The organism is Sphingobium sp. B2 (assembly GCF_007693735.1).
Classification (GTDB): domain Bacteria; phylum Pseudomonadota; class Alphaproteobacteria; order Sphingomonadales; family Sphingomonadaceae; genus Sphingobium; species Sphingobium xenophagum.
In genome coordinates this window covers 2,329,359-2,547,103 of record NZ_VDBZ01000001.1, presented here as the reverse complement: position 1 = coordinate 2,547,103, position 217,745 = coordinate 2,329,359, and the positions used below count along the sequence as shown (strand labels likewise).

Below are 217,745 nucleotides of genomic sequence, written 5' to 3'. Positions count from 1 at the left end.
TGCCGTGCCGGTCTTTCAGGCGCGCGCGCAACTCGGCCTGTAACAGCGCGGGGTCTTGGCTCAGCTGCGCGGCGATGGCTTCGGCGCCCGCATCGATCTCGGCAAAATGATTGCCCGCCCGCGCGATCGTCTCGCGCAGCCAGTCGATCGGCGCGACCAGCGGGGCGGGGCCGCGCTCCCCCGCCGCTGCTTCGCCCGGCAGGCGGCGCAGATCGCTTAGCGCACGATAGAATCGGGCGATGGCTTCGCTGACGCCGGGATAATTTTCCGACACTTCCAGCACTTCGTCGCGCGCAATGCCGATGTCGCGCACCAGCGCGTCGGACAATATCTCGCTCAGTTCGCCCGATCCGCCATCATTGGCGCGCGCGGTAAAATCGCGAATGTCGATGTCATAGACATTGGCCAGTCGCAGCAGCATCTGCGCGCTCAACGGTCGCTGGTTGCGCTCCAGATGGTTGAGATAGCTAGGAGAAACCCCCAGTTCCTCGGCCATCCGGGTCTGGTTGAGGCCCAGTTCGCGGCGCAGGACGCGCAGTTTGGGGCCGAGATAGAGTTTGCGGTCTGTCGCGTCTGCCATAAAGTCATAATGTCATAGTTTGACAGATTGACCAAATCCTATTGTGACACGCGGCCACTCATCGCCCTTCCGCTGCGCGTCGATATGTCTAACTCATTGTTCATCGCCGCACGACGGCTCGCTGAGACAAGGACAGGATCATGACGACGGACACGATGACGCAAGATATGACGGACACCGGCGGCCACCCCCAGCCCGCCCGGTCGCGCGCGGTTTTCTCGCAGGAGGATTTCGGCCTGATCCGCACCGCCATCGTCCATTATCTGCGCGAGATTCAGGACCAGCCGGAATCGGTCAAATATGCCAATCTCTATCACCGGCTTGGCCGCGTCGCCTGATCGGCACCCAGCCTGACTGAAGCAGCACGGCATCGGCCAGCCATGGCCGGTGCCGTATGGCTATCAAAAGAAGCGCGTGATCCAGTAGAAGCCCGCGCCGATCAGGGCAGCGGCGGGCAGGGTCACAACCCAGGCGACGATGATGCGCGATGCGATATTCCATCGTACCGCCGACAGCCGCCGCGATGCGCCGACACCCACGATCGCGCCAGTGATGGTATGGGTCGTCGACACCGGAATGCCCAGATGCGTCGCCATGAACAGGGTGATCGCCCCGCCGGTTTCCGCACAGAAACCCCTGTCTCTTATACACATCTAGATGTGTATAAGAGACAGGCTGTCAGGCGGCGATGGGATTCGGCCTGTCTCTTATACACATCTAGATGTGTATAAGAGACAGCCCTGCGCCGGGCTGAGCGGCGTGATCTTCGACCCCCTGGTGTGGACGATCTTCCACCCACCAAACAGCGTGCCGAATCCCATCGCCGCCTGACAGCTGATCACGACCCAGAAGGGCACATGGAATTCGCCCTGCAACATGCCCTGCGAATAGAGCAGCACGGCGATGATCCCCATCGTCTTTTGCGCGTCGTTGCCGCCATGCCCCAGCGAATAGAGGGATGCGGAAACGAGTTGCAGCTTGCGGAACACGCCGTCCGCGCCATGGGGCGTGAAGCGGCGGAAGATCCAGCTGATGATCAGTACCAGCAGCAACGCCAGCAGCAGGCCGATCGCGGGCGACATGACGATCGCCGCGCTGGTCTTGAACACGCCCGACCATATCACCGCGCCCAGCCCGGCCTTGGCCGTCCCCGCGCCCAGCAGCCCGCCGATCAGCGCATGGCTGGAGGAAGAGGGGATGCCCAGCGCCCAGGTGATGAGGTTCCACGAAATCGCCCCCATCAGCGCGCCGAAAATCACTTGCGGATCGATGATCGCGGCGTCGACGATCCCCTTGCCCACCGTGGTCGCGACATGCAGGCCAAAGAAGAGGAAGGCGATGAAGTTGAAGAAAGCTGCCCAAACGACCGCATATTGGGGCTTTAGCACGCGGGTCGACACGATGGTCGCGATCGAGTTGGCGGCGTCGTGCAGGCCGTTGAGAAAGTCAAAGGCAAGCGCGACGCCGATCAGCGCGATCAGCAGCGGGAGGGCAATGGGGTCCATGAAGCGTATCCGGCGGGATCGTCAGGCGTGGTCGATGACCAGGCCGGAAATCTGGTTGGCGACATCCTCGAACCGGTCGGTGACCTTTTCCAGGTGGGAATAGATTTCCCGCCCGACGACGAAATCCATGGGATTGCCCTCGCGCGCGGCGGCATAGAGCGTCTTGAGGCCCGCTTCATGCAATATGTCGGCATGGCCCTCCAGCTTGACCAGCCGTTCGGTCAGGTCGTGCAGGCGCGTGGCGTTGAGGTTGAGCGAACGCAGCAGCGGCATCGCTTCGGCCGCCAGTCGCGCGCATTCGACGATCAGCGCGCTCATGTCCTGCATCTGCGACGGGAATGCCTTGACCTCGTAGAGGGCGATGGCCTTGGCGGTCTGGTTCATCTGGTCGATCGCGTCGTCCATCACGCCGATCAGGCCGGTGATGGCGCTGCGGTCGAACGGGGTTACGAAGATGCGCCGCACGTCCAGCAACACGTCGCGGATGATGTCGTCCGCTTCATGTTCGCGATCGGAAATTTCCTTGATATGGACGTCCATGTCCGGCCCGCCCTTGAGCAGCCGGGCCAGCGCGTCCGCGCCGGCGACCAGGGTGGCCGCATGATTTTCGAATTGCTCGAAAAAGCGGCCCTGCTTTGGCATCAACGCATGAAACCAGGCGAGCATTCCAGTCCTTTCGCTTTGCTTGTCCTTGAACCACAGCAGCATCCGCACGAACCGGCCCGGATCGCGGGGCGGCTTGCGAAAGGCGGCGATGATTGCCTGAAGATCGGGTTCGTCGACGGCGCAGGCGGCCTCCGCCACAGGGAACCAGCGCAGTTCGCGTTGCCCCTGTTCGGGCCATTGCGACAACTGGCCAGTCACGGCAAGCGGAAATACCTCGACGGTTGCTTCGCGCGCCGCGCCGCTGCGTTTGCGCTTGTCATAGCTGTAGCGGCCAAGCGAAGCGGGGCAGGCGATGCCGTGAATGCCCGCTTCCTCGAACGCTTCCAGTTCGGCGGCGCGATGGCCGGCCAGCCCCTTGATTCGGTTGCCTTTGGGTATGACCCACCGCCGCGTGTCGCGCGACGTGATCAGCAGGATCTGCATCGATCCGTCGGCATGGGTCGTATAGGGCAGGGCGGCGATCTGGCGCATGGAGTGCGCCTTGTAACGAAATTGTCACAATGCGCAATCGGACCTCATCATGCCGGGCTTTTCGCACCGATGATCCATGGACCGACAACTTTCCGCGCCAACGGCATCGGCCCTTAAAGAAACAGAAATTCCGCCAGCGCCTCGACCGCCGGTGTCTCCGCCGCGCGGGCTCCAAGCGCCTGTCGCACCTCGATCGCGGGCAATTGGCTGTCGAGCCGAAGCCGCTCGATCCCGTCCATCCGCCCCAGATCGCGCGCCAGCGCGCCGAAGGCGGCGAAAATGCCTGTGCCCGCGCGCAACGCCGTCATCACCGCAAACATATCATCGGATTCGAGCGCTGGTGCGCCAAGCTGCACCCGCCCGCGCGCCAGCGCATCCTCGATAATGTGGCGCATGGGGTTGCGCCGCTCCAGCGCCAGCATGGGCGTGACCGCCAGATCTTCGCGCGACACGCTGTCCGCCTGCGCCAGCGGATGGGTCGCGCCGGCATAGAGGCTGAGCGGTTCCGACCAGCCATAGCGGGACGCGAAACCTGCCGGTTCCTCCAGCGCATAAAAATAGGCGATGTCCGCGCGCCCCTCCCGCAACGCTGCCGCTGCGTCCGTCACCGACTGGACATGCAAGTCCAGCGTGATGGCAATATCCTCGTTCGCCGCTTCGAACGCCGATAGCGCGTCCTGAAAATGACCGAAGATCGGGGCAGGGGCCGCCAGCATGATCGTCTGGCGCTGCGGCGCGGGCGGTTGGGGCGGCGCTTCGGCAGGAGCAGCCGTCTCGTCCCAATCCTCCGGCGCGTCCTGCGACAATAATGTCATGGCCTGCGCCGTCTTGCGTCCGGCCGGCGTCAGGCGGACGCTGCCGCTCATATCCTCGAACAGGCGATAGCCCAGCCGCATTTCCAGCGACGCGATGTCGCGGGCGATTTCATCGGCGGTGACGCCCAGCATGTCGGCGCAGCGCGCGACGCTGCCCGCCGCGACCATCTGCGCGAAAATATCCAGCTGGCGCAGGGAAGGGCTTTGCATCCCCGTCTGATAGAGGAAATGCCGGGCCGGGTTAAGGGCGATCTTGGCGCAATCATACATTGCGATATTGACGAAGCCCCCAGGATGATGGCAGGGCGCTTCCCGGCCGGGCGGGTATAGCTCAATGGTAGAGCACTAGCCTTCCAAGCTTGTGATGCGGGTTCGATCCCCGCTACCCGCTCCACGGTTTTCAGCCATTTTTAGGCTGATCCAACTCCCGGCCTGATTTTCGGATAAGCACTGGATAAGCACGCCGTTTGCGCCTGTTTCGGCGCGAAACTGTGCTATTGCGACACCATGCTTTTGGGGGAACAGGCATGAAAATCAGCGTCGCCGTCATTCTGGCAGCAGGTGTTGCCTTCGGATCTGGTCTGACAGCGGCACCACTTATGGGGCCAAAGGGCGGGTTCTCCACGCTGTTCTTCAGGCTCGAATATGACCCGTCTAAAAACTGCTCCAAGCCGATACGCCCCTATGGCAACGATCGATTCGCCTGGGAAAGCTACAAGTCCGATGCGGCGCGCTATGTTCGCTGTATGCAAGACGCGGCCGAAGCGGACATGGGATATGCGTCCGAAGTAATTGCGGAAGGCTACAAGGAAAAGCTGGCTGAATTCCGTCGCGAGGTGGAAAGCGGTTTTTAAGTCCGCCGACGGACACCTTCGCCACCGGTTGTAGCGCTCTCGCCAGCCGCAATGAACATCAATCCCGCTTCCTCCAGCGCGGCCCTGATAGCGCCGACGCTGGTATCCCGCACGCTGTCACCCGCCTCGAATCGTTTGACCGTCGCCTGACCGACTTTGGCGGCTTCGGCGAGCTGGGCGGACGACCAGCCGAGGAGGGAGCGCGCGGCGCTGCACTGTCTTCCTGACATCAACATATGATCCTTTTAGTATCAATATCGGGTTGATGCCAAGATCGTTAATTGATACCAATTGGATCAGTTCCATAATGGAACAGCCGAGGCGGAAGCTACCAACGACCGCCCCGGCCTGACCAATATCGTCATGAGGAGACGGTCATGGCTAAGGCCACGATACCCCACTGGAAAATTACCGCCAATCCTTCACAGCTCGTTGACTGTCCTCCGGCAAGTGAGCGCACCCGCCTCGCGGCGCCTCACAAAATTGAAGAAGGACAGTCAGATATGCAGATGATGCAACCCAGCCAATTCCAGCCGGCATATGAGTTTGATGCAGCAGACGCGCTATCGCTGATAGTCCCAAAGCGCCGGCTGGCGCCGACTCAGGCATGGGATGATGCCGTGGAAACATGGCGGCAGACGGACGCGGCGCGCAGAGCGTATGGCGAAGAGATTTTCGATCCGGCGTGGGACGCAGCTCAACAGCAGCGCCAGACGGAGGAGCGTGAATTGCAGCGTCAGATCGATGAGATCCCGCACTACACCACCGTACTATCTTATAAGGCTGCGTCTGGCACGCGCCATATGTCGACTGGCAATCCGGTCGATGTGCGCGCGGCTATGGTATTTCATGGATATGACGACGAAGAGGATTTTACTCTGTGTTGTCGTGAGCTGGTGCGCGGAATCGGGCATAGGTTTGTCAATCGGCGTGCAAACGGGACCCCCTATCGGCTGTCTCTTATACACATCTCGATGTGTATAAGAGACAGACACATCGCCATGCTGCCTCGATCCGATACCGGATGGTGTATAAGAGACAGACACATCGCCATGCTGCCTCGATCCGATACCGGATGGTGTATAAGAGACAGACACATCGCCATGCTGCCTCGATCCGATACCGGATGGTGTATAAGAGACAGACACATCGCCATGCTGCCTCGATCCGATACCGGATGGTGTATAAGAGACAGACACATCGCCATGCTGCCTCGATCCGATACCGGATGGTGTATAAGAGACAGACACATCGCCATGCTGCCTCGATCCGATACCGGATGGTGTATAAGAGACAGACACATCGCCATGCTGCCTCGATCCGATACCGGATGGTGTATAAGAGACAGACACATCGCCATGCTGCCTCGATCCGATACCGGATGGTGTATAAGAGACAGACACATCGCCATGCTGCCTCGATCCGATACCGGATGGTGTATAAGAGACAGACACATCGCCATGCTGCCTCGATCCGATACCGGATGGTGTATAAGAGACAGACACATCGCCATGCTGCCTCGATCCGATACCGGATGGTGTATAAGAGACAGACACATCGCCATGCTGCCTCGATCCGATACCGGATGGTGTATAAGAGACAGACACATCGCCATGCTGCCTCGATCCGATACCGGATGGTGTATAAGAGACAGACACATCGCCATGCTGCCTCGATCCGATACCGGATGGTGTATAAGAGACAGACACATCGCCATGCTGCCTCGATCCGATACCGGATGGTGTATAAGAGACAGACACATCGCCATGCTGCCTCGATCCGATACCGGATGGTGTATAAGAGACAGACACATCGCCATGCTGCCTCGATCCGATACCGGATGGTGTATAAGAGACAGACACATCGCCATGCTGCCTCGATCCGATACCGGATGGTGTATAAGAGACAGACACATCGCCATGCTGCCTCGATCCGATACCGGATGGTGTATAAGAGACAGACACATCGCCATGCTGCCTCGATCCGATACCGGATGGTGTATAAGAGACAGACACATCGCCATGCTGCCTCGATCCGATACCGGATGGTGTATAAGAGACAGACACATCGCCATGCTGCCTCGATCCGATACCGGATGGTGTATAAGAGACAGACACATCGCCATGCTGCCTCGATCCGATACCGGATGGTGTATAAGAGACAGACACATCGCCATGCTGCCTCGATCCGATACCGGATGGTGTATAAGAGACAGACACATCGCCATGCTGCCTCGATCCGATACCGGATGGTGTATAAGAGACAGACACATCGCCATGCTGCCTCGATCCGATACCGGATGGTGTATAAGAGACAGACACATCGCCATGCTGCCTCGATCCGATACCGGATGGTGTATAAGAGACAGACACATCGCCATGCTGCCTCGATCCGATACCGGATGGTGTATAAGAGACAGACACATCGCCATGCTGCCTCGATCCGATACCGGATGGTGTATAAGAGACAGACACATCGCCATGCTGCCTCGATCCGATACCGGATGGTGTATAAGAGACAGACACATCGCCATGCTGCCTCGATCCGATACCGGATGGTGTATAAGAGACAGACACATCGCCATGCTGCCTCGATCCGATACCGGATGGTGTATAAGAGACAGACACATCGCCATGCTGCCTCGATCCGATACCGGATGGTGTATAAGAGACAGACACATCGCCATGCTGCCTCGATCCGATACCGGATGGTGTATAAGAGACAGACACATCGCCATGCTGCCTCGATCCGATACCGGATGGTGTATAAGAGACAGATCCGAACCACTGTCTCCAAAATCACCATCCCGATCTCGCCGCCTGAAAATCCAGCCGGCTGCTTAAACCATCGACATGAGGGGTCCCTTTTAGGCGCCGATCACCCCGCGAACGGGGTCCTTTTTGCACGCCGATCCACAATAGGTTCGCAGCAGAGCAGGAAATCCGAGACCGCTTCGAATTCAGTCACGATGGGCCGTTTGATCCAGCGATAGACGCCGAGATGAAGCGGCTTGAGCAACTCGATCAACCGGCTTGGGATGCTGTCATCAGATTTCCAGCCGTTACGCTCGGCGACTTGGTTGCGAAGGTTGAATTCTTGCAATCGCAGGAATGCGACGTCGACCATGCTGAATTGCTGACCGATCTCACGCGAATCTGGAATGTCGGCCAACCTGTCAAAGACATCAACGATGTAGCAAATTGGCAGGAAGCAATGGGGGCCTACACCGCCGCGAAAGACGCCTACGAACGAGATCGTTCGGATGAGCTTTGTAACGCAATGATCGATGCTGAGTATCGCCTTCGCCGGATGCGGGCGCCTGACCTTGACGCAATCGAATGGAAAATCCTTTCTTTGCAGGTCGAGGCGGAAGACGCCACGCTCGGCCAGGCTGAATTTGATGTCATTTTGGGTGACCTGCGGAAACTTCGCACGGCCGAAGCGCCTGGCGCTGCCGTGTCGGAGATTTCGGTGGCGACGTTGGGCGATACACCCTTCATGTCTATCTGCCGGCAGTTCATGGCAGCGTACGAGGCGCTCAACGCGGCTGGCGGCGATGATGAAGGCCGCCTTGGAGAGGCTTACCACGCAGTTTTTCGCGTGCTGATAGAAACCCGGCCGTCAAACGATCGAGAATTCCGCCTGAAATTTCTCGCCCTATGGGGGGATGGCGGTGCGCCAAATGAGGAAATCGTCGCGAGCATGGTCAAGGACGCTGGCGATCTCTCCGCATTGTGACGGTGACGCGCGCATAAGAAAGCGGGCCGGAGTTACCGGCCCACTTTTTCGTTGATAGGGTTATTCGTCGCGCTTCGGCTTGCGCGGGGTAGTGGCGCGAAAGCGAAAGGCCTGTCCCTTCGGCTTACACAATCGGCTGCCATTGCGCAGCGTTATACACTGCACAATTACCCATTCGCCGTCGTTGCTGCCCATCAGAAAGGAAAGGAGCCTTGGGCAGCCTGAACGTCGGGATACCTGTATCCCCGCATGATTTCGGAGACCCGCCCCTGATTAACGCCGACGAGGGCGGCAACCTGATGCTGATAAAGCCCCTGGCTTTGCACCAGGAACTTAATATGGGCCGCCATTTCAGGCGATATGGGAGGAGATGAAGTGCGTTTCATAGCATTGGCTTTCTACCAAATGCGATGAACCGGGTTGACAATTGCCCGGTAGAACGTCAGTTTCTACCGGCTTTCAGCAAAAATCGACCGCGGTTCACTCGCGGTTAGCGGCCTGGAATCGTTGGAGCGATTCTGGGCCGCATTCGTTATGCAACGACTTGTTATTGCGCACAAGCAAAAATCCTCCTCAGAAGCTCGCAGGGCGCAATTCGCCAAGAAGTGGGGCATGACGCCATCGAGTCCCATTTTGTCACTGTGGTGGCGTCCTGGGTGGCAAATCGAGGGGGTTAAGAGGTGGCCCTCTCCCCACTTGCGCACCGCGCAGGTAGAGAATTGTTAACCATTCATACGCGTTCCGCTTTGGTACCCGTCTTGTTTCGGTTCAGTTCGGCGCCGCTTCTCCCGGCCGCCACCAGTATTCCTGATCCATCTCGCGCCGGGCGCGGGCTTCCATTGATCTGAATCGCTCTTGGTAGTCCGGGTCCAACTCCTTCTGGAGCTGGTCGAGCAAGATGCGTTCATAGGCCAGCCGCGCATACCAAAGCGAACCGCCGGGCGTGTAGTTGCGCGCGAACTGGACGGCTTCTTTACCGATCTTCGTGTCTTCCGTCGGCCGTCCGCGCGCCGCCTCCCAGGCATTGGAAGTCCCCTCAATGGCATTGCCGATCGTCAGCTTGCGTATATCGTTGGCCGCGGCGACGGTCGGACCGGCCAGTGTTTCCGCCATCCCGCGATCATAGCGATTGACGTCGGAGAAGAGAAAATCGCCGTAAATGCCAAGGCCGCCACCCTGGAGTATTGCGGCGCCCCAAAATTCGCCAGCATGTTCGCCCGTCATGTCGATCGGCTCTTTGCCTTTGGCGATCTGCTTCAGCTGATAGGCGAGGGCGCCCATGGCGGTCGCGCCGATGAACAGGTTCGCAGCGTATCCGACCTTGGCCATCCTTCCCTTTTGCATCAGCGCCCGCTGGCCATGGGTGAACATCATCGTCACCCCGAAATTCTTGTATTGCGCAACGGAACGGACCAACTCGCCAACGAACGTGCCGGGCGGCGCGTCGGAAAAGAGCAGTGCCTTGCCGCGCACGCTTGCGCTGGGGACGGCAAACTCGGTCTCGGTTTGCACCATTTCGAGCAGGCGTGTCGCGAGATCGTTCGCTATGCCTTCCGGAATGTCACGGCGGCCGGCCAAGTCGTCGGGCCGCAGGAATGTCGCTCGCTGGTGAGAATAGACGGGAGTCTTGCGGACGATGTCCCATTCTTCTGCGCTAATGCCATAGCGTCCCAGCGTGTTCCGAAGCGGCAGGGGCAATGCCGAGAAGCCATTCCCGCGGTTATCAGCCATGAAGCCCATGAACTCCATGCCGAACGCCCATCGACCTGCCTGCGTCCAAGGTGAAAGCATTGATGCCCGCATCGTGAAGTCGGACAGCCGTCGCGCGATCTCCGGGCCCGCCACTTCATCGGTGTAGCGCTGCTGGGCCGACGCGATCGTCGACCAGTTTTCTGCGATCAGGCCCAGCCGCACCGCCAGTTTCTGATCTTCGGTTACGGTAGGCCGGAAGAGTTTGACGTAATTGCGGAGAACCCCGGTGATAGGCAAGCCGCTGAATTTCGCTGCCATGCGCTGAAAGGCAAGGTCAGATACCGCCGTTAGGGACGCGCTTCCCAACTGCGCAGATACCAGCATGGATCGAGTGCCAGCGAGTGCATTACCCCAGTTGCTGTTGATTGGAGCATTTGAACGGCCTGACAGGTGCGACCACATATCGCGCATCTGCTTGACTGCCGATCGAGCTCGCTGACTGCGCATGCCCTTGCCCGTCTTGGCATCCGCTTCGGCCGCCTGCTTCGTGATCATTTGCTCCATCCAGCGCATCGTAGCGCTCGGGTTGGGGCCGAGTACCTCCAGCGCTGCAATGTCGCGAGCCATGCCATCGATGTAACCCAGCATCACGTCGAACGGCGTGCCTTTGGAGAAGCGCCCCTGATACTCCAGCCAGGCGTCGGCATCCTTGAACGCGAGATAGCGCGGATCGGCTCGGCGATTGCCGAGCTTGCCGTTGATGGGGACGCCGGACGGCTCGACGCTGTTCCATCCCTGCGTCGAGATCGTGTCGAACACCTCCCGCAGCGTCCGCTCCACCTGCGCCGGCGTCATCGGTCGACCGGTCAGATCGTCATACATGCGCGATGGGTCCAGCCGCGGTAACACAAAGGCGCGCCACTCGTCGAAGCCTGCCTTGCGCACCGCCACCATGTCATGGGTCTGGGGCAGGCCCCAATCCGCGCGCTTCGGGATATGGCCCCCAGCCTGGTTGAACCGCTGGCGAAGATATTCATGCGTCTCGGTCCATGCCGTGGTCAGCTCGCGCGCGCTGGCATTGTCGATCTTCTGCCCGAACGAGGCGCGCGCCAGATCATCCATCTCAGCGTCGTTGCGGACGCGGCCGAGGAGATCGCGTCGGAAGGTGGCGAGAACCTCCGTCATGCGGCCATGAGCTTGGCCGAGGATCGATTTGCGCCGGGCCTCCATGTTGGAAAAGGTGGCTGCTTCATCGCGATCGAAATGCGCAGTCGCGGCGGCTGCCCAGTCCTCCCGGCCCTTGGCGTCGCGATAGCCACGGAGATTGCCCATGATCTCACGCTGGCGGGATGCCTGAAGGAGGGTCTGCCTCCGCTTTTCCGCTGCCTCCCGCTTCATGCGCTCCAGCGCCCGATGCGTGGCCTGAGCCGCTGCCTCGTCGGCGCCCAGCTCGTCGCCGATGGCGGCCCGGATCTCCTCGAAGATCTTGCGGGCCTGCTCTTCACGGCCGGGATCGATCGCGCCGGTTGCCGCGAGGGTGGATAGGCATTTGTCGAGGCTCATAGCAGGCAGGCTTCCACGGCTGAAATAAATGCGTCGTCCGCGTCATGCTCGGCGAACAGTTCCTGGAGCGGGCGCATGACCGGCACGGCCTGGCCGTCGGTCACAGCTTCCTCGATGGCGATCGCCGGCATGTCGTCCGCCACGACGCCAGCGCGCTCCAGCACGCTCGGCACATATTCGCGAGTTTCCTTGATCGGGATGCGCCGCGCCCATTCGGCATCGGTAATAGCGCCCGTGCGGGGGTCGCCGATCTTTTTGATCCACTGGTCCACGCGGCCTGGTCCGGCGTTGTAGGCCGCGAGTGCCATCGAGACATTGCCGTCATAGCGCGTCATCATGGCGTCGAGATAATCACGGCCGACGCGCGCACGCTCTGCCTCGCTGCTATCGGCCGCTGGCCGGACGCCGAAACCGGGATCAGCATTTGTGCCCGGCATGACCTGCATCCGGCCGCGCGCGCCTTTGGGACTGACCGCGTTGGGATTGCCACGGGATTCCTGCCCTATCACGGCGTTGATGAGCCGGTCGCGGGGGATCGCTTGCGCCGGCGCGGCGCCAGCCTGCGGAGCGGCGGCGGCTGGAAGCCCGGGCGGCGGCGCTGCCATCGCTGCGCGGATGTCGTGGGTCAAAGCTGCGATTTGGTCAGCCTGGCCGGGACCGGCTGGTTCTGAGAATGTGGCGAGCCGCTCCTGCACCGAAGGAGTAACAGGCGGGAGCGGCTCGCGGCCGGTAAATCCGTCATCAAGGGCTTGAGCCGTGGCAGCCTCAAGCGCTTCACGATGGCGGACCTGCCCGGATGGCGTATCTTCGAATGGGTTGAGGCGATCGATCTCCAGATTTTCGGCGACGACGTCACGAGCAGCCTGAATTTCTGGATCGGGCATGTCCTTGGTGGCGGCCAGCAACTCCTCATCGGACAGGGTGCGTACCCGGCCGGGCTGGAATTCCTTACCAAGGCGCCGGAATCCTTCCACGCTGCCCCCGACCACACCGCCCAATACGCCGGCGGCAGTCACCGAAATGGCGGCCTCCTTCGCGGTCATGGGTACGCTGATCTCTTCCCGACGCTGCGCTATGATGGGAAGCGTCACGGCTTCAGTCGCGGCATTTATCCCCGCCTCGCGAAGGGCGGTATTCAGGATTGAGCGCGAAGGCCCGCCGCCAAGCACTAGCGTCGCAAGGTTGACCGGGTCGGAGAAGCCTCCAGACAATGCGCCGGCGAACCCGCCGATCGTCCCCATTGTCGTGGCACGGTCGCCGACGTCGCCCTCTCGCTCCAGCTGCGCTTTCGCCCGCGCATTGATTTGCTGGATGAAAGCTGCACGATCCGCACCCAGCTCGGCGAGAAACTTCGGGTCGGAACGGCGACGGCGCCCGATCTCGTCCCAGATCCGTTGCTCCTGTGCCGGGATGCCCCTGTCCCCTACGACCCATGGACTGTTGCTCTCCCCGCGATAGGGGTTGGTGAACATCCGGTCGCGATCGGGGGAAACCAGCGTCCAGCCGCCAGCTTTGCGAAAGCCCTGATTGAGACTTTCGATAACCGGCTCGTAGGCATCGGCCAATGTGAGATCCCGGCTGTCGGTGCGTCCAGCCATGCTGGTGGATCGATATGCCTCTCGAAAGTTGTCGAGGAAACCGGTGGCGGGACCGGTGGCGAAATCGGCTGGAGCTTGGCCTGTCTCGCCATCCTCCCCGAAGAAATAATCCTGCGGCATCTCAGAACCCCAGCCAATCACCGACTTGTTCAAGTACACCCTGTGGCGCCCGGCCGCGAAGGCGTGGGACGAGGGCATTCATATCAAGAATGAATTGCCCCTTTGGACCGCGCAGAAATTGCGTCCCGCGCTTGTCGAGCGCCACGGAGTAGCGGCCGCTGCCGGCATCAAAGAGGTAGCCGGAGCGCAGCGTTTCCAGATTCACAGGCTTGCCATTGCCATATGTCGGCCTCGCACCGATCGCCTTCAGATCATCGGCATTGATCCTGCCCATGAGGGTGCCGAATTCTTCAGGCGCGACGCCGGGCGGGAGGATGATATTGTTTCCACGATAGCTGCCTAGCCCGCCGACGCGGCTGCCATCCTGTCTGTAGGTTGCTCCAGCCGCGCGATTGAGGGCCTTACCCCATGTGTCGGGATCTACGAACTTCGGGTCGAGACCAGCCGCGACTGCTTCACTCGCATATATGGCCTGCGCCGATTTGAAGAGCGCGCCCCGCGTTTTCGGCGTGAATGCTAATGCCGATCCAAGCCCGGGCGCCGCCTGGAAAGCATCGAGTGAAGGGATGGCGACAGCCTTATCTTTCCACGCCTGCTGCCCTGCGAAAATCCGTTCGGCCGTATCCTTGCCCCCTGGCACGGTGGCCGCCAGCCCGCCGGCATGGGCGAAGATCGGATCTGCGCCCGAAATGCTGCCCAGCACATCCCGGCCATAGCGACCGAAGCCCGTGACGATGTTTTCGGCGATCTTGCTTTTTTGCTGAGTGTTGGCCTTCGCGATCTGCCCCGCCATCAGCGTTGCTTCTTCATCAGTCAGGAAGGTCGGGGGCGTTCCATATCGCTCCGATACAGCTAGGCTCGTCTTGATCCGGGCCTGCATACTGCGGGCGTCCCTATAATCCACCGGTGCCAGTTGAGCCACACCAGCCTCCGCGGCCCATGATAGCGGGTCCGATTTCAGCCGGGCGCGCATCTTGCCCAGCAGCTGCTCGCCAGCATCGATGCGGGCAGCCTGCACCGGTGTGCGCTGGCCCTTCTCTCCACGCTGCTGGTTGAGCCAGCCCTGCAATTGGTCCGGCCGCCACTGGCGGGCCTCGCTGGTAAATGTCTGGACCTCACCAGCCGAACGCAGACGCAATGCCAAGACCGGCTTGTCGAGCTGATCGAGACGAGAGGCGAGCTTGCCCAGCGAGGTGGCGTCGACCTCATGGCCATTGTCGATCATGTCGAGCACATCGCGGGCCTGCTCGGAAACAAGGGCAGCCTCTTCCCGCTGTTCCTGCCGCGCCTGCGCCTGCATTCGGCGCAGCTCGGCCGCTTCAGCGCTCCGGCGGGTGCGGATCTGATCCTGCACGGCATCAACATCACCTGGCTCCATCCGCGCGCCGTAGACCTTCAGATATTGCTCACCCAAATCAGGGGCGACGTCCGAGAGGCGATTGCCGGCCAGCCGTCGGGCAGCCGATTCGGTCTTAAGGCTCTCGATTGCCACCATCTCCGGCGACCATCCCTTGCGCTCGCCCATCTTGCGGACCTCGCCCAAGGCGGTGGCGATATGCTTGTCGGCGACGGCTGGATCGTCATACGCGGTACCAGCGTCCGACACCGATAGGGCGATGCGTGCAGCCTGCGTATCGTCCTGCCAACTATCGAATTCCTGTGCGACATGGCGTGATACGAGAGACTGGGCTGACAGCATACGCTGGTCGGCGACGCTATCGAAGGCACGCTGCGCGATCGGTGTGCTGAGGGTGCCGCGCAGTTCGGATCGTCTTCGCTCGATCTCTTTCATTGTCGGCTCAAACGCATCTTTGGCATCCTTGCCATGCTTGTTGCGGAGGCCGGTTTCAGGATCATCCATGGCGCTCTGGATGAAGGATGCAAACTGGTTATCGGCCTCCTTGGCGCTGGTTTCCTCTTCCTCGGCGACGATGCGTGCGCGCACCTGAGCATAGTCGCCGATCGCTGCGCCGGTTTTCATGAGCCCAGTCGCGACGGCGCCGAACAAGCCGCCGTTATTGTCGGCCGGGCGGAAGCGCGCCTGTACCGGGGCGATTGGGCCTACGGTAGGGGCTCCGTATTGGGGGATGCGCGGCATTAGTAGATGCTCCCGGCTTTAATGCCATATGCGTTGCGGCCGACGCTCCCGAACTGAGCCTTCAAAGTGCCGTACTGTTGCGCACCGCTGAGCGCGGTTGTTGCTACACCGAACGCGCCATCCACCAGTGCGCCGGACGCTGACTGTCGGGATGCCTGCGCCTGCGCACGGTAATTGGCGGATTCGATGTCAAAGCCCTTCACGGCATTGGCGCCTTGGTCGATAATCCGCTGGGCATCCTCACGGCCGAGCATCGCCGTATCGGCCGAAAGGTCCGCCGCGTTGCCAAAGCCCAAGTCGAGCCCGCCGGCCGCCATCGCGACACGCTGCTGCCCCTGAAGCTGCGCCTGTCGTCGCCAGTGTGTCTGCAATTCCTGGCGCGTGGCGTCCTGCTGGGTGCGGGCGGCCTCGGCAGACAGGCGGGCGTTCTGGTCCGAAACTTGGGCTTGGTATCGGGACTGTGCGCTGGACTGCAGGGCGGCAAAGCCGGTCCCAGCCGCAGAGATCGCCGTTCCGATGAGCGCGAGGGTTGCGACTGGGGCGCACACGGTCAGCGGGTCCACTTCATATCAGGCGTCCATCCACTGGTTGGACGACGGATCGCCTCCGGTGGCGTGTAGACCCCAGCCGGTGGCGGCACATCCGGCAACTGGCCAGTCCGCCGGCACTCATTGGCAACACGTTCATCGTTGCGATGGTTAGCGTTCCAAACCGCCCATTCTGCAGGATCGACCGGCTCGAACTTCCAGTCCAACCCCTCTCGCTCGACGGTCCCGCCGATTTCGGCGATGCGATCGTCAGGTTGGGGTAGCTGAACGCGAACGAGGGCGCGTTGCTGGCTCATGAAAGTTTCTCCCCCTGGGGGCAAAGGGAAGCGGCACGCGCTCGTATCTTCGCATTGACCTTTGCGACAAACGAGGTGAGCCCGCCAACCCGTTCATACTCTGTACGCGCGTTGGCGCTGGGAACAGTGGAGAAGGTGACGCCTTCTTTCGCGAGCAGACCGGACAGTAACGCCATATCGCGGCCGTCGAAGAGATCCTCCTGCAAGGCTGACACAGCGTGCGAGTGCCGCGCCTTGTCGCCTGGCGTTACAGATGCCATCGAATATAGCTGCTTGGCATTCTCTTTGATTGTCGAGCCAGCCGCGTCATAATCGACGACAAGCCGTGCGAGCAGCTTGGCGGCATCCTGAATCTTGGCGGCGATTGCCAGCCGGTTGACAAGTTGCCGGTCAATTTCGGTAATGCGGGCAGCCTGTGCAGCCTGGGAACGGCTAAGCGCATCGCCTGCCGCACGCCGACGGGCTTCCTGCCATGCAGCCTCCAAACTGCGACGTCGGTTCTTGAGCGCATCCAGCGTCACCAGTGTCTTGTCGACATCATCCTGGGTCGTTTCGCCGAGAACCTGCTGATAGCCGGCACGGTGATGATCATCCTCGGCAACGCGGATCTGCTGATCCAGCGCATCCCGCTGCGCGATATAATCCTGTTCGGTGAAAGTCGGTTTGTCTGCCACGGTCGAAACTCCTCCTTGTCGATCGTCGCTGCGACGATAGGGTTCGACATCGAGCGGTTGAATCGACCGATCGAAGGCAGGAGGTGACCAATGGATTTGATCGCGGCGTTATCATCGCTCAAGACGGCGAGCGAGGTCGTGAAGGCCATCAGGGCTGCCGAGAAATCACTCGATGAGGCAACACTGAAGCAGCGCTTGGCTGATGTCACCGTCGCGCTCGCCGACGGCCGGGTGGCGCTGGCGGAGGTGCAGGAAGTGCTGGCGGGCAAGGACAAAGAGATATCGGAGCTCAAGGCGGCCATCCAGCAGATAGGTGAACTGGTGGAAGGGCCTGGGGGATACTATTATCTCCCAAATGAAGATGGCACCCCGAAGGGCGCTCCCGTATGCCCGAAATGCAAAGCGGAAGGTCGCGTGATGCAGACCGTGCAGTCGCGGTTGGCGAACAAAGCTCAATGCCCAACTTGCAAAAACGAATATCAGCCCGTTTCGATCTACTTGCCATCCGGCGTCACGGCCGCTGAAGAGACCAGCCGCCGACGCAAAGAAATTGCCGATCAAAGCCGAGCGGTGAACCGCAACCCATTCGGGCGGGATTCATGGATGCGAAGGTAAGGATACTACGTCAGACATGAGCCTTTTGCGGCTGGGCGTCTTTCCACCGTGTAGATGGCAGCGTCCGTTGCGCATCGGCATCTTCTGACAAGGCTCTCCATCTCGCCGCACTGCGCCGCAAACTTGGCGGTCAGTCGCGGTAATGCGCATCGCTATGCACCCCGCCGATATCGTCACGATACTGCTCAAACGTCCGCGTGTCGCCACGTCGTTTCAACTCGGCTTCGATGAGCGCCTGATGATCCATGCCATCGGCGCGCATCCCATTTGAAAGGGCGCGCACGCGATTGCGCCCCCGCTCAATCGCAGCAGCCATATCCTGATCTTCCGGCGGCATCATGCTCCGGATCAAGATCATCTGTTCTTGCATCTTCTGCCCGCGAGGAATTTCCGCATACTCCAGCAGCAAATTCCCCAGTTCTCGACACTGCTCTTGGGTTGACCGTTCCAGGAAGCTGATGATGTCAAATGCCATGTCTTATCCCTTCTGTTTGCTTACGCTTTGCGCGAGAGCCGCCAAGCGGACCGCTATTTCGTTCTGGCTCAACCCATTTGCGGCGGAAGGAGCCGCCTCAGCTTCACCAATTTTCAGCATTGCTGAATCGCCGTACCGTTTGGGTGACAGTCGGGCAGCGAGCCATTTGCGGCTATCAACGCGAAGACGAGAGCGCTGCACATGCTCATAATCCAGCTCTTTGCCATTCTCGCCCTCCACCCAGTCATACTTGGCGTCGTCGGCAATCTCGATAATCTCTTCTGCCAGCACCTCAGCATATAGCGCTTTGGCGGCGACATAACCCGCGCGGAATTCCGGATCGGCGGCAATCCAGTTCATGACGGTGGATTTGCACGGCATCCCTTCACGATCGCAGATGCTGCGAATGCTTTCGCCGGCGACGATGAACTGCAGGATTTCCTGGCGGATTTTCTCCGTCTTTCGGCTCGCGCGTGCGCGCGTGCGTACTGGTCCAACTGTGAGGGCACGCCCATCGTTTTTTGCCATCAATGAAGCTCGTCATAGCGGTCGTTTGAAGGTGCTGGCGGCGGAGATGGCGAGCAAAAGATGGGAGCCTCTTTCCCATAAGCCTTGGCGAGCGAAACGTAATTCCGGCGCACCCAGTCCCAATCCGGCTCCTGCCCGCCGTTGCGCTGTTTCAGCCATGCGCGAAACTCGGCAGCATCGATGTTCATTTGGATGTGCCCGTCCATCATGATGGTTCCGCGCCTTTCCAAGTATCGGCCTTTTCAGATGCCATCATTTCCGCGATCTTCGCGATGCCTTTGGGCGTCAGCAATACCTGTTCTACGAACTTCGCCGGCTGGCCCGGCCGCTCCAGCCGCGTGACTTTGTGGGTGATGAGCCCAGCCGAGATCTTTGCTTGGTAGCCCAGCCACCGCGAACCGCCCGATCGACGGTAGATCCACAGTCGTTGCTCCATCCAGCCGAACAGCGCGCGCGGGCCGGTATTAAGAGCTTTCGCCGCATCGGTAATGGATAGCGCGCCCTCTGCATGGGTCAACTGCGCGAGCGCCGCCGCTTGGGTGGCCAACTCGTTGTTGCGATTTTCAAGTGCCAGTGCTCTGCCAGTATGTTCGAGCAACAGGCGCTGTAGGACAGCCGGGTCACTCAGGTTAAGCGGCGCGGCTGCAGCGCCGTAATGTCCGGAGCGCCGGATCGATGGCAGCACTTCCGACGTCACCCACTTGGTAAAGCGTTTCGCGGCTGGTTTCCTGCTCCTCAACATGAGCTTGAACAGCCCGCTTTCATTGACGACGAGCAGGTCGGGGTTGCCGCGACCGCGATTAACATCCGGATTGCGGATGCTATCGCGCTCGTCGTCATCGAGCCGAGCGGCTGCGTTGCCTACGTTCTGAAGCTCGAGGACCGCACAAACGTCTGCCAGCGCGAACCAAGGCTGGCCATCTCGATCAGTGATCCGCACGGGGCGGCTCTCGAATTTGAACGGGGTAAGGTCAGTCATTTCCATCTCCGGTATCACGGAGCGGCTGTTGCCATTCTCTATCGTGCTTCATCACCAGCATCTCTGCGCGGTTGGCGCGGGCCATGCGTCTGGCGCGAATTGGAGCGCTGATCTGCTCAATTTCGGCGACGGTCGGGAAAAAGCGACAGGTGCGCAGGATCGCATCGAACACGGCTTTGAGATCGGTCGCTGCTAAGCTGCGAAGAGCATGGCGCATCATCGTCATCCGCTCGGCAGCTTCTTCGTCCGTCATCCCGCGAGGACACGGCATCATGTTGGCCACGTGCGCAATCATTCGATTGATTTGCAGGGGAGTGGCGGCTGTGGCTTGGCACGCGAGGACGTAATCTCGCAGTTTCTGTGCGCTAATCGGCCCTATCACCGGCAGATCATTGAATGCGGCACTTTCGTCGAGCAGCTTGCTTAACTTAGGTGGCAACAATCGATGCGCCTCACGGGCAAGCACGTTGCCCGACTGATCAGCGATCGCGATATGGGCGTTCATCCGCTTTTTCCTGCGTGGAATTGGTGATCATGAAGTTCGCGAGCCAGATGCTCGGCCTCAAAGCGCATTGCGGCCCTCACCAGTGGGTTGCTGTATTCCTGCGGTGCGGTAGCCGCGCTGGTTGTGCGCAATACGCGGTCATGCACATCCCGAATCCTGTTGTGCCACGTTCTATCCCAGTCGAGCTTTGTCGCATTGCGAGCTGCCGACCGCCAGAAATCACGAAAGCTATCAAGCTCACGTTCCTCACGTTTCGCTGGCCATTGCGCGACCAGCTGGGCCACAGATCCCGGCAATGGACCAGGGCACCAGCCGTCGGGAAGTCGAGTGCCGCGCGCGCCGATCTTTTCTGAAGAAATCGCGGCTCTCTGAGGAAGGGTATCCTTGATTGGTTCCTTGACTGTATCCGTCACCCGTTTTCGGGAGGCTTCAACCTCCCGTTTTAGGTCGGCTTGAGTAGAAGAAACGGGCGGCTTCCTTTTTAGGGAGGCTACCTTTTCCGGCCCCCTTTCAAGGTGCAGTCGATATACCTTGATCTGGCCCGACTTACCCTGTCGGCGGCCGGTGTCAGAGATCAGTTGAATCTCCTCCAGCCGATCAAGGGCTGTGGTAGCGGTCTTATGGTTCATGTCGCCGAAGGCTGCGATCGCAGCCGTTGAGGGATAGGCTTCGCCATCTTCGTTGGCGTAATTGGCCAGGCACAGCAAAACCATCTTCGCTGCCATTTTTCCGGGCTGCTGCTTGCTAGCCCAAGCGAGCGCGTCGAAGCTCATATCGCTTCCCCTGATCTGTCGATGATCCGCGAGCCGCGCGTGCGGCGAAGACCATCTGCCCAGGCGCGTGCTCTGTCATAGTCCGGAAGCTCGGCGTCGAGGGGCTCGTCCGGTATCGGAGGCTGGACTATCACGCTGAACCCGTCGCGATTGGGCAGCGGCTGTCTCTTATACACATCTAGATGTGTATAAGAGACAGGTCATAGTCCGGAAGCTCGGCGTCGAGGGGCTCGTCCGGTATCGGAGGCGGGACTATCACGCTGAACCCGTCGCGAGTGGGCAGCGGGGCGACCTCGATGACACGAGAAGTCATGCCGCGCCTCCGAGGGCCGTCGCCAACGGATTGACGATTATCGGCAAGCCCATGCGCACGTCATGCTCGCGAATGATCGACATGATGCAGCCGAACGTGACAAGCGCTTCGGATGGTGGGTACGCTTCTGCTTCACCGCCAAAGCCAATCTTCCGGGCGCCCCACAATTCTCCATCCGGGAACACGAGCCAGCCGCGGAGAGGCCTTCCGGGAAATGCGATCACTTCACCCACGGCCCACCTCCGCGCTTGCGATGGTGATTCGGCTGAGGTACGATCGGGCGTTATCGAAAATCATGATGGAGATGGCCCCTTGCTTGCCGGCGGGGGCCATTTCTTTTGGTGAAGCCCGCGCGGTCACTGGGGCGCCTCCTGGAAGGTCGATAGGCGTGTCCGTTCGGCCATCCAAGCATCGACATCGCTACGCCGATACCGAACTACGCGCGCAGAGATTTTCACGTAGCGGGGGCCGCCTCCTTCACACCGCAACTTGTTCCAGAAATCGCGGGTCAGAGAGGTGTACGAAGCGAGATTCTCAACGGTCAGATATTCGTCACCAGCGTCCGCGACCATTACGCGGCCTCCCGCGCGCGGAGGCGAGCGTCCAGCCACTCGTCTATCTCGTGCTCCACCCACCCGAGCGCGCGCGAACCAAGTTTAACCGGCTGAGGAAAGTCGCCAGCATTGCGCATTATCCAGATCGTCGAATGAGACAGCCCGGTCCGGCGGCGCACCTCCGGTTCACGAATGAAACACAACTTTCCGTCCATACGTCACTCCATCGTCAATGAGTGACAGGGACAGTTAAAGCGATTTTAGAAAAGTTGTATCGACTAGAAAATTCATTATTATCAATGAGATAATTGCAATTTTCTTTGTTTTTAAGCGTTTGTAGCGATGGTAACGGATACAATACGTCGCTCTTTTTACTCGCTTTGTCGCAGCCTGAATTCCACTTTGCGCGCTAGGTCGGCGTATCGCTGATCATCGTCCAGCACGCCGCAAAGATATTCGCCATAGCGCTCGGCAGCCTCACATTTTTCCTCGAAGAAGTCCCAATGCTGATAGTGCAGCGCCGTTTTCGACAAATCCCGGTCCCTGTGATCCTGAAGCCGGTCGATGATGTTGGAGGCAATGCCCAACGCTTGCATCACAGTTGCCATCGTCCGACGGAAATCATGGCTGGTCCAATGGGGCAGGGGAGAGTCATGTATTTCCTCAATCATGGCATCCAGGTCGGCCTTCGCTGCGCTAAACCCCGCAACAGGCTTGATGCCTTTCGATGTGAACATCGGCCGATCCTTTTCCGCGATCGTGATGCCAGCGGGAGGGGCGATACGGGGAAGAATCTCCACTACCCTCATGGCATATTCGTTCAGCGGAACGAGAAAGTCGCCGCGCTTGTCTGATTTCGGCCGCTTCATCTCGGCGGCAGGGATAAGGATTGCCTCATTGTCCAGTTGAAACTGGCCCCACTTACGGTTGGCCACGTCACGAATTCGCAGCCCAGTGGCGAGCTGAAGTTGAAACATGGTGCCGAAGGGATAGCCCATGGCAAGGGCGGCCTTCCAAATGATCTTCATCTCGGGCCCGCTCAAAACTCGATCGCGCACAGTGGTCTCTGCCGGCGCAGGCATGTCTTTCATGGGATGCCAGAAAAAGATCGTCTCGGCGGTGGCCCAATTGTACAGTTTCCGGAGCGCCTTGTGGGCTGCGATCCCAGCGGAGGGGCTTCGCTCGACAAGCTTGGCAAGCGCGATGCGTATCTCTTCGCGCTTCAGCTCGTCGACACGACGATTGTTGAACAACCGACCGATGTCGCGCAGCGCCCTTGCGGTTCCTTCCCAACTGCGCGGCTGGTGCGGTTTCGCATATTCCTCGATAAATCGCTCTGAGAACGAATTGTAGGCCCGATCGTTTGCGATGTTCCTAGCGATGGCGGCATCATCATGGGCCTGTTGCTCCGCCATCCGGCGCCGGGCACGTTCCTCGAATGGGTCTATGCCCTTGCGGCGCATCCGAAGGATTTCAGCCGCCTCTTCGCGCGCCGCTTTTGGTTGCCACTCTGGGCCATGCCTTCCAATTGTGACCCGTCTCGTTTTGGCGCTACCACCTGGACGATACTGGACTATATATGACTTCACCCCGCCGCCTCGGACGCCGGGTGGAGTTACGGTGACACCGAAGCCAGCGAGCTCGGTATCCCAAACGGTGAGGCGCTTCTTGGGGTCTGGATCGGGCTCCAGCCGATCAACGAATTCCTTGGTCAACTTCGCTTTCATCACACCTTCCAGATAAGCACTGGATAAGCACGCCATGGCCTATACCGTCATTTCCGTTCCAACCATAAGCGGCGAAGGCATGTTAAAACAAACGGATTTCTCAAGTTTGTAGAATTATGGACAACTATGCGCGGGGAATATTCCAAACCTTCCAAGCTTGTGATGCGGGTTCGATCCCCGCTACCCGCTCCAGCCCTTCCTCAGCAGATCAGCCCGGCCTTGGCCCGCAACTGCCCCGCTCCACCAGCGTGAACAGAAATTCCGGTTCGTCGAGCGGCCCGTTGGCGAGCGCGTCGATGACCGATCGGCCCATTTCCTCAAGCGGTTGACGCACCGTGGTCAGCGGCGGCCAGCTGGTGAGACTCGCGGGGGTATCGTCGAAACCGACCACCGACAGATCGTCCGGCACGTTCAGGCCCATGCGATGGGCCAGGGTCAGTACGCCCAGCGCCATGTCGTCATTGGTCGCAAAGATCGCCGTGGGCGGCTGCGGCAGGGCCAGCAGCGCTTCGCCTGCCGCGATGCCCGACGTGAAATCGAAACCGCCCGGCACGAACAGCGCGTCGTCGACAGGCAGGCCCGCCGCGCTCAACCCGTCGCGAAACCCCTCGACCCGGCGCAGCGCCGCGCGGTGCGAGGGCGGGGGAGGGATAATGCCGATTCGCCGGTGGCCATGCCCGATCAGATGGTCGGCGACCATCCGCCCGGCGGCACGTTCGGGCGTGTGGATGTTGAAGCTGGCCGCGACAACCGATCCCGCGATCCGTGCGCAGGGCAGGCGCAATTCCGCCAGGCGCGCCAATAGCGCTTCATTGTCCGACAAGGGCGGCACCAGCAGCACGCCGTCGGGCCGCAACGCCGCGACCAGCCGGTCCAGCACGTCGAACCATTCCTCGCCCGCTGCCGAAATCGGCTCCACCACCAGATGATAGCCCAGTTCGCGGCAGCGCGCCGCCGCGCCGGACTGGATGCCGCTGATATAACCGGGGGCGGGGTTGCTGTAGAGATAGGCGATCATGAAGGAACGCCCGCCCGCGAGCCGCCGTGCCGACTGATTGGGGCGATAGCCAAGCTGATCGATGGCCGCCTGCACCCGCCTGCGCAGGTCCGGGCTGACATTGGGGGCGTTGTTCACGACACGCGACACAGTCTTGATGGATGCCTTGGCCAAAGCGGCGACGTCGTGGATGCTGGTCATAAGCCTGTCATGGAAGGGAGACGCCACGCTTGGCAAGTCATGATCGCGACTCCTATGATAGATGCTGAACGAGCCGCACATGAAGGGTCATCGGCACATGAGCAATGTCGTCAATCTGCGTCAGGCGCGCAAGGTGAAGGCGCGGGCCGACAAGGCGCGCGCGGCAGACAGCAATCGCGCCAAATTCGGCCGGACGAAGGCGGAGCGGATCGCGCAGGGCACGGATCAGGCGCGGCAGGACGCTTTGCTGGATGGCGCATATAGGGAAAGTCGCCGTTCAGACGAAACATAGTATAGTTCTGTAAATCTGCGGTTCATTTGAAGATGAACCATTGTTCATCTCAATCAATCTGCCGCTTATCCGCCTCCTTCCGTCCCGGAATCGAGAGTCGCCTTGCAGTCGATTGAAGATGTCGCGGGTTCTTCTCTCGCTATGACTGAACACACAAGCCCCATTCGCCCCGCCAGGGCCGCGATCGCCGCTGTTTTGGCTCTCAGTGCAACCCCTTTGCTGGCGCAGGAAATCGCCCCGCCGCCGGTTGCCCCCACCGTGACGGCCCCCGCCACGCCTTCGGTACCCGCGGCCGCGCCCGTTGCCGCTGCGCCAGCCACGCCGACATTTGCGCCGAGCGCGCCGGTCGTGCAGGCAACCCCGTCGGTCGAGGAGCGTCGCGCCGCAGCCATTGCCGCCGCTGAAGCGGAGGCCGCCGCCACGCCTGCGCCTGCCCCGCGCCGCGCCGCGCCGCGCAGCGTGGAACGGGCCGCTGCGCCGGTAGCACCTGCCGCCATAGCCCAATCTGCTGCCCAGTCGGCCCCGGCTGTTGCGCCGCCGACAGTGACGCCAGCTCCCGCTGCACCAATCGTTGCGCCTGAGCCGATGGCCCAGGCTCCCGCCGAGCCTGTCATGGCCGAGCAGCCAGCCCGGACCGACAATGCGCTTCTGTTCGCCATGGGCGGCGTCGCTCTGTTGCTTGCCGGACTGGGTGGCGCTGCAATGATGCGCCGTCGGCGTCCCGCTGACGCGGTTGTGGACGATCAGGCCGTCGCGCCGATGGCCCAGCCGATGCCTGTTGCCGCGACGATGCCGGTTGAGGCCGCGCCGGAACCCGTCAGGCCAGCGCCTGCCGCGCCGCGTACCGCTCTTACGCCCGCTGCCCCGGCAACGGACGAGGAGCGCACGATCGCGGCGATGGTGGCCGCGCCGCCCAGCGCGGAAAATCCTTTCCTCACCCATGCCAAGCGGCTGCGTCGGGCAAGGTTCCTGCTGGCCGAGCGCCAGGCGATCGAAACCCCGCCAGCGCCCCGCGCGGCTGACCCGGTTGCAGCCCCTGCTCCGGCGGTCGATCGCAGCCAGACCGTCTATCGCTTCGGCAATGATGGTGTGCGTACCGGCCTTCTGAAGCCGCGCACGTCCTGATTGGACTGAAGACAGAGTGAAGGGACCGGAGGCGCTACGCTTTCGGTCCCTTTTTGCCTGTCCGGTTGCACTTTTGCACACTGGCTGATACGCGCCGCGCGCATCATCCGCGCCACCCTTGCACAGAAGAGTCGCTAGCCATGTCAGACAAGATCAACCGCATCGTCCTTGCCTTTTCCGGTGGCCTCGACACCAGCGTGATCCTGAAATGGCTGCAACAGACCTACCAGTGCGAGGTGGTGACCTTCACCGCTGATCTGGGGCAGGGCGAGGAACTGGAGCCCGCGCGCGCCAAGGCCCGGCTGATGGGCGTCAAGGAAGAGCATATCTTCATCGACGATCTGCGCGAAGAATTTGTGCGCGACTATGTGTTCCCGATGATGCGCAGCAATGCGCTTTATGAAGGTCTCTATCTGCTCGGCACCTCGATCGCCCGGCCGCTGATCGCCAAGCGCCAGATCGAAATCGCCAAGATGGTGGGCGCGGATGCCGTGTCGCATGGCGCGACGGGCAAGGGCAATGACCAGGTCCGTTTCGAACTGGGCTATTATGCCCTGTCGCCCGACATCAAGGTGATCGCGCCGTGGCGCGAATGGGATCTGACCAGCCGCACCCGCCTGATTGAATTTGCCGAAAAGAACCAGATTCCAATCGCCAAGGACAAGCGCGGCGAAAGCCCCTTTTCGACCGACGCGAACATGCTGCACACCTCGTCCGAGGGCAAGGTGCTGGAAGATCCGTGGGATGAAGTGCCCGACTATGTCTATTCGCGGACGGTCAACCCGGAGGACGCGCCCGACGCGCCCGAATATATCACCATCGATTTCGAGCGCGGTGATGGCGTGGCCATCAACGGCGTCGCCATGTCCCCGGCAACGCTGCTGGAAACGCTCAACGATTATGGCCGCAAACATGGCATTGGCCGTCTCGACCTGGTCGAAAACCGCTTCGTGGGCATGAAGTCGCGCGGCATGTATGAAACGCCGGGCGGCACCATCTATCACCTCGCCCATCGCGGCATCGAGCAGGTGACGCTGGATCGCGGCGCGGCGCATCTGAAGGACGAGCTGGCCCCGCGCTACGCCGAACTCATCTATAACGGCTTCTGGTTCAGCCCGGAGCGTGAGATGTTGCAGGCGGCGATAGACCATAGCCAGGAAAAGGTCACCGGCACGGTGCGGCTCAAGCTGTACAAGGGCGGCGTCTATGTCGTTGGCCGCAAGTCGCCTTATTCGCTCTACAGCGAAAAAGTCGTGACGTTTGAGGATGATGCGGGCGCCTATGACCAGCGCGACGCAGCAGGCTTCATCAAGCTGAACGCGCTGCGGCTGCGCTTGCTGGGTCGGCGGGACCGCTGACAGGTATCACGCGCGGCCTGCCGCATGGTTAGGCAAGCGTTAACCGATTGTAGCCCATGCCTCCATTTCGGAGGCATGGGCATGTACGGTATAGAGTTGGAAACATCGTCAATCTGTCGCGCAATCGAACGCTCGACGGCGATCGTCAGCTTCGACATGCATTGTCGCGTCATTGGCGCCAACGACAATTTCCTGACCCTGTTCGGCTATGCTTTCGCAGATATAGAATTGCGCCCGCACAGCCTGTTCTGCGAACCGGGCTTTGCCGATACGCCCGGTTATGCGGCGTTCTGGGACAGGTTGCGCGCGGGACAGTTCGACACTGGCGTCTATCGGCGGCAGGATCGGCACGGTCGGCTGATCTGGATCAGGGGCAGCTATAATCCGATCTTCGACGATCAGGGCGTGCAGATCGGCATCATCAAATTCGCGACCGACATCAGCGCCGAACAGGAAGCGATCGCCGCGCGCGAGGATGCCGAGAGGCGCCTCAATCGCCAGGAACGCGACCGCCGCGCCAGCATAGAGCAGGTGCTCTGCGAAGTCGGCGGCATTGTCGATACGATTGACGGCATTGCCCGCCAGACCAATTTGCTGGCGCTCAACGCATCGATCGAAGCGGCGCGCGCGGGGGAGGCGGGGCGCGGCTTTTCCGTCGTCGCGGCGGAGGTGAAGAAGCTCGCGCTCGATACGCAGGCCGCCACGCGTGACGCCCGCGCCTTCATTTCGGGCTGATACGCGGTTACAAATTGCGACAGTTTGCCGGTTGCACTGACATAGTTGCGGGACAAATCCTGCCCATAACGGATTTCAAGGACGGCGACTTGTCGTTCATGACAATCACTGGGAAGGTAACAGGATATGATCCGCAAATTTTTTGGCACCGTCGCGCTGGGTTCGCTCTTCGTCGGCGGTCTCGCCGCCTCGCATCTCGCTTTTGCCCAGCCGGGCGCTGATGGCCCCGGCCATCGGGGCGGTCGCGGCGGCATGATGGCAATGGCCGACACCAACAAGGATGGCGCGATCAGCAAGGCGGAAATGACCGCCGCGCTCGAAGGACGCTTTGCGAAGATGGACGTCGACAAGGACGGCAAGCTGACCCAGGCCGATCGCGACGCCATGCGCGCCCAGCGACTCGACAAGCGCTTTGCCATGCTGGACACCGACAAGAACGGCCAAGTCAGCAAGGCGGAATTTGCCGCCGCCCACGAAGCCCGCGCCGACAAGCGCGCCGAGCGTGGTGAAGGCCGCAAATGGCAGGGTCGCGGCCATCATCGCGGTCACGGCATGATGGGCATGCGCGCCGACGCGAACAAGGACGGCACAATCACCAAGGCGGAATTCATGGCCGCGCCGACCGCGATGTTCGACAAGGCGGACGCCAACAAGGATGGCAAGGTGACCGCCGATGAAATGAAGGCAGCCCGCCAGGCGATGCGTGGCGCGTGGAAGGACCGCAAGGCTCCGCCGCCGCCCGCAGGCTGACCTCTCCCCATTCGCGTCCGGCCCGGCATTTCCCCTGATGTCCCTGAACCCGGTCGCGACACCTGGAAGGGCGAAGGCGTCCCCCCTTGCGCCTTCGCCCTTCCAACCTTTGTTCAGCCGTGACAGACAGGCAGCATGAGCGAAAAACCCCACCTCCTCCTCGTCGATGACGAGCGTTCGATCCGCGAACCGCTGGCGCAATATCTCTCGCGCAACGGCTTCCGCGTCACCGCCGTCGACAGCGCGGCCGAAGCGCGCATCCGGCTGAACGCGAACGCGATCGACCTGGTGATCCTCGACATCATGATGCCTGGCGAGGATGGCCTGTCGCTGTGCCGCCATATCCGCGAAACCAGCGAGATCCCGGTGATCCTGCTGACCGCCCGCGCAGAAGAGACTGACCGCATCGTCGGGCTGGAAATGGGCGCGGACGATTATGTGCTCAAACCCTTTTCGCCGCGTGAACTGGTCGCGCGGATCAAGGTGATCTTTCGCCGCGTCGCCACCGGCGGCCAGCGCGTCACCGCGCCCGATGGCGCCAATTACAGTTTCGCCGGATGGCTGCTCAAGACGCAGGAGCGCACGCTGGTGGATAGCGAGGGCGTGTCGCTGCCGCTTTCGACCGCCGAATATAATCTGATGCTGGCCTTTGCCACGCGCCCCAACAGCGTGCTCAGCCGCGACCAGTTGCTCGACATCACCCAGGGGCGTGAGGCCAATGCCTTTGACCGGGCGATCGACAATCAGATCAGCCGCCTGCGCAAGAAGATCGAGCCGGACCCCAAAAACCCCACGCTGATCAAGACCGTGTGGGGCGGCGGCTACACCCTGTCGGCGGAAGTCCGCAAATTGTGATGGCGCAGGGGTGGCGGCGGCTGCGCCTATGGTCGCAAAGTCTGGTGGGCCAGATCATCCTGATCGTCGCGCTGGCGCTGTTTGTCGCGCAGGCGATCAATTTCACGCTGCTGTTTCGTGAACGGACCCGGCTGGAACTGACCGGCCAGACGGCCCCTGCCGTCTATCGCGTGATCGATGCGCTCGACAACCGGCCCGACCGTCCCGCCCCGCCGCGCATGCGCGCGCGCTTCGTCCAGGGCACGCCGACGCTGGAAGGACAGCCGCGCCCGGACATCGAACGGCGCGCAATGGCGATGTTCGATGATATTGGCCTCAATATCCTGAATGTTCGCGTGGTGCAGGATGACGCCATCATGCCCCTGCGCCGCTGGGAACGCATCCGCATTCGCGCCAATGGCGATCGTCCGCCCGACCATCGCGTCGCGCGGCTGACGCTGGCGGCGGAATATGAAGCGGGTAAATGGGTGGTGACGCAGGCGCGCACCGGTGACCGGCCGCAACGCTTTGGCGGCTGGCTGGTCGGTCAGACGCTCATCCTCTACGTCATCGTCCTGCTGCCCCTGCTGTGGGTCGGCAGCCGACTGGCGCGTCCGTTGAAGCAGCTCACCGGCTCTGCCCTGCAATTTGCCCGCACCGGCGCGGCCGATCCGGTCGATGAAAGCGGCCCCGGCGACGTGCGCGACCTCACCATGGCGTTCAACGCCATGCGATCACGCATCATCGCCATGCTGGACGAGAAAGACCGGATGCTCGGCGCGATCGGCCATGACCTGCGCACGCCGCTCGCTTCGCTGCGGGTCCGCGCCGAATCGGTCGAGGATGATGGCGAACGGGCGCGCATGTCCGAAACCATCGAGGAAATGAACCGGATGCTGGAGGACATCCTCTCGCTCGCCCGCGCCGGGCGCAGTACCGAAGCCGCGCAGAAGGTCGATCTCGCCAGCCTCGCCGACGCGGTGGTGGAGGATTTCATCGAACTGGGGTCGCCGGTCGCCATGACCGACAGCGATCGCGCCGTCGCCTTCGTCCGCCCGCAGCAGATCCGCCGCGCGCTCCGCAACCTCATCGAAAACGCCATCGTCTATGGTGATCGCGCGCATGTGTCGGTCAGCCGCGAAGGGGCGATGATCCGCATCGCCGTGGCCGACGAAGGGCCGGGCATTGCCGCGGACCGCATGGACGAAATGCTCGAACCCTTCACCCGGCTGGAAGGGTCACGCAACCGGGAAACCGGCGGGGCCGGGCTGGGGCTGGCGCTGGTGCGCGCGATCATGGCGGAGCATCAGGGCCAATTGCGGCTGGCGAACCGACCGGGCGGCGGACTGGAAGCCAGTCTCCTATTGCCGGGTTGAGGCTCGATAGGGCGGGCTGTCCATCAAACCGCCAGCCTGTCCTTCACCTGCCTGGCCCGCACCTCTTCCAGTCTTTTGGATCGTTCCTCCAGATAGACCTTGATCATCGCCACGATCGGATCGGCCAGAAACAGCCCCATGATCCCGAACAGCGCGCCAAACAAAATCTGCGCCGCCAGCACCAGCGCCGGGGCCAGATCGGTGGCCTTCTTCGCTACCATCGGCACAATCAGATAGCCGTCGACCAGTTGCACCGCCAGATAGACGCCAAAGGCATAAAGCCCCGTGTTGGTCCCGCCGGAAAAACCGACCAGGATGATCAGCACGCCGGAAATGATCGATCCGATATTGGGCAAAAAGGCGAAGAGGCCGGTCAATATGCCCAGCAGCCCCGCCATCGGCACGCCGCCCGCCCATAGCAGCAGCCAGGTGCCGACCCCTTCCACCGTCATGCCGATCAGCCGCCCGGCCATCAGCCGCCGCAACGTCCAGCCCATCTTGTCGGCGATGGCGTAGAAATGGCTGCGCTTGTCCATCGGCAGCATCCAGGCGACCCCGCGTTCGTACAGCTTGGGATCGACCGCGATGAAAATCGCCAGCACCAGCATCATCACCCCGCTGGTGATCGCGCCGACCGCGGTGCCGACCGCTGCCGTCACCCGGCCCATCGAACTCATCGCCTGGCTGGCCAGGCTCTTCAAATCCTCCGGCGTCGTCGACACGCCCATCTGCTGCATCCAGCCGCCCACCCGCGCGACCTGCGCTTCGACGATGGTCCGCATCGCCTGCGCCTGATCCATCAGGCTCGATCCGGTAAGGTAGAAGGTCCAGACCATGAAGGCGACGGCGCCCAGCAGCACGATCGTCAGGCGCCAGCCGCGCGCGATCGGCAATATGCGGTTCAACAGCCGCGCCCCGCCATCCATCATCGTCGCCAGCACCAGCGCGCCAAGCACCAGCAGGATCGGCTGGGCCAGCAGAGCGATCAGCCCTATGACGATGGCGAAGGCAAACCATACGCCCGCACGCTGCAATTCATGGGCGACCAGCGGACTGCGCACTTCGCTGGGACCGGGCGCCTCGACATGATGTTGCGTGTCGCTCAAACCCGATACCCCTTTGGTCTTTGACTATTTCGGGTCGGTAACGCTCGCTGGCCGCAGGCTGTTCCCGGCCCGGCCGCTACGCAGTGACCGGACCCAGCTCAGCGGGTTCCATGTCGTATCGCCGTCCAGGCTGAAGGTGATGAATTCGGCCCGCCCGCCAATCGCTTCCCATGGCACAGGCCCACCCAACCCATTTTCTTCCAGCGGTGCGCGGCTGTCGGCGCTATTGTCGCGATTGTCGCCCATCAGGAACACATGGTTGGCGGGCACCCTGACCGGCCCATACCAGTCGAGCGCGCTCGGCCCCATGTCGATCGTGAGGTAGGTCTTGCCATTGGGCAGGATTTCCTGCCGCACCGGCAATTCGCAATAGTCCTTGCCGTCCGCGCCACTGACCCGCGCGCCAGGGAATTGCATCGGCGAACAGGGCGCGTTGGCATCGACGGGCAGGCGCAGCGTTTTCAGCGCCTTCTGCTTCACCGGCACGCCGTTCAGCACCACCTGCCCACCGCGCACCTCGACAATGTCGCCGGGCAGGCCGATCACCCGCTTGATATAGTCTTCCCGCCGGTTCTGCGGCGACACGATGACGATGTCGCCGCGTTGGGGCATGCGCCCGAACAGACGCCCTTTCAGGAAGGGGAGGGGGTGGAAGCTGGGCGAGACATAGGACCAGCCATAGGGGAATTTGCTCACCACCAGCCGGTCGCCGGTCAGCAGCACCGGCATCATCGATTCGGACGGGATATAGAAAGGCTTGGCGACGAAGCTGTGAAAGGCCAGCACCGCCAGAATCAGCAGCGACAGGCTTTTGACCTCCTGCCACCAATTGACCCAGGGCGCGGGCGCTTTTGCTTCCGGTGCAGGCATGTCGTCGTGCAGGTCGGTTGCCGTCATGGGGGTCTGCTCGCTGGGATCGGGGGGCAGGGCGCTCACAGCGGCACCGCCTCTATGATGACGAAGGCCTGCGCCCATGGATGATCGTCGGTTAGCGTCAGATGAATGACCGGCTTGTGACCTGCTGGCACCATGCTCTCCAGCCGCGCCAGCGCCCCGCCGGTCAGCGCCAGCGTCGGCGCGCCCGATGGCGCGTTGACGACGCCGATGTCCTTCATGAACACGCCGCGTTTGAACCCGGTCCCGACCGCCTTGGAAAAGGCTTCCTTGGCGGCGAACCGCTTGGCCAGCGTCCCTGCCTTGGTGAAGGGACGGCGATTGGCCTTGGCCTGCTCGACATCTGTAAATACGCGCTGTTCGAATCGTACCCCGAAGCGGTCGAGAGAATTCTGGATACGCTCGATATTGCAGAGGTCAGAGCCGAGGCCGATGATCACCGCGCCAGATCCATCTGCCGCCGCATCTCTCTGATACTGCCTTCCAGCCCGCCGAAGATCGCCTCGCCGATCAGGAAATGGCCGATATTGAGTTCGGCGACCTGCGGGATGGCGGCGATGGGGGCGACATTGTCGAAGGTCAGGCCATGCCCGGCATGGGGCTCTATCCCGTTCCTGGCCGCCAGCGCAGCCGCATCGGCAATCTTGCGCAATTCCGCCGCCCGCGCCTCGCCGCCCAGATGGGCATAGGCGCCGGTATGAAATTCCACCACCGGCGCGCCCAGCCGGATCGCCGCGTCAATCTGGGCTGTGTCCGCCTCGATGAACAGGCTCACCCGGATACCTGCGTCCCCCAGCGCCTTCACGATCGGCTTGAGAGTCTCGAACTGGCCCGCCGCGTCCAGCCCGCCCTCGGTCGTGCGCTCCTCGCGCTTTTCCGGCACGATGCAGGCGGCGTGGGGCTTGTAGCGCAGCGCGATGTCCAGCATCTCCGCCGTCGCCGCCATCTCCAGGTTGAGCGGCACGCTGAGCGCCGCCATCAGCGTCGCGACATCTTCGTCGCGAATATGCCGCCGGTCCTCGCGCAGATGCGCGGTGATGCCGTCCGCCCCCGCCTTCACCGCCAGCAAAGCCGCCTTGACCGGATCGGGATGATCCCCGCCGCGCGCGTTGCGGATGGTGGCGACATGGTCGATATTGACGCCCAGTCGCAGTGGGGCGGGGGAATGCGGCATATCCTATATCTTCCGGCTGCCGGGCTTGATCGCCGGGATCGCCGCCAGTTCGGGCGGCACTGCATCGGCTTCATAGACCGGGAAATTGATCGACACGAGCGGATAGAAGGGGACGCCCAGTTCCACCTCGCCCGCCGACCGGTCGACCAGCGCGGCTTCGGCGATGACCACGCCGCCTTCCTTCTCAACCGCCTCGATCGCCTGGCGCGACGACAGGCCGGTGGTCACGACATCCTCGACCATCAGCACTTTCTGGCCCGGCGCTATGGCAAAGCCGCGGCGCAGTTCGAATGTCCCTTCGGGCCGTTCCAGAAACACCGCATCCTTGCCTAGCGCACGGCCGACTTCATGGCCCACGATCAGCCCGCCCATGGCCGGCGAAACCACCAGGTCGATTTCCTGCCGCAATTCGCGCGGCAGCTTCTGCACCATGGCGCGGGCCAGCTTGCCGGCGCGCTCTGCATTCATCAGCACGCGGGCGCATTGCAGATAATTGGCGCTGCGGCGGCCCGACGACAAAATGAAATGTCCTTCCAGCAATGCCCCTGCTGCCCGGAATTCCGCCAATACCTCTTCGTCGTTCATGCCGTTCATCAATCCTGTCGCGGGCCATCCGGGCGCTCTGACCCCCATCAAATCCCTGTCAACATGACGCAACAAGACGCGCCATGATCGCGCCCCTGTGCGCGCTGCTGCGAAATAGGCGGCCAAAGGGGGCGTTGCAACAGTGAAGAAAATCTGGTCATGGAAGCTTGAGGCATGAAAAAACCATGCCTATAAGCCGCGGCAGAACCGACCGGGCGGGGGCGATGCGCAGACGCGCGTCTTCGTTGCAGCGGCGCCAAGGGGTTACGGGGTAAGAACACGCTATGAACAAGGTGAAATCGCTCGTTCTCGCCGGATTGCTGGCCTTCGCGCCATCAATCGCGATGAACGGTCAGGCGCTGGCGCAGGACAATGTCGCCGCCGCTGCTGCGCCGGCTGCCGACAATGCAGCCGCTCCGGCTGATTCGGCTGCCAACGCCACCGAGGCTGCGCCTGTGGCCAAGGTCGCCGCGCCGCCGCGCATGAAGCCGACCGAAGGCATTGGCATGCCCAAGCCTGGCGAAGTCACGTTGCAGGAACAGTTCACCTCGACGGGACACACCGCACGCTGGCTGCATGACAAAATGCTACTGCCGCTGATCTTCGCGATCTCCATCCTCGTCCTTGCCCTGATGCTCTACGCCATGTGGAAGTTCCGGGCGAGCGCAAACCCGATCCCGTCCAAGACGTCGCACAACACGCTGATCGAAGTCATTTGGACAGTGGCGCCGGTGCTGATCCTGCTGGTCGTCGCCGTGCCCTCCATCGGCCTGCTGGCCGACCAGTACAAGCCCGCGCCCAAGGATGCGCTGACCGTCAAGGTCACTGGCTATCAATGGTATTGGGGCTATGAATATCCCGATGCGGGCATCCCCGAATTCGTGTCGAACATGCTGACCGAAGAGCAGGCCAAGGCCAGCGGCGAACCGCATCAGCTGGCCGCCGACAACCGCCTCGTCCTGCCCGTGGGCCGCCCGATCAAGCTGATCATCACCGGCGCAGACGTGATTCACAGCTTTGCCGTGCCGTCGCTCTGGGTGAAGATGGATGCCGTTCCCGGCCGCCTGAACGAAAAGAGCTTCACCATCGAAAAGCCGGGCGTCTATTACGGCCAGTGTTCGGAACTGTGCGGCGCGCGCCACGGCTTCATGCCGATCGCGATCGAAGCGCTGCCGCCTGCGCAATTCGACCAGTGGGTGCTTTCGCAGGGTGGCAAGCTGCCCGGTGCAGCGCCAGCCGCCGCCGAAACGGCCCAGGCCGCTGCGCCTGCCGCCGCGCCCGTCGCTGACGCCAAGCTTTGATGTAAGGGCAGAACCGCCATGACCACCATTACCGCCGATCATCATAGCGATCATACGCATGATCATCATGACGCCGATCACAAGCCAGCCTTCTTCCAGCGCTGGTTCATGTCCACCAACCACAAGGACATCGGCACCCTCTACCTCATCTTCGCGATTTTCGCGGGCGTCGTAGGCGGGGCGATTTCCGGCCTGATGCGCGCTGAACTGGCGCAGCCGGGCATCCAGTATCTCCAGGGCTGGGCCAATATCCAGCATGCGATGCTGGGCGCTGAACCGGCCTCGCTCGATCAGGCCTATCATCTGTGGAATGCGCTGATCACCGCGCACGGCCTGATCATGGTGTTCTTCATGGTCATGCCCGCCATCATCGGCGGCTTTGGCAACTGGTTCGTGCCGATCATGATCGGCGCGCCGGACATGGCCTTCCCGCGCATGAACAATATCAGCTTCTGGCTGCTCATCCCCGCCTTCGCGCTGCTGCTCGGTTCGGCTTTCGTCCCCGGCGGCACCGGCTATGGCGCAGGCACCGGCTGGACGGTCTATGCCCCGCTGTCGACCAGCGGTTCGGCTGGCCCGGCGGTCGACATGGCGATCCTGTCGCTGCACATTGCCGGCGCAGGCTCGATCCTAGGCGCGGTCAACTTCATCACCACCATCCTCAACATGCGCGCGCCGGGCATGACCCTGCACAAAATGCCGCTGTTCGTCTGGTCGGTGCTGGTCACTGCCTTCCTGCTGCTGCTGGCCCTCCCGGTCCTGGCCGCTGCCATCACGATGCTGCTGACCGACCGCAATTTCGGCACCACCTTCTATGACGCATCGGGTGGCGGCGATCCTGAACTGTACCAGCACCTCTTCTGGTTCTTCGGTCACCCCGAAGTGTACATCATGATCCTGCCGGGCTTCGGCATCGTCAGCCAGATCATCTCGACCTTCTCGAAAAAGCCCGTGTTCGGCTATCTCGGCATGGCCTACGCCATGGTCGCGATCGGCGTCGTCGGCTTCGTCGTGTGGGCGCACCACATGTTCACCACCGGCATGTCGGTGAATGTGAAGATGTATTTCACTGCTGCCACCATGGTCATCGCGGTGCCGACCGGCATCAAGATCTTCTCGTGGATCGCGACCATCTGGGGTGGCTCGATCAGCTACAAGACGCCGATGGTCTGGGCGCTGGGCTTCATCTTCCTGTTCACCGTGGGTGGCGTCACCGGCGTCGTGCTGGCCAATGGCGGCGTCGACGATGTGCTGCACGACACCTACTATGTCGTCGCGCACTTCCACTATGTACTCTCGCTGGGCGCGGTGTTCTCGCTGTTCGCGGGCTTCTATTACTGGTTCCCGAAAATGTCGGGGCGCATGTATAATGAATTCCTCGGCCAGCTGCACTTCTGGGTGTTCTTCGTCGGCGTGAACATGCTGTTCTTCCCGATGCACTTCCTGGGCCTGTCGGGCATGCCGCGTCGTTACCCCGACTATCCCGCCGCCTTTGAAAAGTGGAACTCGGTCGCAACCCATGGCTATGAAATCATGGCCGTCGGCATGGTGATCTTCTTCATCAACGTGTTCTGGTCGCTGGCCGCTGGCAAGAAGGCGGTCGGCAATCCCTGGGGCGAAGGCGCCACCACGCTGGAATGGACCCTGTCCAGCCCGCCGCCCTTCCACCAGTTCGAAACCCTGCCTGTGATCGACGATGCCGCGCATCATTGATCGCCAGACACAGTGACATGATAGAGGGGGCGGGTGATAAAGCCCGCCCCCTTATGCTATACGCCTCGACCTGACGGGGCCGGAACCGATATGACGACCGCTATGCTGACCACCGCACCGATCACGGCCGACTGGCGCGACTTTCTGGCGCTGACCAAGCCGCGCGTCATGACGCTGGTGGTGTTCACCGGCCTTTGCGGCCTGCTTGCGGCACCCGGCCATATCCATCCCGTCCTCGCTTTCACCGCCATCCTCTGCATTGCGCTGGGCGCAGGCGCAGCCGCCACGCTCAACCAATGGTATGAGGTGGACGTCGATGCGAAGATGAAGCGCACCGCGAACCGTCCCCTGCCCGCCGGGCGGATGGACCGCGAAGCGGCGCTGCATTTCGGCGTCGGCCTGTCCTTCTTCTCGGTCATTCTGATGGGCATGGCGACCAACTGGCTGGCGGCGGCCGTGCTGGCGGTTTCCATCCTCTTTTACGTGTTCGTCTATACCATTTGGCTCAAGCCCCGGACGGCGCAGAATATCGTTAGCGGCGGTGCGGCAGGGGCCTTCCCGCCGGCTATCGGCTGGGCGGCGGTGACTGGCGATGTCACGGCATTGCCGATCGCTTTGTTCATGCTGATCTTCTTCTGGACGCCGCCCCATTTCTGGGCGCTAGCCCTGTTCGTCAAAACCGATTACGCCGCCGCTGGCATCCCGATGCTGCCGGTCGTGTCGGGCGAAGTCGCAACCCGTCGCCAGATCTGGTTCTACACCGCGATCATGGCGGTCGCGGCGATGGCCCCGGTGCTGCTGCACCTTACCGGCCTGCTCTACGGCACCGTCGCGCTGCTTGGCACATTGCTGTTCGCCGTCTTCGCCTTCCAGGTCTATCGCCGCCGCGAAAATGATCCGTCGAAGATGGGCCCGGAACGGCGCCTGTTCAAATATTCGATCCTCTATCTTTTCCTTCTCTTTGGAGCAGTGGTCGTCGACCGCTGGTTGCTTGCATGACCCCGGATGAAGAAAAGCTGATCCGTGCCCGGCAAAAGTCGCGCGCTCTTGTCACCGGCCTGATCCTCGCGGCGCTGGTGATTCTGTTCTACGCCATCACCATGGCCAAGATCGGCGCGAGCAGCGCGATTTGATGGCGACGCTCCCGCCTTCTCCGTTCGACCGCGACCGGCGCAACCGCCGGACGATGATGGCCATGGCGGGCGTGGGCCTGTCGATGCTGGCGCTCGGCTTTGCCTCGGTGCCGCTCTACCGCATTTTCTGCGAACAGACCGGCTTTGGCGGCACGACGAAGCGCGCATCGGCCGATGTCCAGGTGCGCGAAGCGGTGGGCCACACCATGTCGATCCGTTTCGATTCCAACGTCCAGCCGGGCATGCCCTGGCAATTCTACCCCGAACATCGCACCGACACGGTGACCGTGGGGCGCAAGGACATGGCGATCTTCATCGCAAAGAACATGTCGGACAGGCCGGTCACCGGCACGGCCAGTTTCAATGTCACCCCCAGCCAGGCGGGTGCCTATTTTACCAAGATCCAATGTTTCTGCTTCACGCAGCAGACCTTGCAACCGGGGCAGGAGGTGCGGATGCCCGTCCTCTATTTCGTCGATCCCAAGATCCTCGATGACCCGGATAACAAGGATACGCAGCAAATTACCCTCAGCTACACCTTCTACCCTGTTGAGCAGGACAAGAAGCCAAGCTAAGGCACGAGTTGAAAACACGGACAAGCGAACAGGGAAGAGCAGTCATGGCAGGCGCCAAGAATCACGATTATCATATTCTCCCGCCCAGCATCTGGCCCTTGTTTGGTGCCATGTCGGCGCTGGTCATGGCCTTTGGCGGGGTCATGTGGATGCATCCCGATGCGCTGCCGGCTGGCGGGGGCTGGGTGTTCCTGCTCGGTCTGGGCGGCGTGCTGTTCACCTTCTACAGCTGGTGGGCCAATGTCATCGCGGAAGCCCATGCGGGCGATCATACCCCGGTGGTCCAGTTGCACCTGCGCTACGGCATGATCCTGTTCATCGCGTCGGAAGTGATGTTCTTCGTCGGCTGGTTCTGGGCCTTTTTCGACTTCTCGCTGTTCCCCAGCGCGCTGCCGCCGATCGACGGCCTGTTCCCGTCCAAGGGCGTGGAAGTCATGAACGCCTTTGAGCTGCCCCTGCTCAACACGCTGATCCTGCTGTGCTCCGGCACCACCGTGACCTGGGCGCATCATGCGCTGATCCATGGCGACCGTGACGGCCTGATCAAGGGTCTGTGGTGCACCATCATCCTGGGCGCGATCTTCTCCTGCGTGCAGGCTTATGAATATGCCCACGCCCCGTTCGATTTCGGCGGCAACCCCTACAGCTCGTCCTTCTACATGGCGACCGGCTTCCACGGTTTCCACGTTCTGGTCGGCACGATCTTCCTGACCGTCAATCTGATCCGCGCCTATAAGGGCGACTTCACCCCGCGCCAGCATTTCGGCTTTGAAGCTGCTGCCTGGTACTGGCATTTCGTCGACGTGGTGTGGCTGTTCCTCTTCGTCGCCATCTATGTATGGGGCGGGTGGGGCGCGCCGGTCCACGGCGGCTGATCGACGGTCTATCCCTGACATCATGAATAACGGCCGGGCTTGTCCCCGGCCGTTTTCTTTTGGGCCGCCGCCCGCTATGCCATGGCCATGAACCCGCCCACCGAACCCGCCCGTCCCGCCGCGCCACTTCTGGTCGATGCGGCGCGGGGTGCCTGCCCCCGATGCGGCGCGGCGACGCTGTTCGACGGCCCGGTCCGATTCGCCTCCCATTGCCGCGCCTGCGGTCTCGACTATGTCCAGTTCAATGTCGGCGATGGCCCTGCGGCCTTCCTGACACTCATTGTCGGCACGGTGATGGTCGTGCTGGCGCTCGTGCTGGAACTCAATCTCCACCCGCCGCTCTGGGTCCATATCCTGCTCTGGACGCCGCTGACGACGATCGCCGTGGTCGCCAGCCTGCGCGTTGCCAAGGGCGCGTTGCTGACGCTGGAATATCGCAACCGTGCGCGCGAAGGCCGTATCGCGAACAAAGGTCCGGACGCATGAACAAGGCGCGCATTCCGCTCATCCCGACCATCCTCGTCGCTTTTGCGGTGCTGGTGATGATCGGCCTTGGCATCTGGCAATTGCAGCGTCGCGGGGAAAAGGCGCAGGCGCTGCAACTCGCCGCCAGCAACCCGACCCGCCCCCCGGTCGCCTTTCCGCAGCTCCCTCCCGTGTCGCCCGAACAGCTGTTTCGCCCCTCGTCGGTCCACTGCCTGCGCGTCATCGGCTGGCAGGTGGAGGCGGGGCGCGCGGCGGATGGGTCCACCGGCTATCGCCATATCGCGCAATGCGCGACCGGCGCGGAGGGGCCGGGCGCCCTCGTTGCGCTGGGCGTGACGGAGCGACCCGACGCGAAACCGGCCTGGACCGGCGGGCAGGTGGCGGGCTGGATCAGCGAGGAGCCGGACCATCGCGCCCTGCTGACCCGCATCGGGGGCAAGGCGATGCCGCTGCGCCCGATGCTGATCGCCCGCGCTGCGCCGGATGGCCTCAAGCCCTCCGCGCCGCCCAGTGCTGCCGATGTCCCCAACAATCATCTCGCCTATGCGGTGCAGTGGTTCTTCTTCGCTGGCATAGCGACGATCATCTATATTCCTGTCTCTTATACACATCTAGATGTGTATAAGAGACAGGCCTCAAGCCCTCCGCGCCTGTCTCTTATACACATCTAGATGTGTATAAGAGACAGGCCTCAAGCCCTCCGCGCCGCCCAGTGCTGCCGATGTCCCCAACAATCATCTCGCCTACGCGGTGCAGTGGTTCTTCTTCGCTGGCATAGCGACGATCCTCTATATTCTCGCCCTGCGCCGGCGCGGCGCGCCCAAATCGCCCTAAACGCTTGCCCATGGGCGCGCGCATCGCTACCGCGCTTCCCCATCATGCAATATGTCAGCACCAGGGGTAGCGCACCGGCGCTCGGTTTTGAGGATGTCACGCTGGCGGGCCTCGCGTCCGATGGCGGGCTGTACGTGCCGGAAAGCTGGCCGTCCTTTTCGCCCGATGATATTCGCGCCCTGTCGGGCCTCTCCTATGTCGAAACCGCCGTCCGGGTGATGACGCCCTTCGTCGCCGGATCGCTGGATGAGGCTGAACTGCGCGAATTGTGCCAGGCCGCCTATGGCCGCTTCAGCCATCAGGCGGTGGTGCCGCTGGTTCAGCTGGACCATCGCAACTGGCTGCTCGAACTCTTCCACGGCCCGACGCTGGCGTTCAAGGATGTCGCGCTTCAATTGCTCGGCCAGTTGTTCGAACGCTTCCTGTCGCGCCGCGACGATCATCTGACCATCGTCGGCGCGACGTCGGGCGATACCGGGTCCGCCGCGATCGACGCGGTGGCGGGGCGCGAGAAGGTCGACATCTTCATGCTCCACCCGGAAGGCCGCGTGTCCGACGTTCAGCGGCGTCAGATGACCACCGTGCGCGCCCCCAACGTCCATAATATCGCGATCGACGGCAGTTTCGACGACGCGCAGGCGATGGTGAAGCGGATGTTCAACGACGCGGATTTCAAGCGTCGCTTCAACCTGTCCGCCGTCAACTCGATCAACTGGGCGCGGCTGATGGCGCAGGTCGTCTATTATTTCTACGCCGCCGTGCGCTTGGGCGCGCCCGAACGTCCTGTCGCTTTTTCCGTCCCCACCGGCAATTTCGGCGATGTGTTCGCTGGCTATGTCGCGGCGAAAATGGGCCTGCCCGTCGCCAGGCTGATCGTCGCCACCAACGTCAACGACATTCTGCACCGCGCGCTGTCGCAGGGCGATTACAGCCAGGGTCAGGTCGTATCGACCGCGACGCCCAGCATGGACATTCAGGTCAGCTCCAATTTCGAGCGGCTGCTGTTCGACGCGGGTGGACGGGACGGGCTGGCGCTCGCCGCTCAGATGGGCGGCTTTGAAGCGACCCGCGCGATGCGCCTCACCAATGCGCAGCGGGAAGGGGCGGCAGGCCTGTTCACCTCGGCCCGGATCGACGCCGACGGCATGACCATGGCGATGCGCTGGGCCTATGATGCGGCGGCCCAGATCATCGACCCGCACAGCGCCATCGGGCTGGCCGCAGCGCAGGCGACCGATCTCGACCCGTCGATCCCCGTCGTCACGCTGGCTACCGCCCACGCCGCCAAGTTCCGCGACGCGGTGGAGCGCGCCACAGGCACCCGTCCGCCGCTCCCTGCGCGCGTCGGCGATCTGTTCGCGCGTGAGGAACATTATGTGAAGCTGCCCGGCACGTACGAGGCGGTGACAGCCTATGTCGCCGAACGCGCGACGCCCCGCGGCTAGATATTGTCCGTTCGCCCTGAGCCTGTCGAAGGGCTCGGCCGAACATAGTGAGGCCCTCGCTGTCGCTCAGGCGGGGGCTTCGACTTCGCTCAGCCCGAACGGAGAGTTGCTATGATCCTTCAAACCCTCATCGGCGAACCCTGGGCCGATTATGGCCTGATCGATTCGGGCCATGGCCGCAAGCTGGAGCGCTATGGCCGCTTCCGCTTCATCCGCCCCGAACCGCAGGCGATGTGGGCGCCCGCGACCGAAAACTGGACGGCGGACGGCGAATTCGTGCCCGGTTCGGACGAGGAGGGCGGGGGCCGCTGGTTCTACGACAAGCCCGTCCCTGCCGAAGGCTGGCCGCTTGGCTGGAAGGAAGTCACCTTCCAGTCCAGTTGCACCCCCTTTCGCCATCTGGGCTTCTTTCCGGACATGGCGCCGGTATGGGACTGGATGCGCGAACGGACCGCCGACAAAGCCGACGCGGAGGTGATGAACCTGTTTGGCTATACTGGCGTCGGAACGCTGGCCATGTCGGCCAGCGGCGCGCGCATGGTTCATGTCGACGCTTCCAAAAAATCCGTTACTCAGGCCCGCGCCAATGCCGACCTGTCGGGCATGGCGGACAGGCCCGTCCGCTGGATCGTGGAGGATGCCGCCAAATTCGTCGCCCGCGAAGTCCGGCGCAACCGCCGCTATGACGGTATATTGCTCGATCCGCCCAAATATGGCCGTGGCCCCGACGGCGAAGTCTGGCGTCTGGAGGAAGACCTCCCGGCGCTCATCGCCAATTGCCGCCAGCTGCTCGATGCCGACAGTCGCTTCCTGTTCCTGACCGTCTATGCGGTCCGCATGTCGGCGCTGGCGATCGGTGAGTTGCTGCGTCAGGCCTTTGCCGACCTTCCCGGCGAGGTGGAAGCGGGGGAACTCGCCGTCCGCGAAGAATCGCGCGGGCTGCTGCTCCCCACCGCCATCTGGGCGCGCTGGAAGCGATAGCGCCGAACCCCAACATCCGTTCGGGCTGAGCTTGTCGAAGCCTTGTCCTTCTTGAAAGAAAGGACGACCCTTCGACAGGCTCAGGGCGAACGGAAAGGGGGTAAGCGCTCAACCCCGTTTACTTCCCCACCCGGATCTCGAACAGCTTTGGCCAATATTTGCCGGTGATAAATACCCGGTCCCGTGCGGCGTCATAGGCGATGCCATTGGCCACCGCTTCGCTGTCCCGCACGCCAGCTGCCTTCACCAGCGGCGTAACGTCGATCCAGTCGATCACTGCGCCGGTCGCGGGATCGATCCGGGCGATCTTCGTCTCGTACCAGATATTCGCCCAAATCTCGCCGCGCACATATTCCAGCTCGTTCAGCCGCTGGACCGCGCGCCCGTTCCACGTCACGGTGATGCGGCGCTGCTCCGCCAGCGTGTCGGGATCAAGGAAGCGCAATTGCGCGCTGCCGTCGCTCTGGATGATATGCCGCCCGTCCTGCGTCAGGCCCCAGCCTTCGCCGGCATAGCGAAAATCCCCGACCGGCGCGAAATCGGCCAGCTTCCAGACAAAGCCTTGACCGTGCCGCCAGGTCAGGCTGATCAGCCGGTCGCCCCAATTGACGATCCCCTCGCCAAAATAGCGCGGCTCCAGCACGCGCCGCTGGATGACCTTGCCGTCCTTCAGCCGCACCTTGCGAATGTCCGACCGCCCCTCCAGCCCGGTGCTTTCATAAAGCGCGCCGTCATGAAAAAAGAGCCCCTCGGTAAAGGCAGCGGAATCATGCGGATAGGATTTGACCAGCGTCCAGGGCGTTTCGGCCAGGGCGGGGGTCGCGAACGCCAGCGCGCCCAATAGCGCGAACAGAAGCCGCTTCATTCCGCCGCTGCCTGCGCCGCAATCGCCGCCGCCAGCCAGTCGGGCAGCAGCGCCGGGTCCAGATCCTCCACCCGCCGCAACTCGATCGACAGGTCCATGTCCGGCAGGGCCGCGCGCTGGCGCTTCTCCTCCGCTTGCGCCAGCGGCACCGCGACCAGCCGCCGGTTCACCTTGGCGCGATAATGCATCCGGGCGGTATTCTCCTGCCCCACATAGCATCCCTTGTCATAATCGACGCCGTTCAGTTCACCGGCATTGGTTTCCAGCCACAGTGTCTGGTCCTGCCCCAGTTCGCCCGCGCCCTCGAACCTGTCTCTTATACACATCTAGATGTGTATAAGAGACAGACATAGCATCCCTTGTCATAATCCTGTCTCTTATACACATCTAGATGTGTATAAGAGACAGCAGCCACAGTGTCTGGTCCTGCCCCCGTTCGCCCGCGCCCTCGAACACGCCCTCGCTTAGCCGGTGCGCGCGGAACGCCGCCGCAGCGTCGCCATCCCCCGGCGCGGCGATCCAGCGATGCCCAAGGGCAGGCAAGCGCGGATCAAGCGGCCTGTCCGCTGCATCCAGCGCCCAATGCACCGCCAGCGACTCGTCCCGCGCGATCACGACCTTCCGCCGCAGCCGGTACAACGTCAGCCGCTTGGCCAGCGCATCGGCCTGCGCCGCCTCGCAATCGATCAGCACATCGTCGCCATCTGCCCACAGCATCATGTCGAACAGCGCTTTCCCCTGCGCGCTCAGCAACGCGGTCCAGCGCGGCACGCCCTGTGCCAGCGTCAAGACATCGCGTGTCAGCAGGCCTTGCAGGAAGGGCCGCGCCTCCTCGCCTGAAATTCTGAGGATCGCGCGGTCGGTGAGGGTGGTGCCGGTCATCGGCTTTAGGTAGGACAGGCGACTTCCATATCCAAGCGGTGAGCCACCATGTCCGAAACTTTCGACCTGATCCTGAAGAACGGCACCATCCACACGCCGGGCGGCGCGGAGCGGGCCGACATCGGCGTGCGCGGCGGCAGGATCGTGGCGATCGGCACGGGGCTTGGTGACGCGGGGGAAGTGATCGATTGCACCGGCCTCGACGTGCTGCCCGGCTGCATCGACAGCCAGGTCCATTTTCGCGAGCCGGGGCTGGAGCATAAGGAAGATCTCGAATCGGGCAGCCGGGCGGCGGTGCTGGGCGGCGTGACCGCCGTGTTCGAAATGCCCAACACCAATCCCAACACCGACACGGCCGATCGCGTCCAGGACAAGCTTGCCCGCGCGCATCATCGCATGTGGTGCGACCATGCCTTCTATGTCGGCGCGACCGCCGACAATGCCGAACAGCTCAAAGAGCTTGAACGCATCCCCGGCACGGCAGGGGTCAAGATATTCATGGGCGCGTCGACCGGCAGCCTGCTGGTGGACGATGACAATGCGCTGGCCCGCGTGCTGGCCAGCGGCACGCGCCGCGTCGCCATCCATGCCGAGGATGAAACGCGGATGAATGCGCGCAAGAGCCTGGCGCTGGCGGGTGACCCGTCCACCCATCCGGTATGGCGCGACGATGAAAGCGCGATGATCGCCACCAAACGCATTATCGGCCTGGCCCGCGCCGCGCGCCGCCGCATCCATATATTGCACATCACGACCCCCGCCGAACTCGCCTATATCGGCCAGAACAAGGATATCGCGACCTGCGAGGTGACGCCCCAGCATCTGACGCTGGCAGGGGAGGATGCCTATCCGCGCCTTGGCACCTATGCCCAGATGAACCCGCCGATCCGGTCGGGTGCGCACCGCGACGGGCTGTGGCATTGGCTCAACCAGGGCGTGCCGGACGTTCTGGGCAGCGATCACGCCCCCCACACGATCGAGGAAAAGGCCAAGCCCTATCCGACCAGCCCCAGCGGCATGCCCGGCGTCCAGACGCTCGTGCCGCTGCTGCTCAATCATGTCGCGGAAGGGCGGCTGACGTTGCGCCGCTTCATCGAACTGACCTCCTCCGGTCCACAGCGCGTGTGCGGGCTGGTCGGCAAGGGGCGGATCGCGCTCGGCTATGACGCCGACTTCACCGTGGTCGACCTCAAGAAGCGCTGGACCGTCGGCAGCGACTGGCTTGCATCCCGCTGCAACTGGTCGCCGTTCGAGGGGATGGACCTGACCGGCAAGGCGGTCGGCACCATCATCCGCGGCCACCGCGTGATGTGGGAAGATGCGCTGGCCAATGAAGCGGTCGGAGAGCCGGTGCGTTTCGAGGCGACCGAATTTTCCTGATTCACATTCGATCAAGGCTGCACGCCACCATGCATCCTCCCCTGCAAGGAGAGGTGGCAACGCAAAGCGTTGACGGAGGGGTGTCACCCTCTCGATAGTGCGATACCCCTCCGTCTGGCCTTCGGCCCGACACCTCCCCTGCAAGGGGAGGATCAGTTACGGCGCAACGCTGATACTAGTGGTCCGATTCTGACATTTGCTACCTTATGGGATAAGGCGTGTTCAAATGTCAGAATCTTTTCGGACCACTAGCAATCTTTTGATTCTAGTGGATTTTACGATTTTGACATTTGCAGCCCCATCCCAGCCGCCAGGGGATGCAAATGTCAAAATCAATCCACTAGACCGTCGCCGCCCGGTTCCGCCGGGCCATCCGCACCCCGTCGGTCGCGAACAGGATCAGCGCGATCCAGATCAGGCCAAAGCTGAGCATCTGGCCATGGCTCAGCTTTTCGCCGAACAGCATGATGCCACAGAAAAATTGCAGCATTGGGGCCAGATATTGCAATATGCCCAGTGTCGCCATCGGCAGCCGTTGCGCCGCCATGGCGAACAGCACCAGCGGCACTGTCGTCACCGCGCCTGATGTCACCAGCAGCGCGGTGGTCGCGGCGTCCTGTCCGAAACTCACGCCGCCATGGCTCGCTTCCCAGATCAGATAGGCAATTGCAGGCGGCGTCAGCAGCAGCGTCTCGACGCCAAGGCCGGTCATCGGCGCCACCGGCGTCACTTTGCGCAGCAGGCCGTAAAAGGCGAAGCTGAACGCCAGCGTCAGGCTGATCCACAATGTCGTCAGCGCCGCCGCCGCCAATATGGCCACGCCCACCGCCGCCACGCCGATCGCCATCAATTGCGGCCGTCGCAACTTTTCCTTCAACACCATCACGCCCAGCGCGACATTGACCAGCGGGTTCAGGAAATAGCCAAGGCTTGCCGCGACGACATGGCCATCATTGACCGCCCATACATAGGTCAGCCAGTTGATCGCGATCATCAGCGCAGACCCTGCCAGCGGCAGAACCAGCCGACGGTCGCGCAATGTCACCAACAATGGCCCCAAAGTCCGGCGCGCCGCCAGCAGCGTGACGATCAGCAATAACGACCATAATATCCGCTGGGTGACGATCTCGATCGGATCGACATGATGGAGCAGCCGAAAGAAGATCGGCAGCAGCCCCCAAAAGCCATAGGCGAAGATCGCGGCGATCAGGCCATTGCGCGTATAATTTTGCGCCTGGCTCAGAATATCCCCCCGCCCAGAAACAGCCGCAGCGCGCCAAAGGCCGCGACGATCAGGCAGAAATTGCGCCCGCCATTGCGTGAAGAGATGGCACCGATCACCGCGCCGAACAGCGCCATGGGCACTAGCAACCAGTTCAGCGCCCCCAACAGCGGTATGAAGGCGGGAATCATCAGGACCAGGGTGACCAGGCCGATAAAGCCGGATAATATGTTCAGCATTCCGCCTAGATGGCGGTTTCGCCGCATGGCGACAAGACGGGCGTGCAGGCCAGTGACCAGAAACTGGCCCGATGATGCGGAAATTTCCCGCGATTCACCAAATGTCCTAACGAAAAATTAACCCGCACTCTTCATGCCTTGTTTACGAAGGAGTGCAGCATGGCGTTTTTCCGGCCCGTTTCCATTATCGCGCTGACATTGGCGCTCGCCGCCTGTGGCAAGGGGGACAAGGATGCCAGCCTCGCGGCGCTCGATGCGCAACTCACCAACAACGCGGTCGACCCCGCGCTGAAAGGCGCGCTTGCCGACCCGATCGTGGTTGATCCCCAACTGGTCGGCCAGTCCAACCGCAATGCCGTGCGCACGGCCGATCGTCCGGCCAATGGCGCGGTGCCGCTGCTCGGCGGGGATGCGGGCAAGGCGCAGGCGGCCGCGCTGCAACAGGCGGGCGGCAAGCTGCTCAGCGCGCCAGCACCCAGCGCGGGTGATGCGATGCCATCGACCGTCACCCTGGGCGCGGTCGCGCGCGAACAGGCGTCCCGCACCGGCGGCAACGCCAATTGCAGCAAGCAGCTCGTCTATGGCATGGAATGGGCACAACGCCTGCCCGATCCTTTCACTGTGTATCCCGGTGCGCAACTGGTCGAAGCGGCCGGCGCGGAACGTGATGGCTGCACCCTGCGCGCCGTCAGCTTCGTCACGCCTGTCCCGCGTCAGGGGGTGATGGACTATTATTATACGCTCGCCCGCCGCGCGGGCTATGATGGCGAACATAAGATATTGGGTGGCGATCATGTGCTGGGCGGCACGCGCAAGGCGGATGGCAGCGCCTATTTCATTCTCTTCACCGACGCGCCGGGCGGCAAGACCAACATCGACATCATCGCCGACAACGGAAAATAGGGGCAAAGGCGGCGAATCGGGCCGCCCCATTCCCCTGATCGCCATTTGCCTGTAGGGGCAGCGGCATGACCAATATTTTCCTTGTTATGGGCGGGGGCGCGGTGGGCGCTGCGCTGCGCTACCAACTGGGCCGCGTCCTGGGCGCCATGGTGCCCGGCGCCGCCTGGCCATGGGGCACGTTCGCCGCCAATCTGCTCGGCGGTTTCGCCATGGGCCTGCTTGCAGGCTGGCTGGCGCGTGGCAGCACGATGCCGGGTGAACCGATCCGGCTGTTGCTGGGCGTCGGCCTGCTGGGCGGTTTCACCACCTTCTCCGCCTTCAGCCTGGAAACCTTGCTGATGATCGAGCGTGGCCAGCTTCTTGTCGCCCTGACCTATGCGTTGGCATCGGTGATCGGGGCGATCGTCGCGCTGGCGCTGGGCCTGTCGCTGATGCGGAGCATCGTCGCATGAAGGGCCGTCCTCCCGGCAAGGGCGACGCACCACGCGGTCGCAAACCCGCAACCCCCGGCAAATCTTTCGGCAAGCCGTCCGGCGCACCCGGTCGCGCCCGTGGCGGCGCAAAGGCTGCTACCGCGCGCAAGGGGGAGGGCGGCAAGCCCGCGTCGAAACCGCCCTTCAAGTCCGGCCCGAAAAAGCCCGCCGCCAAACCCGCCGCTGCCAAGGCTGCGCCAGTGGTTCAGGCCGCTGCGCCCAAGCCTTCGGCCGCGAAGGGCGTCTCGCTCGACGTGCGCCAATATCGGGTTCATGCGGATGATGACGGCATCCGCCTCGACCGCTGGTTCCAGCGCCACCTGCCCGATGTCGGCTTCAATATCGTGTCGCGCTGGTCGCGCACCGGCCAGTTGCGGGTCGACGGCGCGCGTGCCGCACCGGGGGATCGCATCGCCGAAGGGCAGATGATCCGCGTCCCGCCCGCCGAAGCGAAGGCCGCCCCGTCCGAACGCCCCGCCCGGCGTGTCCCGGTCATAGACCTGACGCCGGACGAAATCGCCTATGCGCAGGAAATGGTCATCCATCGCGATGCGCAGGCGATCGTCATCAACAAGCCGCCGGGCCTAGCCACGCAGGGCGGGACCAAGACTGACGAGCATGTCGACCGCTTGCTCGACGGCCTGATCTTCAACGCCGAATCGCGGCCAAAGCTGGTCCACCGGCTGGACAAGGACACGTCGGGCGCGCTGCTGCTCGCCCGCTCCAGCCGCGCCGCCGCCCATTTCGCCAAGGCGTTTTCCAGCCGCACCGCGCGCAAGGTCTATTGGGCGCTGGTCATCGGCGTGCCGTCCATCGCGGACGGCATGATCGAACTGCCGCTGGCCAAGCAACCGGGCACCGGCGGCGAAAAAATGCATGTCGACGAAGCGGAGGGCTTGCCCGCCCGCACCCGCTATCGCGTCATCGAACGCGCGGGCAATCGCGCCGCGTGGGTCGAGCTGCAACCCTATACCGGCCGCACCCACCAGTTGCGCGTCCATCTCGCGGCAATCGGCCATCCCATCGTCGGCGACGGCAAATATGGCGGCAAGGACAGTTTCCTGACCGGCACGATCAGCCGCAAGATGCACCTTCATGCCCGCCGCATCCGTGTCGATCACCCCGATGGTGGCCGTGTCGACGTGATGGCGGACCTGCCTGCCCATTTCGCCTCAAGCCTTGCCGATCTCGGCTTCGACCTCAGCCTGGGCGACATGCCGCTGGATGACGAGATCGACCGCAGCCCCACGCGCGAGGATGAAAAGAAATTCGCGCGCCAGCATGCCAAGCAGATACGCAAGGATCGCAAGGGCGAACGGCGCTCGCGGGGCGGAGGCGGATAGGGACAGCGTCTATGGCCAACCCGTTAGTCGTGTTCGATTGCGACGGCACGCTGGTCGATGGCCAGCACAGCATCTGCACCGCCATGGCCCGCGCATTCGAGGAAGCCAGTCTGGTCGCGCCCGACCGGCTGGCCATCCTCTCCGCAGTCGGCCTTTCGCTGCCCCATGCCATGGCCCGGCTGCTGCCGGATGCGGATGCGGATTTCCACGCTCATCTCGCGGAACGCTACAAGCTGGCCTTTCAGGCGCTGCGGCGCGAAAATGCGGTGTCCGAACCGCTCTATCCCGGCATGGCCGATCTGGTGCATGATCTGGATCGCGCAGGCTGGCTGCTGGGCGTCGCCACGGGCAAGTCGGATCGGGGTCTGGCGCTCTGCCTTACCCATCATGGCCTGATCGACCGCTTCGTCACGCTCCAGACCGCCGATCGCCACCCGTCCAAGCCGCACCCCTCCATGCTGCTGACCGCCATGGCCGAAGCCGGCGCGTCCCCGGACACGACCGTCATGATCGGCGACACCAGTTTCGACATCGACATGGGGCTGGCGGCAGGCGTGCGCAGCATCGGCGTCGCCTGGGGCTATCACGCCCCTGACGAACTGATCGCGGCAGGTGCGCAGGCAGTGGCCATGGACAGCGGCGAATTGCGCCGCCATATCGGCGCGCCATGACCGACTTTCCGCCTCCACCCCCCGTTGATCCCGAAAAGATCGCGCGCCAGCGGCATTTCGCCATCGGCCTGTTCCGCTTGTCGGGTGCGTTGATCGTCATGTTCGGCTTCCTCGCCATCATGCAGCGCTTCACCTGGGTGCAGGGGGACAAGGCCAAGGCGTTCGGCGCGATCATGGTCATCGTCGGCCTGTTCCAGTTCGTCATCGTGCCCCGCCTGATGCTGGCCCTGTTCAAGCGCACGAAGCCATGAAGCGCTTTTACAAGGACGTCGCCGTGATCGCGTCCGATCAGGGTTTTGCCGTCCAGCTCGACGCCCGCCCGGTCCGCACCCCTGCCCGTGCGCTGCTGGCGCTGCCTACGCCCGCCCTGGCTGAGGCGGTGGCTGCCGAATGGCGCGCGCAGGGGGAGAGCGTCGATCCCGCGACGATGCCCTTCACCGGCCTCGCCAACGCTGCGATCGACCATGTCGTCGCCAACCATAAGAGCTTTGCCGCCGGGATCGCCCGCTATGGCGAAAGCGACCTGCTTTGCTATCGTGCCGAAGCGCCGCAAACGCTGGTCCAGCGGCAGGCGGCGGCGTGGGACCCGCTGCTCGACTGGGCGCGCGCCCGCTATGACGTGGCCTTCGTCGTCACGCAGGGTGTCTTGCCGGTCGCGCAGCCGGCACAGACGCTCGCCCGCCTCGGCGCGGTGGTCGAAGCCTTCGATCCATTCCTGCTCGCGGGCCTTTCCACGCTCGTCAATCTCAGCGGCTCGCTGATCTGCGGCCTCGCCATTGTCGATGGCGGCCATGATCTTGACGACATCTGGCAGGCGGCGGAAATCGACGAAACCTGGCAGGTCGAACAATGGGGCGACGATGCGCAGGCCGCCGCGCGTAATGCACGGCGCGCGGCCGATTTTGCCGTGGCTGGAGCCTTTTGCGGGATGAGCCGTCCCTGAAAGGCTGGGAACCAGCCTGCTCCTTCGTTCATTATTCATGTTGAAAGGCGTAGCAGTCGCCCGTTCGACATTATGGAATAACGACCAAGGAGACCCTAACATTGGCAAAGTCCGCCCTGATCGCTTTGATGAGCCTGTCCGCGCCGCTGGCGCTGGCTACCCCCGCAATGGCGCAGGACGCCCCCGCCGCCCCCGCCGCTGCTACCCCTGACACGGAAGCTGCCACGCAATCCGCGACCCCGGCCGCTGCGGAAATGACGCCGGAACAGATCACCGCCTTCAACAGCGCGGTTACGGCCTTCACTGCCGGGCAGGCCGCCCAGCAGGCTGGCGACAATGCCGGTGCCGTTGCGAAATATGATGCGGCGCTGCCCGCCATCCGGACCGCGGTAGAGGTTGACCCGTCCAAGATCGAGAATGTCAATTTCCTCGCCAACGCCCTCTATGCTGATGCTGCGGCCTATGGCGCGCTGGGCCAGATGGACAAGGTAATCGCCCTTTACGGCGAATCATTGCCCTATTGGCGCAAGGTCGTGGAGGCCAAGCCTGCTGACGCCGCCAGCCGCAACATCCTGGCGGGCATCTTGATCCAGATGGGCAACCAGAAGCTCGCTGCCCAGGACAAGGTCGGGTCCGCGCCGCTCTACGCCGAAGCCCTGACCCTCGCCCGCAAGTCCGCGTCCGAAAATGCGAACGACAAGGTGACGAAGAATATTCTTCTCTCGGCCCTTATCGGCTCCAGCCAGACCAGCAGCGACCCCGCGCTCAAGACCGAAGCGGTGACGCTCAGCAAGACGATGCTGGCCAATGGCACGGTCGATGCGACCAACAAGCCTGCGGCCGAGGCGCTGACCGGCGCTGCCAAGGCGGGCTGACACCCCACAGCGTTCGCCCTGAGCCTGTCCCTTGGGGAGGCTCAGGGCAACGACCCTTACAAGTTGATCCGCAGGCATGCGGCGCCGGAACGGGCGTGTCTTTACGCCTCGGCCCCGATCTTGTCCGCATAGAGCAGCCGCCCGCTGCCCAGTAGCCCGAGCAGTTGCGGCAGCATGTGCGGCGCGACCGCGAAACAGCCTTCGCTCCGCCCGCATTTGCCCCAGGCGGCGATATGATCCTCGCCCACATAATCCGCGCCATGGACGACGATGGCGCGCGGTTCGGCATTGTTGTTCTGCGGGTCCAGCCCGATCAGCCGCATCGCCCGGCCATGCTGGCCGACATATTGCTCGCCGGTCACATAAGCGCCCGAACTGCTGGCCAGCGAATTGGGTTCGTTGGAAAAACTGTGCAGCCAGCCGCTATGCGCCGGGTCCGATCCGCGGCCATGCGCCACCAGATAGCTGCTGCTCTGCCCGCCGATCAGGTCGACGACGTGGAAGCGCAATTCCTTTGACGGAGCCGCAAAATCGGCGATCGCCACGCGGTCGCGCAGGGTGAAGGCGTCGCCATGCCGGTCGAGCGCGGCCTTGGCCTTTTCCAGCAGCGACGCATAGGGTTTGGGGGCGATCGGCTGCACAATGGGCTTGGCAGGCGATGGCGCGGCGGCGGGCAGGGGCGCTGTTACCGGCACGGCCGCCCGGCCGATGCTGTCGGATAGAAACGAAAAAGCGAGTCCGCTCATGGCGAACTTCGTGAAATTGCGGCGATCCATGGCGCGAATATAGCAAAGTCGCCGCCCCGCTCCAAGAGCGGGGCGATGCGCCTTATGGCGCGGAATGGCTCGCTTCGTCCGCAGGCTGGCTCTCTTCGCCTTCCTGCGGCAGGCGCGCGGTCATGCCGCTGGCGTCGGCATCATCCTGAATCTGCTGCTGTTCGGAAACCGACGGCGGCGGCGCGGGAGTCGCGACCGCATTGTTCGACGGCGGCGGCAGCACCGCATCCGGTTCCTCGATGATGACATTTTCGACCGGCGGCTCGACCAGATTATTGGTCGCTGCCGGTTCCTCTTCCTTTTTGCCGCAGGCGGACAGGGCCAGGGCACCGGCAAGGGCGAACAGGGCAATTTTGCGCATGGGTGATCAGTCCTTCGATGCGATGGTTGGGGTGGGTGCGGGCGCGGCGGTCGGGTCGGCCCGGCTGCTAGACGCCTCGATCTTTTCAGCCAGCAACTTGTCCCAGCCATAGGGGTCGGGACGGAAGCTCATCGTGCCGTTGCTGCTGGCAAAGGCGGTCCAGTAGAGCAGATAGACCGCCACCTCCTGCGGCAGGGATACGCGCTGCGTCTTGCCGCTATCGATCAGCGTCTGGATCTGGCCGTTCAGGTCCGGGTCGCTCGCCACCATCAGTTCGGCCAGCGACACCGGCTTTTCCAGCCGGACGCAGCCATGGCTGGCCAGCCGGTCATAGCTTGAAAATTTCCCGCGCGCGGGCGTGTCGTGCAGATAGACGGCAAACGGGTTGGCGAAATCGAATTTCAACCGCCCCAGCGCGCTGTTCGGGCCTGCGGGCTGGACGATCCGTTCGCCGCCTTCGGGCGTCTTGACGATCTTGTAGCCCTGCTTGGCCAGCGTCGCGCGTCCCTTGGGGAACAATTCCCGCCTGGCGATCGACATCGGCACGTTCCAGGGCGGATTGACCACGATCGAATGGATGCTCGACGACAGCATCGGCGTTGCATTTTGCGGGCTGCCGGTGACGGCGCGCATCGACGTGACCGGCTGGTCGCCCTCGAACACGGTCAGCACGGCGGCGGCGATGTTCACCTGCACCCGGTTGACCGGCAGGCGGCGCGGCATCCAGCGCCACCGCTCCATATTGGCCATGATCGCGGCGATCCGGTCGTCCACGCTGACATTGAGCGCCGCCAGCGTCCGCGTGTCGAGCAACCCTGTGGGGTTGAGGCCATAGCGCCGCTGCGCGCGTTGCAGCACGTCGGTCAGATTTTCCGTCGGCGTGACGCTCTTGTCCTCCAGCGCGATGCGCGCGCGCACCACCATGGGCGCGGATGTTGCGGTCAGCACCGGCCAGCCGCCCTTGTCGCGGATCGCCTCATAGGTCGCCAGCCCCTTGCGCAACCCTTCATAGCCCGCATAGGGCGGCGTCAGCGCATTTGCCCATTGTGCCAGCCGGTCCTCGGCCACGGCCTCCGCCAATCCTGGGCGCGGGTCATAGGGTTCGGGGCGCAGCGCCCAGATTTCCAGAAAATCGGCGGCATCGACCCGTCCGGTGGACAGCGCCTTCGCCCGGTCCAACAGCGCGCTGACCAGCGCGTCGCCGGTCAGCGTGGCGGTCGCCTTGCGCCGCGCCGTCAGCCCTTGTTCGGCTCCGCTGCGCAACCAGTCATTCGCCCATGCCTCCTGCGTGGCCGACAGCGGCGGAATGGGGGCAGGCAATGGCGCGGGGGGCAATGGCTGCACCATCGCGGGGGGCAGTGTCGGCGCCACGGCCGGGGGTTGTGTTACCGGCGTCTGGGCGTAAGCGGGCAGGGTGCTGGCACTAAGGACACTGGCGCCAAGCAGGGCCAGCGCCGAAAAACGGATCATATCGGGACGGTTCATGCTGGACCAGATAGCGCAAAGCGGCCACCGTTCAAATCACGATAGCGGAAAAGATCATGCTGCACGTCGTTCACCATCCTGCCTATGTCTCTCCCGCAACACCCGGCAGCCGCTTTCGTTTCGACAAATATGGCCTGGTGATGGAGGCGTTGCGCGAAGTGGCGCCCGCCATGACGCTCCACACGCCCGATGCGATGCCGCGCGCCTGGATAGAGGCGGTGCATGATCCCGCCTATGTGGAAGAAGTGCTGACCCTCACCGTCCCGCAGGCCAAGGAACGGCGGATCGGCTTTCCGGTGACCCAGCGGGTCATGCTCCGCTCCACCCTGTCGCCCGGCGGCACCTGGGCGGCGGCGCGGCTGGCGCGCATCCACGGCTTTGCCGCCAATGCCGCAGGGGGCAGCCACCACGCGCTGGCCGATAGCGGGGCGGGCTATTGCGTGTTCAATGATCTTGCCATCGCCGCCAACCGCCTGATCGCGGAAGGGGAAGCGGATCGTATCCTCATCCTCGACCTCGACGTGCATCAGGGCGACGGCACGGCTTCGCTGCTGGCGGGGCGGGCGGATATTTTCACCCTGTCGATCCATGCCGAAAAAAATTTCCCGGTGCGCAAGGCGCGCTCTACGCTGGACATCGGCCTGCCCGACGGGGTGGAGGATGCGGCCTATCTCGCCATTCTCCAGGACACGCTGCCGCGCGTGCTGGATGATTTCGCGCCCGACCTCATTCTCTATCAGGCGGGGGTTGATCCCCATGGCGACGACCGGCTGGGGCGGCTGGCCCTGACCGACGCGGGGCTGGATGCGCGCGACCGCTATGTCATGCGCCAGGCCCGCGCCCGCGCCATCCCGGTCGCCAGCACCATGGGCGGCGGCTATGGAGAGGACCGCATGGCCGTCGCCCATCGCCACGCCGCCTGCATGATCCGCATGGCGCAGGAAGCTATGGTTTGAAGCTCCAACGGGTCAGAGTGACGGCATCGCGGCTTAGTGGACCGTCCCGACCGTGGGTTGCGCCCGGTCCATGATCTTCGCCGCGATCAGTCCGGCCACGGCCAGCGCCACAAAGTCGCTGAACGCCAGATAGAGAATATAGCCCCAGGGCGCATGGTTGAACACGGATTGCCCGACATGCATCCACAAGACCCCCGCCAGCGCGAAGATCAGGGCGACCCGGACCCGCTCGGCAAAGCCGGTCGTCACGAACCGCAGCGCCAGCGCGATCAGCACGCCCACCACCAGCGACAGGATCAACCCGCCGATCAGGCTGGCGCTGTCCGTCACCGGAAAGCCGCTGCTGTTGTAGAAAATCTGCGCTATCGGCCCCTTGCCGTACAGGATCGTGCCCTCCGCCGTCGCCGGATCGGGGACAGTATAGACGCCGGTGCCGGTCGTGTTGAGCGCCTGCGCCAGTGCCGCCTGCAAATTGGCGCTCGCCTGTCCCTCCGCGCGGCTCATCGCCAGCGCGCTCAATGGCGTGCCCCAGAACAGGAAGCCTGTGATAAACATTGCAAAGCCGCCCAGCAGGCCGCCGATTACCGTCCGTATCATCATGCTCTCCACTCCCTGTCCCGCCCATAAGGCTAGGCCAGAACGCAGCGGAGGCAAAATCTATCCGGTAATTGTCAATCGGTAGGGCGCGATGCCTTTTCCGCGATGCCCGATACGCCCTCGCGCCGCTCCAGCTCGTCGCACACGGCATCCAGCGAAATGTCGCAATCGGCCAGCAGCAGCAGCAGGTGGAACAGCAGGTCCGCGCTTTCGCCGACCAGTTCGTCACGATTCCCCGCCATCGCGGCGATCACTGCCTCGACCGCTTCCTCGCCGACCTTCTGCGCAATCTTGCCGCGTCCCCGCGCCGTCAGCTTGGCGACATAGGATGTGGACGGGTCAGCCGACCGCCGCTGGCGGATCGTCTGTTCAAGCGTAAAGAGGGTGGCGCGCATGGCTGCGCATCAAGCGCCGCGCGCGCCACCCGTCAATGGGAAAATTATTTCCGCTTGCGGCCGCTGCGCAGCAGGCGGAAGCCGACAATGGCCACGCCCATCGCAAACAGGCCCATCTGTTCAGGTTCAGGCACCGGAGTCGGGGTGCTGCCGCCTGAGCTGGACGTCGTGCCGCCGCTGCTGGTGGTGCCACCGCTGCTGGTGCCGCCGCCGCACTTGCCGAACCAGCACCATGTCGCCTGCGCCGGCGTCGCCGCACCGATCAGGCCAGCGGCCCCTGCCGCCAAAAGCATCTTGTTGAGTTTCATGAATGTCACCCTGTTTCCGTTGAACCGATATGGTCGAACGCGACCCGTCAGGGTTAATGCAGCCTTCATGCCGGATGGTGCCATCCAGCAGATTTCCGCCATTTTCAGGGTTAACGACGCTGCCGGAAATATGGTTACTGTAAAGTAAATCGACGTTTTTGCGGGTTCAGGCCGCCCGCACCGGCACACCCGCCGCCGCCAGCGCGCGATGGGCTTCGGCGATGCTGTGCTGCCCGAAATGGAATATCGACGCCGCCAGCACCGCGCTGGCATGACCCATAGTCACGCCCTCGACCAGATGCTCCAGCGTCCCGACGCCGCCGCTGGCGATGACGGGGATCGATACCGCGTCGGCAATGGTCCGCGTCAGCGCCAGGTCATAGCCCGCCTTCGTCCCGTCTCCGTCCATCGACGTCACCAGCAGTTCGCCAGCGCCCAGCTGCGCCAGTCGCAGCGCATGCTCCAGCGCGTCGATCCCGGTCGGCTTGCGCCCGCCATGGGTGAAGATTTCCCAACGCCCTTCACCGACTTTGCGCGCGTCCACAGATCCCACGATACACTGGCTGCCGAAGCGATCGGCAATATCCGCCACCAGTTCGGGCCGCGCCACCGCCGCGCTGTTCACTGCCACCTTGTCCGCGCCTGCCAGCAGCAACGCGCGCGCATCGTCGGGCGTCCGCACCCCGCCGCCGACGGTAACGGGCATGAAGCAGACTTCGGCCGTGCGCCGCACCACGTCGAGGATAGTCCCCCGCACCTCATGCGTTGCGGTAATGTCCAGAAAGCACAGCTCGTCCGCGCCCGCCGCGTCATACAGCTTCGCCTGCTCCACCGGATCGCCCGCGTCGCGCAGATCGACGAAGTTCACGCCCTTGACCACGCGCCCGTTGGCGACGTCCAGACAGGGGATGACGCGCGTGCGGACGGTCATCGGATCACGCCGCTGCCTGCGCCACGGCCAGCGCCGTTTTCAGGTCCAGCCGCCCGTCATACAGCGCCCGCCCGGTAATCACGCCCTCGATGCCGTCGTCGGCGTGCAGGCTCAATATCCTGATGTCGGCGATCCCCGCCACGCCGCCGCTCGCGATCACCGGAATGTCGGTCGCCCGCGCCAGATCGACCGTCGCCTCGACATTGCAGCCCTTCAGCATCCCGTCGCGGCCCACATCGGTAAAGAGCAGGCTGGCAACGCCCGCATCCTCGAACCGCCGGGCCAGGTCGATCACGGGCATGTCCGATTTTTCCGCCCAGCCATCGGTCGCGACGAACCCGTCGCGCGCATCGACCGCCACGACGATCCCGCCGGGAAAATCGCGCGCGGCCAGCTTGACGAAGGCCGGATCTTTCAGCGCCGCCGTGCCGATGACGATGCGCGATACGCCAAGGTCGAACCAGCGTTCCACCGCCTCCCGGTTGCGGATGCCACCGCCCAGCTGGACATGCCCCGGAAAGGTCTCGACAATCCGCTCGACCGCCGCGGCGTTCACCGCATGGCCCGCAAAGCTCCCGTCCAGATCGACAACATGCAGATGCTGTGCCCCCGCCTGCGCAAACAGCGCCGCCTGCGCCGCCGGATCGTCGCCATAAACGGTCGCACGGTCCATATCGCCCTCGGCCAGGCGCACGACCTGCCCGTTTTTCAGGTCAATGGCGGGAAAGACGATTAGAGACATGGGCTCACCAGACAATATTGGGGCAGCGTGTTCCCGCGAAGGCGGGAACCCAGCTCCGACGTTTCAACTGGGTTCCCGCCTTCGCGGGAACACGGGTTGGCATCATCACGGCTTCCACTCCAGAAAGCGCGACAGGAAGGAAAGGCCATAGGTCTGGCTCTTTTCCGGGTGAAACTGGCAACCGATGATCGTGTCGCGCGCCACCGCCGCGACCAGCGGGCCGCCATGGTCGGTCACGGCCGCGACATGCGCCGGATCGGTCGCCTCGAAATGATAGCTGTGCAGGAAATAGGCCTCGCCCGCTTCGATTAGGGGCGGCGCGCCGTTCAGCACGACATCGTTCCACCCCATATGCGGCACCTTGATGCTGGCGTCGCCCGGCTGCATCAGCCGCACCGTGCCGCCGATCCAGCCCAGCCCTTCGTGCCGCCCGAATTCCTCGCCCGCGTCGGCCAGCAACTGCATGCCCACGCACACGCCCAGAAACGGCACGCCGCGCTGATGCACGGCATCCCCCATCGCCTCGACCATGCCGGGGATCGCCACCAGCGCATCGCGGCACGCCCGGAACGCGCCTACGCCGGGCAACACGATCCGGTCGGCCCGCGCCACCACATCGGCGTCGGCGGTAATGACGGCATCGCCCGCCCCCGCCTTGCGCAGGGCATTATAGACCGAATGCAGATTCCCCGCGCCATAGTCGATAAGGGCGACCCCGCTCACAACATCCCCTTGGTCGACGGGATCGCGTCCGCCTTGCGCGGGTCGATCTCCACCGCCTGCCGCAGCGCGCGGGCCAGCCCCTTGAACGCGCTTTCGACGATATGGTGATTATTGCTGCCATACAGACATTCGATGTGCAGCGTGATGCCGGCGGCCTGCGCGAAGCTGTGGAAGAAATGCTCCACCATCTCCGCGTCCCACTCGCCGATCTTCTGCACGGTGAAGGGCAGCTTGCACACCAGCCACGGCCGCCCCGAAATGTCGAGCGCCACCCGTGTCAGCGTCTCGTCCATCGGCGAATAGACGGAGCCATAGCGCGAAATCCCGCGCTTGTCGCCCAGCGCCTTGGCCACCGCCTCGCCAATGGCGATCGCGCTGTCCTCTGTCGTGTGATGCTGGTCGACATGCAGGTCGCCCACGGTCTTGACGCTCATGTCGATCAGCGAATGACGCGACAATTGCTCGATCATATGGTCGAGAAAGCCGATGCCCGTCGACACCGTGTAAAGACCCGTGCCGTCGAGGTTGACGGTTACGTCGATCTGGGTTTCCGCCGTGTTGCGGTGAATCTCGGCCGTGCGCATGCTGGCCCTATAGCGCGTGCCGCCCATCTTGCAATCTGGTCGTGCGATGCGGGCCATCCAAACCGGCAGGGGGGTTGACCCCCTGTTTCGCGCCGTTAGGACATTGGCCCATGAGCGATGACCTGCCCGATAGCCTGATTCCCTATGACGAAATCGTGCAGGAAGCCCTGCGCGCCGTCGTCGGCCGCGTGCTGGGAGAGGTGCAGGCCAGCGGCGGCCTGCCCGGCAGCCACCATTTCTACATCACCTTCAAGACCCAGGCCCCCGGCGTCGACATCCCCAAGCGACTGATCGAGCGCTTCCCGGACGAAATGACCATCGTCCTGCAAAACAAATATTGGGACTTGAAGGTCAGCGACCATCATTTCGAAGTCAGCCTGACCTTCAACCAGGTCGCCGCCCACCTCGTCATCCCCTTCGCGGCAATCACGGCGTTCGTCGACCCCGCCGTCAACTTCGCCCTGCAATTCCAGGTCGCAGGCGACGCCCTGCCCGAACCCCATGACGAAGCCGAAAATGACGGCCCGCAAGTCGTGGCGGAAGATGGCTCCAACGTCGTGACGGTGGACTTCGGCAAGAAGAAGTAGGCGCGGGCGACGGCTAGGCCGCGCCTGTTCGCACGACCGTCCCCCCCCTTCGTCATTCCGAACCCTTCGACTAACTCAGGACAGGCCCGATCCGGGATCCAGAGCGGCGCTTATGACCCTGGATCCTGACGTTCGTCAGGATGACGGCTCGGCATTGGCGGGCAACGACCAGCAGCGCCCGCAAATTCCTCCCCTGCAGGGGGGGTGATCGGGAACGACCAAAAGCGGAAATTTCCGCTGTCACTGTTTCACGACATCATACCGGATATGCACAGCAGGGCGAAGGCACCCGATAAAAAACTGTATAAGCTGATCGCCAACCAAAATGTGATAGGCCGCACATCACGGTCCACCCAAGGATCGTCTATGAAATTGCGCCAGTAAACTCGGCGCTCTTTGATGGCGATAAATACATAAATTGCGAGACCGGCAGACCCCCCAGCCGAAAAAACGAAGCCAAAGATATGCTCTACTAATTTAGACATCTCATGAAACTTAGCATCCAATCTGCTCTTTGACGAGCTTCCTCTCCTCAGCCTTGATCGTTATTCTCCATGACGCTTTAGCGTCGATCGTCTCGACAGCAGCCCGTCCTGTCTTCGGCGAGAAAGCTGACCGAGCAAAATCGACCAGCAGCGCCCGCACATTCCTCCCCTGCAAGGGGAGGGGGACCACGAAGTGGTGGAGGGGTGTCGCCCTATCGAGAGGCTGATACCCCTCCGTCTGGCCTACGGCCATCCACCTCCCCTTACAGGGGAGGATGATCGGGAACGCCCATTCGCGGCCTTATTCAGTCAAAGTTGCCGCATCTGAAACCGGACGTAAGTCCATTACCTGATCAACGATTATCTCATGGTCAAATGCGCTCAAGTGCCCGTAGCTTCCCTTGCGAGCCGTTCGTCGTCCCACGAACTCAATTTCGTAGAGGCCTTCGTTGGTACCCGGAGAGGTTAGAGCCTTGCCAGACAACCATATGCGGTCGCCAGCGGTGTGATAGGAGCAGGAAACAGCAGGCGTTGGGCAAAAGCGGGAGTTCTCGAATTCTCTCCGCCATAGGCCTTTCCAATGACGGGCTGGTGTCATTTCGAAGCATTCGTCCGTGCCCAACGGCATCGCTTCTATACCACCATATTTAATCTTGTTGAGGCATCGCTCGGTGACGCCCGGCATACCCTGTCGCATCTCCTGAATAGCGTTATCCGACAGCCGCTCTGGTGGCTGTTCACACCCTTGCGTCAACAACAACATGGCAGGAGCGAGTCTCATAAAGCGGCACTGCATGATGCGATGATGGCCAGATCGACCGCCCTCTGCAACGTCTGCCTTGCGGGATGCTTATCCGAAAGCCGCCTGTCCGCTCCCCACCCAACTCAGCCAGAAACTATCCCGGCCAACAGCATCCCGCTAGTCACGCGACGTATGAACACAGGCGCACACCCCGTCGCCACCGTGCAATTCCTCCTGTCCTACATCGCCCCCCGGCGCTAACTCTCCATATGCGACATGGGCGAACTTAACGAATTTTCACACGCCATCCCCTCCAACCAACCCGCCTCGGTCACCGCTCTACTCACAACCCCTTGGATTTCTTTCTGCTCATCCTAAATCGGCTTCAGACTTGCGAATTGTTCTTAACTGAAAGGCGCCCCCAAATGCCCGCAACCCGCACCGAAAGTGACAGTATCGGCGCCATAGAGGTGCCAGCGGACGCCTATTGGGGTGCGCAGACGCAGCGGAGCATCGAGAATTTTCCGTTCGGCGCGATGGAGCGGATGCCGATCGGCATCGTCCATGCGCTGGCTGTCGTGAAGCAGGCCGCGGCGCGGGTGAACCGCCATCATGGGCTGGCCGCCACCCAGGCCGACGCCATCGAAGCCGCCGCCGCCGCCGTGGCGGCTGGCCAGCACGACGATCAGTTCCCCCTCGTCATCTGGCAGACCGGCAGCGGCACCCAATCCAACATGAACGTCAATGAAGTGATTGCCGGCATCGCCAATGAAGCGCTCACCGGCACGCGCGGCGGCAAGCATCCGGTTCACCCGAATGACCATGTCAATCTCGGCCAATCCTCCAACGACAGCTTCCCTACCGCGCTTCATATCGCGGCGGCTCTGGCCGTCACCAAAGCCTTGTTTCCCGCGCTAGACCGGCTCCATGCCGCGCTAGACGCGAAAGCGAAGGCATGGGATCATATCGTCAAGATCGGTCGCACCCATTTGCAGGACGCGACCCCGCTGACGCTGGGGCAGGAATTTTCCGGTTACGCGCATCAGGTCTATCGCAGTCGCAAGCGGATCGAACCCGCCGCGATGCACGGCATGATGGCGCTGGCGCAGGGCGGCACGGCGGTCGGCACCGGCCTCAATGCGCCCGAAGGGTTCGATGTCGCGGTCGCGGCGGAAATCGCCACCATCACCGGCCTGCCGTTCCGCACCGCCGATAATAAGTTCGAAGCGCTGGCGTCCAACGATCCGCTGGTTCACCTGTCCTCGACCCTCGCCACGCTGGCCGTCGCGCTGACCAAGATCGCCAACGACATCCGCCTGCTCGGGTCCGGTCCGCGCTCTGGCCTTGGCGAACTGGATCTGCCCGCCAACGAACCAGGCAGCTCGATCATGCCGGGCAAGGTCAATCCGACCCAGTGCGAGATGCTGACCATGGTGGCGGCGCAGGTCATCGGCAATCATCAGGCCGTGACCGTGGGCGGGATGCAGGGCCATCTGGAACTCAACGTGTTCAAACCGATGATAGGCGCGGCAGTGCTGCGCTCGATCCATCTGCTGGCCGTCGGGATGGACAGTTTTGCCGAACGCTGTGTCGAGGGGCTGGAGGCGAACGAGACGCGCATCGCCGAACTGGTCGATCGATCGCTGATGCTGGTCACCGCGCTCGCCCCCGCGATCGGCTATGACAATGCCGCCGCCATCGCCAAGCACGCGCACAAGACCGGCCAGACGCTCAAAGCCGCCGGGCTTGAACTGGGGCTGGTGGACGCGGCGACCTTCGACGCGCTGGTGCGGCCGGAAAATATGACATGATCGACATCGGCATGGCGGAACCGCGCGCCGTCCGATACATTGACCCAGTATGAAAAAGCCTCTCGCCCCTAAAGCCCCGCGCGTCTCCGTCACCGCTCCCAAAAAGACCGGCCTGCTGCGCAAGGCAGCGCGCGTCGGCGCGACCGTCGTGGCCACGCGCGTCGCGGCCGATACCGGCAAGAAGGGGGTGTTCGGCCTGCTCGCCGGGATGGGGGCCAAGCGGATCATCATGCGCTATCCGGTCGGCGCGCTGGTCGTCACCGGCGCCTATATGGCGGGCAAGCTTTATGAGGCCAAGCGAGAGGTTGATCGCAAGCGCGCGATCAAGGCCCTGCCGGACCTCAGCAAGGAACCGGTGCCGATCAATAGCGCGCGCAAAGTAGCCAAGCCCTAAAGCGCGGCCTGCCACGTCCGCACGGCGTCGAGCGGGAAGGTCAGCATCAATATGTTGAGCGTCAGATTGTCGCGGATCACCGCGAGCGCCAGCAATTCGAACCCGATCGCCACTGCGACCGACAGCCAGACCGGGGCGCGCGAAGCGAACAGGAAGCCCAGCGTCATCATGCCGATGTCGCTCATCGAATTGAGGACCGAATCACCACTATAGCCAAGCGCAATGGTCGCCGTGCGATAGCGGTCGATGATGATCGGGGAATTCTCCAATATCTCCCAGGCCGACTCCACCGCCACAGCCAGCGCCAACCGCACCCCCATCGGGCGCTTGCGCAACAGCCAAAGGGTGGCTGGGTAGAATAGCAGACCGTGAATGACATGGCTCAGGCTATACCAGTCGGCGATATGCTGGCTGTTGCCACTGTCCAGCGCTCCGTGCCACAATTCGACCCGGCCACAGGTGCAGATCGGCGGCCTGTCCATCAGCAGCAACAGGGCACAGCTTAGCAGGGCGATCAACCCCGCTGCGATCAACCCCCTGCGATGGACCATCCGCCTGTTGCGCATCCTGCCATTTCCCCCTCTTGCAAAAGCCCGCATCAAGCGGCACTAGCGGCCATGGCCGACAGCATCCTGATCGAAACGCCCGACTTCAAGCGGCGCGGCGTCCTCTTTGTCCTCTCCTCGCCTTCTGGCGCGGGAAAGTCCACCATTGCGCGCAAGCTGCTCGCCGCCGAACCGGATATGTCCATGTCGGTGTCGGCAACCACCCGACCGATGCGGCCGGGCGAAGTCGACGGCAAGGATTATCATTTCGTCGACCTGCCGGAATTCCGCCGGATGACCGCCGATCAGGAATTTCTGGAATGGGCCCACGTATTCGGCCAGCGTTACGGCACCCCCCGCGCGCCGGTGGAGGCCATGCTCAAAAGCGGGCAGGACGTGCTGTTCGACATTGACTGGCAGGGCGCGCAGCAATTGCATCAGATTGCCGGGGGCGACGTGGTGCGGGTATTCATCCTGCCGCCCTCGATGGAGGAACTGGAGCGCCGCCTGCGCGGCCGCGCGACGGACAGCGATGAAGTCATTGACGGTCGCATGGCCCGCGCGGCGGGCGAAATCGCGCATTGGGACGGCTATGATTATGTGCTGTGCAATGTCGATGCAGATGATTGCTTCAGCCGCGTGCAGACCATCCTCCATGCCGAACGGATGAAGCGCAGCCGCCAGACCGGCCTGATTGGCTTCATCCGCAAGCTGGGCCGTTATCACCAGGACGATTGAGGGCAATCCGCCGTCAAAAGCCTGCCGGGTCGGCCCAGTCGGGATGGACCCAGGCCATCGCCTTGAACAGGCTGCCCATCGCTTCGGCACTGGTCAGCCGGGCGCGGGCGGCCTCCACTTCAGCGGCGCGCGCAGGATGTGTGCGGGCCAGTTGCTCGGCGCGGGCGTCAATGCCCAGATCGCGCAGATACGGCCCCTGATCGACCGGGCCTGACACCCGCAATCCCGCCTGCCGCGCCATGTTGCCGATGATGGTGAAGTCGACATGGGTGGTCAGGTCGACCTCGCCAGGATCGGCGAAGGGATCGGCAAATGCATGTGCCTTCACCGCTTGCAGCGTATCGCCCAGCAACGGCCCGGCATAGCCATAGTCGATGATGATCGCCGCGCCGCCCTGCTTGGCGATCCGCTGGGCCAGTGCATAGGCGATCCCCGCGCCCACGATCGGTGTTTCGATGATTGCCCCGTCCTGCGCCTGCGCCGCGATTGGGGGCAGGCCCGATTCGATGCGGCGATAGCCAGGAACGGCGACAAAGCGCCCTTCTTCTTCGCGCCGGATGACGACCCGCTCGCGCCATTCCTCGCCCACGCGAATGCACTGGCGCACCGGCAGCGCATCGAAAAATTCGTTGGCGATGACCAGCAGTGGCCCGTCGTCGGGCAGGCTGTCGATACTGTCATGGTGGGTGACATGGGGCAGCAGTGCGCGCTGCCGTTCGCGCAAGGTGGGGCTGGTCTCGACGAAATGAACGCGCGGCGCGAGGGCGGCGCTCTCCATCGCGCGCAGTGCGTCGGTGGCCAATGTGCCGCGTCCCGGCCCCAGCTCGGCGTAAAGCGGCCCAGGCTTGCGCCCCGACCGCATCCACACATCCGCCAGGCACAGCCCCACCAGTTCGCCGAACATCTGGCTGATTTCCGGCGCGGTGGTGAAGTCGCCATCCGCGCCCAACGGGTCGCGGGTGGCGTAATAATGCTGGTTCGCCTCCGCCATGAAATGCGCGACGGAGATCGGCCCGCCCGCGGCAATCTGGCGCGAAAGCCGTTCAGCCAGGGTTAGCGGCTCAGCTGACACTCGCGTTTCCGGCGACGGGCTCCACCCGCGCGCGACGCCCCTTCGACGTGACGATCAGGTAGAGGCCGCCCAAAATCATCGGCAGACACAGCCACTGGCCCATATGCAGGCCGGTACGCGCGGCAAATTCCATCAACTGCGCGTCCGCTTCCCGCACATATTCGACGCCGAACCGGAAAATGCCATAGCCCAGCAGGAAAATGCCCACCAGTTTCCCCGGCTGATAGCGCGCGCGCGTGCGCCAAAAGGCGAAGGCCAGGATGGCGAACAGGACAAGCCCTTCCAGCGCCGCTTCGTACAACTGGCTGGGATGACGGGGATAGGGGCCGCCGGTCGGGAAGATGATGCCCCAGGGAACATTGGTTTCCTTGCCCCACAATTCACCATTCACGAAATTGGCGAGGCGCCCGAAGAACAGGCCGAAAGGGACGCAGCAGGCGACATAATCATGGATGCGCAGCCAGCTCAGCTTCTCCTTGCGCGCCATGTAGAGAATACCGAGCGACACGCCCGCCGCGCCGCCATGGAAGGACATGCCGCCATTCCACAGCTTGAAGATGTCGAGCGGATGCGCAAGAATTTCGGGCTGGTAGAAGATCACATAGGCCAGCCGTCCGCCGATGATGATCCCCAATGTAGCATAGAAGATCATGTCGTCGGCATGGCGGCGACCCATGGGCGATCCCGGCTGGGCGATCAGCTTGAGCAGATACCAGTAGCCGATCAAGATCCCCGCCAGATAGGCGAGACTGTACCATTTGAGCGTGAAGAAGCCGAGGTCGAGCGCAACCGGGCCGACGCCCAGATCGTCAAAGCGGATCGCGCCCGAAGCGGCAGCGGCAATGTCCAGGATCAATTCGGCTTCCTCTTGGCAATAGGATTGTGGCCATAGAAGGATTTTCAGCCAGATGGAATCATCTGATGGTACTCAAATCACGGAAATCCAAAAATCCCCGACAGGCCGGACAGTATGGGGGGACGTTGCTCTTTTCGCCCGATAGGCGCGCCTCATCCTTGATCCGTTCCGCATTTCATGGAGGGCGGGGCGCGCGCCTTGCGCATTGTCGCGTATCTGCTTAAGCATGGTTCCCAAGTTCTGGCTCCGCATTGGGGCTGGCGATATGTGAAGCGAGTTACGGCATGGTGCAGCAAAGCCGCCCATCGCCGCAGAGTTCCGGCCCGACCGGCCGTTATGCGGGCAAGCGCGCCGCTTCCGGTCCGGGCGATGGGAGCAGGGCTGCGGCCATTCCTCCCCCGTCAACGCAGCGGGGCTTTGCGCCTTATGGCGCGCGCGAACGGCGATCCTATGCCGCGATCGACCTTGGCACCAACAATTGCCGCCTTTTGATCGCCAAGCCGTCGGCTGACGGTTTCATCGTCGTCGATGCTTTTTCGCGGATCGTGCGTCTGGGCGAGGGTCTGGCGTCCACTGGCCGGATCAGCGACGCGGCGATAGACCGGGCGATCGCTGCCCTGTCTGTCTGCGCGGACAAGCTGCGCCGCCGCCATGTCACGCTGGCGCGATCGGTAGCGACCGAAGCCTGTCGCCGTGCCAGCAACGGCGCTGAATTCATCCAGCGCGTCTATCGCGAAACCGGCATAGCGCTCGACATCATCAGCGCGGAGGAAGAGGCGCGGCTTGCCGTGCTGGGGTGCCATGCCTTGCTGGAACCGGGCAACGGCCCGGCCCTGATCTTCGACATTGGCGGTGGATCGACCGAATTGGTGCTGGTCGATGCTCAGGGCTCGTCGGGCGCGCCGCGCATTGTCGATTGGGTAAGCGCGCCATGGGGCGTCGTATCGTTGACCGAAAGCGAGGCGTTCGAGCATGACGATGCCGATGCGCGGCTGGCCGCTTATGGCAGGATGCGCGCGCGGGTCAGCGACGCATTCTCGCCGCTCGCGCGCCGCCTGCCGCAGGCTGCGGAGGACATCCGCCTGCTTGGCACGTCCGGCACGGTGACGACGCTGGCGAGCCTGCATCTCAACCTGCCGCGCTACGATCGGCAGGCGATTGACGGGCTGATCGTGCCCTGCACCTCCATGCGGTCCATTTCGGAGCGGCTGTCGACCATGACGCTGGGCGAGCGGCAGAAGCTGCCCTGCATCGGCACCGAACGGGCCGATCTGGTGGTGGCGGGTTGCGCGATACTGGAGTCGATCCTCGACATCTGGCCTGCGCAGCGGCTGGGCGTTGCCGACCGGGGTATCAGGGAAGGCATTTTGCGCGGGCTGATGGACCGCGACGGGAGAATGATGTGAAGGGCGCCATATGAGAGGATCTGGCGCAGGCAAGGTGCGGGTCAAGAGCGCGAAGGGCCGCACCGCGCAGTCGGTGCGCTGGCTCGAACGCCATCTTAACGACCCCTATGTCCATAAGGCCAAGGCGGAAGGCTGGCGCAGCCGCGCCGCGTTCAAGCTGATCGAATTGGACGAGAAATTCCATTTCCTGAAAGGGTCGCGCGCGGTTGTCGATCTTGGTGTCGCGCCGGGCGGCTGGTCGCAGGTGGTGCGCAAGCTGGTGCCCAAGGCGGCTGTCGTGGGTATCGACCTGCTGCCGGTCGATCCGATCGGGGGTGTCACCCTGTTCGAGATGGACTTCATGGATGACAAAGCGCCGCAGCTTCTGCGCGATGCGCTGGGGGACGCGCCGGATCTGGTGATTTCCGACATGGCGGCCAACACCGTGGGCCATCCCCAGACCGACCATCTGCGTACCATGGCGCTGGTCGAGGCGGCGGCCTGGTTCGCGGTTGAAAATCTGCGCAAGGGTGGCACGTTCGTAGCCAAGGTCTTTGCAGGCGGGACCGACGGCGAACTGCTGGTGCTGCTCAAAAAGAATTTCACGACGATCAAGCATGCCAAGCCCCCCGCCAGCCGCAAGGGCAGCGTGGAATGGTATGTCGTGGCGCAAGGGTTCAAGGGGCGACCTGATGAACCGGCGCGGGACCGGACAGGCGCGCCGATCGCCGAATAGGGCCGGATGGCTGACGCATAGCGGAAAGAAGCGGGGGTCACTTGGTCGCAACGGTATCGACGGTCGCTTATCTGGGTCTGGAGGCGCGGGGCGTCGAGGTACAGTGCCAGCTGGTTCCCGGCCTGCCCAATTTCATCGTCGTCGGCCTGCCGGACAAGGCGGTGGCCGAAAGCCGCGAGCGGGTGCGCAATGCCATCGCCGCCATCGGCCTGTCGCTGCCGCCCAAGCGGATCACGGTCAACCTTTCCCCCGCCGACCTGCCCAAGGAAGGGTCGCACTATGACCTGCCGATCGCGCTGGCGCTGCTGGGGGCGATGGGGGTGATCGATGCCGAAACGCTGTCGGGCTATGTTGTCGTCGGCGAACTGGGTCTGGACGGCCGCACCGCGCCATCGCCTGGCGTGTTGCTGGCCGCGCTGCATGCGGGCGAACAGGATATGGGGCTGGTCTGCCCGGTAGCGCAGGGGGCCGAAGCCGCCTGGGCAGGGCAGGTAGAGGTAGTCGCTGCCCCCGATCTGCTGAGCCTGCTCAATCATTTCAAGGGCACATCGGCATTGTCGCCGCCGCAACCGGGCGCCGTAGACGCGCCGGTTCGCACCGCTGACCTGAAGCAGGTCAAAGGGCAGGAAACGGCCAAGCGTGCCATAGAGATTGCTGCGGCAGGCGGTCATAATCTGTTGATGGTCGGGCCGCCGGGCGCGGGCAAATCGTTGATGGCAAGCTGCCTGCCGGGCATATTGCCCGAACTCACACCGGGCGAAGCGCTCGAAACGTCGATGGTGGCAAGCGTCGCGGGGACGCTGGAGGGCGGGCGGATCAGCCGCGCCCGGCCGTTTCGTACCCCCCATCATAGCGCTTCGATGGCGGCATTGGTCGGCGGCGGGCTGCGCGTGCGACCGGGGGAGGTCAGCATGGCGCATCTGGGCGTGTTGTTTCTGGACGAACTGCCAGAGTTTCAGCGCGCCGTGCTGGATTCGCTGCGCCAGCCGCTGGAGACGGGCGAGGTGACGGTGGCACGCGCCAATGCCCATGTGACCTTCCCGGCAAGAGTGCAATTGATTGCCGCCATGAATCCCTGCCGCTGCGGGCATCTGGGCGATCCGGCGCTGGCCTGTTCGCGCGCGCCGCGTTGTGCAGCGGATTATCAGGCCAAGGTTTCCGGGCCGCTGCTCGACCGGATCGACCTGCATGTCGAGGTGCAGGCGGTGACCGCTGCCGATCTGGTGCTACCGCCGCCGGCGGAAGGTTCCGTTGAGGTCGCCGCGCGCGTCGCCGCTGCCCGCGCGGTCCAGACCGCGCGCTATGGCGACGGCAAGGTGCGTACCAACGCCGAAGTCGATGGCGAGGCGCTGGAACAGGTCGCGGGGCCGGACGAGGCTGGCCGGCAGTTGCTGGCGCAGGCCGCCGCCGCGATGAAGCTGTCGGCCCGCGGCTATACCCGCGTATTGCGGGTCGCGCGGACGATTGCCGATCTGGCCGGGGCGGAAAAGGTCGGGCGCGTCCATATCGCCGAAGCGCTCAGCTATCGCCGGCGCGCGCCGGTGAACTGACGCAGCGATGCTCGCCACGCTCAAAGCCTGGGCCTGGCGGCTGAAGCGGGAAGTCTTGGCATTGTGGATTGCCGCGCGCAGTCCCGATACGCCATTGCCCGCACGGCTGATCGCCCTGCTGGTCGCCGCCTATGCGCTTAGCCCTGTCTCTTATACACATCTAGATGTGTATAAGAGACAGCGCTTAGCCCGATCGACCTGATTCCGGCCTTCATTCCGGTGCTGGGGTTGCTGGACGATCAGCTGATCGTGCCGCTCGGCATTGCGCCTGTCTCTTATACACATCTAGATGTGTATAAGAGACAGCGCTTAGCCCGATCGACCTGATTCCGGCCTTCATTCCGGTGCTGGGGTTGCTGGACGATCTGCTGATCGTGCCGCTCGGCATTGCGCTGGCGGTCCGTTGCATCCCGGCCGCGCTGATGGCGCGCTATCGGATCGAGGCGACGGCGCGCGCCGACCGGCCATCGAGCCGCGCGGGCATGTTCATTGTGCTGTTTCTGTGGGGCGTGGGGCTGGGCGCCTGTGTGCTTTGGCTGGCCGGCTGACGGATCAGGGGATTGGCTGGACGCTGATCAGCGTGAAAAGGCCGATGGCGACGCCGCCAATCGCAAAGCCGATCAGAAAGCGGCGAATATCTGGCCAATAATCGGGCGTGTCCATGGTGTCGTCTCCCCATGTCGATGACGGGGGAGGGGTATCGCTGCGATGCGGCTGCTACCAGTGACAAATATGGTTAGGGAAGGGGATGATCAGGCCGCGCCGTCGCCAGCGATCAGTTTGAGTTCCGTGACCGGGCTATGGTCCTCATGCGCGAAATGTCCTTCGATCCGGCTGCCCGGCTCGATCGTTATCCGTTCATAGCGCACGTCGCCTGTGATCCGGGCCGTGCTCTCGACCACCAGTTCCCGCGCGGCAATCGATCCGTCGACAAGACCCGCCAGGCGCGCGCTTTGCGCGGTGACATGGCCGACGATGCGGCTGTCTGGACCCTGCACCAGCGCGGCACAGCTGATGTCGCCCTCAACCGTGCCGTCGACATGCAGGTCGACCGACGCAGTCAGGTTGCCGCTGATGGTCACATCGCTGCCGATCAGCGAAAAGGGCGTGTTTTTAGCCCCGGTTGCCGACATCGGCGAAACGCGCTTTTGCGATTTGCTGGACTTGGAGAACATCTTGGCGGGCCTCCAGAAAACGGCGCGGGTTGATGGCCTGGCCATTCAGCCGGACCTCGAAATGCAGGTGGGTGCCGGTCGATCGACCGGTCGATCCCATGCGGCCGATCGTGTCGCCGCGTGAAACCGACTCGCCCACGCGACCGACAAAGCCGGAAAGATGAGCATAACGGGTCATCAGGCCATTGCCATGCTCGACCTCCACGACATTGCCATAGCCCTGACGCTGGCCCACGAAGCTGACCTTGCCGCCAGCGGCCGCGTGGATTGGTTGACCATAGCGGCCGGGAAAGTCGATTCCGGCATGGAAAGCGGCATGGCCGTTAAACGGATCGCGGCGATAGCCATAGGAACTGGTCTGCATCGGTGCCGTGGTGGGCTTGCCCGACGGGATGGTGAGCAGGCTGCGCTCCAGCAATTCCATCCGGTTGAGCGCGCTGGCCAACTCTTCCAGCTCGCCGGTCATCGCACCCTTGTCGCCCTTCCACGGGACGAAGGGGCCGCCCTGCGCGCGGGCGGCGTTGCGGGTCAGGCTGTCGGGGTTCAGGCCAAAGCTGCGGATCGCGGCGGCGGCCTTGTCTGCGCGCCGCTCGACCGCGCTGGTCAGCATCATCGCGAACTGACGCTGCCGCTGGGCCAGTCGGACGAGAGGCGCGGCTTCGGGGGCCATGCTGATCTTGGCCGTCAGCTTGCCCTTTTCGCCGCTCTTGGCCGGGCCGACCAGATCGGCGCCCGCGGCATTGCCGTCCTCCGCACCGAAATGCGTCTTGTAGAGTTCATCCATGAAATCCTGGCGCGCTTCCAAGTCCTGCGCCAGATCCTCGACCGATTTGCGATAGTCCGCGACCTTGTCCGCTGTGCTGGCGACGGCCTTGCCCTGCTCGGCGAGCCGTGCGCGCTCCTGCGCCACAGCGGCTTTGCCAGCGAGCATCGAGATGGTTGCGCCGCCCCAGCCGATCAACGCAGTGGAGGCGATGGCAATAGCGGCAAGCTGCGCCCGGCGCGAGATTCGCAGGAACTTCACCTGCCCCCCGGAGCGGAGAAAAATCTCCCGCTCAGGGCAAAGCGCGTTCAACCGCGCGCGGAGAGCGGCGGCTCCCGTTTTGCTGTTCTGCGACAATTGCGACCCCGCACTCTTATTCGAGTCGGGCCGATAGCAAAGCATTGCGAACTAGGCGAATCCGTCGTTGCGGAGTCGTGACGAGTCGAAGCCTCAGCGCGGCGAAATGATTGGGGCCTTTATTTGTTCCTTGCCGTCGAAAACAATTTTCAGCGCTGTTTCAATCTATTTGAGGGCAGGGCTGGCGAGTCTCTGTTTTGCCAGCAGCTCTGTTATGGTCGCCGCAGGCATGGCTGCGCCAAAATGATAACCTTGGCCATAATGGCATCCGCCCGCGCGCAGATAATCGACCTGACGGCTATTCTCCACCCCTTCGGCCACGGTGCGGATACCCAGGCTATAGGCCAGGTTGAGCACCGTGCGGACGATGGCGGCGTCGTCCGGGTCCGTCTCCAGATCGCGGACGAAGCGCTGGTCGATCTTGATGATGTCGATTGGAAATTGCTTGAGGTGGGAAAGGGATGCGTAGCCCGTCCCGAAGTCATCAAGGGCAATGGACACGCCCGCTTTGCTCAGGCGGTGCAGCACCTGACCGACACGGTCGGCATTGCGACCCAGAAAGACCGACTCGGTGACTTCCAGCTCGATCATCGTTGGCGGCAGGCCCGCCTGCGCCAGCCGCTCCAGCAAATGACCCGTAAAATTGTCATCGTTAAGGTCCGCGCCCGACACGTTGAGGGCGACATGACCAACATCCAGCCCGGCATCGCGCCAGCGGGTGCAGTCGGCAATGATGCCGGCGATCATCTGATTGGTGATCGCCGGTCCCAGTTCGGGATGCTCGAACGCCGCAGCGATGTCGGCCGGCATGATGACCGTTCCATTGCCGGTCGGGCAGCGGAACAGCGCTTCGAACCCGATGATCGTGCCGGTATCGAGCGCGATCTTGGGTTGATACCAGGGGCAGGGGTGTTCCTGCGCCAGAACATGCCGGGCACGGTCGAGCATCGCCGTTTCCCGGTCCCAGCTTTCCAGCAGGTCCGGCCCGAATATGGTTGCGCGCCCCCGGCCGTTATTCTTGGCATGATAAAGGGCGATGTCGGCATGTTTGACCAGCGCGGTCACATCCTCGCCATGGTCGGGGAACAGCGCCACGCCGATGCTGACGCGAGATTCGATCGGTCGGCCGCGATAGTCGAGTGGCGCGTGCAGATGATCGGCGATGCGTGTCAGGATCGACTGAAGCGCGTCGGCATCGGGCAGGCGGGTCAGCAGCACGGCAAATTCGTCGCCGCCCATCCGCGCGACCAGATCACCCGGCCGCAGCGCTTGGCGCAGCCGTCCGGCCACGGCGCATAGCAGCGCGTCGCCTGCATCATGTCCTGCCGTGTCGTTGACACGCTTGAATTCGTCCAGATCGATCAGCAGGACCGCGAGTTGCGTCCGGTCGTTCGATGCCGCCGTCGCCTGCGTCACGGCGGCCATGAAATGCGCGCGGTTGGCAAGGCCGGTCAGCGCGTCCGTCATGGCGAGGCGTTCGAGATGCCGTTCGGCCTGCTTGCGTTCGGTAATGTCGACCACGCTGGTCATGAAGCAGGGTTCGCCGTCGATCACGATCGGGCGGGCGGACAGCATTGCATGGCGGATGGCCCCGTCGGCGCGGCGCAGCCGACACTCGAAATTGTCCACCGCGCCGCCACGCTGAAGCGTAGCGAACAGCTCGTCGCGCACCGGCAAATCCACATAGGTTTGCTCGACATTGTCGAGCCGGACGTCATGTCCCTGTCTCTTATACACATCTAGATGTGTATAAGAGACAGATCGACGCCTATGGAGCGGGAGATGACGTCCGGCTCGACAATGTCGAGCCGGACGTCATGGCCCGCTCCATAGGCGTCGATGGCCACGCGGTTTAGATGCAGGAGGTGACCGTCATAGCGCGTGACCAGCAAGGGTAACGGCACAGCCATGAACATGCGCTGCAACGTATCGCGGCTGTTGGCCAGTTCCAGCTGTACGGCCTGCGCGACCTGCCCGGCGGTCCATTCCTGCCGCTGAAGCCGGTTGTTGCGCGCGATCGCGATGCACATGCCGCAATGGAGTATCAGCATGGCCAGAACCATGCCCGGCATGGTGGAGGACAGCGGGGCAGGGGCGAGATAGCCGATCAGCAGCACGATGCCACAGGCCAGCCCGCCGCCGACATTGCCGCGATAACTGGTTGGGACGACCAGATAGAAAACCAGCGGCAGCATGACGAGGACAAAGATGGCGATGTCGCTGCGCGAACTCACCAGAAAGGCGACGCCGATGGCGGTTACGACCTGCCAGGCGAAGCAGATGCGTTCAACCGCCCGAAAGCTTGTCATCCGACGGGTTAGCCACAGGCTGACGATCGACCAGATGATCACGGCCAATCGTGCGGGCACGGCGACCCAGAAATGCGCGGTCCCGGCAAAGCGCCAGTCGCTCAACAGGAACAGCGTGTTGAGAATCGTGGAAAGAATGAAAAGATTGCGGGCATGACGCCGCGATTCGGGCAGGCGCTCGGACTGGAACGCCGACTCCCGCTCGGCCAGGCGAAATTCGCCGCTGATTGTCGAAAGCCCGTTCACGTCCAGTCCAGTCAAGGCGCCCCGATGGTGCCGGGGGCTAAAATAGGGCAGGCACGGTTAGCAATTCCCTAACCAGCGTCCTTTGGCCCCGCCAGATCAATGGGATGGCCAGGCGGTCGGCGATCGGCTTGACCCTTTGCCCCGGCATCGCTATAGGCCCGCCTGCCCAGCGGTCTGCCGCGTCGAGACTCGTCTCCTCGCATCATCCCACGCGGGCAATACAGAGCTGAACATTACCGGATGCTCTTGCGGCTCCAGGGGGGTATTGCACCCGCCGGGGCCTTTGCTGTTTGGAAGCGACATGTTTCCCGGCGGCACTGAAACGCAGGGATGTTGCGGTAAAGTAACTGAAAAAGGTGAAGGGCTTCATGCCAACAATCAACCAGCTGGTCCGCAAGGGCCGCGAACCGCAGAAGGCCAAATCGAAGGTCCCTGCCATGGATGCGAACCCGCAAAAGCGTGGCGTTTGCACCCGCGTCTATACCACGACCCCGAAAAAGCCGAACTCGGCGCTCCGCAAGGTTGCCAAGGTTCGCCTGGTCAACCAGCGCGAAGTCATCACCTATATTCCGGGTGAAGGTCACAACCTTCAGGAACATAGCGTCGTGCTGATCCGCGGCGGTCGTGTGCGAGATCTTCCGGGCGTGCGTTACCACGTTCTTCGCGGCGTTCTGGATACCCAGGGCGTCAAGGATCGCAAGCAGAGCCGTTCCAAGTACGGCGCCAAGCGTCCTAAGTAAGGGGAGAACAACCTATGTCACGTCGTCGTCGCCCCGAAAAGCGCATCATCCTGCCCGATCCCAAATATGGCGATCAGGTTCTGTCGAAATTCATGAACTCCATCATGCAGGACGGCAAGAAGGCTGTTGCTGAATCGATCGTTTATGGCGCCCTGGAAACCGTCGAGGCCCGCGCCAAGAAGGATCCGATCGGCATGTTCCATGACGCGCTGAACAACATCAAGCCGGGCATCGAAGTTCGCAGCCGCCGCGTTGGCGGTGCGACCTATCAGGTTCCCGTCGAAGTGCGTCCTGAGCGTTCGCAGGCCTTGGCCATTCGCTGGCTGATCGCCGCAGCGCGTAACCGCAGCGAAACCACCATGGCCGCCCGTCTGTCGGGTGAACTGATGGATGCAGCCAACAACCGCGGCAACGCGGTCAAGAAGCGCGAAGACACGCACCGCATGGCGGAAGCGAACCGCGCCTTCTCGCACTATCGCTGGTAAAAAGATTGGCGGGGCGGCGTTCAATCGGCCGCTGCCCCGCCTATCGCTCTTAAAAATCCATCCGTTCGTCGTGGGCCTACCCATGGCGGACGGATTGGTTTAGGGGCCACGCAAGAACACGAATCCCCAACCGCCGGTGCGCCGGCAACGGAGAAGCATCATGGCCCGCAGCCATCCGCTCAAACTGTATCGCAATATCGGCATTATGGCCCATATCGACGCCGGCAAGACGACGACGACCGAGCGTATTCTTTATTATACCGGCAAGTCCTACAAGATCGGCGAAGTCCATGACGGCGCCGCGACGATGGACTGGATGGAGCAGGAGCAGGAGCGCGGGATCACGATCACCTCGGCTGCGACGACCTGTTTCTGGAACGGTCACCGCATCAACATCATCGACACCCCCGGCCACGTCGACTTCACGATCGAAGTCGAACGTTCGCTGCGCGTGCTCGACGGCGCGGTTGCCTGCTTCGACGGCGTTGCCGGCGTTGAGCCGCAGTCTGAAACCGTGTGGCGCCAGGCGGACAAGTATAAAGTTCCGCGCATGTGCTTCATCAACAAGCTCGACCGCACCGGGGCCGACTTCTATTATTGCGTGCAGTCGATCATCGATCGTCTGGGCGCGCGTCCTGCCGTTCTGTATCTGCCGATCGGCACGGAAAGCGATTTCAAGGGTCTGGTTGACCTGGTCGAGAACCGCGCGATCATCTGGAAGGACGAGTCGCTGGGTGCCGAATTCTTCTTTGAAGAAATCCCGGCCGACATGGCCGACAAGGCGGCGAAATATCGCAGCGACCTGATCGAACTGGCCGTCGAGCAGGACGATGCGGCGATGGAAGCCTATCTCGAAGGCACCGAGCCCGACACGGCGACGCTGAAGTCGCTGATCCGCAAGGGCGCGCTCAACCAGTCGTTCGTGCCGGTCGTTTGCGGTTCGGCGTTCAAGAACAAGGGCGTTCAGCCCCTGCTCGACGCCGTCGTCGACTATATGCCCAGCCCGCTCGACATTGAAGACGTGCAGGGCGTCAAGATGGACAGCAACGAGCCGGACAGCCGTCCCGCGACCGACGATGCGCCCTTCAGCGCGCTCGCGTTCAAGGTGATGAACGACCCGTTCGTGGGTTCGCTCACCTTCATCCGCATCTATTCGGGTACGCTCGTCAAGGGCACCTATCTGAACTCGGTGAAGGACAAGAAGGAAAAGGTCGGGCGCATGCTCGAAATGCACGCCAACGAACGTAAGGACGTTGAAGAGGCATTTGCAGGCGACATCATCGCGCTGGCCGGCATGAAGGAAACCACCACTGGCGACACGCTGTGCGCCGAGCGTCAGCCGATCGTGCTGGAGCGGATGGAATTCCCTGAACCGGTTATCGAACTATCGGTGGAGCCCAAGACCAAGGCGGACCAGGAAAAGATGGGCATCGCGCTCAATCGCCTGTCGGCTGAGGATCCCAGCTTCCGCGTGTCGACCGATCATGAATCGGGCCAGACCATCATCAAGGGCATGGGCGAACTTCACCTGGAAATCCTCGTCGACCGCATGCGTCGCGAGTTCAAGGTCGAAGCCAATGTCGGCGCGCCGCAGGTGGCCTATCGCGAATATCTCGCGAAGAAGGTCGACATCGACTACACCCACAAGAAGCAGTCGGGTGGTTCGGGTCAGTTCGGCCGCATCAAGGCGACCGTCATTCCTGGCGAGCGTGGTTCGGGTTACCAGTTCTTCGACGAGATCAAGGGCGGCAATATTCCCAAGGAATATATCCCTTCGGTCGAAAAGGGCTTCCGTGAAACCGCGCTGACCGGTCAGCTGATCGGCTTCCCGATCATCGACTTTGAAGTCCATCTCTATGACGGCGCCTATCACGACGTCGACTCGTCGGCTCTGGCGTTCGAAATTTGCGCCCGCGGCGCCATGCGCGAAGCGGCTCAGAAGGCGGGCATCAAGCTGCTGGAACCGATCATGAAGGTCGAAGTCGTTACCCCGGAAGATTATCTGGGCGACGTCATCGGCGACATGAACAGCCGTCGTGGCCAGATTCAGGGCACCGACAGCCGTGGCAACGCACAGACCGTCGATGCCATGGTCCCGCTGGCCAACATGTTCGGTTATGTGAATACGCTGCGCTCTTTCACCCAGGGTCGGGCCAGCTATTCCATGTCGTTCTCGCACTATGACGAAGTGCCGCAGAATGTCGCTGACGAGGTGAAGGCCAAGATGGCCTGAAAATCCTGATCCGCCCTGTGCGAACGGGGCGGTTAGGGCTTTCATTATGCAAATTTGCTGCTATGGACGCGCCTTCGCAAGGCGCGGCCGAGCGGTCAAACCCATCGGATTTGATTAGAAGGTAGGATAAAATGGCGAAAGCTAAGTTTGAGCGGACGAAGCCGCATTGCAACATCGGCACCATCGGTCACGTCGACCATGGCAAGACCTCGCTGACCGCAGCGATCACGAAGGTGCTGGCCGAAACCGGCGGTGCGACCTTCACCTCGTATGACAACATCGACAAGGCGCCCGAAGAGCGCGAGCGCGGCATCACCATTTCGACCGCCCACGTCGAATATGAAACCGAGCTGCGCCACTATGCGCACGTCGACTGCCCCGGTCACGCTGACTATGTGAAGAACATGATCACCGGTGCCGCCCAGATGGACGGCGCGATCCTGGTCGTGTCCGCCACCGACGGCCCGATGCCCCAGACCCGCGAGCACATCCTGCTGGCCCGTCAGGTCGGCGTGCCGCAGATGGTCGTGTTCATGAACAAGGTTGACCTGGTCGACGATCCGGAAATTCTGGAACTGGTCGAACTGGAAATCCGCGAGCTGCTGTCGTCCTACGACTTTGATGGCGACAACATCCCCATCATCGCTGGCTCGGCTGTTTGCGCCCTGAACGGCACGAACCCTGAAATCGGTCACGACGCCGTGCTGAAGCTGATGCAGTCGGTTGACAGCTGGATCCCGCAGCCCGACCGTCCGGTCGACAAGCCCTTCCTGATGCCGATCGAAGACGTGTTCTCGATCTCGGGTCGTGGTACGGTTGTGACCGGCCGCGTTGAAACCGGCATCGTCAAGGTTGGTGAAGAAGTCGAGATCGTCGGCCTCAAGGACACCCGCAAGACCGTCGTCACTGGCGTCGAAATGTTCCGCAAGCTGCTCGACCAAGGTGAAGCTGGCGACAATATCGGTGCGCTGGTTCGTGGCGTTGGCCGTGAAGACGTTGAGCGTGGCCAGGTTCTCTGCAAGCCCGGCTCGATCAAGCCGCACACCGAGTTTGAATCGGAAGTCTATGTGCTGTCGAAGGAAGAGGGTGGCCGTCACACGCCGTTCTTCGCCAACTATCGTCCGCAGTTCTACTTCCGCACCACCGACGTGACCGGCGAAGTCGTTCTGCCGGAAGGCACCGAAATGGTCATGCCCGGCGACAACGTGAAGCTCGGCGTCAAGCTCATCGCCCCGATCGCGATGGAGCAGGGTCTGCGCTTCTCGATCCGCGAAGGCGGCCGGACCGTCGGTTCGGGGGTTGTTTCGGCAGTTACCAAGTAATATAGGCAGCGAGCCGCGCGGGTCATCTGATTCGCGCGGCTCGGATTTTAACCGCCCCGGACCGATCCTCGCCGGCTTCGCGCTAGAGGATTAAACGGGGCGGTTTGTTTTTTGGCTCTTTCGCATCGGTAGTAGGACATGGACAGCAACATCCGCATTCGCCTTAAGGCGTTCGATCATCGCGTGCTCGATCAGGCGACCGGCGACATCGCCGACACCGCCCGCCGCACCGGCGCCCTCATTCGCGGCCCCATTCCTCTGCCGACGCGCATTGAAAAGTTCACGGTCAACCGTGGCCCGCACGTCGACAAGAAGTCGCGCGAGCAGTTCGAGGTCCGCACCTACAAGCGTATGCTTGACATTGTGCAGCCGACGCCGCAGACGGTCGACGCGCTGATGAAGCTGGACCTGGCTGCCGGCGTGAATGTCGAGATCAAGCTCGCTTAAGCAGGTTTGCCTTTAGCCCCGGCGATGGCCGGGCAGGCAAGCCAGCAAGTTCCTGCTGACTGAAAAGTCGCCAGGGTATCGGGTATTCCACCCCGCCTTCTGCAAGGAAGGGTGGAAGCTCAAACGACACAAGGGATACCGCGCGGCTTCGGCCGTGGCCCTGGTCCCCCGTCGCTGTTCCCGAATAGGGGGTGGCATCCAACCCAGACGGGGTGATCTGCAAACTAAGGGTTGGCCGCGAAGGAGAGATCCTGAGCGGTTTTTTCGTTGGATACGCCCGCTGATAAGGCGGGCCTCTATTGGGAGTATGGATCATGCGCACTGGCGTGATCGCGAAGAAAGTCGGGATGACCCGCCTGTTCCAGGAGGACGGGCGTCACGTTCCGGTTACGGTTCTGGCCCTTGAAGGCAACCAGGTCGTGGCTCGGAAGGATGTGGACAGCGACGGCTATGTGGCCGTGCAGCTGGGTGCCGGCACCGCGAAAGTTAAGAATGTCGCCAAGCCGCAGCGCGGTCACTTCGCCAAGGCGGAAGTGGAGCCCAAGGCTCGTCTGGTCGAATTCCGTGTCGCCGAGGACGCGCTCCTCGATGTCGGCGCAGAAATCGCCGCTGACCATTTCATCGCCGGCCAGCTGGTCGACGTGGCCGGTCACACCCAGGGTAAGGGCTTTGCCGGCGCCATGAAGCGTTGGGGCTTCGGCGGTATGCGTGCCACCCACGGTGTGTCGATCAGCCATCGTGCCCATGGTTCGACGGGTAACCGCCAGGATCCGGGTCGCGTCTTCAAGAACAAGAAGATGGCCGGTCACATGGGCGATCGTGAACGCACCCAGCAGAATCTGGAGATCGTGCGGACCGACGTCGAGCGCGGCCTGCTGTTCGTCAAGGGCAGCGTTCCGGGCGCCAAGGGCACCTGGCTCACCGTCAAGGACGCGGTCAAGGTCGCTCGTCCGGCGGACGCGCCCTATCCCGCCAGCCTGAAAAAGGCTGACAATAGCAACGACGCTGCGAACACCCCGGCCGAAGACGCCGTGGCGACCGACGTCACCGAAGGCCAGGAGGGCTAAACCATGAAGGTCAAGGTACAGACCCTCGACGCAGCAGAAGCTGGCGATCTGGAGCTGAACGATGCCGTTTTCGGCCTCGAGCCCCGCGCCGACATTCTGCATCGCGTCGTCACCTGGCAGCTTGAAAAGCGCCGCGGCACCGCCCGCGCCACGCGCGAGCGCAGCGATGTCGCCCGCACCGGCAAGAAGTTCGGTCGCCAGAAGGGCGGCGGCACCGCTCGTCACGGCGATCGCCGTGCGCCGGTGTTCATCGGCGGTGGTAAGGCCCACGGTGCCCGCGTCCGTGACTTCAATCCCTCGCTGAACAAGAAGGTTCGCGCGCTGGGTCTGAAGATGGCGCTGTCGTCGAAGGTCAAGGCTGGTACGCTCACGATCAGCGACAGCCTGGATGTTGCCGAAGGCAAGACCAAGGCGCTGGTCGCCAGCCTCGCCAAGCTGAACCTCAACAAGGTGCTGTTCATCGACGGCGACGCTGTGAACATCAGCTTTGCCAAGGCATCGGCCAACATTGTCGGCGTGGACCTGCTGCCGGCCGTCGGCGCCAATGTCTACGACATTTTGAAAGCCGACTCGCTGGTGCTTACGCGCGCTGCAGTCGAAAAGCTGGAGGCCCGTTTCAATGGCTAAAAAGCAAGCCGGAACCGTCGACAACCGTCATTATGACGTCGTCGTCGCGCCGCACATCACCGAAAAGTCGACGCTCCTGAGCGAAAACAACGCCGTGGTTTTCAAGGTCGCTAACAATGCGACCAAGCCGGAAATCAAGGCGGCTGTCGAAGCGCTGTTCGGCGTGACCGTCAAGGCGGTCAACACGCTGGTGCAGAAGGGCAAGACCAAGCGCTGGAAGGGCAAGCCCTACACGCGTTCGGACGTCAAGAAGGCGATCGTGACGCTGGCCGAAGGCCAGTCCATCGACGTCACCACCGGTATCTGAGGCGCGGACCATGGCACTCAAGCACTATAACCCGACCAGCCCCGCCCAGCGCGGCCTGATCCTGGTCGACAAGTCGAGCCTGCACAAAGGAAAGCCCGTCAAGGCGCTGACCGAAGGCAAGCGCAAGACCGGTGGCCGCAACAACAAGGGTCATGTGACCTCGCGCGGTATCGGCGGCGGTCACAAGCAGCGCTATCGTATCATCGATTTCAAGCGTCGCTTGTGGGATGTCGAAGGTACGGTCGAGCGTCTGGAATATGACCCGAACCGCACCGCTTTCATCGCGCTGGTCAACTATCCCGATGGCACCCAGGCTTATATCCTGGCACCGCAGCGTCTTGCGCCCGGTGACAAGGTCATCGCGGGCAAGAAGACCGACGTGAAGCCGGGCAACGCGATGGAACTGGGTCAGATGCCGGTCGGCACGATCATCCACAACATCGAAATGAAGCCGGGCAAGGGCGGTCAGCTCTGCCGTTCGGCGGGCACCTACGCCCAGCTGGTCGGTCGCGATCGCGGCATGGTCATGGTTCGCCTGTCGTCGGGTGAACAGCGCTACATTCGTTCCGATTGCATGGGCACCATCGGCGCCGTCAGCAACCCGGACAATGGCAACACCAACCTCGCCAAGGCAGGCCGCAACCGTTGGAAGGGCATTCGTCCTCTGACCCGCGGTGTTGCCAAGAACCCGGTCGATCACCCGCATGGTGGTGGTGAAGGCCGGACCTCTGGCGGCCGTCATCCGGTCACGCCCTGGGGCAAGCCGACCAAGGGTGCTCGCACCCGCCACAACAAGGCGACGGATAAGATGATCATCCGTAGCCGCCACGCGAAGAAGAAGAGGTAAGCGAGATGGCTCGTTCCGTCTGGAAAGGTCCGTTCGTGGACCTCAGCCTTCTGAAGAAGGCGGAAGCCGCGCAGGACGCGGGTGGCCGTGCGCCGATCAAGACCTGGTCGCGTCGTTCCACCATCCTGCCGCAGTTCGTTGGTCTGACGTTCAACGTCTATAACGGCCGCAAGCATGTTCCGGTCTCCGTGAACGAGGAAATGGTGGGTCACAAGCTGGGCGAATTCGCTCCGACCCGCTTCTTCCCCGGCCACGCTGCCGACAAGAAGGGCAAGCGCTAATGAGCAAGGAAAAAGCTCCGCGTCGCGTCGCCGACAATGAAGCGCTGGCCGTTGGCACGCAGATCCGTGGTTCGGCCCGGAAGCTGAACCTGGTCGCCACGCTCATCCGCGGCCGCAAGGTCGAAGATGCGCTGAACATCCTCGCCTTCTCCAAGAAGGCGATGGCGGTCGACGTGCGCAAGGTGCTGGCTTCGGCCATCGCCAACGCAGAAAACAACCACAATCTGGACGTCGACGCGCTGGTCGTCGCGGAAGCATCGGTAGGCAAGGCGTTCACGCTCAAGCGCTTCCATGCCCGTGGCCGCGGCAAGTCGACCCGGATCCTCAAGCCTTACAGCCGCGTGCGCATCGTCGTGCGTGAAGCTGGCGAAGAAGCGGAGGCCTAAGCACATGGGTCACAAGAGCAATCCGATCGGTCTGCGTCTCCAGATCAACCGTACCTGGGACAGCCGCTGGTTCGCCGAAGGTGCCGACTATGGTCGTCTCCTGCTGGAAGATCTCAAGATCCGCCAGTTCATCTTCAAGACGTTGCCGCAGGCCGCGATCTCCAAGGTCGTGATCGAGCGTCCCGCCAAGCTGTGCCGCGTGTCGATCTATGCCGCCCGTCCGGGTGTCATCATCGGCAAGAAGGGTGCGGACATCGAGAAGCTTCGCAAGAAGCTGGGCGCGCTGACCTCGTCCGACGTGTCGCTGAACATCGTCGAAATCCGCAAGCCGGAAGTCGACAGCCGTCTCGTCGCGCAGGGCATTGCCGACCAGCTGGAACGCCGCGTTGCATTCCGTCGCGCGATGAAGCGTGCGGTGCAGTCGGCGCTGCGTCTGGGCGCTGAAGGCATCAAGATCACCTGTGGCGGCCGTTTGGGCGGCGCGGAAATCGCGCGCGTCGAATGGTATCGCGAAGGCCGCGTTCCGCTGCACACGCTGCGCGCGAACGTCGACTATGCCGAAGCCACCGCGCACACCGCCTATGGCGTGTGCGGGATCAAGGTGTGGATCTTCAAGGGCGAGATTCTCGGCCATGATCCGTTCGCGACCGACCGGCTCATGCTGGAGGCTCAGACCTCCGGCGTGCGCCCGGCGCGCTGATTTTGAATAGGGTATAGCGTCATGCTGCAACCGAAGAAAATGAAGTTCCGCAAGACCTTCAAGGGCCGGATCAAGGGCGATGCGAAGGGCGGCACCGCGCTGAACTTCGGCGCCTACGGCCTGAAGGCCATGGAGCCGGAACGGATCACCGCGCGCCAGATCGAAGCGGCTCGCCGTGCGATCACCCGTCACATCCGCCGCCAGGGCCGTTTGTGGATCCGCGTGTTCCCCGACGTTCCGGTGACGAAGAAGCCGGCTGAAGTCCGTCAGGGCAAGGGCAAGGGTTCGGTCGAATATTGGGCGGCTCGCGTCGCCCCCGGCCGCATCCTGTTCGAACTGGACGGCGTGCCCGGTCCGCTCGCAGCTGAGGCTTTCTCGCGTGCCGCGATGAAGCTGCCGATCAAGACGAAGGTTGTTGCCCGCCTCGGCGACACCTCGCATCTGGAGGGCTAAGGTCATGGCGAAAGTTGCTGATCTCAAGACCAAGACGGACGACGAGCTGTCGACCGAGCTGAACAACCTGAAGCGCGAGCAGTTCAACCTGCGTTTCCAGGCGGCCACCAACCAGCTGGAAAAGCCCAGCCGGGTCAAGGAAGTCCGCCGGTCGATCGCGCAGATCAAGACCCTGCAGACGGAGCGTAACAGCTCCGCTGCCAAGTAAAGGAACCACACGATGCCCAAGCGCGTGCTGACGGGAACTGTGGTTTCCGACAAGACCGACAAGACGGTGGTCGTTCGCGTGGAGCGCAAGGTTAAGCATGCGCTCTACGGCAAGATCATCCGCCGTTCGAAAAAATATCATGCCCATGACGAGGGCAATGTCTACAAGGAAGGCGAGACGGTCCGCATCGAGGAAACCGCCCCGATTTCCAAGCTCAAGACCTGGAAGGTCATCGAGCGCGTGGACACCCACAAGTCGCCGGAAACGGCGGCCTGAGGGATAGGTCACCGACTCTTTGAGTCTAATTGCGACGCGGGGCTGGCCTTTTCGTTCAGAAGAGGTTACAGGCCCGCGCTTCGCGTATGACTCACAGGGTCCAGGCACGAAATTCGGAACCGCCGGAATTTTTCCGGTAGGCCAAATAAGAAGGAACCGGATCCATGATCCAGATGCAATCCAATCTTGACGTCGCGGACAATAGCGGCGCCAAGCGCGTCCAGTGCATCAAGGTGCTGGGCGGGTCGAAGCGGCGCTTCGCCGGCGTTGGCGACATCATCGTCGTCTCCGTCAAGGAAGCGGCTCCGCGCGGCAAGGTCAAGAAGGGCGACGTTCATCGCGCCGTCATCGTGCGTACGGCCAAGGACATTCGGCGCGCCGATGGTTCGGTCATCCGTTTCGACGGTAACGCCGCTGTGCTGATCAACAAGAACGAGGAGCCGATCGGCACCCGTATCTTTGGCCCCGTGGTTCGTGAACTGCGTGCCAAGAAGCACATGAAGATCATCAGCCTAGCCCCTGAGGTGCTGTAATGAGCGCTGCTAAGATCAAGAAGGGCGACAAGATCGTCGTCCTGGCTGGCAAGGACAAGGGCCGTACCGGCGCTGTCCTTCAGGTGATGCCCAAGGACGACAAGGTCCTGGTCGAAGGCATCAACGTGCATGCGAAGCATCGCAAGCCCGACCAGTCGAACCCGCAGGGCGGCATCGAGCGCAAGCCTGCGCCGCTCCACATCTCGAACGTGGCGGTCGCCGACAAGGACGGCAAGCCGACCCGCGTTCGTTTCGAGGAGCGCGACGGCAAGAAGGTTCGCGTCGCCGTCAAGTCCGGTGAGGTGCTGTAATGGCCGACAAATATATTCCGCGCTCCAAGGCGCTCTATGACGCTGAAATCGCCAAGGCGATGACCGCCAAGTTCGGTTACAAGAACGTCATGGAAGTCCCCAGGATCGAAAAGATCACGCTCAACATGGGCGTGGGCGAAGCGACCCAGGACAAGAAGAAGGTCACCCAGGCTGCCGAGGAAATGGAACTGATCGCCGGCCAGAAGCCGGTCATCACCAAGGCGAGGAAGTCGATCGCGCAGTTCAAGCTGCGTGAAGGCATGCCGATCGGTGCCAAGGTCACGCTGCGCCGCGAGCGCATGTATGAATTCCTGGATCGTCTGATCAACATCGCGCTCCCCCGCGTGCGCGACTTCCGTGGTCTGAACCCCAAGAGCTTTGACGGCCGTGGCAACTATGCCTTCGGCATCAAGGAACAGATCATTTTCCCGGAGATCAGCTATGACCGCGTCGACAAGGTGCGCGGCATGGACATCATCGTGACCACCACCGCGAAGACGGACGACGAGGCGCGCGAGCTGCTGCGCCTGTTCGGTTTCCCCTTCCCGCAGGAAGAAGAGAAGCAGGCGGCTTAAAGTCCTTAGGGATTTTGGCCCGGCTTCTCTCCCAACGCATTAGCTAAGGAAGAGAACTTAAGTCATGGCGAAACTGAGTTCGATCAACAAGAATGAGCGTCGCAAGAAGCTGGTGAAGAAATATGCCGGCCGTTATGCAAAGCTCAAGGCGATCGCAAATGATACCAATGCTGACGACGGTGATCGTTTGATCGCGCGTCTGAAGATGGCGGAAATTCCCCGCAACGGTAACCCCACTCGCGTGCGTAACCGCTGCGAACTGACGGGTCGCCCGCGCGCCTATTACCGCAAATTCCGGCTCTGCCGTATTCAGCTGCGCGATCTGGCCAATAAGGGCCTGATCCCCGGCGTCACCAAGTCGAGCTGGTAAGGATATCATCTCATGGCATTGACCGATCCCCTGGGTGATATGCTCACCCGCATCCGCAACGGGCAGCAGGCGAAGAAGGACAGCGTTATGTCCCCCGCCTCCAAGCTGCGCGCCCGCGTTCTCGACGTGCTTCAGCGCGAAGGCTATATCCGCGGTTATTCCGAGGAAGCGCTTGGCGCCCACCCCGGCCTGCGCATCGAGCTGAAATATTTTGAAGGCCAGCCGGCCATCAAGCATGTCGCTCGCGTGTCCAAGCCTGGCCGCCGCGTCTATTCGGGTTCCAAGGAACTGCCGGTAGTGCGCAACGGCCTGGGCATCACCATTGTCTCGACGCCCCGCGGCGTTCTGTCCGACGCGGAAGCGCGCGAGCAGAATGTCGGCGGCGAAGTGCTGGCGGAGGTGTTCTAATGAGCCGCATCGGTAAAAAACCGGTCGCGATCCCCGCAGGGGTCACCGCGACGATCGAGGGCGGGCAGCTCTCGGTGAAGGGTCCCAAGGGCACCCTCGCCATGCCGCTGCGCGACGAGATCAGCTATACGTTGGAAAATGACGGCATTTCGGTGCAGCCTGCCAACAAGACCAAAGCGGCGCGCGCCTTCTGGGGTATGCAGCGTACGCTGGTCCAGAACCTGGTTACCGGTGTGACCGAAGGCTTCTCCAAGAAGCTGCTGATCACCGGCGTTGGCTACCGCGCCAACTCGCAGGGCAAGAACCTGAAGTTGCAGCTGGGCTACAGCCACGACGTCGATTACGCGATCCCCGAAGGGATCGAGATCAAGACCCCGGATAACACCACGGTCGAGATCATCGGTATCGACAAGCAGAAGGTCGGACAGGTTGCGGCCGAAATCCGTCGCTGGCGTAAGCCTGAGCCTTATAAGGGCAAGGGTATCAAGTACGACGGCGAATTCATCTTCCGCAAGGAAGGGAAGAAGAAGTAAGATGGCAAAGCTTTCCCTCTTCGCGCGGCGTCGTCGCCGCGTTCGCACCGCCCTTAAGGCCGTGTCGGGCAATCGCCCGCGTCTGAGCGTCCATCGTTCGGGCCGTCACATCTACGCCCAGGTCATTGACGACGCCGCCGGTACCACCGTCGCCGCCGCTTCGACCCTGGACAAGGACGTGCGCGGCAAGACCGGCGCAACCACTGATGCGGCTGCCGATGTCGGCAAGCGCGTGGCGGAAGCCGCGACCAAGGCTGGCGTCACCCGCGTCGTGTTCGATCGCGGCGGTTTCCTTTTCCATGGCCGCGTCAAGGCGCTGGCCGATGCGGCCCGTGAAGCCGGGCTGGAGTTCTGAGCATGGCAGACGAAAACACCATTGAAGTCGCTGCGCCCGTCGACGGCGCGGACGCTGCACCGACCGAAGGTCGCGGCCCCGGCCGTGGCGGTCGTGGCAACCGTGGCGGTGGCGGTGATCGCAACCGTGGCGATCGCGGCGGCCGTGGCCGTCGTGACGATCGCCGTGGCGGCAACCGCGACGAAGATCAGGGCGAAGAACTGATCGAGAAGCTGGTTCACATCAACCGCGTCAGCAAGACCGTCAAGGGCGGCAAGCGCTTCGGTTTCGCGGCTCTGGTCGTCGTTGGCGATGGCAAGGGTCGTGCTGGCTTCGGCCATGGCAAGGCGCGCGAAGTGCCTGAAGCGATCAGCAAGGCGACCGCCGCTGCCAAGAAGGCAATGGTTCGCGTTCCGCTCAAGGAAGGCCGCACGCTGCATCATGATGGCCTCGGCCATTTCGGTGCGGGCAAGGTGACCGTCCGTTCGGCTCCGGCCGGTACGGGTATCATCGCCGGTGGTCCGATGCGCGCCGTGTTCGAAAGCCTGGGCGTTGCGGACGTCGTGACCAAGTCCAACGGCACGTCGAACCCCTATAACATGATCCGGGCGACCTTTGCGGCGCTGGGCGAGCAGACCAGCCCCAAGTCGGTGGCGCAGCGTCGCGGCAAGAAGGTCGCCGACCTGCTTCGTCGTGGTGGCGCCTCGGTCGAGTTGGCTGCCGCCGACGCCGAAGCGATTGCGGAGTAAGCGATATGGCCAAGATCAAGATCAAGCAGATCGGCTCGCCGATCCGCCGTCCCGCCGACCAGAAGAAAATTCTGATCGGCCTGGGCCTGGGCAAGATGCACCGCGTGGTGGAACTGGAAGACACAGCGGAAGTCCGCGGTGCCATCCGCAAGCTGCCCCACATGGTGCAGGTGGTCGAGGGCTAACAGCCCTTCGATCCGACGATATGATGCGGAAGAGGGGGAAACCCCTCTTTCGTTTTTTCCAAGGCTGGGCTATCGGCCCGGCCTCTTTGGTTCCCTATCGGGGGACAGCGCGAACATAGCGAAAGCGAGTGCACGATATGAAACTCAATGACATCCGTGACAATGATGGCGCCCGCAAGGGCCGTATGCGCGTCGGACGCGGCATCGGTTCGGGCAAGGGCAAGACCGCCGGTCGCGGCCAGAAGGGCGCCAAGGCGCGTTCGGGCGTTGCCATCAACGGTTTCGAAGGCGGCCAGATGCCGCTCCACATGCGCATCCCGAAGCGCGGCTTCAACAACATCTTCGCGAACGATTATGCGATCGTGAACCTGGGTGCCGTGCAGAAGGCGATCGATGCAGGCAAGCTGGACGCCAACGCAACCATCGACCATGCCGCGCTTAAGGGCGCCGCGCTTGCCCGTGGTGGCAAGGATGGCGTCCGTCTGCTCGCTAAGGGTGAATTGACCGCCAAGGTCAGCTTCCTGGTCGCCGGCGCGTCCAAGGGCGCGGTGGAAGCCGTCGAAAAGGCCGGTGGCAAGGTCGAGGTGATCGAAGTGGTCGCCGCAGCCGACAAGGCGAAGGCCAAGAAGGGCACTGCGCTCGCCGCTGCCAAGGCTGCGCGGAAGGCGTAATTCGCCGTCCCAGACTTGCATGTATGGCCCCGCTGCCCGATATGGGTTGGCGGGGCTGTGCGTATCTGGGGGGGGTATTTTGTCGCTTGCGCGGCAACTCCCTGTTCGACACGGCTAACCCGTCCCGCTAAGGGATGAGCGATTCCGCTCCGGGGCCTTGATGCTCCGGCACGCATGATTTGAAGGGCAGCCACCATGGCATCGAGAGCCGACCAGCTCGCATCCAATCTCAGCCTCGCGAAATTCAGCCAGGCGACCGACCTCAAGAAGCGCCTGTGGTTTACGCTTGGCGCGCTGATCGTGTTCCGTTTCCTCAGCTTCGTGCCGCTGCCCGGCGTCGATCCGACCGCCTTGTCGCAGCTCTACAGCCAGACGCAGGGCGGCATCCTCGACATTTTCAACACCTTCTCCGGTGGCAGTCTGTCGCGCATGAGCCTGATCGCGCTCGGCGTCATGCCCTACATCACCGCATCGATCGTGGTGCAGCTTGGCGCGTCGCTCTCGCCCAAGCTGGCGGCGATCAAGAAGGAAGGTGAGAGCGGGCGCAAGAAGCTCAACCAATATACCCGCTATGGCACGGTCGGCCTGACCGCGGTCCAGGGCTATTTCATTGCGGTCGGGCTTGAAGGCTTCGGCGCGCAGTCGGGCGTGGCCGCGGTGATAGAACCGGGCATGCTGTTCCGCCTGACCGCCGTTGTCTCGCTGATTGGCGGCACCATGTTCCTGATGTGGCTGGGTGAACAGATCACCTCGCGCGGCATCGGCAATGGCGTGTCGCTCATCATCATGGCGGGCATCGTCGCCCAGTTGCCGGTGACGTTGAGCAACCTTTTCAAATCGGGCAGCGAAGGCACGATTTCAGGCCTGCTGATCTTCCTGATCATGGTGATGGCCGTCGGCCTTGTCCTTTTGATCTGCTTCATGGAGCGGGCCCAGCGCCGCGTGCTGATCCAGTATCCCAAGCGCCAGACCCGCCAGGGGCTGATGCAGGCGGATCGCAGCCATCTGCCCTTGAAGGTCAACACCGCCGGCGTCATCCCGCCGATCTTCGCCAGCTCGCTGCTGCTGATGCCGCTGACCATCTCGCAGTTCGCGGGTCAGACCGTCGCGGGTGAGAGCAGGCTGGGCGACTTCGTGCTGACGCTGAACCAGTATCTGTCGCATGGCAGCCCGGTCTACATGGCGCTGTACGGGCTTGGCATCGTGTTCTTCTGCTTCTTCTACACCGCCGTGGTGTTCAATCCGGAAGAGACGGCGGACAACCTCAAGCGCAACGGCGGCTTCATTCCCGGCATCCGTCCGGGCAAGAATACCGAAAATTATCTCGACTATGTGCTGACGCGCATCACGGTGATTGGCGCGGCCTATCTGGCGTTCATCTGCCTCGTGCCTGAATTCGCCATCGCCCGGGCAGGAATTCCATTCTACCTTGGTGGGACTAGCCTGTTGATCGTTGTCAATGTTACGGTCGATACGGTGACCCAGATTCAAAGCCATCTGCTCGCCCATCAATATGGGGATCTGATCAAGAAGGCGAAGCTGAAAGGCCGTATGCGCTAATTGGCGCAGACCGGCTCAGGGCGCACAACAGGGGAGAATGCGCGCAATGAATATCATTCTGCTTGGCCCTCCGGGGGCTGGCAAGGGGACGCAGGCCAGCCGTCTGGTCGATAGCCGTGGCATGGTCCAGCTGTCGACCGGCGACATGCTGCGCGCTGCGGTCAAGGCGGGAACGCCCGTAGGCCTGCAGGCCAAGGCGCTGATGGAATCGGGCGCACTCGTGCCTGACGAAGTCGTGTCCGGTATTATCGGCGAGGCGCTGGACGCGCTTTCCTCCGACACCGGCGTCATCTTTGATGGCTATCCGCGGACAGAGGCGCAGGCGCATTCGCTCGATGCCATCCTGGAACAGCGCGGCCGTTCGCTCGATCATGTCGTCGAACTGGAAGTCGACGAAGACGCGCTGGTCGAACGCATTACCGGTCGCTTCACCTGCGCCAGCTGCGGCGATGGCTATCACGACACATTCAAGAAGCCCAAGGTCGAAGGCGTCTGTGACAAATGCGGCGGTACGGAATTCAAGCGTCGTCCCGACGACAATGAAGAAACCGTCCGCACCCGCATGGCCGAATATCGTGCCAAGACGGCGCCGATCCTGCCAATCTATGAAGCGCGCGGCATTGTGTCGCGTGTCGATGGCATGGCGGATATGGACGATGTGAGCGTTGCGATCGCTGCCATCTTGGACGGCGGCGCAGCCTGAGCTAGATTGCCCTCCGCACGCGACGGGGGAGGGCATCATGCGCATCATCGGACTTTTGCTATGGGCTGGTGCGGCGATGGCCGCGCCGGCCCATAGCGCTGTTACAGCGACCAGCGACATAGGCTTTGCAACGCAAAGCAGCGTGGAGATCGCGGCGGAACCTGACGCTGTCTATGCGTTGCTGGCAATGCCCGGTCGCTGGTGGAGTGACAGTCACACCTATAGCGGCGATTCGGCCAATATGGTGCTGGACCCGCGCGCGGGTGGCTGTTTTTGCGAAGCCCTGCCCAATCCGTCCGGCAAGCCCGGCAGCGTTGAACATGGGCGGGTCATCTATGCCGTGCCCGACAAGCAGTTGCGCCTGTCCGCCGCGCTGGGACCGCTTCAGAGCGAAGGCGTCGCTGGCACGCTCGATGTCACGATCAAGCCGTCGGGCAAGGGCGTTCGCGTCACGATGACCTATGTCGTCGGCGGCTATGTACGCGCTGGTGCAGCAGCGCTTGCTCCGTTGGTTGATCAGGTCCTGAACGAGCAATTACATGGCCTGAAACGTGCGGCGGAGGCCCATTGACCGATCGACTGGTGCGATCTGGCAAAAAATCAGCAACAAAAGAGGGTTAAGGCGCCCTGGTTAACCACGATGTTAACGGATTTATTGCTGTCATGTTGCTATAGCGCGGCATGGCCGGATCGCCTTCCTCCCGTACTCGCCTGACCGAGTTGGACGCTTTGCGCGGCATCGGGGCGTTGTGCGTGCTGATTTTCCATTATTCCACCCGCTTCCACGAGCTGTTTCCGCAAGCCAGCCATGTCCCTTTCAGCTTTCCCGGCGGCAATTACCGGGTGTTGCTGTTCTTCACCATTTCGGGCTTCGCGATCTTCTTCACGCTCGACCGGATCGGGTCGGTGGCCGATTTTGTCGTCAACCGCTTTGCGCGCCTCTACCCCGCCTATATCGTCGCCATGCTGCTGACGCTGGGCATCGAATATCTGGCGCATGCGACCCAGTTGCTGGTCGGACCGGTGGCGATCCTTGCCAACTTTACCATGTTGCAGGGCTTTGCGTTCATGCCCGAAGTCGACGGGGCCTATTGGACGCTGACCGTGGAAATCGGCTTCTATGTCTGCATGATCGCGCTGTGGCGCTTTGCGGGCCTCAAGCGGCTTGAACCCATGCTGGCGGTGTGGCTGGCCATACGCTGGCTCTATTTCGCCTGGCCCGACATGCCCGAACGCATCATCATGCTGCTGGTGCTGCGCTATCTGCCCTTCTTCGTCATCGGCATGTTGTCCTATCGGGTATGGTCCGGGCAGCGCAGTTGGCGGCAGCAGACGCCTTACATGCTTCTGTCGCTGGCCTCCGTGGCGACGATCGAGACCTGGGACGTGACTATCGTTGCCTGCGTCCTGATCCTAACCTTCGCAGCGTTGATCGCGGGACGGTTGCGCTTTCTCAGCCTGCGCCCGCTCGTCTGGCTGGGCGGGATCAGCTATTCCTTCTACCTCATCCACCAGCATGTTGGCTTCATCGTCATGCTGGAGGTTGCCAAGGCTGGCTATAGCCCGTGGGTCGGCTTCTTCGCCGCCTTCGCCGTAGCGTTGCTGCTGGGAACGGCGATCAATCGCGCGGTCGAACGGCCAGCGGGGGAGACGATATTGCGCTGGTGGAAGCGTCGGCGCGCGGGGCCGGCTGTCGCGATCGTTCCGGCCTGATAAAGGGCGCAGCCGGACAGACCGGCCGCGCCCTTTCTGATCCTATCGTGCGACAGGTGCTGCCGCAGCCGCATTTTCGGGCAGTCCGCCCATCTGCGTCACCATCTTGGTATAGGCGTCCAGATAGGCGAGCACGATAACCTGACCGATATCGGTATTCTGGTAGCCGCCGCCGCCGACCGCAGCCAGGCCGCCCATCCAGCCCAGTCCGCCACCGCCGCCAAAGCTGAGGTCCGATTTGCGGAAATAGCCTTCCGCCATCACTTCCTCTTCGGTCGTGCGTGCATTGACGACCGACAGCATGACGTTGGCTTCGCTCTTCTTGATCGATATGCCGCCCAGCAGCGCGCCGCCGACCCGGCCGCCCAGCATCCCGCCGAGCATGCCGCCAAAGGCATTGCCGCCGCTATTCTTGTTGGTGGTCACGATGTCGGGCTGGATGAAATAGTCGGCCGCCTTGACCTGACCCTTGCCCAGATTGCTGCCCGCCTGCAATTCGCCCGAATCCGCCATGGCGCGTTCCAGATTGCGGCTGGCCATCGACCGGCCGCGATTGACCAGGCCAAAGCAGCCGGACTGCTGGACGAACAGTTTGATGATCGCTTCCGGGCTGCCCAGGCTCAGTTCGCGCCACCACTGATTGTCCGGCTCGACGATCGCGACGGTGCCGAGGCGCTTGGTGCAGCGGGGGATTTCCATCTGTTTTTTCGTCTGGGCCTGACGACCCGACGACCCCTTGTCAGCGGCAATGGCTTGCGGCGCGACCAGTGCCAGACAGACCGTAGCGGCTGTCAACGTCTTTAATACACGCATTTTCAAGAACCCCGTTTGTTGCTTGATCTGAATTTGTGCGCGCCCCGATATTTTCGCGTATCATATCATAGCGCCGTCATGCTTCCAAGCGGAGCGGGGTGGGGGTGACGGCCATTGTCATCTTATCGGACGGGGCTTTCGCGATCCTGCTGACAGGGCCGATGACACCTGCTATCGGCGCGCAATGACTGAGCTTAGCCACATCCGTAACTTTTCGATCATCGCCCATATCGACCATGGCAAGTCCACGCTGGCGGATCGGCTGATCCAGCGGACCGGCGGCCTGTCCGACCGCGAGATGAGCGCCCAAGTCCTTGATAACATGGACATTGAGAAGGAGCGCGGGATCACGATCAAGGCGCAGACGGTGCGCCTGGACTATGTCGCGAAAGACGGCCAGACCTATGAGCTGAACCTGATGGACACGCCGGGCCATGTCGACTTCGCCTATGAGGTCAGCCGTTCCCTTGCCGCGTGCGAGGGCGCGCTGCTGGTCGTGGACGCGGCGCAGGGCGTGGAAGCGCAGACTTTGGCCAATGTTTACCAGTCGATCGAGCATGATCATGAGATCGTGCCGGTGCTCAACAAGATCGATCTGCCCGCCGCGGAACCGGAAAAGGTGCGCAAGGAAATCGAGGATGTCATCGGCCTGGATGCGTCCGAAGCGGTGCTGGCCAGCGCCAAATCGGGCATCGGCATCGACGAAATTCTGGAAGCCATCGTCCAGAAAATCCCGCCGCCAAAGGGCGACCGCAACGCACCGCTGGAGGCGATGCTGGTCGACAGCTGGTACGACCCCTATCTGGGCGTCGTCATCCTGGTCCGCGTCGTCAATGGCGTGATCAGGAAGGGGCAGGCGATCAAGTTCATGATCGGCGGCACCGAACATCTGATTGACCGCGTCGGTTGCATGCGGCCCAAGATCGAACAGCTGCCCGAACTGGCGGCGGGCGAAATCGGCTTCATCACCGCGCAGATCAAGGAAATTGCCCAGACCCGCGTGGGCGACACCATCACCACGGTCAAAAATGGCGCAACCGCGCCGCTGCCGGGCTTCAAGGAAGTGCAGCCGGTGGTGTTTTGCGGCCTGTTCCCGGTCGACGCCAATGATTTCGACAAATTGCGCGACAGCATCAGCAAGCTGCGCCTGAACGACGCCAGCTTCAGCTTCGAAATGGAAAGCAGCGCCGCGCTGGGCTTCGGCTTCCGCTGCGGGTTCCTCGGCCTCCTCCATCTGGAAATCATCCAGGAACGGCTGACCCGCGAATATGATCTGGACCTGATCACCACGGCGCCGTCGGTGGTGTACAAGATCAAGCTGACCTATGGCGCGGGCGAGATCGAGCTGCACAATCCCGCCGACATGCCCGACCCGACCAAGATCGACGAGATTGAGGAGCCGTGGATCGAGGCGATCATCTATTGCCCCGACGAATATCTGGGGTCCATCCTGAAACTGTGCCAGGACCGGCGCGGCATCCAGAAGAACCTGACCTATGTCGGCGGCCGCGCGCAGGTGACCTATGAATTGCCGCTCAACGAAGTGGTGTTCGACTTTTACGATCGCCTGAAGAGCATCAGCCGCGGCTATGCGAGCTTCGACTATCACCAGATCGGCTATCGCGAGGGCGACCTGGTCAAGATGAGCATCATGGTCAATTCAGAGCCGGTCGACGCGCTCAGCATGATCGTCCATCGCGGATCGGCGGAATCGCGCGGGCGCGGTATGTGCGAGCGGCTGAAAGACCTGATCCCCCGCCATTTGTTCAAAATCCCGATCCAGGCCGCGATCGGCGGCAAGGTGATCGCCCGCGAAACCATCGCCGCGATGCGCAAGGACGTGACCGCCAAATGCTATGGCGGCGACATCAGCCGCAAGAAGAAGCTGCTCGACAAGCAGAAGGAAGGCAAGAAGCGGATGCGCGAATATGGATCGGTCCAGATTCCGCAGGAAGCCTTCATCGCCACGCTGCGGATGGGCGACGAGAACTGACCGACGCGCACGCCGCCCTGACCGGCCAACTGGACCGGATCGAGCGGGCGGCGGCGTTTCTGGCCAATGGCATGTCGCGCGGCCTGTGCCCCGACGCGGCGATCCGGCGGCGTGGCGCGATGCCCGCCCGGCTGATCGGCAATGGCCTGCGCGAACTGGACCTGTTCCTGACCGACATGATTGTCGAGGCGCAGCGGATCGACCGGCTGGGCAAGGCGGCAGGGCGCGACCCCGGTATCCATCCGGGGCGGCGCATTTTCAGCGCGGCCGAGGCATGGCGACGGGCTGGCGGCCAATTGGGTCTGGCAGGCGTCGAGCGCGGGCGGCTGCGCACGATGCGCGCGGCGCAGAACCGGCACTGCTATGGCGGCTGGCGCGACGGGGATAGCGGCACGGCGATGCAGGCAGCCTGCGCCGACTATGCGCGACTGGCGCGGGATGTGCTGGCGGCGGTGCGGGGGAAGATGGGGTAGGGGGGGCGGGTGCCGCTGATATTGCCATTCAAGCGGCCTGGAAATTCTCCCAAAATTTGCTGTTTTAACGAATGCGACCTGTACGACGCGTCTGCGACGTAGTTTAGAGGCCAAATGACAGAGGGAACGGTTGAAGATGATATCGGGACTTTTTTCGGTCTGGATGGAATCGACATAGGCAACGCGCCTATCGCTTTTCCCCGCGGCATCATGCTGCGCAAAACATATGCGTACCTCATGCAGCCCGCTATCATGGCATTTGCTCCAGCCGCTCCAGGTTGCCACCATCCTGGACCATGGAAAGAAACGCGAGGCGGCGGTGGGAGAACCATCTCCACCGAATTGTTTATCCCTCGCAGCGCTGCACCCGAAAAAGGAGATAGAATAGGGCTGGCTCACACAATCATTTTGCTGTTGAAACTTTGGGTGCATCCCGGGGTCGAATTGGTTGTCGGCTCGAATATGGCGTTTGCAGACATTCCCCATGCAAAGGATGCTGCGGCGATATTACTTCATCCGCCGATGCGTCAACGGCACTTCCAACTGATGCCCGTCTCTAGCGATGGAATTCCAGATGCGTTAGCATGGACTTCAGAGCATTTCGAGATTGCTCAAAACCTCATGGAATCGAGCTCAGAGTTTCGCTTGGCTGCTAGCGCGCTGGACGCGGGGCAGTCCTATCAAGAGACTGCACTTGCGATGGTGTCTTTGTGGGGTTCACTCGAAGCCATATTTTCGCCAAGCACTGGAGAGCTTAGGTTTCGGGTATCAGCCCTTATTGCTGCTTACCTCTATCCGCCCGGATCTGAGCGCCTAAAGCACCAGCGCCGGATCGCCAAGTTATACGACATGCGATCCGCTGCCGCTCATGGGAAACCGCGTCACAGTGCTGACGATCTCCTTCAAACGTTCGAGCTTGTGCGCGCAGTGCTCATCAGCTTTATCCGTAAGGGGCACGTACCATCGCGGGAAGAGTTCGAGGCAAACCTTTTTGGTGCGCAGTGATTGGCAGCTATCTACCCTTTCAATCCGTAACCTGACATTCCGCAGCCGTTTAGAGTTTCGGACGCCGAGAGGCGTCGGAAAGTCGGCGGTGCCCGAACCCTGTCTCTTATACACATCTAAGATGTGTATAAGAGACAGGTCGTGGAGCAGGAAGCGGCGGATGAACTCGTCGGCACCAAGCGCTGTCTCTTATACACATCTAAGATGTGTATAAGAGACAGGTCGTGGAGCAGGAAGCGGCGGATGAACTCGTCGGCACCAAGCGCTGTCTCTTATACACATCTAAGATGTGTATAAGAGACAGGTCGTGGAGCAGGAAGCGGCGGATGAACTCGTCGGCACCAAGCGCTGTCTCTTATACACATCTAAGATGTGTATAAGAGACAGGTCGTGGAGCAGGAAGCGGCGGATGAACTCGTCGGCACCAAGCGCTGTCTCTTATACACATCTAAGATGTGTATAAGAGACAGGTCCTTGCGCGTACCGCTGGCGAGCAGGCCATAATGACGGATGCGGTGAAAGCCCTTGGGCAAGTCGTGGAGCAGGAAGCGGCGGATGAACTCGTCGGCACCAAGCGTCATCACCTGCTGCCGGTCGGCGCCGCCGCGGCGATAGTCCTTGTAGCGGAAGGTAACGCCGTCCTCGTCGAAGCGGAGAAGGCGGCTGTTCGAGAGGGCGACGCGGTGAGTGTAGCGCGACAGATAGGCGAGGACCGCTGCGGGCCCGGCGAATGGCGGCTTGGCATAGACCACCCAGCGCTTTTTGCGGACCGGCGACAGGTGGCGCAGGAATGCGCGCCGTTCGGTGAGATGCGCCATGCTGCCGAAGAAGGCGAGCTGTCCGGCATCGTAGAGCGCGAGCAGTCGTGTGAGGAACAGGCGGCGGAACAGCGCGCCGAGCACACGTACCGGCAACAGGAACGCCGGACGCGCCGAGACCCAACGCGTGCCGTCGAGCGCGATGCCGCCGCCGGGGACAATCATGTGGATGTGCGGGTGGTGGGTTCGCGCCGAGCCCCAGGTGTGGAGCACGGCGGTGATGCCGATCCGTGCGCCGAGATGCTTCGGGTCCGCGGCGATGATCTGCATCGTCTCCGACGCTGCGCGGAACAGCAGATCGTAGATCAGCGCCTTGTTGTAAAAGGCGATGGCACCGACCTCGGCCGGCAGGGTGAAGACCTGTCTCTTATACACATCTAGATGTGTATAAGAGACAGGGCGACAGGTGGCGCAGGAATGCGCCTGTCTCTTATACACATCTAGATGTGTATAAGAGACAGGGCGACAGGTGGCGCAGGAATGCGCCTGTCTCTTATACACATCTAGATGTGTATAAGAGACAGGGCGACAGGTGGCGCAGGAATGCGCCTGTCTCTTATACACATCTAGATGTGTATAAGAGACAGGGCGACAGGTGGCGCAGGAATGCGCCTGTCTCTTATACACATCTAGATGTGTATAAGAGACAGGTGTTGAGCTTGGCGTGACCCAGCAGCGCCTGGATGACGCGGATATCGACACCGTCTTCGAGCAAGTGCGTGGCGAAGCTATGCCGCAGGGTATGCGGGCCGACCCGCTTGGCGATATCGGCTGCCTCGGCCGCCTCGACGACGATGCGATACAGCTGCCGCGTGCTGATCGGCACTGTTGCGTTCTGGCCCGGGAAGAGCCAACCGTTCGGAAGCATGATCCCCTGCTGCCGACCAGCGCGTCACCACTCACGTAGCAACACGAGCAAGCCTTCGGGCAGCATGGCGTTCCGGTAGCGCCCGCCTTTGCCGCGCTCGATCCGTAGCAGCATGCGCTTGCTGTCGACGTCGCTGACCTTGAGCACCGAGACCTCGGAAACGCGCAGTCCGGCACCATAGGCGACCGACAGTGCCGCCTGATGCTTGAGGCAGGTCGTGGAATCGAGCAGCCGCTTCACCTCGGCCAAGGTCAGCACCACCGGGATCTTACGAGCATGCGCGGTGCGGACCAGCTTACGCGCGAGTTCGGGTCGGTCGAGCGTGTGGGTGAAGAAGAACCGCAGCGCCGCGACGATGCTGTTCATGGTCGGCGCCGGAACGCCGGCGTCCTGCTGCTCGATCTGGAACCGCCGGACATCCTCGGCGGTCGCGGTGTGCGGCGAGCGCCCCAGCCAGGTCGCAAACCGCCCGACGTCGCGCAGGTAGTTGCGCTGCGTCTCGCGTGAGAACCGGCGCATCGTCATATCGTCGATCAGCCGCTGGCGTAGCGGGCTGATCGGGCCAACCGGAACAAGCTCGTTCATCGTTCGACTCCTCATGTTGAAGGAGCCAAAAGGGTCGGCCCATTACGGGCACTGCTCAATCCAGGCGGGACGTTCTCGTTGTCATGGATAGCTCACCATGGGCACCACTCCCGCGCAGCGGGTTCGTGCATCGGCCAGCGTCCGACATTGCCTTAACCGTCGCTCCGGACTCGCTCCGGCATCTCGCCTTTGCGCGAAAAAAAGCGGGATGCCGGGTCATGCCCGGCATGACGGCAGGGCATGGTAATGGATGGCCAGTGTTTGACCCGTGCCGCGCAACACAGATGCGTGTTATAACATTGTAATAACTAGCCGCTTATGCTATATCCCGCCAACGATTGGGGTTCTCCTGTATCAGGGTGCCTTTCCTCACCGCTGCCCAAGCCTCGCTTGGCCGCGTCGGTTTTGTGGTCAGGGTCTAGTCTCCAGATCAGGCCGCTGCGCGTGACGGGGGATGGATGCTGAAACAAGTTCAGCATGACGGTGAGGGATCAGGCGATGTCATGGGCGATCCAGCCCGGAAAGGAGTAGGCCATGCAAACGGTTGTGCGGAAAATGGGGAATAGTGCGGGGATCATCCTGCCCAAGGCTTTGTTGGGGGAGATCGGGCTGACGACCGGGCAGGCGCTGGATATTCGGGCTGAGGACGGGCGGATCGTGGCGACGCCTGTGGCCATGGATCAGCGGGCCGGCTGGGCAGGCGTAGCGCAGGCGATCGGGGCGGAAGGTGATGATGAGGCGCAGGACTGGGCTGGTTTCGCTGTCGAGGGCGATGCGGACCTGACATGGTGACAGGCCCGGCGATGCTGCGCGGCGAGATATGGCTGGCGGCGCTCGACCCGACGGTGGGGAGCGAAATCCAGAAAACCCGCCCCTGCGTGATCGTGTCGCCCGACGAACTGAACGCACATCTGCGCACGGTGATCGTCGCGCCGATGACGACGGGGAGTCGCCCTGCGCCGTTCCGGGTGGCGCTGCGGTTCAAGGGCAAGGACGGGCTGATCCTGCCCGATCAGATGCGGACGGTGGATAAGGTGCGGCTGGTGAAGCGGCTGGGCCGGGTCGATGCGGCGAGCGGCGCGGCGCTTTTGCGGATATTGGGGCAGATGTTTGCGGCTTGACGACGGTTTGTCACACCCATCCTCAAAACGTACGCGCCTGCGGCCCATCGCGACGGTGGTGTGCGTCCGTGTCCGGGGCTGGCAGGGCGAGGCCTTGGGTTGCGGCGCGCCAGCGGTCGAAGGCTTCGCGTTCGTCGCCCTCTATGGTGATGCGGCCGCGCGGGTCGAGGCGGTTGGCTTCTATGATGGCAACCTCCTCGATGCGGAGCCTTTCGACTTCCTTCAAGATTTTCTTGAGATCCAGATCAGCCTCGCCGCCGGGGCGCATTTCCTCACGCTTCCATTCCAGCTTGAGCGCTTCGATATCGACGGGGCGGGATGCGCCGCGGATCGCGCCTTCGGGATAGCGATCATGCGCGCGGTTGCGCAGCAGGAACATGAGCAGCCGGTCGTTAAAGACGCGGCGGGTGCCGACCAGCTTGCCATAGCTGTACACCGGGACTTCGATGCCGTTGATGGCGCGTTCCAGCGCGATGTCCTCCAGCCGCTGCACCCCCTGATCCAGCGCGGCGAGCCAGGCGGCGGCGAAGCTGTCGGCGCCCTTTTGCCGTCGCAACTGATAGGCGCCATCGGTCGACATGCCGACGCGCTGGGCGGCGTGCTTGACCGATCCGGTTTCCGCCAGCGCGGCAATGAAGGCGCGCTGACGCTCCGGCGTCCAGCCATCATGGCGATAGCGGCGGGGGATGGGGGTGAAATCCAGATGGACAGGCTGCACCGTGGCGCGCGGAAGGGATCGGCTGGTCATGGCGGGCCATATAACCTATATGGTTATATGTAGGACAGTATTTTTTGGCGTATCGGCACTGGCCTTCAAACGAGTCACGTGCCTCGTTTGAACCCCACCCGACCTCCCATTCAGGATACACTCTGTGGGCGGTCGGGTGGGGGTGAGGGCCGGTGCAGCAACCGACATGCGCTCTTGCGCGCATGTCGGGACAGAGGCTCAGCGCGGCTGGCCCGCGCACCAGTGGATCGGCTTTGGCGACCAGGGCCGGGCATGGCCCTTGAGGATCATCAACTGGCCGATCGACACGCCGTCGCGCACCAGCACCCTGGCCGCCGGGTCCGGGTCTATGGGATCGGGCCGGGCCTCGAACGCGCCGCCATTCATCATCGCGGCCAGCGCGATACGCCCCTGCTGCGCCCGTTCGGCTTCGGCCGGGCATTTGGCGCCGATCTGGCTGGGGACGCTGATGTCGGCCAGGCGATAATAATGGCCCCTATAGGCATAGCTGTCCGCCGACAGGACGCAGGCGGCGCCGGTCAGATCGTCGCACAGCCTGAACTGTTCGGAAATGGTCGGCCGGGCAGCGACCGCGCCATGATCGGCAGCGGGCATCAGATCCTTGAACAGCAGGATGGCGGCCGCCGCGATCACCAGCGCGACGAGGATGATCCCGCCTGCGACGATGGTGGCCGGGCCGTCCTGCCTGTCATGCAGCCAGGCGCCCGATGGGTCGAAGGTGCGATCGCCCGGTTCGTAGAGATTATGTGCCATGATCGGTTTCCACTCTCCTATATAAGGATAGCCGATTTTCCCGAAGATTTCGTTAACCAACCTGCCGGGCGGATCAGCGGATCGGCCGCTTGACGATGGCGCAGGGGCATGATCAAAACGGCGCGTTCCAGGCGCAGGAGGCGGCATGAGCGAGAGCTGGTTATATGATGAGCATCCCGCGATGTTCCGGGCGCATCCCGTGCTGTTCATGCTGTTGCTGGTGTCGGTCGTCGGCATCCTGGCCATCGCGGTGTGGTGGGTGATGCACAAGGGCGAGCGGCTGGCACTGAGCGAGCGGGAGGTGCTGATGGAGCGGGGGCTGCTGGCCAAGCAGCGCACCGAGATCGCCCTGTCGAGCATTCGCAGCGTGCGGATCACGCAATCGCTGGGCCAGCGCATCTTCGACGTCGGCCATGTCGAGCTGTTCAGCGCGGGCGATATGGCCGAAATCGCGATCAAGAATATGCCCCGGCCCGGCCGAATCCGCGCCATCGCCGCCGCGCGCAATCTGGACCTGTTGCCACAGCGATAGGGGATTTATACGCTACCCCTTGACTTTGACGCATATATTTCAACGATAGCAGATAGAGGGACCGGAAGAGTTCCCAGCCGCAGAGGACGCCAGAAGGAGCAACGCCGGGCCGCATGATGTGGCGCGGCGCGGACAAGGGGTCGTCTGCATGGGCTTGCGAGTGATGCCGTCACTGACGGAACTAACGGCCGAGCAGCGCGCGGACATAAGGCAGGCCTGCGGCTTTGCCTGTGTGCGGTGCGGGGTGACCATCTATCGCTATCTGAGCCTGCCCGACAGCAACGGCGCGACGTTGCTGTGCCCGACATGCCACGGGCTGGTGGAGGAAGGGCGGCTGACCGCGACGCAGGTGCATAGCTTTCACGCCAATCCGGTCGTGCGCCAGCGCCATTTCGCGCGGGACCGTCTGCCCTTTTCCGCCGAATTGCCGCAACTGATCGTCGGCGGATCGCGCCTGTTGCGCGACACGCCGATCCCCATCACGCTGGATGGCGAGCCGATCCTGATCTTTGCCCCGCCCCGCCGCACCAATGGCGCGACGCGGATCAGCGTGCGGCTGGGCGCGCCCGATGGCGAGCCGGTGCAGGTGATCGACGGCAATGAATGGTTGCCGACCGATGGCAGCTGGCACTTCCTGCTGCGCGGCGACCGCTATTCGATGATGGCGTCGCGCGGGGATGGCCTTGCGGTGCTGCGCATTGTGTCGCGTAACCGGATCGCGGTGGAGCATCTGCGCACCACCATCCGGGGACGGCGGCTGGAAGTGACGCCAGACTGGCTGGAAATCGACGGCAAGCGCCATGTCGACCGCATCGGCAGCGGCACGCTGATCGGGCTGGAAATGTAGCGGGGCGGAGATCCTCCCCTCGCAGGGGAGGAACAGGATAAACCAAACGCGCTTTGACAGTCGGGTGCCCAGCGGGCAGGGCATTGTCATGCAGCTTTCCCATTTCGATCCCGCCCTGTTCCTGCGCGACTATTGGCAGAAAAAGCCGCTGCTCATCCGCAACCCGTGGGGGGAGTGGCGCAATCCGCTGGAACCGGACGAGCTGGCGGGGCTGGCGTGCGAGGAGGGCGTGGAATCGCGGCTGATCACGCTGGGCGATGATCGGCTGGCGATGGAGAGCGGGCCGCTGCCCGAAACCCGCTTTGGCCAACTGGGCGCGCTCCCTTGGACATTGCTGGTGCAGGCGGTGGACCATCATGTGCCGCAGGTCGCGGCGCTGATCGATCCGTTCCGCTTCGTCCCCAACTGGCGGATCGACGATGTCATGGTCAGCTACGCGACCGACGGCGGCGGGGTGGGCGCGCATTTCGACCAATATGACGTGTTCCTGGTGCAGGGGCTGGGGCGTCGCCGCTGGCAGGTGGGGGCCTTGTGCGATTCCACCACGCCGCTGTTGCCGCATGACGATCTGCGCCTGCTGGCCGATTTCGTTCCGGAACAGGAATGGATATTGGAGCCGGGCGACATTCTCTACGTGCCGCCGCGCATCGCGCATCATGGCGTGGCGGTGGGGGATGACTGCATGACCTATTCGATCGGCTTTCGCGCGCCGTCGCGCGCCGAACTGGTCGAACATTGGTCCGAAACGCTGGTGGACGCGATGCCGGACGAGGATCGCTATGCCGATCCCGATCTGGCGCGGCAGGCCAATCCGGGCGAGATCGCGCCCGCGGCGATCGACCGGCTGCACGCGCTGGTGACGGAGGCGCTGGCCGACCGCACCGCCTTTGCCCGCTGGTTCGGCCAGTATAGCAGCAGCCCCAAATATCCCGATACCGACTGGCGCCCCGAAGAGCCGATGGAAGCGGGCGATGTCGCGGCGATGCTGGCGGAAGGGGCGGCGCTGTGCCGCAATCCCGCCAGCCGCTTTTCCTTCGTGCGGCACGGCGACGGGCTGCTGCTGTTCGTCGATGGCGAATGTTTCGATTGTGCCGGCGACGTGGCGGCGCTGGCCGAAACGCTCTGCGCGCAGGATCATGTGAGCGTCGATCCGTCCGATGCCGGGCTGGCGTTGCTGACCATGCTGGTCAATCAGGGCAGCCTGGCGTTTGAGGAAGAGGTTTAGGCCATGGCGCTGATATTATTTAATAAACCGTTCAATGTCCTGTGCCAGTTCACCCCCGAACCCAATGGGCCGGAGCGGCAGACGCTCAAGGATTATATCGATGTGCCGGGCGTCTATCCCGCCGGGCGGCTGGACACGGACAGCGAAGGTCTGTTGCTGCTGACCGACGATGGCCGCTTGCAGTCACGGATCGCCGACCCCCGCTTCAAAATGCCCAAAACCTATCTGGCGCAGGTGGAGGGCGAGCCGGACGAGGCGGCGCTCGACGCGCTGCCTGTCTCTTATACACATCTAGATGTGTATAAGAGACAGCGGCTGGACACGGACAGCGAAGGTCCTGTCTCTTATACACATCTAGATGTGTATAAGAGACAGCTGAAGGACGGGCGGACCTTGCCCGCCGAGGCCGAACGGATCGACGACCCGGCGCTGTGGCCCCGCGACCCCCCGGTGCGCTTTCGCAAGACCGTGGCCGATTGCTGGATCAGCCTGACGATAAGGGAGGGCAAGAACCGGCAGGTGCGGCGCATGACCGCAGCGGTGGGACATCCGACGCTCAGGCTGGTGCGCTGGGCGATTGGCGAATGGACGCTGGAAGGTGTGCAGCCGGGGGAATGGCGCGAGGTTGGGTGAGGGGATGTGAGCAGCCATGTTTCGCCATTCACGCAGCGTCAAAAGCTCTCTAGTTGCAGACGGTCGGCTATACTGCAAAACTAGGGCGTATGATTGGCAAATGGTTCAAGCGCTATAAGCGGCATCTCCCTTCACAGCCGCGCATTTCTTGGCCAGGGCTACCACAAAACGGGTTCATTGCAGGACGATCTGCGCGCGTTGGTGATGTGGACCGGGGCAAAGCGGTTTTCAGCCAGCGAACTCACGACAGTTCGGCCAAGGCCTATCCAATTGTCATACCGCAATATGCGTTCTGGAAGGACGAGGGCGGATCAGCGGTTCCGGTAATCGTGGTTCAGGCTGAGTGTCATATAGCCGAAGCTGACGGCAAGCCGATAATAGGTCTTCGTACCCTCGACGGTGAAAGCATTGTTGCGTCTTTGGATGAAGTGGAATTCTTGGGAACAGACCTGCCCATCTGAAACCGACCAGAATTTGCCATTCAGACTACGGGCTGTCGTTCCCAATTGCGGACATTCTGCTCACCGCTAAAGTGCCACCATGATCACCCTCAGACTTTCGCGCGACATATGGCTGATGCTGGCCATGCTTAGCGCAGCCAGCGCCTTCTTTCGCTATTTCGGCCTGTCGCCCATCGTCTATACTATTTGCTATGTGGTTCTTACCGTGCTGGGCCTTGGGACCGCGACCTATTTGACTCTTCAAGCGCGAAGGTCAGTTCGTATCGATAGCATTTCCGTTATTGCAACCATAGCGCCAGCCCTATTGCTGTTTATCGATCTTCCAAGCAGTTGGCGCGTCATCTGCCTCTTGGTGATCGCGCTAATTGCGATGCTCGAGTGGAAATCACGCCTTGCGGGAGGCAGCATCAGCTAACGACCACTGTAGGTCAGCCGCATAAGCAATTGCGTATCCTCAAAGCTGCCATGTAGACGTGCATCGCAGGTGATCATTCTCAATCAGCGAGATGTGCAGATGTCCGACAATTGGAATTTTTATGCTCTCCTTGTCGATGACGAGCCAGCGTCGATCTTTGTCGATCTCGGGGTCACGAAAGAAACGCAGATCGCTGATTTTCCCATTATGGCGTATTTGCGTGTCAGGATGAATAATCCCCGGCCGGATGGGCTATCCAGTCAAGATGAATACGATAGTCTGATTTCTTTGGAGAAAGACGTAGCAGAAGCAGCAGAGCGCGCCGGGAAATATCTTTATGTTGGGCGGAATACATCAAGCGGAAATCGAGATTTTTACTTCTACACGCAAAATGAATCGATCGAAAATTTCCTTGAAAAAGCTATGAAAAATTGGCCTTCCTATGAATATCAGACCGGCTGTCGCCCCGATAAGGAGTGGTCAACGTATTGGCGTTTCCTTTATCCATCACCAGAAGATTTTCAACGCATAGGGAATCGAGATGTTGTCGGTCGCCTATTGGAACAGGGCGACCGTATCGATGAACCCAGAACAATTGATCATTTTGCCGTATTTGGTTCGCAAGAGGCCAGAAATATCTTTGTCAAACATCTCGCCGCAAGGGGATATGCTATCATCGGTGAAGCTGACGCTACAAACGGCGAATTTCAGGTCACGTTCGATAGGATTGATCGGCCAGATCAAATTGACGATGTAACGATGGATCTCTTCAGAGCGGCGCGGGATAGTGGCGGTGAGTATGACGGATGGGGCTGCACCATCGTGAATTGAACGTCTGCTAATGTCGATTTCTGGCGCAAAGCCGCTATTCCGCAATCCACCCAATTCAGCCAGAAACGATCGTCCGTGAACATAGGGGATTCCTATAGCGCGCCCCCCCTCCCGCAGGCGGGAGGGGGTTAGGGGGCGGGCTTGCGCGAGTTTGCGTTGGCCCACCCCGCTGCGACTAAGGTGCTGCGCGTCCAAGTCTCGCTGCCTAGCGGCGGGTGAACAGTCCCCCGGACTGTTCAGGTCATGCCGGGGGCATGACCGACCCGACGCTCGCACGCGGGAGGGGAGCATCAAGCCATTTCTCACGCTGCGGCGCGGCGTTCTTTCAGTTCTTCGTTGAGCATTTCGGCCAGCAGGAAGGCCAGCTCCAGGCTCTGCGCCGCGTTCAGGCGCGGGTCGCAATGGGTGTGGTAGCGGTCGGCGAGGCCTTCGTCGGTGATGGCGATGGCGCCGCCGGTGCATTCGGTGACGTTCTGGCCGGTCATTTCCGCGTGGATGCCGCCGCCGAAGCTGCCCTCGGCGCGGTGGACGGCGAAGAAGCCGCGCACTTCGGCCAGGATGCGCTCGAACGGTCGCGTCTTGTAGCCATTGGCGGCCTTGATGACATTGCCGTGCATCGGGTCGCAGGACCAGACCACCGGATGGCCTTCGCGCAGGACGGCGCGGACCAGCTTGGGCAGGCCCGCCTCGATCTTGTCATGGCCGTAGCGGGTGATGAGCGTGATGCGCCCGGCTTCGCGCGACGGGTTGAGCAGGTCGAGCAGGCGGATGAGCGCGTCCGGCTCCAGGCTGGGGCCGCACTTCATGCCGATGGGATTGCCGATGCCGCGCAGATATTCGACATGGGCCGACCCTTCGAAACGGGTGCGGTCGCCGATCCACAGCATGTGGGCGGACGTGTCATACCAGTCGCCGGTCAGGCTGTCCTGCCGGGTCAGCGCCTGTTCGAAAGGCAGCAGCAGCGCTTCATGGCTGGTGTAGAAGCTGGTCCCGCCAAGCTGCGGCACGGTTTCGGCGTCCAGGCCACAGGCGCGCATGAAATCGAGCGCCTGGCCGATCTGGTCGGCCATCGCCTCGAACTTCGCGGCCCAGGGGCTGCGACCCATGAAGTCGAGCATCCAGCCATGGACGCGATCCAGGCTGGCATAGCCGCCGGTCGAGAAGGCGCGCAGCAGGTTGAGCGTTGCTGCCGACTGGTTATAGGCCTGCACCATCCGCTGCGGGTCCGGCTCGCGGCCCTGTGCGGTGAAGGCAATGTCGTTGACATTGTCGCCGCGATAGCTGGGCAGTTCGACCCCGCCGACCACTTCGGTATCGGCCGAGCGCGGCTTGGCGAACTGGCCCGCCATGCGGCCGACCTTCACCACCGGCAGCTTCGAGGCGAAGGTCAGCACGACCGCCATCTGGAGCAGCACGCGGAACGTGTCGCGGATATTGTTCGGGTGGAACTCGGCAAAGCTTTCGGCGCAATCGCCGCCCTGCAACAGGAAGGCGTCACCGGCCGCGACCTTTGCCAGGTCCGTTTTCAGGTTGCGGGCCTCGCCTGCAAAGACGAGCGGCGGAAACTGGCCAAGCTGGGCCTCCACGGCGGCGAGCGCCTGTGTGTCCCGGTAAGCGGGCATCTGAATGCCCTTATGCGCGCGCCAGCTATCCGGCGTCCATTTCGCCGCCACGACGAGTCTCCTAAATGAACCAAAAAAACAGGGGCCGCACCTACGCCGCCGCGCCGTCCAAGGCAAGTTTATAGCAGTATTCCGGCGCGCGGGCGCAATGATCCTTTCGATCAGACTGATCGTTTCGCTATTTCTGGCATGGATAGCGTTCGTTGAGCGCCACGCTGACCAGCACGGAAGCGGGGCCGCGCCGCTGGTCTGGCCAGCGTTCGAGATAGGCGACGACGGTGCGGCGGGCATCGTCCGCGCTCATCTTGTCAGGCCAGCAGATCGGGCGACCACGGCCGATGAAGCTGTCCTTGCGGATGCCATCGACCACGCCGACGATATAGGCGGTGCAGGCCAGCGCATATTCGGGCGCCTTGTTGCGGCATTTTGTGAGCAGCGATGTGCCGCTTTCGAACATGAAGCCCTGCGCCGAAACCGGGGCGGGGGACGCGACGGCCAGCGAGGCAGTCGCGATGAGGATGGGGAGTGCGCGCATAGGATTTCCAAACAACAGGTCGTGAATAGTATAATAGTGCTCCCGCGCAGGCGGGAGCCCAGTTCCAGCGCCTCGACTGGGCTCCCGCCTGCGCGGGAGCACGCTTATTTGTGCCTCAATCCTTTCGCTTCGCCGTGAAGGCGAAGGTCAGCGCCACCTGGGGGGCCAGTCCGCCGCTGCTCTCGCCATTGCCCACGCCAAATGCGGCGCGGGCGATGGTCGCGGTGCCGCTGACCTTGCGGGTCGCGCCGTCGCCCGACAGGGTGAAGCGGATGGTCTGGGGCTTGGCGACGCCTTTGAGGCTGAGCGTGCCGGTGGCGCGATAGGCGTTCGCGCCGCTCTTCTCCGCGCCCTTCGCGGTAAAGGTTGCGGTGGGGTGGGCGGCCACCGCGAAAAATTCGTCGCCCGGCAGCATCCCGTCCTGATAGGCGTCGCCCACGCTGGCGCTGGCCATGTCGATCGTCACCTTGATGTCGGCGGTTTCGGGATGGTCCGGGTCCATGACGATCGCGGCGGTCCATTTGGCAAAGCTGCCGCTGATCGTCTGGCCATCATTGCCGACGGAAAAGCCGATCGTGCCGCCCGGCTGCACGGTCCAGGCAGGCGGCGGGGCGGGGGGCGCTTCCGGGGCGGCCTCGGTGACGTTGGCGGCGGCGATGTCGGGTGCGGGCGCGGCGACGTTGGCTGGTTCGGCGATGTTTTCCGATGCGGCGGGGGCTTGCGGCGTCTCGGAGGCTGCGACCGGGGCGGCGACCTTGGCGGCTGGGGCGGGCAGGATCGCCTTGCCGACGACCAGGCCCAGCAGCATCAGCGCGGGCAGGATGATCAGCAGCGCGGTCGACCGGCCCGGTATCATCCGCCAGATCAGCCCGTCGCGGATCAGGAAATGATGGCGCAGCGCGCCCGCGACATGGAGCAGGAACAGCGCGACGCCCAGCCACGCGATCAGGCCATGGCCGCCCTCCGCCAGTTCATGCGCGCTTGCGGGCAAGGGCAGATGGGGCAGGGGCAGGACGCCGAACAGCAGGGTCGGCACCTTCACCCTGGCGGTCGATACCAGCGCCCAGCCGCTCAGCGGCGCGCCCAGCATGAAGGCGTAGAGACCAAAATGCACGCCCGACGCCAGCGCGCCCTGCCAGCCGCCCTCCAGCTTTGCCGGGCGCGGCTTCCAGTAGCGCACGACGATCCGCAGCAGGGTCAGCCCCAATATCGTGATGCCGACCGACTTGTGCCATTGGTACAGGGCAAAGCCCCGCGCGCCCAGATCCTCCAGCGCCCAGCCAACGCTGATCTGGAAAGCGAGCAGGGCCGCGATCGCCCAGTGCAGGATGATGGCGACAAGGCTGTAGCGTGGCATGAAACCCCCGGCAGGATGGACCTGACGGCGAAGCTATGCCCCGCGCGTCATGAAGTCCATTGCCCTGCCGGGAAACGCTGCGTTGCCTATGACCGTGGATAGGCGCGGCCTTTTTTCAGATCAGAAGCCGGCCTTCAGCGTGGCGAAGAATTGCTGGGGGGCACCGACCAGCAGGGTCTGGGCATCGCCGCTATTGCCAAAACCGCCCGACCCGATCGTGCCGACATAGCGCTTGTCGAACAGGTTGGTGGCGTTCAGCTGCACTTCCACCTTGTCGGTGAAGCGATAGCCAAGCGAGGCGTCGACGATCAGGCGGCCGGGGACCGAAGCGTCATTGGTGTAGCTATAGTAGCGGCGCGACATATAGTTGAGGCCGACGCGGAAGAAGCGCTGGCCATCGTCAAAGTTGAATTCGCCGCGCGCCATATGTTTGGGGCTGTCCACCACGGTCTTGTCCTTGATCGCCGCGACAAGATCGCCATTGCCGTTCAAGACATCGTCGCGATAGGTCGCGTCGGTGTAGCTGTAGCTGGCGTAAAGGCTGAAGCCGCCGCCCAGTTTCAGGTCGCCCGCCGCTTCGACGCCGACGGAGCGGACGCCGCCGACATTCTGGAGCGCCGAGGGGTTGCCCTGGATCGCCGATCCGACCTGCACCGCCAGCAGGCGATTGCGGAAATTGACGAGATAGGCACCCAGCGTGCCGCTGAAGACCGGCGTGTTGTAGCGCAGGCCGAGTTCGTAGGTGTCCGACTCTTCGGGTTTCAGATTATTCCTGATCGCGTCGAACCCGGCCTGATTGGTCGAAAAGGGGCCGGTGGTCGTGGCGCTGGCAAAGGCGCGGGTCGACTGGCTGAAGCCGCCAAAGACTTCCGCGTCGGGGCTGACCTTCACGACGAAACCGGCGGTGGGCTGGAACCAGTCCTGCGCCTTGATCTTGCCCTGCGGGAAGCTGGCCTGGACGACGGCCTCCGCCTTGTTGGTGACCGAAAAGCCCTTCCACCCCAGATTGATCGTCACCATGCCAAGGTCGATCTTGTCCTGCACATGATATTGGAACGTATCGGTGGTGAAATCGAACTCCCACTGGGTGAAGAAGGGATTTTTCGGATAGTCGCGGAAGGACAGGCCCGGCTCGGTGCGGCTGGAGAAGGCATAGAAGCGGCGGGCCTGGTTGAACTTGTTATTTTCATACCATGCGCCGACGTTCAGATTCTGGCTGCCGATGGTGAAATCGACGCTGCCGAACGCGCCGATGCGGTCCATCTTATATTCGGTGGTGCGCACCGACATGGGGACGCCGTTGGGGCTGGGCACATAGGGGGTCGCCCACAGGCCCATGCCGCTATTGTTGTGATAATAGCCCTTGAGGTTCAGCGTCGCCTTCTCGCCCAGCGGCGTGTTGAGGCCGATCGCGCCCAGCCAGTCCTTGCGCAGCCCCGCCGCGTCATAATAGGCGTCGTCGGCGCTGGTCACATTGCCCGGATAGGTCTGGCCAGTGGCGACGGACGCGCCGCTATAGTCGAAACGGCCATCGGGGAAGGGCGATCCGCCGCTGTTGCTGACCAGATCCACGTCGTTCAGGCGGCTGGCATAGTCGATCGCGCGGGCATAGTCGGGAAAGGTGTTGTCCCAGTCCCAGCCCAGCCGATTGATCATGCCCATCGACATGTCCTGATAATCCTGCTCGCGCCGGTCGGAATAGCTCAGCCAGCCGTCAATCTTGGCCTCGCCTATGGGCACGATCACCTTGGCATTGCCCATATGCTGGTCCTGCTTGCCCTGGCCCTTATATTTGTCGGTGGATCCATAGCCGTAGGACACATAGCCGCGCACGCCGTCCCTGGTACCCAGATTGAGGCGGGCGAAAGCGCGGACCGTGTCGTTGCTGCCATAGGTCAGATTGCCCTGTGCGCCCATCTCGCCGGTCGGATCAGCCGAGAATGTCTCGACCGTGCCGCCCAGATTGCCGGTCGCCTGCGTGCCGAGCGAACCGGCACCCTGCGACACGCGGACGCTGCCGATATTTTCGCTGCTGATCGCGCGGGTGATGTGCAGGCCATTATGGTTGCCATAGCTCATGTCGCCCAGCGGAATGCCGTCGAAGGTAAAGCCAAGCTGGTTCTGGTTGAAGCTGCGGATGGTGACGCGCTGCGACCATTCATAATTGCCGAACGGGTCGGCGGACTGGAAATTGACGCTGGGCAGCTTTTCAATCGCCTTGAGCGGATTGGTGCCCGGCGTCAGCACGACAATCTCCTGCGCCTTGATTTCCTGCACCTGGCGGGTTTCGCCGCGACCAAAGACGACGATCGTCGCTTCGTCGGGCGCTGCATCGGCGGCGGGCGCGGCCGTCTGGGCAAAGGCGGGCGAAGCCGCCAGCATGGTGGAGGCGAGCAGCAGGGCAGTGGCAGGACGCATGAATTTTCCCCTTCAAGAACCGTAATCGGCTTGGTTCGGGGCCGTAGGCGCGTGATGTTGCACCGCAATGAGAGGAGCTTGACGAATTGGCGTCGCCTGCATGACATTCCTGTGATGCGTATCTTGATATGGATTGTGTCATAAAGGTCGCAGTCGCGCCATTTTCGCGGGCGTGATTGCATCACTGGCCATGACGGCTATGGCATGACCATCCCTATTTTATTGGAAAGCAGGACATGGCCAAACCCGAATCCTGGCGTTTCAGTCCCGAAGCCTATCGCTTCGTGACCAGCATCGATTCCCGCTTTCAGGATCTCGATACGATGGGCCACATCAACAATGTGGCGATCTCCGGCATATTCGAGACCGCGCGTATCCGTTTCCACCACCATATGGGTCGCCATCCGCAGGAACAGGGCGTGCGCTGGCTGGTGGCGAACGTGAATCTCAATTTTATCGAGGAATCGCATTTCCCCTATCCGTTCGACGTCCATTGCGCGATCGGCCATATCGGCCGCACCAGCTGGACGATCAGTTCGGCCGGGTTTCAGAAGGGCGTGTGCGTCGCCACCTGCGACACCACCGTCGTCACCCATGGGGCCGAAGGACGCCGCGAGATTGATGAGACGCTGCGCGAAGCAATGGAACTGAATTTCATCCGCCGACCGGCGTGACGCGGAGTTTATTCACCCAAATCCGTGCATCCGCCGGGACCATTGAAAGGCGATCACCGCGCCCTTGACCGGCTGGATCATCGCCACGGCCAGCAGCAGCGCCAGGCCAGGCCAGATCGCGGCCTGCCATCCCAGCGGAATGTCGAGCGCGCGGTTCACCTCTATCATCAGCGGGACCAATATATGGCCCAGCAGCAGGATGACGATATAGGATGGGAAATCGTCGGCCTGATGCCTGTCCCAGCGCTGGCCGCAATGGGCGCAGGCCGATGTGGGCTTGAGGAAGCGGGCGAACATCCGTCCCTCGCCACAGGCCGGGCAGCGCCCGCGCAGCGCCAGGCCGATGGCGGCGGCGAGCGGGCGATCGGGTGCGGCTTCGGGTGTCTGGTCGGGCATGGGCGCTGAGGTAGTGGCTGCGGCGGTGCTGCGCAACATGGCATATTCCCTTACTGACTCTTTCGCCTGCGCAAAAGCCTGTTAATAAGCCGCCATGCGTCTCCCCGGTCCGTCCGAAATCTTTGCCCTGTTCGACGATGCGCGCGTGCGTGGCGCAGCCCCGGCGCGGCTCTATCGCGATCCGGTCGGCATCATTGCAGCCCATCGCATGGAGGAGGTCCAGCCCGCGCTCGACCGGCTGGCCGACGCGCGGGAAAATGGTCTGCATGTCGCGGGCTATATGGCCTATGAAGCGGGGCTGGCGCTGGAAGACAGGCTCGCGCCGGTCGCCGCTCGCGCAGAGGCAAAGGGCGGTGCCGCGCCGTTGCTGTGGTTCGGCCTGTTCGAAGGCGTCCGGTTGATCGCGCCGGGGACGCTGCCCGACCTGCTGCCCGATCCCGCCGGGGCCAGCGTGACGCCGCCCCGCCCGCTGATCGACGAAGCCGAATATCGCGCGGCGTTCGACGCGGTGCAGGACTATATTCGCGCGGGCGACATTTATCAGGCGAACCTGACCTTCCCCTGCGAAACCAGGGTGAGCGGCGATCCGATGGCGCTCTATGCCGCGGTCCGGCCCCGCGCGGCGGCGGGCTATGGCGGGGTGATCCGCACCGGGGGGCAGGCGTTGCTGTCCTTCTCGCCCGAACTCTTCTTCACGCTGGTACGCGGCCAGCTGACCGCGCGCCCGATGAAGGGCACCGCCACGCGCCATGCCGATGCGGATCAGGACGCGGCGCTTGCCCGATGGTTGCAAAGCGACGCCAAGCAGCGCGCGGAAAATCTGATGATCGTCGACCTGCTGCGCAACGATCTGTCGCGGGTGTCGCGCGCGGGCAGCGTGACCGTGCCGGACCTGTTCAAGGTGGAAAGCTATCCGACCGTCCATCAGCTCGTGTCGACCGTGCGTGCGCGCATCCTGCCCGGCCTGTCGCCGGTCGATGTGCTGCGGGTGCTGTTCCCCTGCGGATCGATCACCGGGGCGCCCAAGGTGCGGGCGATGGAGATACTCGACGCGCTCGAACCCCACGCACGCGGCGTCTATACCGGATCGATGGGCTGGATTGACCCGGATGGCGACGCCGCCTTCAACGTCGCGATCCGCACGCTGACGATCGATGAGGGCGCGGGCGTCGGGCGGCTGGGGCTTGGCTCTGGTCTGGTGGTGGATTCAGAGGCTGGCTCTGAGTGGGCGGAATGTCTGGCCAAGGGGCGGTTTCTTGCGGGCGCTTGACATATTGGCCGCCAAAGGTTTGGAATAGCTCGAATGTCACTGGCTGATGGACGCTATGATCTGCTCGAAACCATGGCCTTCGACCCGCTCGAAGGCATCAGGTTGCTGGAGCTGCACCTTGCCCGGTTGAAGGCGAGCGCCGATGCGCTTGGCTTCGCCTTCGATCGCCATGGCGTGCGCAATGAATTGCAGGCCGCGACCTTCCGCCTGCGCGACCATAGTCGGGTGCGGCTGATGGTGTCGCGCGGCGGGGCTGTGGCGATCGAGGTGCGCGACCGGATCGCCTGGCCGGGCGCGATCGTGCCGGTCAAGGTCGTGCCGCGCCATGCGCCCGCCGACGACCTGCGCCTGCTGCACAAGACCACCGACCGTTCGCTCTACCGCGATGCGCTGCAACGTGGCGGCACCTATGAAGTCGCGCTGATCGATGCGCAGGGCTATCTCACCGAATGCTGCTTCTCCTCGATCTTTGTCGAGCGGGGCGACAAATTGCTCACCCCGCCGCGATCGCGCGGGTTGCTGCCCGGCATCCTGCGCCAGAGCCTGATCGACATGGGCGAGGCGGTGGAGGCCGATCTTCGCCCGCAAGATCTCGACGATGGCTTCTTCATCGGCAATGCCGCGCGCGGCATGGTCGCCGCGACACTGGCGCATTAGCCACATCATTCTGCCGTAAAGCCAGGAAGCGGCAACTGGCCGGTTGCCCCTGCGTCCGTTGCGCACTAAGGACCGCCGCGTCCGCTAATGTTGCGGGCGTTGGGGATTCTTTCGAAAGATTGTTGTCATGAGCCAGACTTCCGCCGCCCTTGGTCGTATCCAGCCGTCCGCCACGCTCGCCATGAGCGCGCGCGTGAATGCGCTCAAGGCGCAGGGCGTGGACGTGATTGGCCTGTCGGCCGGGGAGCCGGATTTCGACACGCCCGATTTCGTCAAGGAAGCGGGCATTGCCGCCATTCGCAACAACCTGACCCGCTATACCGACGTGGACGGCACCGCCGACGTCAAGGAAGCGGTGATGTTCAAGTTTCAGCGCGACAACGGCCTGACCTACAAGCGCAGCCAGATCACGGTGAATTCCGGCGGCAAGCACACCTTGTTCAACGCGCTGGTCGCCACCGTGGACGCGGGCGATGAAGTCATCATCCCGGCGCCTTATTGGGTGAGCTATCCCGACATTGTGAATTTCGCTGGCGGCACGCCGGTATTCATCGAGGGTCCGGCGAGCCAGGGCTACAAGATCACCGCCGCCCAGCTGGACGCCGCGATCACCCCGCGCACCAAATGGGTGATGCTCAATTCGCCGTCCAACCCCTCCGGCGCGGCCTATTCCGCGGCGGAGCTGAAGGAACTGGCGGACGTGCTGCTGCGCCATCCCCATGTCCTCATCATGACCGACGATATGTATGAGCATGTCTGGTACGCGACGACCCCCTTCGCCACCATCGCGCAGGTCTGCCCGGAACTGTATGACCGCACGCTGACGGTCAACGGCTGTTCCAAGGCTTTCTCGATGACCGGCTGGCGCATCGGTTTTGCCGGTGGCCCCGAATGGATCATCAAGGCGATGGGCAAGCTGCAATCGCAGTCGACCAGCAATCCCTGCTCGATCAGCCAGGCCGCCGCCGTCGCCGCGCTCACCGGGCCGCAGGATTTTCTGGAAGAGCGCAACGCCGCCTTCAAGAAGCGCCGCGACATGGTCGTCGCGATGCTCAATGACGCGCCGGGCCTCGACTGCCCGACGCCCGAAGGCGCTTTCTACGTCTATCCCGACGCCAGCGGCGTGATCGGCAAGGTGACGCCCAAGGGGGTGACGATCGACAGCGACGAAACGCTGATCGGCTATTTCCTGGACGAGGCCAAGGTCGCCGCCGTCCATGGCGCGGCCTTCGGCCTCTCGCCCGCCTTCCGCATCAGCTATGCGACGTCGGAAGAGGTGCTGAAAAAGGCCTGCACCCGCATCCAGGAAGCCTGCGCCGCGCTGAAATAATCCTCCCCGGCACGGGACTTTCCGCTTTCTCTCTACCGTCATGCTGAACGTGTTTCAGCATCCATTGTGCCCCACCAGCCGCCGCTTGATCTGGCGCGATGGACCCTGAAACAAGTTCAGGGTGACGAAAAGGGAAACGGTCCTTTTCCACCCGCGCCGTCTTGCAGGCAGCGCGGAACGCTCTATATCCGCGTTGCATAACGAAACTGATTTAAGGCGACTCTCCGTTCGTCGTTCTGTTTCTTGCCTCTGTCGAAAGCCGCACCCGCGCGGCGCGATATTCAGCAAGGGGCAAGGCACGGGGATGTAACCGATCGGCCTGATCAGCCGAAACCAAAGAACAAGAAAGGCACAGGCCATGATGACGTTTTTGAAATCCGATTTATTCCTGCGCTTTCTGGGCGGGTTTGCGATCGGTGCGGTCGGCATGGTCATGCTCCAGCCCGATGAACAGCCGATCCTCAGTTCCCCGGCGATCGCCGCGACCAGCGCCCATCATGCGGCGCGCTGACGGCATCGCCCTTGCCATTTTCGCGGCGATCGCCGTCGCGTCCCCGGTGCGCGCCGAGCGCCCGGTCCTTGCCCCTGTCGCCACCATTGACGCCGAGCCCACCCGCAGCCTGGAAACCGCGATATTCGCAGGCGGCTGCTATTGGGGCGTCGAAGGCGTCTTTTCCCATGTGAAGGGCGTCCAGCTCGTCAAGTCGGGCTTTGCCGGAGGCCCGCGCAACCGCCGCGTCGATTATGACATGGTCAGCGGCGGCGACACCGGCTTTGCCGAAGCCGTCCGCGTCACCTACGATCCCAAACAGGTCAGCTACGCCACGCTGCTGCGCATCTTCTTCTCGGTCATCGCCGATCCCACGACGCTGAATTATCAGGGGCCGGACCATGGCACCCAATATCGCAGCGCGCTCTTCCCGCTGAACGCCGAACAGGCCAAAGCCGCGACCGCCTATCTGGCGCAACTGGGCAAGGCCGGCCTGTGGCGCGACCCGGTGGTGACGAAGGTGGAGCGCTTCACCGGCTTTCAGGACGCCGACGCCTATCATCAGGACTTCATGCGCAAAAACCCGCGCCATCCCTACATCCTGCGCTGGGACGCCCCCAAGCTGGCGGCGTTCAAGGCGATGTTCCCGGCGCTGTATCGGGACAAGCCGTCGGCTTGAGGTGGTTTGGGTGGTGATGGCAGGCAGATAGCGTGCATTTTGGTCCCTACGCTACGACAGTATGAGGGCTTTGTCCGCTAACTTTGCGGCGCTTGAATTGGCTCATCGAACGTCAAGGAAAGCGAGATTGTGTCATCCTCCTTGTGAACCATAACAAACGTGCCCGCTCTTCCCGCAATTTTTGTGTCAGCAGTCGCAACGGCGTAATCTTTGCGGCCGCCAAAATAGCGATGTCTCTGAACTGGGGTCAAATATTTCGTTATCGTGACGGTTGTATCGACGAGAATATGGTCGACACTCCAAATGGCCCCTTTGTTGTCGCGTACTGTCCAGCCGATAGTCTGGACATACATGTGAAGCGGAATTAGCTTATCCACTTCGTCCTCAGGATTGTCCGATTGAGGCACTCCATTGGCTATCGCTTGAATAATCTGATTACTGGTAAGTTCTGCACCTGCGGTATCGAAAACAGCGTCGATTGCATCAGGCTGAGCATCTTTGAACATGATTTTTACCGACATATGTCCAAATCTACGTTCATATCCAACGAACACTGCGTCGGGCGCCAGCCAATCGAAGCATTCTACCTCTGTTAGATCCATACATGTTATCGACCGCATGGCGGCCTTTGCACGGGCACTCGTGCGAAAGCCAGTTGCAGAAACGATGACGCCAGCGTTGACACCGGTAGAGGAGCACTTGTCTGCAAAGGCTTCGACCTCAGGGACGCCAACAGGCCTGGAGCGATCACGGCATTCGATGGCAGTTATGATCTGATGATGGCCGTGATCCCATGTTATCAAAATGTCGTGTTCTCGGCGCTTATTTGTATCGCGATCACGCAAGCGACGGCTCGGGGATTCGATTGTGGCGTGAGTTCCGGCCAACGTCCTTTCGAGCGTCGCGACCAGTCGCTCTAGCTTCTTTCCGTTTAACTCACTGCGGTTCATGAAAATAGGCTATCACGCGCACTTGGATAATTCCAAACTGTTACAAGGGACGTTTCAAAAGGTAACATTTCCACGTCGTTTGGAGATGCCTTGATCAGCGGGGACTTAAAGACGTTGGCCATACTGAGGCGGCGCACCTGTTTTTCGAGGCACTCTACTAACGTCCATTATACAGCGATTGCGCACGCCTGGAATGATTTTGCCAACCGGCCGGTGCCGCCGCTCCAAATCTCCCGCAACGAAAAAGGGCGGCGCCTCGCGGCACCGCCCTCTATCTCTTAACCCGGAAGCCCGCGTTTATTTCGGGGCCAGCACCATCAGCATCTGGCGGCCTTCCATGCGGGGATAGGCTTCGACCTTGGCGACTTCGGCGACATTTTCCGCGACGCGCTGGAGCAGGGCCATGCCGAGTTGCTGGTGGCTGAGTTCGCGGCCACGGAAGCGCAGGGTGATCTTCACCTTGTCGCCGTCGCCGATGAAGTCATGCACCTTCTTCATCTTCGTATCATAGTCATGATCGTCGATGTTCGGACGCATCTTGATCTCTTTGAGTTCCTGCGTCTTTTGCGTCTTGCGGGCGATATTCGCCTTTTTCTGGGCTTCGTATTTGAACTTGCCGATGTCCAGAAACTTGCAGACCGGCGGGTCGGCATTGGGCGATACTTCGACCAGGTCCAGCCCAACATCGGCCGCCTGTTCGATCGCTTCCTGCGTAAACATCACACCCAGATTTTCGCCTTCATCATCGATCACGCGCACCTTGGGCACGGTGATGAATTCATTATAGCGAGGGCCGGACTTCGGCGGCGGCGCCAGCGGGCGGCGCATCATCGGGGGACGTATAGCAGTATCTCCTATGGTCGTTGCAAAAACGAGTGGCTCTTAGCGGCTTTTTGGCAAAGCGCAAAGGGGTCCGCGACCCTCAATCAAGGAATCACGAACCCTGTGGCCTTGCAGCCTCTATAGCATATCGGGTGCGCGGGCCTCATTTGCAAGGCGCGAAATCGCCTCATCGAGCGAAAGGAAGCTCTGCCCCTCGCTGCCCAGCACGCGCAGCGCGACCTTGCCTTCCTCCGCCTCGCGCCGGCCAACGACCAGCAGGTTGGGCACCTTGGCCAGGCTATGTTCGCGCACCTTGTAATTGATCTTCTCGTTGCGCAGGTCCGCTTCGGCCCTGATGCCCGCCGCGCGCAGCTTCGCCAGCACATCGCCCGCATACTCGTCCGCGTCCGACACGATGGTCGCGACGACCGCCTGCACCGGCGCGAGCCAGGCCGGGAAGCGCCCGGCATAATGTTCGATCAGAATGCCGATGAAGCGTTCATAGCTGCCGAAAATGGCGCGGTGGAGCATGACGGGGCGATGGCGCTCGCCATCTTCGCCGACATAAGAGGCGTCGAGCCGTTCGGGCAGCACCCGGTCCGACTGGATCGTGCCGACCTGCCAGGTCCGGCCGATCGCATCGGTCAGGTGCCATTCCAGCTTTGGCGCATAGAAAGCGCCTTCGCCCGGCAATTCCTCCCAGCCGAACTCCGGCGTGTTGAGGCCCGCGGCGGCGACGGCTGCGCGCAGTTCATTCTCCGCCTTGTCCCACATCTCTTCGCTGCCGAACCGCTTTTCGGGGCGCAGCGCCAGCTTGATCGAGTAAGTGAAGCCGAAATCCTTGTAGATGCGGTCGGCCAGCGCGCAGAAGGCGCGGACTTCCTCGACAATCTGATCCTCGCGGCAGAAGATATGCGCGTCATCCTGGGTGAATTGCCGCACCCGCATCAGCCCGTGCAGCGCGCCATGCGGCTCGTTGCGGTGGCAGCAGCCATTTTCGTACAGGCGCATCGGGAGGTCGCGATAGCTTTTGATCCCCTGGCGGAAGATCAGCACATGCGCCGGGCAGTTCATGGGTTTGAGCGCCATCCAGTCGGCATCGTCCGACACCAGCGGGCCTTCATCGTCGACGTTGGGCACTTCGTCGGGGATGACGAACATATTTTCGCGATATTTGCCCCAATGGCCCGACGTTTCCCACTGGCGTGCGTCCATCACCTGCGGCGTCTTGACCTCGCGATAGCCCGCATCGTCGATCGCGCGGCGCATATAGGCTTCCAGCTGACGCCAGATCAGATAGCCCTTGGGGTGCCAGAACACGCTGCCATGCGCTTCCTGTTGCAGGTGGAACAGGTCCATCTCCGCGCCGAGCTTGCGATGGTCGCGCTTGGCCGCTTCTTCGAGGCGCGTCAGATGTTCGGCCAGCTGCTTCTTGTTGAGCCAGCCAGTGCCGTAGATGCGGCTGAGCATCGCATTGTTCTGGTCGCCGCGCCAGTAAGCGCCCGACACCCGTGTCAGCTTGAAGGCGGACGGATCGAGCCGCCCGGTCGAGGCAAGATGCGGGCCACGGCACATGTCATACCAGCCGTCACCGCTATGATAGACGGTCAGTTCCTCGCCCTGCGGCAGTTCGGCGGCCCACTGCGCCTTGAACGTCTCGCCTGCCGCCTGCCATTGCGCGATCAGCGTGTCGCGGGCGATGACTTCGCGGCGCAACGGCTTGTTGGCGGCGATGATCTCGCGCATTTTCGCCTCGATCGCGGGCAGATCCTCGTCCGTGAAAGGGCCACGGTCGGGGTTGGGCGCGAAATCATAATAAAAGCCATCGTCGGTCGACGGGCCAAAGGTGATCTGCGTGCCGGGAAACAGCGCCTGCACCGCTTCGGCCAGGACATGGGCAAAATCATGCCGCGCCAGTTCCAGCGCGTCGGCCTCATCCTTGGCCGTCACCAGCGCCAGCGTCGCGTCCTGCTCCAGCGGGCGGTTGATGTCGCGCAATTCGCCATCGACCCGCGCCGCAATCGCCGCCTTGGCCAGCCCCGGTCCGATCGCCGCTGCAATATCCGCCGGGGTAGTACCGGGCGCAACTTCGCGCACGTTACCGTCGGGCAGAGTGATTTTGAGCATGGCGGACACAGGATTTCCTTGAAAGGCAAAGCATGGCGCGGCCACACATGCCGCGCCTTCCCCATAAATGGGCGGTCCGGCCTGTCAAGGGAAGGGGACTTGCCGGCAAGCTGTTAAAGGTGCATAGGATATGTAATAACATGATGTGTCATTACAGGAGGGTTTCCATGGTCTCACGCCTGTCATCATCCATTGTCCCGTCCGGCGAAATGCCGATGGGCGAAATGAACACGACACCGTTGATCGATGTGTTGCTGGTGCTACTCATCATGTTCATCATCAGCATCCCGATCCAAACCCACAGCATCGGCATCGACCTGCCCCAAACCCCGTGACGCCGCAGCCGCCGATGCCCGATCCGGTCAAGAACAAGGTCGGCGTCGATGCCGATGGCGTGATCCGCTGGAACGGCGCAGCGATCGACCGGCTCACGCTGCGCCAATATCTGGCCGCGTCGCTGCGGATGCCGGTCGAACCTGAATTGCAGTTCCAGCCGGACGCGGCGGCCCGCTATCTCGCTGTCGATGAAGTGCTAGCCGACATCAGGCGATCGGGCGTGACGAAATTGGGGTTCGTCGGCAACGAACGCTATCGCGACTTTTAAAATCGCGCGTCCTTGAGAGTCTGTCCCGAAATGCGCGACAGGCCGTATTTCGGTTGCCGCGCCAATGGGACATTTCGAGACAAACTCTCATGCACCCCCTTGACGTTCAGGCCTCGCCCCTGTTTCTTGTCAGACAAGAGTATAGGGGGCGTCCATGGATGAAGAACAGGTTGGCCGTGACGGCTTTGCCTTCGAGGGGAACTGGCGCGACTATGCGCCGATCGCTTTCACCAATCTGGCGCTGACGATTGTCACTCTGGGCTTTTATCGCTTCTGGGCGACGACCCGGACGCGCCGCTATCTGTGGGCTAACACGCGGTTCATCGATGACCAGCTGGAATGGACCGGCACGGGCAAGGAATTGTTCGTCGGCTTCCTGATGGTGCTGGTGCTGGTGGGCATTCCCTTCATGTTCATCCAGTTCGGCGCGCAGGCACTGATCCTTCAGGGGCTGTCTCTTATACACATCTAGATGTGTATAAGAGACAGGGCAAGGAATTGTTCGTCGGCTTCCTGATGGTGCTGGTGCTGGCGGGCATTCCCTTCATGTTCATCCAGGTCGGCGCGCAGGCACTGATCCTTCAGGGGCGAGCCGGTCTTGCTGGCATCCTGACCTTCGCCGCTGTTCTGATCATCTACTATATGGTCGGCCTCGCCCGCTTCCGGGCGCTGCGCTATCGGTTGAGCCGCACCTGGTGGCACGGCATTCGCGGCGGCAGCGATGACCAAGGCTTCGGCTATGGCCTGTCCTATATCTGGAAAAGCGGCGTTGGCATGTTGGCAGCGGGGCTGATGATTCCCTGGTCATTGATGTCGCTGTGGAACGAGCGCTGGAACAAGATGAGCTTTGGCCCGCATATGTTCGAGGCGGCCGCCGAGCATGGGCCGACGATGAAGCGGTTTCTGCTTTTCTATCTTTTCCCATTCATCCTGTTTGCGGTCATGGGCATATTCTTCGTGGTCGCGGGGCCGGGGTTGATGCGCAACAGCGGTGGCAATCCCAATGCGCTCAGTTTCGGTGGCATGGTCATGGCCATAGGTTTCGTTGTGCTTACCTACACGCTTCTCGGCCTGATCGCGGTCGCCTTCTACGCCAAATTCTTTCGCGTGGCGGTCGACGGGGTGTCGATGGCGGGGCTGAACTTCCATTTTTATGCCAAGACGCGTGAATGGCTGATGCTCTTTCTGGGCGACATCGCGCTGGTCATCGCCACGCTGGGGATCGGGGCGATTTTCCTGCAATATCGCCACTGGAAATTCTTTATCACCCATCTGGGCGTGACCGGCGAAATCTACACCGAAGACCTCACCCAGTCGCAGACCCGGACCGCCAGTCATGGCGAAGGCCTGCTGGATGCGTTCGACGTCGGCGCTTTCTGAGTGATTGATGAGCGGTTTCCAGCTCTGGCATTATGACGGCGTTAGCGGGGTACGGCGCAATGTCGCGCTGCGTCCGCACGAGGCTGGATTCCAGCTGGAGGAGGCAGAGAGCGGCTGGACCGGCTCGCCGGTCGATTGGGCTGACCTGACAGTCATCGGTGCGGAGAAAGGGCGTTCGGTCTATGGCCATCGCGCCATGCCCGGCTGGCGCATGGGCTTTGGCGGAGAAGCGCCCGGACCCATCGCCATCCATCTGCCCAAGGCGGAGCGTTATGGCCGCTGGATCGACCGTTTCGGTTTCTGGCCAGCGGCCGGGGCTTTCACGGTGGTTGCAGCGCTGGTTGTCTGGGCGGCGCTGGCAGCCCCCGGGTGGATCGCGCCGCATATTTCGCGCAGCTGGGAAAACCGGATGGGCGACGCGATGGTGGGCGATTTTGGCGGGCGCTTCTGCCATACGCAGGCGGGTGATGTGGCATTGCGGGCGCTGGTCACGCGGATCGACCCCAAGGGGGAGGCGCGCGATGTCGCGATCGCCAACATTCCGTTGGTCAACGCCGTCACCCTGCCGGGCGGGCGGATCATCCTGTTCGACGGACTGGTGCAGCAGGCCGGGTCGCCCGATGAGGTGGCTGGCATCCTTAGCCATGAGCTGGGTCATGTCCGGCACCGTGACACCGTAGCGGGACTGGTGCGCCAATTGGGGCTGAGCGTCGTGCTGGGCGGCTTTGGCGGCAGCGGCGGGGGCTATCTCAACAGCGTGCTGGCGCTCAGCTATGGCCGCGATGCCGAGGCGGCGGCCGATGGTGTGGCAATTGACCAGATGCAACAGGCGGCTATTTCCCCGGCGCGTACCGCCGATTTCTTCAAGCGGATTGGCGGGGACGGGGATGCAGTACGCGAAGGGCAGGCGATGACCTGGCTGTCCTCGCACCCGCTGTCAACCGAGCGGCGCAAGCGTTTTGCCGCTGCGGTCGAGCCGGGGGTGCGGTATCGCCCCGCGCTCGATGCGGCGCAGTGGCGCGCGCTGCGGGCGTCCTGCGCGGCGGACCCTAATGTCGCCAAGGCGTGGGGCCGTGATTTCTGATCGTTAGCTGAGCAGCAGCCGCGCATCATCGCCGGTTGCCTGCATGAAACTCAGCGGCCCGCCGACATCGACGCCGGGCGGTAGCGCGTTCGCCGCCATGCCGCACAGCGCCAGTCCGCTCTGGCAGACGCTGATCGTGACGCCCAGCGCCTGCGCCTCTGCCAGGACGGTGGCGAGGTCGGGCAGGCCCGCCGCCTGATGTGCGGCATTCTGTGGCGCGATGATCGGGGTGCGGAGCAGGGCGACGGCGTCGAGTTGCAGGAACAGCGCCGCCGCTCCGCCCAGCGCCGCCTGCGCACTGGCCAGCATCAGCGCGCCGCGCAGCCGTTCAGCGTCAGCGGTGGTGACGATAATCCTTAAGGGACGCATAGTTGCACGGCGCAGGCCGGGCAGGCGGGATCTTTGGGAACGTCCAGCGTGCGGAAACGCATGGAGAGCAGGTCAGCGATCAACAGCCGCCCGGCCATGTCGGTGCCGAACGGCACGAGGGCGCGGATCACCTCCAGCGCGGCAAGGCTGCCCATCGCCCCGGTCAGCGCGCCGATGACGCCGGTTTCGGCGCAATTGCGCTCCGGCGCGTCCTGCGCTTCGCCGACCAGGCAGCGATAGCAGGGTTTGTCCGCTTCCCAGCCGCGATAGGTGGCGATCTGCCCCTCGAACGGGCCGACCGCGGCGGAGACGAGCGGTATGCGCAACCGTTGCGCGGCGTCGGCGACCGCCAGTCGGGTCGTGAAACTGTCGCTGCCATCCAGCACGACGTCCGCATCGCGCAGCATCAGCGCCGCATTGTCCGCATCGATCCGCCCGTTGATCGGGATCAGCTTGACGTCCGGGTTCAGTCGCGCAACCGCCGCCATCGCGACTTCCGCCTTGGGCGCGCCGACATCCTGCGTACCGAACATCACCTGCCGTTGCAGGTTGGACAGCGCCACCATGTCATCGTCGATCACGCGGATGGTGCCGACACCGGCGGCGGCGAGATAGAGGATCGCCGGGCTGCCAATGCCGCCCGCGCCGATCACCGCGACGTCCGCCGACAGCAGCCGCGCCTGTCCCGCGCCGCCAATCTCCTTGAGCACGATATGGCGGGCATAGCGGTCGAGCTGGTCGTCGCTGAGCGTCATGGCGCGTCGGACCAGAGGAAGCGCACTTGCGACCGCATCCAGACCGGGCCTGCCGGGCGATTGTCATCGGCGGTTTCGCGGGCCGTGCCGATGGTGCGACCGTCCACCGTCACAGGCTTTGTCACGACCTGCCCCTTGGTGCGGAAGGAATTGCCCAAAGTGTTGAGGATGCGGCGGCTCACGAAATTCTCGACGTCCGGGCAATTGGCGTTGACCGGCGCGATCTTCAGCGGCTTCCCCTCTTCCGACAGCAGGAAAAGGACGTCGATCTCCAGCAGGTTCGACCCTTCATAGGGCACCGCACCACGACATTTGCCGCGCCGATACAGTTTGGCGACATCTTCCGACCAGCGCGGCGAAATCTTGCGCCCCAGCCAGCCCTCGATAACGGGCACGCTCGTCAGATCCTGCGGCATTGGCGGCAGGGCATCGGCCACCGGGGTGGTCGCCAGCATCAGCGAAAGCAGCATCGTCATCGCGTATCACACTCCTGTCGAACCAAAGCCGCCCTGTCCCCGCGCGGTATCGTCCAGCATATCGACCTCGGTGAAGCTGGCAAGCTGCACCGGGGCGACGACCAGCTGGGCAATGCGGTCGCCGCGCTGGATGGGGAAGGGGGTATCGCCCAGATTGATGAGGATGATCTTCAATTCGCCGCGATAGTCGGCGTCGATGGTGCCGGGCGTGTTGGGCAGGCTGATGCCATGCTTGAGCGCCAGGCCGGAGCGGGGGCGGACCTGCACCTCATAGCCTTCGGGAATTGCCATCGCAAAGCCCGTGGCCACGGCATGGCGTCCGCCCGGCGGCAGCAGCAGTTCCTCCGCCGACACCACGTCCATGCCCGCCGCATGGGCAGTGGCATAGGCAGGAACCGGCAGGCCCGCGCCATGAGGCAGGCGCTTGAGCTGAATTTCAATCGGAGCGAGGGGTGAAGACATCGGTGACCTTTGCGATTAATTTGTCTGCGACCTCGCCCTTGGGCAGGGCAGGCCAGGTTTCGATGCCGGACGTGGTGACGATCTGCACCGTGTTGGCGTCACCGCCCATCACATCGCCCGACACGTCGTTGGCGACGATCCAGTCCGCGCCCTTGCGCGCCAGCTTGGCCTGCGCATGGCCCGCGATATTCTGGGTTTCGGCGGCAAAGCCGATGAGCAGCGCGGGGCGCTGTGCGTGACGGCCAAGCGTCGCAAGAATGTCCGGGTTTTCGACCAGCGCCAGCGGAGCGGGCTGGCCGGAGCCATCCTTTTTCAGCTTCTGGTCGGCCGCGTCCGCTGTGCGCCAGTCGGCGACGGCGGCGACCATGATCGCGGCGTCAGCGGGCAGCGCCTGTTCGACGGCGCTCAGCATCTCGCGCGCGGTCTGCACGTCGATGCGGGTGACGCCTTCGGGCGTGGGCAAATGGACCGGGCCAGCGATCAGCGTCACGCGCGCACCGGCCCGCGCAGCGGCGGCGGCGATGGCAAAGCCCTGCTTTCCCGACGATCGATTGGCGATGTAGCGCACCGGGGCGATCGGTTCGTGCGTGGGGCCGGCGGTGATCAGGATATGGCGACCGGCCAAATGAACGCCATTCGTTTCGAGCGCAGTCGAGAAGCGCTGCGCGCCCGCCGCAAAATCCGGCTGCCCGGACAGGAGATCATCCCGCTTGGGCAAGGCCAGCAGCCGCTCCACCTCCGCGACGATCCGCTCAGGGTCGGGCAGTCGCCCGGTGCCATATTCGCCGCACGCCATCTCGCCATCGTCTGGCGTCATGATATGGACGCCATCGGCCCGGAGCCGCTCCAGATTGCGCTGGGTCGCGCGGTGATGCCACATCCGCACATTCATGGCAGGCACCGCCAGCACCGGCTTGTCGGTCGCCAGCAACAGGGTGGTGGCGAGGTCATCGGCAATGCCGTTCGCCATCTTGGCCAATATATTGGCGGTTGCTGGCGCGACCACGACCAGATCGGCCTGTCGGCTCAATTGAATATGGCCGATTTCCTGTTCGTCCTTCAGGTTGAACAGGTCGGTAAAGACCGGATTTTCGGTCAGCACCCCCAGCGACAGGGGCGTCACGAATTGCTGCGCCGACTCCGTCAGCACCGCCCGCACGCTCACCCCGCGCTTGCGCAGCAGGCGGACGAGTTCGAGCGACTTATAGGCCGCGATGCCGCCGGAGATGATGAGGAGGATGCGAGGGGTCATTCGATGAGACTATCCAGTTCGGTACGGCACAGCGCCTGGAGTGCGTCCAGTTTGGTCGTTGCCGTGTCCCATATGCGCCAGGGTATGATCGCTGGATAGTCGTGGCTGATAACATTGCGCATCTGGTAAATAGCGGCCCATGGCAGGGCTGGGTGCCGCGCCTTGATGTCCGCAGACAGCTTATGGGCTGCCTCGCCAATATGGAGCAGACGAAAGGAAGTCAGGTCGATCTCATCCTGATCGCGCAGGAATGCCTCTTCTGTCACCCTCGTCAACCGACGGCGGATATGGTCGATGAGTTCGACGATCAACTCCAGTCGATCAATGTCGCGATTGAGAGCCACGCTCAGAAGATAGCCACCATGTCCGATTCCGCCGCTGCGCGGATTCGGGGTCTCATCGCGACACGCTCGACGAGATCGACCGGACATTGCGTGAAGTCTGCGAGCCGCAACTGCACGTCGATAAATTCGAGCAGGCCCATCCGGCTGTTGCTGTCGATCTCGCACATCAGATCAATGTCGGAATCCGCGCGCGCATCGCCCCGCGCCACGGAGCCGAACAAGGCGAGCGAAGTAATCCCCGCAGCGCGCAGTTCGGCCTCATGCGGCTTGATCCGGGCAATGGCTTCCTCGCGGGTCATAGCGATGAAGATAATAGCAATGTCGCCCCGACGCCAGCGGCCGCAGCCAGCACCGCCACCAGGGCGTAGCGCCAGCCGCCGTCCACGCGGATCAGCTTCACTTCGGTCAATGGCGGTGGAGGCGGTGCGCCGCCCTTCTCCGGGAAGGCGTCCTCGATCCTGCGGATGAGGCCGGGCAGGCGTTGCAGGGTGCGCCAATTTTCGATCAGCGTGTCGGCGACCTTCGCCTCCGGCCCCAGTTCGTCGCGCAGCCAGTTCTTCACATAGGGGCCGCTGGTTTCCCACAGGTTGATGTCGGGATCTAGCGATGTCGCCACCCCTTCGACCATCACCATCGTCTTTTGCAGCAGCAGCAGGTGCGGCTGGGTCTGCATGTCGAAATCGCGGGTGATGGCGAACAGGCCGTCCAGCATCCCGCCGACCGACAATTCGCGTACCGGCTTGCCGCGCATCGGTTCGCCCACCGCGCGCAGGGCGGTTGCGAACTCGGCGATATTATGATGGGCGGGCACATATTGCGCCTCGAAATGGATTTCGGCGACGCGCTTGTAATTGCCGGTGATCAGCCCGTAGAGAATTTCCGCCAGCCACATGCGCGCGCGCCGGTCGATCCGCCCCATGATGCCGAAATCGATCGCGACGATGTCGCCATCGGGACAGACGAACAAATTGCCCTGATGCATGTCGGCGTGGAAGAATCCTTCCGCGATCGCCTGCCGCAGGAAGGCGTTGACCAGCCGCGCGGCCAGCGCGGGCAGGTCATGCCCCGCCGCGATCAACGCTTCGCGATCGGCAATCTTGATGCCATCGATCCAGGCCATCGTCATGACCTTGCCGGTCGTGCGATCCCAATCGATCGCGGGCACGCGATAGCCCGGTTCGGCAACCATCGCTTCGGCCAGTTCCGACGCGGAGGCCGCTTCCCGCCGCAAGTCCAGTTCGCGCGCGGTCCAGCGCTTCATATTGGCGATGACCAGGCGCGGGCGTAGCCGGGCGATCTCGCCGCCCAGCTGCTCGACATGAGCCGCCGCCCATTCATAGGTCTGTATGTCGCGGTTGAACTGGTCGATGACGCCGGGCCGGATCACCTTGACCGCGACGTCGCGCCCGTCGGTGGTCAGCGCGCGATGGACCTGCGCGATGGAGGCCGCGCCGACCGGCTGTTCATCGAAGCGGGCGTAGATCTGCTCCAGCGGCTTGCCGAAACTCGCCTCTATCTCGGCCCGGATCGTGGCGAAGGGAACCGGCGGCAGCGCGTCCTGCAGGCGTAGCAGATCCAGCGCGGCGGCCTCTCCCACCAGATCGGGGCGGGTCGCCAGCGTCGGGCCCAGCTTGATCGCGGCAGGGCCGATCGACTGGAACGCATCGGCATAGCGCGGCTGTTTGGGCACGCGCGCGCCGAAACGTGCCAGCCGCACCAGCCGCCGCACGGGCGCGGGCGTCAGCGGATCGCGCTCGATCCCGCGCAACGCGCCATGACGCGCCAAAGTGCGGCCCCATTTCAGGAGCCGCCAGATATGGGTGATGTGGGCGGTCATATTATTTCCTCCCCTCCTCTTTAGGGGAGGGGCCGGGGGTGGGGGCGTGCCGGATGGCGCAGCGTGCGGGGATGGCCCCCACCCCAACCCCTCCCCTGAAGGGGAGGGGCTTTGTCGGCGCGGCCATCAAATCTTCCAGCCCGAATGGATCGCCACCAGCCCGCCCAGGATCGGCTCGACCTTCGTGTTCACGAACCCGGCATCGCGAATCATGCCCTCGAACTTGGGCATGGGGGGGAAGCGGCGGATCGATTCGATCAGATAGCAATAGCTGTCGGCGTCATTGGCGAACAGCTTGCCCAGTTGCGGAACCAGCTTGTGCGAATAGACGTCATAGACATCCGAAAAGCCCGGCCAGGTCGTCGTGGAAAATTCCAGGCAGAAAAACCGCCCGCCAAATTTGAGTACCCGATGGGCTTCGGCCAGCGCCTTGTCGATATGGGTGACGTTGCGGATGCCAAAGGCGATCGTATAGGCGTCGAAACTGCGGTCGGCGAAGGTCAGTTCCTCCGCATTCTGTTCCGACCAGATCAGGCCATCCAACCCCTTTTTCTGCGCCCGCTCCATGCCCACGCCCAGCATTTCGGGGTTGATGTCTGACACGGTGACGTTGGCGCCATGTTTATGCATGCGAAAGGCGATGTCGCCAGTGCCGCCGGCCATGTCCAGTATCGCCTCATGCGGCCGGGGCTTCACCCGGCTGACGAACTGGTCCTTCCACAGCCGGTGCGCGCCCATCGACATGGCGTCGTTCATCAGGTCATATTTGCCCGCGACATTGGAAAAGACCGCACGGACCATGCCCTGTTTTTCGGCGGCATCGACGTCCCGATAGCCAAAGGATGCTGTTTCGCTCATGGGATGATCCTCTAGACAGAGATTGCGCGTCGTTCCAGCCAAGAAGCTGGGAATTGGGAACGGCTTTGCCTAGATGTCCTTCATGCCAGAGCTTCCCGAAGTCGAAACCACCGTAGCAGGCCTGCGATCCGTGCTGGAGGGTGCGGTTCTTGCCCGTGTCGAGCCGCGCCGGGCGGACCTGCGCTTTCCCATTCCCGTCGACCTGCGCCAGCGGCTGACCGGCGCGACGGTGACGGCGCTCACCCGCCGCGCCAAATACGGGCTGATCGCTACCGACCGGGGCGACATGATGATATTTCACCTTGGCATGTCCGGGCGCTGGCGGGTGGACCCTGCCGAAATCGGCACCCATGACCATCTGATTCTGGAAACCGGGGCGGGGCGGTTGCTGGCGCTCAACGATCCGCGCCGCTTCGGTTCGGTCGATCTGGTGCGCAGCGATGCGTGGGAAACCTATCGCCCCTTCACCCGGATGGGGCCGGAGCCGCTGGGGCCGGATTTCGACGCAGCGGCGCTGGCGCGTGCGCTCGATGGCAAGGCGACGTCGATCAAGGCCGCGCTGCTCGACCAGCGAATCGTGGCCGGGCTTGGCAATATCTATGTGTGCGAAGCGCTCAACATGGCGGGCATCGCGCCGACCCGCGCGGCGGGCAGGATCAGTCGGGCGCGCCTGGCGCTGCTGGTCGATGCGATTCGGGCGGTGCTTGGGGCCGCCATCGTCGCTGGCGGATCGACGCTGCGCGATTATGCCCGGCCCGACGGGGAATTGGGCTATTTTTCCAAGCAATGGCGCGTCTATGGCCGCGAAGGGGAGGCATGCCCATGTGGCGGCACGGTGCAGCGCCGGGTGGATGGCGGGCGATCGACCTTTTTCTGCCCGAAATGCCAGAAGTAGGATGCCGCCCACTGGTTGACGGCTGGAATGAACCGCTGTAAGGCGCGCACCTTCATGAGGCGGGTTGGCGAGTCCGACTGGTCTCTTTTCATATATTGACGAGAACCGAGGACTCTAAATGGCCAATACGCCGCAAGCCAAGAAGCGCATCCGCCGCAACGAACGTCGCGCTGCCATCAATGGCGCCCGCATCAGCCGGATCCGCACCCTGGTGAAGAAGGTGGAAGCCGCGCTTGCCACCGGTGACAAGGAAGCGGCCGCGACCGCGCTTCAGACCGTGCAGCCTGAACTGGCGCGTGGTGTTGCCCGTGGCGTGCTGCACAAGAACACCGCCGCGCGCAAGTTTGGCCGCCTGACCAAGGCTGTCAGCGCGCTCGGCTGAACCCGTCCGGGTCAGTAACGGTACAAAAAAGGCCCGCCCCCATCATCGGGGCGGGCTTTTTGTCGTTTCGCCACGTCCGTCACGGACCAGTCATAATGCAGACACGCGCATTTCCGGCGATTCGACGCATTGCAGCATAGTGGTAGCGATATAAATTATTGAAAAAGAACGATAATTTCATTGTCCTTCATTTTCCGCAGGTTTGCTGAGTCAACGGCTTTATTTCATTTTTTTGAATGGCCGCGCCCTTGATCCCACCCTGCACCCCTGTCTATTTTTGAAATCCGGCCGCCATCGAATCACCTTTTGGCGGTCGTCTTGTGACTGGTTGACGCATCATACTCGGCAAAGCGGGGGCTTTTCCGATCGGGTGTCGTGCGTGTTTTTTCCTGCCCATAACCGGGGGGCAGCGGGTAGGGTCGGCGAAGTCTATGAAGGATCATGCGTTAGTGACGGATTGGGAGGATGGAGAGGGACGCCAGGCTGATTCCGGCCTGGAGGCCGCCTGGGCCGCTATCCGTGCCGGGCTGCGCCGCGATATTGGCGCGCGCATGTTCGACCAGTGGTTGAAGCCGGTGCGGCTGGGCGACTATTGCCCCGAATCGCAGACACTCGACCTGCTCGTGGCCACCGATTTCAGTGCCAATTTCGTGTCCGGCCAATTTGGCGATCGGCTGCGCATGGCGTGGCGCGCGGCCAATGTCGGCGTGCGCGAAGTCCGCCTGCACCGTGCCGCTGATGCGACAGGTCCGCGCCTGCTGGAAGTTGTCCGGGTCGAGCCGACGGTTGCGCCCGCGCCGCAGCCGGTCGCCTCCAATTTTCAGCCGCGTCACGCCTTTGCCGACTTCGTCACCGGCGACAGCAACCGGCTCGCCTGCTCGGCGGCCCTTGCCATGGCGGGGGAGGCGGAACCGCGTTTCAGCCCGCTTTTCATCCATGGCGGGACCGGGCAGGGCAAAACCCATCTGCTCCACGCCATCGCCCGCGCCTTTTCCGATCATTCGCCCGCCGCGCCGGTCCTCTACATGTCGGCCGAACGCTTCATGGTGGAATTCGTCAACGCGATGCGCGCCAATGAAACCATGGCGTTCAAGGCGAAGCTGCGCGCAGCCCGCCTGTTGCTGATCGACGATATTCAGTTCATCGCGGGCAAGGGATCGACGCAGGAGGAATTTCTCCACACGATCAACGACCTCATCGATTCGGGCGCGCGCATCGTCGTGACGGCGGATCGTCCGCCCCAGCGGCTCGAATCGATCGACGCGCGCATCCTGTCGCGCCTTGCGGGTGGGCTGGTCGCCGACATATTGCCGGCCGATCTCGACCTGCGCCTCGCCATATTGGAGGCCAAGCGTGCCGTGGCGGGCGATCCGCCGGTCCCCGACGCGGTGATCGATTTCCTGGCCCGATCGATCCGGTCGAACGTCCGCGAACTGGAGGGCGCCTTCAACAAGCTGGTCGCCTATGGCCAGTTGACGGGGCGCGCGATCGACCTGGACTTTGCGCAGGGGATGCTGGCCGACGCCGTGCGCGCCAATGCCCGGCGCATCACGGTGGATGAAATCCAGAAGCTGTGCGCAGCCCACTACAAGATCGACGCGTCGGAAATGCGGTCCAAGCGGCGCGCCCGCGCCGTCGCCCGCCCGCGTCAGGTCGCGATGTATCTGGCCAAGAAGATGACGCCGCGTTCGCTGCCGGAAATCGGCCGTATCTTTGGCGGGCGCGACCACAGCACCGTCATCCACGCTGTCCGCACGATCGAGGGGCTGCGCGAAAGCAATCCCGACATCGACGCCGACGTGCGCGCGCTGCTGCGCCAGCTGGAGGGGTGATCGGCGCGCACAGGGCGTAGGTGGTTGTGTTCCCGCGCAGGCGGGAACACACTTTCGGATCGAGTATCGAGACCCTAGACTGAGGGCATGATTCGCGCCCTGCTTCTCTTCCTCGTCGCCCTCCTGCCTTTGCCTGCCATTGCGCAGGATGATGTGCGCGTCGCGCTCGATACGACGGCGGGGCGTATCGTGGTGGCTGTCCATGCCGACAAGGCGCCGATTACCGCCGCCAACTTCCTGGCCTATGTCGATGGCAAGCGTCTCGATGGCACGAATTTCTATCGCGGCGTCGGCGCGGCGGATTATGGGTTCGTCCAGGGTGGGGCGCAAAATGATCCCAAGCGACTATTGCCGCCGATCAAGCATGAGCCGACGACGCTGACGGGCCTGACCCATGATGATGGCGCGCTGTCGATGGCGCGCTATGCGCCAGGCAGCGCGACCGCCGACTTTTTCATCGTGCTGGGCAAGATGCCCGGCATGGACGCGCACCCGGAGGCGGCTGGCGACAATCAGGGCTTTGCCGTGTTCGCCCATGTGGTCGAGGGGCTGGACGTGGTAAAAGCCATACTGACCGCGCCCAAATCCGCGACCGCCGGGGAAGGGGTGATGAAGGGGCAGATGCTGGAAACCCCGGTGAAGATCCTCACGGCGCGGCGGGTGCCGTGATGGCGATCAGCAGATAGATCGCGAGAACCAGCGCGAAGGGCGCGAGGATAACTACCCAGAAGCATCCTTTCCCGCCGATCCGGCGGGCCAGATGTGCGAAGCCATCCCATATTGTTTCAAAGATCGTGCTGACAATCCAGTCGATCATGTTTCACCCTGCTGGTCCACAATCCGCGCTACCGCCATATCCGCCGTTACATTGCCGACGGTGCGGAAAATGTCAGGCACCGTTTCGACCGCCAGCAGCAGCGGCAGTGCCTCCACCGGCACGCCCATGGCGAGGCAAATGGGACCGGTGGTGGTGAAGAAGGTGATCTGGCTGGGCAGGCCGACCGCCGCCAGGCTAACGATCGCGGCGACCAATATCCCCATCACCAGTTGCGTCGGTCCCAGCGCCACGCCGTTCATCGCCGCCACATAAAGGGCGACGCCCAGATTGGCGGGCGGGCTGGTGATGCGGAACAGGGATATGGCAAGCGGCAGGACGATCGAGCGGCTGGTCTCTCGCACCGCCAGCGGCCCGTCGCTCGCCTGGATCATCGCGGGCAGCGAGGCGATCGAGCTTTGGGTCGAAAAGGCGATGGCCTGAGCGGGCAGGGCAGCACGCGCGAATCGGCCCGGTCCGATCCGGCCCAGCAGCACCGCCAACGGATAGACCAGCAGCGTCACGATGACGCAGATCAGCACGATGAAGCCGATATAATGGAGCAGCGCGCCAGCCGTCGCGAGGCCCGATCGCGCGCCAGCCACCAGCGCCAGCGCGAATACGCCAATCGGGGCAAGCCACAGCACCCAGCCGACAACGACCAGCAGCGCGTCAGCCATCGCCTCGAACAGGCCGGTCAATTGGGCGCGACGGGCCTCGGCGATACGGGTGACGGCAAAGCCGAAGATCAGGGCGAACAGCACCACCGCGACCACCTGGCCTTCAGCCGCCGACCGGATCGGATTGGTCGGGATGAAGCCCAGCAGCCATTGCGCGGACGGGCGCACGTCCGGCACCTGCGCTATTTCTTCCGCCCCGCTCAATGCGCCCACCGCGCCGGGCGGCACTGGCCACAGATGCAGCATCAGCGGCCCGACCAGCGCGGCGACGGCGGCAGAAGCGGTCAGCAATAGGGCGAACAGCAGGATCGCGCGCCCGGCCATGCCGCTGCTCCGCGCGGTCGTGGCCGCCTGCGCGATGCCCGTCACTAGCAGCGCGAAAATCAGCGGGATGAGCGGCATCTGAAGGCCATTGAGCCAGGCCGAACCGACCGGCTGCGCCAGCGCGACGACATCCCCCTCCCACGCGCCACCCCATTCGGTCAGCGCGATGCCCAGGCCCAGCCCCAGCAGCAGCGCGATCAGGATGCGGACGGTCAGGGACATAGGCTGGTTTCCTCCCGGCGCATCGGCGCGCGCCGACAGGCTAATGGTTGTTGCAGGCAGGATGACAGGAAAAAATGCGGATCGGCCCCGTTTGCGGCTTGGAGGCGGCGTTCGCTGCCAAAATGAACGCCCCAACGTCTTTCCGCACCTGGACAAAGATCATCCCCCCCTTGCAGGGGAGGTGGCTGGCCGGAGGCCAGACGGAGGGGTGTCGCGCTCTCGACAGGGCGATACCCCTCCACCACCGCTACGCGGCGGTCCCCCTCCACTTGCAGGGGAGGAATTTTTCATGCCGGGCTGGCAAAGCGCATGCCGCCAAAAAAAGAAGGCCCGGCCATCCGCATGGGATGACCGGGCCAATCGGGTCAGGCTGGGAGCCGCCCCGTAACTTGTGCCTGCCTCAGCTCTTTTTTTCGGGCGGCAGGGTGATCTTCACATCCTCGCCATTCTGGCCGGGGAAGTTGGTGAACATGGCGTCGATCAGGTTGGGGACGAGGTAGGTCAGCTTGTTCGACAGCGATTGCGCGCTGGCCTTCCCCTCGAACAGGCGGCGATTGTCGGCCGCGCGATCGATTTTGAGGCTCAGGTCGCTGGTATAGACGGTGTAGCTCGACACATCGTCGAACCCGCGGCCGCCGAACAGCCAGGGATCATAAAAGCCATAGCCCCACGGGCGACCCCAGCGGCCACCCCAGCCACCCCAGGGACCACCGCCCCAACCGCCATAGGGGCCGCCAAAGCCGGTCGAGCGCACCTTTTCACGGCCATTGTCGACATCATAGGCGACGCGCACGATAAGGTCGGCGCTGGCCGGATCGCCAGCCGCGACATAGCCGGTCTGGCTCAGACGCTGGCCGACCATCGCGGCATAATGGGAAAATTCAAGGCCACCAGCCAGTTGCGGATTGTCCGCGACGATGGTGAAACTCTGGCCAGCCGGGGCGGGGAGCTGTTGAAAGCGCGCGACGTCGGCCTTGAACGGCGTCGCGCAGCCAGAAAGCGCAGCCAGCGCCAGAGCGGGGGCCGCGAACATGCCGAACTTCTTGAAACGGGTCATTTTTCTGCGTCCTGTACCAGGCATGAAGCCTAATCAACTATGTGCGCGTTGCGATAGCAAAACGCAACTGAACATCATTTGAACGCACGAAGTAACCGAACGGGCGCAAAGCATGTTCTGTCGATTGAAGGACGTCGCCGACCCGCCAGACCCGTCAGCGCATCAGGCCCATCGCATCATAGGCCGCACGCAGCGTCGGCTCCGCCGCCGCCGCCGCCTTTGCCGCGCCCTTGTCCAGGATCGCGTCCAGCATCGCGTCGTCGGTCCGCAATTGCAGGAAGCGTTCGCGAATCGGGCGCAGCGTTTCGACCAGCACTTCGCCCAGCACAGGCTTGAACGCCCCAAAGCCCTTGCCGGCAAATTCGGCGCAGACCGCATCGGTCGTGCGGCCAGTCATCGTCGCCAATATGCCGACCAGATTGGTCGCTTCGGGACGCCCGGCCAGCCCTTCGGCAGTTTCGGGCAGCATGTCCTGATCGCTCTTGGCCTTCTTCACCTTGGCCATGATGGCATCGTCATCGTCGGTCAGGTTGATGCGGCTGAGATCGCTGGGGTCGGATTTCGACATTTTCGCCGTCCCGTCGCGCAACGACATGATGCGCGCCGATTCCTTGGGGATGATCGGCGCGGGCAGGGTAAAGACGTCCCTGCCGAAATCCGTGTTGAACTTGGTCGCGATGTCGCGGCACAGTTCCAGATGCTGCTTCTGGTCCTCGCCCACCGGCACATGGCTGGCCTGATAGAGCAGAATGTCGGCGGCTTGCAGCACCGGATAGACGAACAGGCCGACCGACGCGCCTTCGCGGTCCTTGCCTGCCTTGTCCTTGAACTGGGTCATGCGGTTCAGCCAGCCGATCCGTGCGGTGCCGTTCAGCAACCAGCACAGTTCGGCATGGGCGGGCACGCGGGCCTGGTTGAACAGGACGGATCGGTCGGGGTCGATCCCGGCGGCGACCAGCGCGGCGGCCATGTCGCGCACGTTGCGGATGCGCTGTTCGCGCCCCTCATGCACGGTGATCGAATGCATGTCGGCCAGGAAGAAGAAGCACTGGCTCTCTAAGTCCATCTCGTCCTGCATCTTCACCCAGTTGCGGATCGCGCCCAGATAATTGCCAAGGTGCAGATTGCCGGTGGGCTGGATGCCGGAAAGGACGCGCATGGATCGATTAACTCGCTTTGGGCGCACGGCGCAGGGCGCCACGCAATTCGCTGATACTATAGGCCCGGACGATCAGGGCCGCCGCCCCATAGACCAGACCGCCAATGCCGCACAACAGGCCAAGCGCGATGATGCGCTGCGTCACGCTGCCCGCCATATAGGGATCGACCAGCGGATTGAGCAGCAGCAGCGCCGCGCCCATGATCGCGCTGGCCAGGATGATGCGCAGCGCCTTGCCCCGGAAACGGGCATCCATGCGCAACTGGTCGCGGCGGTGGAGCAGCCAGTAGAGGACCAGCACATTGACCCAGGCGGCGATCGCGGTGGAAATCGCCACGCCGACATGACCGAATGGCCAGATGAGGGTCAGATTGCCGACCAGATTGAACAGCATGGAAAACACCGCGACCCGCACCGGCGTTTTCGTGTCCTGCCGTGCGTAGAAGCCGGGCGTCAGCACCTTGATCAGGACATAGGCGGGGACGCCAAGGGCAAAGGCGGCAAGAGCGCCCGCCGCGCCGATCGTGTCGTTGGCCGTGAACGCGCCATGTTGCAGCAGCCCGCGAATGAGCGGCGTCGCCGACAGGCACAGCGCGACGGCGGCGGGCAGGGCCAGGAACAGCGCCAGTTCCATCGCCCGATTCTGGGTATGGCTGGCCGCCTGCTCATTGCCAGACCCGATCTGGCGCGAAAGCGCGGGCAGGATGGCGGTGCCGACGCCGATGCCGATGAGGCCGAGCGGCAGCTGGTTCAGCCGGTCGGCATAATAAAGATAGCTGACCGCGCCCTGTGGCAGGAAGCGGGCGGCAAGGCTGGTCGAGATCAGCAGATTGAACTGGATCGCCCCCGCGCCCAGCGCCGCCGGGCCGATCAACGACAGCAACCGGCGCACCTGGGGCGAGAGGCGCGGACGCTGGAGCCGCAGCACTACGCCCGCCCGGCGACAGGCCCAGGTCAGCCATAAAAGTTGCAGCACCCCCGACACCGTGACTGCAATCGCCTGCGTATGCGCGGTTTCGATCGGGGTAGCGCCGCGAAAGAACAGCACGGCGCCGATCATGCACAGGTTCAGCAGCACGGGCGCGGCGGCATTCACCCAGAAACGGTCGAGCGAATTCAATATGCCGCCCAGCAACGACACCAGGCTGATCAGCGCCAGATAGGGGAAGGTGATGCGGGTCAGCGTGACGGCCAGGTCGAACTTGGCCGGGCCGCCATCGGGAAAACCGCCGGTCATTGCCCAGACCACCGGCGCGGCCAGCACCATCATGAGGCCGGTGAACAGGACCAGCACCGGGAACAGGATCGACAATATCTGCCCGGCAAAGGCGACCGCCGCCGCCTTGCCGCTGCCCGGCGCGTCCCTGTCCCCTTCCGCCATCGTCCGGTTGAACATCGGCACGAACACGGCGGCAAAGGCGCCTTCGGCAAACAGGGCGCGAAACAGGTTGGGCAGGCGCCAGGCGATCAGAAAGGCGTCCGACGCAAGCCCGGCGCCCAGAAAGCGCGCGACCAGCATGTCGCGCACCATCCCCAATATCCGGCTGATCAGCGTCAGTCCGCCGATGGTGGAGGTGGCTCTCAGCAGGCCCATGACAATATCTCCTCCACCCGTTCGCCCCCGATCGCGCGGGAGGGCAGGCTCTGAGCCTGTCGAAGGGCCGTCCTTTCTTGCGCAAGGACGGACAAGGCGTCGACAGGCTCAGCCCGAACGGAGGGTGAGTTCATACAGGCTCAGGCGTGGCCAGCAGGCTCGCCTGCGGTCGTTTCCATCTGCTGCGCCTGTTGCAGGTACAGTGCGCCAAAGTCGATCGGGTCGAGCAGCAGCGGCGGGAAGCCGCCGTCGCGGATCGCGTCGGCCAGCACGCGACGGGCGAAGGGGAAGATAAGGCGCGGCGCTTCGGCCAGCATGAAGGGCTGGACCTGATCTTCGGGCACATTGCGCATGCCGAACAGCGCGGCATAGAGCAGTTCGACGGCAAAGGCGGTGCCCTGCGGTGCGACGGCCTTGACCTCGATCTTCAGCGACACTTCCAGCACCTCGTCACCCACCTTGTCGGCGCCGATGTTGAACTGGACGTCGATCTGCGGCTGGTCCTGCCATTGGTAGCAAGCGGGCGCGTTCGGATTCTCGAAAGAGAGATCCTTCACATATTGGCTGATCAGCGCGATCTGCGGTGCGGTATCGGCGCCATTCATCTGGCTGTTCATGGTGAAATTGGTGTCGACTTCGTCGGCCATTGTCTGTCCTGGCTTTCCCTGTTGTCCGGTGGGCGGCAAGCCCCCCTGTGCGATGACCCGCGCGCTTAGCAGGGGCGGAAGGGCAGGGCAATGCCGCGCCGTGCAACCCCCTATTTGAAGTTGTGCGCAAACATGCCTATGTTGTTCGGAACATTGTTCCCACACAAAGGGTATAGCCTTCCGTGTATGTGATTGTCATCCTCGCCATGATCGCCGGTTTTCTGGCGCTGCGGCTCTATTCCGTGCTCGGCAAGCGTACCGGGCATGAGCAGGAGCCTGCGCTGCGCCCGGCGGAGGACCGCGCCAAGGTGACGGTGCTGCAACCGCGCCCCGCCACTGAGATGTCGGGCGATTCGGTGCGTCTGGCCGATGGATTGATCGCGCCGGGGGCCGAAATGGGCGTCCGTGCGCTGATCGCCGCCGACCGCAGCTTCGACGTGCCGCAATTTGTCGATGGCGCAAAGAGCGCCTATCGCATGGTGCTGGAAGCTTTCTGGCGCGGCGATCGGGATGAAATCGCCTGGTTGTGCGACGACGATGTGCGCGCTTCGTTCGAGGAGGCAATCGCCGCCCGCGAGGCGGAGGGGCATGTCCTCGACAACCGGCTGGTCCGTATCGAAAAAGCCCGGATCGTCGAGGCGTCGGTCGATGGCCGGATCGCGCAGGTTGCGCTTCAATTCGAAGCGGACATTGCCGCGATCACCCGCGACAAGGACGGCAATGTGGTTGCCGGATCGATGACCGACGCGATCGGCACCAACGACATCTGGACCTTCACCCGCGACATTCGCAGCGCCGATCCCAACTGGAAGCTCAGCGAAACCGACGAGGCGTGATCGCAGCATGAATTTTCGGAATAGGGCGGGCGCGCTGATGGCGGCGCTGGCACTGTCCGCCTGCGCGGGCGGCATGATCCCGCCCTCTGCCGGCGGCCCCGCTCCGTCGCGTCCCGTGCCGTCGGGTACGGCCACGCGCCCTGCGCCTGCTGTCCCGCGTCCGACCTTGCCGGTCGAAATGCCTGCCGATCCGGCGATGGACAGCAGCACCGCCGCGGGCCTTGGCGTTACGCGCGGCCCTGACATCGCTAGCCTGATCCCGTCGGGCGAACGATCGCGGCTGGCGCTCGAGGCCTTCCGCATATCCTGCCCCACGCTGATGCGCCGCACCGACCAGAGCGGCCTGACCAAAGGGTCCGACTGGAATAATAGCTGCGCGGCGGCGGCAAGCTGGCCCGAAACATCGGCCAGCGAATTTTTCTCCCGCTATTTCGAAGCGGTGCAGGTGGGCACCGGCACGGCCTTCGTCACTGGCTATTATGAGCCGGAAATCGCGGGATCGCGCACCCGCCAACCGGGCTATGAGGTTCCGATTTACCGCCGCCCGACCGACCTGATCGACGTCGATCTCGGCCAGTTCAGCGACGCTCTGAAAGGCCGCACGATCCGGGGCAAGGTGTCCGGCACCAAATTCATCCCCTATGACGAACGCGCCCAGATCGTGGCGGGCTCGCTGGCCGGACGCGGGCTGGAACTGGCCTGGGCGGCTGATCCGGTCGAGTTTTTCTTCCTTCAGGTGCAGGGCAGCGGGCGTCTCAACCTGCCCGACGGCAGCGTCATGCGGATCGGCTATGACGGGCAGAATGGCCGCGACTATAGCGGCATCGGCAAGCTGATGAAGGATCGCGGCCTGATCCAGGTGGGGTCGATGCAGGACATTATGGCCTATCTGCGCGCCAACCCGGTCGAGGGCGCGGCGATCATGAATGAAAACAAGAGCTTCGTCTTTTTCCGCGAACTGACCGGCGCCGGGCCGATCGGCGCTCTTGGCGTGCCGGTGACGGCGGAGGCGACGGTGGCCGCCGATCCCAAATTCATTCCGCTGGGCGCGCCGGTGCTGCTTTCGCTTGATCGGGCCGAACCCAATGGCGTGTGGATCGCGCAGGATACTGGCGGCGCGATCAAGGGGGCCAATCGCTTCGACAGTTTCTGGGGCGCAGGCGCGCGGGCGCGGGGCATTGCCGGTGGCATGTCGGCGCGCGGCAGCGCGTTGGTCCTGCTGCCGATCGGTTCGGCGGCGCGCCTCGCAAGGCCCTGACCAGTCGTCCGATGGCGCGGCGGCACCTGTCCCCTGATGAAGCCGCGCTCTGGACCGCGCTGACCCGATCGGTCCGGCCAATCCGGCCGCATGGCCGCGTGATGCCAGCGCTCCCGACGCAGCCAGTGGCCATCACGCCCAAAACAGGGTTAACGCCGCCGCTGCGCCAGACGCCGACCCCGGCCCCCGTCGCGGTGCGTACCCCGGCCGCCGTGCTCGATACCGGCTGGGAAAAGCGCATTCGCGGCGGCACGATCAGCCCCGACATGAGCATCGACCTGCATGGCCACAGCCTGTCGGCGGCGCATGTCCGGCTACATCAGGCGATCGCATCGGCGCTGGCGCGCGACGCCCGCGTCCTGCATGTCGTCACCGGCAAGCCGCCCAAAAACGCTGCGGATGGCGCTTCGCGGCGTGGGGCCATCCGTGGCGAAATCGGTCATTGGATCGAAACCAGCCCCTATGCCGACCGCATCGCCAGCGTGCGCATCGCCCATCCGCGCCATGGCGGCGACGGTGCGCTCTACCTTGTTTTGCGGCGCAAAAAATAACGCCATCCCCCGCTTTCGCTGATCTTTTCTTAACCACTGTCCTTCATATCCGGCGGATCATGATCCTGTTCGGGGTCGTTTGCGGGGGTAAGGAGGCAGATGCACGGCGTAACGTTGAAAAGCCGCGCCGCTGCCTTTGCCTGCGCCGCGGGCGCGCTGGTGTTCATCCTGTCGCTGGTGCTGGGCTATACCCCCGGCGCGCAGGATGACATCGTCCAGATCGGCCGCGCGCTGATCATCGCCATTTTGTGCGGTACGATGAGCTGGGCGTCGGCGCGCCGCACCATCGCCACCACCGCGACGGCCATCGACGCCGCCACCGAACGCCTGCTGGCCGCCGCCCATGGCGATCTCCAGTCGTCGGTGCCAAGGGAGATCGGGCTGGAACTGCCGGATCTGTCGGTCGCGCTGGAAAGCCTGTTCAGTCAGGTCCGCACCAATCTCGACCATGTCCAGGCGCTTGCCCTGTTCGATCAGGTGACCGGGCTTGCCAATCGCACCAGCTTCTGCCGCCAGGTCGAACGCCTGCTGGCCGAGCGGGAGGAGGGGGGCATGGCCGCCCTGTTCTTCATCGACCTGGACGGGTTCAAGGGCGTCAACGACACGCTGGGCCATGCCGCGGGCGACCAGCTGCTCGCGCGCGTTGCGGGTCGGCTGCGCGAAGTGGTGATGGCGCAGATCGGCGCCGGGATGGGGGACGCGGTCATCGGTCGCCTGGCCGGTGACGAATTCACGATGTTCTTCCCGACCCTGTCGGGCCACAACGCCGCCGCGCGCATCGCCCGCGCTATCCAGTTCGCGCTGGGTGAGCGCTTTGACCTTGGCAGCCAGCATGTCGATCTGGGCGCGTCGATCGGCATCGCCTGCTATCCCGACCATGGCGATACGCTGTCCACCCTGCTGCGCGCCGCCGACATCGCCATGTATCATGCCAAGCATGAAGGGCGTGGCCGCGCGGAAATGTACAGCGACGCGCTGGCGCTGGAGGCGTCCGACCGCGCCGATCTGGAGCGCGACCTGCTTCTGGCGTTGGAGCGCGACGAATTTCTGCTGGAATTCCAGCCGCAGATCGACATTCAGACGGGCCGCGCCGTGGCCGCCGAAGCCCTCGTGCGCTGGGCGCATCCAGAGCGCGATATCGTCATGCCCGGCGTGTTCGTGCCGGTGGCGGAGGAAAGCGGCACCATCGTCGCGCTGGGGGACTGGGTGATGAGCCGGGTCTGCGAGACGGCCGCCCGCTGGTCGCGCGCAGGCATTCATCAGCGGATCGCCATCAATATTTCCACCCGCGAACTGGGTCAGGCCGATTTTTTCCTGCGCCTGCGCCACGCCATCGCCACGCATCAGGTGCCAAACGGCATGCTGGAACTGGAAATCACCGAATCGCTCGCGATGGACATGGAAGCGCGGGTGCTCGACCAACTTGCCGCCCTGCGCCGCGACGGGCTGCGTATCGCGATCGACGATTTCGGCACCGGCTATTCCAACCTGTCGCGATTGAAGGAATTGCCGGTCGACCGGGTCAAGATCGACCGCAGCCTGGTGCGCGACATTGCCACATCATCCGAAGCGCGGACCATCTGTTCGGCGGTCGTCGGCCTGATTCAGGGGCTGGGCATGGAAGTAGTGGTCGAAGGCATAGAGAATCAGGCGCAGATGGACATGCTGCGCGTCATCGGCTGCACCCTGTTCCAGGGCTATCATCTGGCGATGCCGACCGGCGAGCAGGATTATCTGGGCCGCTACACCGGGAACCCCGCCATGCTGGAACGCGACGCGGGTTAAGCGCCCGCCGACTGACCCAGCGCCCGCTCCACGATCAGCCGGTAAATCTCGACCAGATCGCGCAGATCCTGCACCGCGACGGCCTCGTCCAGCTTGTGCATGGTCGCATTGTTCAGGCCAAACTCCACCACCGGGCACAGACGCGAGAGGAAGCGCGCGTCGGACGTGCCACCCGTAGTGGACAGTTCCGCCTCCAGGCCTGTTACCTGCCGGATCGCGCCCGACACCAGGTTGGACAATGTGCCCGGTGCGGTCAGAAAGGGCTCGCCGCTGATCTTGGCCATCACCGTGCCGCCCTCGGCCGCCGCGATCGCACTGATCCGTTCGACGAGCGAAGCGCCGCTATGCTGATCGTTGAAGCGGATAGAGATGCGCGCGTTCGCCGCGCCGGGAATGACATTGGTGGTCGGGTTGCCAACCTCCATGTCGGTAATCTCTATATTGCTGGGCTGGAACCAGTCGGTCCCTTCGTCCAGCACCAGCGCATCGATTGCGGCCAGGATGCGGACCAGACGGGGCACGGGATTGTCGGCCAGGTGCGGATAAGCGACATGGCCCTGGGTTCCGGCCACGCTGATCCACATATTCACCGACCCGCGCCGCCCGATCTTGACCACATCGCCCAGCCGGGCCGACGATGTCGGTTCACCCACGACGCACAGGTCCGGGCGCAGTTCGCGCGCGGCCATCCGCTCCATCAGCGCCAGCGTGCCATAAACGGCCGGGCCTTCCTCATCCCCGGTGATGATCAGGCTGATCGTACCGGGCAGGTCGTCGGACAGGGTGCCCAGCGCGGCGACGAAGGCAGCGATCGATCCCTTCATGTCCACCGCGCCGCGTCCGTAGAGCAGGTTGCCGCGAATCTCCGGCGCGAACGGATCGCTGGTCCAGCCGGGGCCGGGTGGCACCACGTCCAGATGTCCGGCAAAGGCGAAGTGCGGGCCAGCGCCGGTAGTGCGCCATGCCAGCAGATTTTCGACCGGCCCGTCGGGCGCTTCGCCGACCACGAACCGATCCACGGTAAAGCCCAAAGGCAGCAGCATGTCCTCAAGCGCGGCGAACACCGCCCCGGTCGCTGGCGTTACGGACGGACAGGCAAGCAGCTGCCGGGCAAGCGCCACCACGTCATCATTGGCTCTGGTCATGGTCATGCCCGTGCGTTAGCGAAAGCCATGCCGCTTGACCAGCAGCAGCAGGAGAAGAGGCCGTGCCCCGGATCGATCCAGAAATTGTCGCGCTGACGAACACCACCGGCTATCCGCCGCCGCATGATCAGGCCGTGGCGCATCGATGGGTGCGGCGGCTGGGACCGGCGCTTGGCCTTACCGATTTCGGTGTCAGCCATGTCGTGCTGAAGCCCGGCGGCGCTTCGTCCCAGCGCCACTGGCATGAGGATGAGGATGAATTTGTCGTCATGCTGGCAGGCGAGGCGGTGCTGGTGGAGAATGACGCCCGCACGCTCATGCGGTCGGGCGATATGGCGGTCTTTCCCAAGGGCGAACCCAATGGCCATCATCTGCTGAACGAAAGCGACGATGATTGCGCGTTTCTCGCCTTTGGTCGTCCGCCATCGGGGGATTGCCATTATCCCGACATAGACCCTGTCTCTTATACACATCTAGATGTGTATAAGAGACAGATCCAGTGCGATCGTCAAAAGCCTGTCTCTTATACACATCTCGCCCGCACGCTCATGCGGTCGGGCGATATGGCGGTCTGTCCCAAGGGCGAACCCAATGGCCGTCATCTGCTGAACGAAAGCGACGATGATTGCGCGTATCTCGCCTTTGGTCGTCCGCCGTCGGGGGATTGCCATTATCCCGACATAGGCCTGTTGTGGACGGATGGCGGCTATAGGCGCAAGGACAGGAGCAGCTTTTGACGATCGCACTGGATCGCCGCGCGCTGATGGGCGGCATGGGCGCGCTGCTGGTCGCGGCCAAGTCTCCGCCCCTCGCGCCGCCGACGCTGGTGAAGCCGCCCCGCCTGCGGCCCGGTGACACGGTCGGGCTAATCGAACCGGCGGGCTTTACCGATGACGGGTTCGACCTTGATCTGGTGCGCGAAACCATCGTCGCCATGGGGCTGAAGCCCAAGGATGCGCCCCATCTGGCGCAGCGCCATGGCTATCTGGCGGGCAAGGATGCGGATCGGGCGGCGGACATCAACGCCTTCTATGCCGATCCATCGGTCAAGGCGTTGTTCGCGGTGCGCGGCGGCTGGGGCTGCGCGCGCCTGCTGCCCTATCTGGATTTCGCGACGATCCGCGCCCACCCCAAGCTGCTGGTCGGCTTTTCGGACATCACCGCGCTGCATCTGGCTTTCGCGGCGAAGGCGGGCTTTACGACCGTTCATGGTCCCAATGCCGCGAGCAGCTGGGGCAAATTATCCTGGGACGCTTTTCGTGCCGTGGCGTTCGACGCGGAAACCCCGACCTTCGCCAATCCGCCGGGGACGGAGGACCGGCTGGTCCAGCGCAGCGGGCGTATCCGCACCTTCCGCCCCGGCGTGGCGCGCGGGCGGTTGCTGGGCGGCAATCTTACCGTGCTGGCGGCGCTGATGGGCACTGGCTGGCTGCCCGACTTTACCGGCGCGATCCTGTTTATCGAGGATATTGACGAAGCCCCCTACCGGATCGACCGGATGCTGACCCAGTTGGCGCTGGGCGGGGTGCTGGGAAAGCTGGCGGGCGTGATATTCGGCCAGTGCAGCAGTTGCACCGCCGCTGGCCCCTCCTATGGCGGCTTCACTCTGTCAGAAGTGCTGCAACAGCATCTGGAGCCACTCGGCGTCCCGGCGTTTCAGGGCGCGCTGTTTGGCCATGTCGCCAACCAGTTCAGCTTGCCGGAAGGGGTGCAGGCGGAAATGGACGCAGGCGCTGGAACGATCAGGTTGTTGGAGGCGGCGGTCACCTGAAGCATGATCATTTCAGGGTAAACTCCAACCTCCGTTCGTTTCGAGCGAAGTCGAGAAACGTCGCGCACAGGTTTCTCGACTTCGCTCGAAACGAACGGATGATGGGTGCTCATCGGATTTCCCCAATCACGCGATCGCCAGCACGCTCGTCAGCACGATTCGCACCAGTTCCGCCTGTCCGCGCGCGCCGGTCTTGGCATAGATTTTCTTGCTGTAATTGCGTGCGGTTTCCACCGTGATGCCCAGATTTGCCGCCGCTTCGCTGATGGGAATGCCCTGCGCGATTGCCCAGGCAAGGCGCGCCTCGCTTGGCAACAGGCCGAACAGTTCCACCAATTGTTCGCACCGGTCCGCCTGCGACCAGCGATCGCCGCTCAGATAGGCGATCGCCACCGGGGTCGATCCCGCCGACACCGACCGTCCCCGGATGGGCGAGACCAATATGTCCATCCATGGATCGCGGCTGAGGTTGATCGCGCGCGGTCGACTGTCCGGGTCGTCGGCCATCTGCTTGACCAGCGCGGTCAGTTCCCGGTCGATCAGCGGCGATTCCGGGGTCAGCCGGTCATAGCGCCCGCGCCGCAACACGCTGGTACGCTGGAATAATTGTTCGACATGGGCCGTCATGTCGATGATGCGGCAGCGCGCATCGAGCGTCAGCCAGCCGAAGTTGAGCCGCCCGAACGCTTCGGTCGTCAGCGTCGATCGCAATTTCTCCCGCTCCAGCGCTACGAAGGATCGCAACGCGATGCGCAGATGCGGCGCCAGCCCGGTCAGCAGCGCGCTGACCGCCGATCCGATCGAGGCTCCTCCCGCACAGGCCAGCCAGCCATCCACGCCGCTCGGCTCGGTTACGCGGATCGACCGCATGTCCGTTATCCCCTGCGGCAGCACCGGGTCGCGGGGCAGGGCGCGATCGACCGGGGCGCTCTGTTCCAGCAATTCGGCCAGCGTATAGGCCCGGCCTTCGCGCATGTGGCGATAGGGGAAAGGGTCGCGGCCATACTTCTCGATGAACAGGCTGTGCAAATGGGTCGGCGGCGGCGGTCCGGCATGCAATTCGACGATCGCATCCTCGTCCACCGGGCGAAAGACCAGCGTCGTATAGATGGCGCCGGTGCGCATTCGCAGTTTTTCAAGAAAGTCATGCCACAGCGGTTGCTGAAACATCCCTTCGTGCAGGGCCGCCAATAATCCGCCATCGTCCAGCCGCATGGGCCATGTTCATACATCCTCCCATATGGGAGGTCCAGTCCTTTGGCTTTGCTGCCATAGGGGACGCACAATCAAGCCGAGGACCGCATGGTAGACGCAAAAACCCTGACCCATCTGGAGCGACTCGAAGCCGAGAGCATCCACATCCTGCGGGAAGTGGTGTCGGAGGCGGAAAAGCCGGTCATGCTCTATTCCGTCGGCAAGGATTCAGCCGTGATGCTGCATCTGGCGCGCAAGGCCTTCTATCCTTCGCCGCCGCCCTTTCCGCTGCTGCATGTCGACACGACCTGGAAGTTTCAGGAAATGTACAAGCTGCGCGACCGGATGGCGCAGGAAAGCGGCATGGAATTGCTGGTCTATCAGAATCAGGAAGCCAAGGACCGGGGCATCAACCCGTTCGACCATGGCGCGCTCCACACCGATATGTGGAAAACCGAAGGGCTGAAGCAGGCGCTCAACCTCTACGGTTTCGACGCAGCCTTTGGCGGCGCGCGCCGCGATGAGGAAAAGAGCCGTGCCAAGGAGCGCATCTTCTCGTTCCGCACCGCTTCCCATGGCTGGGATCCCAAGAATCAGCGGCCGGAACTGTGGAACCTCTACAATGCCCGCAAGGCGAAGGGTGAGAGCATTCGCGTCTTCCCCATCTCCAACTGGACGGAGCTCGACATCTGGCAATATATCCACCTGAACGACATTCCGATCGTTCCGCTCTATTTCTCGGCCAAGCGCCCGACGGTGGAGCGCGACGGCATGTTGCTGATGGTCGATGATGACCGCTTCCCGCTCGAACCGGGCGAAGTGCCGGTCGAACGCTCGATCCGCTTCCGCACCCTGGGCTGCTATCCGCTGACCGGCGCGGTGGAGAGCGAGGCCGCGACCCTGCCTGAAGTCATTCAGGAAATGCTGCTGACCACGACGTCGGAACGGCAGGGCCGCGCGATCGACAAGGACGCCGGCGGCGCTGGCATGGAGAAGAAGAAGCAGGAGGGCTATTTTTGACGCGCCACGGAATGCGCAGCGTTCCGAAGCGTCAACCCCAGCGAAAGCTGGGGCCTCAGGCCGCCTGACTCTTCCCAAGATCAACGAGATCCCAGCCTTCGCTGGGATGACGAGGTAGCGATATGACCGACACCCTCACAGACCCCATCTACAAGACCGACGCCCTTATTGCCGAGGATATCGACGCCTATCTGGATGTGCATCAGCACAAGACGATGCTGCGCTTCATCACCTGCGGGTCGGTGGATGACGGCAAGTCGACGCTGATCGGTCGGCTGCTCTATGACAGCAAGATGATCTTCGAGGATCAGCTTGCCGCGCTGGAGGCCGACTCCAAGCGCGTCGGCACGCAGGGGCAGGAGATCGACTTCGCCCTCCTCGTCGACGGCCTTGCCGCCGAGCGGGAACAGGGCATCACGATCGACGTCGCCTATCGCTTCTTCGCTACCGAAAAGCGCAAGTTCATCGTCGCCGATACGCCCGGCCACGAACAATATACCCGCAACATGGTGACCGGCGCGTCCACCGCGGACCTGGCCGTCATCCTAATCGACGCGCGCAAGGGCATATTGACGCAAACCCGTCGCCACAGCTACCTCGCCCATCTGATCGGCATCCGCAACATCGTGCTGGCCGTCAACAAGATGGATCTGGTCGGCTATGATCAGGCGGTATTCGACAAGATCGTCGCCGATTACACCGAGTTTGCGAACAGCATCGGCATCACCGCCTTCACGCCGATGCCGATTTCCGGTTTCAAGGGCGACAATATCACCGGCCCGTCGGAAAACACGCCCTGGTACACCGGCCCCGCGCTGATCGAGCATCTCGAAACCGTCGAGGTCAACAGCGCGGTCGACGCCGACAAGCCCTTCCGCATGCCGGTGCAGTGGGTCAACCGCCCGAACCTCGACTTCCGTGGCTTTTCCGGCCTGATCGCCACCGGCACGGTCAAGCCCGGCGACGCCATCCGCGTCCTGCCGTCGGGCAAGACCTCGACCGTCAGCCGCATCGTCACGATGGATGGCGATCTGGATCAGGCCGTCGCTGGCCAGTCGGTCACGCTCTGCTTCGCCGATGAAATCGACTGCTCGCGCGGCGATGTCATCGCGCTCGCCGACAATCCGCCGCAGGCCGCCGATCAGTTCGAGGCGACGATCGTGTGGATGGCCGATGAGGAGATGCTGCCCAGCCGCTCCTACTGGCTCAAGATTGGCACCCAGATGGTCACCGCGACCATCCAGCAGCCCAAATATCAGGTCAACGTCAACACGATGGAGCATCTGGCGGCCAAGACGCTGGATCTCAACGCCATCGGCGTCGCCAACCTGTCGACCGACAAGCAGATCGTGTTCGAACCCTATGCCCAGAACCGGACGCTGGGCGGCTTCATCCTGATCGACAAGATCAGCAACGCCACGGTCGCCGCGGGCATGCTGCACTTCTCGCTTCGCCGGGCGCAGAATGTACATTGGCAGGCCACCGACGTCAGCCGTGAATTCCACGCCGGGCTGAAGAATCAGAAGCCGGCGGTGCTGTGGTTCACCGGCCTGTCGGGTGCGGGCAAATCGACCATCGCCAACCTTGTCGAAAAGAAGCTGGCACGGATGAACCGCCATACCTTCCTGCTCGATGGCGACAATGTCCGCCATGGCCTCAACAAGGATCTGGGCTTCACCGACGCCGACCGGGTGGAAAATATCCGCCGCGTGGGCGAAGTCGCCAAGCTGATGACCGATGCGGGGCTAATCGTCATCACTGCCTTCATCTCGCCCTTCCGTTCGGAACGCGACATGGTGCGCCAGATGATGCAGCCGGGCGAATTTATCGAGGTGCATATCGACACGCCGCTGGCCGATGCCGAAGCGCGCGACGTCAAGGGGCTCTACAAAAAGGCAAGATCGGGTGAGCTTAAAAACTTCACCGGCATCGACAGTCCCTATGAAACCCCGCTCGACCCGGAAATTCGCGTCGATACAGTGGCAATGACAGCCGAAGAAGCCGCTGACGCCATCGTCGCGAGGCTGATCCCATGAGCGGCGGCATGACTGACGCGGAACTCGCGGTCCATCTCGCCGAAACCGCCGGGCGCATCCTGCTGGAGGTGCGCGCCAGCGGGCTTTTCAGCCCCAAGGCGCTGGGCAAGGCAGGTGATCAGACCGCCAACCAGTTCCTGTGCCACGCCCTGCGCGAGGTGCGGCCTGAGGATGGCCTGTTGTCCGAAGAGGAAAAGGACAATGAAGATCGGCTGAGCCAGTCGCGTGTCTGGATCGTCGATCCGGTCGACGGCACCCGCGAATATGGCGAAGCACGCGCCGACTGGGCCGTGCATGTGGGTCTGGCGATCGACGGCAAGCCCGCGATCGGCGCGGTCGCGCTGCCGGGGCTGGATGGCGGCGCCGTCATTCGCACCGACCAGCCGCGCGTCGTGCCGCCCGCCCCTGCGCAACTGCGCATGGTGGTCAGCCGCACCCGTCCCGCCGCCGAAGCGGTGGCGGTTGCGGAGAAACTGGGCGCGGAACTGGTGCCGATGGGCAGCGCCGGGGCGAAGGCTATGGCGATCATCCTGGGGCAGGCGGACATCTACCTGCATTCGGGCGGGCAATATGAATGGGACAGCATGGCCCCGGCCGCCGTCGCGCTCGCCCACGGCCTGCATGCCAGCCGCATCGACGGCAGCCCGCTGATCTACAACCAGCGCGACGTCTACATGCCCGACCTGCTGATCTGCCGGAAGGAACATGCAGAACAGGTGCTCAAGCTGATCACCGAGGTGCAGGCCGCAGCGTCGAACTGACGGTAACAAGGGGTGGGCCAGCGCCAGCGTGCGCAGGCCCACCCCGCTAACCGGCCACCTTCTCCGCCGCTTCCATTACCCGCAGCACATTGCCACCGACCAGCTTGGCCACGTCCGCGTCGCTCCACCCGCGCCGCATCAGTTCGGCCAGCAATGCGGGATAGGTCTCGACCCCGCCCAAGCCTTCGGGCAAATCACCCACGCCGTCGAAATCGCTGCCGATGCCGACATGGTCGTGTCCAGCAATCTTGACGATATGCTCGATATGATCGGCCACCTGTCCGATCGTCGCTACCGGCTCTGGGTGCGCCGCTTCCCATGCCGCCAGCGCCTTTTCCGCGCCCTTGGGATCGCCGATATACAGCCCGCCAAAGGGCGGCGCATTATAACGGGCAATCTCAGCGCTGCGGTCCGCGCCCCAGACGCGGCGGGCTTCGGACACATATTGCGCGGCAAAATTGACCATCACGACCCCGCCATTGGCCGCAACCTGCTTCAGCACCGCGTCGGATACATTGCGCGGCGTGTCGCACAGCGCGCGGGCGTTGGAGTGGGAAAAGATGACTGGCGCCTTCGTCACCTGCAATGCGTCCAGCATCGTTGCCTCGCTGACATGGCTCAGATCCACCAGCATGCCCAGGCGATTGAGTTCGCGCATCACATCCTCGCCGAACGGGGTCAGTCCGTCATGCTTCGGATTGTCGGTCGCGCTGTCGGCCCAATCGATGGTGCGACTATGGGTCAGCGTCAGATAGGCCGCACCCAGCCCGCGATAGGCGCGCAGTACCGCCAGGCTGCCGTCGATCTGCCCGCCACCCTCGACCCCGATCAGCGATCCGATCCGCCCGGCCTTGTGTGCGGCCCGCATCTGCGCTGCGGTCGTCACCAGCGCAAAGTCGCGCGGATAGCGTTCGGCCAGACTGTGCACCATGCCGATCTGGTCCAGCGTATCCTTGACTTGGCGGTCCTGCGGCAGGTCCGCCGATACCCAGACCGACCAGAACTGCCCGCCAACGCCGCCAGCTTTCAGCCGCTTGATGTCGGTATGATATTGCTTCGGATCGAGTTGTGTCAGGTCCATCGTCCAGCGCGCGTCCTTCGCCTTTTCCGCCAGGGCTTCGGGCCAGTCATTATGGCCGTCGATCAGCGGCGTGGCTTTGAGGACGCGGGCGATCCGCGCCGCATAGGGATCGGGCGCGGCCTGCGCGGGCAGGGCGGCGAACAGCAGCGGCAGCGCCGCAAGACGAAGGCATTTCATGGGGGCGAGGGTAGGCCTGCGTTTCCCCAAGTCAATCGCCGGCTGGCTATCCGAAGAATGTCCGCCCGGTGCGCTGGCGTTGCGCCGGGGCGGTGAAGATCGCGCCCGCCGATACGCGGCTGCCGCGCACCACCAGCAGCACCTGATCCTGCGCCTCCAGTCGCACTTCCTCACCGGGATGCTGGATGCTCTTGCCATTGGCATGGTCGATCTGGACGATAAAGAATGCGCCCCGGCCGCGTCGTTCCGCCTCTCCCACGGTCACGCCGGTCATCGCGCCCTTGTCCGGCACGACGACCATTTCCAGTTCCAGCCCGAATTCGTGCAGGCCGCGCTTCATCTGCCCCATTTCGGTCGAATCGGCGATGAACCCGGCGGTCGATGGATAGAGGATCATCTCGGCGATCCGCTCCGCGCCGATATGGGTGGGCAGCACGACCTTGTCCGCGCCTGCGTGCAGCAACTTGCTTTCCGTGGTCGGCGCCTCGCCCCGCGCAATGATCTCCAGGTCCGGATTGATGTTGCGGGCGGACAGGGTGATGAACACATTGGCGGCGTCATCGGGCAGGACGGTGGCCAATATCTTTGCCCGGTCGATGCGGACGGCGCGCAGCGCGCTTTCCTCCGTCGCCTCGCCGCGATGGCACAGATAGCCCAGCGTCTGCGCCTCGGCGATCTTGCCACCGTCGCGCTCCAATATGACAAAGGGCGTGCCCGCCGCGTGCAGTTCCTTGGCCAGTTGCACGCCGATCCGGCCAAAGCCGCAAATCACCACATGGCCATTCAGCCGTTCGATCAAAGTCTGCATGCGATCCAGTCCCAGCAATCGGCGTAGTTGAATGGCCGCGAACATCTGCACCAGCGCGCCGGTCAGCACGATCATGCCGGTGCAGCCCAGCACCATCGTGGCGATCGTCACGACGCGCAGATAGGGCGTAGCGATCGGCCGGACTTCGCCATAACCCACTGAAAATATGGTCAAAGTTACCATGTAGGCGGCGTCCGCGATCGGCCATCCCGCCGCGACATAGGCCGACACCGCCGCAACAAAGACGATGGCGACGAAGATCAGCGTCCCCACCAGCAACCGCGCCGGTGAGGCAAAGAGGCTGGCGGCGTCGCTGCCCGTCCGGTCCTGTGCCATCGTTTCCGCTCCCCCCGAAGCCGGCAATGTGGTGGCGCTTTTGCGCGATCCTGTCGAGTCCGGTGATGACCGCATGGACGGATGCCGTTAGAGGGGAAGGCGATGACGATCGACCCGCTGCTCCTGCTGCAAGCCTATGCCATCGGCGTATTCCCCATGTCGGACGATCGGGAGGCAGAAGAAGTCTATTGGGTGGAACCCAAGCGCCGGGCGATCCTGCCGCTCGATGCTTTTCATATGTCGCACTCGCTGTCGAAAACGCTCCGTCGCGACCAGTTTCGTGTCACGGCCAATCGCGATTTCGCCGGGATCGTGGCGCTATGCGCGCAGGCCGCGCCGGATCGGCCATCGACCTGGATCAATGGTCCGATCGAACAATCCTACCGCCAACTCCACGCGCACGGCTTTGCCCATTCCATCGAGGTGTGGGAGGGGGAGGAGTTGGTCGGCGGGCTGTACGGGGTGTCGCTGGGCCGCGCCTTCTTCGGCGAATCGATGGTGTCGCGCCGCACCGATGCTTCAAAGGTCGCGCTGGCCTGGCTGGTTGCGCGGCTGCGGTTTGCGGGCTTTACCCTGCTCGACTGCCAGTTCATGACCGAACATCTCCGCTCACTCGGCGCGGTGGAGATCGCCCAGCGTGATTATCTTCAGTTGCTGGGGGCGGCAGTTGGTGGCGTGCCGCTGGGGGCGGGATCGGGCGTGCTGTCGGCAGGCGCGGGTGTCGCTGCGGAACTGGCGTTCGCGCCGCTGGCACGGGATGCGGTGACTGGTTCGCCCTTGCCGCCGATCTTGACCGATGCGGGGCCGCTTTCGGGCCATGCCATCGCGCAGCTTCTGACCCACACATCATAGACCGGGTGCTGCACGACGTTGCGGTCCGGCCGTTCGCGGAACAGCCAGCCGGAAAAATTGCGCCGCCATTTGCCGTCCGCGCTGCTGCGCACGTCCAACTGCACGAAGGCGCCGGTTTCCTGGACATTTTCCCATGGCGCGCTGGTTTCGCAGGCCTGAAGCCGCACGATCGCATCGCCCACGCGCAACGCCTCGCCCGGCTTCATCGTCAGGTCGCGGGTCAGGCCGTTGCGCTTGTTGAGCAGGCCGATCACGGCCACCCGGTCCGCCATCGGCGTGCCGGGCAGGGTGGCGGCGTTGCTCGACTGGATCGGCGAGCCCTCTACCTTGACCGGTCCGGTCTGGTTGGTAGTGGGCACGTCATTGCCGCCACAGGCGGACAGCGCCAACAGGGGGGCGCCAAGCAGGATCGACAGGCAAGCCCCCGCCGGACGGCGGATCATGATGCGTCGGGGCTCCATGCCTCATAATCGCCGGTCGCCTTCTGGCGCAGGCCGCCCTTTTCCATCGCGCCGGACGGGCGATAGGCAAGTGCGGTGCCGGTGGCGTTGGGCGTGAATTCCCGTTCCCAGATGCGCGGCGGCGGCAGGAAGCTTTCGGGCGTCCCTTCGATCGAATGATGCAGCCAGCCGTGCCATTCGGCCGGAACCCGGCTCGCGTCATTCGTGCCGTTATAGATTACCCAGCGGCGCGGCACGCCATGGACGTCGCTGCCGCCTTCATAATAGACATTGCCCTGAATATCCTCGCCCACCTTCTGACCCTTGCGAGCGGTGAAAAGCGAGGTGCCGATGGTCGCGCCATCCCACCAGGTGAAGATCTTGCCGAGGATTCCCATGGCTCACGCGCTTAGCCGCTGCGACGGGGGATTGGCAAGGCGTTTTGGGAGTGTGATGATGCCCATCAGGGGCAGCGCGGCTGCAAAAAATCCGCTTGTTCGCCGGGGCGTGACGATCATCCGGGGCAGAAATTCAATTCCGTCCGCAGTTTTTCCGTCGGCACGGCGCAGCCGCCCCATTGCACGACGTCGCCTTCCTTGATGCCCAGCTCCGCCGCGCGCCCGCCGCCTATTTCCAGCACAGCGGCCACAGGAACGCCTGCCGACACCGGCTCGCGCGAATAGGGGACGCTGTCGGCACCGATGAAGGCGATCGTCCCATCGGTGCGGATGAAGAGCATGTCGAGCGGGATCAGCGTATTCTTCATCCAGAAACTCGCCGTGCGTGGCGGGTCCATGGGGAACAGCATCCCGCCATTATCCGCCAGTTCCTTGCGGAACATCAGTCCCGCTTCCTGCTGCTGCGGCGTCGCGGCAACCTCGACGGCGAAGCGCCGCGCGCCGTTCCTGCTCTGGATGACCAGCGGCAACAGCGCGGCGGAAGGCGCAGCGCTGGCAGCCTCATTACCGACCATATTGCCGCCTGCCGAATTGCCGCCTGCCGATGGGGGCTGGCTGGAACAGGCCGCGAGCATGGCCAGAGCGATCAGGGCGGGAAAGCGCGTCATTGCGCTTGCCTAATGCGATTTGCGTGGCGAGGGGAGGGGGTTAACCTTCATTCCTCCGCTTCCGGCATTTGCCCGGGCGCGGCATCGACCCAGCGCCGGGCGATCGCATAGCTATGGCCCGCGCGCAGAAAGGCGGCGATCGCCTTTTCCCGCTGCTTGGGGTCGGGCGCTGCGCTGGCATAGGGGCCGATCCGTTTGCGCCGGGCATAGCGTTCCGCCGCGATCCAGCGTTCCGCGTCCACCTGCGCATCGGCATCCGCGCGGTCGGCCGTGGCGATGCCCGCGGCGCGCAGGCTTTCGTCGATCCGGCGCGCACCATAGCCCCGGCGACCCAGCGCCGCGCTCTTCATCACCGCATATTGGCTGTCATCGACATAGCCGAGGCCCGCCAGCCGATCGACCAGGGCGGGCAGGTCAGCCGGTTGTTCGCCGCCCCAGCCGCATTCCCTGATCTTGCGTTGCAGATAGGCAAGCAGCTTGCCCCGGCTGGTCGCGAACCGGCTGACATAACGCAGCGCGGCGTCGCGCAGGCTGTCTTCGTCAAGCGGTGGGCGGGGGCGTTTGCTGGTCATATTGCGCCTTCATGCGCCGGCCGCCATCTTTATGCCACAGTCGGGCCGGAATTTCACCGTGCCTTATGCGCTAAAAGGGCGGACTGGAATCTAATATCCGGTGCATGTCGCGGTCAAAGATGATAGCGGCCGCGCCGATCACATAATTTATGACATTGGGTGAAACCAATATGACGGGTTCGCAAGAGATGATGGCACCGACGCCGACCACTGATGTTCTGCCGCGCCGTTTCTCGGACTTCGAGACGCTGGGCGAGGCGCTCGACTATGCGGCGCAGGGTGTGCGCGGCCTCAATTTCCATGATGCCCGCGGCAATCTGGCGCGGCCCTATCCGTTCAGCGAGTTGCGCAGCGACGCCATCGCCTGCGCCCATCGGCTGATCGCGCATGGCGTCAAGCCGCAGGACCGGGTCGCTTTGGTTGCGGAAACCGGCGTCGATTTCGCCCAACTCTTCTTCGGCATCATCTATGCGGGCGCCTGGCCGGTGCCATTGCCGCTGCCCACCAGCTTTGGCGGCAAGGAAAGTTATATCGACCAGCTTAACGTCCAGCTTTCCAGCTGCGACCCGATGCTGTTCCTGTTCCCCGCAGAACTGGCCGAGATGGCGGGTGAATCGGGCCGTCAGAAGGCGGTCGAGAGCATCGCATTTGAAGATTTCATCGCCCGCGATGCCGTTCCGGCCGACCTGCCCAGGGCGCAGGCGCAGGACATCGCCTATCTGCAATATTCGAGCGGATCGACCCGCTTCCCCCATGGCGTTGCCGTGACGCATCATGCGCTGCTCAGCAATCTGGCAGCGCATAGCCATGGCATGGAAGTGCAGGACAGCGACCGCTGCATCAGCTGGCTGCCCTGGTATCATGACATGGGGCTGGTGGGCTGCTTCCTGTCCGTCGTCGCCAACCAGGTGTCGACCGATTATATGAAGACCGAGGATTTTGCCCGCCGCCCGCTGGCCTGGCTGGACCTCATCAGCCGCAATGAAGGCACATCGATCAGCTATTCGCCAACCTTCGGCTACGATATTTGCGCGCGTCGCATGTCCAGCCAGACCAAGGCGCAGGATCGGTTCGACCTGTCCCGCTGGCGGCTGGCCGGCAATGGCGCGGACATGATCCGTCCTGACGTGATGCAGAGCTTCGTCGATGCCTTTGCCGATGCGGGCTTTTCGCCCAACGCCTTCCTGCCAAGCTACGGCCTGGCCGAAGCGACGCTGGCCGTCACCATCATGCCGCCGGGTGAAGGGATCATCGTCGAACTGGTCGAGGAAACCGACCTGTCGGGCGGCGACGCGACCGAAGGCCGCCCCCAGCGCTTCCGCTCGATCGTCAATTGCGGCAAGCCCGCGCGCGGCATGACCGTGGAAATCCGCGATGAGGATGGCGGCCCGCTGAACGAGCGCCAGATCGGCAAGGTGTGGACCACCGGCCCGTCGCTGATGGTCGGCTATTTCCGGGATCAGGCCGCGACGGATGCCTGCATGGCTGACGGCTGGCTCGACACCGGCGACATGGGCTATCTGAGTGACGGCTATCTCTACATTGTCGGCCGCGCCAAGGACATGATCATCATCAACGGCAAGAATCACTGGCCGCAGGATATTGAATGGGCGGTTGAGCAGCTGCCGGGCTTCAAGCAGGGCGACATCGCCGCCTTCGCCATCACCACGCCGGGCGGGGAAGAAGCACCCGCGGTGCTGGTCCATTGCCGCACCTCCGACAATGACGAACGGTCCCGCCTGCGCGACCAGATTCGCGAACGGGTCCGCGCGATCACCGGCATGAACTGCGTCGTCGAACTGGTGCCGCCGCGCACCCTGCCACGCACCAGTTCGGGGAAATTGAGCCGGTCCAAGGCACGTAACCTCTATCTGACTGGTGAGATCCGCCCTTACGACATCGCGGCCTGAGGCTGACTGTCGCGCGATCGGCGGACTTACCAAATCATAACGCATCGCTGCTATCGCGGGATCGTGGGCAGCAATTCGAACCATATCGTCGAGCCGGACCGTCAGGAACGCGCATCGCTGCGCGCGATGACGGGCCTGTGCCAGGTCAGTGACGATGTCGGAACGCGAGTGCTCGAAGCGCAATTGCGCACGGCAGACAGCGTCGCCTTGTTGCGGCAGGTGATGAACCTGTGCGGCCTGGTGTTCATCTGGCAGGTTTTTACCCACTGCTGTTCGCCGGTCATGCTGGGGCTTTGGAGCGCCGGGTTGATCGGCTGCACCCTGGTTGGCGTGCAGATGGACCGCGCCCGGCGCACCGCGAACAATAGTCGCCTGACGAGCCGCGATCTGCGTCGGCACGGACTTGGCGCATTGTTGCAGGGCATCATATGGGCCGGCTGCATGATGCTTGTCGCGCATGCGGGGGAGACCGAGGAACTGGTGGCGCTGTGGACGCTGATCAGTTGCATCATGGTGTGTGGCGCGATCAGCTATGCCGCGACTCCATTGTCTGCCGCCGCCTTCCTCTTGCCCTGCATCGCCGGCCTGTTCGGCATGTTCCACGATGGCGCCCAGTTGCCGCTGCGCGCGCTGGCGACCAGCTATGCGCTGTCGCTGCTGATCGGTTGTGTCATCTATGCCCGCACCTTCGCGCGTCAGCATAGCACCAGCGTGCAACTGGAGGAAAAGAGCGAAGTCGTCAGCCTGTTGCTGCGCGAATATGAAGGCGGCGGGTCCGACTGGTTATGGCAGACCGATTCACTGCGCCGTATCAGCAGCGTGTCGACGCGCTTTGCCGAAACCATGGGGCTGGACCCAGCCCAGCTGGAGGGCGAACCCCTTGTCCAGATATTGGCGGGCAGCAGTTGGGAAAGCGGCCGTTTCGCTGCCGGACTGCATAGTCTGGCCGACCATCTCAAGCGGCGCGAAAGTTTCAGCAACCTGGTCCTTCCGGTCGAGGTGAAGGGCGAGACCCGCTGGTGGGAATTGTCCGCTTCGCCGCGCCATGATGAAAACGGGCTTTTTCTGGGCTTTCGCGGGGTTGCGTCGGACGTCACGGCGCAACGCGAATCGGCGGACAAGATCGCCAGGCTGGCGCGCTTCGATCCGCTGACCGGCCTGCCCAATCGCAGCCATCTGCGCGAAGCGCTGGACAAGGCAATGGCGGCAACCCGTGGACGAACGCCGGGCTGTGGCTTCCTGATGATCGATCTGGACCGGTTCAAGGCGATCAATGACACGCTGGGGCACCAGACCGGCGACAAGCTGCTGAGCCAGGTCGCGCGCCGTCTGCGGCAAATCTGTTCAGGCCCGGAATTTTGCGGGCGTATCGGCGGCGACGAATTTGGCGTGGTCATTCCGACCGTCTCTGACAGTCACCGCATCGAACAACTTTCCTCCGCCATCATCAGCGCGCTGTCGGCGCCCTATCAGGTCGATCAGCATATGCTCTATGTGGGCGCATCGGTCGGCTCGGCGATGTCGCCGATGGACGGGGGAGAGTCGGAATCGCTGATCCGCAGCGCGGACCTGGCGCTCTATCGCGCGAAGGATGAAGGCGGTGGGCTGCATTGCGCCTATGAGCCGCAATTGCATGCCAAGGCGGAAGAAAGGCGGCTGCTCGAACTGGCCTTGCGCGAGGCGCTGGCCAAGGACCAGCTTCACGTCCTCTATCAGCCGGTGGTGGATGCGACCAGCGGCCGCGTGTTGGGGTTTGAAGCGCTGGTGCGCTGGACCCATCCGGAAATGGGGCCGATTTCGCCGGCCAAATTCGTGCCTGTCGCTGAAGAAGCCCGGCTGATCGCACCCATCGGCGAATGGGTGCTGCGCACCGCCTGCATGGAAGCGATGCGCTGGCCCGACGATGTGCGGATTGCCGTCAACGTGTCGGCTGAACAATTGACCAACCCCAGTTTCGTATCTGCGGTCGTGTCCGCGCTGGCGCAGAGCGGGCTGGAAGCACGGCGGCTGGAACTGGAAGTCACCGAAAGCGTGTTCATGAACGAGGATGCTGGCGCGCTGCGGGTGCTCGACCAGTTGCTCGGCCTTGGCATCCAGCTTTCGCTCGATGATTTCGGCACCGGCTATTCATCGCTCGGCTATCTCAGCCGTACCCGTTTCAACACGATCAAGATCGACCGCAGCTTCGTGGTCGGCGCGTCGAAAAACACGCCTGAAAGCCTGGCGATCATCCGTGCCGTCGTGACGCTGGCCGACAGTCTGGGCATGACGACCACGGCTGAAGGCGTGGAAACCGAGGTCGAGCTGGAGATGGTGCGGCAACTGGGCTGCAAAAAGGTGCAGGGCTATTATTTCGGCCGCCCGATGGCCGCGCAGGACGCCATTGGCCTTTTTCCGCCGCCCCGGGAGCGGGCGCGGGCCTAATTGCCCTGCAATTGGCGTTCGACCATGGTCCAGAGCGCGGCAAAATCCTTCGCAGGGGCTGATGCCGGGGCAAAGGCGCCCAGCGGCTTGCGGCGCACGGTCATCTGCTCGATCGCGCTGGCCATCGGGATGGCGGGCCAGTCGGGCTGTTCGTCCAGCGCCTTGCGATGCAATGTCCGGCGGCGATCCACCATCGAATAAACCGGCAGGATCGGCGCATGGCTGCCGCCCCGCTGCACCAGATAGCGGGCCACTTCGCCCATCGCGCGCTGCGACAAGGGGGATGGGATTACGGGAATGACAATGATGTTTGCAGCGCGCAGCACCTGCTCGCTGGTTTCGGTCAGGCCCGGCGGACAATCGAGGATGATGCGGTCATAATCCTTCCCCAGACTTTCGATCAGCTTGGACAGCCGCTTCTTCTTGTCCATCTCACGGAACAGATGGTCCAGGCTGCGCAATGACGTGTCGGCGGCGATCAGGTCCAGTCCCGGCACCGTCGACGGCTGGATCAGCTTGCGGACTTCTACATCCTTGCTGAATATCGCCTGTGCGGCGTCCCGGCTCTTGCTGTCGGTGGAAATCAGCCAGCTCGATGCCGCCTGCGGGTCCAGATCCCACAGCAATGTCCGCCGTTTGGAAATGGTCGCCGACGCCCAGGCGAGATTGATCGCAAAGGTGGTTTTGCCCACCCCGCCCTTCAGGCTGTAAACGGCGATAGTCGCCAATGCCGGTTCCTTTGCCATGGGGGGAAGCTACGGCTTCCGCCCGCCAAAGCAAGCCCTCAATCATGGCAATGTTACGCCATGGTGACGTTACAGGACGTCGCGCGCCTTTTCCGGCGGACGGGCGATCACTGCGCCCTTGTCGGTCATGACGATTGCGCGCTCGATCAGGATCGGATGCGCGGCCATGGCATCGAGGATCGCGGCATCGTCGCTGGTGTCGAGGGCGATTTCCTTGACGACGCTCTCCCCCTTGCGCAGCGCATCGCGCGGGCTCAGTCCGGCCTTGGCCAGCACGGCCGCGATCTCGGCCCGACTGGGCGGGGTCTTGAGATATTCCACGACCGTCACGTCGACGCCGGGCGTTTCCTGCAGGATCGCCAGCGCCGCGCGCGATTTGGAACAGCGGGAATTATGCCAGATGGTGGCCTTCATCCCTGGCCGTCCCGCGCCAGTTGGCAGGCTGGTTCGGAGAAACGAATCCCCCGGATGCTTTCCTTACCCCTCACGAGCCAGCCAATCTTCCAGCCATTTGATCGTATAGTCGCCGTTCAGGAACTGCGGGTCCTCCAGCAGCGCCTGATGCAACGGGATCGTGGTTTTCATCCCCTCGATCACATATTCCTGCAAGGCGCGTTTCAGCCGCATGATGCAGCCTTCGCGGGTGCGGCCATAGACGATCAGCTTGCCGATCATGCTGTCATAATAAGGCGGCACCTTATAACCCTGATACAGGCCGCTATCGACGCGGACATGCATGCCGCCGGGGACATGATAGCGGGTCACGGTGCCGGGCGATGGCGCGAAGGTGCGGGGGTCTTCGGCATTGATCCGGCATTCGATCGCATGGCCGGTAAAGCGCAGATCCTCCTGCGCGACGGACAGCGGCTTGCCTTCGGCGATGCGGATCTGTTCGCGGACCAGATCGACGCCGGTGATCATCTCGGTCACCGGATGTTCGACCTGAAGCCGGGTGTTCATTTCGATGAAGTAGAATTCGCCATCTTCCCAGAGGAATTCGATCGTGCCTGCGCCGCGATAGCCCATATCGGCCATCGCCTTCGCGCAGACGCCACCGATCCGCTCGCGGTCGGCCTGGCTCAGGATCGGGGAGGGCGCTTCTTCCAGCACCTTCTGGTGGCGGCGCTGGAGCGAACAATCGCGTTCGCCCAGATGGATGGCGTTGCCATTGCCGTCGCCGAACACCTGAATTTCGATGTGGCGCGGATTGCCCAGATATTTTTCGAGATAGACGGTCGCGTCGCCAAATGCCGCTTTCGCTTCCGACCCGGCCTGCTGCATCAGCGTTTCCAGCTCATCGGGCGAGGTGCAGACCTTCATGCCGCGACCGCCGCCGCCCGATGCTGCCTTGATGATGACCGGATAGCCGGCCTTTTCCGCGATCGCCTTGGCCTCCTCAAGGTCGCTGATCGCGCCGTCGGAACCGGGGACGAGCGGCAGGCCCAGCGCACCGGCGGTCCGCTTCGCCTCGATCTTGTCGCCCATGGTGCGGATATGTTCGGGCTTTGGCCCCACAAAGGCAATGCCATGGGCCTCGACGATTTCGGCGAATTTGGCGTTTTCGCTCAAAAAGCCATAGCCCGGATGGATCGCGTCCGCGCCTGATATTTCGGCGGCCGAAATGATCGCCGCGATGTTCAGGTAACTGTCGCGTGCGGCGGGCGGCCCGATGCAGATCGCTTCGTCGGCCAGCCGCACATGCATGGCGTCGGCGTCGGCGGTCGAATGGACGGCGACCGTCTTGATCCCCATTTCGTGGCAGGCACGGTGAATACGCAGCGCGATCTCGCCGCGGTTGGCGATCAACAGCTTTTCGATGGTCATGGGCTGCGCGGCCTTATTCGATGACGATCAGCGGCTGGTCATATTCGACCGGCTGACCATTATCGACCAATACCGCCTTGATCGTGCCGGACGACGGCGCGGGAATGGCGTTCATCACCTTCATCGCTTCCACGATCAGGATGGTTTCGCCGGCGGCGACCTGTGCGCCGACCCGTGCGAACGGGGCGGCGCCCGGTTCTGCCGACAGATAGGCGGTGCCGACGATCGGCGACCGGACCATGGTTCCTGCGGGCGCCGCCAATTCAGCGGCGGACGCGGCCATGGGGGCGGCAGTCGGAGCTGCCTGGGCGGCGGGGGCCGGGGCGAAGGATGGCGCATAGATGGGCGCGCCGCCGCCAGCCTTGCGGGCGACGCGGATCTTGCGATCGCCATCCTCGACCTCGATCTCGGTCAGGTGGGTATCGTCGAGCAGCGCGGCCAATTCGCGCACCAGCGCGACATCCACCTGCATTGCGCCCTTTTCCTGCTTGTCGTTCATGGTTGACCCTTATTTCGTATCTAAGCCTGATAATTGCGGCAAGCGCCTATGCCGATTTGCGCCAAAGCGCAACTTTGTAGCGTCGACCCGAAGCAGTGCAACGGCTGTTACAGTTCCAGCGCGGCTTCCAGCGCCAGCATGTAGGACATTGGGCCAAATCCCGCGACCGTGCCCTTCGCCGCCATGCCGACATAGCTTTTGTGGCGGAATGCCTCACGCTTGTGCGGGTTGGACAGATGCACTTCGATCACCGGCACGGTGATGCCCTTGATCGCGTCATGCAGGGCGACCGACGTGTGGGTCAGTCCGCCGGGATTCAGGATGACCGCATGGGCGCCTTCGCCATGGGCCTCCTGCAACCAGTCGATCAGATGGCCTTCATGGTTGGACTGGCGAAAATCAATGACGACATGGGCGCGGGTGGCGGCATCCTCCATCCGTTCCGCAATATCGTCCAGCGTGTCATAGCCATATATTTCCGGCTCCCGCGTTCCCAGCATGTTGAGATTGGGGCCGTTCAGCACATAGATTTTGCGCGTATCCGCCACGACGATCCCCCTTGGTTGTTGCGAGCAGGGGACAAGCGCCCCTATATGTGGCCAAGACCTTTAGCCTTTCGTGTCGCGCCAAGTCGAGACACGTTTCCATCTTGCATGAACGGGACCGCATATTGTGAGCGTCGACGGCACTATTTCCATCCATATCAATGGCGAACATCGCCGCGTGCGCGACGGGCTGACCCTGGCCGAACTGGCAAGTGAGCTGGGTTTCGTGCCCGAAAAGGTCGCGGTCGAACGCAATCTGGAGGTCGTGCCGCGCTCTACGCTGGCGCAGGTCATGGTCGAGGATGGCGACGAGCTGGAAATCGTGCATTTTGTCGGCGGTGGCGACGTCGCTTCGGTCGCCGACGATAGTTGGAGCGTGGCGGGCCAGACCTTCCGGTCGCGCCTGATCGTCGGCACGGGCAAATATAAGAATTTCGAGCAGAATGCGGCGGCGGTCGCGGCATCAGGCGCGGAGATCGTCACCGTCGCCGTGCGCCGGGTGAACGTGTCGGACCCCAAGGCGCCGATGCTGACCGACTATATCGATCCAAAGGTCATCACCTATCTGCCCAACACGGCGGGCTGCTTTACCGGCGAGGAAGCGATCCGCACGCTGCGGCTGGCGCGGGAAGCGGGCGGCTGGGAGCTGGTGAAGCTGGAAGTGCTGGGCGAGGCGCGTACGCTTTATCCCGATATGGTCGAAACGCTGCGCGCGACCGAGATATTGGCCAAGGAAGGCTTCAAGCCGATGGTCTATTGCGTCGACGACCCGATCGCAGCCAAGCGACTGGAGGATGTGGGCGCGGTGGCGATCATGCCGCTGGGCGCGCCGATCGGTTCGGGCCTCGGCATCCAGAACCGGGTCACCATCCGCCTGATCGTCGAGGGCACCAAGCTGCCCGTGCTCGTCGATGCAGGCGTGGGCACGGCGTCCGAAGCGGCGCAGGCGATGGAGCTGGGCTGCACCGGCGTCCTGATGAACACCGCGATCGCCGAAGCGAAAGACCCGGTGCTGATGGCCGCCGCGATGAAGGCAGGCGTGGAGGCGGGGCGCATGGCCTATCGCGCCGGTCGCATGGGCAAGCGCATGTATGCCGATCCGTCCAGTCCCCTGGCAGGGCTTATCTGACGCGTCTTTCGCTTGTGCAGCAAATTGACCGCCGCCTATCTTGTCGCCTATGGGCTGGGTCAGTTGAGGAGGAAATAAGCGATGGTGAACAAGCTATACCCCGATGCCGCGTCCGCGCTGGACGGGCTTCTCTTCGACGGCATGCACCTGTGCGCGGGCGGTTTTGGCCTGTGCGGCATTCCCGAACGGCTGATCGATGCGATCCGCGATTCGGGGGTGAAAGATCTGACCATCGCTTCCAACAATGCCGGTATCGATGGCGAGGGGCTGGGCAAGCTGCTGCGCACCCGGCAGGTCAAGAAAATGATCTCTTCCTATGTCGGCGAGAATAAGGAATTTGAACGCCAGTATCTGGCGGGCGAACTGGAAGTCGAATTCTGCCCGCAAGGGACGCTGGCCGAACGCTGCCGCGCCGGCGGGGCAGGCATCCCCGGTTTCTACACCAAGACCGGCGTCGGCACTGCCGTGGCCGAGGGCAAGGAAGTCAAGAGCTTCGACGGGCAGGATTATATCCTGGAGCGGGGCATTTTCGCCGACGTTGCGATCGTCAAGGGCTGGAAGGCTGACGAGAGCGGCAACCTGATCTTCCGCAAGACCGCGCGCAACTTCAACCAGCCGATGGCGACTGCCGCAAAAATCTGCATTGCGGAGGTCGAGGAAGTGGTGCCGACCGGCAGCCTGGACCCGGACGCGATCCACCTGCCCGGCATTTACGTCAAGCGCATGATCGTGGGCGCGCCCTATGACAAGAAGATCGAGTTCCGCACGGTAAGGCAGCGGGCGGCGGCGTGATGCGTCGCCTGACCGGCGCGCTGGCGGCGGTGGCCGCGTTGTTGGCGGGCGCGCCAGCCACGGCGCAGACGCGCCCCGACAGCGACCAGCCCTGGCGCGAGTTCCAGTGGCTCTATGGTTCGGCGGAAGGGGCGGCGACCAGCCGGCAGGCGTTCAACGCGCTGCGTGCTTTTGCGGTGATACAGGCGGAACGCTGGCGCATGGGCGAGCCGGTGGTGCAGCGGGTACTGGCGCCCGGCGCGACGCTCGACCGGCCAGCCTTCGAAAGCTGCGGCGACAAGAAGCCCGCCGTCGTGTTCGATATTGACGAGACCTTGCTGTTGAACACCGGCGCTGAATATTGGGCGGCGGCCAAGCAGCAAAGCTATGAACAGTCGCGGGCTTTCGACAAGGATGCCTGGGCCAAGTGGGAAAAGGACGGCGCGAAGCTGGTCGATCCGGTGCCCGGCGCGGTCGAGGCGGTCGATACGCTGCGCAAGGCGGACATTGCCGTGATCTTCAACAGCAATCGCAGCGCCGCCAGCATGCAGGAAACCGCCGAAGCGCTGGCCCATGCCGGGCTGGGCGTGGCGGAGCCGGGCAAGACGCTGTTTCTGGACAGTGCTGGCGATGGCAAGAAGGACGGGCGCCGCGCCACGATCGCCGAGACATGGTGCGTCGTGGCGATGGCGGGCGACCAGCTCGGCGATTTCAGCGACCTGTTCAACGTGAAGGAAAACGGCCGCCTGCCCGTGGTGAAACGGCGGCAGGCCATGGGATCGCCCATGCTGGCGCGGATGTGGGGGCAGGGATGGTTCCTGTTGCCCAACCCCGTCTATGGCAAGGGCGCCGAAGGCGATTTTAACGAGATTTTCCCCAAGAACCGGTGGAAGCCCCATTAAGCAGAGGAGGCCATATAGTGCCCTGGACACGTGATGAAATGGCCGCGCGCGCGGCAAAGGAATTGCAGGACGGCTTCTATGTGAACCTGGGCATCGGCATCCCGACGCTGGTCGCCAACCATATTCCCGAAGGCGTGGAAGTGACGCTGCAATCGGAAAACGGGATGCTGGGGATCGGTCCCTTTCCCTATGAGGGCGAGGAGGATGCCGACCTTATCAACGCGGGCAAGCAGACGATCAGCGAACTGCCGCAGACCGCCTATTTCAGTTCGGCCGACAGTTTCGCGATGATCCGCGGCGGGCATATCGACCTGACCGTGCTTGGCGCGATGGAAGTGGCGGAAAATGGCGACATCGCCAACTGGATGATCCCCGGCAAGATGATCAAGGGTATGGGCGGCGCGATGGATCTGGTCGCGGGCGTCAAGAAGATCATCGTCGTGATGGAGCACACCAGCAAGAATGGCGATCCCAAGTTCATCCCGGCCTGCACCCTGCCGCTGACCGGCAAGAATGTGGTCGACATGATCATCACCGACCTGTGCGTGTTCCAGCGTCCCGACCATGACAGCCCGTTCACACTGGTCGAAATGGCGCCGGGCGTCACGGCGGAAGAGGTCGCCGCCAAGACCACCGCGCACTATCTGGTCTGACAGCGTCATGAGCCTTGATGGTACTTATGATGAGGGCAATGTCTTTGCCCTCATCCTTGCGGGCAAAATCCCTTCGGTCCCCCTGTATGAGGATGCCCATACGTTCTGCTTTCTGGACATTCAGCCGCAGTCGAAGGGCCATGCGCTGGTCATTTCCAAATGGTCGAAGGCGCGCAACATATTGGAGATTGAGGAGGACGCGCTGGCGCAGGTGATGGCGACGACCCGCAAGGTCGCGACTGCCATCCGGGCCGCGCTCAACCCCGACGGCCTGCACATCGCCCAGTTCAACGGATCGGCGGCGGGGCAGACGGTGTTCCATCTGCATGTCCATATCGTGCCGCGCTGGGCAGGGCAGGCGACCGGCTTCGTCGCCCATGGACAAGGCCAGTTCGCGGACGCCGATGCGCTCCAAGCGCTGGCGCAAGAGATACGCGCGCACCTCTGATGCGTTTCCATCGCTTTGCGGGGCAGACGCCCCTTTGTGTTGGCGGACGCTGACATGGTCCTGCGTCCCTTCAACGTGCCCGGTGCCCGGCTGGCTTTGCGTACCAAGCGGGCCAGTCCGCTGTTCCAGGGGCGGCGGGGCGAGGGCGAGGTTGTCCTCGACCTGTCGCGCCTGCTGTCGCGTTCCTTCCACCCCGCGCCGACCGGCATCGACCGGGTGGAATATGTCTATGCCCGCGAACTGCTGGAGCGGATTCCAGACCGGCTGTCCTTTGCAGCGGTTCATCCGGCAGGCGGCTATTATGGTCGGCTCAACAGCGCGGCGGTGCGGCAATTTCTGGCCTTCACAGCGGCCAAATGGCGCAACGCCGGGGCGGCCGATGCGCGCGAGGGGCGGGCGGCGATCGTGCGGCACATGTTCGCGCTGCGTCCGCGCCCGGTGCCACGCGCAACCGGACCCCGCCTCTATCTGCAAGTGTCGCCACACCATCTGGACAATGCCGATCAGGTCGGTGCGATCCTGCGCGCGGAGGGCGCGAAATTCGTGACGCTGGTGCATGATGTGATCCCGCTCAGCCATCCCGAATATGCCCGGCCACAGGGGGCGGATGAACATCGGCGGCGGGTGCATACGATCGATCGCTTTGCCAGCGGCATCATCGGCAATAGCCAGGCGACGATCGACGCGCTGGCGCCGCATATGGCCAGCGGGCTGGCCGGGCGCGTGGTCCGTGTCGCCCATTTCGGCGCGGACGCCGTGGACATATTTGGCGGCCGTGGCGAAACGCTGCCTGACCGCCCTTATTTCGTCTATATTTCGACCATCGAGCCGCGCAAGAATCACCTGCTGCTGCTCACCATCTGGCGGCGGCTGGTCGAGCAACTGGGCGATGCAGCCCCGGTGCTGGTGCTGATCGGACGGCGCGGGTGGGAGAATGAAAATGTCGTGGATCTGCTCGATCGCGCCGAAGCCTTGCGCGGCCATGTGATCGAGGCGGGCGAGGTGTCCGACACGCGGATGCAGGCGCTGGTCGCCAACGCGCGCGCGATGCTGATGCCTTCCTTCGCCGAAGGGTTCGGGATGCCGGTGGTGGAGGCGCTGGCCGCTGGCGTTCCGGTGATATGCAGCGACATCATGGCTCATCGCGAAGTGGGTGGCGACGCGCCCGACTATCTCGATCCGCTCGACGGGCTGGGCTGGATGAAGGCGATCTTGAACTATAGTCAGCCGGATTCGCCCGATCGCGCGGCGCAGATCGCGCGGCTCTCGGTCTGGCGCGCGCCGACCTGGCGGGACTATTTCGATATCGTCATCGATTTGCTGGAAGATGTGACAAGTTCTGTTTCTTGACCTTGCATCGGCCCAAGCCCATGAACTGACTGCCATTATGATTCCCACGCCATTCCTGCGGTCCCCGCCTTTTCCCGGCATTGCTGCTTCACTCGCCGCTGTCAGCGTGATGCGCGAAACGGGCGATGGCGCTGCGCCGGTTGGCGACGATGTGCTGGATGCGATTGTCGCGGCGCGGGTCGGCGGCGCGTTTTGGGGCGCAAGACCCGGTGAACCGGGCCGTTCGGATCGTGCTGAGAGTGATCCTTGGGCACTGGTCGCTTCCGTGCAGTCGATCCATGCGCAGGCGGACGAGGACGTGGCGCTGATCGCGGGCCTGCTGGGCGTTTCCGTGATCGGCCCTGATGGCGCGGTCATCGATCCGGGTCAGCTGCGCGCGTCCCTCAAGGCGCGGATCGCAGCCGCCCGCTATCGCGACTGTTTTACTGGTGCGCCGGTCGATGCGATGCAGGCGGTGACGCAGCTCGCTGACTGGCGGCGGCATATCGACGGCAATCGCGGCATCGTGGCGGCGAGCGGCATGGCGTTCTGGAAGCGTGACGCGATCCGTCATTTCCTGTGGGACGGCATTGCCTCGCCCCCATTTCTGTCCGCCGACCGGGGACTGCGCCGCGCCCGGCGGGAGCAGGGGGCGCTGGCGGTCTGGCCGTCGCGCGTGCCTGTCACCCTGCCGCAGGATGCCGCTGATCAGGGCGTGGCGCTGGCGCGGGTGGAAGATGGCTTTCTGCGTTCCCGCGGGTTGGGTGCCGCGTTGCACCCGCCCGGCTCCGTCGTGGTGGATCGCACGGGCATCTATTATAATGCGCGCGCCGCCAATGATCTGGAAACGCTGCTGGCGACGCATGATTTCTCGCCCGCGCTGGTCGATCGCGCCCGCCGCCTGCGCGAACGGGTCTGCGCCACCGGCGTGACCAAATATGGGCCGGAAGCCGGGCAGATGATCGATCTTCCGGCCGGCAGGCGCACGGTGTTGGCGATCGGCCAGGTCGATGACGATCTGTCGGTGCGGCTGGGCGGGGCCGGGGTCGATGGCAATCTGGATTTTCTGAAGCGGGTGCGCCGGGCCGAACCGGACGCCTGGATCGTCTATCGCCCCCATCCCGATGTGCAGGCGGGGCATCGCAAGGGGCATTTGCCCGACTCCGTTGTTCTCGCCCACGCCGATGCGATCGACAGCGGTGCGCCGCTGATGGAACTGGTGCAGGCTGTTGATGAACTCCATGTCCTCTCTTCCCTGACCGGTTTCGAGGCGCTGATGCGCGGCCGTTCCGTAACGGTCCATGGGATGCCTTTCTACGCAGGCTGGGGCCTGACGCGCGATCTGGCGCAACCCTGTGTGCGGCGCGGGCGTCAACTCACCGTGGATCAGCTTGTCGCGGCCGCTCTCATTCTCTATCCTCGTTATCTCGATCCGGTAACGCGGTTGCCGTGCGGTCCCGAAATCATGGTGGATCGTATGGCGGATGGATCGACGCCGCCGATGACCTGGCTCATCGCGTTGCGGGCGCTACAGGGGAAGTTTCGACGTTTTATGACCTTGTCCGCTGAGTTTCTGCATGGCTGACCGCAACAAGAAGACCTTTCTGTTTCTGCAAGGACCGCATGGTCCCTATTTCGCGATGCTGGCCGACGCTTTGCGGCAGCGCGGGCATGTGGCGTTGCGAATCAACATCAATGGCGGCGACAAGGTCGACTGGCCCGGCGATGCGACCGACTATCATGGCACCTTCCGTAACTGGCCGCTGTTTTTCGACGATTTCATCGTCGCCCATGGCGTCACTGACCTGATCCTTTATGGCGATTGCCGCCCCTATCATGCCAGCGCGCACGGCATGGCCCGGCTGCGCAACCTGCGCGTGCATGTGGTGGAGGAAGGATATATCCGCCCCGATTTCCTGACGCTTCAGGCCGATGGCGTGAACGGCAATTCCACCTTGCCGCTGGACCCGCAATGGTATCGCGACGAAGCGATGGGCCTCCCCCCGCTGGAGGAGAATCAGCCGACAATCCCTTCGAACTTCAGCACCCGCGCGCGCAATACCATGCGCAATGGTTTTGCTGCTGCCATGCTGCGCCCGCTATTCCCCTTTTACCGGACCCACCGGCCGCACAGTTTCGTCATGGAATCGCTGTCCTGGGCGCGGAAGTTGATGATGCGCAGCCGCGACCTGGAGCAGTCGGCCCAGGCCTGGGCCAGGGTGGAAGGAAAGCGCTATTTCACCCTGCCGTTGCAGCTGAATTCCGATTATCAGCTGCGCGTCCATTCGCCCTTTGGCAACATGCGGGCGGCGTTGCGCTTCGTCATCAAAAGCTTTGCCCATCATGCCCCCGCTGACGTGCTGCTGGTGATCAAGCAGCATCCGCTCGATTCCGGGCTGGTCGCCTGGGGCCGGCTGATCCGTCGTCTGGCGAAAGATTATGGCGTGGCGGACCGTATCCATTATCTGTCGGACTGGGATATTGCCGCCGTCGTGAAAAACGCGATCGGCGTGGTCACGGTGAACAGCACGGTCGGCACGCTGGCGCTGAACAGCGGCAAGCCGGTGCTGGTTCTGGGACATGCGGTGTACAAGATCCCCGGCATCGTCAGCGTGAAGGGGCTGGACGCATTCTGGACCAATCCGTCGCCACCCGACATGGCGCTCTATTCCGCCTTCAGGCAGGTGCTGGCCGATCGCTGCCTGATTCGCGGCGGGTTGCTGAGCGATGAAGGCTTGCAGATGCTGGTCGAGAATGCGGCGGATCGACTGGCGCCGGTCGGGCGCGGAACCCGCCGTCATCTGAAACTGGTGACGCCCCAGGTCAGCGATTTCATCGCGTCCAATAGCGCGGTCTGATCCGGCGGGTCCGCAACTGAGCGATCCCTGACGATCAGGGCGCGGTGAAGCCGTAGCGGGCGAAGATGGCCTTGCCCGATGGCGATAACAGGAAGCGGCGGAACGCTTCGGCATCCTTGTGGCGGCTGCTGGTCAGGCGCGCGATCGGGTAACGGATCGGCGGATGACTGCTGGCCGGGAAGGCGCCGACGATCGCCACGCCGCCCGCAACCCGCGCGTCGGTGGCATAGACGATCCCCAGCGGCACTTCGCCCCGTTCCACCAGCGCCAGCGCGGCACGGACATTGTCGCCGCGCGCGATTTTGCCAGCAACGCTTGGCCAAACGCCAAGGCTGGTGAGTGCTGCCTTGCCATATTTGCCCGCTGGCACGCTGTCAGGATCGGCCATGGCCAGCCGCCCGATGCCCAGCGCCCGCGCGATCGGCATGGCGCGGCCGATCCGCAGGCGCACCGGCTTGCGCTTCGGCGTGACCAGCACCAGCCGGTTGCCGACGACATCGACGCGGGTGCCGCGTACGACGAACCCGGCCTGCTCGACATCGCGCATCCAGTCCTCATCCGCGCAGAGGAACAGGTCGGCCGGAGCGCCCGCCCGGATCTGTCGCGCCAGCGCCGAGGAGCCAGCGAACGACAGGACGGGTCGGGCATGACCGCGCCGGCGCCATGCGTCGGCGGCGGCGGTCATCGCCTCCTGCATGCTGGCGGCGGCGAGGATCAGCGGGCCGCGATCGGGTGACGCAGCCCGGGCGGTCGGGACCAGAAGCAGCAACAGGGCGATGGCAGACAGGAAGCGCAGGAACATGCCGCCTGTGTGCCGTGCGCCATTTGGCGAAGCAAGTGGCGCACGGTACTTTTGCAGAGGGGATCAATCGGCTAGAGCAGGCGGCATGTTCAGGAAACCGCGCTGACATGGCGATCGTCAGAAGCCAGTGCGGCCAGTGCGGTGTCGGCTGCGGTATCCGCGCGGTCACTGACACCGACCGGCGCGTCACGGTAGAGGGCGACCGGCTGCACCCGGCCAATGGCGGCTTGCTGTGCGATCGCGGGCAGGCGCTGGGCGACGACGCCATATCGCTGGAAGGGCGGTTGCTGCGACCGTTGGTGGATGGGCGACCGACTGGCTGGGACCGCGCGATCGCGCAGGTGGCGCGGCGGCTGTCGACCATGATGGCGCGCCATGGACCTGGCAGCATTGCGCTGCATATAGGCGGCGGTCTGCTGACCGAGGATTATTATGTCGCGAACAAGCTGATGAAGGGCTTTTTCGGGTCGGCGCATGTCCATGCACCGTGGCGCGACGGGAGCAGCGCGGCGCTCGTCCGGGCGTTCGGCGAGGATGTCATGCCCGCAGCCTATGAGGATATTGATCGCGCCGCGACGATCCTGCTGGTGGGGGGCGGCATCATGGCGCAGCCGGTGCTGCTGGACCGGGTGAAAACGGCGCGGGAGGCGGGCGCGCGGCTGGTGCTGCTGACCGATGCGGGGGTGGCGATAGAGGCTGATTTGCGTTTGACGCTGAAGCCCGGCAGCGCGGCGCAGTTGCTGACCGGCGCGCTGTTGCATGGCCATGACAAGGGCCGGCATGACACGGCGTTTCTGGCGCAGAGCGTGGCGGTGCCGGCCGATTTCTGGGAACGGTTGCGACCGGGGCATGACATCTGGTCGATCGCCCGCGCGACCGGGCTGACGCCAGCGGTGATCCGGGCTTTTTACGACGAGTGGATCGCCACCGACCGCGTCGTCACTCTGTTCCCCGGGAGCGAGTGTGCCGATCTGGCCGCGGCGGTCATCAACCTTCACCTTGCCAGCGGACGGATTGGGCGGCCCGGCGCGACCCCCTTCGCCATCACGGGTGCGGCCAATGGCATGGGCGCGCGCGAGGTTGGTTGCGTGGCGGACAGCCTGGCCGCCCATCGCGATTTCGCGCCTGACGCGCGCGCCAGCGTCGCCCGCTTCTGGGGCGCGCGGCTGCTGGTCGAAGGGCCGGGGCTGGAGGGGGAGGCGCTGTTGCGGGCGATGCGCGACGGACAGGTCAGGGCGCTATGGAGCATTGGCGCGGACCCGGCGGCGCAGGCATGGCTGTGCGAGGCGAGGGCGCTGGTCCCGCTGGCGGTTCGATCGACCGACAGTCTGGCGGAGCAGGGCGAAGGCTGGTCGATGCTGTTGCCGTCTGCGACATGGGTGGAAAAGGACGGGACGTTGACCGGCATGGACCGGCTGGTCAGTCGTCAGCGTCGACTATTCCCCCTGCCGGGGGAGGCGCGGCCAGACTGGTGGATGCTGACCAAGGTGGCGCAGGCGATGGGCTGGGGCGATGCTTTCCATTATGAGCGGCCAACCGACATTTATCGCGAACATGGGCGGCTGACCGCTTATGGCAATGATGGCGGGCGGCTGCTCAACCTGCGGCGGCACGCGCCGATTTCCAACCCGGCCTATGACGAATTGACCCCCTGGCGCTGGGGCGAGGTGCCGTTCGATGGCGGGCATTTTCCGACGCCGGACGGACGGGCGAGATTCGCTTAACTTCGCACTTTTCCCGGCAAATGCGATATATTGTTGCGCGACGCTGATCCTATCGCAAAGTCGGCTGCGTCCTGCCCGCATGCTAGAGCAGCGGGCCGATGTAGGACAGGCGAAACCGCTTATCGGGCGGTGGCGGCAATGCCTTGCAGATGCGCGAGCAGGGCGTCGCCATTGGCCGTCCAGGTGAAGCGCAGCGCGGCGGCGCGCACGGCTTCGCCGTCGGGCGGGTTGTCCAATATCGCCTGAATGGCCGTGGCGATGGCCTGTGGATCGCGATCGACAATCTGTCCCGCTTCCGGCCGGTCGAGCAGTTCGCGCGCGCCGCCGACATCGCTGATCACGATCGGGGTGCCGCAGGCCAGCGCCTCTACCCAGGCATTGGCGAGGCCTTCGGAGGCCGAGGGCAGGGCCATCACATCGGCGGCAGCGAAGATGCGCGGCAATTTATGGTGGGGGACGGAGCCGAGAAAGCCGATCCGCCGTTCGACCCCCAATTCCTCCGCCAGATTTTCAAGGGTTCGCCGATATTGCCCCTGTCCCGCCAGCAGCAAGGTGACATCGGGCAGCATGGGCAGGGCGCGGACCAGCAGATCCTGTCCCTTGCGCGGGATCAATGCGCCCACGCACAGCACGACCGGACCGTTGAAATCGAGCGTGGCCTTGGCCTCCGCCCGGTCGGCCAGTTCGAATGTGTCGAGATCAACCCCGGTATAATGGACGCGGATCTTGCCTTCATCCATGCCCATGCGGACCATGGAGCGGCGCATGGCGTCCGATACGGCGAGAAGCCCTGCCGCGCCTTCACCCGCGCGCAGCACCATCTTGCGCGTGCCGCGCTGACTGCCCCAATGATGGATGTCCGCGCCGCGCGCCTTGACCGAATAGGGGATACCTAGCGCGCGCGACAGGCGCTGCGCCACCGGACCGTCGGGAAAGAAGAAGCTGGCGTCGATCACGTCGAACGGCTTTTGCGCGTGCAATTGCCTGACCAGAGGCAGGATCGCGCGGGTCATCGTCCAGACATTGGTGCCCCCGCCAAATTTGGGGATGATCGGGAAGGTCGGGCGATAGACCGTCAGTTCGCGCCATTTTTCCCGGCGCGGCAACGCATGCAACGCGGCGTAGCGCGGTGCGAGCGAAAGCGGCCATGGCGGCAGGCCAACCGGCGCGATCACGGTGACGTTCGCTTCCGGGCGGCTGGCCAGTTCGCGCGCCTGCCGTTCCACGAACACGCCGAAATTGGGACGGCTGATGTCGGGAAAGAGGGTCGATAGCATGAGGACGTTGAGCGTCATGGTCTCTCTTTCGCGCAGCAGCCTTTGCAATTGGGTTAAGAGGCTGGTGACTTTTTGGCTAGAGCCGTCGGACGAGCTGTTCCGCGACTGCGGCCCATGGCGGGTCTGTCAGCACCAACTGGCGTGCGCCCGAACCCAGCGGCAGCAGTTGCAGCCGGTCGCCTTCCCGCCCGATCAGGCGCCCGAACAGGAAGCGGCCCGCCGGGCGCGGGAACAGAATGTCGCGGTTGAGCGCGCTGGCGAAATCCTGCGGCGCGATGCGGCGGCACCAGATGGCGTCACCGCTGCGATAATCGCCGATGCTGGCGCTCACATGGACGCCGACCATGCCGTCCGTCGCAATGGGGGAGGGGAAGGCCAGCGTGCGGGTCGGCGCGCGGGCACCGTCCGGTCCCAGCAGCGCCGCCACCGGCACCTCGCTCTGCCCCGGCAGGGCGACCAGTTCGGCGCTGGCGACGTCAAGCGCCAGCGCGATGCGGTTGAGCCATTTGATCGATACGGTACGGGTGCCGGTTTCCAGTCGGCCGATCGTCTGCGCGGTCGTTGGCGGATCGCATAGCGCGCCGACCTGTTCCAGCGTCAGCCCCTTCGCCTTGCGGACCTCGCGGATGCGGGTGATCATCTTTGCCTCGCTGAATAACCTATTTGGTTTCCTCTTTCCTACAAACTATCCGCCGTGGCAAGGCTGATTCCCCACCCATCGTCCAAGGAGAAGGCCGCATGACCGCCACCCATGTCGAACAGACGATCGAAGACCCGCAGGGCCGCCATCAGACCGTGCTGGTCCATATCGGGGAATCGCCGCTGGCCTGGCTCCATGCGCGCGGCCATTTGAGCGAACGGCATTATCTCGCGGGCGATCGGCTGCGTGCAGACTGGGAGAAGGCCGGGCTGGGCGCGCGCGTCACGATGCGCTGGGACGCGGCGCCCCGCGCGGGAGGACGGGCCGTGCCCGCGCGCCAGCCGGACCCGACGCTGATGCAATTGTCGGCGCGTGAACGCTTCGATGGCGCGATCCGCGCGGCAGGGCCGGGGCTGGCGGACATATTATGGCGGGTGGTATGCGCGGGCGAAGGGCTGGTCGCGGCGGAACGGGCGCTGGGCTGGCCCAGCCGCGCGGGCAAGCTGGTGCTGACGCTGGCGCTCGATCGGGTGGCGGGATGGTATCGGGTTGCTTGAGGCGAGAATGCGATGTGGGAGATTTTTGACTGCCCAAGCGGGCTAGCAAAATTGCAGGCCAATCTAATATGCGGCGTGTGATGAATCCTCCCCTCGCAGGGGAGGTGGCAGCACGACGTGCTGACGGAGGGGTGTCGTGCTATCGGGAGGGGGACACCCCTCCGTCTGACCTGCGGTCAGCCACCTCCCCTTAAAGGGGAGGATTGGCAAACATTCTACTGCGTCCAGGATGCGCCCAAGTCGTCAGCCGATCATCGCTGCGCCCAACAGCAACAGCAGCTTGACGTCCATGGCATAGCCCTCCGCGCGCCAAGCGGCGATCTGCGCCGTCAGCCCGGCAAGGGGCACGCGGTGGACGTGAATATCCTCGCCCTCCACGCCGCCGCCTTCGCCGGTCTTTTCCAGATCATGGGCGCGGAACAGGGTGAAGCTTTCCGAGACCATGCCGGGCGAGCTGAAAAATTCGCCGACGGATTCCAGGCGCGCGGCGCGATAGCCGGTCTCCTCCTCCAGTTCGCGACTGGCGGCGATGCCGGCATCCTCGTCCGCGTCATGATCGCCGACAAGGCCCGCGGGCAATTCGATGCAGCGCCGTCCCAGCGGCACGCGATATTGATCGACCAGCAGGACATGCCCGTCATCGATGGCCAGAATGACAGCCGCCCTGATGCCCCGCGCGCGGCCGACATATTCCCATTTGCCGCGTCGCTTCGCCGTGATGAAGCGCCCGGCCCACATCACTTCTTCAGGCGCAGACGCATCCGGGTCACTCATAATTCGATCAGCCTGTCGGGAAGTTCGTTGATGTCGTCATCGGCGCGCGGGAAATGGGTGGCGAGCACCAGCCCGACCTGACGCACCGCCTGCGCCAGCCCTTCGCCCGCGCGACCCGCACGGATCGCGTCGATCAGCGCCGCCATCGCCGCGCCCCATTCTTCCGGTGCGACCTTGTCATTGATCGCGGCGTCGGCGACGATTTCGGCGCGATGTTCGTCCAGCGAGAGGTAGATCAAGACGCCGGTGCGGCCCTGTGTGCGGGCTTCGGCAGCGGTGCGGAACAGCAGGATCGCGCGTCGCCGCACGCGCCGCGCCCGCGTGGCGCGCGGGGTCATCCACATGCGCAGCGCCGGGATGGCCAGCAGATAGCGGACAGCCAGAAATTTGAGGATCAGCAGGCCCAGCAGCCCGGTCAGCAATTTCCAGTCCGCCAGTTCATGGTCCCAGTCGCGCAGCAGGGCGGACAGGAAATTTCGCAATTGCTCCGGAAAGGCGGCCGCCACCGATAGCGCGATGAACACCGCCGCGATCGCCCAGTGCAGCCCGACATCATGATAGGCATCGGATCGGCGCGTCACGATCGTCACGATTTCGCCGGACGTATGGGCCTCTGCCTCCGCCACGGCGGCAGACACGAGTGCGTGGTCGGCGGCTGAAAGATGAAGCTGCATCACCAGTCCCCCGACGCGCCACCGCCGCCGAAGCTGCCGCCGCCGCCCGAAAAGCCGCCACCACCGCCAAAGCCGCCGCCGCCCCAGCCGGAACCGCCACCGCCGCCCCAGCCGCCACCGCCCCAGCCGGAATCCCCCGGACCCCACAGGATGATCGGCACGCCCGAACGGCTGCGATAGCGTTTGCCCGTACCGCGCCGCCGCGATGCCAGCGCGATGAAGGCGACGACCATGACGATGACCCAGATGATCGCCATGCCGCTGACATGACCGCCCGATCCCTTGCGCGCCGCCGCTTCCGCCGCCGCCGCGCGGGCCTTCGCCTCTTCGGGCGGCAGGGTCATGATCGCGCCGATCTGGTCCACGCCCGCGTCGATGCCGCCAGCCATGTCCCCCGCCTTGAAGCGCGGGGCGATGGCGTCGCGGATGATCTGGGACGATTGCGCGTCGGTCAGCAGCCCTTCCAGGCCATAGCCGACTTCTACCCGTATCTTGCGTTCATTGGGCGCGACGATCAGCAATGCGCCGTCATTCTTCGCCTTTTCGCCGATCCCCCAGGCGCGGCCCAGGCGATAGCCATAATCGGCAATGTCATAACCCTGAAGGTCGGGAATGGTCGCGACCACCAGTTGCCGCCCGCTTTGCGTTTCCAGCGCAGCGAGCTTGCCGGTCAGCGCCTGTTCCTGCGCCGGGGAGAGCAGCGCGGCGTCATCGACCACACGGCCAGTCAGCTTGGGAAAAGACTGGGCCTGCGCTGCGGGCACGAAGGCCAGCAGCGCGAGGAGGATAAGAAAGCGGCGGATCACGCGATCAATTGCCGAAGTCGACCTTCGGCGCTTCTTCCGCGCCGGGCGTCGTCGCCTGGAACGGGGTCATGGGCTTGGCGCCGTGGATGATCTTGGCGCCGATCGCGTCGGGGAAGGTGCGGATGCGGGTGTTATAGGCGCGCACGGCTTCATTATAATCGCGGATGGCGACGGCGATCCGGTTTTCGGTGCCTTCCAGTTGCGATTGCAGGTTCAGGAAGTTGGCGTTGGTCTTGAGGTCGGGATAGGCCTCGACCGAGGCAAGCAGGCGGCCAAGCCCCTGGCTCAGCTGGGCCTGCGCGGCCTGGAACTGGGCGACCTTTGCCGGGTCGGACAGATCGTCGGCATTGACCTGAACCGAGGTTGCCTTGGCGCGGGCTTCGGTGACGCGGACCAGCGTGTCCTGTTCCTGCTTGCCCGCCGCCTTGACCGTGGCGACGAGGTTGCCGATCAGGTTGGCGCGGCGCTGATATTGCGCCTGGACGTCGGCCCATTTGGCCTTGGCCTCTTCCTCGGCGGCGGGGACGCTGTTGATGCCGCAGGCGGACAGGGCGAAAACGCCCAGCAGCGGCAGAAGGAAAGGGGCAAAGCGGCGCAGGAAGGTCATGGAAGATCCTCGGCAATTATCTGCGTCACGAAATAGGCGGTTGTCCTGTCGCACGCAACGGGCCATCCAGTGATTATCTTTGCAAGGGAGAGCGGTAGCGATGGGACTGATCAGCGAATTCAAGACCTTCATCAATCGCGGCAATGTGATGGACCTGGCGGTCGGCGTCATCATCGGCGGCGCGTTTGCGACCATCACCAAGTCGCTGACCGATGACCTCATCATGCCGGTGGTGGGCTATATTTTCGGCGGCGCGGATTTTTCCGAATATTTCATCCGGCTGGGCGACCTGCCTGCCGATTATGAGGGCAACCCGCAAAGCTATGCAGACCTGAAGGCGGCGGGCGTCGCGATGTTCGGCTGGGGCCAGTTCCTGACCGTGCTGGTCAATTTCATCATCCTGGCCTTCATCATCTTTCTGTTGGTGAGAGCGGTCAACCGGCTGACGGCCAAGCCCGAACCGGAGGCGGCCGCGCCCGCGCCAGCGCCCACGCCGGAGGACATCGTCCTGCTGCGTGAAATTCGCGATTCGCTGCGAAAATAATCTTCTATGCGACGAACGGAGCGGTCGGCGGGAACCATTGGGGGCGTGGCCGGTTGATCGCGGTCAGGGTTGGGACGGCGTAACGCCGTTCCGCCCGGTGAGCCATACGGTCTGCCCTTGGGGGCGCAACAGGAGAATACGCCGTGAAAACCTTCGTCAAAATCCTTGGCCTTGCCAGCCTTGTGGCCCTCGCCGCGTGCGATTCGGCTAAGGAAAACCAGGTCGAGAATGCGTACGAAAACAAGGCGGATGCGATCGACAATCAGGCTGACAATATGGAAGCCATGGCAGACAACCTGACCGGCGCCGCCGAAAATACGGCTGAACACGCCGCCGACGCGCTGGAAAACAAGGCCGACGCGACCCGCGAAGCGGGCGAAAAGGCCGAGGATGCGGTCGAAAAGCACCAGTAAGCGCTTTTTACCGATCAAGATTGGAAGGGGCGTCGCGATTGGATCGCGGCGCCCCTTATGGGATGGCCCGCCCCTTTTCCCCGGCATCAGGTATGATGCTGTCTCTTATACACAGCTAGATGTGTATAAGAGACAGGCATGGCATCAATGCCCAACTCCAGAGATGTGTATAAGAGACAGGCATGGCATCAATGCCCAACTCCAGAGATGTGTATAAGAGACAGGCATGGCATCAATGCCCAACTCCAGAGATGTGTATAAGAGACAGGCATGGCATCAATGCCCAACTCCAGAGATGTGTATAAGAGACAGGCATGGCATCAATGCCCAACTCCAGAGATGTGTATAAGAGACAGGCATGGCATCAATGCCCAACTCCAGAGATGTGTATAAGAGACAGGCATGGCATCAATGCCCAACTCCAGAGATGTGTATAAGAGACAGGCATGGCATCAATGCCCAACTCCAGAGATGTGTATAAGAGACAGGCATGGCATCAATGCCCAACTCCAGAGATGTGTATAAGAGACAGGCATGGCATCAATGCCCAACTCCAGAGATGTGTATAAGAGACAGGCATGGCATCAATGCCCAACTCCAGAGATGTGTATAAGAGACAGGCATGGCATCAATGCCCAACTCCAGAGATGTGTATAAGAGACAGGCATGGCATCAATGCCCAACTCCAGAGATGTGTATAAGAGACAGGCATGGCATCAATGCCCAACTCCAGAGATGTGTATAAGAGACAGGCATGGCATCAATGCCCAACTCCAGAGATGTGTATAAGAGACAGGCATGGCATCAATGCCCAACTCCAGAGATGTGTATAAGAGACAGGCATGGCATCAATGCCCAACTCCAGAGATGTGTATAAGAGACAGGCATGGCATCAATGCCCAACTCCAGAGATGTGTATAAGAGACAGGATCAGAACACCGTAAAATCCTACTGGCAAACGGGGCGGGCCATACGTTTTTTTGCGCTTTAACCCGCTCTTAACCACGTCCCGCCATGGTGCCCGTTGCGCGCATCCGTGGGACCATGGGCATGGACGAACTGTTACAAGAATTCATATCCGAGACCCAGGAAACGCTGGAGGCGCTGGCGGGGGAAGTCGTCGCCTGGGAAGCCGATCCGTCGGATCGGGACCGGCTCGATGCGATTTTCCGCTTCTTCCATACGGTCAAGGGTAGCTGCGGCTTCCTGAACCTGCCCCGGTTCGAGCGGCTGAGCCATGCGGCCGAAGATGTGCTGTCGGACATCCGCGCGGGCAAGCGCGTTGCCGATCCAGCGACGGTGAGCGCGGTGCTGGGCCTGATGGACCGGATCGGCGAACTGGCCGAAGCGGTGGCGACAGGGGCGGCGCTGCCCAATGAGAATGACGAATTTCTGATCGCCGCGCTGACCACCCCGGCCGAGACATTGCCGACGGGCGGGGAGGAGCATCACCATGCGGCCGCGCCGGTCGCGGTGGCGCGGCAAGGCGGCCAGTCCGGCCCCCGCACCATTCGCCTGCCACTCAGCCTGATCGACCAGTTGATGAACGGCGTGTCGGACATGGTGCTGGCGCGCAACGAATTGTCGCGCAAGCTGCGCGAGCGATCGGTCGACACCGAACTGGACACAGTGTTCGAGCGGCTGTCGACATGCGTGGCCGACATGCGCGACGTGATTTCCAAGACCCGGATGCAGCGGGTGGAGCGGCTGTTTGCCGCGATCCCGCGCATGGTGCGCGATCTGGGCCGGGATCTGGGCAAGCGGATCGAGTTGACGCTGGAGGGCGGCGACGTCGAGATGGACCGCGAGATGGTGGAGATGGTCGTCGACCCGCTCACCCATATCGTGCGCAACAGCATCGACCATGGCATCGAAACGCCAGAAAAGCGGCGCGCGGCGGGCAAGCCCGAAGTCGGGTCATTGCGGCTGGAGGCGCGGCAGTCGGGCAACCAGATCGTGATCGTCATCAGCGACGATGGCGCGGGCATCGATACTGCGCGACTGGTGGAAAAGGCGATTGCCGCTGGCCGCCTGACCCCTGAAGCGGCTGCCCGCATGAGCGAGGCGGACAGGCTGGAGCTGATTTTTCAGGCCGGGCTGTCCACCGCCAATCAGGTGACGGCGATTTCCGGACGCGGCGTGGGCATGGACGTGGTGCGCGCCAATGTGGAGCGTATCGGCGGCCTGATCGCGCTGGACAATCATCCGGGGCGCGGATTGTGCATCACCCTGCGCGTACCGCTGACGCTGACCATCATTCCGGGCCTGATCATCCGCGCAGGCGGCCTGCATTTCGCGATCCCGCGCGCCGCGGTGGTGGAAATTCTGCACGACAATAACGACACGCTCCAGATCAGCGAAGTGGGCGGGGCCAAGATCGCGACGATCCGGTCGGTCCGTCATTCGATGATCGACCTGGAAGATGTGCTGGGCATGGAAAAGCCGGTCGAGGCCGAGCCGCGCGCCATCATGGTGGTGCGGTCTGCCACGGGCGTACCCTTTGCCATGGGCGTGTCGGCGGTCGACAATCATGAGGAACTGGTGATCCGTCCGGCGTCGCCGCTGGTGATGGCGTCGGGCGTCTATGCGGGCATGACCCTGCCCGACAATGGCAAGCCGATGCTGCTGCTCGACGCGGCGGGTATTGCCAGCGCGGCCAGATTGCCCACGATGATCGACGACCGCACCCTTCGCCAGTCCGAGCAGGAGACAAAGGCGCAGGCCGGGATCGAGATGATCGCGGCGCTGCGGTTCGAGGAATGTTCGGGCCAGCGCCGCCTGTTGCAACTGTCGCTGATCGAGCGGGTCGAGGATATTGACGCATCGCTGTTCGGCCGGTCGGGCGGCGACGCCTTTGTCCGGCTGGATGGCCGACTGGTGCCGGTGGCCAACGGCCTGACCGAATTCGGGCGCGACAAAATCTCCGCGCTGCGCCTGCGCGATGGTTCGATCGAAGCCTGCTATCCTGTCGCTGCCGTGCTGGACATCGTGCAGATGCCGATGGTGCCGGACATGGTGGCGATGCACGGCCATATCAGCGGCGTCGCGGTGATCGACGGCGAACATCTGGAAGTGATCAATCCCTTCGCGCTGTTCGGCAGCCTGCCCGACCGTGCGATCGTGGAGCGGACGCGCGGCCGTTGCCTGCTGGCCGACGCCGACGATGGCTGGACCCGCGAGATTTTGGCGCCGTTGCTGCGACAGGCAGGGCAAGAGGTCGTACTGGGCCTCCCCGATGATGCGGCGGTGGACCCGCGCGACGTGCTGTTGCTGACCGGCGCCGATGCCGCGCAGACGGCGGGCGTCATGGCCGGGATGATCGGATGCCGCATCGTCCATCTGCGCGCTTCGCCGCGCGCGGCCGGTCCACAGGATGACAGCATCTATCGCTATGATCAGGATGCGCTGATGGCGGCGATCGCCGGGGGCCAGATGGCCGGAGGAAACGGGTAAGGCCATGGACAGACTCTTTCTTTTCGCCACGCTGGCAGGCACGCGGATCGCGGTGGAGACGAGCGAGGTCGAGGCGGTCGTCCGCCTGAACGACGTGTCGCCCGTGCCGGGCATGGGCGCGCATATCGCCGGGCTGTCGGCATTGCGCAGCCGGGTGCTAACCATCATCGACGTCGCTGCGCTGATCCATGGCGTCGCCAGTCCGCGGGTGGAGCGGGGACTGGCCATCATCGCCGACATCAGCGGCCACAGCTATGGCCTGATGGTCGACGGCGTCACGGACATTTGCCGCGTGCCGGAAGGCGAATTGCCCCTGCGCGGCCAGATCGACCCGGCCTGGACCCCCTATGCGCGCGCCATCGTGGAGCATGAAGGGCATCCCTGGCTGCTGGTGTCGCTGGCCGCCTTCATCGAGGGCGGGGCGCTGGCGCAGGCGGCGTGACCGGCAGATGCGCCCGGATTTGCGACCAACCGAATAATCCTGCCTGCCTCGTTTACCAATTGCTTGGCTTTGGTGGTTAAACCTTCAGCCGTTACGCGAAAACCAAAGGGACGCCTCATGAAGAATTGCCTGGTCGTTGACGACTCGAAGGTCATCCGCAAGGTGGCGCGCCACATACTGGAATCGCTGGACCTGACCGTCAGCGAAGCCGTGGATGGTCAGGATGCCCTGACCCAGTGCGAAGCCTCTGCGCCCGATGTCGTCCTGCTCGACTGGAACATGCCGGTGATGAGCGGCATGGAGTTTCTTCAGGCGCTGTCGAGCGCGAAGATGACGGCCCGGCCCAAGATCATCTTTTGCACCACCGAAAATGGCATCGGCCATATCAAGGCGGCCGTCGAGGCCGGGGCCGACGAATATGTGATGAAGCCGTTTGACCGGGAAACGCTGGAAAGCAAGCTGGTCATCGTCGGGGTGATTTAGCGGGCGGGACGCACGTCCTTTTCCTTGGGAGATTTCCGACCTTTTCTTCATCCTTCGTGCAGAAAGCCCCGTGATGACCTTCATCGCGCCGATCATGACCAGTCAGAGGAGCGAACCCCAGGTGGTTCGCACGCTGGTCGTTGATGATTCGGTTGTTGTCCGCACCGTTATCGAACGCATTTTGAATGCGGACCCGGCCTATGCCGTCGTTCACAAGACGAACAGTGCCGAACAGGCGCTGGGCTATCTGGCGGAGCATGACATCGACCTGGTGCTGCTGGACATCGAATTGCCGGGGCAGAGCGGGCTTGCCGCGCTGCCCGCCATCCTGCGCGCCAATCCCGGCGTCAAGGTCGCCATCCTGTCGGGCAAGTGCGAGGAGGGCAGCGCGGCCGCCATCGAAGCGCTGGCGCTGGGCGCGAGCGACATTGTGTCGAAGCCGGGCAGCGGCAGTTTTGGCGAGCATTTCCCCCAGACGTTGATCGAGCGGCTCAATCGCCTGTTCACCGATCGTCCCGCGCCATCGCCGCCGCAGCGCCCGCTGGCGCCACCCGTCGTCCAGCCTGCCGCGCAGCCAATCGCCTGCCTTGGCATCGGCGCGTCGACCGGGGGCATTCATGCGCTGGGACAGCTGTTTGAAGGTCTGGCCGCGCCGCTGGGCGTGCCGGTGTTGCTGACCCAGCATCTGCCCGCCAGCTTCACCGTCTATTTCGCGCAGCAATTGTCGCGTATGACCAGCCTGCGGGTCAAAGTCGCCGAAACCGGCGATCTGTTGATGGCCGACACGGTCTATGTCGCCCCCGGCGACGCCAATCTGCAATTGCGTCGCGGCCTGCATGGGCGGGTGACGATAACGCTGAACCCGGAACGCACGCCCGCCGGCAACCTGCCCGGCGTCGATCCGATGTTTGCCAGCATGGCGGAAGTCTATGGCGCAGGCGCGGTGGGTATCGTGCTGACCGGCATGGGCCGCGACGGCACGGTCGGCGCGCGCGATATTGTCGCGGCTGGCGGCTGGATCGTCGCGCAGGATGAAGCCAGCAGTGTCGTTTGGGGCATGCCCGGATCGGTCGCGGGCGCGGGGCTGACCTGCGCGGTGATGGAACCGCATGCCATTATGGATTTCGTGTCGCGGCGCGGAAAGGTTCTTGTTTGATGGTCATGCCTCCCACGCCCGCATCGACACTCCAGGGCGCGGCGCGCATCCTGTCCGGGCTGCTGGAAGCGCGCACCGGGCAGATCTTGACCGAGGGCCGGGCCTGGCGAATGGAAACCGCGCTGCGGCCCGTGCTGCGCAATCATGGCCTGAACGACATGGACGAACTGGCCGCCCGGTTGCTGCGCAAGGGCGACGCGCGGCTGGAACAGCATGTCGTCGATGCGCTGTTGAACAATGAAAGCAGCTTTTTCCGCGACCTTCAGATTTTCGACATGATCCAGCGGCAGATATTGCCCGCGATCCATGCCACCAAGACCGACCGGACGCTGCGCATATGGAGCGCGGGCTGTTCCACCGGGCAGGAAGCCTATTCGCTGGCGATCCGCCTGCGCAACGACGCGGCGCGCTGGAGCGGATGGCGGATCGAGATCATGGCGACCGACATTTCGACCGCCGCGATCGATCAGGCGCGGTCGGGCATATTTTCGCAAATGGACGTGCAGCGCGGGTTGGCAGTGGGCGACCTGCTCAAATGGTTCGAACCGTCGGGCGACGACTGGCGCGCCAGTCCCGAATTGCGGCGGATGATCGATTTCCGCCACGACAATCTGTTCGATGCGAAAGCGCCGACGGGCGCCTATGACCTGCTGCTCTGCCGCAACGTGCTGCTCTATTTCACGCCCGAACGACGGCAGGCGGTGCTGTCGCTGCTGGCCCGGCACAGCCATGCGGGATCGGTCCTGTTGCTGGGCGCGGGGGAAACGGTGATGGGGCAAGGCGATGATTTCATTGCCCATTCCGAATTTCGCGGAGCCTATGCGCGGCAGGCGGCCTTGCCGGAGGGCGCGATCGGCCGGGTGCGGCGGGCGGGTTAAAGCTTCGCGCCTGCTTTAACCATGCTTGATTGCCGCGCCGCGCTGCGCCAATGTCGTGCCAAGGCCGCGCGACTGCACGGGCGGGCCGAAAGGGCATGATGAACGAGCTGCCGATAATCGAAACGCCGTCGCCCAATTTCGACGAGCGCAGCCTGCCGGTCACGATGCTGGTGCTGCACTATACCGGGATGCCGGACGCGGCGAGTGCGATCAACTGGCTGGCCAATCCCGAATCTAAGGTTTCCGCCCATTATGTCGTGACCGAGGATGGCCAGATCATCCGCATGGTCGACGAAGCCAAGCGCGCCTGGCATGCGGGACGGTCCCACTGGCGCGGGGTGGATGACGTCAACAGCGCCAGCATCGGCATAGAGATTGTCAATCCGGGGCATGAATGGGGCTATCGGCCCTTTCCCGAAACCCAGATGAGTTCGCTGATCCCGCTGGTCCACGACATCGTCCAGCGCCATCGCATCACCCGCGGCAACATCGTCGGCCACAGCGACATTGCGCCCGCGCGCAAGCAGGATCCGGGCGAATTATTCCCCTGGGGGCAACTGGCGCGGCTGCGGCTGGCCCTGCCGCGCCCGACCAAGAATCTGATGGACCCGCACTGGACCGATGGTGGCTTCATGCTGGCGCTCGAACGGTTCGGTTATGACATCGCCGATCCGCAGGCGGCGGTGGTGGCGTTCCAGCGGCGCTTCCGTCCCGAACTGATCGACGGGGTGATTTGCGGCGAATGTCGCGCCATCCTGCTGGCTTTGCTGCTGCCCAAGCCAAGGGGCGATGAATAAGCAGGTGACGCGATAGCGGAACGAGGCTAGGAACCGTCGCGCCAGAGGGCCGGGCGGCCGCGGCGTGGCGGGTAACTTCCACGGCGAGGAAAGTCCGGGCTCCACGAAATGACGGTGCCGGTTAACGACCGGCTGGAGTGATCCAAGGGACAGTGCAACAGAAAGCAGGTCGCTAAGGTTTCGACCCAGTGACATTGAAAGGGTGCGGTAAGAGCGCACCGCGTCTGCGGCAACGCAAGACGGCATGGTAAACCCCACCGGGAGCAAGACCGAATAGGGGCGGCGCGCAGCTTCATGCTGCTAGGTCTGTTTCGACCGAGACCGTCCGGGTTGGTTGCTGGAGGAACGGAGCAATCCGTTCCCTAGAGGAATGGTCGCCTATCCCCGCCGGCTTCACGGCTTGGCGGGGTGGACAGAACCCGGCTTACAGGCCCTCTGGCATTTATTTGAGTATTGCCGCTGGTACGGGCTTCAAAATGCGCTCTTTCGCGCATTTTCAAAATATGGCGCGATGGGCTGGCATTCCGTCCGCACCTTCCCTAATTCGGGCAAATGGCACGAAACAGCCGATCCAATGACTGGGGATTTCCCCGCTGGCGTGCCTATGGCGCAGCGCGTGAGGCGCAGCGCGTGCGTATGTGCGACCGTTTCGGGTGCGACAAGCCGGGCGATTGCCCCGCGCCCAAATCCCCCAACAGCCCGGAACGCTGGTATTTCTGCGCCGAACATGCCGGGGAATATAACCGCAATTGGGACTATTTTCAGGGGCTGGACCAGGAAGAGCGCGAACAGCGCGAGCGGGACGAGCGGCGCGACGCAGGCGGCTATCAGGGCAGCGCCTATCATAGCTGGGGCGGTCCGGGCGATGGCAGCCGGTCGCGCGACGAACTCCATGCGCTAAAGGCGCTGGACCTGGAGGATGACGCCGATTTCGAGGCGGTGAAGAAAAGCTGGCGGATGCTGGCCAAGGAAAATCATCCTGACGTCAAGCCCGGCGACACGCAGGCCGCCGCCCGTTTTCAGACGATCCAGGCCGCCTATGAAGTGTTGCGCGCGGCGGAAGAGCGGCGGACGTGGAAGCCGCGCGGGGCGGTGGATTGAAACATCTGGTCCGGTCCAACTGGCAGAATGCCATCCTTGTCTGCCGCAAATGCGAAAAGAAACTGGATGGCGGCTTTGGCCCCGATGGCGACGAGCGGCTGGCCAAGGCGCTGCGGCGGCACCTGTCGTTGAAGAAAGGGCGCAAGGCCGCGGCGGGCATCATCGAGGTCAGTTGCCTGGGCGTGTGTCCCAAAGGCGCGGTGACGGTGGTGAACGGCGCGGCCAGCCGGGAGTGGCTGCTGGTACGGCCCGGCGCCGATCTGGATGAGCTGGCGCGGACGCTGGCCTTGACGCCGCCAACTGCCTGACCCGGTCAGCCGGCGCGGGCGATCGGCGGGGCGCTGTTGTCGATCCTGTCGGCGAGGGGATAGAGGGTGCGGTTCTCGCGGTCGACCCGTTCGGTCAGCGCGCGGATAACGGCCTGCGTCGCGATACAGAAATCGGCCCATTCGCGTGCGACGCGATCGTCGCTCCACGCGGTCATATAGCTGGAAAAGCTTTCGGCGAGCGCGCCGGTTTCGGCCTGGAGGGCGGCGGCTGTGGTGCGGGTATGCGCGTCGTCGGCGCGTTGCAGCGCCGGGTAGAGGATGCGGTCCTCCAGCGCCAGATGCCCCATCAACTGGCGCGCGAGTTGCCAACGGATGGAACCCACGCTGCGGGGGGTGGTGCGGTCAGCCGTCGCCTGCGCCAGTCGGTGCGCAATGTGGCTGATCTCGTCATGTTGTCGGCGCAGTTCGGTCATGTCCATCGCTTCGCCCTTCCGTGTCTACGGATGGCCGATGATGCGTACGGCAGCTTAAGAAACCGTTGCGGTAGGTATAATTACGGTCGTAAATATACCAATGGCCCTGCACCATGCGATGCAGGGCCATGGCCGTTGAATCAGCCCGGCTGGTCGGCGCGGCTGACGCCTTCGCCATCCAGGTTGAGCGCGACGAAGTCCCAGTCGATCGCTTCCTTCAGCAGCTTTTCGGCATAGGCCGGGCGCAGGTTGCGATAGTCGATATAATAGGCATGTTCCCACACATCGAGGATCAGCAGCGGCGCATGGCCTTCATGCGCGACCGGCGTGTCGGCGTCATGGTAGGACGTCACTTCCAGCTTGCCGTCCTTGAGGACGAGCGCGGCCCAACCGCTGGCGAAATGCCCAACGGCTTCGGCCTTGAGCTTGTCGACCAGGGCGTCGACCGAGCCGAAGCTGTCGTTGATCATGTCGAGCAGCTTGCCCGACGGCGCTTTCTTTTCGGGCGACAGGCACAGCCAGTAGAAGCTGTGGTTCCAGATCTGGCCGACCTGGTTGAAGAGACCGCCCTTGGACGATTTGATGAGCTCGACCAGCGACTTGCCCTGGAGCGACGCGTCGGCGGCGACCAGTTCATTGGCCTTCACGACATAGGCGTTGTGGTGCTTGCCATGGTGATAGTCGAATGTTTCGGCCGACAGGATTTCGCCAAAAGCGTCCTTGGCATAGGGCAGGTCTGGCAGCGTGAAAGCCATGGGAAAACTCCTCGGTTCGTTGATGGGGACGATCGCATAACGAAACTGCGACCTGAAGGCTCCGTGCCACTAGCAGGCTTATTACGCGACCGAAAACAGGATATTTTCGCTTTTCATCTACGGAAATATCCATGTGACATCAGCGTAACGATCGCCTAGACTTACAGGTCGGGTTGTCGGGCCTTGCGCGGCGGCCGTTCAGCCCTGCGGTGGCGATGTGCCGCCAATTTCGTCGCTGTCCAGCCGGTCGCCCAGATTGAGGCCATGGCGCATCAGCATGGGGATGTTGGCGGCGGCAAAGACCACCGACACGATGGTCACGCCCCATACCTTGACCGCCAGCCAGCTGTCGAAGCTCATCGTGCGGCGCATCACTTCGTTGGCGATCGCCATGGCGACGAAGAAGATCGCCCAGTTGCGCGACAATTTGCGCCAACCTGTTTCGGACAGGCCATCATAGGCGGCCTGAAGCAGATATTTGAGCAGCGGCTTGCCGCGCATCAGCCCGCCAAACAGCATCAGCGCGAAAAAGCTGTAGATGATCGTCGGCTTGATCTGGATGAAGCGCTGATCATGAAAATAGATGGTGAGGCCGCCGAAAAACAGCACCAGCGCGGCGGACAGCCAGAGCATGGGCGAGACTTTGCCCAATTTCCATTTCGACACGATCACCGCGACGACGATGGCCGCCATGAAGGCAGCGGTGCCGACGATCATGCCGAGGAACTTATAGCCCAGGAAAAAGACCAGCAGCGGCCCGAAATCGAGCGCCAGGCTAAGCGTGCCCCCATGTCCGGGGCGTTGGGCGGGTTTGGTGTCAGCCATGGCTGTTTTTCCTATCGTCATCCTGACGAACGTCAGGATCCAGGGCGTCGAAGCGCTGCGTGGCGGACTCTGGACGCCGGATCAAGTCCGGCATGACGGCGATTTCACCGTGCATAGGCGGTCCCGGCGATGGCCCGCGCCATGTCGCCCGGATCGAAGGGGCGCAGATCCTCGATCTTTTCGCCCACGCCGATGGCATGGATCGGCAGGCGATATTTCTCCGCCGCCGCGACCAGCATGCCGCCGCGCGCGGTGCCGTCCAGCTTGGTCATGACCAGGCCGGTGACATGGGCGACTTCCTTGAAAACCTCTATCTGGTTCAATGCATTCTGTCCGGTGGTGGCATCCAGCACCAGCACAACGTCGTGGGGGGCGGCCGGGTTCAATCGGCCCAGCACGCGGCGCACCTTCGCCAGTTCGTCCATCAGTTCGGTCTTGTTCTGAAGGCGGCCCGCCGTGTCGACGATCAGCACGTCGATGCCGGTGGCCGTCGCCTGCTTGACCGCATCGAACACGATGCCAGCCGCGTCGCCGCCTTCCTTGCCAGCGACGATGGGGATGCCGAGCCGGTCGGCCCAGACCTTGAGCTGACCGATGGCCGCCGCGCGGAACGTGTCACCCGCCGCCAGCATCACGCCATAATCCTGTTCCAGAAAATTATGCGCCAGCTTGGCGATGGTGGTCGTCTTGCCGGAGCCATTGACGCCGATCACCAATATGACCTGCGGGCGGGGGAAGGCCTCTATCTCCAGCGGGCGGGCAACGGGGGCCAGCACCTTCTCAATCTCTTCCGCGATAATCTCTCGCAGATATTCCTCGGTCAGTTCCTTGTTGAACCGGCCTTCGGCCAATCGGTCGCGCACCCTGGCGGCCATGGCCGGGCCAAGATCGGTCATGATCAGCGCTTCTTCAATCTCGTCCAGCGTCTGATTGTCGAGCGCTGCCTTGCCGAACAGGCCGGTGAGATTTTCGCCCAGCTTGTCGGATGTGCGCTTCAGGCCGCCGAACAGGCGATCGCGCCAGGAAATTGCATTATCGGTCATTACTGCGCCTCTTGCGCGATCAGCGCGCCATTCTCAAGGCCGGTGATCGTTGCGTGCAGAATCGCGGAGGGGGTCTGCGGGGTCGCAAAGCGCACCGGGGCGAAATTTTCGGCATGGCCGGACAGCCCGCTGCGTTCGACCAGCACCGACTGGCGGGTGCCGACAAGGCTGGCGAGCCAGTCCGCGCGCCGGGCTTCGCAGGCGGCGCGGAGACGGGCGGCGCGGGCCTTGATGGTCGCGCGGTCCACCTGCGGCATGCGCGCGGCGGGCGTGCCGGTACGCGGGGAATAGGGGAAAATATGGCCGTGGACGATGCGGCAATCGGACACCAGCGCGAGGCTGTTTTCGAACATCGCCTCATCCTCGGTCGGGAAACCGGCGATGATGTCCGCGCCGATGCTGATGTCGGGCCGCGCGGCGAGGAGGCGATCGACGATGCGGACCGCGTCGGCGCGGCTGTGGCGGCGCTTCATGCGCTTCAGGATCATGTCGTCGCCCGCCTGGAGCGACAGGTGAAGATGCGGCATCATGCGGGGTTCATGGGCGATCAGGTCGAACAGCCTGTCGTCAATCTCTACGCTGTCGATGGACGACAGGCGCAGGCGAGGGAGGTCGGGCACGCCGGTCAATATGCGCTCGACCAGCAGGCCGAGCGAGGGGCTGCCGGGCAGATCGGGACCATAGCTGGTGACGTCCACCCCGGTCAGCACGATTTCCCGGTAGCCCGCCGCGACCAGTTCCTTCGCCTTTTCAACCACCGCCCCGGCGGGGACGGAGCGGCTGTTCCCCCGGCCATAGGGGATGATGCAGAAGGTGCAGCGATGGTCGCAGCCATTTTGCACTTCCAGGAAAGCGCGGGCATGATCGGCAAAGGCGCTTGCCATATGGGGCGCGGTGTCGCGCACGGCCATGATGTCGGCGACGCGGACCTCTGGCATTGCGCCAAAAGCCCCGTTCGCTTCGAGCGTAGTCGAGAAGCGCTTCTCGCCTACGCTCGAAGCGAACGGAGGTCGGTATGTTGCCGCCGCCATCTTTTCCCGGTTGCCGATCACGGCCTGTCTCTTATACACATCTAGATGTGTATAAGAGACAGGCCGTGATCGGCAACCGGGAAAAGATGGCGGCGGCAACATACCAACCTCCGTTCGCTGCGAGCGTAGTCGAGAAGCGCTTCTCGACTACGCTCGAAGCGAACGGAGGTTGGTATGTTGCCGCCGCCATCTTTTCCCGGTTGCCGATCACGGCATCGACTTCGGGCATGGCGGCGAAGGTGTCCGGCTCGGTCTGCGCGGCGCAGCCGGTCACCATGATCCGCGCGTCGGGCCGGTCGCGGCGGGCGCGGCGGATCGCCTGCCTGGTCTGGCGGACGGCTTCGGCGGTGACGGCACAGCTGTTGACGACGATCAGATCGTCCTGCCCGCCCGCCATTTCACGGATCGCCTCGCTCTCCGCAATGTTGAGGCGGCAACCCAGCGTGATGATGTCCGGGCCGCTCATTAGAAGCGTGACCAGTCGGCCTCGCCATCGAACACATGGGTCGCGGGGCCGGTCATGCGGATCGTGCCGCCGGGCGCCCAGTCGATGACGAGATCGCCGCCGGGCAGGCTGACGGTCACGGGGCCGCTGACCAGTTTGCGACGGATGGCGGCGACGGCGGTGGCGCAGGCGCCGGTGCCGCAGGCGCGGGTGAGGCCAGCGCCGCGTTCCCACACGATCAGGCGGAGATGATTGTCGCCCACGACCTGCGCGAAGTTGACGTTGACGCGGGCGGGGAAGAGCGGGTCCGTCTCTATGATCGGGCCAAGCCGGGCGGTGTCCACCGCGTCCAGATCTTCGACGAAGAAGATGACATGGGGGTTGCCGACATTGACGGCGGCGGGCGGGGGCAGATCCTCCCAGCTCGCGCTCATGGTCAGCGTGTCCATGGCGTAGGCCAAGGGAATTGCGTCCCAATCGAAGCGCGGCGCGCCCATATCGACGCTGGCGCCGCCTGTCACTGCCTTGGCGTCGAGCAGGCCCGCCCGCGTGCGGATCAGCACGTCGCGGCCCACGAACAGCGGCACGCAGCGCGTGGCGTTGCCGCAGGCTTCGACTTCGCTGCCATCGGCATTGAAAATCTGCATCGACACGTCGGCGTCGGGCGCGTTGCCGATCAGGATCAACTGGTCGCAGCCGATTCCGGCATGACGATCGGCAATGGCGCGGGCGCGGCTTTCCGTCATGTCGAGCGCGTGCGCGCGCGCGTCGATCACGACGAAATCATTGCCCAGGCCATGCATTTTGGAAAAGCGTCCCATGATGGGGGCGCATGTAGGGGGAAATGAGGAAAAGTGCCAGAGGAGCGAGGGCTTAACGCATCACGTTCGTATCGCCAGGGAAATGTCCTTTAGTTATGGCGCAAACTCTTAGCCACTTTTCGGCAGTTACAGCTCTGATTTCACCAGACAACCAGTCTGGCATTCCGGCTGGCAAAAATTGATTTCGCTCGTGCGCATTTCTTACTCGTGCATACCATCGCATACGAACGGAACGCATTGGTATGCTGCGTGGTAACCGGCCAACTCTTTTGGACAGGTCGCGTCCTCGCGCCTTCTGCATACCTCTGGACGTTGATTTATACACGATATCGCCCTGTAAATTTACTACCGCAACAAGATACGCAACCTTTATTCCATAAGCCTTATCAGTTCGTTATGGTTTCAATATCGCCCGCTTCTGCCCATACAGAAAATACACGAGCAGCCCGATGGCGTTCCACCCGAAACACGCCAGGATCGTCTGCATCGGCAGGCTGATGAACAGATAGGCGCAGCCGCCCATCGCGCCGAGGCCGACGAACCAGGCGGCAGGGGTGCGGAAGGGGCGGCGCATGTCGGGGAGGCGTTTGCGCAGAACCAGCAGGCACAGGCCGACCGAAGTGAAGGCGATCAGCGTACCGGCATTGGCGAGCGCCGCGATCTCGTCGATCGGCAGCAGGCCGGCGATGATCGCGACCAATATGGCGGTCACCATTGTGATCCGGGCAGGCGTGCCGCGCTTGGAGATCTTGGCGAGGCTTTGCGGCAGGAAGCCGTCGCGCGCCATGACCAGGAAGATGCGGCTCTGGCCATAGAGGAAGCCCAGCAGCACGGTCGGCAGGGCGATGACGGCAGCGATGGCGACGATGCGCGCCACGCTGCCCTGGCCCATTTCGCGCAGGATCAGCGCCAGCGGTTCCGGGCTGTCGGCGAAGCGGGTGAAGGGCATGGCGCCGATCGCGGCGGCGGCGACAAGCACATAGATGAGCGTGCAGGCAACCAGCGATCCGACGATGCCGATGGCCAGATCGCGCTCCGGATTCTTGGCTTCCTCCGCTGCGGTCGAGATGGCGTCGAAGCCATAAAAGGCGAAGAAGATGATTGCGGCGGCTGCCATGACGCCGCGCTCGACCCCGTCCGGTCCCATATGCTTGGCAAAGCCGAAGGGCATGAACGGCTCCAGATTCTGGGCGTCGAAGGCGGGCAGGGTGAACCAGACGAACAGGCTCAACGTCGCGATCTTGATCGCCACGAGAATGGTGTTCAGCCGCGCGCTTTCGTGCGTGCCGAGCATCAGCAAGCCCGCGACGACGGCGATGATGAAGATGGCGGGCAGGTTGATGAGGCCGCCCAGCTCCGGCCCCTGCGTCAGCGCTTCGGGAAAGCCTATCGCGGTGAGCAATGGCGCGGCATAGCCCGACCAGCCGACCGCGACGGTCGATACGACAAGGCTATATTCCAGAATCAGGCTCCACCCCACGATCCAGGCGATGCCTTCGCCCAGCACGACATAGGAGTAGCTGTAGGCGCTGCCCGCTGCGGGCATCATGGTCGACAGTTCGGCATAGGCAAGCGCGGCGCAGGCGCAGATCGCGCCCGCTATGGCGAAGGAGAGGAGGACGGCAGGACCGGCCCGGTCCGCGCCGACGCCGATCAGCGTCAGGATGCCGGTGCCGACGATAGCGCCCACCCCCAGCGCCAGCAGATGCGGCCAGGACAGGGTGCGCGCCATGCGGTGCTGGTCGCCGCTGGGCGTCATCGCCTCCATCGGCTTGCGGCGTGTCCAGCTCATGATGTTCGGCCCCTCATTCTTTCTGTGTCGCTCGATTGCTGACCCAAAGCGACGGCCCGCGCAAGGGCTGTGCTGGCACGCGACGACTTCTTGCAAGACAGGGCGATGGGACGGGTGTAAAATTGCGGAAATGGGGGAGTAGCGGCAATGGATAGACGGGGGCGTATCGCGGCCGGATCGCATGGGGTGGCGCGCGATCATGGTTTCCATGTCGGGATGGCGGTTGCGATCGCGGCAACCGTGATCGGCGGCTTCGGCTCCTTCGCCCTGCGTGGGCAGGTGGACATCGCGCGCGTGCCCTATTGGGTGCATGTCCATGGCGCGGTGTTCATGGCGTGGACGCTGATCTTCGTGGCGCAGGCCGTGCTGGCGCAGCGCGGGTCGCGGGCCTTGCACCGGCGGCTTGGCTGGATCGCAGCCGGGCTGGCGGTGGTGATGGTGCCGCTGGCGCTGGGGACGGCGGCGATGTCGGTGCGGATGGGCCGGGTGCCGCCCTTCTTCCCCGACACGATCTTCGTGGCGCTGAACCTGCTGGAAGTTTCCGCCTTTGGCGGGCTGCTGATCGCGGCGATCCGCCTGCGCCGCCGGACCGACTGGCACAAGCGGCTGATGCTGTGCGCGATGGTGGCGATGATCGGCCCGGCCTTCGGACGCATATTGCCGATGCCGCTGCTGGGTCCATGGGGTGGACTGGCGGTGATGAGCGGGCAGTTGCTGTTCGTGCTGGTCGCCATGGTTCACGATCTGCGCAGCCGGGGCAGGGTGCATGCCGCCTGCTGGATCGGCGCGGCGGTGATCGCTATCGAGGGGCTGGCCGTCCCGATCCTGGCCGCGGCGCCGCCCGTCATTGCGCTGACGGAGGCGCTTGCACGGTCATAGTTGCATCGCGGGCGTGGCTGGGCTAAGGGCGCGACTGCAATCGGGCGGTTTGACGTCCGGTCCCTGACATATCCATTGAGCGCGCGCCCGGCAAAGGGACAAGCATCAGGCGCTTTGTATGGACGCTGGTTGGCGAGGTTTCGCCCACCGGCGATTTTGTCGTTTGGCAGGGATGCGCGGATTTTCAGGCCCTTGGGCCAATTGAGGTGATGATGTTCGATTCGCTGAGCGATCGTCTGGGTGGGGTATTCGACAAGCTGCGGGGGCGTGGTGCGCTCACGGAGGACGATGTCCGCGCCGCGATGCGCGAGGTGCGAATCGCGCTGCTGGAAGCAGACGTCGCGCTGCCGGTGGTGCGCCAGTTCGTCGATCAGGCGACGGAGCGGGCGGTGGGCAGCGACGTGCTGCGGTCGGTCACGCCGGGGCAGATGGTCGTCAAGATCGTGTCCGACACGCTCACCGAAACGCTGGGGTCCGACACGTCGGACCTGATGATCGACGTGGCCCCGCCCGCCGTCATCATGATGGTCGGTTTGCAGGGGTCGGGCAAGACGACCTCCACGGCCAAGATCGCCAAGCGGCTGAAGGACAAGGACCGCAAGAAGGTGCTGATGGCGTCGCTCGACGTCCAGCGCCCGGCCGCGCAGGAACAGCTGGCGGTGCTGGGCACCCAGTGCGACGTGGCGACCCTGCCGATTGTCGCCGGGCAGCAGCCGGTGGACATCGCCCGCCGCGCGCTCCAGTCGGCCAAGCTCCAGGGCTTCGACGTGGTGATGCTCGACACCGCCGGGCGTCTGCATGTCGATCAGGCGCTGATGGACGAGATGAAGGCGGTGGCCGATGTGGCGACGCCTGCCGAAATCCTGCTGGTGGTCGACTCGCTGACCGGCCAGGACGCGGTCAATGTGGCGCAGAGCTTTACCGCGCAGGTGCCGCTGACCGGCGTGGTGCTGACCCGGATGGATGGCGATGCGCGCGGTGGTGCGGCGCTGTCGATGCGCGCGGTTACTGGCCGTCCGATCAAATTTGCCGGTACCGGCGAAAAGCTCGACGCGATCGAGATATTCCACCCGCAGCGCGTGGCGCAGCGCATATTGGGCATGGGCGACGTCGTGTCGCTGGTCGAGCGCGCCGCCGAAAGCATCGATGCGGACGAAGCCGACAAGCTGGCCAAGAAAATGGCCAAGGGTCAGTTCGACATGAACGACCTTCGCGCGCAGCTCAGTCAGATGCGCCGCATGGGCGGGCTGGGCGCGCTGGCGGGGATGATCCCTGGCCTTAAGAAAGCGCAGGCGGCGATGGCCAATAGTGGCGCGAACGACAAGACGCTGATCCATCTCGACGCGATGATCGGATCGATGACGCCCAAGGAGCGGGAACGCCCGGCGCTCATCAACGCCAAGCGCAAGATCCGCATCGCCAAAGGCTCCGGCACTACGGTGCAGGAAGTCAACCGGCTCCTGAAAATGCATCAGGAAATGGAAGGCGCGATGAAGAAGATCCGCAAGATGGGCGGCCTTAAAGGGCTGGCCAAGATGTTCACCGGCGGTGGCATGGGCGGATTGGGCGGTCCCGACGGCGGACAGGGCGGCCCGCCCGATCTGTCCGGGCTGGGCGGCCTTGGCGGATTGGGCGGCAACATGCCCAAGCTGCCGCCCGGCTTTCAGAATTTCATGAAGAAGTAGCCCGTCATTCCGGCGGATGCCGGAATCCAGTGTCGGATGGGAATGACCAGCCGCTCTGGATGCCGGATCAAGTCCGGCATGACGATTAATGCAAGTATATTCGTAGTTTACGTCAGAAAGGTAAGTTCCATGGCAACGTCCATTCGTCTCTCGCGCGGTGGTTCCAAGAAGCGCCCTTATTATCGCATCGTCGTGGCCGACAGCCGCGCGCCGCGTGATGGCAAGTTCATCGAGCGCATCGGCAGCTATAACCCCGTCCTGCCCAAGGGCGACGAAAAGCGCGTCGTTCTGGACGTGGAACGCGCGAAGCATTGGGTTGCCGCCGGTGCCCAGCCGACCGACCGCGTCGCCCGTTTCCTCGACGCCGCTGGCGTGAAGGAGCGGATCGTGCGCAACAACCCGAACAAGGGCGTGCCGGGCCAGAAGGCCAAGGACCGCGCCGAAGATCGCGCGACCAAGCTGGCCGAGGCGGAAGAAGCCCGCATCGCCGCCGAGGAAGCCGCCAAGGCACCTGCCGAAGCGCCTGCCGCCGAAGAAGCGCCTGCTGAAGAAGCCGCTGCCGAACAGGCCGAGGGCTGATTCTCTTGACCGACAAGCCCGTCACTCTCGCCGCGATCATCGGCGCACATGGGGTGGCGGGCGAAGTCCGCCTGAAACTGTTTGGCGACGGGGTGGAAAGCCTCAAAAGCTATGACGGTTTCGATGCGGGCGGGCGCAGGCTGACATTGAAGTCGGTGCGCCCCGGTTCCAATGGTGCGGTCGCGCGCTTTGCCGAAATCGGCGATCGCAGCGCGGCCGAAGCCATGCGTGGCACGGCGCTGACCGTCCCGCGTTCCGCCCTGCCGCCGCTGGCTGAGGGCGAATATTATCATGCCGACGTGATCGGCCTGTCTTGCCTGTCGAGTGACGGCGAAGCGCTGGGCGAGATCATCGCGATAGAGAATTTCGGCGCTGGCGACATTATCGAGGTCCAGCGGCCATCGGTCGAGGGCAAGCCGGGCAAGCGCTTCATGGCCCCGATGCACGCCGTCACGCTGGAAGCCGAACGGGCGGTGATTGACGCGGCTTTCGTGGAATAGTATATACTGAACGTATATACGGAGATCCGCGATGAGCGAAGAGTATAAGGCCAAGATTTTCAAGTCGGGCAACAGCCTGGCCTTGCGTCTGCCCAAGGCTCTTGGCTTCAAGGAAGGGGCCGAAATGACCCTGCGCGAGGATCATGGCCGCTTCACGTTCGAGCCAGCTCAGAACGAGCGCAAGATCGATGTCAGCAAATTCGCGGGCAAGGCACCATGGCTGGAGCCGTTGTCGCGCGAGGATTTCGATGACAGTCCCCGCGATTGGCACCTGATGGGTCGTGATGCGTCCGGGGCATGATGCGGCTGCTGGACACCAATAGCTGCATCTATGTCTTTACCGGCATCTATCCGTCGCTGATTGCCCGGATGGCGGAGCAGGCGGCTGGCAGCCTCTTCATATCGTCCATCACCTATGCGGAACTGGCCTATGGGACGGTGCGGGGCAAGCCGCCGCCGCCCGATATACTGGCGGCCTTTGTCGCGGAGATCGCTATTCTTCCCTTCGACGAGGCGGCTGCGCAGGCTTATGCGGCGCTTCCCTTTCGGCGCGGCAGTTTCGACCGTCTGATTGCGGCGCATGCCCTGTCGCTGGACGCCGCACTGGTAACCCGCAACGCAGCCGACTTTGCCGATATAGCCGGCCTGCAAATCGAGGACTGGACGCGCTGATGCTTCCCTTCCGCCGGGAACTGGACGCTGCCGTCCGCATCGCCTAAGCGGCGATCATGGCCCAGATCCTTACCGCCCTCTATCTCCTTGCGATGCTGGCCGCTGGCTGGCGGCTGTTCGGGCTTGGCTGGTCGCGTGGCGCGAAGCTGGCGGCGGCGATCGGGCTGGTGTGTCCCGTGCCGCTGTTGGTGCTGCTGCCCGGCCTGATCCATCCTGAGCGCCCCTTTGCCGACCTGCTGCGCGCCATCGGACTGGCGCTGCTGGCCTGTGGCGCGCTGTGCCTGGCAGGCGGGGTGTCGGCGGCCTGGCTGCGTGCGCGTCGGCGATGAGCTTTTCCGCGCAGATATTGACGCTCTACCCGGAGATGTTTCCGGGGCCGTTGGGCGTTTCGCTAGCGGGGCGGGCGCTGGCGGAAGGGCGCTGGTCCTGCGCGCCGATCCAGATCCGCGATTTTGCCACCGACAGGCATCGCACGGTCGATGATACGCCAGCAGGCGGCGGCGCGGGCATGGTGCTGCGTGCGGACATCATGGCGCGTGCGGTCGATCATGCGATCGCGCAGCGGCCCGACCTGCCGGTCATCGCCATGACCCCGCGCGGCGCGCCGATCACCCAGGCGCGTGTCCGCGCGCTGGCCGATGGTCCCGGTGCGACGATATTATGCGGGCGATTCGAGGGGTTTGACGAGCGAATCTTCGACGCCCGGCCAATCGAGCAGGTCAGCATGGGTGACATCATCCTGTCGGGCGGGGAAATGGGCGCGCTGATGCTGCTGGATGCTTGCGTCCGGCTGCTTCCCGGTGTAATGGGCGCGGCTTCCAGTGGGGTGGAGGAGTCCTTTGAAACGGGGCTGCTCGAATATCCGCACTATACCCGACCAGTCGAATGGGAGGGGCGCACGATCCCGCAAGTGTTGCGATCGGGGGATCATGCGAAGATCGCCGCCTGGCGGAAACAACAGGCGGAGGTCGATACACGGTCACGGCGGCCGGACCTTTGGGAACGTCACATCGGCGTTCGGGTCCAGTCGCCCTCTGGCGCGCAACGCGACTTGAAGGACTGACGTTTCATGAACATCCTCCAGCAGATCGAGGCGGAAAGCATTGCCGCCCTGGCCAAGGACATTCCCGATTTCCGCCCCGGCGACACGCTGCGCGTCGGCGTGAAGGTCGTCGAAGGCGACCGTAGCCGCGTCCAGAATTATGAAGGCGTGTGCATCGCGCGTTCGAACAAGGGCATGGGCTCCAACTTTACCGTCCGCAAGATTTCGTTCGGCGAAGGCGTGGAGCGCGTGTTCCCGCTCTATTCGCCCAACCTCGATTCGATCGTCGTCGTCCGCCGCGGCGTCGTGCGTCGTGCGAAGCTCTATTATCTGCGCGGCCGCACCGGCAAGCGCGCGCGCATCGCCGAACGCCGCGACGTGCGCACCGAGGGTTGAAGGGCTGGATGTTGAAGGCGCTGCGAGCGTCTTCTTCGCCACTTCGCGACAAGACATAAAAATCGGGCGCCGAAAGGCGCCCGATTTCTTTTCGCGTTACGCTGGCTGTCAGATTTTCACCTTAAGACGGGCGTACCAGAAGCCGCCATTGGCACCGAAAGGCCCGCCGCTGTTGGGATAGACCTGGCCATTGGACAGGCTGTTGGTCAGCACGTAGATCGGGTTGGCGGTCGTCGCCTTGATCTTGTCCGGATAGGTGTTGAACAAATTGGTCGCACCGACCGCCAGCGTATAGTGCTTGGCAATCGTGTAGCTGACCTCCAGATCCGTGGTGAATTTGGACCCGAATGTCTGACCAGGGAAAGCGTCTTCCAGAATGAACGAGCCGTAGAAGTTTTCACGTGCGGTGAAGCTGAGATCACCGATAGAATAATTGCCCGTGAATGTGGCGCGATGCTTGGGAATGGTGCCTTCAATATCCTTTTTCTGGGAAGCACTGATAATCGTCGGATCGAACTTCGTTACCTTGGTCTCGTTATAGTTATAAGCGAGCGTCAGGTTGAGCAGACCATTACCGAGGCCCGTCCGATAGGTGCTGACAAAGTCGATACCGGCGGTACGTGAGTCGTATGCGCTCGTCGGGTAATTGACATCGCCGCCTTCTCCCACGGCCAGCAGGGCGGGCTGGGCGATGATGTCCGCGGCAGTGACGCTATAAGTCTGCGATGTGCCGATACGATCCTTGATCTTGATCCAATAGCCATCGACCGTCACGGTCAAGTTCGGCATGGGCTTGAACACGAAGCCCAGCCCATAGTTGGTGGACTTTTCCGGCTTCAGCGGGGTTGCGCCGAAATATTGCGCAATCGAATTGGAGACCGGATAGGTGCCCGTCTGCACCTGAATACCATTGGTGAAGGCCGTCGTCAGAATCTGGACGTTGCTCTGGCCCGGCGAGGGCGCGTGATAGCCGGTGCCAACTGTGCCGCGTACCGAAACTGTCGGTGTAATCTTCCACAGGGCGTTCACCTTGCCGACCGTGGCTGACCCGAATGTGCTATAATGCTCATAGCGACCGGCGGCGCCCACCGACAACGTATCGGTCAAGTCGACCTCCGCGCTGAGATAGCCGGCATAGGAATGCTGCGAAAAGCTGTCGGCTGCATCCGGGCTGGTGCCGCCATAGCCGCTCGCGCCCGGCGGCATGGTGACGGTGGAATCCAGAGTATATACACCCGGAGCCGTTTCGACATACAGCGCCTGGTTGGAATAAGGCCCAATGCCATAGGATTGTTCGTCGCCTTCGGTCGCCGAATAGGTTTCCTTGCGATATTCGCCGCCGAACGCGATGGTGACCGGGCTGGCGAGGCCAGCATCAAGGGAATAGACGAAATCGGCATTCAGGTTGGTCTCTTTCTGGATCAACGAACCGAATTGAAATTCCGTCTGCGAGAGCGGTCCATAGGACGGGCTGAGCGAGTCAAACATGGACAGGGTTAGCGCGTTACGGCTGAGCGATCCCGACACGTCGAACGTCAGATTGTCGATCAGGTCGCCCTTGATGCCCAATACGCCGAACGCCTGGTCCTTCACGCCGACGAACTGCGGCGTAAAGCCTGCCGGATACAGTTCGGAAAAGGAGAAGGTGTTGCCGTCCTTCACGAACCCGCCCGCAGCGCAGGTCTGGCTGTTCGCAGGACAGGGGGTCAGGTAGATGGGGTGGCCAAACGCACTGTTGCGTGTCTGCGCGCGCACGACGCCAGCCGTATCGGTCGCAGAATAGGTGATGGGCGGACGATAGTTGAAGCTTTGCGTGATCTTCGAATGCGCGAAGTTGCCGAAGGCATAGAGTTGGGTTGCGTCGGTCACCTCATAGTGGGCGTTGACCGCGGCCTTCCATCCTTCAGCCGGTGAATTGCCGAAAATCTGAACCGGGTCGGGATAATTGGGCAGTTGCGATGCCAGCCCCGGATTTGCCTGCGCGAACAGGACGGCGCTCGGCCGCGTCGCGTTGCGGATGGTGCCGTCGTCCTTATTATACTCGCCCGCGACCGAGATGAATCCACGGTCGCCCAGCTTGACGCCGGCATAGCCCGCGATTTGCCGGGATATGCCGTCGCCGCCATTGTCATAGAATTGCCCGTAGCGGGTGCTGACTTCCAGCCCCTCGTCCTCGCGCAGCGTATAGTTCAGCACGCCAGCAATTGCGTCCGAACCATATTGCGCGGTCGCACCTTCACGCAGGATTTGCAGGTTGCCAAAGGCGATGGATGGCAACACCGAAATGTCGGAGCCTTGCGAGAGATTGTTGGTCGGGTCGCCAGCCGCGACCTGCACCAGCGCGGATCGGTTGAAGCGCTTGCCGTTGATCATGACCAGCGCCATGTCGCCCGCCAGACCGCGGATAGACGGCGCGCGAACGAAGGTGGAAGCGTCGGAAATCGCATTCTGCGCCACGTTGAAGCTGGGGACGAGGTTCTTCACGATTTCCAGCATGTCGGCCGCGGGCTGGGTTGCCAGTTCCGCTGCCCCGATCACGTCGATCGGCGAGGCCGAGTCCGTCACGGATCGGTCCGTGCGGCGCGTACCCAAGACCACGATGGTGGCACCCTCTTCGACCGCAGGCTCTGCGGCAGGCGTTTGAGAGAAGGCCGGTGCCATAGCAGCGGCAAGTGCGGTGGTCGCTAGCAGAGCCTTGGCCAGTCCCCCGGCGAGTGAATTGTTCATCATCAAATAGCCCCCTATTTTTTGGTGTATGGGCCTTTCCGTCCATCCCCTGACCGTCGGTTTTATCGCTAACGTGTAAAACGAGTGGTCGGGTTTAACCCGCCATGCCGACACATCATTGCGCGGCATCTTTTTTACTGTCGTGCAAATGTCACAGATTCTTCGATATTGGCCGAAGCATTGCCGGACGAGACCGCGTGGGGATTGAAAAGGCGAGGGGATTATGCAGCAGAAAAATATGCGTCTCACCCACCGCCTTGCCACGCTGGCCGACGAACCCGCGCTTGCCGCGTTGATGCGGCGGGCGATCGATGAATTGCAACGGCCGTTCCTGACGCCGGATCAGGTGCAGGCCAGCCATGCCTTCATGGGGCTGGACAGCCGCCTGATCGCCGACGGCACCTATTTCGTGGTGGAGGAGGGGGATGCGATCGCGGGCTGTGGCGGCTGGAGCCGTCGCGCGACAGCCTATGGCGGCAATCACAGCGCGGGGCGTGACGACCGGCTGCTCGATCCGGCGACGGAGGCGGCGAAGGTGCGGGCGATGTACACCCATCCCGACCATGTCCGCAAAGGCGTGGGCACGCTGGTCCTCTCGCTTTGCCAGGCCGCGGCGCGGGCGGAAGGTTTTGCTGCGCTGGAATTGTCCGCCACATTGGCGGGCGCGCCGCTCTATCGCAGTTTCGGTTTTGTCGACGTGCGCGCTTTTGAGGATAGCGGCGTGCCGATGATGCTGATGCGCAAGGCTGTTGCCTGAACGGCCGTGCGGTCAATCATATTGGACCAATACGCTGAAACTGCCGCGATAGGCGCCGGGAGCCTGATTGGCGCGGACCTGTAGCGTGCCGAAAATCTGGAACATCGCTTCGCCCCCGTTCAGGCGGATGTGAGAATGGGACTGGCTGAGGCTGGCCGATATGCGGTTGCCAGCCGTGTTGGTGAGGTTCACCGTCGATTTGTCGAGACTGATTTCCACCCGCTCATTTGGCCGGCCATGCAGGGTAAAGGCCGCCGCGCTGGCGCTGCCCATGCAGACCAGGCCGTTGCTGCACACGCGGCTATTGTCGGCGCGGATCCGCACGACGCCCGGCTGGCCGGGCACCGCCAATTGCCCGAAATTGAGATCGCTCGTTTTCTCGATCCGCAGTGCGCCCAATATCGTCGCGCTGGACCCGCCGGTCGCAGGCGCAGCATTGGCGACCGGGGCGGTCGCCAATGCCAGCATCATGCTGGCAGCCAGGATCAGGCGTCGGATCGTCATCCGACCGGCTTTGCCACGACATGGTAAAGCCTGAATTAACGCTGTTTGTCAGTGATCCGGCAAGCTGCGCCCGCGGCTGGTCCACCACAGGCCGCCAAGGCTGATCAACGCCGCCAGCGACATATAGAGGCCGACGAGCGCAACGCCCTGCGCCCCGATCAGCCAGGTCGCGACGATCGGGGCCAGCGCGCCGCCGATGATGCCGCCCAGATTGAAGGCGAAGGACGCGCCGGTGTAGCGCAACTGGATCGGGAAGAGGGCAGGCAGATAGGCGCCCAGCGGGCCGTAGATGAAGCCCATCATGAAGAGCGCGAGGCTGAGCGCCACGAAGATTGGCAGCAGCGCGCCGGTGCCGATCAGCGGACCAAACACAAGCCCCATCCCGACCGTACCGACACAGCCCCAGGCCAGGGCAGTGGTGGGGCTGCTGCGGTCGGCCCACCATCCGGCCAGGATGATGCTGGCCGCCATGAACAGGATGGCCCCCAACTGGATGGCGAGAAAGATTTCCCGGTCGATCCTCAGCGCGGTGGTGCCGTAACCAAGCGCAAAGGCGGTGGCGATATAATAGACCGCAAAGCAGGCGGCGCAGGCGAAGGTGCCGGCGATCGCCGCACCCAGATGGGTGGAAAGCAGCGTGGCGAGCGGTACGGCGGGCGGCGGCGTTTCCTTTTGCGCAGCGGCAAATTCCGGGGTTTCGGTGAGTTTGAGCCGCACCCACAGGCCCAATATTACCAGCACGGCGCTGCCGAGGAACGGCAAGCGCCAGCCCCAGGCCAGGAAATCCTGTTCGCTGAGCAGCGCCCCCAGGATCAGGAACAGGCCGTTGGCGGCGATGAAGCCGACCGGCGCGCCCAGTTGCGGGAACATGCCGAAGCGCGCGCGCCAGCCGGGCGGCGCATTTTCCACCGCCAGCAGGGCCGCGCCGCCCCATTCGCCGCCCAGCCCGAAGCCCTGACCAAAGCGCAGCACGCACAGGATGAGCGGCGCCCAATAACCGATCATCGCATAGGTCGGCAGGAAGCCGATCAACAGGGTGCAGCCGCCCATCAGCATCAGCGAGGCGACCAGCGTCGCCTTTCGCCCGACGCGATCGCCATAATGGCCGAACACCGCTGCGCCCACAGGACGCGCGAAGAAGGCGAGGGCCAGGCTGCCATAGGACGCCATCAGCTGCGCCGTGGGAGAGGAGGAGGGAAAGAAGAGCGAGGGGAAGATCAGGCTGGCGGCGGTCGCATAGATGTAGAAGTCGTAAAACTCGACTGCCGTGCCGACCAGGCTGGCGGTCAGCACCCGCTTGTACCGCCACATTTCACCGATGCCGCTCATCCGTGCCCCCGCACCCGCCATCCTCAACCCTTTCTTTTCTGGTTCAGCAGTTCATAGGCCATCACGGCGGTCGCCACCGCCGCGTTCAGGCTGTCGGCCTTCCCCAGCATTGGCATCTTGACCAGCAGATCGCATTCCGCCTCGTAGGATTCGGGCAGTCCCTGCGCTTCATTGCCGACGAGCAGGAAGGACGGGCTTTGATAGCGCGGTTCCTGATAATCCTGCGTGGCTTTCAGGCTGGTGCCGATCAGTTCGCCCGGTCCTTGCCGCAACCAGTGCATGAATTCGCCCCAGCGCGCCTGGGTGATCGACTGGGTGAACAGCGCCCCCATCGATGCGCGCACCGATTCGACCGAGAAGGGGTCGACGCAATCGTCGATCAGGATCAGCCCGCCTGCGCCCACTGCATCGCCGGTGCGCAATATCGTGCCCAGATTGCCCGGATCGCGCAGCGATTGCGCGACGATCCAGATGTCGGCGCTGTTGCGGTCCAGCCTGTCCAGCGGGGTCAGCCGGTCGCGATAAACGCCCACCACGGCCTGCGCATTGTCCTTGCCGCTGATTTTCGAGAGGATGTCGGCGGACGTTTCGATGACGTCACCGCCTGCCGCCTCCATTGCCGCGATCAGATCGATCGCCAGCGGGTGGGTGGACCCGGCATGGAACAGCATTTCGGGCAGCACGCCTTCCTCGCGCGCTTCCGTCAGGATGCGCAAGCCTTCGGCCAGAAACAGCCCTTCAGCCTTGCGAAATTTCTTTTCGCGCAGGGATCGGACGCGCTTCACCAGCGGGTTGGAAAATCCGGTGATTTCGCGTGCCACGTTGCGTCTGTTCCCGATTGGCGGAAGGAGCGGCTTCTCTACCGGCGGATTGCATAAAAGGACAGGGGGCATGGAACCTGCGCGCACCCCCATGGATTTGCCGCCCGATCTTGCTTACGGGGGTGAAATGACCACGCCGCATACCAACCACAACCGCATCGAGGACGGATTCTTCCTCGGCCTCGTCATTCTGGTCACGATAGCCTTTGCCTTTGTGCTGGAGCCTTTCTTCGCCGCAGTGCTGTGGGGCGTGATCATCGCGGTCCTGTTCTGGCCCATAAACCAGCGGATCGCGGCCCGGATGCCAGGGCACCGCAACAGCGCGGCGCTGCTGACGCTGCTGCTGATCATCGCGATCGTCATTATTCCGGCCATCCTGTTGTCGGTCGCGCTGATCCAGGAAGCGGTGCATTTCTATGCCCAGATCCAGTCGGGCAAGATCGATTTTGCGCGCATGTTCGCGCAGATGCAGAACGGCTTGCCGGAATGGGCGCATGGCATGTTGCGGCGGATCGGGTTCAGCAATTTCGATGCCGCCCGCGTCACCGTGAGCAACGGCATTACCAGCAGTTTCCGTACATTGGCCGGGCAGGCTTTGCTGATCGGGCAGGGGGCGTTCAGCTTCATCGTCGCGTTGGGCGTCATGCTCTATCTCGCCTTCTTCCTGTTGCGCGACGGGGAACGGCTGTCGCAACGCTTCGCCGATGCTGCGCCCCTGCGCCCGCATCAGCGCGAGGCGCTGTTGCACCGTTTCGTCGTGGTGATCCGCGCCACGGTGAAAGGCAGCCTGGTGGTCGCCATCGTGCAGGGCTTTATCGGCGGGGTCATCTTCTGGATGCTGGGCATTCAGGGCGCTCTGCTGTGGGGCGTGCTGATGGGCGCATTTTCGCTACTGCCCGCCATCGGATCAGCGCTGGTGTGGGCGCCGGTCGCCCTCTATCTGTTTGCGACCGGGGCAATTTGGCAGGGCGCGGTGCTGGTGGCGGCCGGGGCGCTGATCATCGGATCGGTCGACAATCTGCTGCGCCCGATACTGGTTGGCCGCGAAACGCGAATCCCTGACTATGTCGTGCTGATTTCGACGCTGGGCGGGATCGAGATGTTCGGCTTTAACGGCATCGTCATCGGCCCGGTGATCGCGGCATTGTTCATCGCGACGTGGAACATCTTTACCCAGATGCGGCGGGAAGGCGAAGTGGGGCAATAGGGCCGCAGGTTATATCCGTTTGGGCTGCGCTTGTCGAAGGGCTCAGCCGACCACAGGAAGGAGCTTCGCTCCGCTGAGTGGATGCCTTCGACAAGCTCAGCCCGAACGGATATGTCTACTCTTCCCCGAACTTGTCCTCGACCAGGCCGACCAGCTTGCCCAGGGAATCGGCCGCATCCGGGCCGGTTGCCTTGATAGTGATGCTGTCGCCCATGGCCGCGCCCAGCATCATCAGCCCCATGATCGACGTGCCGGTCACGTCGCTGCCATCCTTGCTGACGATGATGTTGGCGGGCAGGCCGCTGGCCAGCGTCACGAATTTGGCGCTGGCGCGGGCGTGGAGGCCGCGTTTGTTGCTGATAAGGACTAACTGGCTGACTTCATTCATGTGGTGCTGCCCAACAGTTCCGACGCAACGCTGATATATTTCTGTCCCGCCTCCCGCGCGGCGGCGACGGCGGCTTTCACGTCCATCACCTTGCGCGCGCTTTCCAGCCGGATCAGCATGGGCAGGTTGATGCCCGCGATTACCTCGATCTCGCCCGCCTTGAGCAACGAAATCGCCAGATTGGATGGGGTGCCGCCGAACAGGTCGGTCAGCAATATGACGCCGCTGCCGTCATTCACGCGCGCAACGGCGGTCGCGATGTCGGCGCGGCGCAATTCCATGTCATCATCCGGCCCGATGCAGATCGTTTCGATCTGCTGTTGCGGGCCGACGACATGCTCCATCGCGACGACGAATTCGGTCGCGAGCGACCCATGGGTGACGAGTACAAGTCCGATCATGTGCTTTTGCGGCCCACCTGCTTCATGATATTGCTTTCGGGCCTCCCGGTGGGCGCTTCTCCAGACTATCCTGTGGCGCCGATTCCATATTGCGGTGCGAGACCGTGGGCGAAAAGCCCGCGTCTTGCAAGTATCTGGCGACGCGTTCGGCCACATGGACCGACCGATGCCGTCCCCCGGTGCAGCCG

Annotated in this window: 249 protein-coding genes, 1 tRNA gene, 1 other RNA gene and 10 pseudogenes (2 of these 261 cut by a window edge); 143 read left to right on the top strand and 118 right to left on the bottom strand. The window is 63.2% G+C overall.

Annotation, left to right across the window (positions count from 1 at the left end):
* Nucleotides 1–580: the 5' portion of a short-chain fatty acyl-CoA regulator family protein gene (locus tag FE851_RS12540; RefSeq protein ID WP_145202817.1), read on the bottom strand. It extends 830 nt beyond the left edge of the window; only the first 580 of its 1,410 coding nucleotides appear in the window; its start codon is at nt 578–580; its stop codon lies beyond the left edge, outside the window.
* Between the two features lie 140 nt (nt 581–720).
* On the opposite strand from FE851_RS12540, the gene FE851_RS12535 reads away from it, so the two are divergent.
* Nucleotides 721–918 carry a hypothetical protein gene (locus tag FE851_RS12535; RefSeq protein WP_019052878.1) on the top strand — a complete coding sequence of 66 codons (198 nt, stop codon included), beginning with the start codon at nt 721–723 and terminating at the stop codon, nt 916–918.
* Nucleotides 919–1,002: 84 nt separating this feature from the next.
* Here FE851_RS12535 and FE851_RS12530 read toward each other — a convergent pair.
* From FE851_RS12530 to FE851_RS12520, 3 genes and pseudogenes are all read right to left on the bottom strand, one after another.
* Nucleotides 1,003–2,085 (bottom strand): annotated as a pseudogene (locus FE851_RS12530) (inorganic phosphate transporter); the annotation flags it as partial.
* A gap of 21 nt (nt 2,086–2,106) precedes the next feature.
* Nucleotides 2,107–3,222, bottom strand: coding sequence for a DUF47 family protein (locus tag FE851_RS12525; RefSeq protein WP_017183960.1), 1,116 nt, complete (start codon nt 3,220–3,222; stop codon nt 2,107–2,109).
* A gap of 113 nt (nt 3,223–3,335) precedes the next feature.
* Nucleotides 3,336–4,247, bottom strand: coding sequence for a LysR family transcriptional regulator (locus FE851_RS12520; protein WP_145202814.1), 912 nt, complete (start codon nt 4,245–4,247; stop codon nt 3,336–3,338).
* 110 nt (nt 4,248–4,357) lie between these two features.
* Between FE851_RS12520 and FE851_RS12515 the strand changes: the two genes are divergently transcribed.
* Both FE851_RS12515 and FE851_RS12510 read left to right on the top strand, forming a co-directional pair.
* Nucleotides 4,358–4,431, top strand: a tRNA-Gly gene (locus FE851_RS12515).
* Nucleotides 4,432–4,564: 133 nt separating this feature from the next.
* Nucleotides 4,565–4,891 carry a hypothetical protein gene (locus FE851_RS12510; RefSeq protein ID WP_120251806.1) on the top strand — a complete coding sequence of 109 codons (327 nt, stop codon included), beginning with the start codon at nt 4,565–4,567 and terminating at the stop codon, nt 4,889–4,891.
* Here FE851_RS12510 and FE851_RS12505 read toward each other — a convergent pair.
* Both FE851_RS12505 and FE851_RS12500 read right to left on the bottom strand, forming a co-directional pair.
* Nucleotides 4,888–5,121 carry an XRE family transcriptional regulator gene (locus tag FE851_RS12505; RefSeq protein WP_197716413.1) on the bottom strand — a complete coding sequence of 78 codons (234 nt, stop codon included), beginning with the start codon at nt 5,119–5,121 and terminating at the stop codon, nt 4,888–4,890. The two genes, FE851_RS12510 and FE851_RS12505, sit on opposite strands and share 4 nt — an antisense overlap.
* 716 nt (nt 5,122–5,837) lie before the next feature.
* Nucleotides 5,838–7,628, bottom strand: coding sequence for a hypothetical protein (locus FE851_RS12500; RefSeq protein WP_145202811.1), 1,791 nt, complete (start codon nt 7,626–7,628; stop codon nt 5,838–5,840).
* Nucleotides 7,629–7,891: 263 nt separating this feature from the next.
* On the opposite strand from FE851_RS12500, the gene FE851_RS12495 reads away from it, so the two are divergent.
* A complete protein-coding gene (locus FE851_RS12495) occupies nt 7,892–8,629 on the top strand; it encodes a hypothetical protein (RefSeq protein WP_145202808.1) in 738 nt (245 codons plus the stop codon).
* Nucleotides 8,630–8,823: 194 nt separating this feature from the next.
* Here the strand turns inward: FE851_RS12495 and FE851_RS12490 are convergent, their stop codons facing one another.
* From FE851_RS12490 to FE851_RS12460, 7 genes are all read right to left on the bottom strand, one after another.
* Nucleotides 8,824–9,015: a helix-turn-helix domain-containing protein gene (locus FE851_RS12490; RefSeq protein WP_120251809.1), complete on the bottom strand. Its 192-nt coding sequence runs from the start codon at nt 9,013–9,015 to the stop codon at nt 8,824–8,826.
* A gap of 382 nt (nt 9,016–9,397) precedes the next feature.
* Nucleotides 9,398–11,884: a hypothetical protein gene (locus tag FE851_RS12485; RefSeq protein WP_145202805.1), complete on the bottom strand. Its 2,487-nt coding sequence runs from the start codon at nt 11,882–11,884 to the stop codon at nt 9,398–9,400.
* On the bottom strand, nt 11,881–13,602 hold the full coding sequence (locus FE851_RS12480; protein WP_170271901.1) for a lytic transglycosylase domain-containing protein: 1,722 nt from the start codon (nt 13,600–13,602) through the stop codon (nt 11,881–11,883). Before FE851_RS12480 ends, FE851_RS12485 begins: the two co-directional genes overlap by 4 nt.
* Before the next feature lies 1 nt (nt 13,603).
* Nucleotides 13,604–15,700: a hypothetical protein gene (locus FE851_RS12475; RefSeq protein WP_120251812.1), complete on the bottom strand. Its 2,097-nt coding sequence runs from the start codon at nt 15,698–15,700 to the stop codon at nt 13,604–13,606.
* Nucleotides 15,700–16,263, bottom strand: a complete 564-nt coding sequence (locus FE851_RS12470; RefSeq protein ID WP_232015792.1) for a hypothetical protein — start codon at nt 16,261–16,263, stop codon at nt 15,700–15,702. The genes FE851_RS12475 and FE851_RS12470 overlap by 1 nt, the downstream gene beginning before the upstream one ends.
* Nucleotides 16,251–16,544 (bottom strand): hypothetical protein, encoded by a 294-nt coding sequence (locus FE851_RS12465; RefSeq protein WP_145202802.1) that lies wholly within the window; start codon nt 16,542–16,544, stop codon nt 16,251–16,253. The genes FE851_RS12470 and FE851_RS12465 overlap by 13 nt, the downstream gene beginning before the upstream one ends.
* Nucleotides 16,541–17,218, bottom strand: a complete 678-nt coding sequence (locus tag FE851_RS12460) for a hypothetical protein (protein WP_120251814.1) — start codon at nt 17,216–17,218, stop codon at nt 16,541–16,543. Before FE851_RS12460 ends, FE851_RS12465 begins: the two co-directional genes overlap by 4 nt.
* A 90-nt stretch (nt 17,219–17,308) precedes the next feature.
* Between FE851_RS12460 and FE851_RS12455 the strand changes: the two genes are divergently transcribed.
* Nucleotides 17,309–17,833 (top strand): zinc finger-like domain-containing protein, encoded by a 525-nt coding sequence (locus FE851_RS12455; protein WP_120251815.1) that lies wholly within the window; start codon nt 17,309–17,311, stop codon nt 17,831–17,833.
* Here the strand turns inward: FE851_RS12455 and FE851_RS27295 are convergent.
* From FE851_RS27295 to FE851_RS12395, 13 genes are all read right to left on the bottom strand, one after another.
* Nucleotides 17,816–17,983 (bottom strand): HGGxSTG domain-containing protein, encoded by a 168-nt coding sequence (locus tag FE851_RS27295; RefSeq protein ID WP_409994487.1) that lies wholly within the window; start codon nt 17,981–17,983, stop codon nt 17,816–17,818. The two genes, FE851_RS12455 and FE851_RS27295, sit on opposite strands and share 18 nt — an antisense overlap.
* Nucleotides 17,964–18,308 (bottom strand): hypothetical protein, encoded by a 345-nt coding sequence (locus FE851_RS12450; RefSeq protein ID WP_120251816.1) that lies wholly within the window; start codon nt 18,306–18,308, stop codon nt 17,964–17,966. The genes FE851_RS27295 and FE851_RS12450 overlap by 20 nt, the downstream gene beginning before the upstream one ends.
* Nucleotides 18,309–18,311: 3 nt before the next feature.
* Nucleotides 18,312–18,836 (bottom strand): terminase small subunit protein, encoded by a 525-nt coding sequence (locus FE851_RS12445; RefSeq protein ID WP_120251817.1) that lies wholly within the window; start codon nt 18,834–18,836, stop codon nt 18,312–18,314.
* Nucleotides 18,836–19,045 carry a hypothetical protein gene (locus tag FE851_RS12440; protein ID WP_145202799.1) on the bottom strand — a complete coding sequence of 70 codons (210 nt, stop codon included), beginning with the start codon at nt 19,043–19,045 and terminating at the stop codon, nt 18,836–18,838. The genes FE851_RS12445 and FE851_RS12440 overlap by 1 nt, the downstream gene beginning before the upstream one ends.
* Complete coding sequence (locus FE851_RS12435) at nt 19,042–19,815, bottom strand: phage antirepressor (protein WP_170271900.1); 774 nt, start codon at nt 19,813–19,815, stop codon at nt 19,042–19,044. Before FE851_RS12435 ends, FE851_RS12440 begins: the two co-directional genes overlap by 4 nt.
* Nucleotides 19,808–20,320, bottom strand: coding sequence for a hypothetical protein (locus FE851_RS12430; protein ID WP_120251820.1), 513 nt, complete (start codon nt 20,318–20,320; stop codon nt 19,808–19,810). The genes FE851_RS12435 and FE851_RS12430 overlap by 8 nt, the downstream gene beginning before the upstream one ends.
* Nucleotides 20,317–21,093, bottom strand: coding sequence for a helix-turn-helix domain-containing protein (locus FE851_RS12425; protein ID WP_120251821.1), 777 nt, complete (start codon nt 21,091–21,093; stop codon nt 20,317–20,319). Before FE851_RS12425 ends, FE851_RS12430 begins: the two co-directional genes overlap by 4 nt.
* Nucleotides 21,094–21,271: 178 nt before the next feature.
* On the bottom strand, nt 21,272–21,406 hold the full coding sequence (locus FE851_RS26745; protein WP_261370913.1) for a hypothetical protein: 135 nt from the start codon (nt 21,404–21,406) through the stop codon (nt 21,272–21,274).
* Nucleotides 21,403–21,639: a hypothetical protein gene (locus tag FE851_RS12415; RefSeq protein ID WP_145202793.1), complete on the bottom strand. Its 237-nt coding sequence runs from the start codon at nt 21,637–21,639 to the stop codon at nt 21,403–21,405. Before FE851_RS12415 ends, FE851_RS26745 begins: the two co-directional genes overlap by 4 nt.
* 123 nt (nt 21,640–21,762) lie before the next feature.
* Nucleotides 21,763–21,978, bottom strand: coding sequence for a helix-turn-helix transcriptional regulator (locus FE851_RS27290; protein ID WP_120251824.1), 216 nt, complete (start codon nt 21,976–21,978; stop codon nt 21,763–21,765).
* Entirely contained in the window at nt 21,978–22,175 is a 198-nt protein-coding gene (locus tag FE851_RS27285) for a helix-turn-helix transcriptional regulator (protein ID WP_120251825.1), read from the bottom strand. The genes FE851_RS27290 and FE851_RS27285 overlap by 1 nt, the downstream gene beginning before the upstream one ends.
* Before the next feature lie 156 nt (nt 22,176–22,331).
* On the bottom strand, nt 22,332–23,687 hold the full coding sequence (locus FE851_RS12400; protein ID WP_170271899.1) for a tyrosine-type recombinase/integrase: 1,356 nt from the start codon (nt 23,685–23,687) through the stop codon (nt 22,332–22,334).
* A gap of 208 nt (nt 23,688–23,895) precedes the next feature.
* Nucleotides 23,896–24,885, bottom strand: a complete 990-nt coding sequence (locus FE851_RS12395; RefSeq protein ID WP_145202789.1) for a LacI family DNA-binding transcriptional regulator — start codon at nt 24,883–24,885, stop codon at nt 23,896–23,898.
* A gap of 97 nt (nt 24,886–24,982) precedes the next feature.
* Between FE851_RS12395 and FE851_RS12390 the strand changes: the two genes are divergently transcribed.
* From FE851_RS12390 to FE851_RS12360, 7 genes are all read left to right on the top strand, one after another.
* Complete coding sequence (locus tag FE851_RS12390) at nt 24,983–25,177, top strand: DUF4169 family protein (protein ID WP_145204367.1); 195 nt, start codon at nt 24,983–24,985, stop codon at nt 25,175–25,177.
* A gap of 141 nt (nt 25,178–25,318) precedes the next feature.
* Nucleotides 25,319–26,302, top strand: a complete 984-nt coding sequence (locus tag FE851_RS12385) for a hypothetical protein (RefSeq protein ID WP_261370912.1) — start codon at nt 25,319–25,321, stop codon at nt 26,300–26,302.
* A gap of 140 nt (nt 26,303–26,442) precedes the next feature.
* Nucleotides 26,443–27,660, top strand: coding sequence for an argininosuccinate synthase (locus tag FE851_RS12380; protein ID WP_107125614.1), 1,218 nt, complete (start codon nt 26,443–26,445; stop codon nt 27,658–27,660).
* 81 nt (nt 27,661–27,741) lie between these two features.
* Nucleotides 27,742–28,395: a methyl-accepting chemotaxis protein gene (locus FE851_RS27155; RefSeq protein WP_276324375.1), complete on the top strand. Its 654-nt coding sequence runs from the start codon at nt 27,742–27,744 to the stop codon at nt 28,393–28,395.
* A gap of 126 nt (nt 28,396–28,521) precedes the next feature.
* Entirely contained in the window at nt 28,522–29,145 is a 624-nt protein-coding gene (locus tag FE851_RS12370) for an EF-hand domain-containing protein (RefSeq protein WP_019052884.1), read from the top strand.
* Between the two features lie 135 nt (nt 29,146–29,280).
* Nucleotides 29,281–30,000, top strand: a complete 720-nt coding sequence (locus tag FE851_RS12365) for a response regulator (protein ID WP_017183967.1) — start codon at nt 29,281–29,283, stop codon at nt 29,998–30,000.
* A complete protein-coding gene (locus tag FE851_RS12360) occupies nt 30,000–31,355 on the top strand; it encodes a sensor histidine kinase (protein ID WP_145202786.1) in 1,356 nt (451 codons plus the stop codon). Before FE851_RS12365 ends, FE851_RS12360 begins: the two co-directional genes overlap by 1 nt.
* Nucleotides 31,356–31,378: 23 nt before the next feature.
* On the opposite strand, the gene FE851_RS12355 is transcribed toward FE851_RS12360, so the two are convergent.
* Genes FE851_RS12355 through pyrE form a run of 5 tightly spaced genes read right to left on the bottom strand, consistent with a single transcriptional unit; the run spans nt 31,379 to nt 35,114 of the window.
* Nucleotides 31,379–32,461: an AI-2E family transporter gene (locus FE851_RS12355; protein WP_107125618.1), complete on the bottom strand. Its 1,083-nt coding sequence runs from the start codon at nt 32,459–32,461 to the stop codon at nt 31,379–31,381.
* A 24-nt stretch (nt 32,462–32,485) separates the two neighbouring features.
* Nucleotides 32,486–33,358 carry a signal peptidase I gene (lepB, locus tag FE851_RS12350; RefSeq protein ID WP_370569364.1) on the bottom strand — a complete coding sequence of 291 codons (873 nt, stop codon included), beginning with the start codon at nt 33,356–33,358 and terminating at the stop codon, nt 32,486–32,488.
* A gap of 35 nt (nt 33,359–33,393) precedes the next feature.
* Nucleotides 33,394–33,795, bottom strand: coding sequence for a holo-ACP synthase (acpS, locus tag FE851_RS12345; RefSeq protein ID WP_017183971.1), 402 nt, complete (start codon nt 33,793–33,795; stop codon nt 33,394–33,396).
* The gene (locus FE851_RS12340; protein ID WP_145202783.1) at nt 33,792–34,529 is read right to left on the bottom strand and encodes a pyridoxine 5'-phosphate synthase; all 738 of its coding nucleotides are present in this window, start codon (nt 34,527–34,529) and stop codon (nt 33,792–33,794) included. The genes acpS and FE851_RS12340 overlap by 4 nt, the downstream gene beginning before the upstream one ends.
* Nucleotides 34,530–34,532: 3 nt before the next feature.
* Nucleotides 34,533–35,114: an orotate phosphoribosyltransferase gene (gene pyrE, locus FE851_RS12335; RefSeq protein ID WP_026002547.1), complete on the bottom strand. Its 582-nt coding sequence runs from the start codon at nt 35,112–35,114 to the stop codon at nt 34,533–34,535.
* Between the two features lie 284 nt (nt 35,115–35,398).
* Here pyrE and coxB point away from each other — a divergent pair, with 284 nt between their 5' ends.
* The 11 genes and pseudogenes from coxB (at nt 35,399) to FE851_RS12285 (ending at nt 44,457) form a co-directional block, all read left to right on the top strand.
* Nucleotides 35,399–36,415, top strand: a complete 1,017-nt coding sequence (gene coxB / locus FE851_RS12330; protein WP_145202780.1) for a cytochrome c oxidase subunit II — start codon at nt 35,399–35,401, stop codon at nt 36,413–36,415.
* An 18-nt stretch (nt 36,416–36,433) separates the two neighbouring features.
* Nucleotides 36,434–38,128: a cytochrome c oxidase subunit I gene (ctaD, locus tag FE851_RS12325; protein WP_017183975.1), complete on the top strand. Its 1,695-nt coding sequence runs from the start codon at nt 36,434–36,436 to the stop codon at nt 38,126–38,128.
* 90 nt (nt 38,129–38,218) lie between these two features.
* The gene (locus FE851_RS12320; RefSeq protein ID WP_145202777.1) at nt 38,219–39,127 is read left to right on the top strand and encodes a heme o synthase; all 909 of its coding nucleotides are present in this window, start codon (nt 38,219–38,221) and stop codon (nt 39,125–39,127) included.
* A complete protein-coding gene (locus FE851_RS26145; RefSeq protein WP_017183977.1) occupies nt 39,124–39,261 on the top strand; it encodes a hypothetical protein in 138 nt (45 codons plus the stop codon). The genes FE851_RS12320 and FE851_RS26145 overlap by 4 nt, the downstream gene beginning before the upstream one ends.
* Nucleotides 39,261–39,836 carry a cytochrome c oxidase assembly protein gene (locus FE851_RS12315; RefSeq protein WP_019052893.1) on the top strand — a complete coding sequence of 192 codons (576 nt, stop codon included), beginning with the start codon at nt 39,261–39,263 and terminating at the stop codon, nt 39,834–39,836. Before FE851_RS26145 ends, FE851_RS12315 begins: the two co-directional genes overlap by 1 nt.
* Before the next feature lie 44 nt (nt 39,837–39,880).
* Nucleotides 39,881–40,711 carry a cytochrome c oxidase subunit 3 gene (locus FE851_RS12310; protein WP_107125623.1) on the top strand — a complete coding sequence of 277 codons (831 nt, stop codon included), beginning with the start codon at nt 39,881–39,883 and terminating at the stop codon, nt 40,709–40,711.
* A gap of 87 nt (nt 40,712–40,798) precedes the next feature.
* Entirely contained in the window at nt 40,799–41,197 is a 399-nt protein-coding gene (locus tag FE851_RS12305; protein WP_051034322.1) for a DUF983 domain-containing protein, read from the top strand.
* Nucleotides 41,194–41,868 (top strand): SURF1 family protein, encoded by a 675-nt coding sequence (locus tag FE851_RS12300; RefSeq protein WP_145202774.1) that lies wholly within the window; start codon nt 41,194–41,196, stop codon nt 41,866–41,868. The genes FE851_RS12305 and FE851_RS12300 overlap by 4 nt, the downstream gene beginning before the upstream one ends.
* 16 nt (nt 41,869–41,884) lie before the next feature.
* Nucleotides 41,885–42,031 (top strand): annotated as a pseudogene (locus tag FE851_RS26730) (SURF1 family cytochrome oxidase biogenesis protein); the annotation flags it as partial.
* A 44-nt stretch (nt 42,032–42,075) separates the two neighbouring features.
* Nucleotides 42,076–43,476 carry a threonine synthase gene (thrC, locus tag FE851_RS12290; protein WP_130751894.1) on the top strand — a complete coding sequence of 467 codons (1,401 nt, stop codon included), beginning with the start codon at nt 42,076–42,078 and terminating at the stop codon, nt 43,474–43,476.
* Nucleotides 43,477–43,587: 111 nt separating this feature from the next.
* Nucleotides 43,588–44,457, top strand: coding sequence for a class I SAM-dependent methyltransferase (locus tag FE851_RS12285; RefSeq protein WP_017183983.1), 870 nt, complete (start codon nt 43,588–43,590; stop codon nt 44,455–44,457).
* A gap of 118 nt (nt 44,458–44,575) precedes the next feature.
* Here FE851_RS12285 and FE851_RS12280 read toward each other — a convergent pair whose 3' ends face one another.
* From FE851_RS12280 to FE851_RS12270, 3 genes and pseudogenes are all read right to left on the bottom strand, one after another.
* Nucleotides 44,576–45,322: a glutaminyl-peptide cyclotransferase gene (locus tag FE851_RS12280; protein WP_145202771.1), complete on the bottom strand. Its 747-nt coding sequence runs from the start codon at nt 45,320–45,322 to the stop codon at nt 44,576–44,578.
* Nucleotides 45,319–45,630: pseudogene (locus tag FE851_RS12275) on the bottom strand (tRNA-modifying protein YgfZ); the annotation flags it as partial. The pseudogene FE851_RS12275 and the gene FE851_RS12280, both read right to left, overlap by 4 nt.
* Before the next feature lie 145 nt (nt 45,631–45,775).
* A pseudogene (locus tag FE851_RS12270) lies at nt 45,776–46,204 on the bottom strand (folate-binding protein); the annotation flags it as partial.
* Between the two features lie 48 nt (nt 46,205–46,252).
* Between FE851_RS12270 and FE851_RS12265 the strand changes: the two are divergent.
* Nucleotides 46,253–47,584 carry a dihydroorotase gene (locus FE851_RS12265; protein WP_145202768.1) on the top strand — a complete coding sequence of 444 codons (1,332 nt, stop codon included), beginning with the start codon at nt 46,253–46,255 and terminating at the stop codon, nt 47,582–47,584.
* A 340-nt stretch (nt 47,585–47,924) separates the two neighbouring features.
* Here FE851_RS12265 and rarD read toward each other — a convergent pair whose 3' ends face one another.
* On the bottom strand, nt 47,925–48,791 hold the full coding sequence (gene rarD / locus FE851_RS12260) for an EamA family transporter RarD (protein ID WP_157410181.1): 867 nt from the start codon (nt 48,789–48,791) through the stop codon (nt 47,925–47,927).
* A gap of 32 nt (nt 48,792–48,823) precedes the next feature.
* On the bottom strand, nt 48,824–49,045 hold the full coding sequence (locus tag FE851_RS12255) for a hypothetical protein (protein WP_019052901.1): 222 nt from the start codon (nt 49,043–49,045) through the stop codon (nt 48,824–48,826).
* A gap of 159 nt (nt 49,046–49,204) precedes the next feature.
* Between FE851_RS12255 and FE851_RS12250 the strand changes: the two genes are divergently transcribed.
* The 7 genes from FE851_RS12250 (at nt 49,205) to FE851_RS12220 (ending at nt 54,253) form a co-directional block, all read left to right on the top strand.
* Nucleotides 49,205–49,948: a hypothetical protein gene (locus tag FE851_RS12250; protein WP_145202762.1), complete on the top strand. Its 744-nt coding sequence runs from the start codon at nt 49,205–49,207 to the stop codon at nt 49,946–49,948.
* 65 nt (nt 49,949–50,013) lie between these two features.
* Nucleotides 50,014–50,400: a fluoride efflux transporter CrcB gene (gene crcB / locus FE851_RS12245; RefSeq protein WP_017183990.1), complete on the top strand. Its 387-nt coding sequence runs from the start codon at nt 50,014–50,016 to the stop codon at nt 50,398–50,400.
* Nucleotides 50,397–51,764: an RluA family pseudouridine synthase gene (locus FE851_RS12240; RefSeq protein WP_145202759.1), complete on the top strand. Its 1,368-nt coding sequence runs from the start codon at nt 50,397–50,399 to the stop codon at nt 51,762–51,764. Before crcB ends, FE851_RS12240 begins: the two co-directional genes overlap by 4 nt.
* 11 nt (nt 51,765–51,775) lie before the next feature.
* Nucleotides 51,776–52,435 (top strand): HAD-IA family hydrolase, encoded by a 660-nt coding sequence (locus FE851_RS12235; protein WP_145202756.1) that lies wholly within the window; start codon nt 51,776–51,778, stop codon nt 52,433–52,435.
* Nucleotides 52,432–52,686, top strand: coding sequence for a hypothetical protein (locus tag FE851_RS12230; protein ID WP_017183993.1), 255 nt, complete (start codon nt 52,432–52,434; stop codon nt 52,684–52,686). Before FE851_RS12235 ends, FE851_RS12230 begins: the two co-directional genes overlap by 4 nt.
* Nucleotides 52,683–53,378: an ATP12 family chaperone protein gene (locus tag FE851_RS12225; protein ID WP_145202753.1), complete on the top strand. Its 696-nt coding sequence runs from the start codon at nt 52,683–52,685 to the stop codon at nt 53,376–53,378. The genes FE851_RS12230 and FE851_RS12225 overlap by 4 nt, the downstream gene beginning before the upstream one ends.
* 101 nt (nt 53,379–53,479) lie before the next feature.
* A complete protein-coding gene (locus FE851_RS12220; RefSeq protein WP_017183995.1) occupies nt 53,480–54,253 on the top strand; it encodes a hypothetical protein in 774 nt (257 codons plus the stop codon).
* Nucleotides 54,254–54,354: 101 nt separating this feature from the next.
* Here FE851_RS12220 and FE851_RS12215 read toward each other — a convergent pair whose 3' ends face one another.
* From FE851_RS12215 to FE851_RS12205, 3 genes are read right to left on the bottom strand one after another with little or no spacing between them, the layout of a single operon-like run.
* Nucleotides 54,355–55,029 carry a murein L,D-transpeptidase catalytic domain family protein gene (locus tag FE851_RS12215; protein ID WP_145202750.1) on the bottom strand — a complete coding sequence of 225 codons (675 nt, stop codon included), beginning with the start codon at nt 55,027–55,029 and terminating at the stop codon, nt 54,355–54,357.
* A gap of 52 nt (nt 55,030–55,081) precedes the next feature.
* Nucleotides 55,082–55,390 (bottom strand): hypothetical protein, encoded by a 309-nt coding sequence (locus tag FE851_RS12210; RefSeq protein ID WP_017183997.1) that lies wholly within the window; start codon nt 55,388–55,390, stop codon nt 55,082–55,084.
* 6 nt (nt 55,391–55,396) lie between these two features.
* Nucleotides 55,397–56,860: a L,D-transpeptidase family protein gene (locus tag FE851_RS12205; protein WP_186378809.1), complete on the bottom strand. Its 1,464-nt coding sequence runs from the start codon at nt 56,858–56,860 to the stop codon at nt 55,397–55,399.
* A gap of 71 nt (nt 56,861–56,931) precedes the next feature.
* Between FE851_RS12205 and FE851_RS12200 the strand changes: the two genes are divergently transcribed.
* Nucleotides 56,932–57,831, top strand: coding sequence for a histone deacetylase (locus FE851_RS12200; RefSeq protein WP_145202745.1), 900 nt, complete (start codon nt 56,932–56,934; stop codon nt 57,829–57,831).
* A gap of 33 nt (nt 57,832–57,864) precedes the next feature.
* On the opposite strand, the gene FE851_RS12195 is transcribed toward FE851_RS12200, so the two are convergent.
* The 7 genes from FE851_RS12195 to hisB form a co-directional block, all read right to left on the bottom strand.
* Nucleotides 57,865–58,431 (bottom strand): hypothetical protein, encoded by a 567-nt coding sequence (locus tag FE851_RS12195; protein ID WP_017184000.1) that lies wholly within the window; start codon nt 58,429–58,431, stop codon nt 57,865–57,867.
* 71 nt (nt 58,432–58,502) lie between these two features.
* Complete coding sequence (locus FE851_RS12190; protein ID WP_017184001.1) at nt 58,503–58,823, bottom strand: phosphoribosyl-ATP diphosphatase; 321 nt, start codon at nt 58,821–58,823, stop codon at nt 58,503–58,505.
* A gap of 44 nt (nt 58,824–58,867) precedes the next feature.
* Entirely contained in the window at nt 58,868–59,131 is a 264-nt protein-coding gene (locus FE851_RS12185; RefSeq protein ID WP_017184002.1) for a PEP-CTERM sorting domain-containing protein, read from the bottom strand.
* 166 nt (nt 59,132–59,297) lie between these two features.
* Nucleotides 59,298–60,062, bottom strand: coding sequence for an imidazole glycerol phosphate synthase subunit HisF (gene hisF / locus FE851_RS12180; RefSeq protein ID WP_145202742.1), 765 nt, complete (start codon nt 60,060–60,062; stop codon nt 59,298–59,300).
* Nucleotides 60,063–60,066: 4 nt separating this feature from the next.
* The gene (gene hisA, locus FE851_RS12175; protein ID WP_017184004.1) at nt 60,067–60,804 is read right to left on the bottom strand and encodes a 1-(5-phosphoribosyl)-5-[(5-phosphoribosylamino)methylideneamino]imidazole-4-carboxamide isomerase; all 738 of its coding nucleotides are present in this window, start codon (nt 60,802–60,804) and stop codon (nt 60,067–60,069) included.
* 105 nt (nt 60,805–60,909) lie between these two features.
* Nucleotides 60,910–61,527 carry an imidazole glycerol phosphate synthase subunit HisH gene (hisH, locus tag FE851_RS12170; protein ID WP_145202739.1) on the bottom strand — a complete coding sequence of 206 codons (618 nt, stop codon included), beginning with the start codon at nt 61,525–61,527 and terminating at the stop codon, nt 60,910–60,912.
* A complete protein-coding gene (gene hisB / locus FE851_RS12165; protein ID WP_026002551.1) occupies nt 61,524–62,111 on the bottom strand; it encodes an imidazoleglycerol-phosphate dehydratase HisB in 588 nt (195 codons plus the stop codon). Before hisB ends, hisH begins: the two co-directional genes overlap by 4 nt.
* A 110-nt stretch (nt 62,112–62,221) precedes the next feature.
* On the opposite strand from hisB, the gene FE851_RS12160 reads away from it, so the two are divergent.
* Nucleotides 62,222–62,698: an SspB family protein gene (locus FE851_RS12160; RefSeq protein ID WP_017184007.1), complete on the top strand. Its 477-nt coding sequence runs from the start codon at nt 62,222–62,224 to the stop codon at nt 62,696–62,698.
* Nucleotides 62,699–62,946: 248 nt separating this feature from the next.
* On the opposite strand, the gene FE851_RS26505 is transcribed toward FE851_RS12160, so the two are convergent.
* Together FE851_RS26505 and FE851_RS12150 are read right to left on the bottom strand one after the other, a co-directional pair.
* Entirely contained in the window at nt 62,947–63,204 is a 258-nt protein-coding gene (locus FE851_RS26505) for a hypothetical protein (protein ID WP_145169813.1), read from the bottom strand.
* 280 nt (nt 63,205–63,484) lie between these two features.
* On the bottom strand, nt 63,485–63,946 hold the full coding sequence (locus FE851_RS12150) for a hypothetical protein (protein WP_145202733.1): 462 nt from the start codon (nt 63,944–63,946) through the stop codon (nt 63,485–63,487).
* A gap of 404 nt (nt 63,947–64,350) precedes the next feature.
* Here FE851_RS12150 and fumC point away from each other — a divergent pair, with 404 nt between their 5' ends.
* A complete protein-coding gene (gene fumC, locus FE851_RS12145; RefSeq protein ID WP_145202730.1) occupies nt 64,351–65,736 on the top strand; it encodes a class II fumarate hydratase in 1,386 nt (461 codons plus the stop codon).
* Between the two features lie 49 nt (nt 65,737–65,785).
* Nucleotides 65,786–66,130 (top strand): hypothetical protein, encoded by a 345-nt coding sequence (locus tag FE851_RS12140; RefSeq protein WP_107125641.1) that lies wholly within the window; start codon nt 65,786–65,788, stop codon nt 66,128–66,130.
* On the opposite strand, the gene FE851_RS12135 is transcribed toward FE851_RS12140, so the two are convergent.
* The gene (locus FE851_RS12135) at nt 66,127–66,681 is read right to left on the bottom strand and encodes a DUF2585 domain-containing protein (RefSeq protein WP_186378808.1); all 555 of its coding nucleotides are present in this window, start codon (nt 66,679–66,681) and stop codon (nt 66,127–66,129) included. The two genes, FE851_RS12140 and FE851_RS12135, sit on opposite strands and share 4 nt — an antisense overlap.
* A gap of 66 nt (nt 66,682–66,747) precedes the next feature.
* Between FE851_RS12135 and gmk the strand changes: the two genes are divergently transcribed.
* A complete protein-coding gene (gmk, locus tag FE851_RS12130) occupies nt 66,748–67,413 on the top strand; it encodes a guanylate kinase (protein WP_019052922.1) in 666 nt (221 codons plus the stop codon).
* Between the two features lie 13 nt (nt 67,414–67,426).
* Here the strand turns inward: gmk and FE851_RS12125 are convergent, their stop codons facing one another.
* Complete coding sequence (locus FE851_RS12125) at nt 67,427–68,485, bottom strand: class I SAM-dependent methyltransferase (RefSeq protein WP_145202724.1); 1,059 nt, start codon at nt 68,483–68,485, stop codon at nt 67,427–67,429.
* Entirely contained in the window at nt 68,475–69,341 is an 867-nt protein-coding gene (gene lgt, locus FE851_RS12120; RefSeq protein WP_145202721.1) for a prolipoprotein diacylglyceryl transferase, read from the bottom strand. The genes FE851_RS12125 and lgt overlap by 11 nt, the downstream gene beginning before the upstream one ends.
* A gap of 284 nt (nt 69,342–69,625) precedes the next feature.
* On the opposite strand from lgt, the gene FE851_RS12115 reads away from it, so the two are divergent.
* From FE851_RS12115 to FE851_RS12095, 5 genes are all read left to right on the top strand, one after another.
* On the top strand, nt 69,626–70,747 hold the full coding sequence (locus FE851_RS12115; RefSeq protein WP_130751915.1) for a Ppx/GppA phosphatase family protein: 1,122 nt from the start codon (nt 69,626–69,628) through the stop codon (nt 70,745–70,747).
* 10 nt (nt 70,748–70,757) lie between these two features.
* The gene (locus FE851_RS12110) at nt 70,758–71,462 is read left to right on the top strand and encodes an RlmE family RNA methyltransferase (protein ID WP_019052925.1); all 705 of its coding nucleotides are present in this window, start codon (nt 70,758–70,760) and stop codon (nt 71,460–71,462) included.
* 41 nt (nt 71,463–71,503) lie between these two features.
* The gene (locus FE851_RS12105) at nt 71,504–73,012 is read left to right on the top strand and encodes a YifB family Mg chelatase-like AAA ATPase (RefSeq protein ID WP_145202718.1); all 1,509 of its coding nucleotides are present in this window, start codon (nt 71,504–71,506) and stop codon (nt 73,010–73,012) included.
* Between the two features lie 7 nt (nt 73,013–73,019).
* Nucleotides 73,020–73,214: a hypothetical protein gene (locus FE851_RS12100; protein WP_409994486.1), complete on the top strand. Its 195-nt coding sequence runs from the start codon at nt 73,020–73,022 to the stop codon at nt 73,212–73,214.
* A 115-nt stretch (nt 73,215–73,329) separates the two neighbouring features.
* The gene (locus FE851_RS12095) at nt 73,330–73,560 is read left to right on the top strand and encodes a YkvA family protein (RefSeq protein WP_409994501.1); all 231 of its coding nucleotides are present in this window, start codon (nt 73,330–73,332) and stop codon (nt 73,558–73,560) included.
* Between the two features lie 204 nt (nt 73,561–73,764).
* On the opposite strand, the gene FE851_RS12090 is transcribed toward FE851_RS12095, so the two are convergent.
* The 4 genes from FE851_RS12090 to FE851_RS27280 form a co-directional block, all read right to left on the bottom strand.
* Complete coding sequence (locus tag FE851_RS12090; RefSeq protein ID WP_145202715.1) at nt 73,765–74,145, bottom strand: polymer-forming cytoskeletal protein; 381 nt, start codon at nt 74,143–74,145, stop codon at nt 73,765–73,767.
* Entirely contained in the window at nt 74,126–75,211 is a 1,086-nt protein-coding gene (locus tag FE851_RS12085; protein WP_017184025.1) for a M23 family metallopeptidase, read from the bottom strand. Before FE851_RS12085 ends, FE851_RS12090 begins: the two co-directional genes overlap by 20 nt.
* A 261-nt stretch (nt 75,212–75,472) precedes the next feature.
* Nucleotides 75,473–77,044, bottom strand: coding sequence for an EAL domain-containing protein (locus tag FE851_RS12080; protein ID WP_261370910.1), 1,572 nt, complete (start codon nt 77,042–77,044; stop codon nt 75,473–75,475).
* 2 nt (nt 77,045–77,046) lie between these two features.
* A complete protein-coding gene (locus tag FE851_RS27280; protein WP_261370909.1) occupies nt 77,047–77,862 on the bottom strand; it encodes a hypothetical protein in 816 nt (271 codons plus the stop codon).
* 368 nt (nt 77,863–78,230) lie between these two features.
* Here FE851_RS27280 and rpsL point away from each other — a divergent pair, with 368 nt between their 5' ends.
* The 29 genes from rpsL (at nt 78,231) to FE851_RS11935 (ending at nt 96,886) form a co-directional block, all read left to right on the top strand.
* On the top strand, nt 78,231–78,602 hold the full coding sequence (gene rpsL, locus FE851_RS12075) for a 30S ribosomal protein S12 (protein ID WP_026002556.1): 372 nt from the start codon (nt 78,231–78,233) through the stop codon (nt 78,600–78,602).
* 14 nt (nt 78,603–78,616) lie between these two features.
* Nucleotides 78,617–79,087, top strand: a complete 471-nt coding sequence (gene rpsG / locus FE851_RS12070; RefSeq protein WP_017184026.1) for a 30S ribosomal protein S7 — start codon at nt 78,617–78,619, stop codon at nt 79,085–79,087.
* Between the two features lie 160 nt (nt 79,088–79,247).
* The gene (gene fusA / locus FE851_RS12065) at nt 79,248–81,320 is read left to right on the top strand and encodes an elongation factor G (protein ID WP_019052930.1); all 2,073 of its coding nucleotides are present in this window, start codon (nt 79,248–79,250) and stop codon (nt 81,318–81,320) included.
* A gap of 131 nt (nt 81,321–81,451) precedes the next feature.
* Nucleotides 81,452–82,642, top strand: a complete 1,191-nt coding sequence (gene tuf / locus FE851_RS12060) for an elongation factor Tu (protein ID WP_145202710.1) — start codon at nt 81,452–81,454, stop codon at nt 82,640–82,642.
* Between the two features lie 138 nt (nt 82,643–82,780).
* Complete coding sequence (gene rpsJ / locus FE851_RS12055; RefSeq protein ID WP_006960299.1) at nt 82,781–83,089, top strand: 30S ribosomal protein S10; 309 nt, start codon at nt 82,781–82,783, stop codon at nt 83,087–83,089.
* Between the two features lie 314 nt (nt 83,090–83,403).
* A complete protein-coding gene (gene rplC, locus FE851_RS12050; RefSeq protein ID WP_017184029.1) occupies nt 83,404–84,156 on the top strand; it encodes a 50S ribosomal protein L3 in 753 nt (250 codons plus the stop codon).
* Nucleotides 84,157–84,159: 3 nt separating this feature from the next.
* Nucleotides 84,160–84,783, top strand: a complete 624-nt coding sequence (rplD, locus tag FE851_RS12045) for a 50S ribosomal protein L4 (protein ID WP_145202707.1) — start codon at nt 84,160–84,162, stop codon at nt 84,781–84,783.
* Nucleotides 84,776–85,090, top strand: coding sequence for a 50S ribosomal protein L23 (locus tag FE851_RS12040; protein WP_017184031.1), 315 nt, complete (start codon nt 84,776–84,778; stop codon nt 85,088–85,090). Before rplD ends, FE851_RS12040 begins: the two co-directional genes overlap by 8 nt.
* A 10-nt stretch (nt 85,091–85,100) precedes the next feature.
* Nucleotides 85,101–85,937 (top strand): 50S ribosomal protein L2, encoded by an 837-nt coding sequence (gene rplB / locus FE851_RS12035; RefSeq protein WP_017184032.1) that lies wholly within the window; start codon nt 85,101–85,103, stop codon nt 85,935–85,937.
* A gap of 5 nt (nt 85,938–85,942) precedes the next feature.
* Nucleotides 85,943–86,218 (top strand): 30S ribosomal protein S19, encoded by a 276-nt coding sequence (gene rpsS / locus FE851_RS12030; protein WP_017184033.1) that lies wholly within the window; start codon nt 85,943–85,945, stop codon nt 86,216–86,218.
* The gene (rplV, locus tag FE851_RS12025; protein WP_145202704.1) at nt 86,218–86,604 is read left to right on the top strand and encodes a 50S ribosomal protein L22; all 387 of its coding nucleotides are present in this window, start codon (nt 86,218–86,220) and stop codon (nt 86,602–86,604) included. Before rpsS ends, rplV begins: the two co-directional genes overlap by 1 nt.
* 4 nt (nt 86,605–86,608) lie before the next feature.
* On the top strand, nt 86,609–87,304 hold the full coding sequence (gene rpsC / locus FE851_RS12020) for a 30S ribosomal protein S3 (RefSeq protein ID WP_017184034.1): 696 nt from the start codon (nt 86,609–86,611) through the stop codon (nt 87,302–87,304).
* Between the two features lie 21 nt (nt 87,305–87,325).
* Nucleotides 87,326–87,757, top strand: a complete 432-nt coding sequence (gene rplP, locus FE851_RS12015) for a 50S ribosomal protein L16 (protein ID WP_006960313.1) — start codon at nt 87,326–87,328, stop codon at nt 87,755–87,757.
* A 4-nt stretch (nt 87,758–87,761) separates the two neighbouring features.
* The gene (rpmC, locus tag FE851_RS12010; protein ID WP_006960315.1) at nt 87,762–87,965 is read left to right on the top strand and encodes a 50S ribosomal protein L29; all 204 of its coding nucleotides are present in this window, start codon (nt 87,762–87,764) and stop codon (nt 87,963–87,965) included.
* A gap of 12 nt (nt 87,966–87,977) precedes the next feature.
* Nucleotides 87,978–88,241 (top strand): 30S ribosomal protein S17, encoded by a 264-nt coding sequence (gene rpsQ / locus FE851_RS12005; protein ID WP_006960320.1) that lies wholly within the window; start codon nt 87,978–87,980, stop codon nt 88,239–88,241.
* Nucleotides 88,242–88,405: 164 nt separating this feature from the next.
* The gene (rplN, locus tag FE851_RS12000; RefSeq protein WP_006960322.1) at nt 88,406–88,774 is read left to right on the top strand and encodes a 50S ribosomal protein L14; all 369 of its coding nucleotides are present in this window, start codon (nt 88,406–88,408) and stop codon (nt 88,772–88,774) included.
* Nucleotides 88,774–89,085, top strand: coding sequence for a 50S ribosomal protein L24 (rplX, locus tag FE851_RS11995; RefSeq protein ID WP_017184035.1), 312 nt, complete (start codon nt 88,774–88,776; stop codon nt 89,083–89,085). The genes rplN and rplX overlap by 1 nt, the downstream gene beginning before the upstream one ends.
* Nucleotides 89,085–89,660: a 50S ribosomal protein L5 gene (gene rplE / locus FE851_RS11990; RefSeq protein WP_017184036.1), complete on the top strand. Its 576-nt coding sequence runs from the start codon at nt 89,085–89,087 to the stop codon at nt 89,658–89,660. Before rplX ends, rplE begins: the two co-directional genes overlap by 1 nt.
* A gap of 64 nt (nt 89,661–89,724) precedes the next feature.
* The gene (gene rpsN / locus FE851_RS11985) at nt 89,725–90,030 is read left to right on the top strand and encodes a 30S ribosomal protein S14 (RefSeq protein WP_017184037.1); all 306 of its coding nucleotides are present in this window, start codon (nt 89,725–89,727) and stop codon (nt 90,028–90,030) included.
* A 12-nt stretch (nt 90,031–90,042) separates the two neighbouring features.
* A complete protein-coding gene (gene rpsH, locus FE851_RS11980; RefSeq protein ID WP_017184038.1) occupies nt 90,043–90,438 on the top strand; it encodes a 30S ribosomal protein S8 in 396 nt (131 codons plus the stop codon).
* Nucleotides 90,438–90,971 carry a 50S ribosomal protein L6 gene (gene rplF / locus FE851_RS11975; RefSeq protein WP_017184039.1) on the top strand — a complete coding sequence of 178 codons (534 nt, stop codon included), beginning with the start codon at nt 90,438–90,440 and terminating at the stop codon, nt 90,969–90,971. The genes rpsH and rplF overlap by 1 nt, the downstream gene beginning before the upstream one ends.
* 1 nt (nt 90,972) lies before the next feature.
* Nucleotides 90,973–91,326 (top strand): 50S ribosomal protein L18, encoded by a 354-nt coding sequence (gene rplR / locus FE851_RS11970; protein WP_145202701.1) that lies wholly within the window; start codon nt 90,973–90,975, stop codon nt 91,324–91,326.
* 2 nt (nt 91,327–91,328) lie between these two features.
* Nucleotides 91,329–92,054, top strand: a complete 726-nt coding sequence (gene rpsE, locus FE851_RS11965) for a 30S ribosomal protein S5 (RefSeq protein ID WP_017184041.1) — start codon at nt 91,329–91,331, stop codon at nt 92,052–92,054.
* A 5-nt stretch (nt 92,055–92,059) separates the two neighbouring features.
* Nucleotides 92,060–92,239: a 50S ribosomal protein L30 gene (gene rpmD, locus FE851_RS11960; protein WP_006960339.1), complete on the top strand. Its 180-nt coding sequence runs from the start codon at nt 92,060–92,062 to the stop codon at nt 92,237–92,239.
* A gap of 137 nt (nt 92,240–92,376) precedes the next feature.
* Nucleotides 92,377–92,910: a 50S ribosomal protein L15 gene (rplO, locus tag FE851_RS11955; RefSeq protein ID WP_017184042.1), complete on the top strand. Its 534-nt coding sequence runs from the start codon at nt 92,377–92,379 to the stop codon at nt 92,908–92,910.
* A gap of 195 nt (nt 92,911–93,105) precedes the next feature.
* Nucleotides 93,106–94,470 carry a preprotein translocase subunit SecY gene (secY, locus tag FE851_RS11950; RefSeq protein WP_017184043.1) on the top strand — a complete coding sequence of 455 codons (1,365 nt, stop codon included), beginning with the start codon at nt 93,106–93,108 and terminating at the stop codon, nt 94,468–94,470.
* A gap of 46 nt (nt 94,471–94,516) precedes the next feature.
* Entirely contained in the window at nt 94,517–95,173 is a 657-nt protein-coding gene (locus tag FE851_RS11945; RefSeq protein ID WP_145202698.1) for an adenylate kinase, read from the top strand.
* 37 nt (nt 95,174–95,210) lie between these two features.
* Nucleotides 95,211–95,744 (top strand): SRPBCC domain-containing protein, encoded by a 534-nt coding sequence (locus tag FE851_RS11940; RefSeq protein ID WP_145202695.1) that lies wholly within the window; start codon nt 95,211–95,213, stop codon nt 95,742–95,744.
* A 110-nt stretch (nt 95,745–95,854) separates the two neighbouring features.
* Nucleotides 95,855–96,886 carry an acyltransferase family protein gene (locus tag FE851_RS11935; RefSeq protein ID WP_145202692.1) on the top strand — a complete coding sequence of 344 codons (1,032 nt, stop codon included), beginning with the start codon at nt 95,855–95,857 and terminating at the stop codon, nt 96,884–96,886.
* Between the two features lie 42 nt (nt 96,887–96,928).
* On the opposite strand, the gene FE851_RS11930 is transcribed toward FE851_RS11935, so the two are convergent.
* Nucleotides 96,929–97,699 carry a CsgG/HfaB family protein gene (locus FE851_RS11930; RefSeq protein WP_026002559.1) on the bottom strand — a complete coding sequence of 257 codons (771 nt, stop codon included), beginning with the start codon at nt 97,697–97,699 and terminating at the stop codon, nt 96,929–96,931.
* 184 nt (nt 97,700–97,883) lie between these two features.
* On the opposite strand from FE851_RS11930, the gene lepA reads away from it, so the two are divergent.
* The 5 genes from lepA (at nt 97,884) to FE851_RS26135 (ending at nt 101,550) form a co-directional block, all read left to right on the top strand.
* Nucleotides 97,884–99,692 (top strand): translation elongation factor 4, encoded by a 1,809-nt coding sequence (gene lepA, locus FE851_RS11925; RefSeq protein WP_145202689.1) that lies wholly within the window; start codon nt 97,884–97,886, stop codon nt 99,690–99,692.
* A 71-nt stretch (nt 99,693–99,763) separates the two neighbouring features.
* Nucleotides 99,764–100,165 (top strand): hypothetical protein, encoded by a 402-nt coding sequence (locus FE851_RS11920; RefSeq protein ID WP_145202686.1) that lies wholly within the window; start codon nt 99,764–99,766, stop codon nt 100,163–100,165.
* 114 nt (nt 100,166–100,279) lie between these two features.
* Nucleotides 100,280–101,170, top strand: a complete 891-nt coding sequence (locus FE851_RS11915; RefSeq protein WP_145202683.1) for a HEPN domain-containing protein — start codon at nt 100,280–100,282, stop codon at nt 101,168–101,170.
* An 88-nt stretch (nt 101,171–101,258) separates the two neighbouring features.
* Nucleotides 101,259–101,384 carry a hypothetical protein gene (locus FE851_RS26720; RefSeq protein ID WP_261370908.1) on the top strand — a complete coding sequence of 42 codons (126 nt, stop codon included), beginning with the start codon at nt 101,259–101,261 and terminating at the stop codon, nt 101,382–101,384.
* Nucleotides 101,377–101,550 (top strand): hypothetical protein, encoded by a 174-nt coding sequence (locus tag FE851_RS26135; RefSeq protein ID WP_186378807.1) that lies wholly within the window; start codon nt 101,377–101,379, stop codon nt 101,548–101,550. Before FE851_RS26720 ends, FE851_RS26135 begins: the two co-directional genes overlap by 8 nt.
* A 96-nt stretch (nt 101,551–101,646) precedes the next feature.
* Here the strand turns inward: FE851_RS26135 and FE851_RS11910 are convergent.
* Both FE851_RS11910 and FE851_RS11905 read right to left on the bottom strand, forming a co-directional pair.
* Nucleotides 101,647–102,387 (bottom strand): annotated as a pseudogene (locus FE851_RS11910) (transposase); the annotation flags it as partial.
* 220 nt (nt 102,388–102,607) lie between these two features.
* Nucleotides 102,608–103,441 (bottom strand): annotated as a pseudogene (locus tag FE851_RS11905) (tyrosine-type recombinase/integrase).
* Nucleotides 103,442–103,975: 534 nt separating this feature from the next.
* Between FE851_RS11905 and FE851_RS11900 the strand changes: the two are divergent.
* Together FE851_RS11900 and FE851_RS11895 are read left to right on the top strand one after the other, a co-directional pair.
* The gene (locus FE851_RS11900; RefSeq protein WP_019052936.1) at nt 103,976–104,233 is read left to right on the top strand and encodes an AbrB/MazE/SpoVT family DNA-binding domain-containing protein; all 258 of its coding nucleotides are present in this window, start codon (nt 103,976–103,978) and stop codon (nt 104,231–104,233) included.
* A complete protein-coding gene (locus tag FE851_RS11895) occupies nt 104,227–104,562 on the top strand; it encodes a type II toxin-antitoxin system PemK/MazF family toxin (protein WP_019052937.1) in 336 nt (111 codons plus the stop codon). The genes FE851_RS11900 and FE851_RS11895 overlap by 7 nt, the downstream gene beginning before the upstream one ends.
* A gap of 22 nt (nt 104,563–104,584) precedes the next feature.
* On the opposite strand, the gene FE851_RS11890 is transcribed toward FE851_RS11895, so the two are convergent.
* The gene (locus tag FE851_RS11890) at nt 104,585–105,310 is read right to left on the bottom strand and encodes a hypothetical protein (protein ID WP_107126593.1); all 726 of its coding nucleotides are present in this window, start codon (nt 105,308–105,310) and stop codon (nt 104,585–104,587) included.
* 198 nt (nt 105,311–105,508) lie between these two features.
* Nucleotides 105,509–106,063, bottom strand: a complete 555-nt coding sequence (locus tag FE851_RS11885) for a nuclease (RefSeq protein WP_145202680.1) — start codon at nt 106,061–106,063, stop codon at nt 105,509–105,511.
* Nucleotides 106,064–106,208: 145 nt separating this feature from the next.
* On the opposite strand from FE851_RS11885, the gene FE851_RS11880 reads away from it, so the two are divergent.
* The 7 genes from FE851_RS11880 (at nt 106,209) to FE851_RS11850 (ending at nt 111,007) form a co-directional block, all read left to right on the top strand.
* The gene (locus FE851_RS11880; RefSeq protein ID WP_017182593.1) at nt 106,209–106,595 is read left to right on the top strand and encodes a PH domain-containing protein; all 387 of its coding nucleotides are present in this window, start codon (nt 106,209–106,211) and stop codon (nt 106,593–106,595) included.
* A gap of 163 nt (nt 106,596–106,758) precedes the next feature.
* Nucleotides 106,759–107,442, top strand: coding sequence for a hypothetical protein (locus tag FE851_RS11875; protein WP_017182594.1), 684 nt, complete (start codon nt 106,759–106,761; stop codon nt 107,440–107,442).
* Between the two features lie 88 nt (nt 107,443–107,530).
* The gene (locus FE851_RS11870; protein ID WP_145202677.1) at nt 107,531–108,667 is read left to right on the top strand and encodes a cupin domain-containing protein; all 1,137 of its coding nucleotides are present in this window, start codon (nt 107,531–107,533) and stop codon (nt 108,665–108,667) included.
* 3 nt (nt 108,668–108,670) lie between these two features.
* The gene (locus FE851_RS11865) at nt 108,671–109,300 is read left to right on the top strand and encodes a pseudouridine synthase (protein WP_145202674.1); all 630 of its coding nucleotides are present in this window, start codon (nt 108,671–108,673) and stop codon (nt 109,298–109,300) included.
* 53 nt (nt 109,301–109,353) lie between these two features.
* Nucleotides 109,354–109,761, top strand: coding sequence for a hypothetical protein (locus FE851_RS11860; protein ID WP_145202671.1), 408 nt, complete (start codon nt 109,354–109,356; stop codon nt 109,759–109,761).
* 79 nt (nt 109,762–109,840) lie between these two features.
* Entirely contained in the window at nt 109,841–110,176 is a 336-nt protein-coding gene (locus tag FE851_RS11855) for a hypothetical protein (RefSeq protein ID WP_145202668.1), read from the top strand.
* 99 nt (nt 110,177–110,275) lie between these two features.
* A complete protein-coding gene (locus FE851_RS11850; RefSeq protein ID WP_145202665.1) occupies nt 110,276–111,007 on the top strand; it encodes a DUF695 domain-containing protein in 732 nt (243 codons plus the stop codon).
* Nucleotides 111,008–111,309: 302 nt separating this feature from the next.
* On the opposite strand, the gene FE851_RS11845 is transcribed toward FE851_RS11850, so the two are convergent.
* From FE851_RS11845 to FE851_RS11830, 4 genes are all read right to left on the bottom strand, one after another.
* Nucleotides 111,310–112,680 carry a class II 3-deoxy-7-phosphoheptulonate synthase gene (locus FE851_RS11845; protein ID WP_017182598.1) on the bottom strand — a complete coding sequence of 457 codons (1,371 nt, stop codon included), beginning with the start codon at nt 112,678–112,680 and terminating at the stop codon, nt 111,310–111,312.
* 127 nt (nt 112,681–112,807) lie between these two features.
* A complete protein-coding gene (locus FE851_RS11840; RefSeq protein WP_145202662.1) occupies nt 112,808–113,164 on the bottom strand; it encodes a Rap1a/Tai family immunity protein in 357 nt (118 codons plus the stop codon).
* 115 nt (nt 113,165–113,279) lie between these two features.
* Nucleotides 113,280–114,521 (bottom strand): YceI family protein, encoded by a 1,242-nt coding sequence (locus tag FE851_RS11835; RefSeq protein ID WP_145202659.1) that lies wholly within the window; start codon nt 114,519–114,521, stop codon nt 113,280–113,282.
* A 120-nt stretch (nt 114,522–114,641) separates the two neighbouring features.
* Nucleotides 114,642–116,939 carry a TonB-dependent receptor gene (locus FE851_RS11830; RefSeq protein WP_145202656.1) on the bottom strand — a complete coding sequence of 766 codons (2,298 nt, stop codon included), beginning with the start codon at nt 116,937–116,939 and terminating at the stop codon, nt 114,642–114,644.
* A 236-nt stretch (nt 116,940–117,175) separates the two neighbouring features.
* Here FE851_RS11830 and FE851_RS11825 point away from each other — a divergent pair, with 236 nt between their 5' ends.
* Nucleotides 117,176–117,613: an acyl-CoA thioesterase gene (locus FE851_RS11825; RefSeq protein WP_130751944.1), complete on the top strand. Its 438-nt coding sequence runs from the start codon at nt 117,176–117,178 to the stop codon at nt 117,611–117,613.
* 12 nt (nt 117,614–117,625) lie between these two features.
* Here the strand turns inward: FE851_RS11825 and FE851_RS11820 are convergent, their stop codons facing one another.
* Entirely contained in the window at nt 117,626–118,009 is a 384-nt protein-coding gene (locus tag FE851_RS11820; RefSeq protein WP_026002295.1) for a DUF983 domain-containing protein, read from the bottom strand.
* A gap of 94 nt (nt 118,010–118,103) precedes the next feature.
* Between FE851_RS11820 and pabB the strand changes: the two genes are divergently transcribed.
* The 5 genes from pabB to msrA all read left to right on the top strand — a co-directional run bounded on the left by pabB (nt 118,104) and on the right by msrA (nt 122,435).
* Nucleotides 118,104–119,279 carry an aminodeoxychorismate synthase component I gene (gene pabB, locus FE851_RS11815; RefSeq protein ID WP_145202650.1) on the top strand — a complete coding sequence of 392 codons (1,176 nt, stop codon included), beginning with the start codon at nt 118,104–118,106 and terminating at the stop codon, nt 119,277–119,279.
* Nucleotides 119,280–119,312: 33 nt separating this feature from the next.
* Nucleotides 119,313–119,936 (top strand): aminotransferase class IV, encoded by a 624-nt coding sequence (locus FE851_RS11810; RefSeq protein ID WP_017182605.1) that lies wholly within the window; start codon nt 119,313–119,315, stop codon nt 119,934–119,936.
* 127 nt (nt 119,937–120,063) lie between these two features.
* Nucleotides 120,064–121,266, top strand: coding sequence for a pyridoxal phosphate-dependent aminotransferase (locus FE851_RS11805; RefSeq protein WP_145202648.1), 1,203 nt, complete (start codon nt 120,064–120,066; stop codon nt 121,264–121,266).
* 358 nt (nt 121,267–121,624) lie between these two features.
* Nucleotides 121,625–121,777 (top strand): hypothetical protein, encoded by a 153-nt coding sequence (locus tag FE851_RS26130; protein ID WP_017182607.1) that lies wholly within the window; start codon nt 121,625–121,627, stop codon nt 121,775–121,777.
* Nucleotides 121,764–122,435, top strand: a complete 672-nt coding sequence (gene msrA, locus FE851_RS11800; protein WP_145202645.1) for a peptide-methionine (S)-S-oxide reductase MsrA — start codon at nt 121,764–121,766, stop codon at nt 122,433–122,435. The genes FE851_RS26130 and msrA overlap by 14 nt, the downstream gene beginning before the upstream one ends.
* A gap of 77 nt (nt 122,436–122,512) precedes the next feature.
* Here msrA and FE851_RS11795 read toward each other — a convergent pair whose 3' ends face one another.
* The 3 genes from FE851_RS11795 to thrS form a co-directional block, all read right to left on the bottom strand.
* Nucleotides 122,513–123,385 (bottom strand): restriction endonuclease, encoded by an 873-nt coding sequence (locus FE851_RS11795; RefSeq protein ID WP_145202642.1) that lies wholly within the window; start codon nt 123,383–123,385, stop codon nt 122,513–122,515.
* Nucleotides 123,386–123,682: 297 nt separating this feature from the next.
* A complete protein-coding gene (gene infC / locus FE851_RS11790) occupies nt 123,683–124,216 on the bottom strand; it encodes a translation initiation factor IF-3 (protein WP_019054534.1) in 534 nt (177 codons plus the stop codon).
* Between the two features lie 129 nt (nt 124,217–124,345).
* A complete protein-coding gene (gene thrS, locus FE851_RS11785; RefSeq protein WP_019054533.1) occupies nt 124,346–126,334 on the bottom strand; it encodes a threonine--tRNA ligase in 1,989 nt (662 codons plus the stop codon).
* A gap of 167 nt (nt 126,335–126,501) precedes the next feature.
* Between thrS and FE851_RS11780 the strand changes: the two are divergent.
* The 4 genes and pseudogenes from FE851_RS11780 (at nt 126,502) to FE851_RS11765 (ending at nt 129,402) form a co-directional block, all read left to right on the top strand.
* Nucleotides 126,502–126,938: pseudogene (locus FE851_RS11780) on the top strand (ExbD/TolR family protein).
* Nucleotides 126,939–127,092: 154 nt separating this feature from the next.
* Nucleotides 127,093–127,410: a DUF898 family protein gene (locus tag FE851_RS11775; protein ID WP_409994485.1), complete on the top strand. Its 318-nt coding sequence runs from the start codon at nt 127,093–127,095 to the stop codon at nt 127,408–127,410.
* 2 nt (nt 127,411–127,412) lie between these two features.
* Complete coding sequence (locus FE851_RS11770) at nt 127,413–128,318, top strand: YjgN family protein (RefSeq protein WP_261370907.1); 906 nt, start codon at nt 127,413–127,415, stop codon at nt 128,316–128,318.
* A gap of 7 nt (nt 128,319–128,325) precedes the next feature.
* Entirely contained in the window at nt 128,326–129,402 is a 1,077-nt protein-coding gene (locus FE851_RS11765) for a M48 family metallopeptidase (protein ID WP_130751953.1), read from the top strand.
* Nucleotides 129,403–129,405: 3 nt separating this feature from the next.
* On the opposite strand, the gene FE851_RS11760 is transcribed toward FE851_RS11765, so the two are convergent.
* From FE851_RS11760 to FE851_RS11715, 9 genes are all read right to left on the bottom strand, one after another.
* Nucleotides 129,406–129,771 (bottom strand): DsrE family protein, encoded by a 366-nt coding sequence (locus FE851_RS11760; protein ID WP_145202636.1) that lies wholly within the window; start codon nt 129,769–129,771, stop codon nt 129,406–129,408.
* On the bottom strand, nt 129,759–130,526 hold the full coding sequence (locus FE851_RS11755; protein ID WP_145202633.1) for a HesA/MoeB/ThiF family protein: 768 nt from the start codon (nt 130,524–130,526) through the stop codon (nt 129,759–129,761). The genes FE851_RS11760 and FE851_RS11755 overlap by 13 nt, the downstream gene beginning before the upstream one ends.
* Nucleotides 130,523–131,002, bottom strand: a complete 480-nt coding sequence (locus FE851_RS11750; protein ID WP_019054530.1) for a hypothetical protein — start codon at nt 131,000–131,002, stop codon at nt 130,523–130,525. Before FE851_RS11750 ends, FE851_RS11755 begins: the two co-directional genes overlap by 4 nt.
* 6 nt (nt 131,003–131,008) lie before the next feature.
* On the bottom strand, nt 131,009–131,464 hold the full coding sequence (gene dut, locus FE851_RS11745; protein WP_019054529.1) for a dUTP diphosphatase: 456 nt from the start codon (nt 131,462–131,464) through the stop codon (nt 131,009–131,011).
* Nucleotides 131,439–132,716 carry a bifunctional phosphopantothenoylcysteine decarboxylase/phosphopantothenate synthase gene (locus FE851_RS11740; RefSeq protein ID WP_145202630.1) on the bottom strand — a complete coding sequence of 426 codons (1,278 nt, stop codon included), beginning with the start codon at nt 132,714–132,716 and terminating at the stop codon, nt 131,439–131,441. The genes dut and FE851_RS11740 overlap by 26 nt, the downstream gene beginning before the upstream one ends.
* Nucleotides 132,713–133,060 carry a DUF86 domain-containing protein gene (locus FE851_RS11735; protein ID WP_019054527.1) on the bottom strand — a complete coding sequence of 116 codons (348 nt, stop codon included), beginning with the start codon at nt 133,058–133,060 and terminating at the stop codon, nt 132,713–132,715. Before FE851_RS11735 ends, FE851_RS11740 begins: the two co-directional genes overlap by 4 nt.
* 2 nt (nt 133,061–133,062) lie before the next feature.
* Nucleotides 133,063–133,359 carry a nucleotidyltransferase family protein gene (locus FE851_RS11730; RefSeq protein ID WP_019054526.1) on the bottom strand — a complete coding sequence of 99 codons (297 nt, stop codon included), beginning with the start codon at nt 133,357–133,359 and terminating at the stop codon, nt 133,063–133,065.
* A complete protein-coding gene (ubiB, locus tag FE851_RS11725) occupies nt 133,356–134,897 on the bottom strand; it encodes a 2-polyprenylphenol 6-hydroxylase (RefSeq protein ID WP_145202620.1) in 1,542 nt (513 codons plus the stop codon). Before ubiB ends, FE851_RS11730 begins: the two co-directional genes overlap by 4 nt.
* Nucleotides 134,898–135,023: 126 nt before the next feature.
* Nucleotides 135,024–135,755, bottom strand: a complete 732-nt coding sequence (locus tag FE851_RS11715) for a class I SAM-dependent methyltransferase (RefSeq protein WP_145202610.1) — start codon at nt 135,753–135,755, stop codon at nt 135,024–135,026.
* 82 nt (nt 135,756–135,837) lie between these two features.
* Between FE851_RS11715 and mutM the strand changes: the two genes are divergently transcribed.
* From mutM to FE851_RS11695, 4 genes are all read left to right on the top strand, one after another.
* On the top strand, nt 135,838–136,650 hold the full coding sequence (gene mutM, locus FE851_RS11710; RefSeq protein WP_145202606.1) for a bifunctional DNA-formamidopyrimidine glycosylase/DNA-(apurinic or apyrimidinic site) lyase: 813 nt from the start codon (nt 135,838–135,840) through the stop codon (nt 136,648–136,650).
* A 118-nt stretch (nt 136,651–136,768) separates the two neighbouring features.
* Complete coding sequence (rpsT, locus tag FE851_RS11705) at nt 136,769–137,032, top strand: 30S ribosomal protein S20 (RefSeq protein WP_017180993.1); 264 nt, start codon at nt 136,769–136,771, stop codon at nt 137,030–137,032.
* Between the two features lie 431 nt (nt 137,033–137,463).
* Nucleotides 137,464–138,864: a chromosomal replication initiator protein DnaA gene (gene dnaA / locus FE851_RS11700; protein WP_145202603.1), complete on the top strand. Its 1,401-nt coding sequence runs from the start codon at nt 137,464–137,466 to the stop codon at nt 138,862–138,864.
* Nucleotides 138,865–138,951: 87 nt separating this feature from the next.
* Nucleotides 138,952–139,533 (top strand): peptidylprolyl isomerase, encoded by a 582-nt coding sequence (locus FE851_RS11695; protein ID WP_145202600.1) that lies wholly within the window; start codon nt 138,952–138,954, stop codon nt 139,531–139,533.
* Here the strand turns inward: FE851_RS11695 and FE851_RS26125 are convergent.
* The 6 genes from FE851_RS26125 to secB all read right to left on the bottom strand — a co-directional run bounded on the left by FE851_RS26125 (nt 139,511) and on the right by secB (nt 145,361).
* Complete coding sequence (locus tag FE851_RS26125; protein WP_165418701.1) at nt 139,511–139,681, bottom strand: hypothetical protein; 171 nt, start codon at nt 139,679–139,681, stop codon at nt 139,511–139,513. The two genes, FE851_RS11695 and FE851_RS26125, sit on opposite strands and share 23 nt — an antisense overlap.
* Nucleotides 139,678–140,904: a dicarboxylate/amino acid:cation symporter gene (locus tag FE851_RS11690; protein ID WP_145202597.1), complete on the bottom strand. Its 1,227-nt coding sequence runs from the start codon at nt 140,902–140,904 to the stop codon at nt 139,678–139,680. Before FE851_RS11690 ends, FE851_RS26125 begins: the two co-directional genes overlap by 4 nt.
* Before the next feature lie 400 nt (nt 140,905–141,304).
* A complete protein-coding gene (locus tag FE851_RS11680) occupies nt 141,305–141,961 on the bottom strand; it encodes a DUF4136 domain-containing protein (RefSeq protein WP_130751964.1) in 657 nt (218 codons plus the stop codon).
* A gap of 154 nt (nt 141,962–142,115) precedes the next feature.
* Nucleotides 142,116–143,120, bottom strand: a complete 1,005-nt coding sequence (trpS, locus tag FE851_RS11675) for a tryptophan--tRNA ligase (RefSeq protein WP_107124718.1) — start codon at nt 143,118–143,120, stop codon at nt 142,116–142,118.
* Nucleotides 143,121–143,127: 7 nt separating this feature from the next.
* Nucleotides 143,128–144,714, bottom strand: coding sequence for a murein biosynthesis integral membrane protein MurJ (murJ, locus tag FE851_RS11670; RefSeq protein WP_107124719.1), 1,587 nt, complete (start codon nt 144,712–144,714; stop codon nt 143,128–143,130).
* Between the two features lie 140 nt (nt 144,715–144,854).
* Entirely contained in the window at nt 144,855–145,361 is a 507-nt protein-coding gene (gene secB, locus FE851_RS11665) for a protein-export chaperone SecB (protein ID WP_145202594.1), read from the bottom strand.
* 182 nt (nt 145,362–145,543) lie between these two features.
* On the opposite strand from secB, the gene FE851_RS11660 reads away from it, so the two are divergent.
* The 4 genes from FE851_RS11660 to FE851_RS11645 all read left to right on the top strand — a co-directional run bounded on the left by FE851_RS11660 (nt 145,544) and on the right by FE851_RS11645 (nt 149,791).
* On the top strand, nt 145,544–146,197 hold the full coding sequence (locus tag FE851_RS11660; RefSeq protein WP_017181001.1) for a Tim44/TimA family putative adaptor protein: 654 nt from the start codon (nt 145,544–145,546) through the stop codon (nt 146,195–146,197).
* 7 nt (nt 146,198–146,204) lie between these two features.
* Entirely contained in the window at nt 146,205–147,455 is a 1,251-nt protein-coding gene (locus tag FE851_RS11655; RefSeq protein ID WP_145202591.1) for a murein transglycosylase A, read from the top strand.
* 11 nt (nt 147,456–147,466) lie between these two features.
* The gene (locus FE851_RS11650) at nt 147,467–148,006 is read left to right on the top strand and encodes a Smr/MutS family protein (protein WP_145202588.1); all 540 of its coding nucleotides are present in this window, start codon (nt 147,467–147,469) and stop codon (nt 148,004–148,006) included.
* A 99-nt stretch (nt 148,007–148,105) separates the two neighbouring features.
* Nucleotides 148,106–149,791: a putative bifunctional diguanylate cyclase/phosphodiesterase gene (locus FE851_RS11645; protein ID WP_017181004.1), complete on the top strand. Its 1,686-nt coding sequence runs from the start codon at nt 148,106–148,108 to the stop codon at nt 149,789–149,791.
* Here FE851_RS11645 and dapE read toward each other — a convergent pair.
* Nucleotides 149,788–150,942: a succinyl-diaminopimelate desuccinylase gene (gene dapE, locus FE851_RS11640; RefSeq protein ID WP_145202585.1), complete on the bottom strand. Its 1,155-nt coding sequence runs from the start codon at nt 150,940–150,942 to the stop codon at nt 149,788–149,790. The genes FE851_RS11645 and dapE overlap by 4 nt on opposite strands.
* 56 nt (nt 150,943–150,998) lie before the next feature.
* Between dapE and FE851_RS11635 the strand changes: the two are divergent.
* Nucleotides 150,999–151,397, top strand: a pseudogene (locus FE851_RS11635) (cupin domain-containing protein); the annotation flags it as partial.
* 302 nt (nt 151,398–151,699) lie between these two features.
* Nucleotides 151,700–152,707 carry an LD-carboxypeptidase gene (locus tag FE851_RS11625; RefSeq protein ID WP_186378856.1) on the top strand — a complete coding sequence of 336 codons (1,008 nt, stop codon included), beginning with the start codon at nt 151,700–151,702 and terminating at the stop codon, nt 152,705–152,707.
* Between the two features lie 126 nt (nt 152,708–152,833).
* On the opposite strand, the gene FE851_RS11620 is transcribed toward FE851_RS11625, so the two are convergent.
* A complete protein-coding gene (locus tag FE851_RS11620) occupies nt 152,834–153,922 on the bottom strand; it encodes a helix-turn-helix transcriptional regulator (RefSeq protein WP_017181008.1) in 1,089 nt (362 codons plus the stop codon).
* Nucleotides 153,923–154,009: 87 nt separating this feature from the next.
* Between FE851_RS11620 and cysD the strand changes: the two genes are divergently transcribed.
* The 3 genes from cysD to FE851_RS11605 all read left to right on the top strand — a co-directional run bounded on the left by cysD (nt 154,010) and on the right by FE851_RS11605 (nt 157,718).
* Complete coding sequence (gene cysD / locus FE851_RS11615) at nt 154,010–154,921, top strand: sulfate adenylyltransferase subunit CysD (RefSeq protein WP_019053754.1); 912 nt, start codon at nt 154,010–154,012, stop codon at nt 154,919–154,921.
* Between the two features lie 122 nt (nt 154,922–155,043).
* Nucleotides 155,044–156,957 carry a sulfate adenylyltransferase subunit CysN gene (cysN, locus tag FE851_RS11610; protein WP_130751969.1) on the top strand — a complete coding sequence of 638 codons (1,914 nt, stop codon included), beginning with the start codon at nt 155,044–155,046 and terminating at the stop codon, nt 156,955–156,957.
* Nucleotides 156,958–156,965: 8 nt separating this feature from the next.
* Nucleotides 156,966–157,718, top strand: coding sequence for a 3'(2'),5'-bisphosphate nucleotidase CysQ (locus FE851_RS11605; RefSeq protein ID WP_315850595.1), 753 nt, complete (start codon nt 156,966–156,968; stop codon nt 157,716–157,718).
* 46 nt (nt 157,719–157,764) lie between these two features.
* Here FE851_RS11605 and FE851_RS11600 read toward each other — a convergent pair whose 3' ends face one another.
* Together FE851_RS11600 and FE851_RS11595 are read right to left on the bottom strand one after the other, a co-directional pair.
* Nucleotides 157,765–158,976, bottom strand: a complete 1,212-nt coding sequence (locus tag FE851_RS11600; protein WP_145202579.1) for a dipeptidase — start codon at nt 158,974–158,976, stop codon at nt 157,765–157,767.
* Nucleotides 158,977–159,022: 46 nt separating this feature from the next.
* The gene (locus tag FE851_RS11595; protein ID WP_145202576.1) at nt 159,023–160,120 is read right to left on the bottom strand and encodes a potassium channel family protein; all 1,098 of its coding nucleotides are present in this window, start codon (nt 160,118–160,120) and stop codon (nt 159,023–159,025) included.
* A 102-nt stretch (nt 160,121–160,222) separates the two neighbouring features.
* Between FE851_RS11595 and aat the strand changes: the two genes are divergently transcribed.
* Nucleotides 160,223–160,972 (top strand): leucyl/phenylalanyl-tRNA--protein transferase, encoded by a 750-nt coding sequence (gene aat, locus FE851_RS11590; RefSeq protein WP_019053750.1) that lies wholly within the window; start codon nt 160,223–160,225, stop codon nt 160,970–160,972.
* A gap of 35 nt (nt 160,973–161,007) precedes the next feature.
* Here aat and FE851_RS27150 read toward each other — a convergent pair.
* The 4 genes and pseudogenes from FE851_RS27150 to FE851_RS11570 all read right to left on the bottom strand — a co-directional run.
* A pseudogene (locus FE851_RS27150) lies at nt 161,008–161,178 on the bottom strand (DUF2155 domain-containing protein); the annotation flags it as partial.
* 233 nt (nt 161,179–161,411) lie between these two features.
* Nucleotides 161,412–161,810 (bottom strand): NADH:ubiquinone oxidoreductase subunit NDUFA12, encoded by a 399-nt coding sequence (locus FE851_RS11580; RefSeq protein ID WP_017181015.1) that lies wholly within the window; start codon nt 161,808–161,810, stop codon nt 161,412–161,414.
* 116 nt (nt 161,811–161,926) lie between these two features.
* Nucleotides 161,927–162,478 (bottom strand): DUF192 domain-containing protein, encoded by a 552-nt coding sequence (locus FE851_RS11575; protein WP_145202573.1) that lies wholly within the window; start codon nt 162,476–162,478, stop codon nt 161,927–161,929.
* A 47-nt stretch (nt 162,479–162,525) separates the two neighbouring features.
* Nucleotides 162,526–163,050 (bottom strand): regulatory protein RecX, encoded by a 525-nt coding sequence (locus FE851_RS11570; RefSeq protein ID WP_145202570.1) that lies wholly within the window; start codon nt 163,048–163,050, stop codon nt 162,526–162,528.
* Between the two features lie 149 nt (nt 163,051–163,199).
* Between FE851_RS11570 and FE851_RS11565 the strand changes: the two genes are divergently transcribed.
* Together FE851_RS11565 and FE851_RS11560 are read left to right on the top strand one after the other, a co-directional pair.
* Nucleotides 163,200–164,960 carry a fatty acyl-AMP ligase gene (locus FE851_RS11565; RefSeq protein ID WP_017181018.1) on the top strand — a complete coding sequence of 587 codons (1,761 nt, stop codon included), beginning with the start codon at nt 163,200–163,202 and terminating at the stop codon, nt 164,958–164,960.
* A 63-nt stretch (nt 164,961–165,023) separates the two neighbouring features.
* Complete coding sequence (locus FE851_RS11560; RefSeq protein WP_145202567.1) at nt 165,024–167,384, top strand: putative bifunctional diguanylate cyclase/phosphodiesterase; 2,361 nt, start codon at nt 165,024–165,026, stop codon at nt 167,382–167,384.
* Here FE851_RS11560 and FE851_RS11555 read toward each other — a convergent pair.
* The 5 genes from FE851_RS11555 to aroQ form a co-directional block, all read right to left on the bottom strand.
* The gene (locus FE851_RS11555) at nt 167,381–168,130 is read right to left on the bottom strand and encodes a ParA family protein (protein WP_017181020.1); all 750 of its coding nucleotides are present in this window, start codon (nt 168,128–168,130) and stop codon (nt 167,381–167,383) included. The genes FE851_RS11560 and FE851_RS11555 overlap by 4 nt on opposite strands.
* 69 nt (nt 168,131–168,199) lie before the next feature.
* Complete coding sequence (gene arsC / locus FE851_RS11550) at nt 168,200–168,544, bottom strand: arsenate reductase (glutaredoxin) (RefSeq protein WP_145202564.1); 345 nt, start codon at nt 168,542–168,544, stop codon at nt 168,200–168,202.
* 63 nt (nt 168,545–168,607) lie between these two features.
* Nucleotides 168,608–169,954, bottom strand: a complete 1,347-nt coding sequence (gene accC / locus FE851_RS11545) for an acetyl-CoA carboxylase biotin carboxylase subunit (RefSeq protein WP_017181022.1) — start codon at nt 169,952–169,954, stop codon at nt 168,608–168,610.
* A 13-nt stretch (nt 169,955–169,967) separates the two neighbouring features.
* Nucleotides 169,968–170,453 carry an acetyl-CoA carboxylase biotin carboxyl carrier protein gene (accB, locus tag FE851_RS11540; RefSeq protein WP_145202561.1) on the bottom strand — a complete coding sequence of 162 codons (486 nt, stop codon included), beginning with the start codon at nt 170,451–170,453 and terminating at the stop codon, nt 169,968–169,970.
* Between the two features lie 107 nt (nt 170,454–170,560).
* Nucleotides 170,561–171,001, bottom strand: a complete 441-nt coding sequence (gene aroQ / locus FE851_RS11535; protein WP_019053742.1) for a type II 3-dehydroquinate dehydratase — start codon at nt 170,999–171,001, stop codon at nt 170,561–170,563.
* A 124-nt stretch (nt 171,002–171,125) separates the two neighbouring features.
* Here aroQ and thiS point away from each other — a divergent pair, with 124 nt between their 5' ends.
* The 8 genes from thiS (at nt 171,126) to FE851_RS11495 (ending at nt 179,088) form a co-directional block, all read left to right on the top strand.
* On the top strand, nt 171,126–172,127 hold the full coding sequence (gene thiS / locus FE851_RS11530) for a sulfur carrier protein ThiS (protein WP_017181025.1): 1,002 nt from the start codon (nt 171,126–171,128) through the stop codon (nt 172,125–172,127).
* Between the two features lie 81 nt (nt 172,128–172,208).
* On the top strand, nt 172,209–172,919 hold the full coding sequence (locus FE851_RS11525) for a CoA transferase subunit A (RefSeq protein WP_017181026.1): 711 nt from the start codon (nt 172,209–172,211) through the stop codon (nt 172,917–172,919).
* Entirely contained in the window at nt 172,919–173,800 is an 882-nt protein-coding gene (locus tag FE851_RS11520; RefSeq protein WP_145202558.1) for an HAD family acid phosphatase, read from the top strand. Before FE851_RS11525 ends, FE851_RS11520 begins: the two co-directional genes overlap by 1 nt.
* Before the next feature lie 17 nt (nt 173,801–173,817).
* A complete protein-coding gene (locus FE851_RS11515) occupies nt 173,818–174,453 on the top strand; it encodes a CoA transferase subunit B (protein WP_026002045.1) in 636 nt (211 codons plus the stop codon).
* 7 nt (nt 174,454–174,460) lie between these two features.
* The gene (locus FE851_RS11510) at nt 174,461–174,901 is read left to right on the top strand and encodes an HIT family protein (protein ID WP_017181029.1); all 441 of its coding nucleotides are present in this window, start codon (nt 174,461–174,463) and stop codon (nt 174,899–174,901) included.
* Between the two features lie 54 nt (nt 174,902–174,955).
* Nucleotides 174,956–176,251 carry a glycosyltransferase family 4 protein gene (locus FE851_RS11505; protein WP_145202553.1) on the top strand — a complete coding sequence of 432 codons (1,296 nt, stop codon included), beginning with the start codon at nt 174,956–174,958 and terminating at the stop codon, nt 176,249–176,251.
* 37 nt (nt 176,252–176,288) lie between these two features.
* Entirely contained in the window at nt 176,289–177,815 is a 1,527-nt protein-coding gene (locus FE851_RS11500; RefSeq protein ID WP_145202550.1) for a beta-3-deoxy-D-manno-oct-2-ulosonic acid transferase, read from the top strand.
* Nucleotides 177,808–179,088, top strand: coding sequence for a capsule biosynthesis protein (locus FE851_RS11495; RefSeq protein WP_145202547.1), 1,281 nt, complete (start codon nt 177,808–177,810; stop codon nt 179,086–179,088). The genes FE851_RS11500 and FE851_RS11495 overlap by 8 nt, the downstream gene beginning before the upstream one ends.
* Before the next feature lie 34 nt (nt 179,089–179,122).
* Here FE851_RS11495 and modA read toward each other — a convergent pair whose 3' ends face one another.
* Nucleotides 179,123–179,890 carry a molybdate ABC transporter substrate-binding protein gene (gene modA, locus FE851_RS11490; protein ID WP_145202544.1) on the bottom strand — a complete coding sequence of 256 codons (768 nt, stop codon included), beginning with the start codon at nt 179,888–179,890 and terminating at the stop codon, nt 179,123–179,125.
* 107 nt (nt 179,891–179,997) lie between these two features.
* On the opposite strand from modA, the gene FE851_RS11485 reads away from it, so the two are divergent.
* Nucleotides 179,998–181,614 (top strand): molybdopterin oxidoreductase family protein, encoded by a 1,617-nt coding sequence (locus tag FE851_RS11485; RefSeq protein WP_145202541.1) that lies wholly within the window; start codon nt 179,998–180,000, stop codon nt 181,612–181,614.
* 119 nt (nt 181,615–181,733) lie between these two features.
* On the opposite strand, the gene FE851_RS11480 is transcribed toward FE851_RS11485, so the two are convergent.
* Nucleotides 181,734–182,909: a glycosyltransferase gene (locus FE851_RS11480; RefSeq protein ID WP_145202538.1), complete on the bottom strand. Its 1,176-nt coding sequence runs from the start codon at nt 182,907–182,909 to the stop codon at nt 181,734–181,736.
* Between the two features lie 58 nt (nt 182,910–182,967).
* Nucleotides 182,968–183,531, bottom strand: coding sequence for a helix-turn-helix domain-containing protein (locus FE851_RS11475; RefSeq protein WP_145202536.1), 564 nt, complete (start codon nt 183,529–183,531; stop codon nt 182,968–182,970).
* A gap of 98 nt (nt 183,532–183,629) precedes the next feature.
* Between FE851_RS11475 and FE851_RS11470 the strand changes: the two genes are divergently transcribed.
* On the top strand, nt 183,630–184,088 hold the full coding sequence (locus FE851_RS11470; protein WP_130751987.1) for a DUF6456 domain-containing protein: 459 nt from the start codon (nt 183,630–183,632) through the stop codon (nt 184,086–184,088).
* Nucleotides 184,089–184,331: 243 nt separating this feature from the next.
* On the opposite strand, the gene FE851_RS11465 is transcribed toward FE851_RS11470, so the two are convergent.
* The 4 genes from FE851_RS11465 to FE851_RS11450 are packed head-to-tail and all read right to left on the bottom strand — an operon-like array spanning nt 184,332 to nt 186,949.
* Nucleotides 184,332–184,862, bottom strand: coding sequence for an NUDIX hydrolase (locus FE851_RS11465; RefSeq protein ID WP_017181038.1), 531 nt, complete (start codon nt 184,860–184,862; stop codon nt 184,332–184,334).
* Nucleotides 184,859–185,536, bottom strand: coding sequence for a TPM domain-containing protein (locus FE851_RS11460; protein WP_017181039.1), 678 nt, complete (start codon nt 185,534–185,536; stop codon nt 184,859–184,861). Before FE851_RS11460 ends, FE851_RS11465 begins: the two co-directional genes overlap by 4 nt.
* On the bottom strand, nt 185,536–186,342 hold the full coding sequence (locus tag FE851_RS11455; protein ID WP_145202533.1) for a TPM domain-containing protein: 807 nt from the start codon (nt 186,340–186,342) through the stop codon (nt 185,536–185,538). The genes FE851_RS11460 and FE851_RS11455 overlap by 1 nt, the downstream gene beginning before the upstream one ends.
* Before the next feature lie 4 nt (nt 186,343–186,346).
* The gene (locus FE851_RS11450) at nt 186,347–186,949 is read right to left on the bottom strand and encodes a LemA family protein (RefSeq protein ID WP_145202530.1); all 603 of its coding nucleotides are present in this window, start codon (nt 186,947–186,949) and stop codon (nt 186,347–186,349) included.
* A 100-nt stretch (nt 186,950–187,049) separates the two neighbouring features.
* Here FE851_RS11450 and mscL point away from each other — a divergent pair, with 100 nt between their 5' ends.
* The 12 genes from mscL to FE851_RS11390 all read left to right on the top strand — a co-directional run bounded on the left by mscL (nt 187,050) and on the right by FE851_RS11390 (nt 196,524).
* A complete protein-coding gene (gene mscL / locus FE851_RS11445) occupies nt 187,050–187,493 on the top strand; it encodes a large conductance mechanosensitive channel protein MscL (protein WP_130751990.1) in 444 nt (147 codons plus the stop codon).
* Nucleotides 187,494–187,636: 143 nt separating this feature from the next.
* A complete protein-coding gene (locus FE851_RS11440) occupies nt 187,637–187,906 on the top strand; it encodes a hypothetical protein (RefSeq protein ID WP_017181043.1) in 270 nt (89 codons plus the stop codon).
* Nucleotides 187,884–188,123 carry a hypothetical protein gene (locus tag FE851_RS11435; RefSeq protein WP_145202528.1) on the top strand — a complete coding sequence of 80 codons (240 nt, stop codon included), beginning with the start codon at nt 187,884–187,886 and terminating at the stop codon, nt 188,121–188,123. The genes FE851_RS11440 and FE851_RS11435 overlap by 23 nt, the downstream gene beginning before the upstream one ends.
* 833 nt (nt 188,124–188,956) lie before the next feature.
* Entirely contained in the window at nt 188,957–191,359 is a 2,403-nt protein-coding gene (locus tag FE851_RS11430; RefSeq protein ID WP_145202525.1) for a chemotaxis protein CheA, read from the top strand.
* A gap of 4 nt (nt 191,360–191,363) precedes the next feature.
* A complete protein-coding gene (locus FE851_RS11425) occupies nt 191,364–191,801 on the top strand; it encodes a chemotaxis protein CheW (protein WP_017181045.1) in 438 nt (145 codons plus the stop codon).
* 117 nt (nt 191,802–191,918) lie between these two features.
* Nucleotides 191,919–192,284, top strand: a complete 366-nt coding sequence (locus tag FE851_RS11420) for a response regulator (protein ID WP_006958812.1) — start codon at nt 191,919–191,921, stop codon at nt 192,282–192,284.
* Nucleotides 192,285–192,357: 73 nt separating this feature from the next.
* Nucleotides 192,358–193,440, top strand: coding sequence for a chemotaxis protein CheB (locus FE851_RS11415; protein ID WP_130752307.1), 1,083 nt, complete (start codon nt 192,358–192,360; stop codon nt 193,438–193,440).
* Nucleotides 193,440–194,318: a CheR family methyltransferase gene (locus FE851_RS11410; RefSeq protein WP_019053992.1), complete on the top strand. Its 879-nt coding sequence runs from the start codon at nt 193,440–193,442 to the stop codon at nt 194,316–194,318. The genes FE851_RS11415 and FE851_RS11410 overlap by 1 nt, the downstream gene beginning before the upstream one ends.
* A gap of 98 nt (nt 194,319–194,416) precedes the next feature.
* Nucleotides 194,417–195,115: an N-acetylmuramoyl-L-alanine amidase gene (locus FE851_RS11405; RefSeq protein ID WP_107124887.1), complete on the top strand. Its 699-nt coding sequence runs from the start codon at nt 194,417–194,419 to the stop codon at nt 195,113–195,115.
* Nucleotides 195,116–195,156: 41 nt separating this feature from the next.
* An RNA gene (rnpB, locus tag FE851_RS11400) (RNase P RNA component class A) lies at nt 195,157–195,558 on the top strand.
* 109 nt (nt 195,559–195,667) lie between these two features.
* Nucleotides 195,668–196,216 (top strand): J domain-containing protein, encoded by a 549-nt coding sequence (locus FE851_RS11395; RefSeq protein ID WP_019053990.1) that lies wholly within the window; start codon nt 195,668–195,670, stop codon nt 196,214–196,216.
* On the top strand, nt 196,189–196,524 hold the full coding sequence (locus FE851_RS11390) for a (2Fe-2S) ferredoxin domain-containing protein (RefSeq protein ID WP_145202522.1): 336 nt from the start codon (nt 196,189–196,191) through the stop codon (nt 196,522–196,524). Before FE851_RS11395 ends, FE851_RS11390 begins: the two co-directional genes overlap by 28 nt.
* 5 nt (nt 196,525–196,529) lie before the next feature.
* Here the strand turns inward: FE851_RS11390 and FE851_RS11385 are convergent, their stop codons facing one another.
* From FE851_RS11385 to FE851_RS11350, 8 genes and pseudogenes are all read right to left on the bottom strand, one after another.
* The gene (locus tag FE851_RS11385) at nt 196,530–196,964 is read right to left on the bottom strand and encodes a hemerythrin domain-containing protein (protein ID WP_145202519.1); all 435 of its coding nucleotides are present in this window, start codon (nt 196,962–196,964) and stop codon (nt 196,530–196,532) included.
* Between the two features lie 134 nt (nt 196,965–197,098).
* Nucleotides 197,099–197,713 carry a superoxide dismutase gene (locus FE851_RS11380; RefSeq protein WP_017181052.1) on the bottom strand — a complete coding sequence of 205 codons (615 nt, stop codon included), beginning with the start codon at nt 197,711–197,713 and terminating at the stop codon, nt 197,099–197,101.
* A 198-nt stretch (nt 197,714–197,911) separates the two neighbouring features.
* The gene (gene ispZ / locus FE851_RS11375) at nt 197,912–198,538 is read right to left on the bottom strand and encodes a septation protein IspZ (RefSeq protein WP_017181053.1); all 627 of its coding nucleotides are present in this window, start codon (nt 198,536–198,538) and stop codon (nt 197,912–197,914) included.
* Between the two features lie 104 nt (nt 198,539–198,642).
* Entirely contained in the window at nt 198,643–199,581 is a 939-nt protein-coding gene (gene ftsY / locus FE851_RS11370; protein WP_017181055.1) for a signal recognition particle-docking protein FtsY, read from the bottom strand.
* Nucleotides 199,581–200,714: a MiaB/RimO family radical SAM methylthiotransferase gene (locus FE851_RS11365; RefSeq protein WP_261370904.1), complete on the bottom strand. Its 1,134-nt coding sequence runs from the start codon at nt 200,712–200,714 to the stop codon at nt 199,581–199,583. The genes ftsY and FE851_RS11365 overlap by 1 nt, the downstream gene beginning before the upstream one ends.
* 61 nt (nt 200,715–200,775) lie before the next feature.
* Nucleotides 200,776–201,078: pseudogene (locus FE851_RS11360) on the bottom strand (tRNA (N(6)-L-threonylcarbamoyladenosine(37)-C(2))-methylthiotransferase MtaB); the annotation flags it as partial.
* On the bottom strand, nt 201,078–201,878 hold the full coding sequence (gene dapF, locus FE851_RS11355; protein ID WP_145202516.1) for a diaminopimelate epimerase: 801 nt from the start codon (nt 201,876–201,878) through the stop codon (nt 201,078–201,080). The gene dapF and the pseudogene FE851_RS11360, both read right to left, overlap by 1 nt.
* A gap of 394 nt (nt 201,879–202,272) precedes the next feature.
* A complete protein-coding gene (locus FE851_RS11350; protein ID WP_145202513.1) occupies nt 202,273–203,670 on the bottom strand; it encodes an amino acid permease in 1,398 nt (465 codons plus the stop codon).
* A gap of 147 nt (nt 203,671–203,817) precedes the next feature.
* On the opposite strand from FE851_RS11350, the gene FE851_RS11345 reads away from it, so the two are divergent.
* The 9 genes from FE851_RS11345 to rplS all read left to right on the top strand — a co-directional run bounded on the left by FE851_RS11345 (nt 203,818) and on the right by rplS (nt 209,423).
* Entirely contained in the window at nt 203,818–204,549 is a 732-nt protein-coding gene (locus tag FE851_RS11345) for a hypothetical protein (RefSeq protein WP_145202510.1), read from the top strand.
* 209 nt (nt 204,550–204,758) lie between these two features.
* Entirely contained in the window at nt 204,759–206,234 is a 1,476-nt protein-coding gene (gene ffh / locus FE851_RS11340; RefSeq protein ID WP_017181061.1) for a signal recognition particle protein, read from the top strand.
* A 129-nt stretch (nt 206,235–206,363) separates the two neighbouring features.
* On the top strand, nt 206,364–206,813 hold the full coding sequence (gene rpsP, locus FE851_RS11335; RefSeq protein ID WP_017181062.1) for a 30S ribosomal protein S16: 450 nt from the start codon (nt 206,364–206,366) through the stop codon (nt 206,811–206,813).
* Nucleotides 206,814–206,818: 5 nt separating this feature from the next.
* Entirely contained in the window at nt 206,819–207,313 is a 495-nt protein-coding gene (gene rimM / locus FE851_RS11330) for a ribosome maturation factor RimM (protein ID WP_145202507.1), read from the top strand.
* Between the two features lie 31 nt (nt 207,314–207,344).
* Entirely contained in the window at nt 207,345–207,614 is a 270-nt protein-coding gene (locus FE851_RS11325) for an AbrB/MazE/SpoVT family DNA-binding domain-containing protein (protein WP_019053979.1), read from the top strand.
* A complete protein-coding gene (locus FE851_RS11320; RefSeq protein WP_145202504.1) occupies nt 207,611–207,985 on the top strand; it encodes a type II toxin-antitoxin system VapC family toxin in 375 nt (124 codons plus the stop codon). The genes FE851_RS11325 and FE851_RS11320 overlap by 4 nt, the downstream gene beginning before the upstream one ends.
* Before the next feature lie 56 nt (nt 207,986–208,041).
* Entirely contained in the window at nt 208,042–208,314 is a 273-nt protein-coding gene (locus FE851_RS11315; RefSeq protein WP_107124759.1) for a hypothetical protein, read from the top strand.
* Nucleotides 208,311–209,048 carry a tRNA (guanosine(37)-N1)-methyltransferase TrmD gene (gene trmD, locus FE851_RS11310; RefSeq protein WP_145202501.1) on the top strand — a complete coding sequence of 246 codons (738 nt, stop codon included), beginning with the start codon at nt 208,311–208,313 and terminating at the stop codon, nt 209,046–209,048. The genes FE851_RS11315 and trmD overlap by 4 nt, the downstream gene beginning before the upstream one ends.
* A 6-nt stretch (nt 209,049–209,054) precedes the next feature.
* A complete protein-coding gene (rplS, locus tag FE851_RS11305; protein ID WP_017181068.1) occupies nt 209,055–209,423 on the top strand; it encodes a 50S ribosomal protein L19 in 369 nt (122 codons plus the stop codon).
* Nucleotides 209,424–209,531: 108 nt separating this feature from the next.
* On the opposite strand, the gene FE851_RS11300 is transcribed toward rplS, so the two are convergent.
* Complete coding sequence (locus tag FE851_RS11300; protein WP_261370903.1) at nt 209,532–212,153, bottom strand: TonB-dependent receptor plug domain-containing protein; 2,622 nt, start codon at nt 212,151–212,153, stop codon at nt 209,532–209,534.
* Nucleotides 212,154–212,388: 235 nt separating this feature from the next.
* On the opposite strand from FE851_RS11300, the gene FE851_RS11295 reads away from it, so the two are divergent.
* On the top strand, nt 212,389–212,907 hold the full coding sequence (locus FE851_RS11295; RefSeq protein ID WP_145202495.1) for a GNAT family N-acetyltransferase: 519 nt from the start codon (nt 212,389–212,391) through the stop codon (nt 212,905–212,907).
* A gap of 12 nt (nt 212,908–212,919) precedes the next feature.
* Here FE851_RS11295 and FE851_RS11290 read toward each other — a convergent pair whose 3' ends face one another.
* From FE851_RS11290 to FE851_RS11280, 3 genes are read right to left on the bottom strand one after another with little or no spacing between them, the layout of a single operon-like run.
* Nucleotides 212,920–213,411 (bottom strand): DUF4402 domain-containing protein, encoded by a 492-nt coding sequence (locus FE851_RS11290; protein WP_145202492.1) that lies wholly within the window; start codon nt 213,409–213,411, stop codon nt 212,920–212,922.
* A gap of 48 nt (nt 213,412–213,459) precedes the next feature.
* Nucleotides 213,460–214,740, bottom strand: a complete 1,281-nt coding sequence (locus FE851_RS11285; RefSeq protein ID WP_145202490.1) for an MFS transporter — start codon at nt 214,738–214,740, stop codon at nt 213,460–213,462.
* 23 nt (nt 214,741–214,763) lie between these two features.
* Entirely contained in the window at nt 214,764–215,561 is a 798-nt protein-coding gene (locus FE851_RS11280) for a TrmH family RNA methyltransferase (RefSeq protein ID WP_145202487.1), read from the bottom strand.
* A gap of 127 nt (nt 215,562–215,688) precedes the next feature.
* Here FE851_RS11280 and FE851_RS11275 point away from each other — a divergent pair, with 127 nt between their 5' ends.
* On the top strand, nt 215,689–216,768 hold the full coding sequence (locus FE851_RS11275) for an AI-2E family transporter (protein ID WP_107124889.1): 1,080 nt from the start codon (nt 215,689–215,691) through the stop codon (nt 216,766–216,768).
* Nucleotides 216,769–216,883: 115 nt separating this feature from the next.
* Here FE851_RS11275 and FE851_RS11270 read toward each other — a convergent pair whose 3' ends face one another.
* The 3 genes in view from FE851_RS11270 to rapZ are tightly spaced (at most 22 nt apart) and all read right to left on the bottom strand, a layout consistent with a single transcriptional unit that may run on beyond the window.
* Nucleotides 216,884–217,156, bottom strand: coding sequence for an HPr family phosphocarrier protein (locus tag FE851_RS11270; protein ID WP_017181075.1), 273 nt, complete (start codon nt 217,154–217,156; stop codon nt 216,884–216,886).
* Entirely contained in the window at nt 217,153–217,557 is a 405-nt protein-coding gene (locus FE851_RS11265) for a PTS sugar transporter subunit IIA (RefSeq protein WP_017181076.1), read from the bottom strand. Before FE851_RS11265 ends, FE851_RS11270 begins: the two co-directional genes overlap by 4 nt.
* Before the next feature lie 22 nt (nt 217,558–217,579).
* A protein-coding gene (gene rapZ / locus FE851_RS11260; RefSeq protein ID WP_145202484.1) for an RNase adapter RapZ crosses the window boundary here: on the bottom strand, nt 217,580–217,745 show its 3' portion. 773 nt of this gene lie beyond the right edge of the window; only the last 166 of its 939 coding nucleotides appear in the window; its start codon lies off the right edge, out of view — the gene reads right to left on this strand; its stop codon occupies nt 217,580–217,582.

What these genes read in the sequence shown, in the direction of transcription:
- ispZ (WP_017181053.1), bottom strand. Translation starts at nt 198,538, where the DNA reads ATGGCTGACACCAAACCCGCCCAACGCCCCGGACATGGGGGCACGCTT.
- thrC (WP_130751894.1), top strand. Translation starts at nt 42,076, where the DNA reads ATGCAATATGTCAGCACCAGGGGTAGCGCACCGGCGCTCGGTTTTGAG.
- FE851_RS12240 (WP_145202759.1), top strand. Translation starts at nt 50,397, where the DNA reads ATGAAGGGCCGTCCTCCCGGCAAGGGCGACGCACCACGCGGTCGCAAA.
- FE851_RS12435 (WP_170271900.1), bottom strand. Translation starts at nt 19,815, where the DNA reads ATGACTGACCTTACCCCGTTCAAATTCGAGAGCCGCCCCGTGCGGATC.
- FE851_RS11695 (WP_145202600.1), top strand. Translation starts at nt 138,952, where the DNA reads ATGATTCGCGCCCTGCTTCTCTTCCTCGTCGCCCTCCTGCCTTTGCCT.
- FE851_RS27155 (WP_276324375.1), top strand. Translation starts at nt 27,742, where the DNA reads ATGTACGGTATAGAGTTGGAAACATCGTCAATCTGTCGCGCAATCGAA.
- FE851_RS26125 (WP_165418701.1), bottom strand. Translation starts at nt 139,681, where the DNA reads ATGATCGACTGGATTGTCAGCACGATCTTTGAAACAATATGGGATGGC.
- FE851_RS12190 (WP_017184001.1), bottom strand. Translation starts at nt 58,823, where the DNA reads ATGCGCGCCACCCTCTTTACGCTTGAACAGACGATCCGCCAGCGGCGG.
- FE851_RS12200 (WP_145202745.1), top strand. Translation starts at nt 56,932, where the DNA reads ATGCTGCACGTCGTTCACCATCCTGCCTATGTCTCTCCCGCAACACCC.
- FE851_RS12395 (WP_145202789.1), bottom strand. Translation starts at nt 24,885, where the DNA reads ATGACCAGCATCCACGACGTCGCCGCTTTGGCCAAGGCATCCATCAAG.
- FE851_RS12450 (WP_120251816.1), bottom strand. Translation starts at nt 18,308, where the DNA reads ATGGCATTTGACATCATCAGCTTCCTGGAACGGTCAACCCAAGAGCAG.
- FE851_RS12320 (WP_145202777.1), top strand. Translation starts at nt 38,219, where the DNA reads ATGACGACCGCTATGCTGACCACCGCACCGATCACGGCCGACTGGCGC.
- FE851_RS11270 (WP_017181075.1), bottom strand. Translation starts at nt 217,156, where the DNA reads ATGAATGAAGTCAGCCAGTTAGTCCTTATCAGCAACAAACGCGGCCTC.
- gmk (WP_019052922.1), top strand. Translation starts at nt 66,748, where the DNA reads ATGGCCGACAGCATCCTGATCGAAACGCCCGACTTCAAGCGGCGCGGC.
- mscL (WP_130751990.1), top strand. Translation starts at nt 187,050, where the DNA reads ATGGGACTGATCAGCGAATTCAAGACCTTCATCAATCGCGGCAATGTG.
- FE851_RS11495 (WP_145202547.1), top strand. Translation starts at nt 177,808, where the DNA reads ATGGCTGACCGCAACAAGAAGACCTTTCTGTTTCTGCAAGGACCGCAT.
- FE851_RS11580 (WP_017181015.1), bottom strand. Translation starts at nt 161,810, where the DNA reads ATGGGAATCCTCGGCAAGATCTTCACCTGGTGGGATGGCGCGACCATC.
- FE851_RS11410 (WP_019053992.1), top strand. Translation starts at nt 193,440, where the DNA reads ATGGTCATGCCTCCCACGCCCGCATCGACACTCCAGGGCGCGGCGCGC.
- dapF (WP_145202516.1), bottom strand. Translation starts at nt 201,878, where the DNA reads ATGGGACGCTTTTCCAAAATGCATGGCCTGGGCAATGATTTCGTCGTG.
- FE851_RS11275 (WP_107124889.1), top strand. Translation starts at nt 215,689, where the DNA reads ATGACCACGCCGCATACCAACCACAACCGCATCGAGGACGGATTCTTC.
- FE851_RS12440 (WP_145202799.1), bottom strand. Translation starts at nt 19,045, where the DNA reads ATGATGGACGGGCACATCCAAATGAACATCGATGCTGCCGAGTTTCGC.
- FE851_RS12210 (WP_017183997.1), bottom strand. Translation starts at nt 55,390, where the DNA reads ATGCGCAAAATTGCCCTGTTCGCCCTTGCCGGTGCCCTGGCCCTGTCC.
- aat (WP_019053750.1), top strand. Translation starts at nt 160,223, where the DNA reads ATGACGATCGACCCGCTGCTCCTGCTGCAAGCCTATGCCATCGGCGTA.
- FE851_RS11405 (WP_107124887.1), top strand. Translation starts at nt 194,417, where the DNA reads ATGAACGAGCTGCCGATAATCGAAACGCCGTCGCCCAATTTCGACGAG.
- FE851_RS12285 (WP_017183983.1), top strand. Translation starts at nt 43,588, where the DNA reads ATGATCCTTCAAACCCTCATCGGCGAACCCTGGGCCGATTATGGCCTG.
- FE851_RS11295 (WP_145202495.1), top strand. Translation starts at nt 212,389, where the DNA reads ATGCGTCTCACCCACCGCCTTGCCACGCTGGCCGACGAACCCGCGCTT.
- ctaD (WP_017183975.1), top strand. Translation starts at nt 36,434, where the DNA reads ATGACCACCATTACCGCCGATCATCATAGCGATCATACGCATGATCAT.
- FE851_RS11525 (WP_017181026.1), top strand. Translation starts at nt 172,209, where the DNA reads ATGGTGAACAAGCTATACCCCGATGCCGCGTCCGCGCTGGACGGGCTT.
- FE851_RS11620 (WP_017181008.1), bottom strand. Translation starts at nt 153,922, where the DNA reads ATGCGGCTGGACGATGGCGGATTATTGGCGGCCCTGCACGAAGGGATG.
- ubiB (WP_145202620.1), bottom strand. Translation starts at nt 134,897, where the DNA reads ATGACCGCCCACATCACCCATATCTGGCGGCTCCTGAAATGGGGCCGC.
- FE851_RS12430 (WP_120251820.1), bottom strand. Translation starts at nt 20,320, where the DNA reads ATGAACGCCCATATCGCGATCGCTGATCAGTCGGGCAACGTGCTTGCC.
- arsC (WP_145202564.1), bottom strand. Translation starts at nt 168,544, where the DNA reads ATGAAGGCCACCATCTGGCATAATTCCCGCTGTTCCAAATCGCGCGCG.
- FE851_RS11900 (WP_019052936.1), top strand. Translation starts at nt 103,976, where the DNA reads ATGCAAACGGTTGTGCGGAAAATGGGGAATAGTGCGGGGATCATCCTG.
- secY (WP_017184043.1), top strand. Translation starts at nt 93,106, where the DNA reads ATGGCATCGAGAGCCGACCAGCTCGCATCCAATCTCAGCCTCGCGAAA.
- FE851_RS11840 (WP_145202662.1), bottom strand. Translation starts at nt 113,164, where the DNA reads ATGCGCGCACTCCCCATCCTCATCGCGACTGCCTCGCTGGCCGTCGCG.
- FE851_RS11425 (WP_017181045.1), top strand. Translation starts at nt 191,364, where the DNA reads ATGGACAGACTCTTTCTTTTCGCCACGCTGGCAGGCACGCGGATCGCG.
- FE851_RS11435 (WP_145202528.1), top strand. Translation starts at nt 187,884, where the DNA reads ATGCGGTCGAAAAGCACCAGTAAGCGCTTTTTACCGATCAAGATTGGA.
- rpsT (WP_017180993.1), top strand. Translation starts at nt 136,769, where the DNA reads ATGGCCAATACGCCGCAAGCCAAGAAGCGCATCCGCCGCAACGAACGT.
- FE851_RS11475 (WP_145202536.1), bottom strand. Translation starts at nt 183,531, where the DNA reads ATGATCACCCGCATCCGCGAGGTCCGCAAGGCGAAGGGGCTGACGCTG.
- rpsH (WP_017184038.1), top strand. Translation starts at nt 90,043, where the DNA reads ATGGCATTGACCGATCCCCTGGGTGATATGCTCACCCGCATCCGCAAC.
- rplR (WP_145202701.1), top strand. Translation starts at nt 90,973, where the DNA reads ATGGCAAAGCTTTCCCTCTTCGCGCGGCGTCGTCGCCGCGTTCGCACC.
- lepB (WP_370569364.1), bottom strand. Translation starts at nt 33,358, where the DNA reads ATGACGGCAACCGACCTGCACGACGACATGCCTGCACCGGAAGCAAAA.
- FE851_RS11505 (WP_145202553.1), top strand. Translation starts at nt 174,956, where the DNA reads ATGGTCCTGCGTCCCTTCAACGTGCCCGGTGCCCGGCTGGCTTTGCGT.
- FE851_RS12230 (WP_017183993.1), top strand. Translation starts at nt 52,432, where the DNA reads ATGACCGACTTTCCGCCTCCACCCCCCGTTGATCCCGAAAAGATCGCG.
- FE851_RS12495 (WP_145202808.1), top strand. Translation starts at nt 7,892, where the DNA reads ATGAAGCGGCTTGAGCAACTCGATCAACCGGCTTGGGATGCTGTCATC.
- FE851_RS11300 (WP_261370903.1), bottom strand. Translation starts at nt 212,153, where the DNA reads ATGATGAACAATTCACTCGCCGGGGGACTGGCCAAGGCTCTGCTAGCG.
- rpsN (WP_017184037.1), top strand. Translation starts at nt 89,725, where the DNA reads ATGGCGAAACTGAGTTCGATCAACAAGAATGAGCGTCGCAAGAAGCTG.
- rplN (WP_006960322.1), top strand. Translation starts at nt 88,406, where the DNA reads ATGATCCAGATGCAATCCAATCTTGACGTCGCGGACAATAGCGGCGCC.
- rplD (WP_145202707.1), top strand. Translation starts at nt 84,160, where the DNA reads ATGAAGGTCAAGGTACAGACCCTCGACGCAGCAGAAGCTGGCGATCTG.
- fumC (WP_145202730.1), top strand. Translation starts at nt 64,351, where the DNA reads ATGCCCGCAACCCGCACCGAAAGTGACAGTATCGGCGCCATAGAGGTG.
- FE851_RS11820 (WP_026002295.1), bottom strand. Translation starts at nt 118,009, where the DNA reads ATGCCCGACCAGACACCCGAAGCCGCACCCGATCGCCCGCTCGCCGCC.
- FE851_RS11385 (WP_145202519.1), bottom strand. Translation starts at nt 196,964, where the DNA reads ATGGACATGACCGAACTGCGCCGACAACATGACGAGATCAGCCACATT.
- modA (WP_145202544.1), bottom strand. Translation starts at nt 179,890, where the DNA reads ATGTTCCTGCGCTTCCTGTCTGCCATCGCCCTGTTGCTGCTTCTGGTC.
- FE851_RS11555 (WP_017181020.1), bottom strand. Translation starts at nt 168,130, where the DNA reads ATGGCAAAGGAACCGGCATTGGCGACTATCGCCGTTTACAGCCTGAAG.
- rpsP (WP_017181062.1), top strand. Translation starts at nt 206,364, where the DNA reads ATGGCAACGTCCATTCGTCTCTCGCGCGGTGGTTCCAAGAAGCGCCCT.
- tuf (WP_145202710.1), top strand. Translation starts at nt 81,452, where the DNA reads ATGGCGAAAGCTAAGTTTGAGCGGACGAAGCCGCATTGCAACATCGGC.
- rpsG (WP_017184026.1), top strand. Translation starts at nt 78,617, where the DNA reads ATGTCACGTCGTCGTCGCCCCGAAAAGCGCATCATCCTGCCCGATCCC.
- infC (WP_019054534.1), bottom strand. Translation starts at nt 124,216, where the DNA reads ATGATGCGCCGCCCGCTGGCGCCGCCGCCGAAGTCCGGCCCTCGCTAT.
- FE851_RS11850 (WP_145202665.1), top strand. Translation starts at nt 110,276, where the DNA reads ATGTCCGACAATTGGAATTTTTATGCTCTCCTTGTCGATGACGAGCCA.
- FE851_RS11520 (WP_145202558.1), top strand. Translation starts at nt 172,919, where the DNA reads ATGCGTCGCCTGACCGGCGCGCTGGCGGCGGTGGCCGCGTTGTTGGCG.
- FE851_RS12380 (WP_107125614.1), top strand. Translation starts at nt 26,443, where the DNA reads ATGTCAGACAAGATCAACCGCATCGTCCTTGCCTTTTCCGGTGGCCTC.
- rpsJ (WP_006960299.1), top strand. Translation starts at nt 82,781, where the DNA reads ATGGACAGCAACATCCGCATTCGCCTTAAGGCGTTCGATCATCGCGTG.
- fusA (WP_019052930.1), top strand. Translation starts at nt 79,248, where the DNA reads ATGGCCCGCAGCCATCCGCTCAAACTGTATCGCAATATCGGCATTATG.
- FE851_RS11465 (WP_017181038.1), bottom strand. Translation starts at nt 184,862, where the DNA reads ATGAGTGACCCGGATGCGTCTGCGCCTGAAGAAGTGATGTGGGCCGGG.
- crcB (WP_017183990.1), top strand. Translation starts at nt 50,014, where the DNA reads ATGACCAATATTTTCCTTGTTATGGGCGGGGGCGCGGTGGGCGCTGCG.
- secB (WP_145202594.1), bottom strand. Translation starts at nt 145,361, where the DNA reads ATGGCCGACGAAGTCGACACCAATTTCACCATGAACAGCCAGATGAAT.
- FE851_RS12385 (WP_261370912.1), top strand. Translation starts at nt 25,319, where the DNA reads ATGACTGAACACACAAGCCCCATTCGCCCCGCCAGGGCCGCGATCGCC.
- hisB (WP_026002551.1), bottom strand. Translation starts at nt 62,111, where the DNA reads ATGCGCACGGCCGAGATTCACCGCAACACGGCGGAAACCCAGATCGAC.
- FE851_RS12480 (WP_170271901.1), bottom strand. Translation starts at nt 13,602, where the DNA reads ATGCCGCAGGATTATTTCTTCGGGGAGGATGGCGAGACAGGCCAAGCT.
- FE851_RS12100 (WP_409994486.1), top strand. Translation starts at nt 73,020, where the DNA reads ATGCTCGCCACGCTCAAAGCCTGGGCCTGGCGGCTGAAGCGGGAAGTC.
- FE851_RS11825 (WP_130751944.1), top strand. Translation starts at nt 117,176, where the DNA reads ATGGCCAAACCCGAATCCTGGCGTTTCAGTCCCGAAGCCTATCGCTTC.
- msrA (WP_145202645.1), top strand. Translation starts at nt 121,764, where the DNA reads ATGCGGCGCGCTGACGGCATCGCCCTTGCCATTTTCGCGGCGATCGCC.
- FE851_RS11315 (WP_107124759.1), top strand. Translation starts at nt 208,042, where the DNA reads ATGGCCCAGATCCTTACCGCCCTCTATCTCCTTGCGATGCTGGCCGCT.
- FE851_RS12255 (WP_019052901.1), bottom strand. Translation starts at nt 49,045, where the DNA reads ATGCTGAACATATTATCCGGCTTTATCGGCCTGGTCACCCTGGTCCTG.
- pabB (WP_145202650.1), top strand. Translation starts at nt 118,104, where the DNA reads ATGCGTCTCCCCGGTCCGTCCGAAATCTTTGCCCTGTTCGACGATGCG.
- FE851_RS12505 (WP_197716413.1), bottom strand. Translation starts at nt 5,121, where the DNA reads ATGTCAGGAAGACAGTGCAGCGCCGCGCGCTCCCTCCTCGGCTGGTCG.
- accB (WP_145202561.1), bottom strand. Translation starts at nt 170,453, where the DNA reads ATGAACGACAAGCAGGAAAAGGGCGCAATGCAGGTGGATGTCGCGCTG.
- FE851_RS11500 (WP_145202550.1), top strand. Translation starts at nt 176,289, where the DNA reads ATGATTCCCACGCCATTCCTGCGGTCCCCGCCTTTTCCCGGCATTGCT.
- rplX (WP_017184035.1), top strand. Translation starts at nt 88,774, where the DNA reads ATGAGCGCTGCTAAGATCAAGAAGGGCGACAAGATCGTCGTCCTGGCT.
- FE851_RS11805 (WP_145202648.1), top strand. Translation starts at nt 120,064, where the DNA reads ATGAGCCAGACTTCCGCCGCCCTTGGTCGTATCCAGCCGTCCGCCACG.
- rplF (WP_017184039.1), top strand. Translation starts at nt 90,438, where the DNA reads ATGAGCCGCATCGGTAAAAAACCGGTCGCGATCCCCGCAGGGGTCACC.
- FE851_RS11365 (WP_261370904.1), bottom strand. Translation starts at nt 200,714, where the DNA reads ATGTTGCCGCCGCCATCTTTTCCCGGTTGCCGATCACGGCCTGTCTCT.
- FE851_RS11290 (WP_145202492.1), bottom strand. Translation starts at nt 213,411, where the DNA reads ATGACGATCCGACGCCTGATCCTGGCTGCCAGCATGATGCTGGCATTG.
- FE851_RS12280 (WP_145202771.1), bottom strand. Translation starts at nt 45,322, where the DNA reads ATGAAGCGGCTTCTGTTCGCGCTATTGGGCGCGCTGGCGTTCGCGACC.
- cysD (WP_019053754.1), top strand. Translation starts at nt 154,010, where the DNA reads ATGGTAGACGCAAAAACCCTGACCCATCTGGAGCGACTCGAAGCCGAG.
- FE851_RS12455 (WP_120251815.1), top strand. Translation starts at nt 17,309, where the DNA reads ATGGATTTGATCGCGGCGTTATCATCGCTCAAGACGGCGAGCGAGGTC.
- thrS (WP_019054533.1), bottom strand. Translation starts at nt 126,334, where the DNA reads ATGCTCAAAATCACTCTGCCCGACGGTAACGTGCGCGAAGTTGCGCCC.
- FE851_RS11740 (WP_145202630.1), bottom strand. Translation starts at nt 132,716, where the DNA reads ATGACCCCTCGCATCCTCCTCATCATCTCCGGCGGCATCGCGGCCTAT.
- FE851_RS12300 (WP_145202774.1), top strand. Translation starts at nt 41,194, where the DNA reads ATGAACAAGGCGCGCATTCCGCTCATCCCGACCATCCTCGTCGCTTTT.
- mutM (WP_145202606.1), top strand. Translation starts at nt 135,838, where the DNA reads ATGCCAGAGCTTCCCGAAGTCGAAACCACCGTAGCAGGCCTGCGATCC.
- FE851_RS12115 (WP_130751915.1), top strand. Translation starts at nt 69,626, where the DNA reads ATGGTGCAGCAAAGCCGCCCATCGCCGCAGAGTTCCGGCCCGACCGGC.
- FE851_RS11690 (WP_145202597.1), bottom strand. Translation starts at nt 140,904, where the DNA reads ATGTCCCTGACCGTCCGCATCCTGATCGCGCTGCTGCTGGGGCTGGGC.
- FE851_RS11595 (WP_145202576.1), bottom strand. Translation starts at nt 160,120, where the DNA reads ATGGCACAGGACCGGACGGGCAGCGACGCCGCCAGCCTCTTTGCCTCA.
- FE851_RS12400 (WP_170271899.1), bottom strand. Translation starts at nt 23,687, where the DNA reads ATGAAAGCGAAGTTGACCAAGGAATTCGTTGATCGGCTGGAGCCCGAT.
- FE851_RS11325 (WP_019053979.1), top strand. Translation starts at nt 207,345, where the DNA reads ATGAGCGAAGAGTATAAGGCCAAGATTTTCAAGTCGGGCAACAGCCTG.
- FE851_RS11350 (WP_145202513.1), bottom strand. Translation starts at nt 203,670, where the DNA reads ATGAGCTGGACACGCCGCAAGCCGATGGAGGCGATGACGCCCAGCGGC.
- FE851_RS11605 (WP_315850595.1), top strand. Translation starts at nt 156,966, where the DNA reads ATGACTGACGCGGAACTCGCGGTCCATCTCGCCGAAACCGCCGGGCGC.
- FE851_RS12110 (WP_019052925.1), top strand. Translation starts at nt 70,758, where the DNA reads ATGAGAGGATCTGGCGCAGGCAAGGTGCGGGTCAAGAGCGCGAAGGGC.
- FE851_RS11600 (WP_145202579.1), bottom strand. Translation starts at nt 158,976, where the DNA reads ATGAAATGCCTTCGTCTTGCGGCGCTGCCGCTGCTGTTCGCCGCCCTG.
- FE851_RS11485 (WP_145202541.1), top strand. Translation starts at nt 179,998, where the DNA reads ATGGCGATCGTCAGAAGCCAGTGCGGCCAGTGCGGTGTCGGCTGCGGT.
- hisF (WP_145202742.1), bottom strand. Translation starts at nt 60,062, where the DNA reads ATGACCGTCCGCACGCGCGTCATCCCCTGTCTGGACGTCGCCAACGGG.
- FE851_RS26745 (WP_261370913.1), bottom strand. Translation starts at nt 21,406, where the DNA reads ATGACTTCTCGTGTCATCGAGGTCGCCCCGCTGCCCACTCGCGACGGG.
- dnaA (WP_145202603.1), top strand. Translation starts at nt 137,464, where the DNA reads ATGAAGGATCATGCGTTAGTGACGGATTGGGAGGATGGAGAGGGACGC.
- rplB (WP_017184032.1), top strand. Translation starts at nt 85,101, where the DNA reads ATGGCACTCAAGCACTATAACCCGACCAGCCCCGCCCAGCGCGGCCTG.
- FE851_RS12315 (WP_019052893.1), top strand. Translation starts at nt 39,261, where the DNA reads ATGGCGACGCTCCCGCCTTCTCCGTTCGACCGCGACCGGCGCAACCGC.
- ftsY (WP_017181055.1), bottom strand. Translation starts at nt 199,581, where the DNA reads ATGACCGATAATGCAATTTCCTGGCGCGATCGCCTGTTCGGCGGCCTG.
- rplP (WP_006960313.1), top strand. Translation starts at nt 87,326, where the DNA reads ATGCTGCAACCGAAGAAAATGAAGTTCCGCAAGACCTTCAAGGGCCGG.
- FE851_RS11920 (WP_145202686.1), top strand. Translation starts at nt 99,764, where the DNA reads ATGTCGCGCGGCCTGTGCCCCGACGCGGCGATCCGGCGGCGTGGCGCG.
- FE851_RS12185 (WP_017184002.1), bottom strand. Translation starts at nt 59,131, where the DNA reads ATGAAACTCAACAAGATGCTTTTGGCGGCAGGGGCCGCTGGCCTGATC.
- dapE (WP_145202585.1), bottom strand. Translation starts at nt 150,942, where the DNA reads ATGACCATGACCAGAGCCAATGATGACGTGGTGGCGCTTGCCCGGCAG.
- dut (WP_019054529.1), bottom strand. Translation starts at nt 131,464, where the DNA reads ATGTCTTCACCCCTCGCTCCGATTGAAATTCAGCTCAAGCGCCTGCCT.
- FE851_RS11830 (WP_145202656.1), bottom strand. Translation starts at nt 116,939, where the DNA reads ATGCGTCCTGCCACTGCCCTGCTGCTCGCCTCCACCATGCTGGCGGCT.
- FE851_RS12365 (WP_017183967.1), top strand. Translation starts at nt 29,281, where the DNA reads ATGAGCGAAAAACCCCACCTCCTCCTCGTCGATGACGAGCGTTCGATC.
- FE851_RS11775 (WP_409994485.1), top strand. Translation starts at nt 127,093, where the DNA reads ATGGATGAAGAACAGGTTGGCCGTGACGGCTTTGCCTTCGAGGGGAAC.
- FE851_RS11645 (WP_017181004.1), top strand. Translation starts at nt 148,106, where the DNA reads ATGCACGGCGTAACGTTGAAAAGCCGCGCCGCTGCCTTTGCCTGCGCC.
- FE851_RS11415 (WP_130752307.1), top strand. Translation starts at nt 192,358, where the DNA reads ATGACCTTCATCGCGCCGATCATGACCAGTCAGAGGAGCGAACCCCAG.
- FE851_RS11575 (WP_145202573.1), bottom strand. Translation starts at nt 162,478, where the DNA reads ATGACGCGCTTTCCCGCCCTGATCGCTCTGGCCATGCTCGCGGCCTGT.
- FE851_RS12475 (WP_120251812.1), bottom strand. Translation starts at nt 15,700, where the DNA reads ATGCCGCGCATCCCCCAATACGGAGCCCCTACCGTAGGCCCAATCGCC.
- FE851_RS11930 (WP_026002559.1), bottom strand. Translation starts at nt 97,699, where the DNA reads ATGCGTGTATTAAAGACGTTGACAGCCGCTACGGTCTGTCTGGCACTG.
- FE851_RS11320 (WP_145202504.1), top strand. Translation starts at nt 207,611, where the DNA reads ATGATGCGGCTGCTGGACACCAATAGCTGCATCTATGTCTTTACCGGC.
- rpsL (WP_026002556.1), top strand. Translation starts at nt 78,231, where the DNA reads ATGCCAACAATCAACCAGCTGGTCCGCAAGGGCCGCGAACCGCAGAAG.
- accC (WP_017181022.1), bottom strand. Translation starts at nt 169,954, where the DNA reads ATGACCATCGAAAAGCTGTTGATCGCCAACCGCGGCGAGATCGCGCTG.
- FE851_RS12250 (WP_145202762.1), top strand. Translation starts at nt 49,205, where the DNA reads ATGGCGTTTTTCCGGCCCGTTTCCATTATCGCGCTGACATTGGCGCTC.
- FE851_RS12520 (WP_145202814.1), bottom strand. Translation starts at nt 4,247, where the DNA reads ATGCAAAGCCCTTCCCTGCGCCAGCTGGATATTTTCGCGCAGATGGTC.
- rpsE (WP_017184041.1), top strand. Translation starts at nt 91,329, where the DNA reads ATGGCAGACGAAAACACCATTGAAGTCGCTGCGCCCGTCGACGGCGCG.
- rplE (WP_017184036.1), top strand. Translation starts at nt 89,085, where the DNA reads ATGGCCGACAAATATATTCCGCGCTCCAAGGCGCTCTATGACGCTGAA.
- FE851_RS12135 (WP_186378808.1), bottom strand. Translation starts at nt 66,681, where the DNA reads ATGGTCCATCGCAGGGGGTTGATCGCAGCGGGGTTGATCGCCCTGCTA.
- rpmD (WP_006960339.1), top strand. Translation starts at nt 92,060, where the DNA reads ATGGCCAAGATCAAGATCAAGCAGATCGGCTCGCCGATCCGCCGTCCC.
- pyrE (WP_026002547.1), bottom strand. Translation starts at nt 35,114, where the DNA reads ATGAACGACGAAGAGGTATTGGCGGAATTCCGGGCAGCAGGGGCATTG.
- FE851_RS11570 (WP_145202570.1), bottom strand. Translation starts at nt 163,050, where the DNA reads ATGACCAGCAAACGCCCCCGCCCACCGCTTGACGAAGACAGCCTGCGC.
- rplC (WP_017184029.1), top strand. Translation starts at nt 83,404, where the DNA reads ATGCGCACTGGCGTGATCGCGAAGAAAGTCGGGATGACCCGCCTGTTC.
- FE851_RS11875 (WP_017182594.1), top strand. Translation starts at nt 106,759, where the DNA reads ATGCCGTCACTGACGGAACTAACGGCCGAGCAGCGCGCGGACATAAGG.
- FE851_RS11285 (WP_145202490.1), bottom strand. Translation starts at nt 214,740, where the DNA reads ATGAGCGGCATCGGTGAAATGTGGCGGTACAAGCGGGTGCTGACCGCC.
- FE851_RS12465 (WP_145202802.1), bottom strand. Translation starts at nt 16,544, where the DNA reads ATGAGCCAGCAACGCGCCCTCGTTCGCGTTCAGCTACCCCAACCTGAC.
- FE851_RS11835 (WP_145202659.1), bottom strand. Translation starts at nt 114,521, where the DNA reads ATGCCACGCTACAGCCTTGTCGCCATCATCCTGCACTGGGCGATCGCG.
- trmD (WP_145202501.1), top strand. Translation starts at nt 208,311, where the DNA reads ATGAGCTTTTCCGCGCAGATATTGACGCTCTACCCGGAGATGTTTCCG.
- FE851_RS11460 (WP_017181039.1), bottom strand. Translation starts at nt 185,536, where the DNA reads ATGCAGCTTCATCTTTCAGCCGCCGACCACGCACTCGTGTCTGCCGCC.
- rplV (WP_145202704.1), top strand. Translation starts at nt 86,218, where the DNA reads ATGAGCAAGGAAAAAGCTCCGCGTCGCGTCGCCGACAATGAAGCGCTG.
- FE851_RS12265 (WP_145202768.1), top strand. Translation starts at nt 46,253, where the DNA reads ATGTCCGAAACTTTCGACCTGATCCTGAAGAACGGCACCATCCACACG.
- FE851_RS11655 (WP_145202591.1), top strand. Translation starts at nt 146,205, where the DNA reads ATGAATTTTCGGAATAGGGCGGGCGCGCTGATGGCGGCGCTGGCACTG.
- FE851_RS11680 (WP_130751964.1), bottom strand. Translation starts at nt 141,961, where the DNA reads ATGACCCGTTTCAAGAAGTTCGGCATGTTCGCGGCCCCCGCTCTGGCG.
- FE851_RS12445 (WP_120251817.1), bottom strand. Translation starts at nt 18,836, where the DNA reads ATGGCAAAAAACGATGGGCGTGCCCTCACAGTTGGACCAGTACGCACG.
- FE851_RS12485 (WP_145202805.1), bottom strand. Translation starts at nt 11,884, where the DNA reads ATGAGCCTCGACAAATGCCTATCCACCCTCGCGGCAACCGGCGCGATC.
- FE851_RS12340 (WP_145202783.1), bottom strand. Translation starts at nt 34,529, where the DNA reads ATGCCGCATTCCCCCGCCCCACTGCGACTGGGCGTCAATATCGACCAT.
- FE851_RS11750 (WP_019054530.1), bottom strand. Translation starts at nt 131,002, where the DNA reads ATGACGATGCTGCTTTCGCTGATGCTGGCGACCACCCCGGTGGCCGAT.
- FE851_RS11450 (WP_145202530.1), bottom strand. Translation starts at nt 186,949, where the DNA reads ATGACCTTCCTGCGCCGCTTTGCCCCTTTCCTTCTGCCGCTGCTGGGC.
- rpsQ (WP_006960320.1), top strand. Translation starts at nt 87,978, where the DNA reads ATGCCCAAGCGCGTGCTGACGGGAACTGTGGTTTCCGACAAGACCGAC.
- FE851_RS11510 (WP_017181029.1), top strand. Translation starts at nt 174,461, where the DNA reads ATGAGCCTTGATGGTACTTATGATGAGGGCAATGTCTTTGCCCTCATC.
- FE851_RS11420 (WP_006958812.1), top strand. Translation starts at nt 191,919, where the DNA reads ATGAAGAATTGCCTGGTCGTTGACGACTCGAAGGTCATCCGCAAGGTG.
- FE851_RS11895 (WP_019052937.1), top strand. Translation starts at nt 104,227, where the DNA reads ATGGTGACAGGCCCGGCGATGCTGCGCGGCGAGATATGGCTGGCGGCG.
- FE851_RS11795 (WP_145202642.1), bottom strand. Translation starts at nt 123,385, where the DNA reads ATGAACCGCAGTGAGTTAAACGGAAAGAAGCTAGAGCGACTGGTCGCG.
- FE851_RS12370 (WP_019052884.1), top strand. Translation starts at nt 28,522, where the DNA reads ATGATCCGCAAATTTTTTGGCACCGTCGCGCTGGGTTCGCTCTTCGTC.
- rpsC (WP_017184034.1), top strand. Translation starts at nt 86,609, where the DNA reads ATGGGTCACAAGAGCAATCCGATCGGTCTGCGTCTCCAGATCAACCGT.
- FE851_RS12150 (WP_145202733.1), bottom strand. Translation starts at nt 63,946, where the DNA reads ATGTTGTTGTTGACGCAAGGGTGTGAACAGCCACCAGAGCGGCTGTCG.
- FE851_RS12390 (WP_145204367.1), top strand. Translation starts at nt 24,983, where the DNA reads ATGAGCAATGTCGTCAATCTGCGTCAGGCGCGCAAGGTGAAGGCGCGG.
- FE851_RS11890 (WP_107126593.1), bottom strand. Translation starts at nt 105,310, where the DNA reads ATGACCAGCCGATCCCTTCCGCGCGCCACGGTGCAGCCTGTCCATCTG.
- FE851_RS12235 (WP_145202756.1), top strand. Translation starts at nt 51,776, where the DNA reads ATGGCCAACCCGTTAGTCGTGTTCGATTGCGACGGCACGCTGGTCGAT.
- FE851_RS11625 (WP_186378856.1), top strand. Translation starts at nt 151,700, where the DNA reads ATGGGCGGCATGGGCGCGCTGCTGGTCGCGGCCAAGTCTCCGCCCCTC.
- FE851_RS11935 (WP_145202692.1), top strand. Translation starts at nt 95,855, where the DNA reads ATGGCCGGATCGCCTTCCTCCCGTACTCGCCTGACCGAGTTGGACGCT.
- FE851_RS12305 (WP_051034322.1), top strand. Translation starts at nt 40,799, where the DNA reads ATGAACCCGCCCACCGAACCCGCCCGTCCCGCCGCGCCACTTCTGGTC.
- FE851_RS27285 (WP_120251825.1), bottom strand. Translation starts at nt 22,175, where the DNA reads ATGGACGGAAAGTTGTGTTTCATTCGTGAACCGGAGGTGCGCCGCCGG.
- FE851_RS26145 (WP_017183977.1), top strand. Translation starts at nt 39,124, where the DNA reads ATGACCCCGGATGAAGAAAAGCTGATCCGTGCCCGGCAAAAGTCGCGC.
- FE851_RS12205 (WP_186378809.1), bottom strand. Translation starts at nt 56,860, where the DNA reads ATGATCCGTTTTTCGGCGCTGGCCCTGCTTGGCGCCAGTGTCCTTAGT.
- FE851_RS11470 (WP_130751987.1), top strand. Translation starts at nt 183,630, where the DNA reads ATGACCGCCACCCATGTCGAACAGACGATCGAAGACCCGCAGGGCCGC.
- ffh (WP_017181061.1), top strand. Translation starts at nt 204,759, where the DNA reads ATGATGTTCGATTCGCTGAGCGATCGTCTGGGTGGGGTATTCGACAAG.
- FE851_RS12490 (WP_120251809.1), bottom strand. Translation starts at nt 9,015, where the DNA reads ATGAAACGCACTTCATCTCCTCCCATATCGCCTGAAATGGCGGCCCAT.
- FE851_RS11380 (WP_017181052.1), bottom strand. Translation starts at nt 197,713, where the DNA reads ATGGCTTTCACGCTGCCAGACCTGCCCTATGCCAAGGACGCTTTTGGC.
- FE851_RS27290 (WP_120251824.1), bottom strand. Translation starts at nt 21,978, where the DNA reads ATGGTCGCGGACGCTGGTGACGAATATCTGACCGTTGAGAATCTCGCT.
- FE851_RS11480 (WP_145202538.1), bottom strand. Translation starts at nt 182,909, where the DNA reads ATGACGCTCAACGTCCTCATGCTATCGACCCTCTTTCCCGACATCAGC.
- FE851_RS11915 (WP_145202683.1), top strand. Translation starts at nt 100,280, where the DNA reads ATGACAGAGGGAACGGTTGAAGATGATATCGGGACTTTTTTCGGTCTG.
- FE851_RS11755 (WP_145202633.1), bottom strand. Translation starts at nt 130,526, where the DNA reads ATGACGCTCAGCGACGACCAGCTCGACCGCTATGCCCGCCATATCGTG.
- FE851_RS11940 (WP_145202695.1), top strand. Translation starts at nt 95,211, where the DNA reads ATGCGCATCATCGGACTTTTGCTATGGGCTGGTGCGGCGATGGCCGCG.
- FE851_RS12510 (WP_120251806.1), top strand. Translation starts at nt 4,565, where the DNA reads ATGAAAATCAGCGTCGCCGTCATTCTGGCAGCAGGTGTTGCCTTCGGA.
- FE851_RS11760 (WP_145202636.1), bottom strand. Translation starts at nt 129,771, where the DNA reads ATGCGTCCCTTAAGGATTATCGTCACCACCGCTGACGCTGAACGGCTG.
- FE851_RS12525 (WP_017183960.1), bottom strand. Translation starts at nt 3,222, where the DNA reads ATGCGCCAGATCGCCGCCCTGCCCTATACGACCCATGCCGACGGATCG.
- rpsS (WP_017184033.1), top strand. Translation starts at nt 85,943, where the DNA reads ATGGCTCGTTCCGTCTGGAAAGGTCCGTTCGTGGACCTCAGCCTTCTG.
- rplO (WP_017184042.1), top strand. Translation starts at nt 92,377, where the DNA reads ATGAAACTCAATGACATCCGTGACAATGATGGCGCCCGCAAGGGCCGT.
- FE851_RS11855 (WP_145202668.1), top strand. Translation starts at nt 109,841, where the DNA reads ATGATCACCCTCAGACTTTCGCGCGACATATGGCTGATGCTGGCCATG.
- FE851_RS27295 (WP_409994487.1), bottom strand. Translation starts at nt 17,983, where the DNA reads ATGCGCATTACCGCGACTGACCGCCAAGTTTGCGGCGCAGTGCGGCGA.
- FE851_RS11565 (WP_017181018.1), top strand. Translation starts at nt 163,200, where the DNA reads ATGACATTGGGTGAAACCAATATGACGGGTTCGCAAGAGATGATGGCA.
- FE851_RS11265 (WP_017181076.1), bottom strand. Translation starts at nt 217,557, where the DNA reads ATGATCGGACTTGTACTCGTCACCCATGGGTCGCTCGCGACCGAATTC.
- FE851_RS11730 (WP_019054526.1), bottom strand. Translation starts at nt 133,359, where the DNA reads ATGACCCGCGAGGAAGCCATTGCCCGGATCAAGCCGCATGAGGCCGAA.
- FE851_RS12090 (WP_145202715.1), bottom strand. Translation starts at nt 74,145, where the DNA reads ATGTCGGCAACCGGGGCTAAAAACACGCCCTTTTCGCTGATCGGCAGC.
- FE851_RS11885 (WP_145202680.1), bottom strand. Translation starts at nt 106,063, where the DNA reads ATGGCACATAATCTCTACGAACCGGGCGATCGCACCTTCGACCCATCG.
- lepA (WP_145202689.1), top strand. Translation starts at nt 97,884, where the DNA reads ATGACTGAGCTTAGCCACATCCGTAACTTTTCGATCATCGCCCATATC.
- cysN (WP_130751969.1), top strand. Translation starts at nt 155,044, where the DNA reads ATGACCGACACCCTCACAGACCCCATCTACAAGACCGACGCCCTTATT.
- FE851_RS12310 (WP_107125623.1), top strand. Translation starts at nt 39,881, where the DNA reads ATGGCAGGCGCCAAGAATCACGATTATCATATTCTCCCGCCCAGCATC.
- FE851_RS12535 (WP_019052878.1), top strand. Translation starts at nt 721, where the DNA reads ATGACGACGGACACGATGACGCAAGATATGACGGACACCGGCGGCCAC.
- FE851_RS11865 (WP_145202674.1), top strand. Translation starts at nt 108,671, where the DNA reads ATGGCGCTGATATTATTTAATAAACCGTTCAATGTCCTGTGCCAGTTC.
- murJ (WP_107124719.1), bottom strand. Translation starts at nt 144,714, where the DNA reads ATGGGCCTGCTGAGAGCCACCTCCACCATCGGCGGACTGACGCTGATC.
- FE851_RS11345 (WP_145202510.1), top strand. Translation starts at nt 203,818, where the DNA reads ATGGATAGACGGGGGCGTATCGCGGCCGGATCGCATGGGGTGGCGCGC.
- FE851_RS11395 (WP_019053990.1), top strand. Translation starts at nt 195,668, where the DNA reads ATGGCACGAAACAGCCGATCCAATGACTGGGGATTTCCCCGCTGGCGT.
- FE851_RS11810 (WP_017182605.1), top strand. Translation starts at nt 119,313, where the DNA reads ATGTCACTGGCTGATGGACGCTATGATCTGCTCGAAACCATGGCCTTC.
- FE851_RS11765 (WP_130751953.1), top strand. Translation starts at nt 128,326, where the DNA reads ATGAGCGGTTTCCAGCTCTGGCATTATGACGGCGTTAGCGGGGTACGG.
- FE851_RS12195 (WP_017184000.1), bottom strand. Translation starts at nt 58,431, where the DNA reads ATGATGATACGGACGGTAATCGGCGGCCTGCTGGGCGGCTTTGCAATG.
- rpmC (WP_006960315.1), top strand. Translation starts at nt 87,762, where the DNA reads ATGGCGAAAGTTGCTGATCTCAAGACCAAGACGGACGACGAGCTGTCG.
- trpS (WP_107124718.1), bottom strand. Translation starts at nt 143,120, where the DNA reads ATGCGCGTCCTTTCCGGCATCCAGCCCACCGGCAATCTGCACCTTGGC.
- FE851_RS11880 (WP_017182593.1), top strand. Translation starts at nt 106,209, where the DNA reads ATGAGCGAGAGCTGGTTATATGATGAGCATCCCGCGATGTTCCGGGCG.
- coxB (WP_145202780.1), top strand. Translation starts at nt 35,399, where the DNA reads ATGAACAAGGTGAAATCGCTCGTTCTCGCCGGATTGCTGGCCTTCGCG.
- FE851_RS26130 (WP_017182607.1), top strand. Translation starts at nt 121,625, where the DNA reads ATGATGACGTTTTTGAAATCCGATTTATTCCTGCGCTTTCTGGGCGGG.
- FE851_RS12215 (WP_145202750.1), bottom strand. Translation starts at nt 55,029, where the DNA reads ATGGATCGCCGCAATTTCACGAAGTTCGCCATGAGCGGACTCGCTTTT.
- FE851_RS11430 (WP_145202525.1), top strand. Translation starts at nt 188,957, where the DNA reads ATGGACGAACTGTTACAAGAATTCATATCCGAGACCCAGGAAACGCTG.
- FE851_RS12360 (WP_145202786.1), top strand. Translation starts at nt 30,000, where the DNA reads ATGGCGCAGGGGTGGCGGCGGCTGCGCCTATGGTCGCAAAGTCTGGTG.
- FE851_RS11715 (WP_145202610.1), bottom strand. Translation starts at nt 135,755, where the DNA reads ATGAGCGAAACAGCATCCTTTGGCTATCGGGACGTCGATGCCGCCGAA.
- rplS (WP_017181068.1), top strand. Translation starts at nt 209,055, where the DNA reads ATGAACATCCTCCAGCAGATCGAGGCGGAAAGCATTGCCGCCCTGGCC.
- FE851_RS11870 (WP_145202677.1), top strand. Translation starts at nt 107,531, where the DNA reads ATGCAGCTTTCCCATTTCGATCCCGCCCTGTTCCTGCGCGACTATTGG.
- FE851_RS12500 (WP_145202811.1), bottom strand. Translation starts at nt 7,628, where the DNA reads ATGGCGATGTGTCTGTCTCTTATACACCATCCGGTATCGGATCGAGGC.
- FE851_RS12425 (WP_120251821.1), bottom strand. Translation starts at nt 21,093, where the DNA reads ATGAGCTTCGACGCGCTCGCTTGGGCTAGCAAGCAGCAGCCCGGAAAA.
- hisA (WP_017184004.1), bottom strand. Translation starts at nt 60,804, where the DNA reads ATGTCTCTAATCGTCTTTCCCGCCATTGACCTGAAAAACGGGCAGGTC.
- FE851_RS12040 (WP_017184031.1), top strand. Translation starts at nt 84,776, where the DNA reads ATGGCTAAAAAGCAAGCCGGAACCGTCGACAACCGTCATTATGACGTC.
- FE851_RS12225 (WP_145202753.1), top strand. Translation starts at nt 52,683, where the DNA reads ATGAAGCGCTTTTACAAGGACGTCGCCGTGATCGCGTCCGATCAGGGT.
- FE851_RS12160 (WP_017184007.1), top strand. Translation starts at nt 62,222, where the DNA reads ATGAGCGATGACCTGCCCGATAGCCTGATTCCCTATGACGAAATCGTG.
- FE851_RS11650 (WP_145202588.1), top strand. Translation starts at nt 147,467, where the DNA reads ATGGCGCGGCGGCACCTGTCCCCTGATGAAGCCGCGCTCTGGACCGCG.
- FE851_RS11945 (WP_145202698.1), top strand. Translation starts at nt 94,517, where the DNA reads ATGAATATCATTCTGCTTGGCCCTCCGGGGGCTGGCAAGGGGACGCAG.
- FE851_RS12140 (WP_107125641.1), top strand. Translation starts at nt 65,786, where the DNA reads ATGAAAAAGCCTCTCGCCCCTAAAGCCCCGCGCGTCTCCGTCACCGCT.